This window comes from Ensifer sp. LC163 (assembly GCF_001695855.1).
Lineage (GTDB): Bacteria > Pseudomonadota > Alphaproteobacteria > Rhizobiales > Rhizobiaceae > Ensifer.
Window position 1 is genome coordinate 674,010 of record NZ_MBSS01000012.1, and the last position, 190,773, is coordinate 864,782.

Genomic DNA, 190,773 nt, shown 5'->3' on the forward strand with positions numbered 1-190,773 from the left:
CGAGGACGGGAACGGAGAGGCTCTGCCCGAGGGCCAGGATGGCGCGGACGATCGCCTTGGCCTGCGGGCTTGCCTCCACCTCCCACATGAAGCTCTTGTCGAGCTTGATCTTGTCGAACGGGAAGGACCGCAGCGTCTCGAGCGACGAATAGCCGGTGCCGAAGTCGTCGATCGCGATGGTGACCCCAAGCTCCTTGATCTGGCGAAGGGTCAGAAGCGCGCGCTCCTTGTCGTCGATGATCGTCGATTCGGTGATTTCGAGTTCCAGCCGCTTCGGGTCGAGCCCGGTTTCGGAAAGCACCTCCTCCACCAGGCTGACGATGTCGCCATTGGCAAGCTGCACCGGCGAAAGATTGACGGCGATCTTGTGGGTGCTTTGCCAACCCGCGGCCTCGCGGCAGGCCTCGCGCAGAACCCATTCGCCGATCGGCAGGATCGCGCCGCATTCCTCTGCAAGCGGAATGAACTCGTTCGGGGGCACCATGCCGCGTTCGGGATGGTGCCAGCGCAGAAGCACTTCATAACCGATGACGTCGCCGGTCATCACCGACTTCTGAACCTGATAATGCAGCGCCAGCTGTTTCTTCTCGATCGCATCCCACAGGTCGTTGGCAAGGCTACGCCTTTGGCGCGCCGCCTCATCCATCGAAACTTCGTAGAAGCAGACAGTCTGGTTCAGCGCAGCCTTGGCGCGGTACATCGCAAGGTCGGCATTGTTGATCAGCGTTTCCGCCGTCTCGGCGTCCTGCGGATAGATGGCGACACCCATGCTTCCGCCGGACTTCAACTCGAAGTCGCCGAACCGCATTTCCTCATGCAGGCTCTTCTCGATGCGGCGGAGGAAGTCGTTAAGTTCGGACAGCTCCTCGAAGCGCTTGACGGCTGCGAACTCATCGCCGCCGAAGCGTGCCACGAATTCGCCTTCCTGCAGCAGCGATTTCATCCGCTGGGCAATCGTCACCAGCACGAAATCGCCGGCGGCATGGCCGTGCAGATCGTTGACTTCCTTGAACTTGTTGAGGTCGAGACCGATCACGGCAACCTTGCGCGAGAACCAGGCGGCCGCATCGAGCTCTTCTTCCAGATAGCTGCTGAACTGCAGCCGGTTCGGCAGGCCCGTCAGGCTGTCGTGGCGCGCGAGGAACGAAATCTGCTCCTCGCTGTCCAGCCGTTCGGTAATGTCCTCGTAGGTGCTGACCCAGCCGCCATCGGCAAGGGTGCGATGCTTGGTCAGGATCGAGCGTCCGTTCGGCAGCTTTTCGACGATGTCGCCACCGCCTTTGCCGACCATGTCGACACGATGCTTCTGATAGAGCTCGTCCGACTTCGCCCGGGCGATTGCCGGGTCGGAATAGGTGCGGGCAAAAACTTCGTCGAGGATCTGGCGGAACGTCAGGCCCTTTCCAGCCAGCGTCTCGGAGAAGCCGAAGATCTCGCGGCAACGCCGGTTCGAAAGCAGCAGATGGTCGCCGCTGTCGAAGAGGCAAATGCCTTGCGACATGTTCTCGAGCGCAATGTCGAGATTCTTGCTCACTTCGGCGATGCGATCCGCATCGACCTTCTCCTTGGTGATATCCTTGGCGATCTTGATGAAGCCCGCATGCGTGCCATCCTCGTGCAGGAAGGGGTCGATCACGACATGCGCCCAGAAGCGCGTGCCATCCTTGCGATAGCGCCAGCCCTCAGACTCGAACTTGCCGTTAGCCCATGCTTCGTCGAGTGCCCGTTGCGGCACGCCCGCCCGCTGCTCTTCGGGCGAATAGAAGCAGGCAAAACTTTTGCCAATGATTTCGTCGGCTGTATAGCCCTTGTTGGCTTCGGCGCCGGCATTCCAGCTCGCGACGTGGCCTTTCACGTCGAGCATGTAGATAGCGTAGTCCTTGACGCTTCGCACGAAGCGGGCGAATTCGCGCTCGGAAGCGGCGGCCGAAAGCTCGGCATAGTGCGCAAAGCCCGCGGCAAGCAAAACCATGGTCAGCAGGAAGAAAGCGGTTCCGGCGATGACGAAGACCAGAAAATGCGGCTGTATCATGCCCTCGGGCGACGCCAACGACAAATCGGCCTCGATCGTCACGGCGCCCATCGCCGTGAAGTGCAAGGCGACGATGCCGAGCGTCATGAACAGCGTCGAAAGAATTTTCGCCTTCAGCGGCCGATCGATGTGGGTGATCGCCCGCAAGGCACCGATATCGAACAGGGAACCGGCGACGACGGAGACGGCGACAAGCGTCCAGTCCCAGCGGATGCTGCCTGGAACATCGAGCGCCGCCATGCCGAGGAAATGCATGCAGGCGACACCGGAGCCGAGAACGATGCCGCCAGCAATCCAGGCGACAGCGCCCTGCGCATAGGTGGCAATCAGCAGCGCCATCGTCGTCAGAACGACCGCGACGCCAAGCGACAGGGCCGTCAGATCGATCTGATAGCCGAGCACGACGCCTGGATCGTAGGCAAGCATGGCGATGAAGTGGGTGGCCCAGATGCCGAAGCCGCTGGCGATCCCGGCAGCCACTGCCCATATCGCCCTCGCCTTGCCCACGGAGGAGCGTCCTCGCTGAAGCAAGGTCACCGCGCCGTAGCTCGAAAGGAAGCAGATGAGGGCGGCGAGCACGACCAGCTTGGGATTATGCTCGACCACGAGGCATGTAAGAACCTTGAACATCGCCAAACGCCTAAATGAAACTTCTGGTCCGGAAAGGGATCTCCCACTTCCGGTTTATCGCTTCTGTTGGCATCGGGCGGTTTAAGGAATGATGAAAGTCAGCGCGCGACTGACGTTTCGAAACAGGACAGCGCTTTCGTCCTTAACGAAGGCTGAAATGCCACCGCCTTGTAGTTGAACATTTCAAACAGGCGCAATGACACCGTGACGGTCGCACCGCTAAGCCTAGGCCAGAAGCGCTTTCAGGTCCGATTGCGGATCGGCTATCACCGCCCTGTCCGGGTGGATGCCCGTCTCCAGAAGCTTCTTGCCGGTGACATAGGCCTTGGCGTCGTTGATCGCGTCGACGGCCAAGAGCTTTCCCTCCCGGAAGTACCAGACGGAAACGCTGCCCTCGCGCTGGCCGGGGCGAACGATGGTTTCGTCGTGACCGAGGCCAAAGCCGGCAATCTGCAGTTTCACGTCGTACTGGTCCGACCAGAACCACGGCTTGGGAGCATAGGGCTCGACCCCGCCGGCAATGACGGCCGCCACCGCCTCGGCCTGATCCACCGCATTCTGAACCGATTCAAGGCGGATGCGCATGTTGTCCCACGGCTGGACGGCGCAATCGCCCATCGCGAAAATTGCCGGATCGGCGGTGCGACCGTGGCTGTCGACAACGATGCCGCCGGCCGTTTCGAGGCCGGCGGCATGCGCCAGGTGATCGTTGGCCGTCACGCCGATGCCGACGATGACGAGGTCGACCGGAAGCACCGCCCCGTCGGACAGCTCGACACCGGTCACGCGATCGTTCTCGCCGACCAGCCGGTTGAGCCCTGTTCCCTCGCGGATATCGACACCGCGCGACTGGTGGATCTCGCGCACGATGCCCGACGTCGCGGCGGACGCTACGCGCTGCAGGATGCGGTCCGCCATCTCGATCACGGTGACCTCAAGCCCGAGCGTGCGCGCAACCGCCGCGGCCTCGAGGCCGATATAGCCGCCGCCGACGACAAGCGCCCGCTTGCCCGGCTTCATCTCTTCGGCCAGCAAGTCGGCATCCCTGAAATCGCGGACGGTGAAAACGCCGGCGAGGTCGCCGCCGACCGAGGCCGGCAAACGACGTGGGGCGGCGCCGGTTGCAAATGCCAGGGTCTCGTAGTCGAGCAAAGCGCCGTCGCTCAGCGTCACGCGCCTGGCAGCGCGGTCGAGCTCCGTCACCGTGGTCGAAAGCCGGATATCGACGTTGTGCTCGCCGTACCAGGCTTCCGGCCGATAGAGCAACCGATCGAGGCTCATCTCACGAAGCAGGTACTTCTTGGAAAGCGGCGGGCGCTGATAGGGCAGGCTTGCCTCGGACGCGACCATGGTGATCGGTCTTTCGTCCTTCAGCGCCCGCAGTTTGGCGACCAACGCAAAGGCGGCCTGACCGCCACCGATAACAACAAGCCTTCCGGACACGCTCTCACCCGTCGTTTATTCGTTTGTACAACAAGGCGTAGCCTTTCCACCCGAGCCACGTCAACTCGCACGAACGGCCACACCGCCGGCCGCTCAGACCCTGGCCGGGATTTCCATCCCTTTTTGAGCCGCCGGGCGCGCCAGCCCGCGGTCGACCCAAGCCATCACATTCGGGAAACTCCTGTAGTCGAGCACGTCGGCGCCGCCGTAGAATCTGCGTGCGCCTTCGACCCACGGATAGGTGGCGATATCGGCGATCGTATACTCGTCGCCCATCAGCCATTGCCGTCCCTGAAGCCGTCCTTCCAGCACTCCGAGCAGCCGCTTCGATTCATCGCGGTAACGCTCGACCGGATAGGAATTGTTGGCAACCTTGTCGGCAGCGAATTTGAAGAAGTGGCCGAATTGCCCGAGCATCGGTCCGACGCCCCCCATCTGAAACATCACCCAGCAGATCATCTCATAACGTCCGGCCGCGTCGGAAGGCAGAAGTCTTCCCGTTTTTTCCGCGAGATAGGTAAGGATGGCGCCAGACTCGAACAGTCCGATCGGCTTGCCGCCCGGACCGTTCGGATCGACGATCGCTGGAATGCGGCCATTGGGATTGAGCGAAAGGAACTCGGGCGATTTCTGCTCATTGCTGTCGAAGGCGACGCGATGCGCCTCATAGGGCAATCCCAGCTCTTCAAGCGCTATGGAGATCTTTACGCCGTTCGGCGTCGGCAGGGAATAGAGCTGGAGAATATCCGGGTTCTTCGCTGGCCAGCGCGTTGTAATCGGAAAGGCGGAAAGATCGGCCATGAAATTCTCCTCGAAGCGAATGGCGGGAACGGTGTCCACCGCCTGCGCGGCGTAGATAAGGTCATTCGCGGGCGTTTGTCAGCGGGTGAGGCAAAATTTACCGCGTTGCGGCAATCGCTGCGCCCGGGAGAGAACGATGCGCCGCGTTCGCCGGCGAGGATCGATGAGGAAGACATGACAGACAAGACCATCCGATGGCTCGCCCTTGTCGCACTGATGGCCCGCGCCCAGCCGCGGGCCACGATCGCGTGCTCGTGATGGACATCGATCGCGAGTGGTACGTGCCCTACTGGACCTCGACCGAAACGCTGTTCAAGGCCATGCGGCGCCCGGCGCCGAAGGACCAGGGCGTGCTCGCCGGCGAGACGGGCGGCCGGGTGCACGTCTCGAAAAACCAACGGTCAGAGCGCCCCGCGCACGGCCGAGATGATCCTGTCGACGACCGGATCGCCATCGTGCGCCGGCTTGCGCGCGCGCACCAGGCAGGCTTCCGACCGCAGGATGACGCCGTCGGCAAGGATCTTCAGGTGGTTGGCGTGCAGGGTCGAGCCGGTCGAGGTGATATCGACGATGATATCGGCGGAGCCGGAGGCCGGCGCGCCCTCGGTCGCCCCAAGGCTCTCGACGATACGGTAGAGCTGGATACCGTGACTGCCCGAGAAATGGTTCTGCGTCAGCCGCCAGTATTTCGTGGCGATCGCCAGCCGCCGGCCATGGCGGGCGCGGAAGTCGGCAGCAACGTCACCGAGGTCTGCCATGGTATCGACGTCGTACCAGATCTCCGGAACCGCGACGACGACATCGGCATGACCGAAGCCGAGGCGGGCGCAGAACTCGACGCGGGCATCGGCATTGGCAAGGCCCTCGCGCACGAGGTCCTCCCCCGTGACGCCGAAATCAATCGAGCCGTTGCCGAGTTCGCGCGAAATCTCCGAGGCCGACAGGAAGGCGATCTCGACATCGTCCCAGCCTTCGACCCGGCCGCGATAGGAGCGGTCATTGCCGACGGCAACGATCTTCATGCCGGCGCGCTCGAAGATCGCGGAGGCGTCGTCCTTCATCCGCCCCTTGGACGGCAGTGCGATGGTGATGGTCATGCGGCACCTCCGCTGGCGGCGATCGCCGCTTCGATCCGGTCGAGCCAGAGCGAGAAGCCGACGGCCGGAATATGTTCCCGCGCGCCAAGCAAGGTCAGGAGCCGATCGAAGCGTCCGCCACCGGCAAGCACGGCCGGTGTCCCCTCGACTTCGACTTCGAAAACGAGGCCGGTATAATAATCGAGCGGGCGGCCGAAGGCGGCGCGGTAGCGAATGACACCGACATCGGCGCCGATATCGGCAAGCGCTGCCACCCGCGCATCAAAGCGCGCCAGCGCTCCATCGAGCGTCAGGCCGGTCTTCTCGGCAAAGCGGAAGAGCGCTGCCGGCGCTTCGCCAAGCGGCATGTCGAGCGCCAGGAATTCACGCACGAGGTCCAGCGTTTCCGGATCGAGCCGGGTATTCGCCAGCTCCATCTTTTCCTTCAGGCGGCGGGCAATGTCCTGCGGGGAGCGGCTGGCATTGGTGGAATAGCCCGTCGCCTCCATGGTTTCGCCGATATGGGCGACAAGCCGCGCCTCGTCATCGAGCATGCCGCTGATCGCCAGCCGCTCGACCTCCGGGCCGAACACGCCGGCGGCCCTTGGATCGGCAAGCTCGGCAAGCAGCTTCTGCAGATGCTTCTGGTCGCCGAAGGCATGGATCAGCCGCTTCTGCCACCCGCCCGGCAGGCCGCAGGCACCGACAACCGCCTCGAAGACCGACTGGTCGCCGAGCGTTACCGCCAGGCGCCGGCCAGGCAGACGATTGGCAACCACGTGCATGGCATTGCCGACCGCACGCGCGTCGGAGGCGGCGATATCGGTATCACCGAGATCCTCGATGCCAGCCTGATAGAATTCGTTGCCGCCTTCGCGGCGCTGGCGGAACACCTCGCCGAGATAGGCATAACGCTTGGGCGTGCCGGTCGCGGTTTCGATGTGGCGCAGGCAGACGGGAATGGTGAACTCCGGCCGCAGGCAGAGGCTCTCGCCGGTCTCGCTCTCGGTCATGAAGATGCGGCGGCGAAGGTCTTCGCCGGCCATGGCGAGAAACGGCTCCGCCGGCTGGATCACCGGCGTATCGACCCTGAGCGTGCCGAGACTTTCGAACTCGGCAAGCAGATCTGCGGAGAAGGCGGGAAGGTTGATCAGAGGCATCGCCGTCAGCCAGCCCTCGCCCGGTCCTCGGCCTGTGCCGCGAGCATTTCACGCACCTTTTCGACAAGGTCGCTGACGGGCACGGAGACCTGCGCGACCCGCGCCTCGCGCCATGCGGCGTTGTCCTCGATTTCGCCCGACAGGCGCTTGCCCTCGATCAGGTCCTTGATCTGCACCAGACCGGCCGCGCGCTCGTCACCGCCCTGGATGATCGCCAGCGGCGCCCCGCGGCGGTCGGCATATTTCAGCTGGTCGCCGAAATTCTTCTTGTTGCCCTGGTACATCTCGGCGCGGATGCCGGCATGGCGAAGCTGCTGCACGAAGCGCTGGTAGTGGCCCATGCTGTCGATGTCGCGGTCCATGACGCAGACGACGACCGGCGCGACCACCTCTGACGAGCCGAGCTTGCCGAGGTTCTTGAGCGCGGTCATCAGGCGCGAGACACCAATCGAGAAACCGGTGGCCGGCACCGGCTGGCCCATGAAGCGCGAGACGAGACCATCGTAACGACCGCCGCCGCCGACCGAACCGAAGACGATTTTTTCGCCCTTTTCGTTGGTCACGGCAAACTGCAGCTCGGCCTCGAAAACCGGGCCGGTATAATATTCGAGACCGCGAACGACCGAGGGGTCGATCTTGATGCGGTCGGCCTCATAGCCGGCGCTCAGCACCAGGCTGCGGATGGTGTTGAGCTCGTCGACGCCCTCGCCGCCCTTGGCCGTGCCGGCAACGAGCGCTGCGAGTTCGGCAGCACTTTCGGCGTAGTCCTTTATGCCGACGAAGAACAGAACCTTGTCGATCTGCTCGGCGGCCAGACCGGCGCCCTTGGTGAAATCGCCGCTCTCGTCCTTGCGACCTTCGCCGAGCAGCAGGCGCACGCCTTCGGCGCCGAACTTGTCGAGCTTGTCGATGGCGCGCAGCACCGTCAGGCGCGCATTCGCCTTGTCGTCGCCGCCAAGCCCGATCGCCTCCATGACACCGTCGAGAACCTTGCGGTTGTTGACCCGGATCACGTAATCGCCGCGCTTGATGCCGAGCGCTTCCATGGTGTCGGCCATCATCATGCACATTTCGGCATCGGCCTGGACACCGGCAGCACCGACCGTATCGGCGTCGAACTGCATGAACTGGCGGAAGCGGCCCGGGCCCGGCTTTTCGTTGCGGAAGACGTAGCCGGCGCGATAGGTGCGGAAGGGAAGCTGGATCTCGTTGAAGTTTTCGGCCACGTGACGGGCGAGCGGCGCGGTCAGATCGTAGCGCAGCGACATCCACTGGTCGTCGTCATCCGTCAGCGAGAACACGCCCTCGTTCGGGCGATCGCTGTCGGGCAGGAACTTTCCGAGCGCATCGGTGTATTCGAACAGCGGCGTTTCGACCGGATCGAAACCATAACGCTCGTAGACTTCGCGGATCTTGACGATCATCTCGTCAGTTGCGCGAATATCGGCAGCCGTTCGATCGACAAAGCCGCGCGGCAGGCGCGCCTTGAGCTTCTGCGGTTTCTTTTGTTTCTCGGTCATGGGAAGCATTCCGGACTATCAGCAGGTTTGGAGCTTTCCCTATCGGATCAAGGCATGGGCGGCAAGGGTTTGCGCGGCGCAAAGCGCCTTCTTGCCGGCACCATTGGCTCTGGCAGCCTTTCTCCCCGAGAGCCGCGCGATCGCATGACCCGGCAGCGGCCGTCGTCCGCGGCTTGGGCAGACAACCCCGATTTAAGAAGCTCAGGCCACTTGAGGCATGGGTCGCGAGAGGCTCAGCCTCAACCCCTCGACCGCGCTCCGGCAATGGCAACCCTCGATATGATCGTTGACGAGGCCCATGGCCTGCATGAAGGCGTAGATCGTCGTCGGGCCGACGAAGGTCCAGCCGCGCTTCTTCAGGTCCTTGGAGATCCGCGTCGAGGTCGGCGTCGTCGGATTGGCGGCGATCACCTCGTAGCTGACCAATGCCGGCCGCTCGCCCGGGCCAGGTTCGTGCGACCAGAAATAGGCGGCAAGCGAACCGAACTCGGCCTGAAGCTCCTGGGCCCGCCTGGCGTTGTTGATGGTCGAGACGATCTTGCCGCGGTGACGCACAATGCCTGTATCGGCAAGGCAGCGTTCGATGTCGGCATCGCCGAACGTCGCGACCTTGTCGAAATCGAAGCCGGCGAAAGCGGCGCGAAAGGCCTCGCGCTTTCTCAAGATCGTCAGCCAGGAGAGGCCGGATTGAAACCCTTCCAGGCAGATCTTCTCGAAAAGGCGCCGGTCATCGGTGACCGGCCGTCCCCATTCCTCGTCGTGATAGCGCTTGTAGTCATCGAGATTGCTCTGCCAGGCGCAGCGCCCAAGGCCGTCATCACCGATCATTATGCCCTTGGTTGTCATCGTCCGCCCCGTTTCTTCCTGTTCTCAAGCATTTACCATTCACAAACCAGATTCCTAAAGCGACGGATAACCCTACCCAAAGCTTTATCGACGCTTCGGGCCTTTCACGGGCTGCCGTTTACCATTCCGTGGCGCCACGATGACACGATCGCGCCATTGCCAAGGCGCATGCCGTCCCTCCGAGCGTCCCGTTCTCCGGCTGGCCGCGCCCCTTTTTGATACGTTTCGGCGAAAGGTAGCGAGTCCGTCCGATGTTGAAAAAATCATTTCTTGTAGCCGCATCCATCCTCACCCTCGTCGCAGGCCAGGTGGAGGCCCAGGACCGGTATCAGAACCGACCGCCGGTGATCGTCAGCCCCGACCTGACCGCCCCATGGGTGATGCAGCTCGGCGGCCAGCCGCAGCAGGCGCGCCGGGTCATCTACCGTCAGCAGATTCCGACCACCACCCGAAAACAGTATTATCAGGGCCAGACCGTACGCCCACAGGCCAAGCGCCGTACTGGCGCGCCGCTGGTGCAACCGGTCAACGCCACGCGCGCCCAGCGCCCCATCAAGTCGAAGTTCGACCCGCAGTACCTGCCGCAGACCGTCGCCTACGACGGCAAGGAAAAGCCGGGCACTGTCGTCATCGATACCAACAACCGTTTCCTCTATCTCGTCACCGGTAACGGCCAGGCACGGCGTTACGGCGTCGGCGTCGGCAAACCGGGGTTCGAGTGGGCCGGCGCGCACAAGGTCACACGCAAGGCGGAGTGGCCGAGCTGGACACCGCCGAAGGAAATGATTTCGCGCGAAGCCGCCAAGGGGCACTACCTGCCGGCACGCATGGACGGCGGTCCTGAAAATCCGCTTGGCGCGCGCGCCATGTATCTCGGTTCGACGCTTTATCGCATACACGGCACCAATGCGCCCTGGACGATCGGCTACGCGGTCTCCTCAGGCTGCATCCGCATGCGCAACGAGGACGTCGTCGATCTCTACGAACGGGTGAATGTCGGCACCAAGGTTATCGTCATATAATTGGCGCATTGCATAGAATATTCCCCTCCGCCCATACGTCTTGCGGTTGCCTGCTCGTGATCTTCAGGCAACAGGCGGGTCTCAAGATACAAAATCCGTCATCACGTTCGATCGATCGGATGTATCCCGGACTTGAACTTCGGGCCGTTTTGCATAGCCTGCCTGCAACGAGGGCTGAGAGGGAATCGTATATGAAACGTCATGCCAGCAATTTGGTCGCGATCGCCATCGCGACCAGCACTATTCTTGCCGCCGCCAGTGCCCAGGCTTTCGCGCCCGCGCCGACATCCGGAACCACTGCCAAGAACAGCGATGTCGTCCTCGTCGCGGCACAGAAAAAGCCGCCGAAACAATTCTGGCGCACCAAGGTTCGCTTCAGCACCGACGAAGCCCCCGGCACGATCATTGTCGATACCAATAACAAGTTTCTCTATTACATCGACGGCCCGAACCGCGCGACCCGATACGGCATCGGCGTCGGCCGCGAAGGCTTCGGCTGGTCCGGCGTGGTGAAGGTGGGACGCAAGGCGGAATGGCCGACCTGGACGCCGCCAGCAGAAATGCGCGTGCGCGAAGCGGCCAAGGGCCGCATCCTGCCGGTCACGCAGGAAGGCGGCATCGACAACCCGCTCGGCGCGCGCGCCATGTATCTCTACAAGGGCGGCCGCGACACCATCTTCCGCATCCATGGCACCAACCAGCCGTGGACGATCGGCCAGAACATGTCATCCGGCTGCATCCGCATGATGAACGCCGATGTCGAGCATCTCTACGACCGGGCCGACGTCGGCACCAAGGTGATCGTCATCGGCCCCGGCAGCAAGACCGGCGACACCTACTTCAACGATCGCGGCGTCGATATCTTCCGCCAGATCTTCGGCGGCTGATACTCTCGCCAGAGATGAAAATGCCGGCGCCTTACTGCATAATTCCTTAAATCGGGATCGATTTAAGGGCAAAATTATGCAGCAACTCAAAGTGTTGCAGCGACCTTTGCGCGTCTAAACAGACGCGCGGCGCTGCAGCGCCGGCATTTTTCGTTTCACAATCCCGCCGGCTTCGCTCCGCCATAGGCCCAATCGAGCAGTTCGACGGTATGGACGATGGGGATCGCCGTGCCGGTGGCGATCTGGGTGATGCAACCGATATTGCCGGTGGCGATCACGTCGGGCTTCGTCGCCGCAAGGTTCTTGACCTTGCGGGCTTTGAGCTTTTGCGAGATCTCCGGCTGCAGGATGTTGTAGGTGCCGGCCGAACCGCAGCAGAGGTGGCCCTCGGCCGGTTCGCGCACGACGAAACCCGCCCGCTTCAACAATTGCTTCGGCGCCATGGTGATCTTCTGGCCATGCTGCATCGAACAGGCGGAATGATAGGTGACGGTGATGCCGCGCGGGTCCTGCACCGGAAGATCGAGCGAGGACAGATACTCGGTAATGTCCTTCGCCATGGCCGAGACCCGTGCTGCCTTTTCCGCATAGGCGGGGTCGAGGCGCAGCATGTGGCCATAGTCCTTGATCGTCGTACCGCAACCGGATGCGGTGATGATGATCGCATCGAGAGACCCCTCATCCGCCACGCTCAGCCAGGCATCGACATTGCGCCGGGCTGCCTCGAGCGCCTGCTCCTCCCGCCCCATGTGGTGTACGAGCGCGCCGCAGCAACCCTCCCCGGCTGAGACGACCACCTCTATGCCGAGACGGGTGAGAAGGCGGATCGTCGCCTCGTTGATCTCCGGCTTCAGCACTGGCTGCGCGCAGCCGTTCAAAAGCGCGACGCGGCCGATGCGCTTGCCGCTGGCGGCATGGGTGCCCGGCGTCGCGGTCGGTGACGGTTCCGGCACCGTCTTCGGCGCCAGATCGAGCATCACGCCGAAGGTCTTGAGGGCCGCCACCCGTTTCAGGATGTTGGCAAAGGGCCGCCCGAGAGCGGCCGCCTTCAAGGCAAGGCGAAACCGCGCGGGATAGGGCAAGACCTGCGCCAGCACCGCGCGGACCAGCCTGTCCTTCAACGGCCGTTTGTAGGTCTTCTCGATATGGACACGGGCATGATCGACCAGATGCATGTAATCGACGCCCGACGGGCACGTGGTCGTGCAGGCGAGACAGGAGAGACAGCGATCGATATGCGTTACCGTTTCCTTGTCGGCCGCCCGTCCATTCTCCAGCATGTCCTTGATGAGGTAGATGCGGCCACGCGGGCTGTCGAGCTCGTCGCCGAGCGTCACATAGGTGGGACAGGTCGCGGTGCAAAAACCGCAATGCACGCATTTGCGCAGGATGGCCTCGGATTCGGCCACATGCGGATCGGCAAGCTGCGCGGGCGTAAAATTGGTCTGCAAACGCTTACTCCAATATCGGGGCTCTGCCCCTGAAGCGCGCCGCGATCTCTAGGGACGGCCTGCGGCACTTCAAGTTCTTGTTTTCGCATGTCGTTATCGCAAACCCGCTGCGCAGTTTTGCGCGAGATGCTTCAGATCATCCAGCTTTCGGGGTTGCTGATCGGTTCCTCGCGCGCGGCGCGCTGCAGGCCGACGATACAGCGCACGACGATCCACACCGCGGTGGCGATAAACCCCAGGAACCCGATCAGCAGCACCATCAGCAGCGTCGAGATGACGCTGAACAACAGCGCGATCCAGAACGTGCGGATTGCCCAGGTATAATGCGTCTGGACCCACACCGCACCCTTGCCGCGGTTGAGATAGGCGAGCACCACCCCGATGATAGCCGTTATCCCCACGGCGAACGCCACGAGATAGAGCACATAGATGACCTGGACGTTGACCTTCCCAGGTTCCAGCCAGCGATCGATCTCCCTGGGAAGCGGAGCCTGCGGACCATTGTCACCCATCGATACCTCCCTCTCTCGTCATTTCCCCGTGTCTCAGGAAACGGCCTGCATCCGGCCGGGATTGAAGATCCGCTGCGGATCGAACTTTTCCCGGACGCGTTCGCTCAAGAGCGCCACGGGCGCGGGTTGCGGTTCAAACGATGGAATAGTCGCACGAAGGCCGTCGCTTGCGCGAACGAGCGTCGCATGGCCGCCGCCAAGCGCCTTGATATAGCGGCGCACCAGCGCCGCCTCGGGATCGGATTCCATGCGCAGCCACACGAGCCCGCCCTGCCAGTCGTAGAAGGCATCGACGCCCGTCTGCAGTCGCAAGGCGGCAACCAGCTGATGGCCGGCCGAGGGCGCGACCGAGACACGCCAGAGCGGCAGATCCGTGCCATCGGCATAGGGTCTCACATCGCGGATCTCCGACCAGAGTGTCGTCGTCTGCGCGGCATCGAGCCGCGATACCGCACCGAACCTGTCGAGCGCCGTCGACAGCTTTTCCGCACGGATCGAGACCGAGGCCAGCAGGCCTTCGAGCCGCAGCACCGTTGCCGCACCGTCCGGCAATCCACCGCCGACGAACCGGCCGCGCACGCTCTCGGCCAGATGGGCCGCGCCGGAAACCTCGACCGTTTGCGCCATGGCTTCCGCCATCACCGCCGCCGCTTCGGCATCGTCTAACCCGGATACCACAACCGTCTCGCTGGCTAGCGGCTTCGGCAGCACGCGGAATGTCACCTCGGTCAGAATTCCGAGCGTTCCGTGAGAGCCCGCCAGCAGTTTTACCAGATCGAGGCCGGTGACATTCTTCATCACTCGGCCGCCGGCCTTGATCGCGTCGCCCCTGCCATTGACGAAACGGACGCCGAGCAGGCTGTCGCGCGCGGCACCGGCGACGATGCGCCTGGGTCCCGAGACGTTCGCTGCGAAGACGCCGCCGATCGTCGGCTCTCCGGTCGTTGCAAAGATCGGGCGGTGGTCCATCGGCTCGAAGGAAAGCATCTGCCGGTTTTCGGCAAGTGCCGCCTCGACCTCGGCAAGCGGCGTGCCGGCGAGCGCGCTGACGGTCATTTCCGCCGGATTGTAGCTGACGATACCGGAGAGGCGACGGGTGGACAGCACCCGGTCGGCGCGCACGGGATTGCCGAGGCCGGATCGCGTGCCGCCGCCGATGACGGCAAGCGACGCCCTTTCGCTGGCCATCGCCCGGACAACGGTCGCGATCCCCTCTTCGCTCGCGGGCTCGAAATGCACGATCATGCGGCGGGGCGTCCTTCGAGCGGAAAGACCTTGGACGGATTCAGGATCCATTGCGGATCGAAGGCGGCGCGCGCCGCCATCTGCTGGTCCAGATCGGTCTGGGTGAACTGATGCAGCATGAGATCGCGCTTCTCGATACCGACGCCATGTTCGCCGGTCAGGCACCCGCCGGCATCGACGCAAAGCTTCAGGATGTCGTTACCGGCGCTTTCGGCACGCGCCGCATCCTCGGGATCGTTGATGTTGTAGAGGATCAGCGGATGCATATTGCCGTCACCGGCATGAAACACATTGGCGACGCGAAGGCCGTAGGCAGCGACGATCTCGCCGGTTCGGCGCAGAACATGGGAAAGTTGGCTGAGCGGCACGGTGCCGTCCATGCAGATATAGTCGGCGATGCGCCCGGTCGCGCCGAACGCCGATTTGCGCCCCTTCCAGATCAGCGCCGCCTCGAGCGCCGACTGGCTTTCCTTGATGGTGGTGACCCCATGGCGGCGGGCAACGTCGATAATGCTTGCCAGCATCGCGTCCATTTCGGCTTCCGAGCCTTCCACCTCGACGATCAGCAAGGCCTCCACATCCAAGGGATAGCCGGCATGGGCAAAGGCTTCGCAGATCTCGATTGCTGGCTTGTCCATGAATTCGATGGCGACCGGAATGATGCCCGAACCGATGACGTCGGCAACGCAGGCGCCAGCGGCCTCGGAGGAGGCAAAGCCGAACAGCACCGGGCGCGCGCCCTCGGGCTTGGCGATCAGCCGCACCGTCGCCTCGGTGACGATGCCGAGCTGTCCCTCGGAGCCGCAGACCAGACCGAGCAGGTCATAGCCGGCCGCATCCAGCGCCTTGCCGCCGAGATCGATGATCGTGCCGTCGAACAGCACCATCTTCACCCCCAGCAGATTGTTGGTGGTGACGCCGTATTTCAAGCAATGGGCGCCGCCGGAGTTCATGCCGATGTTGCCACCGATGGTGCAGGCCAGCTGCGAACTCGGGTCGGGGGCGTAGAAGAAGCCGTCGGCGGAGACGGCCTCGGAAATATTGAGATTGGTCACACCGGCCTGAACCGTCGCGGTGCGGTTGAAGAAATCGACATCGAGGATGCGCGACATCTTCGAAAGGCCGATCACCACAGCGTCTTCCTGCGGGATAGCGCCGCCGGAAAGAGAGGTGCCCGCGCCGCGCGGCACGACGGGAATGCCGTAGCGGCTGCAATATTTGAGCACTGCGGCGACCTGTTCGGTCGTCTCGGGCAGGGCGACGGCGAGCGGCATGCGGCGATAGGCGATGAAGGCATCGGTCTCGAACGGCTTCAATCCGCGCTCGTCGCTGATGAGACACTCGGCCGGCAACAGATCTGCCAGATCCGCGGCGATCTCGCGGCGGCAGGCCATGACGGCTGGCCTTGGTTGCAGAAAGCCGATCGTTTCCGCCATCAAATCCTCCGTCCACATGTCAATTGGTTCATTTTCTTTACCACTAGGATAGCCCCCTCGCAAATGCTATTGAGCTTTTCCATTTCGGAAACAATGGCAACGATTGATGACGAATTTAGGCGATCTTGAGATTTTTGCACGCGTCGTTTCCTCCGGCAGCATGTCGGCCGCCGGGCGGGCGCTCGGATTTTCGCCGGCGGTCATCTCCAAGCGCATCAAGCGGCTGGAGGATCGGCTCGGCACCCGCCTCTTGCAGCGCACCACCCGGCAGATCTCGCTGACCGAGGCGGGCCAGGGCTTTTACGACCGTGTCCTCGGCATTCTGACAGGCATCGAGGAGGCAGAGGCCTATGCTTCGGGACGGTCGTCGCAGGCGCAGGGCGTGCTTCGCATTTCGGCGCCGACCTCCTTTGGCCGCATGCACATCGCGCCGCATCTGACGGGCTTCATGAAGGACCACCTGGACCTCAAGCTGCACATCGTCCTGACCGACGACTTCACCGATATCGTCGCCGAGGGCTTCGACATGGCGGTGCGCATCGGCGAGCTGACCGATTCGAGCCTGGTTGCGCGCAAGCTCGCGCCGGTCCGCCGGCTGCTCTGCGCCTCGCCAGATTACGTTGCCCGCAACGGCGCCCCGAACGAGATCGGCGACCTCGCCAGGCATTTCTGCCTGCCCGCCCACAACAACGACAATTGGAAGCTCGAAGGCCCGGAGGGCTCGCTCGTCTGGCACCCCGAGGGACCGCTTGTGACCAACTCCTCGGAAATCGTGCGGGCGGCGGTGATCGCCGGCGCCGGCATCGCGCTCCGCTCCACCTGGGACATCGGCCCGGAACTGCGCAGCGGCCAGCTGGTGCAGGTGCTGCCGCAATGGGAAGGCTCGAAGAACCTGACGCTTTCGGCCGTCTATCCGAGCCGCCAGTTTCTGCCGGCCAAAGTGCGCCTGTTCATCGATTATCTCGCCGCCCTTTACGGGCCCGTCCCCTATTGGGAGCAATAGGGGCTATTTGTGCTCGCCGTCGCCGTGATGGTGGCGAATGCGGCGAACGATCAGCCAGACGCCGACGACCGCGAAAGGCACGGCAAGTCCGGTCAAAAGGCCGGGATCGATCGGCAGCTCGTGGCTGACCGCCTTGGCGAGATAGCCGAACAGGCCGACGACATAATAGGAGATCGCGGCGACCGATAGGCCCTCGACGGTCTGCTGCAGCCGCAGCTGCAACTTTGCGCGCCGATCCATCGAGTTCAAGAGCGCGCTGTTCTGTCGTTCCAGTTCGACATCGACCCAGCTGCGCAGGAGCGCGGTGGCGCGCGCCAGCTTGCGCGACAGGTTCGCCTGTCGTTCTTCCACCGATTGACAGGTGCGCATCGCCGGCGCCAGACGACGCTCGAGAAAGGTGCCGATCGTCTCATAGCCTGGGAGCGCCGTCTCGGCCAGGGTCCGGATGCGTTCCTGGACGATGCCGTAATAGGCGCGGCTGGCGCCGAAGCGATAGAGGCTGAGTGCCGCACCTGCCTCCAGATCGGCAGCAAGCCGGGTGATCTCCGCCAGCATGTCGTCCGCCTCTTCGCGCACGTTCTCCTTCATGCGCTGGGTGATCGCCGTCAACCCGTCTTCGGTGCGCCTGATCTCCGGCGACAGCGATTGTGCCAGCGGCAGGCCGATCATCGCCAGCGTACGATAGGTTTCGATATCGAGCAGACGCTGGATCAGGGCGCCGGTGCCGGCCTCGGTCATGCCGCGGTCGATCACCAGGATCTGCGTCAGGCCGTCGCCGTTCTGGCGAAAATCGGTGACGAGGATCGCCTGGCCGTTTTTCGTCTCGCTGTAACAGAGGCTGGTCGGATCGAAGGCCTTGATCGCTTCGCGGGTCTCCGGCGAATCGGCGCGGATCTCGAGGCGGATACCCGAGATGAGTGAACCGGGTGGCGAAAAGCCGTCGCCGAACGGGTGGATCGCAACTTCGCCGCCGAACTGCTCCGGCGCCGGCCCATCCCAGAAATAGGTGGAGAACTCGGTGTGCCGCTCCCAACGCAGCGTGCCCTGCCCCCAGGCCATGGCGTGGTGGTTGGCGTCGCGCCCGGGCGGGGCGATGCCGCGCGAACGGGACAATTCCGACAGCACCGCATGGTCGACGATCGAGCCGCCCTCGGTCATGAAGGCGAGCTGAAAGATCACGCGCGGCGTCGCCACCAGGGCATAAGGCCGCGAATGGACCTCCCCCAGTGCCTGCGCTCGCATCGGCGCGACCGGAAATGCAAAACTTCCCTTTGCCATGAAGCGCTTTGTCCCCCTCACGCGTTCATCATGACTTTCTTATCAACCGAACGAGCAAAAGCAAAAGGACGCATTGCCGCAGTTTGACTTTTGTCACGACGGCCGAAGTGGACAAGGAAATTGACCAGTTGGTCGCACATGCCTAGATTGCCCCGCATGGGAGACCCAAGCGTGACCGAAGACCAGATCGACCTCTATGCCCGCATCAGCCACAGCCGCACCGCGGACGAGGTGGTCCAGCAGATCGAGCTTCTCATCCTCGAAGGCATCCTGCGCGACGGCGACCGGCTGCCGGGCGAAAGGGAGCTGTCGAAGCGCTTCGACGTGTCGCGACCGATCCTGCGCGAAGCGTTGAAGGAGCTGGAGACGCGCGGTCTCGTCGAGAGCCGCCACGGCGGCGGCACCTTCGTTGCCGATGTCGTCGGAGAAGTCTTCTCCAAGCCGCTGATCGAGCTGATCGGCCGCCATCACAAGGCGACGCAGGATTATCTCGAATATCGCCGCGAACTCGAAGGGTTGACCGCGGAACTGGCTGCGACGCGCGCCACCGATTTCGACCGGGACATCCTCACGCGCATCATCGAGCGCATGCGAACCGCGCACAGTAGTGGCGATTTCAACGACGAGCTGACCTCCGACGTCGAATTGCACCAGGCGATCGGCGAAAGCGCCCACAATATCATCCTGATGCACACGTTGCGCGCCTGCTACCGGCTGCTGACGCAAGGGATCTTCTTTCACCGCAATTCGGTGTTCGATGCCCCGGGCGCACGCGACCGGCTGCTGGCGCAGCACGAAGCGATCTACGACGCGATCATGGCCGGCGACCCGAAAGCGGCCAAGGCGGCAGCCCAAAGCCATATCGATTTTGTCGCCGCCTCCACCCGCGAGGCGGAGCGCACCGGCGAATGGGCGCGCATCGCCCGGCTGCGGCTGCAGCAACGCGACCAGGCGGGCTGAAGCCGGGCCAACGCCCGATTGCCGCCTCACTGGCAATGCCGGCGCGAAGACACCATATTCTGTCGCATAGGGACCACAGTTTGCAGCGAAGCTGACCGCATATCCGGCAGCCGACGAGACGCGACATTTACACGCAACGCGACGCTGGCATACTGGCGGGAACGTCAAACGAATACTGATTCGCTAAGAGGAGAGCAAACGACCTTGAACTTCCTGAACCGGCTCGCATCCGATGTGCAGCTCATGCTGCGGCGACCGGCGCGCATGCAATATGCGGCGCTGTGTTTCCGGGTTCGCAAGAAGTCCAGGGCGCTTGAGATTCTCCTGATCACCAGCCGCGATACCGGCCGCTGGGTCATTCCCAAGGGATGGCCGATGCAGGGCAAACGCGCCCATGAGGTGGCCGAACGCGAAGCCTATGAAGAGGCGGGGGTCAAGGGCCGGGTGCAGAAGGCTCCCGCCGGGTTCTATCTCTACAAGAAACGCATGGATCACGGCCTGGAGATTTCAGTCAAGGTCCAGGTCCACGCCCTGGAGGTCGACGATCTCTGCAAGCACTTCCCGGAAGAAGGCACGCGCAAGCTCGAATGGGCTGGCTACCAGGAAGCGGCGAACCGCGTCGCCGAGCCGACACTGAAGGAGCTTATCCTCGCCTTCGGCAGCCGCATGTCGGCACCGCCTTCGCCAGTGCCCAAAACCGTGAACGGCTAGCCACCAGGGACGATATCTGCCGTTGTCGCTTGCACAGGTTTGCAGACATCATCAATTCCGCTTGAAAGCGTTTCGCGGTGGCAGTAGTGGCCATGGTGAAAAGGGAGATCGCCATTGGCAAAGCCGCGCATGCGCCTTGAAAAGCAGACGCTCGACAAGGACCTCGACAAGTTCAGCCTTGCCGAGGCGGCATCGCAACAGGTGATGCGTAGTCTGGCAGCGCCTGGCCTGGCCCTGCTCTTCCTGCTGCTCAGCATGGCATTTGCCGCAAGCTTCGTCACGAACTCTGCAGCGGCACCTATCATCATCGCCGCTGCCGCGATCGCCGGCTACATGGCGATGAACATCGGCGCCAACGACGTGACCAACAACGTCGGCGCGGCCGTCGGCGCCAAGGCGATGTCGATGGTGACGGCGCTGACGATCGCCGCCGTCTTCGAGATCGCCGGCGCGATGCTGGCCGGCCGTGAGGTGACACTGACCGTCGAGGCCGGCATCATCTATGGCGAGCATATTCTCGGCCCCGAGACGATCGTCTGGGTGATGATGGCGGCTCTCGCCTCATCGGCCGTCTGGATCAACATCGCCACCTATTCCGGCGCACCGGTTTCGACCACGCATTCGATCATCGGCGGCATCGTCGGCGCAGGCATCGCCGCGGCCGGCGTTTCCAGCGTGCAATGGTGGTCGCTTGCCGGCATCACCGCCAGTTGGTCTATTTCTCCGGTTCTCGGCGGTACGATCGCTGCCGCCTTCCTGGCGTTCCTCAAGGAATTCATCATCTACCGCGAGGACAAGATCGCATCGGCGAGACGCTGGATGCCGATCATCCTAGGCGTGACGGCGGGTAGCTTCACGGCCTATCTGGCCGTCATCGCGCTTGTCCAGGTTGCCGCGATCTCGCTGTCAACCGGGCTGGGCCTCGGTCTCGTTGCCGGAATTGCCACTTATTTTCTCACCAAGCCGTGGATCCAACGCCAGTCCATCGGGCTCGACAATCGCAACCAGTCGCTGCGCAAACTGTTTCGCGCACCGCTGATCCTTTCTGCCGCGCTGCTCTCCTTCGCCCACGGCGCCAACGACGTTTCCAACGCCATCGGCCCGCTCGCGGCGATCGTGTCCGCCCTCGACAGTGTCACCACCACAGAGACATCGCCGACGCCACTTTGGGAGCTTGCGATCGGCGCGCTCGGCATTTCGATCGGCCTGCTGCTCTATGGCCCACGGCTGATCCGCGTCGTCGGTCAGGAAATCACCCGCCTCAATCCGATGCGCGCCTTCTGCGTTGCGCTGGCAACCGCGGTAACCGTGTTGCTCGCCTCCGCCTTCGGTCTGCCGATCAGCTCGACCCACACCGCCGTCGGCGCCGTCTTCGGCGTCGGCTTCTTCCGTGAATGGTATACCCGCCACTCGAAACGGCGCCTGGAATATGTCCGTCGGAAGACCGGGCAGGCAGACTTCATGGAGTCGACGGAAACCAACTTTGCCGAAGTGCGCCGCCGGCGCTTGGTGCGCCGCTCGCATTTCCTGACGATCGTCGCCGCCTGGGTCATCACCGTTCCGGCTTCGGCTCTGCTTTCCGCCGTCGTCTATCTCGTTCTTTCCGCCATTTTCATGTGAAGGTATTCCCCATGCGCGCCAATTTTCGCATGCAGCGACTGTTCGTTGAGCATCCTCTTCTGGCCGGCTCCGCGCAGGAGGCGACCAAGGAGCAGTTCAACTATCTGATCAATGTGCTTCGCTACGAGGACGGCGGCTCCATCCTCGTCTTCAACGGTCGCGACGGCGAATGGCGCGCCGAGCTTTCACTTGCGAGCAAGAAGCGCCTGATCCTGACCGCGGTCGAACAGACCCGCCCGCAACCGGCTCCTTGCGATCTCGTCTACCTCTTTGCGCCGCTGAAAGTCGGCCGCCTCGACTATCTCGTGCAGAAGGCGGTCGAGATGGGTGCCGGCGTGCTGCAACCGGTGATGACACAGCACGTGCAGGGCAAGATCGGCAATCTCGATCGCGTGCGCGCCAATGTCGTCGAGGCCGCGGAACAGTGCGGCGTGCTCGGCATTCCCGGCGTCGCGGAGCCCCGCCGGCTTGAAGATCTGCTTCAAGACTGGCCCGTGGATCGTCGCATCATCTTCTGCGACGAAGGCAGCGACAGCCAGAACCCGCTGCCGATTCTGAAGGGCATTGGGGAAAAGAAGCTGGCTCTGCTGATCGGGCCTGAAGGCGGCTTTTCCGACAGCGAACGGGCCCTGCTGCGCAGCCTCGATTTCGTCACTGCCATTCCGCTTGGCCCCCGCATTCTCAGGGCCGATACCGCAGCGGTTGCCGCGATGGCCGTGATACAGGCAACGGTCGGTGATTGGCACTGACCGGTCGCTTGCGCGCAAGCACGGCGCATACTTTTTTTGAACAGATCTTGAAAGAAATTGACTTGCACCGCACCTGATTACGGTTCAAGCAGCCACCATCCACTTCCGCTGACCGGCGGGAACCGCTCAAGCAAAAGAAGACGCTCATGGCCCGAGATACCACCGACCAGACGCCGGTAACCTCTGTCGCTGACCTGACCGCTTATGTCGCGGCGGGCTCGAAACCGGAGGAGCGGTTCCGGATCGGAACGGAGCACGAAAAGTTTGCCTTCTTTAAGGCGGACAACAGCCCTGTCCCCTATTTCGGAGACGCCAGCATCCAGGCGCTGCTCAACGGCATGGCCGCAAAGAGCGGCTGGGAGCCGATCGTCGACGAGGGCAACATCATCGGTCTTGCCGAGCATTCCGGCAACGGAGCGATCTCGCTGGAGCCGGGCGGCCAGTTCGAGCTTTCCGGCGCGCCGCTCGAAAACCTGCATCAGACCTGCAAGGAATCGAACCAGCACCTCGCCGTTCTGCGGGAAGTGGCCGAGCCGCTCGGCATTCGCTTCCTCGGCATCGGCGGCAGCCCGAAATGGACGTTCGACGAAACGCCGCGCATGCCGAAATCGCGCTACGGCATCATGAGCCGCTACATGCCCAAGGTCGGCACCAAGGGCCTCGACATGATGTATCGCACCTGCACGATCCAGGTGAACCTCGATTTCTCCTCGGAAGTGGACATGCGCCGCAAGATGCAGGTGTCCTTAAAGCTCCAGCCGCTGGCGACCGCGCTGTTTGCAAGCTCGCCGTTTACCGACGGCAAGCCGAACGAACTCTTGTCCTGGCGCGGCGATATCTGGCGCGACACCGACAACCAGCGTTCCGGCCTGCTGCCCTCGGCTTTCAAGCCCGACTTCGGCTTCTCGGACTATGTCGAATGGGCGCTCGACGTGCCGATGTATTTCGTCGTTCGCGACGGCCACTACCACGACTGTACCCACGTAACCTTCCGCCAGTTCATGAACGGAGCGCTCAAGGGCGAGATCGCCGAATGGCAGCCGAACATGGGCGACTGGACTAATCACCTTTCGACGCTGTTCCCCGACGTGCGCCTCAAGCGCTTCCTGGAAATGCGCGGCGCCGATGGCGGGCCGTGGCGCCGGATCTGCGCGCTGCCTGCCTTTTGGGTCGGCCTGCTTTACGACAGCGAGGCGCTCGACGCTGCCGAAGCGCTTACCCGCGACTGGACGTTCGAGGAGGTCGGGACCTTACGTGATGCGGTGCCCGCCCAGGCGCTCAACGCAAAATTCCGCGCCGGCAGCCTTTACGACATCGCCCGCGAAGTCGTTTCGATCTCACGCGGCGGCCTGAAGCGACGCAACCGGCTGAACGGCGACGGCATCGACGAAAGCCAGTTCCTGGCGCCGCTCGACGAAGTGCTGGCCAAGAAGGCGACGCTCGCCGAGGATCTGCTGTCGCTCTACAACGGGCGCTGGAACGGTTCTGTCGATCCGGTCTTTGCAGAATACCAATACTGAGCCGGTAAGCCTTCGATTAAAAAGGCGGTTTCCAGCTCCAGATTTCCCGATATAGTGCAACGACATACGTTGCTTGCAGCGCCGCACGTCAGCCTGACGCGCAAACGGCGCTGCCGCGCTTTACACTTGCTGCATAATTTTCCCCTTAAATCGTTCCGATCTAAGGAATTAGGCAGTAGCCGAAGGGAACCGGGGATGGCACCGCTTTTTGACATGTTCATGCAGGCGCAGAACGGACAGGCCACCGAGTTGATGGCCAAACAATTCGGGCTTGCCCAGGAGCAGATGGCAAAGGCCACGGCAGCGCTGCTTCCGGCCTTCTCCGCCGCCTTCAAGCGCAACACGACAAACCCTTACGATTTCGGCGCGCTGCTGACGGCCATGTCCAGCGGCAACTACGCCAAATACTTCGAGGACGTGAGCCAGGCGTTCACGCCGCAAGGCATGGCCGACGGCAACGGTATCCTCGGCCAGCTCTTCGGCTCCAAGGAAATGTCGCGCGCTATCGCAGCCCAGGCAGCCCAGGTCACCGGCATCAGCCAGGAGATCTACAAGCAGTTGCTGCCGGCGATGGCCGATACGCTGATGGGTGGGCTGTTCAAGCAGGCGACGGGCCAGTTCGCGGGGCCGAACGGTGCCTTTGCCAACAATCCGATGGCGACGATGATGCAGCAGTGGATGGAGGCAACCGGCCTTGCCAAGAAGCCGGAGCCACAGGCCAATCCCTTCGACAATCCCTTTACGCAGGCGATGCAGAGCTTCTTCGGCGCCGGCAAGAAGGAAGAAAAGGCCAAGACGCCCGACTTCTTTGCCGACAACCCCTTCATGAAGGCGTTCCAGGACATGATGCAGACAGGCGCCGGCACCACGGCCAAACCGGCTGCAGACAACCCGGCCGTCGCCCAGTTCTCGCAATTGATGAACAGCATGTTCGACAGCGGGCTGGAGATGCAGAAGGAATATCAGAAGAACATCGAGGCGCTGTTCGACAGCTACAAGACCGGTACCGGCGACAAGACCTGAGCTGGTCCGCGGTCGCCCCTTCCCAAGCCGACACCTGCTGAAAAGAAAAAGGCCCGGTACATGTCTTGGTTCATGTACCGGGCCAAGCGGCAGGGTCTATTGGCTCTACCCTGCGGGGAACGTTTGGGCGCGCGATAGAGGCGGCAGCACCGAAACTTCGAAATTCGTAGCATGACCCGCGTTGGCGGCAGCTTGCGCGGATCATGCTCGACCGGCGCATCTCAAGCGGCGGGATGCGCCATGGGGAAATCAGTCGTGACGGATCCCCTTGTAGAAGAGGCTCGCACGGTTTCGCGACGCACGCGTCAGATAGCTGGCGGGATTGTCGAAGAAGGGCGAGGTGATTGCCTCGCGGACATCTTCGCGCCGTAGCCCCATATCGAGGAGATGCCGGTCGTCCAGCTCATTCAGACGCGCGATTTCGCGTCGGTTTCTAAACAGGCGCCATGCGGCCGTCATCACGCCGACAACGCCAGCGGCGCGGGAGGCATAGGCCTGCTTTCCTGCAACGAGGTCGAGATCGAGGACGTGGTCGGTCGTGCGCATGACGGTACTCCTTTTTTCAGGCACGAAGAGACCCATCCCCTGCGCGAGGTCATACGCAGGGGCGGGCCAGGGACGTTGGGATTCGCCGGCAACGCTGCCGGCCGGGGGTCAATGAAATTTGCCCCCGATAGATCGCAAATCCTTATTGATCAGTCCAACGAATGTTTTTAATGATATTCATCAAACAATCTTATGGATGTATCACGGCCATGTCCGCACCGCTTGATATCGATCAGCTGCAAACCTTTGTCGCGATCGCCGACACGGGCAGCTTCACCAAGGCCGCCGACCGGGTTTTCAAGACGCAGTCGGCCGTATCCATGCAGATGCGGCGCCTGGAAGAGCGTATCGGCAAGCCGTTGTTCATGAAGGATGGCCGCGGCAACCGCCTGACCGTCGAGGGCGACCGGCTGCTCAATTTTGCCCGCCGGATGATCCGTCTCAACAACGAGGCGATGGCCTCCTTCGACGACAATCGGCTGGAAGGCACGCTGCGCATCGGTACGCCCGACGACTACGCCGATCGCTACATGCCGGAAATCATCGTGCGGTTTGCGAAGACCCATCCGAACGTCGAACTCTACATCATCTGCGAACCTTCGGTGGATCTGGCGGAGAAGATGGCCAAGGGTGACCTCGACATCGCGCTCGTCACGCACAATCCGCGTGCCCGCGCCTCGGATGTGGTGCGCACCGAGCCGCTCTGTTGGGTAAGCTCGATCAACCATCCGCTGCCGGAAAACGCCCCGATCCCGCTTGCGGTCGGCCGACGCGATTGCCAGTGGCGGCAGGCGGCCTGTGCGGCGCTCGATGCCACCGGCAAGGAATACCAGATCCTGTTCACCAGCTGGTCCTCCACCGTGGTCGCCGCGGCCGTGCTTGCCGGCATGGCGGTTTCGGTCCTGCCGGAATCGGCACTGCGCCCAGGCATGAAGGTGCTGACACTGGCCGACGGCTTCCCCGCGCTTGCTCCCGTGCAGATCGGCATCATGAAGCGCCCGGGGCTGTCGCCGTCTTTGTCGAACGCGATTACCAACCACATCACGGCCTGTCTGGACAACATCACCCCGATCACCGTCAACGACGACATCGATGGCGATATCAAGGGCTTCCCGCGCTATCCGCGCCTGCGGCAAAGCCACATGCTTCCGGGCTGGTAAACACCGTCACATATACAACAAGGCCGCGCATCCAACCGGACGCGCGGCGAAGCAATCCGCGCCCGCATGACATGGAGGCGCTTGCCGGGGCGATCACCGGCTGCGCCCGGGCGATATGCGGGACCGCCGACGCCGCCTGATACGGCTCCGGTCAGGCGAGCTTGGCCTTCAGAAACTCCACGGTGCGGCTCCAGGCGAGGTCGGCTGCGGCCTTGTCGTAACGGGCGGCCGACGTATCGTTGTTGAAGGCGTGGTTGACGCCGTCATAAACATAGATCGTCGCGTCCTTGCCATTGTCCGTGAGCGCCTTGCGATAGGCTTCGATGCCCGCATTGATGCGTTCGTCGCGGCCGGCATAGTGCAGCAAGAGCGCCGCCTTGATCTTCGGCACGTCCTCGGCCTTGGCCTGCGCGCCATAATAGGCAACCCCCGCCTTGAGATCCGGTGAATTGACCGCAAGCCGGTTGACCAGCCCACCACCCCAGCAGAAGCCGATGGCGCCGACCTTGCCTGTCGACTGCGCATGCTGCTCGAGAAATGCGACGGTTGCCACAGCGTCCGCATTGGTTTCGCCGGCATCGAGCGCGCCGATCATCTCGCGCGCCTTGTCCTCGTCCGCAGGCGTGCCGCCCGATGGCGACAGGAAATCCGGTGCGAGCGCGATGAAACCCTCGAGTGCCATGCGACGTGCAACGTCGCGAATATGCGGATTGAGCCCGCGGTTCTCGTGGATGACGATGACGGCCGGCAGCTTTCCGGTCATCTCTGCCGGGCGGACCAGATAGCCCTTCATGTCACCATCGGCGCCGGGATAGGAGATGTCCTCGCCGACGATGCGATTGTCGGTGTCGGCGATCATTTCGGCCTTGGCGCTGCTGGCGGCAAGCAAGGGGGCAATGGTTGCGGCGGCGGCGGCCGAGCCGGCAAGGGTCGTCAGCGTTTCCATGAAACGGCGGCGATCGAGGCTCAAATGAGTGTACTCGTCGTAAGCGTCGATCATTGCCTGCGTGATGACAGGTTTGTTCACGGCGACCTCCTTCGGCTTCCTCTCTGCGGGCAGCAGACGGGCACCGCCCGCGACAGAATAGGTCAGCGGGCGGTGTCCGACATACAAACTTGCGTTACCGCGCGTGCGCGGCGAAGGGCACGCTTCGCGGCAGTCGATCAGCCGTTGAGATCAAGCACGATGCGACCATCGATCTTGCCCTCTTCCATGCGCTCAAAGATGGCGTTGATGTTCTCGATCTTGTCCCAGGTGAAGTGCGAGGCAACCTTGCCCTCGCCGGCAAACTCCAGCGACTCCTCGAGATCCTGCCGGGTCCCGACGATCGAGCCGCGGATGGTGATGCGCTTCAGGACCGTATCGAAGATCGGCACGCACATCTGTCCCGGCGGCAGGCCGACCAGCGCCATCGTTCCCTTGGAACGCAGCATGTTGAAGGCCTGTTCCATCGCCTTGGGTGCTACGGCCGTCACCAGAGCGCCATGCACACCGCCGGTCGCCTTCTGCACCTGCTCGACTGCATCCTTGTCGCGCGCATCGACGACGAGGTCGGCGCCAAGTTTTCTGGCCAGCGCCAGTTTGTCGGGGAAGATATCGACCGCGGCGACATGCATGCCCATGGCCTTGGCATACTGCACCGCCATATGGCCGAGACCACCGATACCGGAGATCAGCGCCCACTCGCCGGGGCGGACTTCCGTTTCCTTGAGACCCTTGTAGACCGTGACACCGGCGCAAAGGATGGGCGCTGCGGGGCCGAACTCAAGCTTATCCGGCAGGCGGCCGACGTAATCCGGATCGGCGAGGCCGTACTCTGCGAACGTGCCGTTGACGGAGTAGCCGGTGTTCTGCTGGCTGCCGCAGAGCGTTTCCCAACCGGTCCGGCACGGCGTGCAACCGCCGCAGGCCGTGTGCAGCCACGGCACGCCGACGCGGTCGCCCTCCTTCAGCCGTTTGACGCCGGAGCCGAGCTCGGCGACATAACCAACGCCCTCGTGGCCCGGGATGAACGGCGGGTTGGGCTTTACCGGCCAGTCGCCGTTCACCGCGTGCAGATCGGTGTGGCAGACGCCGGTGGCTTGAAACTTGATCAGCACCTGGCCGGGGCCGGGCTCCGGTATCGGCATTTCCTCGATCACGAGCGGCTTGCGAAATTCGCGCACCACGGCGGCTTTCATCGTTGCGGTCATATCGATCTCCGATGCTGTCTGTTCAACGTCGGCGCAAAGGCCTATCGCCGGGCGCAAGACGCCAGCGACAAGGCTACGCTAACAACAGCCAGACTATCCGCAAAGTAGTATCGGGCAATTGATACGCATCAAAGCGCGAAGTTCATCGTCGAAAGTGTCGCAGATTTGCGCCAGTCGTGTCGAGGCGACACGAGGCCTACAGCGACCTTTGAATTGCCGCATGTTTTGTCCTGTGATCGGCTGCGATTTAAGGAAACATGCAGTCGTCAGCTCATCGCCATCCAGACGGAGAGCCAGATCCACATCCCACCGAGCGTCGCCCCACCTACCATGAACAGCGGGCGGCGGTAGCGGATGCGGTTGCTGGTGACATGGACGAAGGCATGCAGGTAGCGGGAGGCGACGAACAGCCAGGCGAGCGCCAGCGAGACGATGTTATCCGCCTCGGTGATATAGAGAAGCACGCAGCAGACGTGGAAGAGCACCGGCAGTTCGAACTGGTTGGCGATGCTGTTGCGAACGACCAGGCTTTCGCCGGGTTCATCCCGGTTCTCGCGAAACTGCGAGGCCTGCACCTTGCCGACGCGCACCAGGCCGACGCGGCGGATCGAAAGCAGGACGTAGAGAGCAAAAACGAGCAGCACATGCGCCACCATCGGCCAGAAGATCTCGAAGCCCGTCATCGCTCTTACTCCACTCAACATCACATTGGAAAATCGGGGGCACCGGACGGCGCCCCCGACAAGAGACTTAGTGCGAGCCCGGATAGTTCGGGCTTTCGCGGGTGATGGTGACATCATGCGCATGGCTTTCGCGAAGGCCGGCGCCGGAGATGCGCACGAAGGTCGCGCGCTCCTGATAGTCCTTGATCGTCGCGCCGCCGACATAGCCCATCGACGCCTTGAGGCCGCCGGCGAGCTGATGCAGGACGCCGGAGACGGGACCCTTGTAAGGCACCTGGCCTTCGATACCTTCCGGAACGAGCTTCAGCGTGTCGCGGACTTCGGCCTGGAAGTAACGGTCGGCCGAGCCGCGCGCCATGGCGCCGACGGAACCCATGCCGCGATAGGCCTTGAACGAGCGGCCCTGGTAGAGGAACACTTCGCCCGGGCTTTCGTCGGTACCGGCAAGCAGCGAACCGACCATGACGGCGGAAGCGCCGGCGGCGATCGCCTTGGCAAGGTCGCCGGAGAACTTGATGCCGCCGTCGGCAATCACCGGGATGCCCGACGCCTGAGCAGCTTCGACAGCGGCCATGATCGCGGCCAGCTGCGGAACGCCGACGCCGGCGACGATGCGCGTCGTGCAGATCGAGCCTGGGCCGATGCCGACCTTGACCGCATCGGCGCCGGCGTCGATCAACGCCCTGGTGCCGTCGGCCGTGGCGACGTTGCCGGCCATGATGCGGACCGAGTTCGACAGTGTCTTGACGCGGGTGACCGCGTCCAGAACGCGCTGCGAATGGCCGTGCGCGGTATCGACGACGATGAGGTCGACGCCGGCGTCGATCAGCCGTTCGGCGCGCTCGAAGCCGTCATCGCCAACGGAGATCGCAGCAGCGGCGCGAAGCCGGCCCTGCGCATCCTTGGAAGCGTTGGGGTTGAGCTGCGACTTCTCGATGTCCTTGACGGTGATCAGGCCGACGCAACGGCCGTCGCCGTCGACGACCAACAGCTTTTCGATGCGGTGCATGTGCAGCAGGCGCTTGGCTTCCTGCTGGTCGACGCTTTCCTTGACCGTGATGAGGTTTTCACGCGTCATCAGCTCGTAGATCTTCTGGTTCGGATCCGAGGCGAAGCGCACGTCGCGGTTCGTCAGGATACCAACGAGACGGCCCTGCTTCTGGCCGCCACTGCCGCCGTTTTCGACAACCGGAATGCCCGAGATGCCGTGGATCTTCATGAGGCCGAGGGCGTCCGCCAGCGTGGCGTCGGGGCCGATGGTCACCGGGTTGACCACCATGCCGCTTTCGAACTTCTTGACCTGACGGACCTCTTCGGCCTGCTCGACCGGCGTCAGGTTGCGGTGGATGACGCCGATGCCGCCGGCCTGCGCCATGGCGATCGCCAGGCGTCCTTCGGTCACGGTATCCATGGCCGAGGAAAGGATCGGGAGGTTGAGGTCGATATCCTGCGCGATGCGGGTCGAGATGTTCGTCTGTCCCGGCATGACTTCGGAATGCCCGGGCTGGAGCAGAACGTCGTCGAAGGTCAGAGCCTCCAGACCGGTTGCCGTTTCGATGATACGCGCCATGGCCAATTCCCTTCAATAAACGAAAATCCCCGGGAAACGGGCTGCGATTTGCCCACCGGGTGACTTCAAAGCTTGTCTTGGAAGTTGGCGAGGGCTCGTAACACGGATATGTCAGGATGAAAATAGCAAAGCCCGGGAAATGTCCCGGGCCCGGCCAATTGTTGTTGCAGAGCAACATTTTCCCTGCCGCAAAGCTCAGATATCGAGCTGATAGCTTGCCGGAACGAAGCGATAGCCCTGGTCCTGTGCTTCAACGAAACCGACGGCCGGGAACGGCATGTGATAACCGATGAAAGGCAACCTTTCGCTCGCAATCATGTCGAAAACCTTGCGGCGCGACGCGGCGGCGGCAGCCTTGTCCATATCGAAACGAACCTCCCAGTCCGGCCGCTGCAGCGACAGGACATAGTGATTGGCAGTGTCGGCCGTCAGCATCATCGCCTTGCCGTCCGATTCGAGACGGAACACCATGTGGCCGGGGGAGTGGCCGAAGGCGGCCATTGCCGAAATCCCTGGTGCTACGTCGGCGCCGTCACCGATGAACGTGGCTTTCTCGGCAAGCGGCACCACCTTTTCCAGCACTCCCTTGTGGCCACCTTCCGCCGGCGTGCCGACCCGGGACGGATCCTTCCAGAAGGCATATTCGGTCTCGCCAATGACGTAGCGGGCATTGGCAAAGGCCGGCTTGCCGCCTTCCATCAGCCCGCCGATATGGTCACCGTGCATATGGGTCAGCACCACCACGGAGACGTCATCCGGGGCGTAGCCGGCGGCGCGAAGACCGTCGGCGAGACGGCCAGAACCCGCTCCGCGTCCGGCCTCGCCCAAGCCGGTGTCGAACAGGATCACCTCGGCGCCGGTATCGACAAGGACCGGCGAATAGTTGTTGACCAGCGCGTCCGTCGGAAGAAAATTCTGGACCAGCAGATCGGACACGGCCTGTTCCGACTGGTTCGTACCGTAGGTCTCGTGCGGCTTTGCCATGACGCGCGTGCCGTCGCTGATCACCACGACCTTGAACGCGCCGAGTTTGAGAGCCCGGATGGGCGGCTGTGCTGATTGCATGTCCTGACTGTCCGTCTTTTCCTGCGCTGCGGCAAACCCGGTCATGATTGAGGGCGCCGCCAATACACCAATTGTCCCCGCCGTCATCAAGGTGCGGCGCTTCATCGATATCTCGCTCGTCATCATTTTCTCCCGAAATCACTGCCTCTTGTTATCGCTGGGCCAGAACTAGCGTCTTGACAGCAATGGACAGGCGGGATCACAGGCTTTTGACCCACAATCGTCGGCTTGGTCCCGACAAAGCCATCGGAGGCGCTAGCTTGGAACCAGGCTGACGCCGACCGCGCCCAAGGCAAATTCGCATGAACCGTATCGTCCCGATGATCCTTGCCGTCGCGCTCTTCATGGAGCAGATGGATTCAACCGTCATTTCCACATCGCTGCCAGCCATCGCCCGCGACATCGGCGTCGGGCCGATCACGCTCAAGCTGGCGCTCACCTCCTACATGGTGGCGCTGGCGATCTTCATTCCCCTGAGCGGCTGGATGGCCGATCGTTTCGGCGCCAAGAAGATTTTCCGCGCGGCGATCCTCGTCTTCATCGCCGGCTCGATCCTCTGCGCCATCTCCAACAGCCTCGTCGCCTTCGTGCTGTCGCGGTTCCTGCAGGGCATGGGCGGCGCGATGATGACACCTGTCGCCCGCCTCGTGCTGGTGCGCAGCGCGCCGCGCAGCGAGCTCGTCTCAGCCATGGCGCTCCTAACGATCCCGGCACTGGTCGGGCCGCTCGCCGGGCCGCCGCTCGGCGGCTTCATCACCACCTATTTCTCCTGGCACTGGATCTTCCTGATCAACGTGCCCGTCGGCATCGCCGGCCATATCCTGTCCGGCATCTACCTGCCGGAAATGGAACGGCGCAATCCGCCACCGCTCGACATTCTCGGCTTCCTGCTCGGCGGCATTGCTGCATCCGGCGTCGTCTTCGGCCTGTCGGTCATCAGCCTGCCGGCGCTGCCGCCGATCGTCGGCATCGGTTCGGTCATAACGGGTTTGATCGCCGCCCTGCTCTATATCGTCCATGCACGGCGCCATCCCCACCCGGTGCTCGATCTCAAACTGTTTCAGGACAGCGCGTTTCGCGCCGCCTCGATCGGCGGCACGGTTTTCCGCATTTCGGTCGGTGCCGTGCCCTTCCTGATGCCGCTGATGCTGCAGGTCGGCTTCGGCCTCAACCCGTTTCAGTCCGGCATGATCACCTTCATCGGCGCGGTCGGCGCGATCACCACGAAGTTTTATGCGCGCCGCGTGCTCGCCTTTGCCGGCTTCCGCACGACACTGATCATCGCCGCCATCATTGCTGCGGTCACCACCTTCGCCAACGGCTTCTTCACGCCGGCAACGCCCTATCTCGTCATGATCACTGTTCTGCTGATCGCCGGTTTCGCCCGCTCGTTCTTCTTCACCAGCGTCAATGCACTGTCCTTCGCCGATATCGACGATGCCGATGCCAGCAAGGCGACGTCGATGAGCGCGGTTCTGCAGCAGATCAGCCTGGCGCTCGGCGTTGCCGTCGCCGGTGCGATCCTCGAAATCGAGACGTCGCTCAGCGGCGGACCGCTGCAGCTCGACAACTTCCACACCGCATTCATGATCATCGCGATCGCCAATCTGCTGGCGGCAATCCCGTTCCTGACGATGGCGAAGAATGCCGGCGCCTCGGTCTCCGGGCACAGGCTGCCCGTGCGCGAGATCGAAACGACGGCAGGAAAGTAATACCAACCTGTGCTGAGCGTGGGATCGTCTGCGGGCATCCGGCGAGGACTGTGACGCTGCCGGTAGCCGACAGACGGCCCACCTAAGAGGTCAGTATCAGCGCAGGTGGGTATAGGCGCTATTCCGGCCGCTCGCAGACCGCCGACAGCTTGTTGCCATCCCGGTCACGCACGAAGGCCGCGTAGAAATGTGCATGAAATGGACGTAGGCCCGGCGCGCCCTCGTCGGTGCCGCCATTGGCAAGCGCCGCCGTGTGGAAGGCATCGACCGCCGCGCGCGTCTCGGCTTCAAGCGCTATGGTCACACCATTGCCAAACGTTGCAGCCTTCTGGTTGAACGGCGTCACCACCCAGAACCGGCACCGCACGTCGCCATCGGCGCTGTAGCCGATTTCGGTATTGTCCTGCCGCTGACGGCGATATCCCAGAGTGGCCAGAACCGGGTCGTAGAATGCACCCGCGCCGTCGAGATCGTTGGTGCCGACCGTCACATAGAGCAGCATGGTTTAATCCGCCGCCTCGTCTTCTGCCGGTTCGTCCGTGTCGGCGACACGGCGTCCCTTGAAGCCTTTTGCGAGCAGGAACATTTCCACCGATTCGGCGCGCGAGGAGGCCGGCTTGATGTGAATGACCTGGCGGAAATTCTGCTTGAGCATGTTGAGCAGATCGCGCTCGGTGCCGCCCTGGAAGGTTTTTGCCAGGAAATGCCCACCCTCGGCGAGAACGTCGACGGCGAAATGCGCTGCAACTTCGCAAAGGTGCATGGTGCGGAAATGGTCCGTCTGGCGGTGGCCCGTCGTCGGCGCCGCCATGTCGGAGATGACCAGATCCGGCGTGCCGCCGATCGCCTCCATCAGCTTTTCGGGTGCCTGCGGATCGAGGAAATCCATCTGCAGAATGCGCACGCCGGGCAGCGGATCCATTTCCAGGAAGTCGATCGCCGCAACACGCGGATCGGTATCGGTCGAATTGGTCACCTTGGCGGCGATCTGCGACCAGCTGCCGGGGGCGGCACCCAGGTCGATGATGCGACGGGCGCCGTTGAGAATTTTGTGTTTCTCGTCGATCTCCAGCAGCTTGAAGGCGGCGCGCGCCCGATAACCCTCGAGCTGCGCTCGCTGGACATAGGGGTCGTTGATATGGCGCTCGATCCAGCGGCGGGAGGAAGCCTTGAGCTTGCCCTTCTTGACCTTCTGGCCGAGCTTTCGGCCGCTGCGGTTGCCGCCAACAGGAGGTTTCGTCATGCCTTGTTTCCTTCGTGGCTGCTACTGCAGCACATCCCTTCGGACGTACCAGAGCCATCGTACCTGCAGATGTTTATCGCACAATTGCCTAAATCGTCTTCCGATTGAAGGAATTATGTGGTCGGGCCGCCATTACAGCGCCGCGCGTCGAATAGGACGCGCGGCGCTGTAATGCGTTAAACTTGCTGCATAATTTTATCCCTAGATCGAATCCGATTTAAGGATTTATGCAGTGGAGCTGCGCTGATGCCGGCGCGGCCGTGAGCGCCGCCAAGCGCCGTCGTCCGCCATCATGTCGGTCAGCAGGCCTTCACGCAGCCCGCGATCGGCAACACGCATGCGCGTCGAGGGCCAGCGGCGGCGGATCGCTTCGAGGATCGCGCAGCCGGCAAGCACCAGATCGGCACGATCGGGGCCGATGCAGGGGTTTGCCGCCCGCGCATCAAAGTCCCACGAAAGAAGCCGCGCCTGCATGGCGGAAACCTCGTCATCGGAGAGCCAGAGCCCGTCGACGCGACGGCGGTCGTAGCGCGGCAGATCCAGGTGGACGCCGGCAAGCGTGGTCACCGTGCCAGAGGTGCCGATCAGGTGAAAGCCGCTGCCGGCAATGCCGGTTGCCAGCGCTTCGACGGGTGGGCTGTCGAAACGCGCCAGCATGCCCTCGACCTCCTGAACCATGGCCTCGAAGCTTGCCGGGGTGACATGCTGGCCGCCGTGGCGTTCGGAAAGGGTCACGACGCCGACCGGCAGCGAAGTCCAGTGGGTGATGTGGTTGGCGAGGCGGTTGGACCTGTTGTCGCCGATGCGGATGACGGCGATCTCCGAGGATCCCCCGCCGATATCGAACAGCACGACCGACCTCGTCTCGCGATCGACCAGCGACGAGCAGCCCGACACGGCCAGCCGCGCCTCGGTCTCGCGGTTGATGATCTCAAGCTCAAGCCCGGTTTCCTTGGCCACGCGCTCGAGGAAGCTCTCGCCGTTCTCCGCCGCACGGGCGGCTTCCGTGGCGATCAGCCGGCTGCGGCGAATCATACGCGCACCCAGCTTGGTGGCGCAGACCTTCAGCGCCTCGACGGCACGGTCCATCGCATCGTCGGACAAGCGGCCGCTGGCACCTAGCCCCTCGCCAAGCCTGACGATGCGCGAAAAGGCGTCTACCACCCGGAACTGGCCGGGGCGGGTCGGCTGCGCGATCAGGAGACGGCAATTGTTGGTGCCGAGATCCAGGGCCGCATAAAGCGGTGCCGGCGGCTCGCTGGCGGCAACGAAGGGCGCACGAGGCTGGTCAGCACGCGGGGCAGACGGCCCACCGGACTGAGGCGCTCCGGGCCGGAACGCGGTTGCGCCGTCGTTCGGGCGCGATTGGGTCTGCTGCCGCTCGCCCGAGGTGAGTGGCCGTCCCTGAATGCCACGGCGATGCCGCGCCTTCCTGTTGCGCTTGTGCCCCTTTCTGTCGCCCATTGCCGGGTCGACAAGCTGCACGTCGCGACCACCCGCGGATGCGGGTGCGGCCTGAGGCTGCTGTTTTGCGGATTTCGAACGACGACGCCGTTTGCGCTTGCGCGCCGGTTCCGCATCGTCTGGTCCTGCGGGACGCCCTGCCGTGCCGGCACCGCCGGGTTGGCTGGCAATTGCAGACGACAAAGCAGACGACTTGCGCCGTTTCCGCTTGCCCTTGCCGTTGCGCGGACCCATCTTGTGTCCATCACTACGGCCTGCTGCCGACGCCCCGGATTCGGACGGCTTTTCGCCGTGATCGGGGTCTTTCACTTGTCTCAACCATCGCGCCGCGCAAAGCCTTTCGGCCGCTCAAGGCGCTTTCTCGATTTTTCGTTGAGGCGACTGTACCAGCGCAGCCCCTATTCGCCAAACTTTTTTTGAGAACCGGATTGTGCACAGCAAAGTGGCAAGGCGACTTCCCCCTGCCCGGCGCCCGCAGACAGAACGGGTTTCGAGTTCCCCGGCCTGTTCACATCGCCGCCGAGAACACTACCGTCACCGCATGTGCGATTTTTTTTGCAAAAGGTATTTGCATCGGCCGTCGTTTTGTTTATAAGCCCGCCAACCAACCCGACGGGCTTCGCCCCGACGGCGGCTTTGGGGAATAGGTTAACGGTAGACCCACGGACTCTGACTCCGTTAGTCCTGGTTCGAATCCAGGTTCCCCAGCCAATTCTCGCTAAATCCCCTTAGTTCCTTGATTTTCCAGTCGTGCCGGATATCGTTTTGGCATCATTGGCGACCTGATGCCCAGAACTGTAGCCCACAGGTGATGCCCACGCCGATCGAGCGTGACGGACAAGCCTCGGGGGTAGACAGGGCACTGATCATGGCCGTCCGCCACGAAGTCGAGAATCTGATCCGGCGCGGAAACATCTTCTATTGGCGAGCGCGCATCCCGGCCGTCTTCGTCCATTGCCGCCCAGGCAGCCGCCTTTCACTCAGCCTTCATTGTTCCGATCATAGAAAGGCTCAGATCATCGGCCGGAAGCTGAATACCCGGCTGGCCGAACTGAAGATGAATTCGAAGGAAGTGATGACCACCAAACAGCAGCTCCAGGTCCTGTTCGAGCACGTGCGGGATAGTGAACTCGAGAGGCTCGACGACATCAGCACGATGGCCAAGCGCAATGGGCGCGGCGGCGACGTCGTTGAGATGGAGCTCGATCTTGAGGCTGGCTGGGCCTGTCAACTCCTGGCGAAGTTCGGGACCCGCTCGGAGCTCAGTCTGGAGGGTGGATGCGCTGGTCTCACCTACCTCTTGAAGAACGGCGTCCCTGCCTCGCATGTCGACGTGATCCGGGCAAACTATCTCGCCGAGCTCACGATTGCACGCAGCGTCGGCTTCGAGGATGGAATCAGACGGCTGATCTACCACTTCGAAATTGAAGACACGGCGCCCAATCGCGAGAGGGCGGTATCGAAAATGTTCGAGGGTCGCGCCGCGGCCCTTCTGAATATCGACGAACGCCACGACCTCGTCGACCGGAGCGAGAGCGAGTTTACGGGTCGGGGCAGGACAACCCCGCCCGTTGTCGACGTGAAGCCAACCGAAGTCGCGCCTTCTGCCCTTCCCTCATCGCTGCAGGCCGAAGAGAGCCGGCCGGCCATGGCGACGGCCGTCGCCCAGGGAGAAGCTGAGATCATCTCTCTGGACCTTTCGCCACGCGTGGCGCCGAGGGCCAAAACGGCAACGCCTGAAGCTCGAGGCGCCAATCAGAGAGTCGTTGCCGTCGCAGATTTCGAGCAAGCATGCGAGAAGCTCATCGCAAACATGGGCGATGAATGGGAGCCGGCAACGGCGCGAGACGCAATGGCGCTGGTGCGGATCTTCAAGTCGGTGCTCATGGAACACGGTGTGGAGCATTCCGGACAGATCGAGCAGTATCACATCGGCCTGCTGCGACAGCACTTCAACGACATTCCGACCGACTGGGGCAGAAGCAGCCGGATGAGAATCATGTCGGCGCCGGAACTTCGCGCGGAGGGTGACAAGCTGCGCAGGGCGGCGGAGGTTTCGGGAACCAAGCCGAAGGTTGGCCTGGCTGCCGGGACTATCCGCAAGCACTTCGGAAACCTGCAACATTTCCTGAAGCATCTGAAGGGCCACGGGTTCGAAATCGAGGATTGGACATTCGAAGGTCTGCGTCCGAGAAAGCCCAAAGCCGGCGAGGTCCGCCGCCAGCAATATAAGCCAACACCGGAGGATATCGCCCCGATTTTCTCAAGTCCCGTCTATGTAGGCTCGCACGGTCATCTGCGGGGGAAAAGACGCCAACCGGGCAAGCATGTCTTTCACGATTCGCTCTACTATCTGCCCATCCTGTTCACTTACCTTGGGGCCAGACGCCAAGAGTTTGCAGGGCTGACGGTCGACGACATTGCAAAGGACGCTGAAGGTCACGTTATCATCCTTCGCACGAACAGCATTCGACGGTTGAAGAACGTGCAGTCACAGCGACTGCTACCCATGCCCGAAGAAATGGTTCGGTTGGGCTTCATCGACTATTATCACGCGATCAAGAAGCTGGGATACGTGGCTCTTTTCCCGGATCTGTTCTCGGACAAGACAGACAACGATCCGGGAGATCGTTTCTACGACGCCTTCAAGCCGGTCATGCGCGGCGCGCTCGGTGAAAAAATGTGGGATCGAGCACTTCATGCGCTTCGGCATGGCATGGCGGACACGTTGAAGCAGGCCGGCGTTCCGACTGAAGTCATCGACGACATCTCGGGACGGCTGAGCGAAGGCAGCGAAACCAACACGCGATACACCAATCCGGCCGGTCTTCCCCTGATGCGGAGCGCCTTGCAGCACTACCCCATCATTACTTCGATCGTCGAACGGAAGCCGTTGCAACTCCTCCCATGGATCGAAAACAAGCAACCGCCGCCATGGGCACGTGAAGGCAAGAAGTGAGCAAGCCGGGGCGGAAATGATTTCCGCCCCGGCTTGCCGCAAAACTAGGCGGCTTCCCAAACCTGATTGAGAATGCGTGCGGCCAACGCCGCCTTGTCCTGTGGAAGGAAGCGGCCGTAGTGCTTGGCGACCATGTCCGCGGTATCCTGGATGGCGTAGCTCGCCTGTTCGTATGAGCCGGTCTGCTTCAGGATATGGGTCGCCAGAACATCCCGGACGTTATGCGGGCCATGGGGCAGCAGGCCTTTGATCGCTCCTCGCCCGGTGTATGGATTGTAGATTCCATAGCGTTGGATGGTGAGCCGCCATGCCTCATAGAAGCTCGTGACGTCGTATGCTGCATCGGTGCTTGTCGTCTTGACGGTCTTCACAAAGAATGTTCCAGGATCGGCAACTCCCTTGAGAAGAGTGGAGCGATGGCGATCGACGTAGTCATCGATGTAACGGTAGAGGTCGAGCAGGTCCGGCAGAAGCAGCCGAAACGGCTTGTCTCCGAAAAACGACGAGTGGGCATTTTTGAAAGCCACTGCTGGAATCAAAACCTCCCAGCCACCTTCACGATCACTCCAACGGAGCTCACCACGCTTGAGTTTTTCGAGCACGCGTTCCGGGCGCGGCATCTGTCCGCGTGGGCATAGCATCAATTGCCGAAGGTTTTTCTGGCGAAGTCCGAGATGCAGTCCCAGGCGGAGCATCAGGAATGAACGAACTGCTTCCGCGGCCGGACGCGGATAGCGTTCCTCATCAGGCATCAGCCTGATGATCTCCTCGGTGATCTTCCGATATTCGCCGACCGGACTGTCAGCTTCGAGCACCGGCATGATCGGCTCGAAGGGATCGCGATGGACACGGGCGATACGCTGGATCTCTTTGACCCGGTGGGCTGCGTGTTTGTGGAAATCCTCGCAGGCTCCGTGCCAGTCCTCACGAGCGTAGTCGATCTCGTTTTGTGAAACGAGACCGGGAATGGAATGAACGCGAGCGAGAAGTTCAGGATGCTGTCGAAGCCATCCGGTGCCTTCCTTCGTGATCGCTAAGGCGATCCGGAGCATGTCGACTTCCCAAGCCGTATAGAAGCCCCGCCGGCTTTCACGCCATTGGAGATACCAATCCCAGACGCCCGGGAAAATGAGCAATGCAAAGGTCAGATAACGAACAGGGACGCCGTATCCTCTGATCTCACCCGCCTTGGCCGCAGCAAGCGCCCCGAACATCAAGCCGAGGTGCTCGATTTTCTGGGAAGCCGTTTCCTCGCCCCAGACACCGTTGCGCTGAAAGCCGATCGATGTCAGTGCCGATGTTTTGAAGCGGACGAGGTCGGCCATTTCCATGGCAAGCGCTGGTGGCGCATCGATGACGCCGGACAGCAGATCGGGATCCTCGATCCAGGTTTCCTCGTAGTTCGCCGGTACAGTGATCTTTCCGTCGCGCGGCGCACGTCCGCCATATGATACGCCCGGGAAGCGGATGGCGTAGCGCTGCTTCGCTGCTGCTGCCTGGAATTTGCGGTAATCCGTGGAACCGCTGATGATGACGCGACGGACCCAATCCAGAATCTCCTCGCGCTTGGCGAACGGAAGCGAATTGAAGTCATCGGGTAGATGCCACGCGATCCTCCGTCGCTCCGCAGGCTCGATACCCGAGAGATTGAATCCGGACGCCGATCGCGACTGATGCGGGAGCTTTCCTTTGAAGTATCCCTCCGGAAGCCGATAGCGGCGCTCGATACGACCAAGCACATCGAAGCTGTCTGTGCTTCGCGGCACGCGCCGGCCTTCGATCCAACTCAACAGCGTATTCTTGTCCATGGGCTCGTCAGCCCGCACGACCGATCGATAGAGAACCCAGTAGGTCTCACCGTGGCGACGCATGTGGAGCTGGAGTGCTTCGGCGAAATCCGCGGGGTCATCCCACTCGCGAAACAGAGGTTCCGGAAACTCGACCTTCACGCCAGACTTATGCACCACGGGGGCAGCCTGGGAACGCGCAGTTTTCGGGGGCGCCGACTTGATTGTCGGTTTCGTTTTCTCGGTGCTGGCCTTTTTTGCTCTCGTTGCGCCTCCAGGCTTCCGGGAGCCCTCCTCCGCGTCTCCGGCTGTTTTCCCGTCGTCCCTGTTCCAACGAACGATGGCATCAAACCCGGGGTCGATCAAACGGTGATGCGATGCAAGCGATCGAGCATCGATCCCGGTCATGCGGGCAATGACATCCCATTCGGTGCGGCCTGCCGTTCGCGGTGGCGCACAACGTCTTTCGATGAGCCGCCGCATATAGGCTTTGAGGGCTTCGGCCTCTTCGCCGGAGAAGGCGGTCGAGAGACGCAGTTCGCAATAGGCGTCGATCTTACGTTGGAAGGCTTTGATTACAGTTAGCTTGGTCATTTCACTTCATCATGTTCGTTACTCGGACCCTCTATGCGAGGGGCCGGCCGAGCTAAGCGAAGCGGATTAACGAAGGATTGGAGCCGTCTGCTTCTCCAGAAATCCGATTCAGAATCAAACGGCGTTTTCGGGAGTAATGGGGGGAGAAGTCGTAAAGGAAGCAAACGCCGTTGGGCGTTGATCGGCCTCGTCGAGCAAGCAGATCCGGTAACAACAGACCAAATGGACACGGACGCGCTCAGACCTCCTGGTCGGGGCCGTCGGGATAGATCAGGTGAATTTTCCTGCGAAACGGCGAACCTCCCGTTCGGTACTTGTCGACCAGATCGTCGAACACTGCGTCGGATTCGCGCTCATCGAAACCCTGATCGGTCAGCATCGTGACGATCTTGTTCTGGAACTTCTCAAGCTCCATCTGCTGACCCTTGTCGATCGCCCGCCGGATCAGCCAGAACAGCGCCACTCGGGCCACGTCATCCCTATCAGGCCGCTTCGCCCTTCTGTTGGCGTCGCGAAGCGCCTTCTGTCGCTGCCTTGCTACCTTCCGGTTCATGCTGCTCCTCCAGATCCTCTGCCTCTTCAAATGGTCAGAGGACCGGCCCACCGGCGCAAGCCTTCTTCGGCAGAATCGGAATTTTCGACTTTTGAATCGGCGGCTCAGAACAATGAATCAAATGACCGCAATTTGTTTCGAGTTGCGGGCACGCTATCTCAACTCGAAACAACGTAATCGGCCGCAAACGGCGTTGATGAATCATCGTATTCGAGTTCCGAATCAAAAATCCGGAATTCGGAATCAAATGAGCGCAATTTGTTTCAGGTTGCCGGAGACTTGATGTGAGTTGACGCCAACGTGCCACAACCTCATTTCAAGTCACGCCACATCATCACGATGATGTCCGAGTATCCAGCCTTCCCATTTTCGAACGGCATCGACTGCCGGAATGCCTTCACCCCGCCGGCCGTCGACGACATCGAGCATGCCCAGCAGTCCAACTGCGGCATCGAAACGATCCTCGCCTGCCTTGTCCGAGCCGAAACCATTGTCGATGATCGGCTGAAGCAGCCCGGCACCGAGGTTCGGCCGCGCTTCAAGCCATGGCAATATATTCTGTCCCATCCGTATCCGGTCAGCCTGGCGACGCTTGCTCCAGCCACCTCTGGGCATACCGATCTGAGGATACACGTCGCCAGGATAGGTTTCGGCAACGATGACTGACTTGCTGCGGGCGAGATCAGCCAGGCTTCCATCGAACGGCCACAGTCCAATCTCGTCCAGTCTCGGCACGATGATTTCCCGCCATCCCGAGATCGCGCCTTTGCCAACCTGATTGCCGCCAAGCGTCCAGAACAACATGCAGGCGGCCTGCCGATCGGCGGTTGCCCGTTCGCAGACACGCAGGAGCGACGACGCGTCAGAAATCCCAAGGGCATCGAAGAGATGGGCACGCGCCGTACCACCAGGGCGGACGGGATAGAACGGGCGCTGCAGCGAGATATTGTCGCGGTGATCAGCGACATTATACCAATCCGACCAGACCCCGAAGCCGAATGATGTCAGTGCCTCCCGGAAAGATCCGAGGCCGGCTGCTCGCGCATAGACCTCGGGTAAACCGATCGGGAAGTCGAAGCCGATGAGAAGCGCGCCAGGATCGACGGCGCGATGCTGCAGCCGGTCGAACAAGCTCGAAGTGTCACCGACGAGCTCCGGAGGTTGAACATGCCATTGTCCGCCGCGTTTGATCGCCACTGCCATCCAGCGCTTTTTCTGCTCCATGCTCCAATCGCAATGGGCGACGACCGCGACACTCATCCTGCACTCCGGTTCTCCTCATCGCCCGCATGACTATCAGCTTTAAAGCGTCGGATCACCGTCCGTCAGGATTTGCAGCACTGCCGCTTCATCCATCGCCTGCGCATTGAACAGCGCCTTTGCCAGGGCATGGAAGGTCGGCCGTCGCCTTCTGAGGATTGCCGCCGCCCGGTCGAGTGCCGCTTCCAGCCTGCCATGAACGCGAGCCGCCAGCTCGGGTTCGCGACCGAACACTTCGTCCGGATCGCGATGCGGACGATAGAGCAGCGGATGCTCAGCCCCGAACCCAAGGGTACGTTCCATGTCGAAGGCCATCCGTGTGGCGCGCGCTAGGTCGCTGTCGTCGGCGCCCCCGGAGCCAGCCGATACGCGCTTGAGCATCAGTTGCTCGGCAGCCCGCCCGGCCATGAGCATGGTCAGCATGTTTTCATACCAATCCCGGGTGTCGGTTGCCCAGATATGGAACCCCACAAGATTGTAACCACCCTGCCCGGTATCGATATTGAGTCCTCGGACGGGACCGAGATCGAGGGCATGATGAACGACCGCATGCCCTGCTTCGTGGAACGCGAAGCGCCAGCGCAGATTATAGGGTACCGGCGGGCGATCGCCGCGGATGCCGTCTTCGATATCCTCATACTGGATCGCCCGCTTGCCGCGACGCGCCTTCAACCGCGCTTCCCGGACGATGCGTTCGATATCCGCGCCCGTCAGTCCCATCGCCCGCGTTGCCAGACGCCGCAGGATCGCGTCGACAGGATTGCTCTGCTGCGTGGCGGCCGGCGTTTCCGTCGTGTTGCTGTTCTGCGTCGCGGTCATCGGCCTGCTCCTTTCCGTTCACTCTCTGCTTCTTCCTTCAGATGATCGGCGACGATCTTCCTCAGCGAGAATCCGTCATCGACTTCCGACCGGGCATCTGGCACCGGTTCCCGGATCAGTGACGTCACATCGTCACCGAGATGATGGGCAAGAATTTCCGCGAGGGTGGGCACGTCGGGCTTGGGGATTTCGATATGCGTCTCCAGTCGCCCGGATCGTTTGATCGCCTCGTCGATATCGCCTAGGCGGTTGGTGGCGCCGACGATGATCAGCCCTTCGCTCTTCACGGCGCCGTCGAGCAGTTCCAGCGCCTTGTTGACGACAGCATTCCAATAGTCCGAGTACTCCCGCTCCGCCGGCTGCCGTTTGCCGATGCCGTCGATCTCGTCGATGAACAGGATAGACGGCGCCATGGCCCGCGCCTCGATGAAGGTCTTCGCCATCTTGTCGATCACGTCGTTCAGATGTCCGCCCTGCAGCCAGGTGGAAACGGACGTGACGACCAGCGGGATCTGCAAACTGTTGCACAGTGCCCGGGCAAAGGTCGTCTTGCCGGTTCCGGGCGGACCCGACAGCAGCAGCTTGGTGCTCATCTCCGACCAGGCAAGGACGCTCGCCCGGTAATCGTCGAGGTCCGCCTTCAGATCGAGCGCCCAGTCCTTCGCCCTGCCGTATCCGGATAGTGTTTCGACGGTCACCGGTGACCTGCTGCTGAGTTCGCCGGGTGTCGGCAGAGGTTCCGGCTGGATGACTTCTGCTCCGGACGGCTTGTCCTTCTTCCAGCGGCCGTTGCCTTCATTCTCGGACGTCTTCGGCTTCTCGTCCGATCCTGATGCCTTCTCCGTGGATGTGGTGGAAGGCTTCGATCCGGATCCGTTTGCTCCGGAGCCCGATGCCTTGTCGCCACCCCCGCCGCCCTCGCCATCGCCGTCCTCTCCCTCGAAGTCGCCGCGATTGCGTTCGACAAGCGTGGCAACGACAGTCAGCACGTCTCGAACATGCCGTCCCGGACGGAAGGCAAGAACGAGATCCTCGAGCGACAGCCAGCGCGCATCGGAATCCGACGGCAGGCCCAGCGTCTCGATTGCCGTGTCCGGATAAAGCGCCTCGACCAGATCAGCGACGAACCTCCGATCGAGCTTTCCCGTCTCCAGCGACAGGTCGGCGGAGATGCGCAGCAGGGAGGGAATGTCCGATCGCTTTTCCACAATGGCAAGGATCGGAAAGTCACGAGACAGCGCGCTGATCATCCGCCGGCGCAGGGCGTTGCCCGTGACACGATGCACGCCGGCGCCCGAGAACGTCATAACACGCTTGCGTGCCTCTCCTTCCACGACGTCGAAATGATCGTCGTTGAACATGAGGTCCGACTCGACGATCGCGAACGGGCCGCCGGGCACGAGTCGGGATTTTTCCAGGAGCCGCAGAACCTCCCGCTCGAAGCCTGCAAGTGGCGCATGGAGGGTGACGACCGGCGTCACACCGGTCAGCGCATAAACAATCTCCCGAAGGGATCGCCTTCCACTCTCGGCCGCGCGTGCCAGTGCCAGGGCGGACACAACATGACTGACCAGCGGCGCGGCGGCTGCCCGATCCACAAGGCCGACGGCGTAGGTACGCCGATCGACTCCGTTGCCCAGCACTGCGTCTTGCGCGATGGCGCCACCCCGCTTCCCGGCAAAGGCAGGCAGTGGCGAGGCCAGCGGCGCGTCGATGGTCTCCATCGTCACGGCACCGTCGCCGCCAATGCCGGTGCCTGGCTTGCCCGTCTCCTTCGGTGCGACAAGCCAGGCACCAAAATTCCGCCGGAACCAGGCACCGTCACGGATCGGATCGCCGCTCAGCCTTGAGGTGTCGAAGGCCGGTGTGTAGCGGCAGAGCAGATGGCCATCGATATCGACGATCCTGGCCTCAAGCAGACCGTTGCGCAGCGCGATCCGGCGCGCCTCGCGACGGGCAAGATGCTGGAGCCGGTGAACGAACAGTCGGGCGAGTTTATCCATCGATCCGACCTCCGGTGTCCGCGGCAATAATTGCCGTCCTGGCGTTCTGCACCGGATCGCGCGGCCGCATTCGGCCACGCCGCCGCCCGTCAATGGCACCGGGCCTCGGGATCATCGCCAACACACGCTCGCGCGGCGAACGACGCGGCGGATGCGCGTCAGCCGACGAACCAGTCGAGGCAAACAGACTCAGATGCTCGTTCCGGGACCGACCGAGATCCCGGTTGCGGTTCCTCAGCCAGTCGAGCAGCAGGCGACATGCGGCGTTGCCGCCGTCGGCACCTGTACGCAACCGAAGCATCAGAGACTCTGGCACAAGGCCATCCAGCAGAGGACCTTGCCGGACGAAGGCGAGCGCCAGACCGATCAGAACGGCGGGATCGTCAGCAGAACTCGGATTCTGATGGACTCCAGAGAATACGAGGCAAGGCATATTGGCCAGCCTACTTTGGACGCAGGGCGACGCGGTGATCTCGGTCGTGATCGCTTCGCAATGGAAGCCGGCCACAGACGGGCTGCGGGTATCGATGGACATGACTGTCTCCTCGCCAGAGCGCATCGCATCCGGCGTTCGTGGAATGGATAGGACTGGGGAAAGCCGGCCACGCACTCGGCGCGGCCGCGATCAGTGCCGTTAAGGCTCGTCAGTGCCGGCGCGCACGACGGGCGAAGCCAACCCGGATACGGACCGGTTCCGGCTCGTCGTCCTGATCCTCATCGAAGCAGCCGAGATCGTAGTGACCATCGACCTCGTCCTGCGCGACCATCGCCTGCTCTTCCTCGTAGCTGCGCGCCGGACCGTTCAAGGCGATCAGCGGCTTTCCGGTCCCGGTCGAGGGGCACATCGCATCCGACGCGACCACCGCCATGACACCAAGGGCCTTGCGGGCTTCCGCCTCAAGGAGCTGCTGCACGCGGCGGCCGAAGCGGAGGCGCAGTTCGGCCATGCAGGCCGCAACTCCATCGATCTCCAGCAGATCGTCGATCTCGGACAAAGCCCAAATGCCGGTGGCATGATCGCTCGGGCGGCTGGCGCCATCGACGATGGCAACCTCGACCGTGTCGACCATCAGGCGCTTATGATGCTTGTAGAGCCAGTCCGGCAGCACCATCGCCGACGCCATCATCTTCAGCTTCAACTCCTCGAGACGGCTGGTGTCGCCATAGGAGGCGAGCGAACGCTTGAGGTCGAGGATGTAGGCTGTATGTCGGGCGCGGTTCACAAGGATGAGGTCGGGCGTATAACTGCCCTTGGCCGGCGCCTCGCAGTCGAGCTTCACACCATCGAGGTTCGACCAGTCGTTACCGGACACGGCATCGAGCGCGGCCCTGACCAGCGGCAGCTTCAGCGACTGCGTCAAGACGGTGATATTGGGATTAGCCTTCGCCAGACGCTCGACCGCCTGCTCCAGCAGCTTGCCTTCGCGGAACGAGACGGCGCGAACGAGCGAGGCGATGTGAACGTAATGCCCGAGGATCTCGTCCTCGATCGGTTCACCGTCGGCGATGGCCGCGATGGCGCGATCGATCAGCAGATCGAGATCGGCCTCGACTTCGGCGAAGCGAACGATATACGGATGGCGGCGCAGCGCGGGCGGTTCGCCGATGCCGATCCGAGCGCCGGGGCCGAACGAACGCTGGGAGAACATGGATGCCGCTGCTGCGGTCGAACGGAGAACTTCCCCGGCGGGGACAGAGAGAGTATGCGTGGTCATAGCCCGATTCCTTTTACGCGAAGGCTGAGGGTCAGGCCCTTGTCGATGTTGGTAGCATCGGCTTGGGCCGTTTTGTGTCCGGTCTTCCGAACAGCCACAACCTGACAGGACCGGCGGCTGGGCTCAAGGACCCGGAACGGAAAAAAGGAACAAAGCCGGTACAAGGTTAACAGTGGGCTCACGAGCGTTAGGCCCGGCGAACGCGTCAGTCGATCGGCATTGCCCGTAAGCGCGTCGCCGCTCGCGATCGCTTGCAAAAAGAAAAGGGCCGACGTGCGGCCCCTTCGAGTTTGGAGGGAAGGCCGGGATTCCGGCCGCCCAGTCTTGGGCCAACGCATCAAACGGCGGCGTTCGGTGGCGTTGCGGATTTCGCAACGATGCCCAACTCGGACTTGATCCGGCCGACGATCTCCGCGCGCGTCGGGCGCTTTTCAGGCTTGGCAAGTGCTTCAGCGACGGAAGGGACGTCAACGTCCGATGTGCGCTTGGAATTGGGCGCCTCGATCGTGGCAGTGGCTCCAAAAGCCGCAGCGATAGACTCCATCCTTTTTTCCACCGAGGGGATGCCGGTGACTACCGAATCAGGGCTGCCGCTGACATCCGCAGAAATCGGTCCGTCCGCGCCAACCTCGGCGGCAACGTTCGCGCTCGGCGCCTCACTGGTTTCCACGCCTGGCCAGGCTGAGGCACTTGATTTAGAGGTGGCCCATTCCAGGATCGGCACGACTTCCGCTTCCAACCAGCTCCGAAGCTCGCCTTTGTCCGGCCATGTCGTTTCGCTGCCCATCTTATAGAGCAGCGCGCTGACCGCGGCCCAGCCAGTCTTGCCCGGGAGGGCGGCAGTCGAGATCACGTACACCGCAGTCGGAAAGGGCCCTACAAACTGCGCCAGGCTTTCCAGTTCCCTATGAGCAAGGCGTGCCGTCAGATGTGTCTTTTCAGCGAGGGTCTTCTTGACGATGTTCTTCTTCGGCAACGCCTCACTGACGTGCGTGCGGATCTCCTCCAGGTGTCCGACGAAGGATTTGATGCCATCCCGGACCTTGATCGCAATGATCGCTTTGAGCCCGTCAAGGCCGCCGACATCGTACGGATCGATCTGCGGCCGTGCCTCTGCCTCGTTTTTCGAGCCGGCCACAATCACCGCAACATCCTGCACCCTGAGCTTACCGTTCTGGGCGGCGAAGCCAATAGCCTGCTCGATCTGCTCGGGCTCCGCAGCACTCAGCTTTCCAAGAACCGTCGGGCCGACGGCCAGTTCCACCAGGATGTCCTTGTAGCGAGCCAGGTTGCGAAACACCGCGCGCTGGGTCCGGACGTGGCGCGCGGTATAGCCGCAGCGCTCGACCGCCCACTTTTCCAAGGTTCCTTCCGGGAGCAGCTCCGCTGCGTGTTCAAGGTGCTCGCCGAGCTTGAAGGCCTCTTCAGTGGAACGACGCGAAACGTTGATCAAGAACATGGCCGTCTCTTCGAGCTGGCTCTTGATGTCTTCTGTGACAGCGTTGACTTCGTAGAACGTGTGGGCGGCGGATGGGAAGGCGAGTGCGTTGGCAGTCTTGGTCATGGGTAACTCCATGTAAGAGGAATGATCGTAAAAGCATATCTGCTCTCACCCCTCCATTATCTCAGGTATCTACCTGTGGCGCCACCAATCTAAGGTTTTTGTAAATAAATGTAGCAAAGTAAAACATCGTAATAGTTACTTTTATTACTTAAAAATTGCCCGATTTCGATTCGAAAACAGGGAATCTTGCTTGTTGAAGGCCCAAGTAATGCGCACAATTAATACGTGCGTTCACGTCATGCATCGAGGCCGGAAGGGGTACTCGCTCGGGCTCTTTCACGTCAGCCTGCCACCTGGTAGCAAGTTCAACAGAGTCCTATTTTCCAGTCAGAGAGCACGTCCATCCGATGGCGAAGGCCATACTCACCACCAAGATCGACCCGACGTACGATGACCTACCGGAGCAGCGGTATCACTTCCCGCGCACTTATCTACGTCAGGTCGAAGCCGCTCACCGGGACTGGATCGTCTATTATGAGCCTAGGCGTCCGAGTGGCGATCTGATGAAATCCGGTGGCAAGCAGGCGTATTTCGCGACGGCGCGAATTGCCAACATCATCCCAGACCCATCGAAACCCGATCACTACTACGCGCTAATCGAGGAGTTTCTGCCATTCGATCATGCCGTCCCGTTCAAGGAGACGGACCACTACTACGAAAGCGGCTTGCGCAAGGAAGACGGCTCGACGAACAAAGGCGCGTTCGGCCGCGCTGTCCGAAACATTCCCGACGCCGAATATGACCTTATCCTCGGCGCCGGCTTCGCGCATGTCCTCGGGAAGCGTGACCGCGAACGGCCTGCGCCGGATCCAGCCGAGGAAGCGCGCATCGGATTTGGCGACAACCCGCAGATGCCCTACGAGGCCGACAACATCGATCGCCGCATCGTCACCCAGGTGCTTCAGCGTCCCTTCCGGGACCGCGCTTTCTCCGCAGCCATCAAGACGGCCTACCACGACACCTGCGCCGTCACCGGCCTCAAGCTCATCAACGGCGGCGGACGATCGGAAGTTCAGGCAGCGCACATTCGCCCCGTGGCGGACGGCGGCCCGGACAGCGTGCGAAATGGCATCGCACTCTCCGGCACAGCGCATTGGATGTTCGACCGTGGGCTGATCTCGGTTGATGATGACTACAGCTTGATGATCGCAGGTGGCGGCGTACCCGATACCATCACGCGGCTCATTAATCCGGAACGACGTTTGCTTGTGCCGACACGGGCTGACGAGCGGCCGCACTCGCAGTTCCTGCAATACCACCGGGAGCAAGTGTTCAAAGGGTGAAGGAGCGGAAATGATTTCCGCTATATGGGATCGATAACAAACTGCCAGCTCCGGAGCGACCAAGACACCGTACGTTCTCAGCCATTAAGTGCGTGAGCGCGATGATACGACGGTAGCAAAGCGTTACTTGAAGCCGCAGGCCTGACGAAAGCACGTTCGTGACACGTCATTGCCCGGCAATCAAACAGCAGTGTTTATATTAATCCTTGTAGGAAAATGCGGCACGATGCCATGCCAATTTTTCTCGATGTTTTACGCTCAACGGAAGCGGCCTCTGCCAACGTAACAATGCCCTTGCATCGGGGCCAAGCGAAGGAGAAAAGAGCGGCTTCCCTGCATCATCGAAACTCGCGAGACCACTATCGAATGCAGCATCCCAGAGAGCCGAGAGAAGTAGGCCGTTGTGAACGTCAAGCCGCTCGGCATCGCTGTCGCAATCCTTCCAAGGCTTGATGTGGGAGGCTCGGAGAAGCGCTTCGTCGGCAATACCCGTCAAAGGGCAACGCCCCTGCCAGTATGCCATCAGCCGCTCGCGAAAGATGTTTTGCCCGACCCGTTGAACCACAAGTCGCTCCGCTTCGGTCGTTTTCCGAAGACCCTTCGTCTGGTGAAGGAACTCCTGAAGCGGCGCATCCGGAAGGCTGACAGCGAGCTCGTAAACTCGCGGCATCGCTGCATAAAGCATAACCAAGTCGGCGAACCGAAAGCGCGCGAGGCCCGGTCCCCCACCATTCGGTTCCAGACCGATCTCGGCGATGACGCCGGGGTGATCAATCGCGAGGACCCAGCCGCCGGTATTTTCGCGTGCGAGCCAGAGCGAGCCCTGCGCGGTTGTCGAGGTGTAGTGCCGCCAGCCGTTGAGTTCTCCATGTGACCGCCGGAAACCGTTCTGAAATGCTACCTTGTCGCATTCCTGACGGGAAACAAAGGACTGCGGCGACTCGATCATCAGAAGTCCATCGCGAATAGCCGGGCTTCAGGAGGCGTGGATGAGAGTTGGAGCCGCAATGCTTGATGCTCAAGCGTGTGTTGCGAGGGCGCCGTTGTTGTCGTGACGATGTACTGGAATGGTGGCGGACTTCCCTCTTTCTCCAAACTGAGTGCGAAATCAAAAAGGTTGGCGTAGATGCCAGCGTCGAGGTCTGCTTCGCGTGGACTGTCGTGGATAAGAAGTGACGGCATGTCGGCCTTGCCATTCACAGAAAGGATCATGGCAGCGAGATCGAAGGCTACGATCTTGAACGACTCCACAGCCGCAGTTGAGAGTCCCGCGCCGCGTTCTAGTGAAATCTCCGGATGAAGACCGTTGCCATCGAGCTTCATTTTGCCAGAACAGCCCTTAGGCATCAGTGTAGCGACGAGTTGCCGAAAAAGTGTTGCTAGATCACCTATTGCTGCCGCTGCACGCTCGCGCTCCAACGCCGTCTTTTGCCGTGCCCCTTCTAGTCTTTTGTCGATGAGGGCTAGGCGTTGAGCTATCCCAACACGCTCCTTCAACTGAAGGTCAAACCAAGTTGCCTCTCTCACCAATTCGCTCGCTCGATTGACTGCCTTATTCGTGGCCGACATTTGATGTTCGAGCTGGGCAAATGAATTATCGATATGGGCGATCTCTCGGTCTAGTCGAGCAATCTCTTGGTCGAGTTCGTTGATTTCTCCCGGCAAAGCGCGCTGCTGGCGCTCCAGCTCAGTTACCTGTTGCTCGGTCCGCGCAATTCGCGACCGCACCTGGTCGAGGTCGCAACGCTCCAAAGAGATGCCACATCCGTTGGCCGTCACTTCATCTATGCTGACATGGCAAATTGCACAGCGGACAATGACGCCGGTTTCCAGCCTCGCTTGCTCGGTTCCCTGTTCAGCGCGGGCGGCAGCAATCTGACTAGGAAGGCTATGTAACAGGGCCTTTCTCTCAGCCCTCTCGTCACTGCTTTTGTTCCGTTCGGACTGTAGGATTTGGCGTTTCCCGCGCAGCCCATCGCTTGGTCTCTGACCCTTGGCATGCTCGGTACCTATGGCCTTCGCAAGCTCTTCATTCGCCTTGTCGATGAGCTCCTTGCGGACCATTTCCTCGGTCGGATCACGGCCCTTGGGGAAGGAAAGACTTTCGCAGAGCTCAGAAAACCGTTGGCTTTGAAACCAGTCGAGATGACCGAGCTTCTCACGCAGATTATCCCGCTCACGCGTGAGTACTCTGGCCTCGACAGTGGCTTGAATTTCGTCAACGGAGAGCGCTCCGATCGCAAGGCGTACCACCGTCAGCTTTGCTTCAAGAGACAGCTCCTGTGCAGGTGATCCCGAGCCGGATCGCTTGGAGCGCCAATCAAACACATCATCCAGCCGGCACTCTTGATCGCGGGTGAGCCATGCGAGCAGCACGTCCCAAACTTGTTCTGCCTTCAAGTTGTCGGGAACCTGATCTCGGTAACGGGCGCAAAACCGATCCGAAATCATCGGGGCGATGGTCGGAGGTACGGTGCCGACCAGAAGCTCGTCAAAAGTCTCCTCAATCCGCTCCGCGCGGGAGGCACGTGACGGCAGGTTCATGCCGATAGGACGGGTCACCACCCAGCATTCACCATCTATGATTATCTCCGCCCCGACAAAACCATTGGGCAACTTTTGCTGCATGAGCGGACGCTGCTCTTCATTGGAGAGGTGCCGCTCACCCAGGCAGTATCGGATCAGGCGGCAAAACGTCGTCTTCCCACTGCCGTGAGGTGTTGCGCCGGTCCCGTTCGTCGATAGATCTGGCGACCAGACAATATTGACGCCGCGCCGAAGCGGAATGTCGCGCAGCAAGGTTCCGGGATCCTGCCAGAGCGCTAGGCGTCGAACCCACAAGCGTGGTCCTTGCTGACCTTCCGGCAAGGTGAACTCAATTTCGGCCGGCTGAAACAGATCAGGCTGCAAGACGGCCCTCCCGGATGAATGGCAGGATGACGGCAGGAACCTGCGCTAACTCTTGATCGAGATTAATGCCTTCGAGCCGTGACCAGGCGAAAAGTGCGCGACCGATAGCGGGATCATTCGGATTCAGGGTTGAGCGGTCGAGCCTCTTGCCTGCGCCCCAGCGGGTGCCGTCGGTCGAAACATCCAGCACGGCTGATGAAACGAGGTCGCCGAATGCCGCGCCCCATGCAGCATTTGTTGGCGGAACGAGCTGGGTCACTCTAGTCGGGTGTGCCATGAGACGTTGCCACTCACGACCATCTGCTTCCGAAAGGAACCCATCAAGCAGCCCAGGCTGCAGACAGGCTAGAGCCGCTAGCCGTACGCGGCGAGCGTCAGAAGGCTCAGGCAGGATACCCACCAGGGCGCGAAGCTGGGCGCGCGCCCTGTCACGTTCATTGATACCCTGCGGCCAAGCCCAAACTGCATTCGAGAACTGTTTTAGCTGTGGAAGCTGAATCGGCTGCACAGCGGCAGATGTAGCATCGGCCATACCGAGAACGTCAAACGTCCCCTCATGCTCCATCCGGTCCCAAGCTTCGAGGACGAGGCGGCGGGTGCGGTATTCGCCGTGTTGGCGGATTTCCTTTTCCTTCAGAACGCGAAAAGTTTCCGAGGGGTAGTCGGGGCCCTTTACGTCGGCGGGATCCAGGATGTAGCGCAGTTCGTCGCGAGTCAGGCCGTAAGCGCGGGCGAAGAAGGCGTCGAGCTCGGCGCGGAGGAGCGCGCGGCGATCCTCGTTCCAAGCGAAGGGCGGACCGTCATAGCCCAGATCGCGGGCGAAGGGGGTGAGGCCGTGCGAGGTGTAGGTGAGTTCCAGCGCTCTAGGTGCAACAAACGCCAGACGATGCGCCGTGTAGAAGCTCGGTGGCAGAACTGGAAGTTGGAATAGGAACTGGAACGTAAGATTCGTGCCGCCCAATTTTTGTCTTGCAATAAAATCAAGAACTATAGCTGAGAGATTTGCTACGAAGCCAGCAACTAATTCGGGCTCTTGCTGTGGCAACATAAGTGGAAGCGAGTCCCCCGCTGCGCCGCGTGGTATTAAGCTTGAAATCAGTGTTCGCTCATCTGTGGCACGCGCAATCTTCCGCCAGCCGATTAACCAATTCTTCTCCCATCCCTTGTTGGCAAGCCTACGCACTACTTCGGCCTCTGGGACCCAATATCGGGGAAGGGGTTCGTAGGATGGAGTCGATTTCTGCTCTTTCGACAGGTCTACCGTACTGGCGCCGTCCAATTCGTACGTTGACCATCGATGGTCATACTGGTGGATCATCTTTGCTTCGTAAAGAGGAACGTAGACCGGGTATTTACTTGATTTAACAGTGGATGCGCCACTGTCGTCTCCAGTGATGCTAGAGAACGACAATGTGGATTCACCTTCATGCTTGTCCGCGATCCACTTCGCCATATCAAGCTCAAAGCCGTCGTCATTTAATTCTTTTGCTGTTCGGAACCACTCTGAATCTTCCGCCATGTGCCAAATTCGCGTATAGAATTTGGCATTCCAAGTGTTTCCATCTACGCCTTCACCTTCGTTTAGTAAAACAGGTGCTTGCTGGTATAGTTTTGCCGTAAGTTCAGCGTCCCTTTGCGACCGAAAAACCGGGGCATTTCGGGTGTTTGGATTAATGGTCTCAATCTGCCTCGTCGACAATGTAAAGCTGCGTTCAGAGTCATAGAGCCCTGCAGGAGACCGAAGAAAGAAGGCAAAACGTGCCTGTTTAACGTCACGGCCAAGTGTCAAAAGGCTGAATTTGAAGCTCCTGTGTACCGCTGGAAAGATTGGGACGGAGTTTTCAAAGTCAATAATATCGGAAAGACGTCGTTCAGCTACTATATTAGCGAAAAATGGAGCTGTAGTAACATCGGTAGCGATGCCAGTGGGAACGATCACTCCTGCACGGCCCTTGGGACCGGGAAGGTTTGCGAAGAGTTCTGCGAACAACTGATAAGTGTTTACATCCCCAGTACCGGTAAGTGCAAAGCGCCCACCTTCTTCGCCTGGCACCCGAACAAACTCGCTCGTCGCTTCGGCCTCGCGCTTCGCCGCCGCGAAGGCTTCGAATAGATTGCGATCCGCGCTGCCCGGCGCGGCCTTCTCTAGCGCCTTGATGAGCCGGTCGCGTGCAGCTTTGTTGGGGGCATTGGCGATCTCAGGCGAACGGGCACCAAAGAACTCCTGCTCTTGCAGCTTGATCCGCTCCCAAGGCGGGTTGCCCAGCACCACATCAAAACCACCCCGCTGCATCACATCGGGGAATTCCAGCGGCCAGTGGAAGGCATGGGCGGCGCGGGCCGCCTTCGGCGCATCGGTCATCGCCTGCCGCATCTTGCCCTGATTGAGGGTCATCCACAGTTCCTCGGTCGTCGGCACAGTGCGCGCCGAGGCGCCCGCCGGTGCGCCGCCGACCTTTGGCAGGAGGAAGGCCGAGACGTAGAGGTTCGCCGCCGCCTTGGCGCGGACAAAGGTCTGCTCTTTGCGCAGTTCCTTAAACCGTTCAGCCTTGGCACCGATCTGCTCCACGGTATCCTCGGGCAAATCGCGGAAGCCCGAGAAATCCAGCGCCAGCGGCTTCATCGCCGGCAGCGATGCCAGTCCCGTTCCGAAATCAAACCCACCCTGACCGGATGTCGCGGCGCGGTTGGCCTGCAGGTAGTAGCGCGCAGTATCTTTGTCGTCGCCAGTCAGCGGCTTGTACGCAGCGTCAGGGATGCCGTCCTGGAGCACCTTCAGGTCGAAGACGCCTAGCAAAGCGTCGCCACAGCGGATCTGCGCGTCGAAGAAGCCCAGCGGAAGGCCGGGGTCCACCGTTTCGATCCAGAGCGCGACCTTGGTCAGTTCCACCGCCATCGGGTTGCGATCGACCCCGTGGATGCAGCAGCGCGCCACATCACGCAGGGCATGGCGGAAATCGGCGAGCGAGGGCGTGCCCTCGGCCCGGATGCGGGCTAGCCGCGTAGCTATGCGGCGGGCGGCTGCCAGGAGGAAGTGGCCCGAGCCACAGGCGGGGTCGATGACCGAGAGCTTCATGAGCGCCTTGGCGGGATCCTCCGCCTCCGCCTCAGTCATGTCGAGAACCGGATCAAGCGCGGTATCGAGCAGCGCCTGAACGAGGCTGTCCGGCGTGTAGTATGAGCCGGTGGTTTTGCGTTGGTTGCCCTTCTGCTCGGCCGCCTCGGAGGCGAATACGAGCGTCTTGCCGTCATCGCCCAGTTGCGGCTGGAGCTCGAGGAGGGATTCGTAGACCGAGCCCAATTCCTCAGTCTCCATCGCGCGCCAGTTTACGGGGACCATACCATTTTTGTCCGCCAGCCAAGAGAGACGGTAGAGCGCCTCCATAAAGGCGCGGTTGCGCAGCCGAGCGGTTTCGAGATGAGGTAGCCGGTCTTCGGCAAACAGGCCGCCGAGAGCTGGAAGAGCGAGGGCCGGCTGGCCACTCGTCAGGGCGCGGAAGACGACCTTTACGCCCTCGTAGCGGTCATGGTGTTTGTCCCAGGTAGCAGCGCGATAGCATTGCTTGCGCAGCGACTGCAGCGAATAGCCATCGGCGTAAAGACTGCGGGCCTCGGGCTTTGCCTTGTCCGGGTGGAGCAGGTTGCGATCTTCGGCCACCATGAGGAAGATCAGGCGGTAGACGAGGCGCAGGAGTTCGTTGAACCATTCGGTGAGGTTCACTTCTCCGGAGTGCAGTTTGGCCGCAAGATCGGGATTGGCCTCGAGGAAGCCGGAGCCCAGAAGCTTCAGGGCGAGTTGGACTTGATCTGCCAAGCGATCACGCGCGGCCTCCCCTTCCTTCGAACCCGCGTCGCGCCAGCGTTCCAGAGCGCAATCCGTTGCGGGGGCGTCTGCCGCGCCAAAGCGTGAGCGGTGGATCAGAAGCCAAAGTGCGGCGAACGAAGCTATGTCTTCGTTCGTAAACATCTGGGCGAGATCTGCTTCGATGTAAGCCGGCCTTGTCAGCGAGGCATTGTCGCGCATCAGGCGCAACTGCGTGCCGTTGGTCACGATGCCCCAGAGGGCATCGTCCCTGTCGTTCAGATAATCCTGAAGGGCAAAGGCCGGCGAGCGAGACCGATCCGTCGAGAGCGTCGGGCTGCGGCGATCAAGTTGCTCATGAGGCGGGACAACCACGATGGGCACTCGGCCAGATGCCATCAGAGCGATAGGTGCCGGCACGGCAGTAAGGTCGGTGTAGTCAAAGGTCTCCTTGAAGAAACCGGAGATGAAGCGAACAGTCGCGGCTGGCGACGGATGCTCGATTTTGATGAAGGCGTCGAAATGCGATTGCCCGACACGAAAGGCCGTCGCGATTTCCTCGCGGATCTGGAGCCCCTTGCGAACCGAATAGTCCTCGGGAGACTGCTCCGGAGCCTGGCGCTGATCGATTTTGGCAATCATCGCCGGAGCGATCAAATTGCCTTCCAGGCTCAGCGATGGCCATGCCGACATATCGATGATGGTTTTGCGCGACATGATTACACCTCCCCCGGAACAAGCACGAAGAGGCCAATGACATCAGGGGAAATGATCGGCTCAACACTGACTCGAGACGCCGAACCAGCGGCGGCACGAAGACGCGCGTGATCTTCAACCAGCTCTGCGGCGCGCTTTCGCACAAATTCGGCAATTGGACCGGTCAACAGCTCTGGGAGGGCGGTGCGTGCCGCGTTGATCATGCGATCACGGGCTACAGGCGCGAGGTCGGCGGTCGCGGGTGAGGCAAGAAGCTCACGCGCCTTGCTGCCAGAAGCGATCACAGAGTAGCTATCGAATGCAACAAGCGCGGCCTCCTCCGCTAGCAGCAGGCGCTCGCGCCTTGCATGAACCGTGAGCTTGTAGCGAATGCGCAGGAGCGCGATGCGCGTCATCTGCGAGACGGCGGCACTTGGCCAAGCGCCGACACGACCGATGCCCAAGTCAGGAAGCGCTTCAATGTCAAGCGAGGCCTCCAGGAGACTCTCCGCCAGTGACGACGTCAGCGGGTGTGTTCTTGTCAGAAAGGAAGTCCCCGAAGGCGCCGGCTCCTGCGTTGCCAGTTTGAGAGATCCCTTGAGACCGTGCTGCTCCAGCTTCTCTTTGAGACTTGGTTGAAGAGCATGCACGTGTGCGAGATGCAGAGATTTTTTCTGTTCAAGCGGAACCCCGAACCGTGACATGGCCCGTTCAATGAATTCCAGCGTTTCCGCAGGTGATCCAAGCAGAGATTTCACCTTCTCCCATTCTGGGGCCACCTCATTCGGCTTCATCGCGTTCTGTGCAAATCGAGCACGCGACCGCTTTTCGTTGTCGCTGGCATCGCGCCAACGGGATTCCATCACCTGCATGCCATTACTTAGTTGCAGGTCGAGGGTTAGCTGCTGCTGGCTTCCACCGCCACGGCGAAGCATCATCGCAGCCATCAGTGCATCGGTAACCGGCCCACGCTCATCCGGAAGAGGAACGGTTACGCCAGTCGCCTCGCGGATTTCCGCGGCCTTGCGAAGAATTACTTCGAGCACGGCGCCATCGATCGCGCTATCAGGGGAGAACATCATGATGGAGCGCACAAGCTCGGCGGGTTGTCCGAAGCGATCCACTCGGCCTTCGCGCTGTTGATGGCGTGTAGGATTCCAGGACAAATCGTAGTGGATCACGCTGTCAAACAACTGTTGAAGGTTGATACCCTCCGAAAGGCAGTCTGTCGCGACGAGAATGCGCTGGTCATTGGCGTCACCATCTCCGGCCGCCATTTCGGCAACGCGATCGCGGCGTTCGTCCGGTGTCAGTTCCCCCGTGACCGCTTGCACGTTCAGTTTAGGGAATGCCTTTCGAAGCCCTTCCTTCACATGTTCCGCCGTCGCGAGGTAACGGCAAAACACGACAGGGTTCGCTCCTTCCTTGATCAAAGGTTTGAGGGCCTTGACAAGGGCGTTCAGCTTGGGGTCATCCGCTGACAGAAGCACGCTGGCCCTATCGAGCAGACCTTGGAGGGTGGGGTCGGTGGAGAACACCGTGTTCGGCTCAATATCGACGGCGTCTTCATCGTCCCCATCCTCGTCATAAATCTGCGGCTCCAGACGGTCGTCTTCGTTTGACGCTCTATTCCGCAACGCGCTCAGTGCCGCGGCGGGAGACGATCCGACACAACGCATGAGTGCCAGAGTCCCCCAGAAGGCAAGACGGCGATCCTTCTGCGCGTCGCCCGCGCGAGATACCACTGAGAAGCAATAATCGAGCACTTCTTCTTGGAACCCCCGATGTGCGTCGTTCATGCGATATGAGTATTCGGTGGTCTCGTGCTTGGGGAAGGACCGGTTTTCGTCCCATGCCCCCTCCACGAGGTCGACGCGCCGTCGCTGAACGAAATGTCTGGCAAGGCGCTCTCGGTATTTTGCGTCATCAAAGTTCACGGTACCGAACTCCCTGTCGATCAACGACAGGAGCCTCGCGAAAGCTTCTTCGTCCCCGGAATGCGGAGTTGCTGTCAGCAGGATCAGCCGGCGTTCAGGATCGCGTGAAAGCCCTTGCAGCAAGTCGAAGCGCTGCTGCCTCCCTTTATGCGTCCCAACGCAGGCATGGGCTTCGTCCACGATGACGAAGTCCGGGCACGCCCTAGCGAAACCATCGCGACGCTTTTCAGCTTTGATATAATCGAGACTGACAACCGTGAAAGGGTAAGCATCGAACAGGGTTTGCGCCAAAGGCAGATTTCGCTCCAGACGAGCGGCCGTCCCGGAGGTGACTGCAACGGCGTCGATCCCGAACCTATCCTTTAGTTCGACGAGCCATTGATCCACGAGATGAGGGGGGCAAAGCACCGAAAAAGCATCGACCTCACCACGGTCCATGAGTTCACGAAGGATTAGACCAGCTTCAATTGTTTTGCCGATGCCAACGTCGTCGGCGATCAGGAGGCGTGGCACCTGAAGGCGTAGGGCCATCAGAAGCGGGACAAGTTGGTATGTGCGCGGCTCGAATGCGAGCTGAGCTGCGGACCGAAACGGTCCCGCGCCTCGGCGGAGAGTCAGCCGCAGTGCATCCGCAAGGAGGGCCGCTTTCGACTGTACTGTTTTGCGAGCATCGTCAGGCAGGTCAAAGCGGGCGGCTTCAATAGGTGCAAGCTCGAGGTCCGGTGCAAGGACGACAATGTCGTTTTCATTGCCCGAGAGAGGACGCAGGGCGAGCAGGCCATCTCCGGGTGTCGGCAAGGTCACCCATTCGCGGCCGCGTGCTCTGACGAGATCCCCAGGTGTGAAATTCACAGTCATATCAACCTTCGAAATTCTTGATGAAACTATCCGGCAATCCTTCGGACGGCGCCGCGGGCAAGCCGAACACAACCCAGCCCTTCTTCATCGCATCCGCTTCGGCTTCGGCTGTCACTTTTTCGGTCGTCGCCGCAACCGCAAATGCACGCCACGCGAACTCAAAATCAATGCCGCCGAAACGCGCAGGCATCGTGTCGATTTGCGGAATACCAGCAGCTCCAAATGCCTCAAGCCAAGGTGAAACGACAGCGCCGGGTGCTAACGTTGCCGCAAGTGAAATCTTTCCTCGGCTGAGATTAATCAGAAACTGCGTCACTTCTGGGCTTGAGCGATTGATCAGCTCGTGGTCTGGCTGGTTGAAGTAGGAGAGAAGGCAGCGATAACAGCCACGCACGCAGCTCCCATCCTCTTTCTCTCTAAGCAAATCTGCATCCCCCGCTGCTATCGCCGCATCCACATTTTCGAAGTGCATTAAGTTCAGCGCGGTTTTGGCAACCTCATTAATTGCTTTTCCGTCGTCTATCAGGCGCGTGAGCACGCCGGCTCCGCCTTCCGTTGCCTCATAGGTGAGAATCGCTCTTCGGTTGTCTCTTGCGGGCAGCGGCTCACCCAGGATTTCGCCTTCCTCCAGTTGGAAGACCACTTCGATCCCGCGAAGCAATGCATGCTGGACCGTGGCGATCGTTTCCGGCTCATATTGTTCCGGCTTTTCAAAGCGAAACAGAAGCGCATTCTTTCTGTCGCGAACGATCGGCACAATGCGGACCGGCTTGATGACGTCGGGCGGGACATCCGTGTCGCTATCCTCGTCGTCGGACTTTGCCCAGTAGCCCGATCTAGGGTCGATGTGGAAGCCAAAGACGGTCTGCTCCTTGCGGCGTTTCAAACCCTTGTTCAGACGACTTATTTCGGCGCTATTGGCGTATTGAAGGGCTAGCAGCGAAGTCTCTTCGCAGACGAACTTGGCGTTGGTCACCTGGACCTGGCCGTCCTTTTTCGGCCACGAGAACACCGTTTGGATGTCAAAGCCCTGCCTGACTCGTTCCTCATCGTTTGCCGTGATGCGCTCAGTCGGTGCCGCTTCGACATTGTCGATGCGCAGCGTCTTCTTGATGGGAACTTCTCCTGCCATGTGATTGTTGCACCCATGGCAGCGCTCGACTTCACCTTCATGGGATGCGCCACAGTTGGAGCAAATGTAGATGTCCTTGGTCGCCAATTCCGAGCCGTCGACTTGGCGTACCTCCGGGGGTAGTTTGGCCTTCATGACGCGGTAGGCACGGCCTTCATGGTAAATCAGACTGCGCGGTCCGAATTCGGAAATTGCCAGGAAACGTGCTCTGGAGAGAAATGAGCCATTTTTCCCTTCTCCGGGAACAAATGCATACAGCGGCAGGCGCGGGAAGTTATAGCCGGGCAAGAAGCCTTCAGTTGCCAGATACCGATACGAATAGAAATCGGATCCATAGGACGCCTTGCCCTGTTCAAGGATTGCGATCTGATCCTGAGCTTGCATTTGCGCGGCCTTGATCTTGCGTCGGTCCGCTCCCGATAGGCCAGTAATCTCGGAGCGCTTATTCGCCTCAGCCAACTGCGTTCTGGCGGAACTGTACAGCTCACGCCAACGATCAAATGCCCGATCAAACTCTTTCGGCGCGTTCATAGCGGTGTGGAGAACGAATTCGTCCGGGTCTTCCATCCAGATCGGGGCCTTGCCACCATCAGAAGCCAAGATCTGTTTCAGGACACGTGCCATCGGACCGCGCGCCTGCGAGACAAGAGCCGGCTTGGAAATGACCGCCAGAACCTCCTCCTTCAGCGGGAATTTCTCGCCGTCAAGGTCAAGGATTTCAGGAATATCCGGGGAGAGCGCCAGTTTTGCTTCCGCCAGCCACACTGCATGAAGGTGCGACCGGACCAGCTCTTCATTCGTGATGTCAAGTGCAGGCGGCCGAACGACACCAGCGACCATATCGTTGCGCCGCTCGAAGAAATACTGGTCATGCGGTGATCCCGAAGCGCAGTATGTCACAACGACGGCGGCCTGCCCAGAACGACCGGCTCGACCAGCACGCTGCGCGTAATTCGCAGGCGTGGGCGGGACGTTTCGCAGATACACGGCGTTCAATGCGGAAATGTCGACGCCGAGTTCCATTGTCGGAGAGCAGAATAGCGCTGGTAGGAACCGATCGGTCTCGCCGGTTGCTCGAATTTCGGTGCGGTACTCTGATGTTGCAAGGTGTTCCACGTCGTCCTGTTCGAACCGGAACCGCCATTCACGCCATTCGCGCTGTTTCTGCGAAACTTGGGCCGTGTGTTCGCGACCCTCCAGACCCCAGTAGGAACTACTCCCATCGCTGAGGTCGTAAGCAATCGCGGTGTAAAGGTGATGGAAGTATCGGTTACCGCGTTGACTTTCATCAGAAAGCGCAGGCCCCGGGATGAGCCGGACCGCCGATGGCGATAGGCGCCAGCCTAGCACGTCACTGTCGAGTTCGACGGGCACAAGCAGCCCTTCATCGCTGAGAAAGGAAAGCATCCCCTCCATAAATTCGTAGTACTCATCCTTATTGAGTTTCGTGCCCAGGACGGACTTCCGATTCACTATCCTAGCGATTCTGGAATTGGGGCCGGCCCTAAGAAGCGTTTGTTCTTCACGCAACGTGACTACGTTCTTGCTTCCCGCACGCAGGACCAGCGAAGAACGTGCTCTTGGGTTCTCTTTTTGGTCGATTGCCCAAGGAGCTTGAAGAAGGTTCCGGGATTTCTGTGCCACGCCATCAAGGACAGCAAGGTCCAAGGCCTCTGTCTGCACAGCCAGGCCTTCGAGCATAGCGGACAAAATCGTCTTGAGTATTGCTTGCCGCTGATCGTTGCCAAGATCGCCCAGCGCAGGGTGGATGGTCATAACGCGCTCGCGATCTTGCGCGAGTTCCTCGAGGCCGAGGAAATTCACATCGATCAGGTTAAGGACAGACAGGCTGGGGTTGGTAAAGCGCCATCCGCGACGCAGGTCGGTCCAGACACGATGGGCGAGCACTTTGGCGAGCGAACGCTGTGCGTCTTCACGAATAATGGCGCCAGCATTCGCGTCCAGCAGCCAGTGCTGGCGTGCCTCCTTGTTGGCAGCGGTGAAACCAAGCGCTTTCACCACCTGGAGGCCAAACTCGTCTTCTGCAAGGCCTCCTGAGTCAGCAGACATCACCGCGCGAAGGATAGCACCGCGCAACAAGCTTACGAATAGGAAGTCGTTGAAATGGCCAGACTGCAATGCTGCGTCCTGACGATTGTCTGTGAAACCCAGCAGTTTGCGCTTCGTCTCGGGCACGCCGCTGCCCGGCTTGTTCATCCATTCCAAGGCACTGGCTACGAGCAGTGTTGTCGCAGAGCTCCGCCCTTCACCGGAGAGCCCGGCAAGCTTGCTGCGTTCACGCATCCCTTGTGTGGGTTCATCGTGACAACAGAGGCAGAACGCGAACTTCCCGGGGATGAACCAGAAGTCATTCCCGCCCGCTCCGTGACGGCCATCTGCACCTACCATGTAGGATACCGGCATACGCTTCTTGCGATAGCCTCTCAACCGTTCGATGCCATTCTTCTCTTCCCGCCAGCTCTCGGGGTAACCCTCAAGCTCGCCGGTGAACTGAAAGTCAATATCACCTGGGTCTACCGGGCAGAGATAGCCGGCAATCTCGTCTTCCTCACTATCGAGTGGTGTGTCGTCGATGCTTCGGGGCAAAAAACGCAAATCCCCTTCATCATCGACCTTCGTCACGACATGGTATTCTTGGCCACAGCTTCTGCAGAATCGTGTCGGATAGAGGCGGTTGCCTGGTGCCGCTGGATCCTCGAGCTGTCCATCGAGAAGGATTCGTCGTGGTCTGGCCGCGAGTGTCGTGAAGACCTCGCCTGCGCCGGAGATAAATCGATGGAGCTTAAAGGCGAGAAACGCGCTATCCTTTGTGCCGCCACGCTCATGCTCAGGCAGGCTCACCCGGGTCAGGAACCGCTCGAGATAGTCGCGGCAAGTTTCAGCATCGACCCCACCGGCCAGCGACAGCTTCGCAACGGCCTCTTCAAACGGGATCGGCTTTTTCCTACGAAGTTCAAGTCCGTCGTCCAATCCAAGTTCCAACTCCACCCAAACAGAGAGTGGATGGCGTTTCAAGGTCTCGTCATCGAGTGTCTCTGGGAGAGACTGCGTAAGCACCTTGCTCAAGGACCCAACGACGTGGTCCGTCGTCAACGAGTCATCTGTTGCTCGCTGTAAGGATTCGTCGATGACCGCGTCCGGGCCAATTTCCGAGCCGAATAGCCGTGACGCAACCTTTGCGACAGCAATAGCGCGGCTCTCGTCGGTACCCTCAGATGCCATCGTTGCCGAGGTTCCGATGCAGATCGGTTCTTTGTCAGGAGAGCACCTGTCACGCAAGCGCCGAACGAGGACGGCGACATCGGCCCCTTGGCGTCCGCGGTAGGTGTGCAATTCGTCAAGAATGATGAACTCGAGGCCGGAGGCATTGGCAATTACCTGCGAATCCAATTCGTCCTGCCGCGTCAGCAACAGTTCAGCCATCATATAGTTCGTCAGCAGAATGTCTGGCGGGTTGGCGGCAATGCGCTCACGTTCTTCACGGCTTTCCTGTCCGGTGTAGCGCTTTACCACCGGCTTGAGATCGTCGGGCAAACCAGAACCAGCGATGAACTTGTCGATTTCCTTCATCTGGCTGTTTGCCAAAGCGTTCATGGGATAAACGATGATCGCCGTTGTTCGCCGGGGTTTGCCCCCGCGACGAGCGCGGATAATGGCGTCGACAACCGGCACAAAGAAACACAAAGATTTTCCCGAACCAGTGCCAGTTGTGACGACATAGCTCTTGCCCTGCTTCGCCTTCGCAATTGCTTCGGCCTGGTGTCGATGGAAGCGAAGTGGTGTCTTTCCGAAACGGAAGACCTTTCCCGTGCCCTCATCAAGGTCGCCCGTGGCTACGAGTTCATCGGCCGTCGGTCCGGCCATGAAGCGCGGGTTAAGTGACAGGAGGGCGTCAGGCCAAAATCTTCCGGCGTCGTACTGGGCGTCGATCTCGGACTTCAGGTCGGGAGCCCGAATTGCGCTGAATGAACGCGAGAAATGCTCATATGCGCCAATCAATTGGTGATCAAATTCAAACGCTTTCATCGAGATGCCCAACTACCTGACCGACAAGAAGTATTTCACGATAAACAGCAGGTTGTGAAAACACAATCAGCGATCAGATCATCGTTGAGCCCCGGCAGCAGGCGGCCAGCGCAGCTTGCCGCGCCCAATGCGTCGCGCCTCGATCAGCTTGTCCTCGCCGGTCGACCGCCCTGAAAAAAGGCTCGGCTTGGGATCGGTGGCGAACTTCCGGAAGGGAGCGACGCGCCGGTAGTCTGGCGTCGCCAGCCAAGTGCGTCCGTCTCCTTCATCGGTAAGGATTCGATAGAGGCCGGCCGGCGGCGCTGTCTCGGTCTCGAGTAGCCGGACATAGCGCTCTACCGACCACCTCTGGATGCCGCCGCTGACCGAGCCCAAATCGAGAATAGATGAATTCGTCGGAGCAGACGGCTATCGATTATAGAAGCTGTCGTTGGGAGACCGCTCTGGAGCTCCTCCTTGAAGCCAACTCGTCTTTCTTTAGTCGCTCTGCGGAGGTTTTCTCGCTGTTATCGAGCCGAACCTGTCTTACCAAAGTAGCAATCGGTTCCCCAACCAGTACGAAATCGGGAATGTCGAGTGGAGGAAGCTCCATCAAACGATCCGGTTCGGCTCGGACAATCTCGCGAAGCTCCATCAATAACCGACCCAGTACGTTCCGGCCGGAAAAATGACTGCCATCAGCGACCTTCGCGCCCCAATAGTCATCTTTACTCGAACTCTCGACAATCGGCCGGTCTCCTGTGGCCAGCAAAAGCGCAGAAAATTTGCTCCAGTTATGCAGCAGCTTGGCGCGTAAACACCAGCGCATAATTTTAACGCGCACCTCATCCCAATCGGGTCGGGAGTCGTCGCGATATGGTTTGGAACGCATTTTCGCGGTCATCGGACTCGTCTCCTCGATAATCATCCGCTGTACGTGCGGCAGATGTGGGAAGCGGCACGCCTGATACAGGGCCTCGGACGTGCGAAGATGATATCGCAGAACTCTAATGGGATAGCCCGGCGCCATGTTCGAAAGGCCGCCGAAATCCTCCGACGTCTTGCGGAAGCTGACGACGTGATCGCGGGTATATTCTCGAAAATCGGCTTTGCTCATGGCTTCAGTTGGTCTTCCTCGGAAATAAAGGGTACCATGGATTGCCGGCCCACAACACCAGCGGCGCGTTGTTCGGACAGTTTCTGTATGTGACTATCATGGAGCCGAACCCCGTCGTTCCCATCATGCTGTTTCCCAGCGGCCGCATATAAGCATTCAGATAAGGGCATTGCGCCCGAACCTGAACACCCGAGACGAGAAACTGTTGCTCAAGAAGCGCACGCCCGTTTTCGGATGAGAATAGTTCCAACGCACCTAACTGCCCCGGGGTCCGAAATACCGGTGCGAGATTGAGGCCGGCGACATAGGCGGCTGTAGCGGGATCAGCCGGCACGGCCGTAGGACGCAAGACGTCGGAGTTCGCCATATAGGTCTTGCGATCTTCTAGCTCGAAAACACGCCACCAACTAACCTCGATCTCCTTTCCGGCTTCTTTCGCGGCTTCGGCTATGTCCTTGCCTGTGCGCCATTGGCCGAGGCGATGAAATGCAATTGTGATGATGGCAAGCTTGGCCTTGTTGGGCGCTGCTTCCTTGATCCAGCGCGTAACGTCATGCTTGATTCGACCGCCGGAAAACAGAACATCATCAATATAAACAAAGGTGTTAATCGGCGCTTGGCCACAATTGGCGAGGCTGATACCGCAAGCCTTCTGAAGAGCCGCATCGAAAACCGCGAGCATGTCGCGTTGGCTATTACCGGCGGTTTGGAGGTGTAGGACGCCCGCATTCTTCCAAAAAGCGGTCGGATCACCGCCAGTCAGCTTCTCATTCACCGTAATGGCGGCAAGAAACTGTTCCACGTTTTTCCGCGTGAAGTATGTCTTGCCGAACACGTGCCCAAGTTCCGCCAGTATCGGCTCCTGAATCTCAGGGGAAAACTGCCGAACCCATCGATCCACATGTTCGGCAGTTATAGGAGCGATTTCGCCTTGTCGGTAATCGGCAACATGCTCGACGAGCTTGTCAAGCAACTCTTTCCTGCTCGCCATTCATCTTCCCTTCCCGCGGACATGTATCTTGCTTTCGCCTTGGCGAATCACATCTTTACGACTGTCCATAGTCTGGCATCGCTTTTGCCGGACAACAACTTTTCCGGGTTTGTCGCGTTCTTGATCCTCGCCTTTTCGTCGAGAATGTCTGCTGCGACCTCTCAGCGATTCCCAGAAAGTCGTAAGCGACTTCCCTTTGGGGGACCTCCTCGATTGCACATTCTTTAGCCCAGCGGCGGAAATTATTGCCGCTCACCGAACAAGTTGACTAAGGCTCAGGGCAGAGCACAAAGGCGGCATCCGACGCCACTCCCTGACCATGCGATCTTCTTGTCGGCAACAGCTCATGGCAGCGTTCTGGATGAAGCTTTGTCTTTCCTCCCAACTCGCCCCAACTCCTCGTGAGGCGACACCGTTTGTCGCGCTCGCAAATTGGCACATTATGCAGGCCGCTGGGTCCTAACGTTTTGACTTTGTCGCCCCGACGCCAGCCATGCTGGTCGAAATCTTAGCCTTTCCTATGCAGGCGGGAAAACGTACACAGCTCAGGAAAGCACCATACCGTCCAGATCGTTCAATCAGCCATCCATCCTTGCATTCCGGACATGCCGAATAGCTGGTAGCGCAGGTACACCGAGCCTCGCCCGATCCGTCCAGGCGACGCGGAAGACCCGCACCACAGGACGGACAGGCAGGCAGCAGATTTCCACAGTGCTGGACATGTTCGCAACGATACCAGGTTCGCCCATCCTGGCCCTGTACATCCAGCAACCGTCCGCCGCATTCTCCACATTCGTACGCAGTCTGTTCGCTGCCAGCATCCGCAGCGATGCCGTACTTTGGGTCTTTCTTGAGTTCCGTAACAAATGATGATGGTCTCGAGTTCGAGGCCATGATCGTCAGCGTGCGACGAGCTCGTGTCATCGCGACGTACATGACCCGCCGCTCCTCTGCGTTTTCGAACAGTTCTTCGTCTGGCGACACCAAGGCTAGCAAGGGGTCGTCGACTATCTCAGACGGGAAGCCCATTCGACCGCTGTCCGCGTTCAGGACGATCACATGATCGGCCTCGAGGCCCTTGGACGCATGGATCGTCTTGAAGTTGATGCGCAGACGGGGGAACCGGCGCTGCAGGTCTCTCATGTCTGGCTCAAGAAAGCGATACCGTCCAAGCAATAGCACGCTTGCGGTGCTCGCGGGTTCAATCTTGGCGGATATCTCGGCAAGAGCTTCGCCTAGCTTATTCGCCCCCTCGTTCTTCGACGGCATCACGATCCTGATGGCCGGCTCGGTTGCTTTCCCTGCGGGAACGATCTGCTTGGGGATCTGGGCCGGATTTTTCAGCACAAACGCCCTCGCCGCATATGCGATCTGGTCGATCGATCGGAATGTGCGACCAAGATCGACTGTCCTGTAGAGTCCGGTCTTTCCGTTGAAGCTCCCACCAAATTCTTCGCCGAAGTGGCGCATCAGATGGATGTCCGATCCTGCAAATCGGAAGATCGATTGCCAGTCGTCGCCAACCGCAAAGACACGGACATCCGGGTGCTGAGCTTTCAACGCCTTCACCAGCCGGGCACGGCTCTGTGATATGTCCTGAAACTCGTCCACAAGGATGTGCCGGAACGGACTAACATATCGGCCGGTTTCAGCATACTGGGCGGCTCGCAGGATCATATCTTCGAAATCGATCCGACCGCCCAGTCGTTTCTGATATTCCTCGAAAACTGGCGCAAAGACGGCGAGGAACGCCTTGGCGCGATTGCCCAGCCTCAGTCGCTCGGACTTCTCGTCACAATCGGCTACGCTGTAGCCACCGCTTTTGAACTTGCGCAGGAACGTCCCTAGCAGTTGTGAGAAGGCGTCTACCTGATTCAGCTCAACCACGCGGTCAAAGATCGTGTCGGCAGGGCGAGGTTTGAGTGTCACATGCGGTGAGAGCTTTTCAGCTAGGGCGGTGAGCAGACGCCCCTCTTGCCGCTCGTAGCTATATGTCTCTATGAGCATTGTTTCATGAGCCGCGTGAACCTCGCGCTTCCATTCCATGCCCGCCAGATACTCGTCACGATTGACGAAGGGCGCTGTGATCAGCCGCTCGCTGCCATGGGCCGCTTTTTGCCGCCGCACACCGAAATGTTCGATATACACACCGCTTTCAGTCAGACGGAAGTCCGGGCAATAGTCCCGACGTCCAGTCTCCTGGATCTTGTGCTCGTAGTCCGGCTCATATTCATATTCGACACCGTTCTCGTAGAGCCAGTTGGCAATCTGCAGCTCTTCGTAGCTCTTGACCTTTTCACCCTGCAGGGTGCGGAGATCCTGCTTTTCCATATGGGTGTAGAAATCGTGCTTGGTTTTGAAGTCCCATTCGGTCTTCGGTTCGACCAGGAAGTGCGCGAGGCGAATGCATGCGCGCTAGGACCTCATCGCCTGGCACAACAGACTGCATTTATAACCTTGCTCCATGGGGTGTTCTTTCCGCCGTCACAGGGTCCGCTCCACACGTGGCGATTGAAGCCACACCGAAATCGCACTTAGCTCGGAAGCGGAAACTAGCTCCGCGTACCCTGCTGTTGACTGATGCCCAAAGCTAGGGCACAAAGGTGGCATCCACGATCGCTCGCGGCAGGAAAATATAAAGAAATCAAAGGCAATTTTGTTAAGCCTTTGAAATCATGTGAGAATCCAAGGTCCCCAGGCAGGCCGTTTTTCGGAGCTGTTTCCTCTTTCAGTGATCCTATTCCCCACCAGAAAACGTGGCGTCTTTTCAGCTACTTGGCGCGATTTCCCGTCAATTGGAATGTGACGCTTGACCTGCCACTGCGAATTTCCTCCAGATCTCAAAGAAGCTTAGAGCTCTCAAAATGACGGCTGGGGACCCTGTTCGAGTGCTTCAAATAGTCCGACGGCTTTGGGGCCGTTGAACGAACCCGCTGCGCGGGAGGGCGTCTGCGGTTGAAATAGAGGGCACAGGCTGGAGGTCGCGCCTGGGTTGAACGTCGTCCGGCAAGGGCGGAGCATGACGAGCTTCTTCAACAAGGAGCCTGACCATGCAGTACCCCCATCTCGACACGCCCGTCAGCCCGCTGCGCCAGCGGTTGATCGACGACATGAACATGCGACGTTTCTCACGCGAAACGCAGCGCAACTATCTCCGCGACATCGGTCGTCTGGCGACCTTCCTCGGGCGGTCACCAGACACGGCGACCGCCGACGACCTGCGTCGGTTCCAGATCGAGCAGCAGGAGGATGGCGTTCCCGTTCCGACGATGAACAGCATCGTGTCGGCGCTACGGTTCTTCTTCACCCAGACCCTCGACCGCCCGGACCTGGCGCGCAGGCTCGTCCGGCTGGCGCATCCGCGGAACCTGCCTGTGGTGCTGAGCCGCGATGAGGTTGCCCGGTTACTCAATGCCACCACCTGCCTCAAGCACCAGGCAGCATTGTCGGTCGCCTATGGCGCCGGCCTACGTGTCGCTGAGGTCTCTATGCTGAAGGTCGCCGACGTCGACAGCGAGCGGATGCTGCTGCGCGTCGAGCGTGGCAAAGGCGGGCGCTATCGCAATGCCATGCTTTCAGAAGACCTGCTCACCCTGCTGCGCCAGTGGTGGAAGGTGGGGCGGCAGCAGGGTGTTATGCATCGCGACGGCTGGTTATTCCCTGGCCAGCACGCAATGAAGCCGATCAGCACGCGGCAGCTCTATCGGATCGTCGTTGAGGCGGCCCAGGCCGCCGACATCGCCAAGCGGGTCGGGCCGCATACGCTGCGCCACAGCTTCGCCACCCACCTGCTGGAGGACGGCACGGACATTCGGATAATCCAGGTCCTGCTCGGGCATGCAAAACTCAACAACACCGCCCTCTACGCCAAGGTGGCGACCAGGACGGTCCGCACAGTTACGAGTCCGCTCGACAAGCTCGGCCTGTTCAAGCCGGAAGAGTCCTTTCCCGACGGTTGAACTTGCGTGCCTCGATCGAGGTCGCCGACATCTTCCGTGCTGCCGGGGCGGCGTACCGGCGCGCGCATGCAGGACATCTGAGCCTGCCGCAACTGAAGGTGATGTCGGCGGTCGAGAACTGCCGCACTGCTGCCCTCGGCGGTCACGTCGAGGCCTGCGAGGACTGCGGCCAGCGGCGGATCGCCTACAACTCCTGCCGCAATCGGCATTGCCCAAGGTGCCAGGGCGCAGCGGCACGGACATGGCTTGCCGAACGCGAGGCTGATCTGCTTCCAGTCGGCTACTTCCACGTCGTGTTCACGCTGCCGGCCGAGACCGCCGACATAGCGTTCCAGAACAAGGCGCTCGTCTATGACCTGCTGTTCAAGGCGGCGTCGGAGACGATGCTGACCATCGCGGCCGATCGCAAGCACCTCGGCGCGCGCATCGGCATCACCGCCGTGCTCCACACCTGGGGATCGGCGATGACGCACCATCCGCATGTGCACATGATCGTTCCGGGCGGCGGCATCACGCCAGACGGAAGCCGATGGATATCATCGCGCCCGGCCTTCCTGCTTCCGGTACGCGTACTCAGCAAACTGTTTCGACGACTATTCCTCATCCGGCTGGTCGCTCTGCACGACGCCGGGCGGCTCAGCTTTTTTGGCGCACTTGCTCATCTCGCCGAGCGGCAGGCATTCTTGCGGCATCTATCGCCGGTCCGAAAGAAACGCTGGGTGGTCTATGCGAAGGCGCCGTTCGCGGGTCCTGAGGCGGTTCTTGCCTATCTGTCGCGCTATACCCACCGGGTCGCAATCTCGAACCGCCGCCTGATCACCTTCGACGAAACTGGCGTCACCTTCCGCTATAAGGACTACCGCCGCGACGGCTGCGACCGGCAGCAGATCATGACGCTCGCGGTCGATGAGTTCATCCGCCGTTTCCTGCTCCATGTCTTGCCGCGTGGCTTCCATCGTATCCGGCACTACGGCCTGCTCGCCGGCTCAGCCCGCAAGACCAGCCTCGCGCTCGCGCGCGAACTCCTCCACGTCGCCGCACCGGTCGATGACGGCGTACCAGGCGAACAGGATGACTTCCGCCCGCCATGCCCCTGCTGCGGCGGACGAATGATCGTCATCGAGATGTTCGAACGCTGGAAGCAGCCGCGCGGACCGCCGGATGCGACGGCCACGAACCGGGAGACGGCTTCATGACCCGGCATGGCATGGTCAAGACCTCAGTCGCAGGCGTCACGCCTCCGGCAACCGACCTGCATGCGTCCGTGGCGATCATTGCCGCCGACAGGGTCGCGGCGAGCCTGGGCCAGGCCCGGAAAGCCGCGCGGGTGAGCAAAGAAGCGACCTGCCCGCCATCCATCATTCCACTCCCTGACTGCGATCCTGCTACCGCGCACATGAGCCGCAGATTGAAATCTCCATAGCCTTCGACTGGGGTCCGCGGGTTCCTTCCTCGGGGACTTTCGTACGCCTCGCGGCGCCCGAAACTCTTCACGCTTGCTGCCTGACGGCTCTTAGGAGGCGCAACTGCAAAAGCGGACGATCAAACCATCGACCTTCTCTGTGTATGCGAATGGTTTGGACTGGGCCACTTGCGGCTCGTCCGCTTCCAATCTGAAGTGGCCAAATGCGCGGATATTAGGTGAGGATCGAGCACGCCGGCGCAGATCGCAAGCGCAGTACCGAGTAAAAATGGGTGTGAGGCCGTTGCCGTATGAAGCTTCAGAGCGAACCGAGCCGCTATGACTTTGATTGAATATTGCTTTGCCCATAGTCACCAACTACGTTCGATCAACGCATGAAGAATGGCGGGCAAAACGGGGTTAAGGCGTGGCGGACAGGAGGGAAGATCCGGCGAGTTCGGCGTCGGCGATCGCGATTGCCAAGGCTTCTCGGCCGGTGAGAAAAGCAAGGGTCACATCTTCGCCGGATGTCGTGATTGACGAACCCGACTATGTGCCGCCCGATTATGGTGCCAGCCGGCGCACGCGCATTGGTTCGAGTGTCATCGAACAATTCGTGGCCGGCCACGATGCCGGCGACGTCCTACGCGAGCTCGTTCAAAACGAGTATGACGGCGGTGGTGACAAGCTCACGCTGACGTTCGGGAGCAAATCGGTGGAGGTGATCGGTTCGGGTCGCAATATCGAGCGCAGCGGCTGGGAGCGGCTCTCGGTGATCGTCGGGACCGGCAATGTCATGGGCACTCGCGGCGCAGAAGTCGTCGCGCCGAAGGAAAATGGAATAGGTTCAAAGAATTTCGGGCTGCGGTCGCTCTTCCGCTTCGGGGACGAAATCCACGTCCGATCTTCCGGGCAGGTAGCCCTCCTCGATCTTCAGACGCAGGAGACCGGTCGCGCCCCCGATCCACAATCTCGGGGCGTGAAGGGCGTCCGCCTGTTCGTGCCCTATCGGACGCGATCGACCGAAACCCTGGAGGCGTTCACTGTTGAGCGAGAGGCGCATGCGCTGGAGCTGATGGCGACGAGCATGCCCGATACACTGCTCAAGCTGGCGCATAGCGGGAAGAAGTCAGGCCTTCGCGAGGTCAACGTTCGTTCGATTCGAACCGGGCGCGTCCTGCGCTGGCGACAAGAGGCGTCACCAGATCGCTGCCGTACGTCCGGAGTATCGATGATCTCCCGGCGCGGCCGGATGAGTGATGGCGACGCACGCGTCATCTCTTTCCAGGAAGAGGAGTTCTCGCGAACCGTCGAATTGCCGGCGGAATATGCGGCTCGGCGGTTCCCATCGTACTACAGGGCCGCCGGCGGCAGGGTGAAGATCGCGGTCTCGGTGCCGATCGCGCGACGCAAGATCGATATCGGCCATAACGGCCACTTCTACTATCCATTGAAGGCTCCGGCCTCGCGAACCGGTTGCCCGGTGAGCGTGAGCGCTCCGTTCGACCTCAACCAAGATCGCAGCGGCCTCAACGATCTCCAGTGGAACGACTGGCTGATCGATCAGGCGGTCGAACTGGTGATGGAACTGCTCGTTTCCGACTGGTTCGTGCGATATGGCGCCGATGCCTTCACAATGCTTGCCGGTGCCCGTGCCGGCGCCGCCACGCCCGATCGATTCGCGACGACGTTGGCGGAACGGCTCAGAGAGGATGCGTGCTGGCCAACGCGCGCAAGGGGCGACAAGCGATTTGCCAAAGCGGGTGCGATCGTGCTGCCAAGCGACGACCTATATGCCGGCTTCCTCGGCGACGCGCGCTATCTCGATCCCGAGCTCAGCGCTGACGAGAATCTGTGCAAGCTTGCGGAAAAATGCGGGGCGAAGCCGTTTACCGTCGCATCCCTCGTTCGGCTGCGCTGCGCGGGTAAAAATGAGAAGAGCCTGAAAACCACGATCGAAGGGGCGGCGAACTATCATTTCACCAACTATGTCGATTCGACGCGCGAGCTGGACATGCAAAAGCGCCAAGCAACGGCGCTTTCGGCATTCCCGCGACGGCTCTCAAAGCAGATGCGGTTCGATCTCGGCAACACGGCCTCGACGCTCAGCGCAACAGGCGACCTGAGACCAGCCATTGAGCTGATGATCGTCGACCCGGACCTCTGGGCTGATTGCCCAGAACCCGAGGCGAACCGACTTCACCCCGACCTTGTGCCGTTCAAGGCGATTTCCGGGCACTGCCGCGTCTTCGACGAAGAGCAATGGTTGATCGACGCTTCCAAGCGCGCCGCGGACGCGGCGCCGGACGACCGGGAGCGCGAAACGCTCTACCGAAAGCTGCTCGCACGTGAGGCGCCGATCAGCCGAGCTGCCCTGTCAGCATTGCGCAGCAATCCCGTGGTGAAGAACCAGCGTGGCGACTGGGTCGCCCCGGTGGAGATGGTCAATCTCAAGAAGACGCTCGCCCGTTTCCTTGATCCCGCGATCGACGGACCGTCCAAGGAATTGCTTGCAGCACCAAACCTGATGGCGCGCCTGCGGATTCGTGAAAACCTGAGCGGTGCCGATCTCGTTCGCTTCGCCGGCCTCGTCGAGGATCGGCCGGAGACCGCCGAGCGCTTCGAGAAGCTGCTCGCAGAGAATCTCAAACTGCTGAGCACCGCGATCGTCGAAGAACTGCGCGAGATCGCCTGGCTTAGGACCAGGTCCGGACGACTCGCCGCACCCGAGACTCTCCACCTAGATACTGCGACCAACCGGCTCTGCATCGGTAACGATGACTTGATTGTCGCCGGCACGAATGAGCTTCTTCATCACAAGCTCAAGCTGAAGACCGCGCCGGACAGCGACACGCTGCTCGAGATCATCGAGGCGCATCGCGACCGGACCGAGCCGCTGCCGCGGCCCGACCTCGTTTATCCTGCCCTTGTCGCAGCGATCGGACGCGAACGACGCGCAAAGGCCGAGTTCGCGGACCAAAGCGTCTGCTGGGTACAGGACGACTATCACGCCCCGTCGGATATCTTGGTCGGCCCGCGGATCCCCGCGCTGTTGGCCGAAGCAATCCCGGTCTTTCGGCACTCCGATGATGTCGGACACGCCTATCAGGCCCTCGGCGCGCCGGCGTCGCCAACGGACGAGCATTGGACGCGCTTCTTTGAATTCGTCGATATCGAGTGGGACATCGAGGGACCGGTCGACCAGCGCCGACGTCGTGTACTGCTCGAAGCATATAATCTTCGGGGCCTACTGGGATTGCCGGCCGGCTTGGAGAATGTAAGCTGCTTGCTCGACGATCGTTCTCGCCTGTTCACGCTTGCCCAGCTCCGGGCGGGGCAGCTAGTCGAGCCCGACTTTGCAGCGCTCGAACAGGAATTGCGCGCGACCCATAGCAAGATCGGCATCATCGAGCGCTCAGAGCGATCGCGGGTTTTCTTTACCGCCCTCGGTATTCGACCGCTATCGGCCATCGCCGGAACCGGCAAGCCCGAGCTTGGGTCACCCGGACGACCGCATCTCTGGTATAAGCCAAAGCATAGCGAGCGCGTCCTCGCGATGTTGCATCGGCCGCTATTTGCTCGCGCGCTCTATGAGGTCGCATTCCGCAACCGCCACGGGCATGCGGGGTTCGTTCCGGCGAGCCGCAGCGAGATCGCCGGGCGCTTGGCGACGATCACCGAGATTGCGTTCTTTCAGTCGATGGGACGTCGCTACTCGGTCGGCGGCGCCAGCGTGCTGATACCGGCGCAAGTCGCCATCAGCGAGCAGCGTATCGAATTTGTGGCACCAAAAACCAAGGGTGGCTTCCAGCTATTGCTGGCCGAGGCGCTCGCGGAGATCGCCGGCGCAACCAGCGTGGGAACGATGCGCAGTCTTGCCAATGCCTTCCTTCCATTGGTCCTCGCAGGGACGCTCGAAGAGCTTACCGACTATCTCGATCGCATAGGGATCCCGCGCGGGCGGGAATGGCAACTCGAAGACGACAGTGATGGCGATTTCGAGGAGGAGGATGGTGACGACGACGCGGAGGAGATCGCGCTCCGCCAGGTTTTCGACAATCTCGACACCGATTGGGACAGGAGCGACTCCGAGCCGCCACCGGTCGAGCCCGCACCGCCTCCTCCCCCTAATCCCCTACCGCCACCTACGCCACCGCCTGCGTCGCCACCGTTCAAGCTTCCCGACATCGATGAAGTCGATCTGACGGTCGCGCCTGCAAAGGGAAGTCGGATCGAGCCGCAGCAATCGTCGGGCGGCGGCGGCAGCTCCGGCACGTGGCTGCCGCCGACGCTGGCGGAGGTCGAGCGCGCCGGGCTGCTCGGCAGGCGCGGCGAGGAACTGATCTATCGGATGGAGCTGAAGAAGGTCCGCGAGTTCGGCTACGACGAGCCGGAGCGCTACGTCATCTGGACCTCTTGCGACGAACCCGGTGCCGACCATGATATCCGTTCGATCGACGCGGAAGGGCGTCCGCGATGGCTCGAGGTCAAGGCCACCACTGGGACCGATGGCCGATTTGATTGGCCGCGCAAGGAATTCGAGAAGGCGTTCCGCGAGCGCGATCGTTACGAGCTGTGGCGGGTCTACCGCGTCGCCGATCAGGCGCCGATCGCGAAGTGCTTTCCTAATCCTGCCAAGATGCTCGGTACGCGACAAATACTGCTTGAGCTCGGTTTGCTGCGCGCCAAGATTGAGGATATCGGCTGAGCCAACGTTGTCCGGTCCGCGTCCCGCGTCTAAGAGGCGCAAAAACCGGTGCACTGGTGCGAGAATCCGCGACGCATGCTGAGGCACCTGCTGCTGCAGCGGCAACGGCGCGACCAAGCGGGCCAGCCTTCACAATTCGAAAAGGGCGATCTTGCCGGCCTGAAGGCATTGATTAACCGCGCACGCTACTTGGCGTTCCGCTATGAGGTGGTGATTGTGCAGTCGGGCATCGGGCATGCGAATCTCGTTCCGCAATTCCTAGACGTGCTGGGCGCCACCGAGCTACGGCTACTTTCAGGAAGTAGGCAATCGCGGTTGAGCGCCTGAAATAGCGGAGCAAGGCTGCCGAGCGCTTTATGGCCGCCCCAACGCAAACTTGAGGTCCGAAAGCGGAAATTATTGCCGCTCGCCCGCCCTGTTGACTGATGCCCAAAGCCAGGGCACAAAGGTGGCATCCACGGTCGCTCGCGGCGGGAAAATATAGAGAATTCAAAGACGATTTCGATAAGTCATTGAAATCATGTGATAATCTACGGTCTCCAGGCAAGCTATTTTTGGACATATTCGTCCGCCTAATATCCGGCATTCCCCGCCAGAAAAAGTGATGTCTTTGCAGCTACTTGGCGCAATTTCGAGTCAGAAACTATGTGACGTTCTCCAGATCCCGAGAATGTCCAGAGCTCTGTAAAAGACGGCTGGGGACCGTGTTCGGCTGCCTCAAAAAGGGCCGCGACTGCGTATTCCGATGATGCCGGACGGCTATTCCAATCTGAAGCCGGACAGGTATTCCGATCTCATGCCGGACACGCTTCCGATTTGAAGCCGGACAGTTGCTGTGCCCCTGGGTCGTGTGTTTTTTTGACCTGAACCCGTTCCGCGGTCAAGCCAGGGTTGTTTGGTCGGTGGTCACGGCTTTCTGTTTTCGCATGCTCTCGCCGCTGAGTTCGATGCGATAGGCATTGTGAACAAGGCGATCCAAGACGGCGTCGGCGATCGTTGGATTGCCGATCATGTCGTACCAGTGATCCACGGGCACCTGGCTGGTGACGATCGTCGATCGCCTCTCGTATCGGTCCTCGATGATTTCCAGGAGATCGCGACGCTGCTCGTCGTTGAGCTTCTCCGGGCCCCAGTCGTCGAGAATGAGCAGGTCGGTTCTAGCGAGCGCCTTGAGGACCTTGGGATATCGGCCGTCGCCGCGCGCCAGGGCAAGGGTGGCGAACAGCCTTGGAAGGCGGTGATAGGCGACGGAGAAATCCTCGCGGCATGCCTTGTGTCCGAGCGCGCAGGCAAGCCAGCTCTTTCCGACGCCGGCCGGGCCGATCAACAGCAGGCTGTGGCGCTGACTGATCCAGTCGCAACCGGCGAGCTTCATGAAGAGATTGCGATCCAGGCCGCGGGCGGCGCGGAAGTCAGCGTTCTCGATCTGGGCGTCATGGCGCAGCTTCGCGGCGCGGGCTCTCGCCTCGAAGCGCTTCTGCCGGCGCGTGGTCGTCTCGCGTTCGAGCAGCAGCGCAAGCCATTCGCCATGCTCGAGGCTTCTGGCTTCCGGTTGCGCCTCGAGTTCCTGATAGGCGCTGGCCATGCCGGTCAGGCCGAGTTCGCGCAGCATGTCGATGGTGGGATTGGTCAGCATCGTTCGTTGTCTCCTCAATGAAAGTAGCCGGGGCCACGCAGATTGGTGTGCTCCATGACGGCAGCAGGTTCGGTGGAATGCCTTGCGTCCTTGTGGGTGGCGATGAGCGAGGCAATGGTCTTGCAGGTCAGGCCGCCGATCTCGACGGCGCGCGCCGAAACGGCCTCGGCGCGGTCGCCGGTGATGTCGCGATAAAGGCGCAGGATGCCGAGGCATGTTCTGAAGCCTTGCTCGGGATGCGGCCGGCTGGCGAGGATGGCGGTGATCAACCCCTCGGTTTGCGGACCGATGGACGCGCCCCAGCGCCGGAAGCGCTCCGGCGTCCATTCGGCGTAGCGGCGGTGGGAACTGGGCATGTGCGCGGGGTCTGTTCCATAGCGCGGCCCACCATAGCGGCGCTGATGCACGGCGACGCGTTTGCCGCGATGGAAGATCTCGACCATCCGCACTGTCGCCCGGATATCGACCTGCTGGCGGATGAGGCCATGCGGGACGGAATAGAAGAAGCTCTGGAACTCGACATGATAGTCCGTCGATACCCGCGCAAAACGCCATTCGGCGAACTCGTAATCCTCGGCGGGCAGACTTGCGAGCGCGGCGCGTTCGACCGTCTCGAAGAGATGTCGGCGGCTGACGCCCAGCCGGCGCATGACATGATTGTTGATGCGCTCCAGCACGCCGGCGATCGCGGTATTGGCTTCTGTGAGCGAGAAGAAAGTCTGCTTGCGCAAGCGACCGAGAATGCAGCTCTGGGCGAAGCGCACGCCGTTCTCGACCTTGGCCTTGTCCTTCGGACGCCGTGGCCGCGCCGGCAGAACGCCGACACCGTAGTGGGACGCCATCATGCCGTAACTGCGGTTGATCTCGGGATCGTAGAAGCTGGCGCGGCTGACACCGGACTTCAGATTGTCGGGCACGATCAGGCGGGGCACGCCGCCGAAGAAGGCGAACATGCGCACGTGCGAGCCGATCCAGTCCGGCAAGGTCTGCGACCAGGTCACCTCGGCGAATGTGAAGCTCGACGCGCCGAGCACGCCGAGGAACAGCTCCGCCTCGCGAATCTCGCCGGTCTTGCGATCGACGATCGGCACCTTCTTGCCGGAATAGTCCACGAAGACCTTATCGCCGGCAGCATGCTCCTGGCGCATCGTCGGCGAAAGGCGCTGCTCGAAACCGCGGAATAGCTCGCAGAAACGGGAAGTATGTTCGGCATAACATATTTCCCGTTATGTTGCGGCCGGATTTATGTTGCGGCTGCGGGGGATGAGCCAAGGCTCTCGGTGATTTCCTTGGCCCAAGCGCCACATAAGAAGAACGACGATGGCAGTTGACTACAATGCTTTCAGGAATGCCATCAATGACGGCAGGGATCGTTGCCGTGGGGGCTCTCTCAAGCCGCTGATATCAACCTTGGCCAACGCCTTGGCCTTCATTTCCAGATCCACCTCGGCGTAGATGTGCGTGGTGTCCAACGACACATGGCCGAGCCAGGCGCGGATCGTGTTGATATCGACGCCGGCACGTAGGAGGTGGACGGCTGTCGTATGCCGAATCGTGTGGGGGCTGACGCGCTTCGTGGCCAAGGTCGGCACAGTTTTGCTCGCCATGGCGGCATATTGCGTCACGACGCGGTGTATTCCGAACCGTGTCAAAGGCTCCTTCATTCGCCCCAGAAAGACCGCATCGCTCTTATCCCGATCGGTCACGAGGCGAGCCAGCGATATCGCCGTCGCTGGCCACAATGGGCAGATCCGGATCTTGTTTCCCTTGCCATGAAGGCGCACTGACGGAGACGTGCCCAGCTGAAGACTGCCGATCGTTAATTTTGCTGCCTCATCCGCGCGCGCACCACTGTTGTATAGGAATAACAGCAGGGCATGGTCGCGCACCCCAAGGCTGGTGCGTTTGTCTGGTTGACCGAGAAGCGCATCCATCTCGGCCTTTTCGAGATAGCCGATCGAGGCTTTTGCCGTTTTCTTGAATGGTATTGCCCTTATCTCGGAACACCAGGCCAGGTGGACCGGCGAACGCATGCCGATGAAGCGTGCCAGTGAATGAATAGTCGCAAGTCGTTGATTACGGGTTGCTTCGCTGCATCGGCGATCACGTTCCAGATGGTCCAGGAATTTGCGGACGATTGCCGGCGTCAGCTCTTCCACTGTCATACGATCGATTGCGCAACCTCCCTGCCTGCTTGCAAACGGCAGCAGCAGTGTAAGCGTGTCGCGGTAGCTGGCTTGGGTGTTGCGGGAAAGATTGCGTTCAGCGACCAGGTGCTCCAACAGGAACCGACGGATCCACGGGCCAAGGAGGCTTCTATCCCTCATGATCGGCCCCCATCGCGTACTGTGCAAAGCGCTGGCTGGCTGCATCGAGGAGATCGGGCGTCATGTGCAAATAACGCTGCGTTGAACGTATATCGATATGGCCAAGGTACGTTGCGAGTTGCGGGAGCAACCGTTGTACGTCTTGACCGGAGCGATACCAGGCAATCACCCGGTGCACGGCGGCCGTGTGACGAATATCGTGCAGTCGTGGCAGCCGAAGCTCCCCGATAGGGCAACTGATTCCGGCAGCTCGACGGACATGCTGGAACCAGGAAATGACCCGCACGTAGTGCCACGGCCGGCCATCGCGCGTGGTGAACAACGGGGATTCTTCCCCGTGCGGCAAAGGGAGAAGGTGCCTGCGTTCGATATGCGCAGCCAGCTCGCAGTTGAGCTTTGGTCCGATCGGCACGAGACGCGTTTTGAAGAACTTCGTGTCGCGGACAGTGATGATCTGCTCGGTCAAATCCACATCTTGCAAGACCAAGCGAAGCGCCTCGCCGATGCGCATACCGCTACCGTAAAGCAGTAAGAGAAGGGTGCGGTACATTGCCGGCACCTGAGGGCTGTGCCCAACCTTCAGGATCGAGGTGGCGTCCAGCAGTCGGCGTAGCTCCTCCGTCGAATAAACATACGGTGTTTGTTGCGGCGGCAGCTTCGGCAAGTTTGTCGGTAGTGGTGAGAACGCCGCGTAGCCGCGACTGACGGCGAACCGATAAAAGCCGCTCAGGACCCTGTAGCGCAGCATCCAGGTGGCGCTGAGCGAGCCGCTGCCTTGGAGAAACGCGGCTACCGTCTCTGGGGTAATCTCGCTGATCTCGAGATTGCCCATCACGCGGCAGAACCTGCGCAGCAGCACCTCGGCGGACTCGAAACGCATGCCCAATGACCGCTGCTTGGTCAGATAAGCGTCGACGACATCGGTCAGCATCATTGCAGCGCTCCCAGGTCGAATGCACCAACCTCGCGAAGGGCTGCCAAGTTCACCTTGGCGTAGATACTGGTTGTCGCCGCACTGCGGTGCCCCAAGTGGTCCCCGATCTCCTTTATCGACAGACCTTCTGCAAGAAGCCGAGAGGCGCAGGCATGGCGCAGCGCGTGCCCCCCGCGATGGGCCGCTTCGATTCCAAGTGCGACAAATCTGCGGTTCGCGACATCATAGATGCTGCCCGCCTTCAACGGCCGACGGGGTGCTTGCATGCACAGGAAGACTTCTGGGCACGACGACGACGGCCGTACCGTGTCGATGTAGCGGGCGAGCGCCTCAGCAACAGACGAAACGAGCGGATAGATCTGCGGCTGGCGGCGCTTCAGACGGAAAAGCCTGAGCGTTCGACCGGACCAGTCGATCTGATCGAGGCGCAATGCCACTACTTCCCCGCTGCGCATTCCATAAACCGCAAGCAGCAGCAGGATTGCACGATCGCGGATGTCCCGCGGCTTGTCGGTCTCGGCATCGGCCAACATGCGCTGCACGTCTGACCAGTTCGGGGCGTACGGCAACGACTCCTGGCGGTAAAGCCGCGGACGACAGATCGATCCGGCCAGGCTGTCTGCGCACATTCCCCGCTTTCCGGCGTATCGCAAAAATACCCGCAGGGCGGAAGCGGTATTGGCGACCGACACGCGGGACCATCGTCCCGTTGCCTGGGTAACGAAATAAGCGTCTATGTCGCCGGCCTGAAGATTGCCAAGATGCCGATTTGTCTGATCACACCAGCGCAGGAACCTACCGATCACACGGGTCCATTGCTCGAGTGTCGATGGTGTGAATCCGCGCTCATCGCGCATCCACCTCACATACTCGTCGAGTTGGCTCTGATACTCAAACCCGGCACTCGGTTCACGCCACCAGCCGAGAAATCGAAGCCAAGGTCGTCCGATATCGACAACTCTTCGCGCCGCGGTGACAGCTCCTTGGGCTTGTTCCCTCTCAACGGCAATCCGTCGAAGTGCCTCGATGTCGATGCCCTCCGAAGAAGCATCCGGGCCGAGACGCGTGGCAATCCACAACAGCTCGTTGCGCTTTATCGTCAGCGAAGCAGGAGTCGCCCCGCATTCCGCACAGTGGCGAAGGTAGCGGTCCCGCTCTTCGGCAAACGGCGTGTCATCATGGTAGTGGCCGGCCGAATGGCCGGCATCAGTCGTCAGATCCATAGCAAACCTCCATTGGAAAAGGCTTGCTACCCAGCCACTGAATTATGTTGCGTCAAGAACCCAAAGACGGCCAAGCGCCCGAGCAACAGAGAGGCTTGCGCAACATAAATCCGGCCGCAACATAACGGCTATAGCCATAACCACCGGGATGGACGCTGCGATATTCCTCCCACAGGATCAGCAGCGTCACGCCGGGCTTCTTCAGCTCGATGGAAAGCTCCGCCCAGTTCGGCTCGTGACGTCGCCGCTGGCCCTGTTTGACGCCGGCGCGGATGAAAAGCCGATGCTCCAAAGCATCGTCTGTCAGTTCTCCTGGCAATGGCCAGCTCAATCCGGCGGCCTTAGCCCGATCCAGATTGTCTTGCACCGTACTTCGGGCGATCCCGAGCACCACCGCAATCTCGCGTACGCTTGTCCCGCCGGCAGAGAGCCGAAGCATCTGTCGTATGTGTCGCATGGTCAGCCTTCTCTTCGACGGCATGAAATTCCCCTCGTGGATACTGAGGAGATTCATGCCAAGGTTGCTGACCCAAAGGCATCGTCAGGACGGAAAAACCGTCCGGTAATTGATTGGAATGCTGTCCGGCTTCAGATCGGAACGCTGTCCGGATTTTGATCGGAATCCCGTCCGGTTAATTCCTGGAATCCGCACCGCGACCAACGACAGTGTTGGGGCCGGCAACAGGCTGACGGCTTCCAGTGTTACCGAGCGGGAAGCAGACGTTTAGTCTGTAACCGCAAAGGTCTCAAACGGGCTCAAACCTGATCTTTTGTTATTGTCCACGTGCATGTGCGATGACACCACATCGCACAATGTCAAAATACTGACGTTCGTGACGAGCAAACTATCAGCCGAACACAAGCTCCGGCACAACCACTTCCCAAACATCTCGGTGAAGGTGCACCCGGAACTCTTCCTGATTGTCGGTCTTGCGCCAGCGCACGATGGCGCCGACCTCGCCGCGGAGGAAGTTGAGTCCTTCGGGAGGTGACCAGCTTTTGGCCATGCGTCCGAGAGTTTGTCCCCGAGCATCCTGCATTATCCAAGTGAGGCCATCGCGCACGATCTGAAGTGGGTCTCCTGCCTTTGCCTCCGAGATTGCGACAAGCGAGGGATGACCCGGCCCGAGACGCCCGGCCCACGACAGGTCCACGGTCTTGAGGTTCGGCACTTGGTATAGCGCAGCCGGAAAATCGGCGGCATCAGAGATGGCTGGCGCGGCGCGACGCAGCACATACTCTTCGCCGTGCGGGACGAAAGGATGCTGTCCTTCGGCAATGATGGCAAGGCTACGTCGCGCTCTGGTCATGGCGACATAAAAGAGGCGGCGCGGCGCATCGGGATCCTCGCCCTTAGAGGGCCGGTCCCAACCGCCATTCAGGATGACGACATCGTCGAACTCCAAACCTTTCGATCGATGCGCCGTCAGCAGCAGCAGTGCGCGCTGATCGCTGCGCGCATCATGGGCCCACTCAGCGAACCACTCGACGAGGTCAGGCACGGGCATGGTTTTGTTCGCAAGCTCTTTCGCCAGCGCGGCGATGCCTTCGGCGATCAGGTCCGTCCAGCGGTTGGACGGTATCGCGTTCAGCATGCCCACCAGATCACGGACGCCCAACAAACGTGTAGTATCGCGGCGCAGGACGTCGATGAACTGCTGCATTTCGCGCAGACGCCAGATGCTGGGCAGGCTCTCATTTGCCATTTCCACCGGAATGCCCAGCGTTTCGGCATAAGCGCGCACCGGAGCCAACCGCCGCCAGTCACGAGCGATGACCGCCGCACGTGACCAACTCCACTCCGGATCAAGGCGCGATAGTCGGACGAGTTCATCAACTGCGGTCATCGCCTGCGCCACATCGCCGGATGGGCAATCCAGCACTTGCACCCGCCCACGGGCCACAGGATCGAGCGCCGGCATCTCTCCGACCGTGCTGCGTTTGCGATCGATGGCAATGTCGTGACCGGCTTTCATACGGGCCGCGGCTGGCGCAATGACTGCGTTGGCCGCCGCAATAATATGCCCAGTCGAGCGATAGTTCTCGATCAGGAACACCGGTCGTGCATTATAGTCGGCCTCGAACTGGCGGATGAAGCGGATGGACGCCCCAGCGAACGCGTAGATGTTCTGATCGTCGTCGCCCACCGCAAACAGGCTGAGCCGAAGCTCCTTATCGTCCAGTGAGCGGCCTGCAACGGCGGAGATCAATGCATATTCCTCAGGGCCAATGTCCTGATACTCGTCCACCAGAATCCAACGATAGCCCTGAATTAGCGTATCGCGTTGTGCCTCGGCCTCGGGTTTGCTGAGTCCTTCGCCGTTCAACTGGCGCACTGCTTCCAAGACGATCCCGTCGAAGTCGTGGGACGTCTCGTTCGAAGTTCCGGCAAAGCTCGCGCCCACCAATCGCATCGCGAGGGCGTGGCAAGTGGATATGGTCACCGCATTCGCGTCATCGCCGATCAGGTGCCGCAGCCGGATGCGTATCTCGGCGGCGGCATGGCGGTTGTAGGTCAGCACAAGGATGCCGCGCGGGTCCTCGCGGCGGACACGGATTAGGTAGGCGATGCGGTGCACCAGAACGCGCGTCTTGCCCGAACCCGGTCCTGCCAGGACCAGGACGCTTGTCTGCTCACGGTCGTCGGCGACGATCTCTTGCTGAACTGGATTCTTCAGCACCTCAACGATCGCTTTCCAGGAGCTGCCGGTGGTTTGACGCCGGATCTCACCGCCCTTGCCGGGCATCCAGCGACGCAGAAAGGCGTCGCGCTCCAGCACGAAGTAATCTTCGGACAGCCGCAGCGCCTGATCCATCGCAGAAAGACCCTTTTCGGCATAGGTCGCCATGACATGGGTCTGGATGGTCTGCTCGGCGTAGTGTTCCTCTAGGGGTGTAAAATCCTTCACGGTGAACTGGCCGCCCGAGGGGTTCAAATGGACCGTCATCGCCTGCCGGAAAATCGTCAGTCCTTTGCCCAGCGTTACCACCTCCTGCTCATGCAGCCACAGAAGTGCGCGCTCCATCAGTTTTGTCATGTCCTGAATGCCGCTGCCGCGCAGCAGCGCGTCTCCTGTCAGGGTGGTGAGCAGATCACCCATCGTGGTTTCGACCTGGATGTCCTTGCCGCGGCTGCCCTTTGGCAACCTGCCCAGAAAGTGCCCTAGCAACAGTTCGGCACCCTGCTGCCGCAGGCTTGCGGTCTGTTCCAACGCCTGCCAGGACCGTTGCAGCGTGACCATCAACGTGTTGCGCGAAGCCTTGCGCAGCCGCAGATTGCCCTTGCCACCATCCTGATTGCGCCCGTCGCGGCCCATGCTCCGCAGTAGCTTTTCCACGATGTCGGGTCGCACTGCGCTGTGCCCCTGATTGCGGAGTGCCTGACAGGTTTCGGCCAGATGCAGAGGAATGCCTTCGGCACCTTCGGCATCGGGGGCTGCTTCGCGCATCAGGGCGGTCATCCCCGTTTCAAGCCGCGCAGCCTGCGCCAGACGCTGCTGCGAATGACCCTCGACTGCAACATGGACAAAGATCGTGACCACGACGTCGTTGCGAGCGATTCCGAGCGCCTCGAGATCGGCCAGCGCCTTGTTCAGCATACCCCCTGTTAATCCGCTGATCCCGGCCAGCTCGTCGGTGGAAATGCCCTGATCGGGCAGCGCGTTCATCAAGTGGCGAGTGATATCCAGAAGCTGCTTGCGACGGGTGCCAGTGATCGCGGCTCTAGCCAGGATCGCCTCGACTTCTTCCAGGTTGCGGATCCTGAGGGATGAGGGGAAGACCTGAACCTTGTTCTCCTCGCGGCTCAGCAGCGTGGCCTCCTCCAGCCAGGACACCGCGGTCTTCACCCTGGTGTCGTCGGTGTTGATGTCGCGCTCGAATTCCTGATCGCGTTCAGCTCGCACGACTTCGCCCGAGGTAGCGACCACGGTGCCGGTCTTTTTCGTCCGCTCGTCCAGCCGCCGCAGGGCCTTCAGGATCGCGCCGATTTCGTGCCGGGCCAGACGCGACCGGGCCGAAAGCGAGAACTGGCGCTCGACGTCCTCTTCGGCGAAGAGCAGCACGCAATTGGCATGAGCGCGGTCGCGGCCCGCTCGCCCGGCTTCCTGCAGGTAGTTTTCCAGTGATCCGGGAATGTCGCCATGCACCACCAGTCGGATATCGGGCTTGTCGATCCCCATGCCAAAAGCGTTGGTCGCAGCAATAATCCGTAGTTCGCCGATGCGAAATCGTTCCTGAATGTCGCGCTTCTCCTCGGGCGTGAGTCCGGCGTGGAACCGTTCCGCCGAAAGACCCTGCTGCTTGAGGAACTCGGCGACGCGCAGCGTCTCGCTGCGCGTGGCGCAATAGACCACGGCACCCGAAGCGCCATCGCGTGGCAGCTTGGCCTCGATCACATCGAGGATGTCGGCCAGCTTGGTGCCGCGCTGCGTCGGCCGGACCTCGAAGCTGAGATTGGTGCGCACTGCACCACCGTCCAGCAGCAACAGTTCGCGTCCAAGGCGTGAGTGGAAATGCTCTCGGATGTCACGCACCACTTCGGGCTTGGCGGTGGCGGTTAGGCAGAGCACCTGGGCAGGCGCTTCATCGCCCGAGGTTTCCTTGATGAAGCGGCTGACGTAGCGGTAGTCAGGTCGGAAATCGTGGCCCCATTTCGACACACAATGCGCTTCGTCCAGCACCCACAGCCCGATCTCGCGCTGTGCCAGAACCGATCGGACGGAGTTGCTGCGCAATTGCTCGGGCGAGATCAGCAGCATTGCCGCCTCTCCCATGCGCACACGGTCCAGTGCATCCTGCCGCTCGGGCATCGAAAGCATTCCATTGACGGTCACGGCCGAGGAGATTCCTGCCCGCGCCATGCCCTGCACCTGATCGGCCATCAACGCGACCAGCGGCGAGATCACCACCGTCAGCGCTCCGGTCTTGTCGAACTTCGACAGGGCGGGGATCTGATAGCAGACCGATTTGCCGGTGCCGGTCGGCAGAATGCCGAGGACGCTCGACCCGCGCATGGTCTCATCGACGATCCGCTCCTGCAGGGGGCGGCCCATATCATCCACCGGCTGCGCGCGGAAGGCATCGAACCCGAACCAGCGCGACAGCGCGCGGACCGGGTCGTTCTTGTTGCTACACCAGGTGCAATCCGGGCTTTTGCAACTGGCGTCGCGTAGGTGCCGCACGATCAGTGCAGCCTCGCGGAACTGCGCCCGTACCCAGGGCGGCATGACGGAATCCCCGCCCGCGACCAGGATCCAGGACAAAGCATAGGCCATTGGCCAACCGAGCTGCGGGTTCGAAAGGCGGTTCAGCGTCTGCTCGAGCCGCCTCTCGCAGGCGCGCCCCGCCAGAAGTCGGGAAATCGCTTCTTTTGCCACAAGAGGATCGGGCGCAGGAGCTCCGCGAACCTCCCGAAACACCGCGTCGAACCCGCGTGGGTTCTCCATTCTTGTAGTAAGGAAATGAAAGGCTGCAACGGCATCGGGCTGGTCGGCGTTCTGCTGCGTAAAAGCTGTCAGTTGATTGCGCAGCACCTGAAACACCAGTCGCGCATCCAGTTCCGGATCGTTGACATGGCCCGCTTGCAGACGCCCGTCATGGTAGTGCTTGACCAGGTGGTGGTAGGGATTGCGCGGAAATGCGAGCGGATTGAGCCATAGAGTGTCTATTGGTGATCGAAGAGTATTCGCCAACCCAGGACGCACCGCGAACAAATGAGGCAAGTCATGCCGAAGTATGTTGTGGCCGAGTAGATGCGCGCCCCCGGTTGCTTCTGCTTCCAGGCGTTCTAGGGCTGCCACGAGATCGCGTTTTTTTGCCAGGATCGGGGGACGAGCATCATCGCGCACCGCCGCAAAAGCGAAGATGCTGGCGGTTGCAGGATCAACTTCCAGGTCTATCGAAACGCAACGCTGCAGGAAGTGTTGGAGAGGCTCAGCCATATGCAACAAGTTTTATTCACGTGATGAAACGATTAGCGATCATGGTCGTGCCTTTGGTGAAAGGTCAACGTTCAACTTGTACCACACAAGAACTTTGCCGGATGGCCACCTATCCAGCTCAGTTCTACGATGCGACCCTATACCATGGCGACTGTCGACTGCTCCTGATATGCCTCACAGAGGGCATGTGCTTCTGGGTTCTTCGCGCGGCGGCAACCAGTCGCAAAGCAACATCTGCCCCATGCAGCATCCCTGAGGCCCATGGCAATCAGTACTTCGATGCCAAGAGGTGACGCGAAGGGCTGCGGACTCTTAAGACTGGCTTGCAACCGGAGGGTTGAGTGGACATCCGCTTTTGGTCCGGCAAGCACCATGGCTCAAGGTCTGTGTTGAGGGCGCGAAGCTGCCCGACGCACTATGGCCGCCTGACCGCAAACTTGAGGTCCGCAAGCGGAAATTATTGCCGCTCGCTCGGTCCTGTTGACTGATGCCCAAAGCCAGGGCACAAGGGTGGCATCCACGGTCGCTCGCGGCGGGAAAACAGAGGGAATTTCAAGGCTTTTCCTCTAAGCCATTGAAATCATGTGAGAATCCAGGTTCCCCAGCCAAACTCTTTCACAAACAAATTCAGTTGCATGAACGTCTCGGCGAGAGTTGTTTTCGCATGCCCTGCGCCGCTGCCTTGAGGCGCTAACGCGTTCGACCGTCCTACCATGCGCAGCAAATTCAGTGCGCCTTTAGATTGCATTAACGATGTTTGCTTACCCTCTGGTAGGATTTCCAGCGGGGTGGGCAGATGTTTCGGACGAGCGGTTTTCTTGTTTTTCTTTTGTCGAGCGCTTCGCTTGCAGCGGCCGCCGATATGGACGGGCCATTGGTCGGGGCGGACGACTACTATGAGGCGCCGGTCGAACAATCATCGCTGGGCGTGACGGGATACATCGAAGGGGCCTACGGAAGCGTCATCGACTCTCCCGGTGATATCGATGCCGACGCATGGGCGCTGCGTGGCGCCGTCAATTTCGATGCAGGCGCCGGCTTCAATCTACAGGTGGATCTCGGCTACGCCCGCGCCTCGATCGTGGATGCGGACACGAATGCCTACAACGGCGCCCTGCACGGTTATTACCGGGACAAACTCTATGCGGCTGGTGTGTTCGTGCAGGCGTCACGCCTCGACGCAGGCTTCGACAGCCACATCAACGATTATATGGGCGGCATCGAGGGCGCCTATTTCCAGGACACGTGGACCCTCCACGGTGCCGCCGGCTACGGCCAGGCAAGGTGGGAAGGTCTCGACGCCGATCATTACATGGCGGCACTCGGCGCCCGCGTCTATGCGACCGACAATGTGCGCTTCGATCTCGACGGCGCGCTCGAACGCATCTCCGACAGCGGCATCGACTACGATGTCAGCAGCCTGAAGCTGACGGCCAACTATCGCCCGGAAGCCTTCCCGGTCACATTGTTCGGCGGCTACAAATACGCCGACGAGGAAGTTTCCGGCTTCGGCTCGTCGGTGTCGGGCGACAGCAGCACGATCTTCGGCGGCCTGCGGTTCTCCTATGGGTCGAACAGCATCAAGGAAGAGGAGCGCCTGGGACCGATCTGGTCAAACAACAGCCGATCGTTTTGACCGCGAGACGTATCGGCGCAAGGCGCCCGCGTCGCTGCCCATCGACAAATCGGATGCCGAACATCACGGCGATTTTCCGTGGGCACCGGCGGGTCATCTCCTGCGGGCCACGATATAGGGACGGTTGTCGTTACCCTTGGTTGCGTGGCTTTCAGCGGCGAGGATATCGAAGCCTGCGGCATGTATCAGCTGGCTTTGATCCGCTGCCCGAAAGATACCGGCGTAGGGTGCCTTCCCGAGCGCGCGCATCGCAGGCAACAGGGCAAGCCGGATGAGTGGATTCATATCTCCGACGCAGGGCGTCTTGGAAAAATCGCTCGACCAACCATGCAAGCATCAACGGTGGGTGAAGCGGACGTGTAGATTTGAATGAAACCGCCGACACCTTGTCAACGCCGCCTGCAACTGCCACGCTAGTCCTTGCGTGATTCACGGTTACCTATGGGAGGGCACATGGCTCATAAGTTCGAAATCTACAAAGACAAGGCCGGCGAATATCGGGTTCGCTTCAAGTACAACAGCGAAGTGATGTTTTCGACCGAAGGCTATTCAAGCAAGGCAAGCGCTCAGAACGCCATCGATTCGATCAAGAAGAACGGACCGAACGCGCCTGTTGAAGACAACAGCCAAGCTTAAGTACATTCACAGGAGCGGCCCGCTGATGCAGATCGGCGGGCCTCTTCGTTTAAATCGGGCAACTTGCCCAGCGCCCGATCTGGACGCTCATTTCAGGCTGGATGCGCCACCGCCACAGCGAGTTTAAAGCAGGCCACGCCTGGCGAGGTTGCGCATCAGCGCGGCCGTGCCGAACGTCCAGGGTGGGCAATCCGTCGACAGGCGCACAGTATTCGCCAGGCTGCCGAGTTCGGCATTCGAAATCGTCACCACGTCGCCGATCTTGTGCGTGAAGCCCTGCCCCTTTTCGTCGCGGTCTTCGACCGGGGCAAACAAGGTGCCCATGAACAGCATCAGCCCATCGGGATACTGATGGTGCGGCCCGATGGTCTGGGCGACGAGGTCGAGTGGGTCGCGACTGATCTCCGCCATGCTGCTCGTTCCCTTCAGGCGGTAGCCATCGGCGCCTTCGACCAGCAGCTCGAGTTCGGCCCTGCGCACATGGTCGATCGTGTAGGTCTCGTCGAACAGGCGGATGAAGGGACCGATCGCGCACGAGGCATTGTTGTCCTTTGCCTTGCCGAGAAGCAGAGCGGACCGGCCCTCGACGTCGCGCAGGTTGACATCGTTGCCGAGCGTCGCGCCCTTCACACTACCGTTCGAGGCGACGGCCAGCACGATTTCCGGCTCCGGATTGTTCCAGCACGAGATGGGGTGGAGGCCGACATCGGCGCCTGAGCCGACCGATGACAACACCTGCGCCTTGGTGAAAACCTCGGCATCCGGACCGATGCCGACCTCCAGATATTGCGACCAGACGCCCTCCTCGATCAGCGCGGCCTTGACGCGGGCAGCCTCCGGCGAACCGGCCTTCAGGTTTCGCAGGCTGTCGCCGATGACGGCGGTGACGCGCGCGCGTATGGCCTCGGCACGGGCGGCATCGCCGGCCGCCCTCTCTTCGATGACACGTTCGATCATCGAGCGCGCAAAGGTGACGCCGCAGGCCTTCACAGCCTGGAGGTCGCAAGGAGCAAGCAGGCGAAGATTCGACTTTTCGCCCTCCCCGGTCACCAAGTCCGCCACCGAGGCGAGCCGTTCGCCATCCAGCTGACGGATATGAGCGACGGGCTCGGGAAGCTCCGACAGGTCGCGCATGGTGGGCGCCAGTTTCGAGGTGATGTCGACAATCGCGCCATCCCTGACGGTCACGAGCGCCGGCCCATCGATATCGAAACGCCACACCCGCCCGACAAAGGTTCCGGTTCGGTATGCCTCGTGCGTCATGATCGCCTCCCAAAGAGACGACTTTCTTGCAGCGAAAACAGCGGGCTGTAAAGCGTTCGCGATCAGGCCGGTTGTACCCGGTGGAACATTGCAAGTTTTCGCGCGTTTCCTGTTGCAGAGCGCGTCCAGTCGGGCATGCCAGGTTCGCAGCGACCGTTTGCAACCGCACAACCCGGTCCTCTGCCTTTGCCGAGGCCGTTCCGGCCAGGCAGGACCCATAGGCCGAAGGACGCCCAGAAAGGATGTGAACGCGATGAACCAACATGAAGAGTTGAGGGAAAAGCCGCTCATCGACCCGGTAACAGGTCAGCCGACACCGATGCCGACAGACCCGACGCCGGTCCGCGCCAAACGCAGCAGCTGGCCGCTCATCATCATCCTGCTTGCCGGCCTCGTGCTCGCGTTGATCGCCTGGCTTCCAGCAGAACTGACGCGTGATACGACCGAGACAGCAACGCCACCGGCCACGACCGATCAGTCGACAACGGGCCAGACGGCGACACCGCCGGCAGCGGATACGACGACCACTCCGCCGGCCGATACGACCACCGCGCCGTCCGGCGGAACGATGACCGCCCCGGAAACGGCGCCACAGCAAGGCACAACACCGCCTGCAACGGATGGAACGACAACACAGCCGGCACCGGCCCAATAACGGTGCTGTCGCAACGCCTCGCCTTTGCCGGAAGAGAGCTCTTCCGGCAAAGCCTCACTTGCGCAGATCGCGACGAGATAACCGGCCTCGGGACAAATCAAGCGCGAGCGCGCGCCGAGCGCAAGTTGGACGATCTGGATGAATAAGGGCGACGCCCCTAAAGCGGCGTCGCCGCCAGGTTCGCGGTCAGATTTTCCTCGAGGAGGCGTCAACCATCGCGTCCCATCCGGCAGCGCAACAGTCGGCGATCGCCATCAGGGTCTGCCGAGCGGCCCCGTCGCGTGCATGGATCGACATTCCGTGCTGGATCGAGGTGACATAGGCGGCGATTTCGTCACAGGCCGTCCCCGCAGGAAGATCGCCTTCCGCCACGCCGCGCTCGAGCCGGTGCTGCAATGCCGCCTGCTTCTGCAGCCGTCGGGCTTTCAGATCGTCGCACACCGCCGCGTCGCCACCCTCCATCTGCGGGGCCGACAGGACCACCATGCAGCCGCGTGGCTCGGGCCATTGGGTAAAATTCTCAGCCGACCGTCTCAATAGGTCATGCACCGCCTCCTTTGCGGTCGGCGCGCTATCGAGAAATTCCCAGATGCCGGCGCCGTCGGTGCGGCCATAGAGATCGACGGCTTCAAGGAAAAGCTTCGCCTTGCTGCCGAAGGCGGCGTAGAGGCTCGGCGGATTGAGCCCCATCACCCGCGTCAGATCGGCAAGCGAGGTGTTGTCGAACCCCTTGTCCCAGAAGATTTCCATCGCGCTCTTCAGCGCTTCCTCGCGCGAAAAGTTGCGGGGCCGGCCGCGGCTGGACATCGCGTGAACTCCTTTTCTGTATCGATCAATACATAATTGACTTGACAGAACGAGACAAGTCGTTCGGTATATATGTATCGATCACTACAAATACGGAGAATAGGCGTGTCGAACTTGAAGAACAGGATAGCGTTGGTGACGGGCGGCGGACGTGGCATAGGTGCGGCGATCGCCAGGCGGCTGGCGAGCGAAGGCGCCATCGTCGTCATCACCTACGGGCAATCGCAGGCAAAGGCTGATGCCCTGGTTGCCGAGATCGAACAGTCGGGCGGCAAGGCGCTCGCCGTTCGCGCCGACAATCGGGATGCCAAGGCGGTTGAGGCTGCCGTCAAGACGGTCGTCGAGCGACACGGCCGCATCGACATTCTCGTCAACAATGCCGGTATTTATGAAGGAGCCGCCATTACGGACGTCACCGCGGACGATTTCGACCGCACCGTCGACGTCAATGTGAAGGCCGTGGTCCTGGCCACGAGCGCTGCGGCAAAACATATGCCGGAAGGCGGGCGCATCATTTCGATCGGCAGCAATCTGGCGCAGCGCGTTCCGTTTCCGGGCATCAGCCTTTATGCGCTCAGCAAGTCGGCGCTCGTCGGCTTCACCAAGGCGGTCGCGCGCGACCTGGGTCCGAAGGGCATCACGGTCAACATCGTCCATCCCGGCTCAACGAATACCGACATGAACCCGCAGGAGGGCGAGCATGCGGATCCGCAACGCGGCCTGATGGCAATCCCGCGGTTCAACGATGCCAGCGAGGTAGCCGGTCTGGTCGCCTGGCTTGCCGGGCCCGAAGCGCGGGGCGTGACCGGCTCCGAGTTCACCATCGACGGCGGCACGAACGCCTAGAGCTTTTCTAGGAAAAGTGCGAAGCGGTTTTCCGTCAAGAAATGCGTAGAAACAAAGAGAGATAGCGTTTCCGCAACTCCGTCTGAACCGGAAACACTGTAGCAACAAGACCCACGGCAAAGAGGCCGGAAGCGATGCTCCCGGCCTCTTTCGACGATCGGAAAACGATCAGGAGAAGAAACGTTCCGGGCGATAGGGGACGATGTCGATCACCGTCTTCTCGCCGGTCATCGCTTCGGCGAGCGCCCGGCCGGTGACCGGGCCGAGCGTCATGCCGTGATGGGCATGACCGAAGGCGAACCACAGGCCCTGGTGGCGCGGCGCCTTGCCAATAATCGGCATCATGTCGGGCGTGCACGGGCGAGCGCCCATCCACGGTTCTTCGTCGCGGCGTTCGGCCAGCGGGAAGAACTCGCGCGCCACGCGCTCGGCGCGGGTAAGCTGAACCGGCGTCTTCGGATCGTCGCGCCAGGCAAATTCCGCACCCGTCGTCAGGCGGATGCCGCGCAGCATCGGTGCCAGGAAATAACCCTTCTCGGCATCCAGCACCCAGTTGTTGAGTTGGGCGCCCTCCTGCGTGCCGTAGTGCATGTGATAGCCGCGCTTGACGGCAAGCGGGAAATGGTAGCCGAGCTTGCGCGTCACGGTATCGGCCCAGGGGCCGAGCGCGACGACGACTTCATGCGCCTCGAGCGGCCCTTCGGGGGTCGCCACCCGCCAGCCCGGGCCTTCGAGGATGTGTTCCACTGTCGCCGCGTCGCCGGAAACCAGCCGGCCACCGAGCGACTGGAAATAGCTGAGATAGGCCTTGTTGAGGCTGTGCGGATCGCGGATCGACCAGGGATCGCTCCAGCGCAGGCCGCCAACGAGATCGGCCCTGATCGAGGGCTCCATGGTCTTCAACTCGCTGGTCGAGAGCTTCTGGTGATTGACGCCGAAACCGGTCGACAGTTTCTCGGCATCCTTGTAGGCAGCGTCACGCTCCTTCTCGGTGCGGAAGACCTTCATCCAGCCATCCTTGCGGATCAGGTCGCCCGCGCCGGAGGCATTGATCAGATCCTCATGCTCGGCGATCGAATTTTCGATCAGCGGCGCATACATATGGGCGATGCGCTGGTGCTGGGTGAAACCCGAATGCCACCAGTAGCGCGCCAGGAACGGCACCAGCCCTGGCAGGGCGCGAATGTGATAGTGCGCGTCGATCGTATTGTTCAGCGCATAGCGGAACAGTGCTCCGAAATCATGGGGGAAGCCGTAGGGAAACACGCCCTCGCGCTGGATCAGGCCGGCATTGCCGTAGGATGTCTCTTCGCCTGCACCGCGACGATCGAGCAGCACCACCGACTTGCCGCGCCGCGCCAGATGGATGGCCGTCGATATGCCGACAATACCGGCGCCGAGAACCACTACGTCAGTCTTCATGTCCAGGTGCCCCGCTACTTGATCAAGACCACCACAGCGATGCACGCCGCTCGGCCCAAGCTACTTCTTCTTCAATCCATTCATGATCTGCTCGAGATAGCCGAGCGTACCAGCCAGGGCAAGGGATGCAACGGGAGCATCGCGACATGCAAAAGGGACGAAGTCTTTCAACATTCGTCCCTTGTTGATTTCCTAAAGCGGTCAACACCTGGATCAGGTTCTACGCATGAGTCCCGCCACCAGCGAGATCACCAGGAAGGCGAGGAAGAGGAAGAACAGGATCTGTGCAATACCGGCGGAAGCGCCGGCAATACCGCCAAAACCAAGTACACCGGCGATGATGGCCACTACGAGAAAAACGATAGCGTAGTAAAGCATAGGATATCTCCCTGTCTGCGTCGCTGGAGATGAAACGTCATGGCCACCTATTTTGTTCCAGCGCCAACGCAAGATTGGACGAAACCTTTGAATGCAATAGGGGAGGCTGGAAACTAACTATTAACCACGATAATCAAAACAGTCCCGGTTTGGCACAGCCGAGACGAAAATCGCCAGGAACCTTCGAGATAGTCCTACGTTGTTCCCTCAAGGAATGAAGCAGGTTCGACATGAAGATGCCAATGTCACATATCTGGAAGTCCGCGGCTGAAACGGCGCGGCGAAACGCCGAGTTGCCGGACAGCAATCTTCACATCGGTAGAACGATGCGCGATCTCTACGCTCACAACGCAGACAAACCGAGTCAGAACTTAAACAACCTTCTCGAAAAACTGAAAAAGGCCGAGCCCAAGCCGAAGAGATAGTCGCGCTGCACCGTTCTTCAGCCAAGACCTACTGCATAATTCCTTAAATCGGATCCGATTTAAGGATAAAATTATGCAGCAAGTTTAAAGTGTTACAGCGTCCTTTGCGCGTCATATTTGACGCGCGGCGCTGTAAAAAACCAAACGCCGCGGCGGTTGATATCCGCAGCGGCGTTTGCTTTTGGCTTTTCGAGCCGATCAGGCACGCTTCTCAGTGGCGGGAAGCCCACTCGTCGATCTGGCGCTCAGCCTCGTCGCGAGCGATGCCGTAACGGGCCTGGACGCGACCAGCCAACTCCTTGCGCCGACCGTCGATGATGTCGAGATCGTCATCCGTGAGCTTGCCCCATTCGGCCTGGGCCTTGCCCTTCAGCTCGGTCCACTTGCCCTGAATGATATCCCAGTTCATGCGTCGCTCCTTTCAGCACGGCAAAGAGAACAGGCATGACAAGTTCAGTTGCGGAATTTCGGCTTTTCGTCCGTGCGCGCGGCAATGGCGTAGGTGCCGTCGCCGGCAATCACCTTGACTTCAAGCTGGCGCGACGGCGTGATCCGCCACTCGATCGTCGCGTCCTCTACGAACAGGGCCGGATCGACTTCGGCACATTTGCCGTAGGCGCTCTTGAACGTCTTTCCGACCTCTTCGATCGACGGCGAAAGCAACTCATGACATTCCTCGACGGTCTCAAAGCCGACGACCGGTGTCGGAACCTCACGGCAGGCGGCATCGCCCTGCATGCAGCCGACGAGGACCATGATGGCAGCGATATGTTCCATCCGCATGCTCCTTTCATCAAGAACTTGAACAGCAAACGGTTATGGACGGCGTGGAGTTCCACCGAGGTCCATCAAATTTTTGTCGGAAGCGTCGCGGGCTCGCGCGGTGGGCCCGGATTTTTCCGGGGAAGCGGGTGGAGAGAACGCTGAAAACCCGGACGATCCCGCGGTGAGACCCGTGGCGGGTCGAGCGCCGTTGCGGCCGGAAAGCGGCAGGTCTCGGGAAGAATCCGCTCGATGGAACAAATTGCCGTGATCGTCGTTTCCACAGCAATAACAAGCGCCGCACCCGTGGCGATACCACAAGGGAGACATTGATGAGCGGCGCAGGTCCGCCCGTTGCGAGCAATCCAAAGGTGGCTAAGATAGGTCCGAGGCCCGGATCAGGGGCGGCGTCGATAACGGGTGTTCGCCTTTGCGAACGGCCTCATTGTCGTCATTCTGTTCGTCCTCAGTCCCTCGCAACCGGTCTCGGCCAAATGCATCCTTCAATGTTCAACGAAGCAAACCTCGGATAGGAACGCGTCATGAAGAAGATACTTATCGTAGCAAGTCTGATCCTCCCCCTGGCGGCCTGCACGCAAACGGAGAAGGGTGCGGCGATCGGCGCGACCGGCGGCGCGATCATCGGCGGTGCCGCAACGGGCAATGTCAGAGGTGCTGCAGTCGGTGCAGCTATCGGCGGTGTCGCCGGCGCGCTCATCGGCAATGCCAATGAACCGGGACGTTGCATCTATCGCGACCGCTACGGCCGCCGCTATGAGGCCGCCTGCTAAGGCGAAAGCTTCGAAAGATTTCGGGAAACGGGCTTCGGCCCGTTTCTCATGCCTTACGCTTACACCACGGAGCGAACTTTGTCGTCGGTGCGGCTCAGCGCCTCGGCATCATCAAGCTTCTGCAGAAGGTCAATGAAAAGGTCAGGCACCGGCTCCTGTTCGATCGCACGATAGAGCGCCTTCAGCTTCGAACCGATCAAGCCGTTCGGATCTGAACCTCTCGCAGCCCTTGCCGTTTCCTCTTCCCCTACGCCACGCTCGTCCACAGGATCTTTCATCCCCACAATCCCTAAGCCAGACGGCGCTCGAAACACCTCGAGTACGCGTCACTGTTGCCAGCTTCCCATAGGCCGAAAAACGTGTTCAAAACATTCACGTCTTTCGCAGGATGCGCACTGTCCTCAGAAAACAAGCGAATCACTTCAGACCCAAGGAAGTACTTGATGTCACTTTCGACCCGTATTGCACCACACCTTCCCTTTCTTCGCCGTTACTCCCGCGCCGTCACCGGTTCGCAGGCCGCTGGCGACGGTTATGTGGCTGCGGTTCTGGAAGCGTTGATCGACGACATCAATCTTTTCCCGGAGAGCTCCAACGACCGGATCGGCCTCTACAAGCTGTTCTGCTCGCTGTTCGAGAAAGTCTCCATCGACCGGACCGAGAACGCCTCACCCTTTGCCTGGGAACAGCAGGCCGCCGCCAATCTTTCGCTGATCGCGCCTGCGGCGCGGCAGGCGTTTCTGCTCGTGTCGGTCGAAGGATTCTCAATCGCCGATGCCGCCGAGATCATGGGGCAGAGCCAGGCGGCGTTTTCCAAGCTGCTGACCGTCGCTTCGGAAGACATTTCGCGTCAGGTGGCAACAGAAGTTCTGATCATCGAGGATGAACCGCTGATTGCGCTCGATATCGAGGACATGGTGACGAGCCTCGGCCATCGTGTGACCGGCATTGCCCGCACCCACAAGGAAGCGCTGGACCTCTACCGCAAGACGGCGCCGAAGATGGTTCTGGCCGACATCCAGCTCGCCGACGGCAGCTCCGGTATCGACGCGGTCAATGAGATCTTGAAGGATGCGGCGGTGCCGGTGATCTTCATCACCGCCTTCCCCGAGCGCCTGCTGACAGGCAAACGGCCGGAGCCGGCCTTCCTGGTGACCAAGCCTTTCAACCCGGATATGGTCAAGGCGCTGATCAGCCAGGCCTTGTTCTTCGATGAGCACGCTCGCTCGACGCGCGGATAACGCTGACGTTGCGCAGGTGTCAGGCCGGCAGCTGCCGTTCCGGCGGCTGTTCGCGCACCTCTTCGAAGATCGTCATGGCGACCAGCGACAACGGCAGTGCCAGCATGGCACCGACCGCGCCCCACATCCATGTCCAGAAGATGATCGCAACGAAGACGAGGAACGGGTTGACCTCGAGCCTGTTGCCCAGGATCGACGGGATCACCAGGTTTTCCATGACAAGGTGCACCACGAAGAAAGCCGCGGCCGGTGCAAGCGCCAGCAGGATAGGCTCGTGCGTCATCAGCCCGCCGACCAGCAGAGCCAGCGTCATCATGGTCACGCCGAGATAGGGGATGAAGCTGGAGACGAAGGCGAACAGACCCCAGAGCAACGGCATGGCCAAGCCACCGACCAGCGCGATGATCATGGTGACGACGCCGAGCGCCAGATAGATCAGACTGGCGATGGAAAAATATTGCGCCAGCGCGTTCTCGATCGCGTTCATGATCCGGATCGTGCTTAGACGCCGCTCTCGGCTGGTAAAGGCAAGGATGATGGTTCGGCGCAGGTGCAGGCGCCCAAGCAGGAAGAGCCCGAGTGCGGCAAGGAAAATCAACGTCTGTATCAAGGCTGGCGTCAGCCCGCCGGCGACAGCTCCGAGCACTGGGCCTGCATTCTTCATGACGGTGTCAGCGAGCGCGTCGCTTCCCGCCCCTCGTGCCAAGGCCAGCCGCAGCCATTCGAAGCGCTCGATGAACGGCAGCACACGCTCCACGACCCCTTCCGCCAATGCCGGTGCCTTTTGCGCCACGTCCGTCATTGGACCAAGCAGAGCGCTGACCACCGATGCGAGACCAAGGATGAAGAAGAGCGCCAGCAACAGCCCACCCATGATCGGTGGAAGGCCGAACTTTGCCAAGCTGTCGGCGGCACGGCCGAGCACGATGCCGACGACGACCGCCAGCGTGATCGGCATCAGGATGGTTTCCATCTGGTAAATTGCAGCTGAGCCAGCAATGACGAAGACGCCGATGACGCTCCAGGCCACCATCAGGTCGATGCCGTCTCGCTGCGGCTCCGCCGGCAGCGCCGCCTCTACCGATGCCTTCTCCTCCTCGGCAATGCGTTTCAGCTTATAGTAAGCAGCCGTGTGGCCGGATGTGTCCAATGCCGTCCCTCGCCTTCGTTTCGTAACGCGCAATCCTGTTGGGCGGACCGGATCGTTCAATGTCGTTCGGGCGGGAACACAAGCAGGGTGAGCGACAGAAGCCCGAGACCGAGGACGATGACCAGAAGTGTGTACGCGATATCGGTGGCGGTGTCCGGGACGAAGCCAAAACCGATCAGTAGACCGGCAAAAGCGAGCACGCCGATCCGCGGCAGCCAGTAGAGCATCGACTGCCCTCCCATGTTTTTGTGGAACCGGAGGTAAACGTGCAGGCTGGCGAATGGTTCCTGTGCCGCGGCGGAATGCGGTGCGGAGCCGGCAAAAGAAAACGCCGCCGTGCGCTGGGCACGGCGGCGGAAATGCAATGTCGCGTGAAGCCGTTCGGCTTCGCCAGGCCGCCTTAGGCAGCAGCTGCGACGACGATCACTTCGACGAGGTATTCCGGCGTTGCAAGCTTGGCTTCGCCGGTGGCGCGTGCCGGGGTATGGCCCTGCGGTGCCCAGGTATCCCAGACCGAGTTCATCTTCGGGAAATCGGCCATGTCGGCGAGCCAGATGGTGGCCGAGAGGATGCGGGTCTTGTCGGTGCCGGCGAGTGCCAGAAGACGGTCGACTTCGGCAAGCGCCTGCTTCGTCTGGGTCACGACATCGTCACCGGCATTGCCGACCTGGCCGGCGAGGTAGACGGTGTTGTTGTAAACCACGGCCTGGCTCATCCGGGGGCCGGTTTCGAAACGCTTGATTTCCATGATCGTGTTCCTGAAGTTGGGCCGAACGCGATTGGTCCGGCCGAAAAGCGGCTGCCCGCCGCCGGAAGGCGAGAAGTGAATGGCGGCGCGAAAGCTCTACACCATCGGCCTGGCAAGGCCAAGAAGCCGGGGAATTCTTTCCCCGGCCTCGCTCTTATATGACAACGCCGAGAAGGCTTAGGCGGCCTGCTTCTTGGCAAGCCTTGCCTTGATGCTGGCGACGTCGGCGCGCGGCGTCGCTGCAAACAGCGTCTTGGTGTAGCTGTGCTTGGGATCGGCAAAGACTTCGTCGCGGCTGCCGTATTCGACAGCCTCGCCGAAATACATCACCATCACGTCGTCGGCGATGTAACGCACCACCGAAAGATCGTGGCTGATGAAGACGTAGGTCAGCTGGAACTCGTCCTGCAGATCCGCAAGCAGGTTCAGCACCTGCGCCTGAACCGACAGGTCGAGCGCCGAGACCGGCTCGTCCAGCACCAGAAATTTCGGGTTGAGCATCAGCGCGCGCGCAATGGCGATACGCTGGCGCTGGCCGCCCGAGAACATGTGCGGGTAACGATTGTAGTGCCTCTCGTCGAGACCGACCTTCTTCAACATCGCCATCGCCCGTTCGCGACGTTCATCGGCGGGCGTCTTGGTATTGATGATCAGCGGCTCGGTGAGAATGTCGCCGATCTTCTGGCGCGGGTTGAGCGAGCCATAGGGGTTCTGGAAGACGATCTGCACCTTGCGGCGCATCTCCGGCGTCAGGTCGCCCTTGGTGATGTCGATCTTGTTGCCGTCGATCAACAATTCACCTGATGTCGCCGGATCGATCAGCGTCAGGATGCGGCCAAGCGTGGACTTGCCGCAGCCGCTTTCGCCGACGATCGCCAGCGTCTTGCCCTGCTCGACCGAGAAGCTCACGCCCTTAAGCGCATGCACGGTCTTGGCCTTTTTCATCAGGCCGCCGGGAATATGGTAGTCGCGCACCAGATTGCGCGCTTCGAGAACGACGGTCATCGGGCGGCTCCTTGAAGGCTCGGCTCATCCACGAACAGTTCAGAGATGGTCGGCAGCCGGTCACCGGTGGCATTGTCCGGCAAGGCTGCCAGGAGCGCGCGCGTGTAGTTGCTCTTCGGCGATTCGAACAGCGACAGCACGTCGGCCTCTTCCATCTTGCGACCCTTGTACTGCACGACGACGCGGTCGGCAGTCTCGGCAACCACGCCCATATTGTGCGTGATCATGATCAGGCCCATGCCATGCTCGGCCTGCAGCCGCATCAGGAGATCGAGGATCTGTTTCTGGATCGTGACGTCGAGCGCGGTGGTCGGCTCGTCGGCGATCAGGAGCTTCGGGTTGCAGGCGATGGCGATCGCGATCATCACGCGCTGGCATTGGCCGCCCGACATCTGGTGCGGGAAATGCCCCAGCCGTTCGGCCGGGTCGGGGATGCCGACCGCCTCGAACAGCTCAATGGCGCGCTTGCGCCGTGCCGCCTTGTCGAGACCGAGGTGAATGCGCAGCACTTCCTCGATCTGGAAACCGACCGTGAAGCACGGATTGAGGCTTGCAACCGGTTCCTGGAAGATCATCGAAACGTCCTTGCCGATGATCTTCTTGCGCTCCGCCGGCGACATGCCGAGCAGGTCGCGACCGTTGAACGCCAGCTTGTCGGCTGTGACCTTGGCCGTCCACGGCAGGAGGCCCATGGCCGCCAGCATCGACACGGACTTGCCCGAGCCGGACTCGCCGACGATCGCCAGCACTTCCTTTTCGTGGACCTTCATCGACACGCCGTCGACGGCGCGGAAGGGACCGGTGGCCGTCTGAAATTCGACGACCAGGTTTTCGATTTCGAGAAGCGCCATGTCAGGACCTCTTCAGCTTGGGATCGAGAGCATCGCGCAGGCCGTCACCCATCAGGTTGATCGCCAGCACCGTGACCAGGATTGCAACGCCCGGAAGCGTCACCACCCACCACTTGCTCTGGATGAACTCACGCGCCTCGGCGAGCATCGTGCCCCACTCCGGTGTCGGAGGCTGGGCGCCCATGCCGAGAAAGCCGAGGGCGGCGGCGTCGAGGATTGCGCTCGAGAACGACAGCGTCGCCTGGACGATCAGCGGTGCCATGCAGTTCGGCAGGATCGTCTTGAACATCAGGCGGCCGTGGCCGGCACCTGCGACCTTGGCGGCAACGACATAGTCGCGGCTCTTCTCGCTCATCACCGCAGCGCGCGTCAGGCGCACGAAGTGTGGCTGGAAGACCAGCGCGATGGCGATCATCGCGTTGGTCAGGCCCGGCCCGAGAACAGCGACCAGCACAAGGGCGAGCAGCAGCGACGGGAAGGCCAGGATGATGTCCATCACACGCATGATGACGGTATCGACCCAACCACGGAAATAGCCCGCGATCACGCCGATGAAGATACCACCGACCAGCGAGAGCGTGGTGACGATGACGCCGACGAACAGCGAGAACTGGGTGCCGTAAATCAGGCGCGAGAGCATGTCGCGGCCGACGGCGTCGGTACCGAGCAGGAACTCGGCACGGCCGCCTTCCTGCCAGACCGGCGGGATCAGCACCGCATCGCGATACTGGGCGGTCGGGTCATGCGGCGCGATGATCGGAGCGAAGATCGCCAAGAGGACGAGGAACAGGAAGAACACGAGGCCGATGACGGCGCCGCGGTTCTCGGAGAAATAGTACCAGAATTCGGCCAGTCGCGCCCGGCGGGACGGATCTGTCGAAACGGCGCTCGTTGCAGCAGCTTGAGACATATCGCCCTCCTTAGTGCCGGATACGGGGGTTGATGAGACCGTAGAGCAGGTCGACGGCAAGGTTCACCAGCATGATGATGCCGGCGATGACCAGCAGGCCACCCTGAATGACGGCGTAGTCGCGCCGGAAGACGGAATCGACCATCCACTTGCCGATGCCCGGCCAGGAGAAGATCGTCTCGGTCAGGATCGCGCCGGCGAGCATGACGCCCACCTGCAGGCCGATCGTGGTGATCACCGGGATCATCGCGTTTCGAAGCGCGTGGACGCCGACGACACGGAAGGTCGAGAGGCCCTTGGCGCGCGCCGTGCGCACATAGTCTTCCGAAAGCACTTCAAGCATCGCCGACCGGGTCTGGCGCGCAATCACGGCCAGCGGAATGGTGCCAAGCACGATCGTCGGCAGGATGAGATGGCTCACCGCAGACTTGAAGGCACCCGCCTGTCCCGACAGCAACGAATCGATCAGCATGAAGCCTGTGACCGGCGGGAAGAAGTACATCAGCGAGATGCGGCCCGAAACCGGCGTCCACTGCAGGATGCCCGAGACCAGCATGATCAAGAGCAGGCCCCACCAGAAGATCGGCATGGAGAAGCCGACGAGTGCGGTGCCCATGATCGTCTGGTCGACGAAGGAGCCGCGCTTGATCGCCGCGATCACGCCGGCGGGAATGCCGAGCACGATCGCGAAGATGATCGCACAGAGCGAGAGCTCCAGCGTCGCCGGGAACAGTTCGAAGAACTGGTCGATCACCGGCTTCTTCGTCACGATCGACATGCCGAAGTCGCCCTGAAGGACGCCCCAGAGATAATCGAAGTACTGGATCACGATCGGCCGGTCGAAACCGAGCGCGTGTGAAATTTCCGCATGCCGCTCCGGCGACATGACACGCTCGCCCGAAAGCAGGGCGACAGGGTCGCCCGGAAGCATGCGAATGAAGGAGAAGGCAATGATGGAGACCCCGATGAAAGTCGGGATCAGGACCGCCAAGCGCCCCAAGAGAAATCGAAACATGTTTTACCCCGCGCCACGTTGCCGCGCCGTTGTTTCCCGGCGCTGGCACCACTGCATGTTTCCTTAAACCCTTCGGATTTGAGGGCAAAAACATGCAGCAATTCAAAGTGCTACAGCGACCTTTGCGCGTCTGACAAGACGCGCGGCGCTGCAGTAGATGCAAAGAGGGGCGTTTGCCCGTGGCAAACGCCCCCTTTCGGATCAGTTCATTAGCTTACTCGACAATATCCACGCCGTCGAAGGCAAAATCGCCGAGCGGGCTCTGGACGAAGCCTTCGACATTCTTGCGCATCGGAACGACCGACAGCGAGTGGTCGAGCGTTGCCCAGGGCGCTTCGCGCTTGAAGACGACCTGCGCCTCTTCGTAGAGCTTGGTGCGCTCTGCCAAGTCGGACGTTTCCTTGGCCTTCTTGACCAGGGCGTCGAATTCCTGGTTGCACCACTGAGCGCGGTTGTTGCCGCCGACAGCGTTGCAGCCGAGAAGGGTGTCGAGGAAGTTGTCCGGATCGCCGTTGTCGCCGGTCCAGCCGAGGATGACGGCACCGTCACGGTCCTTTGCCTTCGACTTGTCGAGATATTCGGCCCATTCGTAGGACACGATCTCGACCTTGACGCCGATCTTGGCGAAGTCAGCCTGCATCAGTTCCGCGGCACGGCGGGCGTTGAGCATGTATGGGCGCGAAACCGGCATCGCCCAGAGCTTCATCGACAGATCCTTGACGCCTGCTTCTTCGAGCATCTTCTTGGCTGCGTCGAGGTCGTAGGTGTCGTCCTGGAGCGTGTCGTTGTACGACCACATCGTCGGCGGGATCGGGTTGGTTGCCGGCTGGGCAGCGCCCTGGAACACGGCGTCAACGATCGCCTGCTTGTTGATCGCCTTGTTCAGCGCCTTGCGGACTTCCGGCTTGTCGAACGGAGCCTGCGTCGTGTTGTAGGCGAGGTAAGCAACGTTCAGACCGGCCTGTTCCATGACCTTCAGGTTCGGATCGGCCTTCATGGCCTGCACGTCGGCCGAGTTCGGATACGGCATCAGGTGGCATTCGCCGGCCTGCAGCTTCTGGAAGCGAACCGAAGCGTCGGTGGTGATCGCGAAGACGAGGTCGTCGATCTTCTGCTTGCCACCCCAGTAGTCCGCGTTTGCCTTGTAGCGGATGACGGCATCCTGCTGGTAGGCGACGAACGCGAACGGACCGGTGCCGAGCGGCATCTGGTTCATCTGGTTCATCTTGCCTTCGGCCTGCAGCTTGTCGGCATACTCCTTCGACAGGATCGAAGCGAACGGCATGGCGATGTTGGCGAGGAACGGTGCTTCCTTGCGCGTCAGGGTGAACTTGACCGTCAGGTCATCGACCTTCTCGACCGACTTGATGACTTCCGGGAAGCCCATGCCGGCTGCGTATTCCCACGAAGCGCCGGTCACGTACTTGTTCCAGGGGTTGTCGGCCTTGAGCTGGCGCTCATACGAGAACACGACGTCGTCAGCGTTCAGCTCGCGAGTGGGAGTGAAGAACTCCGTCGTCTGGAACTTCACGCCCGCACGCAGCTTGAACGTGTATTCAAGACCGTCGTCGGAAATGGTCCAGCTCTCAGCGAGGCCCGGCTCGGTTTCGGTCGTGCCCTTCTTGAACTCGAGCAGGCGGTTGTAGACCGTGTGCGCCGCTGCGTCGAACGTCGTGCCGGCGGTGTAGAGGCCCGGGTCAAAACCCTCAGGCGAACCTTCCGAGCAATAAACGAACGTTTTCGACCAGGCGGAGCCGGCCATCAGCGTGGCAAGCGCCGTCGCTGCGAAGAGAGTAGTGAGCTTTTTCATGAGCTTTGCTTCCCAGATTTGTTCTTGTTCTCGTATTTTCCTGACGCGGAATGACGTTTGCCCCCGGTCAAGGCCGGATGGAACGACATTTGGCGTCGCATTGCAATAAGTCGCCAAACAAATTTGTCTATGCGAAAAATTCCTCCTACGGTGGAGCCGGAAATCTGTCCACTGTTTTAGAACGCCCTGACATTTCTAAGGGCTTTATCGGCCGTTGCCCGGCCGGCGCGCCGCACCGCATCCGGTTCATCGTAGACGGCTTGACTGATGTACGATGATAATCCGATGACAAAAGGCAGGAGCGTGCAACGGGCTGCCTGTAGCCGACCGCCATCCCTCATGCACCCGCCCTGCGTGTGTCGTTACGACCAGGCGATCGGCGATTCGATGAAATCGCGGGAAACGGTCAATCCCAAGATAGTTGGGTAGAAATCACCTGCTCGATTGTGCAATAGAACCTGCAGAAAATCTCGGGGGAGACAATCGACGTGCCAGAACGTCCTTGGGAGGGGGCGGTATCCGCCTCCAGGCGCTTTCAACATCGCGGCGTCGCGGCCGCGAGACGGCCGTGATGATGCCGATCCGCAATTTCGTCACCGGCTTCATGCGGTTGATTGAGCCGGGCTTGCGAGTAGACTGCCGCCTCGCGACAAAGGGATAGCGCACGCGTGGCACGTTTGCTGGAAAATCACAGGCGCTACGATCTCCGCGACGATCTGGAGAAAGCGCTCAACCGCGTCGACTTCTTTCGCATCTTTCACACGATGGCATTGCGGTTCGGCTTCAACCATTTCGGCATTCTGCAGCTCGGCAACGAGAACGATGCGTGCATGCTGTCTACCCGGCTCGTTCTGCACGATCTTCCGTCTGGCCTCGCGGAGGAGTACGACAAGCGTCACCGCTTCGGCGATTCGCTTTTCTACAAGACCCTGCACACGTCGATCATTTCCTCCGTCTGGAGGTCGGACGATCCCGGTTGCGCCAACGGCCAGAACCTGCTGGTCCAGCTCGGCTTCGAGCTGCTCTTGAGCGTGCCGGTGCACGCGGCGGCGACGGGCGCGCGCTACGCCGTCCTGTTTCTGGGCGACGGCAACGATATCGCCCGCTCCGAGCATTTCGAGCTGAGCTATGACGCCGTCTGCGCCTTCGACTATTTCTATCGCATCGCGCTTTCCAACAAGGCCGGCATGGGCCTGACGCCGCGCGAGACGGAGATCCTCAAGTGGATCTCCCATGGAAAGACGGCAAGCGAGATCGCGCTGATCGTATCGGTCTCCGAACACACCGTGAATTCGCATACGGCGACGATCCTGAAGAAGCTGGATGTCGTCAATCGGACTCAAATGGTGGCGAAGGCGATAAGGGAACAGATCATTCAGTGAAGCCGATCGACGGGGCGATTTGAACCTGGCGGCGCCGCAAGGCGCAACCGCCGACAACTGGCGCCGCAAGGCGCAACCGCCGACAACTGGCGCCGCAGAAACGATACAAACTCGCCTCCCCACCCGCTTGCCGATGACAGGCGGGCACAGCAGAATGGCTCCCGGTCACACAGGTACTTGGACGATCATGACACAAAAAGCCCATATCCTGCTCGTTGACGACGACCCTGCAGAGAACCTCATTCTGCGCGGGCTGATCAAGAAGGTCAGCAATATCGAGATCGAATTGCATTATTGTCAGACGATCGAAAGCGCGCTCGAATTCCTTCGTTCGGGCAAACCGGTCTCGATGGTGTTGATGGACAACCGCCTTCAGCCGCAGCGCGACTTCCGCGAAACGGTACCGGCACTCCGGCACCAGGGCTTCATCGGCCCGATCGGTGTGATCTCGGGGTCGCTCGCCGATCCCTATTTCCAGAACCTGGAAGAGTACGGCGCGGACTTCCGGATCGACAAGTCCGAGATCGATCCGACGGCAATAGAGTTCATACTGAGGGAATATCTGGCGCCGAACTGAAGGGACACCGGCCGCCGCTGTGGGCGGCGAAATCGTGAGCGGCTTAAGCAGCGCTCCGGCGCCGAGGGTCATGACTGACACACGGCGCCGCGAAATCCTGATCAGGCCGCGGTCGTCTGCGGGCGCTTGGTCTCTTCGAGGCCGAGCAGGAAGTTGATCTGGGGACGGGCCTTGACCAGATCGTCGATGGTGTAGCCCTGAAGCACTTCGAAGAAGGCATTCAAGGCCTTGCGCAGGGCGGCGTTGAGACCGCAGCTGTCAACCAGCGGGCAATCGATTTCACCAGCCTCAAAGCACTCGGCCATCGCGAAGCTGTCTTCCGTCACCTTGACGACGTCGAACAGGGTGATTGCCGAAGCGGGTTTCGGCAGGCGTACGCCGCCGTTTCGGCCGCGAACGGTTTCAACCAGGCCAGCACGGGTCAGCGGCTGGAGAATCTTGAACAGAAACAGCTCGGAGACGCCATAGGCCCTGGCGATTTCGGGAATGCGGCTGAGCTTCTCGCCGTTTGCAGCGCAGTACATCAACATGCGAACTGCGTAGTTCGTTTGTTTCGTCAGTCGCATCATTCGCTCCGGAATCGAGAGGTTTATCGAACCTTCATATAGGACGGATCGTAGTTTGGAACAATTCCAAATAACCAAAAAAGTCACATCTGCTTGATCGTTAACCGTTTCCCGATTGACTGTTGGGCGGCTGCAGATCAAAAAGATGAGCGATTTTGTTAACTTAGCTCAAACCAAAAAATGGAGGAAGCCATGTCCGTTTCAAGAGCTGCAATGGGCGTATTGTCTCTCACCGCCAGCCTGCTCGCGTCCACTGCGGCCTGGGCCGATGGCGAGGTCAACATCTATTCCTATCGTCAGCCCGACCTGATCAAGCCGCTGCTCGATGCCTTCACCAAGGAAACCGGCATCAAGACAAACGTGCTGTTCCTCGACAAGGGCCTCGTCGAGCGCATCCAGGCCGAAGGCGCCAACTCGCCGGCGGACGTGATCCTCACCGTCGACATCAGCCGCCTCACCGAAGCCAAGGACGCGGGCGTGACGCAGCCGGTCGCCAACGAGACGATCAACAAGGATATCCCGGCACACTTCCGCGACCCGGATGGCAACTGGTTCGGCCTGACGACCCGCGGTCGCGTCGTCTACGCCTCCAAGGACCGCGTCGCCGAAAACGACATCACCTATGAGGACCTCGCCGATCCGAAGTGGAAGGGCAAGATCTGCACCCGTGACGGCCAGCACTCCTACAATATCGGCCTGTTCGCCTCGATGATCGCCCATAACGGCGAAGCCGAGACCGAGAAGTGGCTGACCGGCCTGAAGAACAATCTGGCGAGGAAGCCAGACGGCGGTGATCGCGACCAAGCCAAGGCGATCCTCGCCGGCGAGTGCGACCTCGCACTTGGCAACACCTACTACGTCGGTCTGATGCTGACCAACGAGAAGGAGCCGGAGCAGAAGGAATGGGCAGCAGCCATCAAGGTGCTCTTCCCGAACGCCAAAGACCGCGGCACGCATGTGAACATTTCAGGCATGGCGCTCGCCAAGAACGCTCCGAACAAGGACAACGCGCTGAAGCTGATGGAATTCCTGTCGGAAGGCGAAGCGCAGAAGATCTACGCCGAACAGGTCTATGAATACCCGGTGCTGCCGGGTGCCGAGCCCTCCGACGTGGTCAAGTCCTTCGGCACGATCAAGCCCGACGAACTGCCGCTGGCCGACATTGCCGCCAACCGCAAGAAGGCATCCGAACTGGTCGACAAGGTCGGCTACAACGACGGTCCGCAGGACTGATCTCAACAGTCGCATGAACTGGAAACGGCGGGCCGAGTGCCCGCCGTTTTCGTTTTGATGATGCCGTCGTACCGTGTGTGGCGAAGCCGCTCGGCGGGCCCGGGCACTACTGACCTTGCGCCCTCAGTTCGCCGGCATAGTCGAGGATCGCCTTGCGTCGTTCCGGTGTTCCGGGATGGGTCGCAAGGATGCTGGTATCGGAACTGTCGCCAAGCTCTTTTTCAAGCAGATCGAAGAACCCGGCGATTGCCGTCGGATCACGCCTGGCTTTCAGCATCAGCTCCACCGAGTGCCGATCCGCCGCCGCTTCCGCCGCGCGGGAATAGGAGAGCGACAAGAGACCTGCGCCCTGAACCAGAATGTCCTCCGCACCGGATCCGATGTCGCCGCCAATCATCATGATCAGCCCCGCGACCCCGGCGGCGCGGTAGATCTGCCGCAGGCTATGTTCAAGCTCGACGTGGCCGATCTCGTGCGCCAGCACGCCGACGATCATTTCCGTGTCGTCGCCGGCAAGTTCGACCAGTTCGTCGGTAACGATCAGCGTGCCGTCGGGCAGCGCGAACGCATTCGGGCCAATGGTGCCGCCCTTGCGGAAGTTGAGGGTATAGCCGCCTTCGCCACGATCGGACAGACGCGCGATCGCATTGAACCCGTCGCGGATCTTCTGCTGGCGCTCGGCTGCCAGCGCGGACGTGTCGAGCAGCGTGCGGTCCATCGTCTCCAGGGTGCTCGCCGACATGATCTTGGGCACGATCGGCGGCGTCACCAGCACGGCGACTTCGACGAGCGCCGGCACGGCATAACGATAGATGGCCATGCCGCAGAGCACAGTCGCCAGGACAACCGCGATCAGGCGCGGATGGAAACGCTCCCATTCGTGGACGAGACTGGTTTTTCCCTTGCCTTTCAAGAAACGGTCGATGGCATCGTTGTCGGTGGTCTCGAACAGCGAACCGTCGGGAAATTCCGCGCGACGCGGAATGGCACCGACACGCGCTGAGAAATCGACGGCGGCAAACGCACCGGCTGCGAGTTCGCCGCCGGCCTCGTCGAGAGCCTTGAGCTCGCCGCCGTCTTCGATCAGCCGCGAGGGCACCGACCGGCTCGAACCGGCCGGATGCCACTCGCCAACAGCAATCTCGGTGCCGTTAGAAGCCAAAGTCGAACCCTTCAAAGTCCATGAACTCCGAACCGACGGCGGAACCTTCCTCTGCTATCCGGTCGAATATCTCGCCGACATTGCCTTCGAAGTGGACGCCCGTATGTTCATTGACGTAACGCGCCATGCGCACCGCTGCCCAGGGACGCATCAGACCGAGCGTGAAGATGGTGACGATCAGGTTGGTGATCGCGATCCAGGTGTAACGGCCCCGCGACAGGTCGCTCGTCAATTGATGCTTGCCGTCGAAGGTCGTTGCCGACCAGGCGACGTTGCGCACGCCGGCACGATAGAACAGCGCCGCGACCCCGAAGATCGAGAGGAATGCGATGTAGCCGATGACGGCCAACACAATCATCGAAAACTGCATTCCCGGCGTTGCCTCATAGGAACCGTCGAACAGCGACAGGATCACCGCCAGGTTGAGGAAGCCGATAAAGGCAATGATCAGCAGACCGGCGACGATGATGGCTGCCGACAGGAACCAGGACTTGTAGATCGCGCCGACGGAAGGATCCGTCGCGAAAGTCCGTTGCCCGTAACGCAGGTTGCTGCCGATATAGCGGTAGGACCAGCGGCTGGCGAGCGGCGTCAGGATGCCGAGCGTCAGGACCGAGATGACCGGACCCACGATGAAGGCGAGAAACGCACCGCCGACGCCGCCGACGAAATCGAACCGCACATTGCGATAACTGGTGACGCGGGCACTGAAGCGCAGGCCCCTGACGACCAGCCACGGTACGAAGGCCACCAGTAGCAGGGCAAGAATGATGCCGGCGATCGGCACGACGGTCAGCATGACGTTGTAGAAGATCAGGTAGGCGAACACGATCACCCGGCCGATCAGGATCTGCTTGCCCTTCGCATGATATTCGAAGGCACGCCCGAGAAGCACCGTATTGCCGTAGAAATAGCGGTTGCGGCGGACTTTTGCCCAGGCGGAATAGATGCCGAGCGTGATGATCGTCAGCAACACGTTGACGATCCAGATGCCAAAATACTCTTTTCCGCTACCGGTAAACGACAGGCGGTGGAAATTGTCCGGTACCCTCTGCGTCAACGCCCCTTGCATCGACGCCGTTTCGGCCACGACCATGATAAAACCTCTCTCAATGAAATCAGCTTGCGGCGGCCCGCTGACAGACAGGCGCCGCGTTGCGACAGGGTGACGTCATTTGTGAACCCAGCGAACTGTGGCTATCCCCCCGGATGAGCCTTCCATGCAAAAGAACGGTCGAAATGCCTGCAATATTCGACCGAGGCGCGAATCAACTTTCCGCCGCCTCGGGCATATCAAATTAGTTGCAGTGCAACACGACATGCAACACCCCCCGAAGGAGCTCCCGGGCATGCAACAAAAAAGGGCCTCCCGAAGGAGGCCCCGAGACGGGAGGATATCTTGTCCCGTTACTTCATCGTCGGGATGGAGAATTCGGCACCATCCTTGATGCCCGACGGCCAGCGCTCAGTGATCGTCTTGGTCTTGGTCCAGAACTTGATCGAATCCGTGCCGTGCTGGTTGAGGTCGCCGAAGGACGAGGACTTCCAGCCGCCGAAGGAGTGGTAGGCGAGCGGAACCGGGATCGGAACGTTGACGCCGACCATGCCGATGTTGATGCGCGAGGCGAAATCACGGGCAGCATCGCCGTCGCGGGTGTAGATCGCGACGCCATTGCCGTATTCGTGCTTCATCGGCAGGTCGAGGGCTTCCTCGTAGTTCTTGGCGCGAACGACCGAAAGAACCGGTCCGAAGATTTCGGTCTTGTAGATGTCCATGTCGGGGGTGACGTGGTCGAACAGGCAACCGCCGATGAAATGACCGTCCTCATAGCCCTGGAGCTTGAAGTCGCGGCCGTCGACGACGAGCTTCGCACCCTGCTCGACGCCGCTGTCGATCAGGCTCCGGATGCGCTGCTCGGCCTCCTTGGTGACGACAGGGCCCATGTCGGCCTTGTCGTCGGTATAGGGACCGATGCGCAGGCTTTCGACCATCGGCGTCAGCTTGGCGATCAGGCGGTTGGCGGTCTCTTCACCGACCGGAACAGCAACGGAAATCGCCATGCAGCGCTCGCCGGCCGAGCCGTAGCCGGCGCCCATCAGCGCGTTGGCGGCCTGATCCATATCGGCGTCCGGCATGATGATCATGTGGTTCTTGGCGCCGCCGAAGCACTGGGCGCGCTTGCCGTTCATGGCAGCCGTGCCATAGACGTAACGGGCGATCGGCGTCGAGCCGACGAAGGACACGGCCGAAATGTCCGGGTTGGTCAGGATCGCGTCGACCGCGCCCTTGTCACCGTTGACGACGTTGAGGATGCCGGCCGGCAGACCTGCCTCGATCATCAGTTCGGCAAGGCGGACCGGAACGGACGGGTCACGCTCGGACGGCTTCAGGATGAAGGCGTTGCCGCAGGCGATTGCCGGGGCGAACATCCACATCGGGATCATGGCGGGGAAGTTGAACGGCGTGATGCCGGCGCCGATGCCGACGGCCTGGCGGATCGAATACATGTCGATGCCGGGGCCGGCACCTTCGGTGAATTCGCTCTTCTGCAGGTGCGGAATGCCGGTGACGAATTCGCAGACTTCCAGGCCGCGGACGAGATCGCCCTTGGCGTCTTCAATCGTCTTGCCATGCTCGCGCGAGAGGATCTCGGCAAGTTCGTTCATGTGGGCGTTCAGGAGTTCAACGAACTTCATGAAAACGCGGGCGCGGCGCTGCGGGTTGGTGGCGGCCCACTTGGGCTGTGCGGCCTTGGCGCTGGCGACGGCGGCGGCGAGTTCCGCGTCGCTTGCCAGTGCCACGGTGCCCTGCACTTCGCCCGTTGCCGGGTTGAAGATGTTGCTTACGCGTCCGCTGGTGCCGGCGACGCGCTTGCCATCGATGAAATGACCGAGTTCGTACATGGATGCCTCCTCCTGATCTTGATTGTGGCGGCATGATCGCACTACGATTTGAACAAATCAATTTCCGATATTCAGCAACCGTTGTGCGCAAATTGAAGCCCATAGGGATAGGCAACATGAACTGGGACGATGTGAGAATGTTTCTGGCGGTCGCGCGCACCGGGCAGATCCTTGCCGCCTCCAAACGGCTTGGCCTCAACCATGCGACGCTTAGCCGGCGGGTCACAGCGCTGGAGGAAACGCTGAAGACGCGGCTGTTGGTGCGCCGGCCGAACGGCTGCGAACTGACGGCCGAAGGCGAGATCTTCCTGGCGGCGGCCGAGCGCATGGAAACGGAGATGCTGGCGGCGCAGTCACAGATCGGCCGCATCGACACGGCGATCGCCGGCACCGTGCGCATCGGCGCACCCGATGGATTTGGCGTCTCTTTCCTCGCACCGCGCCTCGGCCGGCTGACGGCGCGTTATCCGGAACTGAAGCTGCAGCTCGTGCCGGTTCCCCGCTCCTTCTCGCTGTCGCAGCGCGAAGCCGATATCGCCATCACCATCGAAAGGCCGGAACAGGGGCGCCTGGTCTCCTCCAAACTCACCGACTACACGCTTGGGCTCTACGCCTCATCGACCTATCTCGAACAGCACGGCACACCGCAAACGATCGACGACCTCAAGCACCATCGCCGCATCGGCTATGTCGAGGACCTGATCTTCACGCCGTCGCTGAATTTTTCCGCCGAGATCATGCGCAGCTGGGACGCCTCCTTCGAGATCTCGAGCGCCACCGGCCAGACGGAGGCCGTGCGCTCCAGCGCTGGAATCGGCATCCTGCACAACTACATCGCCCGGCACACGCCGGAACTCGAGCGCATTCTGCCGGAGACCACCATCCGGCGTGCCTATTGGACCACCTACCACGAAAGCGCGCGCGAACTGGTGCGCGTGCGGACCGTAGTGGCGTTTCTGCAGGAACTGGTGACGGCAGAACATCAGATGTTCGCCTGACCGCGCAACAGAGCCGGAGAGATCCGGGGCAATCGCGCGCCGGCGAATGTCTCTACCCACAGAATCCAACGCGGCGGTTTCGCCGAGCGCGTTTTTCGCTGTCAATGTGCGACTTGTAAAGCTGCCGACATCAATTCTTCGGAGTTCAGCGCTTGGCACATATTTCGGCCCTGGTCCTCAACTTCCGTGAAGCTCCAGCGCACCACACCTTCTCGATCGAGCAGGAACTGGCCGACGAGCTGCATATGGCCGGGTATCCTCACCTGCTGATCGGCTTCCGTGATTTCGTACCCATCCTGCTTGCTGAGAAGGTCGCCCGCGGTCGCCGGATCCATCGGTTCAGGCAATTCACCCGGCCGATCGACCCGCATCGTCATGATCACGTCCATTCCGACCTTGCGTGGCCAGTCGGTCTCATTCTCCGTGAACTCAAGGAGGGGTAAGCCGAAGGCGCGGTGTGAAGCTCGCTCCGGGTCCGATGCAGCAAGAAGACCGGGTATCGGATGATAGCGGAAATAGAGTCGCGCACGCTCGACCGGAGTGTTGACCACCGCTAGAGAATCGACGCCTTTTTCGCGCAGGGCCGCGTTGAACTGTGCCATCGCCGCGACATGGCGTCGGCAGAACGGACACAGCAGGCCTCGAAACAAACCGACCAACAACGGGCGACGGCCGCGAAAATCATCAAGTGCGATCTTCCCCTCGCGTGAGATCGCATCCAGCACAAAGTTCGGAGCCTGGTCGCCCGGTCGTAACGGATGGTCCAGATAATGCGCAGGCATGGTCAACCTCCTCGCCCGAAGGACCAGTGAAGAAGAGGCAGCACAACAAGTGTTTCGAGGTCGAGCCCCTACTGGGCGCAAACGCCCTGCTCCAGCGCAGAAAGTTCTCGACTTCCGCCATGTTGCCGAGGTCGAGATTAAGCGCCGCATGGCCTGATCTCTCGTCTTAGCGTACAGCCAGGATCGACCTGAGAATGGCCTCACATTGGCCCACGAGCAAGCAGTAAACAACGAATCGTCATCCGTGCCACGGGACGGCACGGCGGCGAGGTCGAATGGACCTCCTGACACACGCCTTCCCTGGTTAGATGGACACTCCGGCCTCGCGGAGTCCGTCCGCCAGTCGATCGAGTACATTGGGATCCCGGTAGGGCAAGGCCCGCCTGAGGTGATCGATGGAAAAGTTCGGGTTAACCTCGAATACCTCGTGCCAGTAGCGGCGCGCTTCCTCGTGGCGCCCGGTGCGACCATAGAGGCAGGCGAGATAAAAGCGCGTCATGTCCGATCGCGGCGCAAGCGCCAGGCGGCGCTTGAAGGCGATCTCGGCCTCGCCGAAACGGCCGAGGTTCAACAACGTCCGCCCCAGGAAATGCAGCGACAGGTCGAATTGCGGATCAAGCCGATGGGCCCGTGTGTAGAATGGCAGCGCGTCTTCGTACCGACCTTGGAAATCCCGTATCGTGCCAAGTGCGGTATGGCAGCTCGCGGAATTGGGATCGAGTTCGATCGCCCTTTGAGCGGCACGCTCCGCTTCGTCGAAGCACCGCATCCAGCAGAGCCCGAGCGAGAGAGCGTGATGGCCATGCGGCTCGTTATCGTCGATGTCGACGGCCCTTCGTGCCAGCTCCAAAGCGCGTTCAAGATCGTCGGCAGTCCCGCCGTTCCACCGATTGATGAAATCGGTCAAGACGATGATCGCGAGAGAAGCGTAGGCAGCCGCAAGCCCCGGATCGATGGCGATGGCACGCTCGAGCATGCTGCGCGCCTCGGCGGACGATACGGCGTTGAACCGCAGAATGGCCTGGCGGGAACGGACGAGCAGATCATAGGCTTCCGGATCGACCTTGCCGAGGCTCTCGCGTCGCTCTTCCTCGTCAGTTGTTAGCTTCACCTTGAGCGCGGTGACGATGGTGCGGGTCACTTCGTCCTGAACCGCGAAGATATCTTCAATTCCCCGATCGTAGCGCTCGGCCCATAGATGACCGCCGGTCGTGCCATCGATCATCTGGGCATTGATGCGGATTCGATCAGCTGCCCGGCGCACGCTGCCTTCCAGGACATAGCGGACGCCAAGTTCCCGGCTCACCTTGCGGATATCCGGCGCCTTGCCCTTGTAGGCGAAAGAGGAGTTGCGGGCGATCACGAACAGACCGGAAACCTTTGAGAGATCCGTGATGATGTCCTCGGTGATGCCGTCGGCGAAATAACCCTGCTCCGGGTCGCCGGACATGTTGTCAAACGGCAGAACGGCTATCGATGGCTTCTTTGGAAGCTGCGGCGGGGCTTCGGTGGTAATCTTGACGGGATCGTTCGTGCGGTCGTCCGGCGACCACGTCCAGATGTGCACCGGGCGTTCGATGTTCTTGACCTCGTGATGACCGCTGTCGACGAAGTCGAGGTCGATGCGACCATGCACATATTCATGAACGCCACCCGAAATGGCCACGCTGCCAGGCCTGGCAAGCGCCTCGATACGGGCCGCCACATTGACCCCATCGCCGTAGAGATCGCTGTCAGCGACCATGATGTCGCCCAAGTTGACGCCGACGCGAAGCACGATCGCCAGGTCTGGCGGCACGTCCTTGTTGGCGGCTGCCATGGCCCGCTGAAGTGCTGCGGCGCATTCGACGGCGTTGACGGCGCTGGAGAACTCGACGAGCACGCCGTCGCCGGTCCTCTTGAAGACACGGCCCTGATGTGTAGCGACGAGCGGCTCCAACACCTCTTTCCATCGCGCCATGAGCTGCGTGTAGGTGCTTTTCTCGTCACGCTCCATGAGCCGGCTGTAGCCGACTACGTCAGCCGCCAAAATGGCGGCAAGCCGCCGTGTGATGGGTTCGTTGGCCATGGACAATGGCGCCTTCCTGGGGCGCCTTCCTAGCGCCCATTGGCGAAATTTTACTGGCGTCTTGCTCCCATGTCCATTCGGCTTGAAGCTGGTTGGCCGATATCCAACATCGTTGCAGGGCGCGCCAACCTCCACTTGTGTGGCGCGCTGATGCGGTTCCAAAGAATGTCGGCTTCAGGGTGCGATCCGGCCCTCAGGAACGACCGGTTCGGGTCGATGGCGGAGATGGACACAGCGACGTTTGGAACTCCGCTCCTGCCTCAAAGCGGATTTTAGCGTTGGCACGACCAACCCGCACCGCCGATTGTGGTGCATTTGTCGTGCAAATATCCGGAGAACGTCGATAGAGACGGAAGCGGGTGCGCGAACAGCGTTTAATATCAGACAGATATAAAGAGAATGGTACGGTTGGGGGGTCTCGAACCTCCGACCTCAGGTGCCACAAACCTGCGCTCTAACCAACTGAGCTACAACCGCACATACAAGCGACATCAGTCGCTTGGCGGCTCACATACGGAGACTTCCGTCGCTTTGCAAGCCTAAATTTGAGATTATCCTGCAAAAAGACCGGATGGCAAGCCACCCGGTCCCATTCAAGTCCAGCGCGGCCAGGGGCCGGCGCGGATCAGACCTTCTTGAAGGAAGACATCGCCTTTTCAGCGGCTTCCTTGCCGGGCTTTGCGACATTCTCGGCAACCTTCTTGGTTGCTTCCTGCATCGACTTGGTCTGTTCGACGGCAAGCTCAGCCTGCTTGCGGAAGAACGAGGTCTGCAGTTCGACGAATTCGGACAGCGACTTCACGCCGAGCAGCGCTTCCATGTGCGAAAGCGAGTTTTCGGCATTGGTGCGCAGGGCGTCGATGGCCTTGAGGCCGAGCTCAACGCTACCGGTCTGGGCGCTTTCAAGCGTCGCTTCGACGGTCTTGCTGGCTTCCTCGGCAGCGGTCTTCATCTTGGAATAGGCGTCCTTCGACTGGGCGGCGCCCTTTTCCGCGAAGTCGCGGAAGCTGTCGGCAACCTTTGCCGGATCGAAAGAGGAGAAGGAAAATGCGTCGTCGGTCTTCTTGGTAGCCATGAAAGCGCTCCTTGGTGTCAGGGCCCTCTTTTGAGGCGCCGTTGATTGATGCACGCTATATAATCGATCCGCTTGTGCATTGCAATAAAATTGTGCAGTGCACAAAACTACCTGCGTTAACCCTTCGCACTGAAAGGGGTGAGCGAGGGCCGCCGATTGCTGGACCCTCAGCCTCTCGGCGGGTATTAATAGAGTGTTAACGTACCAGCGATCCGTCAATAGGCCCGTCCATGCCCGCAAGACAGTACCCCTTCATCGACATTGCCGTGCATGAGCGGGTGCGCGAACATTTTGCGCGCGGTGATGCGGCGATCCTGTTTTCGAGGGATCTCAGCCGCGTTCTCTGGGCCAACGATCAGGGTGCCGCGTTCTTCGGCGTCGGTTCCATCTACGACTTCATCGACACAGGCCCCAATCCGAACGACTTGTCGGCGCGCCAGTTGAAGGCGGCTGCGACGCAGCTCGTTTCGGTCGGCGACCGTCGTCAGCTTTTGATGCGCATTGCCTCAGGCTTTCGAAGCGTGCCGCTGAACACGGCGGTGGAACTGATCCGTGTTCGGCCAGACGAACTCGGCGTCCTCTTCACCGCGCCCCATTCCGGAAAACCGCTTTCGACGGAAGATCGGGCTGCGCGCATGATCGCCGGGCTCGACGGCCCGGACACGCACATGGCCGTGCTCGACGCCGACGGCGCGATCGTCGCACAGTCACCGGGTTTTGCCAATCTCGGCATGTCCGACGAGACGCGGCGCCAGCTCGTCTTGGCCGTTGCCCGCGACCACGACTGGCTGATCAAGCGGCCGGTCGCCACGGCAAAGGGACACCTGCCCGCCGCCATCGGCAAGATTGCCGACGCACCGGCGCTTCATCTTCTTTTTGCGGTGGAAACCATCCTTGGAAACCTCGACCCGGATGAAGCACCGGCCGAGCCTTTGCAGCCGGCGGCACCGGTTCAGGATATCACCGAAACCGATGTTGCTACCGAGGTCGGGCCGGCTGCCGTCGAACCGGACGCCGCCATGGCTGCCGACGCCATGGAAACAGTCTACGAGCAATCGGTTCCCGGTGACCTGGGATCAACGGATGGGCAGATCGTCACCGAAGACGAAATCGAGCAGCCGCTTGCAGAGGCGGACGATATCGTCTCATCGACCGAGATCGAGGAAGCTTCGCGCGACCTCACCATCGACGCCGATGTCGAGACGCCGTTGGAAATGACGACGGCCGAAACAGCGGATGAGGCCCCAGGGCAGACAGACGCCACCGACGGCGACGCGGAGCAATTGCCGACCGCCGAGCCAGCCCCCGTCGCCGACCTGGTGCCGGCGGAAACGTCCGAGCACGGCGACGCGGCCACTGACGCTCAATCCGACTTCGCCTTTGCCACCGGCGGGCGGGCGGTGCGGTTCGTCTGGAAGATCGACGCGGAAGGCCAGTTCAGCGAAATCTCGGAGGAATTTGCCTCGGCCGTCGGGCCGAAGGCCGCCGACGTGATCGGCGTCAGCTTCGCCTCCCTCGCCGCGCGCTACGGCCTCGACCCCGACAACAAGATCAACGCGCTCTTGCACCGCCGCGACACCTGGTCCGGCAAGACGATCTTCTGGCCGGTGGAAGGCACGAGCCTCAAGGTCCCGGTCGACCTTGCCGCCTTGCCTACCTACTCGCGCTCGCGGGAATTCGATGGCTTCCGCGGTTTCGGCATCGTGCGCGTTGCGGACGCCGTCGAAGACGAAAACGCCAGCGGCCTTTCACTCGATCGTGACGGGGGTGCGATAGAGGATGTGGTCGTCCCGGCTTCGGCTGACGACCTGCCAGCGGCTAACGAGATCCGCGCCGACGGCGAGCGTGAGACCGAGGAGCCCTTGCTTTTTTCTGACGAGCCGCAGTCGACCGAGGCAGTAACGGCCGACCAGCCTGCGGTGCCGGCCGATCCATTCCTCGGCGAACGCCCGGCGCTTCGCATCGTCGAGACGCCTGGACGGCGGGCTTCCGACAAGATCATCCAACTCGAGCAACACCGCCCGGCCGGCTCGAGCGCGCTCACCCGCGGCGAACAGGCGGCGTTTCGCGAAATCGCGCGACAGCTCGGCGAGAATTTTGTGGCGCGCGCAGACGCGCAAGCTCCCCAATCTGACGAGGCTTCCAACGACGCCATCCAAGGCGAAACGGAACAGCAGGTATCCGAACCCGTCGACGAAGCAGCTCCTGAGGCCGCGCCAATCGCGACCAACGAGCCCGAGCTTGTGACGCCAGAGGCTTCGATCGAGGTGGCCGCAGCCGAACCTCGGTCCGACGACCTGGCCGAGGCGGGCATGGATCCGGCTGCGATCGCGACCGTTGGCTTCAGCGGTGAGATCCTTGATAGCCTGCCTGTCGGCCTGCTCGTGCATCTCGGCGACGACTTGCTGCACGCCAATCCGGAATTCCTGCGACTGACGGGCTACGACACTCTCGATGATTTCAAGCAGGAAGGCGGCATTGACGCGCTCTTTGCCAATGACGAAGAGATCGGCGACACTGAGCCCGACGGCACGATGACGCTGATCCGCAAGACCGGTCAGCTCGTTGCGGTGACGGCGCACCTGCATTCGATCCGCTGGGACGGCAAGAGCGCGCTGATGCTGGCGCTGGCATCGACCGAAGTCTCGCAACCCCATGACAGCGAAGCCGGCCAGGCTGAAGTTAGCCAGACGCCCGTCGCCGATGAACAGGTCGGCAAGCTCAAGACCGAAATCGACGAGTTGCGCTCGATCCTCGAAACGGCGACCGACGGTGTCGTCATTCTCGGACATGACGGCGATATCCGCTCGATCAACCGCTCGGCGAGCGCCCTCTTCAACTACGATGAGAGCGAAATCCGCGGCAAACCGTTTGCGGCGCTCTTTGCCCATGAGAGCCAGAAGGCCGTCATCGACTACCTGCAGGGCCTGTCCGGCCACGGTGTTGCCAGCGTGCTCAACGACGGCCGCGAGGTAATCGGCCGCGAGGCGGCAGGCGGTTTCCTGCCGCTGTTCATGACCATCGGCCGCCTTTCCGCCTCCAACGGCTATTGCGCCGTCATCCGCGACATCACCCAGTGGAAGCGGACCGAGGAAGAGTTGCGCAGCGCCAAGCGCGCGGCGGAGACGGCAAACGCCCACAAGACCGAGTTCCTGGCGCGCGTCAGCCACGAGATCCGCACGCCTCTCAATGCGATCATCGGCTTTTCCGACATGATGGCGAGCGAGCATTTCGGCCCTGTCGGCCATCCGCGCTATATCGAATATGCCGGCGACATCGGCCGCTCCGGCCGCCATGTGCTCGACATCGTCAACGACCTGCTCGATATCTCGAAGATCGAGGCGGGCGAGATGGATCTCGACTTCGGCTCCGTCGAAATCAACGACGCGGTTTCCGAAGCGGTGTCGCTGGTGCAGCCGCAGGCAAACAGCCAGCGCGTCATCATCCGCACGTCGTTTTCGGCAGCGGTGCCGAGCGTGGTTGCCGACAGCCGCTCGATCAAGCAGATCGCGCTCAATATCCTGGCAAATGCCATCCGCTTCACACCATCCGGCGGCCAGATCGTGGTGTCGACCTCCTATGAGGCGAACGGCAGCGTGATCCTGCGCATCCGTGATACCGGCGTGGGCATGACGCGCGGAGAACTGGACCAGGCGATGAAGCCCTTCCGGCAGGTGACCACCGGAGGCCGCAAGCGTGGCGACGGTACCGGGCTCGGTCTTCCGCTGACCAAGGCCATGGCCGAGGCCAACCGCGCCCAGTTTGCCATCACCTCCGCACCGAACGAGGGCACGCTGGTGGAAATCTCCTTCCCGTCACAACGCGTCTTGGCGAACTGACGACAGATGCTGTAAGGAAATGTTGACTTGAGGAAGCCAGTTTGTTGGCATCCTCACAGCTTTCCTTGCCGTTTCGCTCCGGATTCGATCGATTGCAGTCCACGTCACAAAGTCTCAAGCGGCGCCGCAACGGCGCGAGAACCGGTCTTTCCCATCCGTTGCTCGCCTTGTGGGCCGGAGGCGCTTCGTTGATCGTGCTGATGCCGATCCTCGCCATCACATGGCTTGCGATTTCGGGGGGTGGCTCAGACTGGCCGCATCTCATGCAAAACGTCATCCCGCGCGCCACGATCCGCACGTTGCTGCTGATCGGGTTGACCGGTGCGGTCACCGCCGTCGTCGGCATCCTGACGGCATGGCTGGTGGCGAGCTGTGAGTTTCCGCTGCGCCGACTGCTGTCTGCGGCCTTGGTGCTGCCGCTTGCCATTCCCGCTTACCTCGCGGCCTATGCGTTCGGCGAACTGTTCACCTTCACCGGGCCGCTGCAGGGGCTGATCCGCGCCATCTTCGGTTTCAAGACCAGCCGCGACTACTGGTTCCCCGACATCCGCTCGCTCGGCGGCGCGGTCCTGGTGCTGAGTTCCGTGCTCTATCCCTATATCTATCTCGCCTGCCGCTCGATGTTCCTGATGCAGGGGCGCGCAGCGGCCGACGTTGCCCGCACGCTCGGCGCCGGGCCACTCAAGGTGTTCTTCCGCATCCAGATCCCGATGGCACGACCGGCGATCATGATCGGCCTGACGCTGGTGGCGATGGAGACGCTGAACGACATCGGCGCAGTCGAATTCCTCGGCGTGCAAACGCTGACCTTCTCGATCTTCGACACCTGGCTCAACCGCGGCAGCCTTGCCGGCGCCGCGCAGATCGCCTGCATCATGCTCGTCTTCGTCATCGGATTGATGATGATCGAGCGCGCGGCGCGGCGCAGGCAGCGCTTCTCCAGCCAGAAGACGACATCGGCAGTGCACGATGCCACCAGGCTGTCGCTCTCCGGTTGGAAGAAGTGGGCCGCGACGATCGCCTGCCTGCTTCCGGTTCTCTCCGGCTTTGCTGTGCCGTTCCTGATCCTCGGCAATTACGCGCTGAAGCGGCTCGATCAATTCATCGAGCCACGGCTGCTGAACGCACTCTTCCATAGCATCCTGGTTTCCGGTGCCACGGCGCTGGTTACGGTGCTGCTCGGCTTCGTGCTTGCCTATGCCGCCCGCACCGGACGTTCGCGCTTTACCGACACGGCCGGCCGCCTCGCCTCTTTCGGCTACGGCGTGCCCGGCACGGTTCTGGCGATCGGCGTGCTCTTCCCGCTGGCCGCGCTCGACAATATGGTCGACGCCGGCTTTCGCAGCATCCTCGGCATATCCACGGGTCTCCTGATGACGGGAACGGGCTTTGCCATCATCTATGCCTGCACCGTGCGCTTCCTCACCATGGCCGAAGGCACGCTGGAGGCCGGCTTCCAGAAACTGTCGCCGCACCTCGACATGGCCGCACGCGCGCTCGGCCGCACCGGCGGGCAGACGCTGCGCACCGTGCTTCTGCCGATGATGCGCCCAGCCGTCTTGACCGCAGCACTTCTCGTCTTCATCGAGACCATGAAGGAACTGTCGGCGACGATCATGCTGCGCCCGTTCAACTTCAACACCCTGGCAACGCTCGTCTATGAGGACGCATCGCGTGCCAAGGTCGAGGATGCATCGGTGGCCGCGATGATCATCGTCGTTGCCGGCATGATCCCCGTGATCCTGGTTTCGAGATCGATGGAACGCCGCCCCTAGAGCATGTCGCGCAAAAGTGCGCAGCGGTTTTCCGAAAGTAAATGCTTAAAAAATATAGGATAGCGCGTCTCCGCAACGGCGCCCGAAACGCTTTAACGCTGCCACCCTCAAGGCAAAAAAAGAGGTGGCTGGGAGGCCACCTCGATAATTGAATGCTAAACCAACAAATGCTCGAGAAGTAATGACATCATGTCTGCGGCGGCATCGCTGCCAGGCGCCGACCACTCATCGGCCGGCCTCAAGTTGGCATGACCATGCGCCCGCAATCGTAAACAAGACCTTACCAGCCGATCCGACAATTTTAGGGATTTATCAGCAAGTCTGAAGCCTTGGTTAATTCCAAAAGCGCGAACAAGTTAACGCCCCTCAATTTTTGAGGGCATCGAGCCCGGCAAAAAGATCGAGCGCTTCCGGGTTGGCGAGGGCCTCCTTGTTCTTGACCGGGCGTCCATGCACGACGTCGCGCACCGCCAGTTCGACGATCTTGCCGGATTTCGTGCGCGGAATATCCGCGACCGCGATGATCTTCGCCGGCACGTGGCGCGGCGATGCGCCGGTGCGGATGCGGTTCCTGATCGCCTTCTCCAACGGCTCATCGAGCGAGACGCCGGATGCCATGCGCACGAACAGCACGACGCGCACGTCGTCCTCCCAATCCTGTCCGATGCAGAGTGCTTCGGCGACCTCTTCCATCTGTTCGACCTGGTTATAGATCTCTGCCGTGCCGATGCGCACGCCGCCTGGATTGAGCGTCGCATCCGAGCGGCCATGGATGACGATGCCGCCATGCGACGTCCATTCGGCGAAATCGCCGTGGCACCAGACATTGTCGAAACGTTCGAAATAGGCGGCGCGGTATTTGACGCCTTCGGGATCGTTCCAGAACATCACCGGCATCGACGGGAACGCCTTGGTGCAGACCAGTTCGCCCTTTTCGCCGCGCACGGAGCGGCCCTCGTCGTCCCAGACGTCGATCGCCAGTCCGAGGCCCGGGCCCTGGATCTCGCCGCGCCAGACCGGCTTCAGCGGATTGCCGAGCACGAAGCACGAGACGATGTCGGTGCCGCCGGAAATCGAGGCAAGCTGGACGTCCGACTTGATGCCCTCATAGACGAAGGAGAAGCCTTCGGGCGATAGCGGCGAGCCGGTCGAGGTCAGCAGGCGCAGGCTTGAAAGGTCGTGGGTCTTTGCCGGCTCAAAACCGCCCTTGCGGACCGCGTCGATGTATTTTGCCGATGTGCCGAAGACGGCAAAGGTTTCTTCCGCCGCATAATCGAAGAGGACGTTGCCGTCCGGATAGAACGGCGAGCCATCAAACAGGCAAAGCGTCGCGCCGACGGCCAGACCGGAAGCGAGCCAGTTCCACATCATCCAGCCGCAGGTGGTGAAATAGAAGAGCTTCTCGCCGTCGCCCAGCCCGCAGTGGAAGCGATGCTCCTTCAAGTGCTGCAGCAGCGTGCCGCCGGCCGAATGAACGATGCACTTCGGAACACCCGTGGTGCCCGAGGAGAACAGCACATAGAGCGGATGGCTGAACGGCAAGCGCTCGAAGGTGAGCGCCTTGGCTGCAAACGGAGCGGTGAAATCGTCGAGCGTCACGCCTTCGGCGATCGATGCCGCCAGCACCCTCGCTTCGCCCGCATAGGGAACGATGAGCGTCGGCACGCCCAGAACTGCCGAGACCGCCCGAACCTTGGCGTCGACGTCCTGGCGTTTGCCGTTGTACCAATAGCCATCGCAGGCGACGAACAGTTTCGGGGCGATCTGACCGAAGCGGTCAAGAACGCCCTGCTCGCCGAAATCGGGAGAACAGGACGACCAGATCGCACCGATCGAGGCCGTGGCCAGCATGAGCGCGATCGTTTCGGGCATGTTGGGCATCATGGCGGCGACACGGTCGCCCTTGCCGATGCCGCGCGCCTTCAGCGCCTGCTGCAGCCGCGAGACCAGTGCGCGCAGATCGTCCCAGGAAAGCCGGTAGCTGACCTTGTCCTCGCCGCGGAAAACGAGCGCATCGTCGCTGCCGGCCCGCCGCAGCAGGTTCTCGGCAAAATTCAGCGCCGCCTCGGGGAAGAACCGGGCGTCGAGCATGCGATCGCCATTGACCAGAGCCGTCGCGCCGCGATCGCCGATGACTTCGCAATGCTCCCAGACCGCCGTCCAGAAATCGCCGCGCTCAGCAACGGACCACGCGTGAAACGCGTCGTAATCGGCAAAGTTCGTGCTGAAGCGTTCGCCGCACCAGGCGATGAACTGCGCCATCGGGCTGTGCTCGCGGATCTCTGGACCGGGAACCCACAAAGGTTGCTCAGACTGCATGCTTTCCTCCACTCCTACTCCACGCTCTCTATACCATGCTGCAACGCAAAATAAACAGCAGGAGTACCTGCTCCGGCGTCGCATTGGCGACATTTCCGTGTCGACCGCATTTGATTTATGCGGGCCGAAAGCCTATCCAAGCTGCGTGATCCCAAGCGATGGGCAAACCGGCGGAAATGACAAGAAAAATCCTGCATATGATGGGTGATTCACGCCCGTGGTCGCGGCTTCGCCGTCGCCATTTCCTCTGGCCGGCGGCGATCGGCATCGTCCTGGCCGTCGGATACAACGCGGCCCTGCCGCTCGTCATCTCGACGACGGACGTGCGGCCGACGATGGAGCGCATGCTCGACGCCTGGTCGGGCGGAAAAAGCAGGATAACCGGCGAGCCGGACATCCGCTTCTGGCCGAACCCGACGCTGACATTGTACGGAGCCACGATCGAGACGACCGATGGCAATCCCCGCACCCTCGCTCGGATCGGCAGCATCACCGCGGCCTTCAGCCTGCTTTCCGCGCTTCGCGGCGAGCCGGCGCTGGAAGACATCCGCCTGATCGAGCCGGTGGTGACGCTGGAGCGCGGCATCGACGGCACGCTGAATTGGGAGCGACCGCGCTGGCTTGCACCGCGCGAGCCCACCGCCGACAGCGACGACACGCCCTTCGGCGACATCACCATCGAGAATGGCCGTCTGCAGGTCTTCGACCGGGCGACCAACTATGCGCGTGAATTTCCCGGCATATCCGGCACCGTGAAGTGGCCCTCCTTCGCCGGACGGCTGAATGCGCAACTGTCGACCATGATCGGCGGGCAGGCCGTGACCTGGTCGCTTGCCTGCGACGAACCGCTGACGCTTTTGGCCGGCCGCAACACGACGCTGAAGACGTCGCTGACTTCCGCCCCCCTCAATTTCTCCTTCGAAGGCGTCGGCAATCTGTCGATGAAACCCTTCGCCTCCGGCCGTCTTCAGGTTTCCACCGCATCATTGCCGGCGCTTGCCGCCTGGTTCGAGGGCAAGGCGCACGAAGGGCTGCCCGAGAGCAGCTTCAATCTCAATGCCAATGTCACGACCGGGGACGCGACGCTGAAGCTGGACGACCTGCGCCTGGCGCTCGGCGGCGCGAACGCAACCGGTGTGCTTGACGTTGCCGTTCCTGCCGACGACACGCCACGCGTGGAGGGCACGCTCGCCTTCGACCGGATCGATCTCAACGGGCTGCAACCGCTCTTCGCGCAGCTCCCTGTCGATCCCGAAGAACTTGCCAGGCACATGACGGACGCTTTCGCCCGCACATGGCGCGTCGACGTGCGCCTTTCGACGCAGGAAGCGGCGATCGGCCCGCTGCGGCTAACCGACGTGGCGGCCGGCGTCATGATCGATCACGGGCGTGCGTCGCTCGATATCGGCGACAGCACCTATGCCAACGGCAGGCTCAGCGGCCGCCTCGTACTGTCGGAAGCCGGCTTGACGCGCGGCGGCAAGCTGGAGCTGGTTCTGAAGGACGCGGATCTTGCGGCGGCCGTCGCTGACTTCGGCTTCACCGGCCCGGTGCCGACGGGACGCGGCAACGTCAATCTCGATCTCGCGATCGACCATCCGTTCTGGACGCCGCAGGCAACCGATGCATCCGGACGCCTGACATTGTCGCTTGCCAACGGAAAACTATCCGAATTCGACGCCAACGCCTTCTCCGACCTGGTCCGCAAGGGTGAGTTCTTCTCGTTGTCGCAGGCCGGCAGCGGCACCTTCGATTTCCAGCGGGCCGACATCGAGGCGCGCTTCAGCGACGGATCGGCCCGGTTGAACCGCGCAACTTTTACCGGGCCTACGGGAAGCCTGTCGATCAACGGCGTCGTCCCCTATCGCAGCGGCAGCCTGGCCCTCGCCGGGACCTTTACCGACGCGAGCAATGCAGCGCAGCGATTGCGGTTCTTCGTCGGCGGCTCCTGGCCGAATGCGGTGATCTCGCCGCTTTCCGTTCTCGGCGAGCCCAACTAAAACGGCCGGCGCTTGCACGCCGGCCGTCCTCTTCAAAAACCGACCTGAGCGCTACTGCGCAAAAGCGGCGCGCTCGTCCTTCTCGCGTTGTGCTTCACGCTGCTTGGTGACGATCGAGGCGACGACGACGCCGATCGCGACAATACCGATGAGGATCGTGCAGATCGCGTTGATTTCAGGCGTCACCCCCAGGCGAACCTGGCTGTAGATCTTCATCGGCAGCGTGGTGGCACCGGGCCCCGTGGTGAAGCTCGAGATCACGAGATCGTCGAGCGACAGCGTGAAGGCCAGTACCCAACCGGAAAAGACGGCCGGCGCGATCACCGGCAGGGTGATCGCAAAGAAGGTCCTGACCGGGGTCGCACCTAGATCCAGCGCTGCCTCCTCGATCGACTGGTCGAAGCTTAGGAGCCGTGACTGCACGACGACGGCAACGAAGCACATGGTGAAGGTGATGTGCGCAAGGGTGATCGTCCAGAAACCGCGATCGAGCCCGATGGCGACGAACAGCAGCAGCAGCGACAGGCCGGTGATCACCTCGGGCATGACGAGCGGCGCATAGACCATGCCGGAAAACAGCATGCGGCCGCGAAAGCGCGTGTAGCGCACCAGCGCCAAAGCCGCGAGCGTTCCGAGCACCGTCGCGCAGGTGGCCGAGAGCAGCGCGACGCGGATGGTGACCCAGGCCGCGTCAAGAAGCGCCTGATTGTGCCAGAGTTGCGCGTACCACTTGGTCGAAAACCCGGCCCAGACGGTGACGAGTTTCGATTCGTTGAACGAGAAGATCACCAGCAGCACGATCGGCAGGTAGAGGAAGCCGAAGCCGAGCACGATGGAGGCGATGTTGAAGCGTGACCAACTGCCCATGACCTACCTCCCCTCGCCGTCGGCTTTGGCCTGCGCGTTCTGGAAGAACACGATCGGTATCACCAGAATCAAGAGCAGGATCGTTGCCACCGCCGAGGAAACCGGCCAATCGCGGTTGGCGTTGAACTCGTTCCAGAGCGTCTTGCCGATCATCAGCGTTTCCGATCCGCCGAGCAGATCCGGGATGACGAACTCGCCGACCGCCGGAATGAAGACAAGCAGGCAGCCGGCAACGACGCCGGCCAGCGACAGCGGGAAGGTGACGCGCCAGAAGGCCGAGAAAGGCGTGCAGCCGAGATCCAGCGCCGCCTCCGTCAGGGTGTGATCCATCTTCTCGAGCGACGAGTAGATCGGCAACACCATGAAGGGCAGATAGGAATAGACGATGCCGATATAGATCGCCCAATTGGTGTTGAGGATGATCAGCGGCTGGTCGATGACGTTGATGCTCATCAGGAACTGATTGAGCAGCCCCTCCGGCTTCAGGATAGCGATCCACGCGTAGACGCGGATCAGGAAGCTGGTCCAGAACGGCAGGATCACCAGCATCAGAAGCGTCGGGCGGATCGATTTCGGCGCCTTCGCCATGCCGTAGGCGATGGGGTAGGCGATCATCAGCGTCAGGATCGTCGAAATGCCGGCAATGATGACGCTCGACACATAGGCGTTGAAATAGAGAACGTCCTCGGTCAGCCAGACATAGTTGTCGAGCGAGAACTCCCGCGCCTTCTCCATGATGCCGGAAAGGCCGCCGAAGAGATCGAAGACCGGCCTATAGGGCGGCATCGCCACCGCAGTCTGCGACAACGAAATGCGAAAGACGATGAAGAAGGGAATGAGAAAGAAGAACAGCAGCCAGGCATAGGGGATGATGATGACCAGGCGGCTGAAGAGGGCTGATGCAACTCTCTCCATGGCCTCAATCCTTCAAGACGACGCCGGCGTCTTCGCCGAACGAGATCCAGACCTGTTGGTCGTAACCGAAGGGGTCTTCGACAGCGCGCACTGCGTTGAGCGAGGACGCCTTGACCACCCTTCCATCTTTCAGCCTGACGTGAAAGACGGTCATGTCGCCGAGATAGCCGACGTCCCAGATCTCACCCTCGACGGCATTGACAGGCGCATGCGCCGGCGGCTGCCGGCTGACACGGATCTTTTCCGGGCGAATGGCGACCGCAGCCTTGGCCCCGATGGCCAGCTTCTCCGGCGATGCCATGCGGACGGGAAAGCCGTTGCCGGTTTCAATGCTGAGATAGCCGCTTTCGGCGGCAGCGACGGTTCCGTCGAAGATATTCACGTCACCGATGAAGTCGGCGACGAAACGCGAGTTCGGCGCCTCGTAGATTTCGGCCGGTGTTGCCACCTGCGCGACCTTGCCGTGGCTCATGACCGCAATGCGATCGGCCATCGTCATTGCCTCCTCCTGGTCGTGCGTGACCACGACGAAGGTCAGGCCGAGCTCCTGCTGCAGGTCCATCAGCTCGAACTGGGTTTCCTCGCGCAGTTTCTTGTCGAGCGCCCCGAGCGGCTCGTCGAGCAGCAACACCTTCGGCCGCTTGGCGAGCGAGCGCGCCAGCGCGACGCGCTGACGCTGGCCACCGGAAAGCTGGTGCGGCTTGCGCTTGGCAAACTTTTCGAGCTTCACCAGCTTGAGCATCTGGCCGACACGCTCGGCGATGTCGGCCTTCGGCATGCCGTCCTGCTTCAAGCCGAAGGCGATATTGGTCTCCACGGTCATATGCGGAAACAGCGCATAGGACTGGAACATCATGTTGACGGGCCGCCGGTAGGGCGGAATACCGGCAAGGCTCTGGCCGTCGAGGATGATTTCGCCCGAGGTCGGCTGCTCGAAACCGGCCAGCATGCGCAGGAGCGTCGACTTTCCGCAGCCCGAGGCCCCCAGGAGCGCAAAGAATTCGCGCGTATAGATGTTGAGCGAAAGGTCATCGACGGCGGTGAAATCGCCGAACTTCTTGGTGACGTTCTTGACGGAAATGAATGGCTTGGACGCAGGATCCGCCCAGGGGGCGAAAGAGCGCCTGATACTGCCGAGTGACTTCATCATCTATCCCCGAATGATACAGCCGATGGGCACTCTCGTTTTCTGCGGTGCCCCCTTTAAGAAAATTGCCCGGATTTTGAGGTCCGGGCAATTCGTTTCGGTCTTACTGGCCGGTGACGACCTTTGTCCAGAGCCGGGTCAGCACCCTCTGCTCCTTCGCCTCGAACGGCGTGACAGTGAACAGTTTCTGCATCACATCATCAGTGGGATAGATGGCGGTGTCTTCGAGAACCGCCTTGTCGAGGAACTGCTGCGAGGCCTTGTTGCCGTTGGCGTAGAAGACATAATTCGACGCCTTGGCGACGACCTCCGGCTTCATCAAATAGTTGAGGAACTCATGCGCTTCAGCGACATGCGAAGCGTCTGCCGGAATGGAGAGCATGTCGAACCACATCTGCGCGCCCTGCGAGGGGATCGCATAATCGACCGTCACGCCGGCCTTGGCTTCGGCCGCACGGTCGCGGGCCTGAAAGACGTCGCCGGAAAAGCCGACTGCGAGGCAGATGTCACCGTTGGCAAGCGCGTTGATATATTCCGACGAATGAAACTTGCGGATATTGGGACGAACGCTGGCAAGCAGTTCAGCCGCCTTTTCGAGGTCCGCCGCTTCGTGGCTATCCGGATTGAGACCGAGATAAGCGAGCGCCGACGGCATCACATCCGTCGGGGAATCGAGAACATGGATGCCGCAATCCTTGAACTTGGCGGCCAGTTCCGGCTTGAAGATGACATCCCAGTTGGGCTTCTCGTCGGTGCCGAGAATTTCCTTCATCTTGTCGACGTTGTAGCCGATGCCGGTGGTGCCCCACATATAGTCGACGGCGTATTCGTTGCCCGGATCGTACTTGGCCGTACGCTCCATGATCACGTCCCACATGTTGGCAAGGTTCGGAAGCTTGGACTTGTCGAGCTTCTGGAACACGCCCGCCGCGATCTGGCGCTGCAGGAAGGTCGCCGTCGGGACGACGACGTCATAGCCCGAGCCGCCTGCGAGCAATTTGGTTTCAAGGATCTCGTTGGAATCGAAGACGTCGTAGACGACCTTGATGCCGGTTTCCTTGGTAAAGTCTTCCAGAATGCTGCTGTCGATGTAATCCGACCAGTTATAGACGTTGACCACCCGCTCCTGCGCCGAAGCGAGCATGGTCGAGCCGGCCAGCATGATCGTCGTCATGGTTGTAACGATGAATTTGGACATACAGTTCCCTCGTTATTATCGGTCCGGACAAGGCCGCCCCGTGACACGGATCCAGGCCCATTCTGGATCGCTCCGGAGGCGAGGTTAGGCATGTTTCTCGACAACCTCAAGCGCTTTCGTGCCGGAAGGAAGCGGACATGTTTGCCGCCCTTGTTTTTGCAAGCCAAGGAAAATCGGGCACTTATGACGAAGGAAGCGCGACCTGCGCCGATCGGCGGAGCCAGGGCTGATATTGACGATGGCAACAACCAACTCGCGCACGCCCCGTTTGCGATTGATTAACCATAACGGGCATGCGATTTTTCCTCAAGTTGTGCATCAGGGTCTGGGCAGCGTCATGAGTGAACGGAACCGCAGGATCGATCCGAAGGAACTGAAGCGGCTTTCGATACTCGAGCCACAGAAATCGCTCGGCGCAATAGCCGTCGACTGGGCGACCATCGCCGCCGCCATCGTCGTTAGCGAGTATACCGGCAATGTTGTCATCTACCTGCTGGCCGTGATCCTGATTGCCGGACGCATGCATGCCTTCGGTTGCCTCGTTCACGAGGCGGCACACTACCGCATCATCAAGAACCGCAAGCTCAGCGACTGGATGAGCGATCTGTTGCTTGCCTGGCCGATGCTGGCGACCGTCGACGGCTATCGGCAGAACCACCTGGCACACCATCAACATGCCAACACGGACGACGACCCGGACTGGACGGCCAAGCTCGGCATGACACAGTTCACCTTTCCTCAAAAGGTGGCGCGCGGCGTGATGCAGCTGCTCGGCTATCTCATCGCCGTCAACTCCATCCGCGACATGGTGCACATGGCCAAGCGCATGTCGAAGAACGACCGGTCGACGCGAAGCTACAAGATGCTGCGCCTCGGCTTCTATGTCGCTGCGGCCGCCATCATCAGCCTGCTCGGCATCTGGCGCGAATTCGCGCTCTACTGGCTGGTGCCGTTCTTCACCTTCTTCTGCCTCTTCCTTTATGTGCGCAGCGTGGCCGAGCATTTTGGCAGCATGGACTATAGCGACGAGCTGACCAGTTCACGCACGGTCTATCCGCATACCTGGGAAAAGCTGTTCTTTGCTCCGCACAACATCAACTACCATCTCGAACACCATCTTTATCCCGGCGTGCCGTTCTACAATCTGCCGGAACTGCACGCGATCCTGATGCGCGACGAGGCCTATGCGGACAAGGCGCACATCACCCGCGGCTATACGACCGGGCTGCCGGCGGAATGCTTCTCCGCCAACGCGCCGCTGCTGCCGAGCGAGCATCCGATCAGCTACTGAAAATCAAAAACGCTGAGGCCCGTCGCCATCTCGTCGAGCCCAAGCGGGCGTGTGACGGGTGGCTCGGCGCGCGCAAGGCAGCCCTGCCGCTCGCAGAGACGGCAGGCCGCCCCGATGGCGATCGCGGGTGAACGCACCGCGCCATAGACCACCTCGTCGGCAAAGGAAGCCTCGCAACCGATCAGCAAGGCGGTGCGGCGAACCCGCTCTTCAAAGCCCGCCTGCGGACCATCGAGCGTGCGCGACACGGTGAGGAACGCCAACCCTTCAGTCGTCTCCACACGATCCACCAGGATCTGCCCCGGCACGGAGAAAGCGGCATGGATATTGAGCTTCGGACAGCCGCCGCCGAACCTGGCCTGTGGGAAGCCCGATGCGCCGGAACGACGGAGCCGGTGCCCGGCATTGTCGATCTCCATCAGGAAAAACGGAACGCCGGCCGCGCCGGGCCGCTGCAGCATGGTCAGTCGGTTGGCGACCTGCTCGAACGACACCTGGAAGCGCGCCCGCAGGATGTCGATATCGTATTTCGCCCGCTGGGCAGCAGCATGGAACGCCCCATAGGGCATCATCAGCGCGTGGGCGGCATAGCGGGCGAGTTCGAAGCGGCCGATGCGGCGCGCTTCGGCAGTCGAGAAGCGCAGCGGCTCAAGCTCCTGGACGATCGCCTCGTGACAGGCGATCGAGGCTGCCTCCATGGCAATCTCGCGCAGCTGGTCATAGGGCGACAGGCGCTCGGAGATAAACAGCCGCATGGAATGGCGATCGAACCGGCGGCGCAGATTGGGCATCGCGTGCACCGGCAGATTGCGCACGACCAGGCCGTGCTCCTTCTTCAGCCAGACCTTCAGCGCACTGATCAGATCGTCGCCGGGCGCAAGGGCGTCATAAAAGGCCTCTGCGGCCTCCTCGATCCGGACAAAATGATTGGGCCGCGCCTCCAGCGTCTCGCGCACCTCGTCCATCGGCAGACGCGTTCCCGACAACGCCTCCATATGACCCTGTCCGGCCAGGAGATCGGCGAGGTCCTTCAGCCGCGCCGCCTGCTCGCGATAGGCACGGTAAAGCTTGACAACACCGCCGGCGGCGTTCGGTGCCGCTTCGGCAACTTCGATCAACTCCTGATCCCCCGGCAACTCCGCCGCCAGCAGCGGATCGGCGAAGACTTCGCGCAATTGTGCCAGCCCACCGCCCGTCTCGCCCTGCAGCTCCTCCAGATCGACCTTGTAGACCGATGCGAGCTTCAGGAGCAGCTGGACAGTCAATGGCCGTTGATTGCGCTCGATCAGGTTGAGGTAGGACGGCGAGATGCCAAGCGCATCCGCCATGGCCGTCTGCGTCAGCGAGAGCCCGTTGCGGATCCGCCGCACACGCGGGCCGGCAAAGATCTTGTTCTCAGCCATTTGTCACTACCTTTACAAGTCTCGCGCCGATTGCGCATTTACATATTTTACAAATTTACTGCGCGCGCCTGTCAAAGGCAAGACAAGATAACCCTTTTGAAAGGCGCGTAGCTTCAATTCTTGTGGCTCTGTTGCGCAGCGCAATGTAAAAACTGTCACATCAACTCAAGACGAAGAAAGCCATACGACAAAAAGTCGAATGGCGGATGAGTTCCAGCAGGAGGAAGTAATGACTGATTTTTACAAGCTCGTTCCAAGTGCCCAACAAGGCCGCTTTGATGGCATCGAACGCCCCTACACCACAGAGACCGTGAAGCGGCTGCGTGGCTCGGTCGAGATCCGTTACTCGCTGGCCGAAATGGGCGCCAACCGCTTGTGGAAGCTCATTCACGAAGAGGACTTCGTCAACGCGCTCGGCGCGCTCTCGGGCAACCAGGCCATGCAGATGGTTCGCGCCGGCCTGAAGGCGATCTATCTCTCCGGCTGGCAGGTCGCCGCCGACGCCAACACCGCGTCCGCGATGTATCCCGACCAGTCGCTCTATCCGGCGAACGCCGCGCCGGAACTGGCAAAGCGCATCAATCGCACGCTGCAGCGCGCCGACCAGATCGAGACCTCGGAAGGCAAAGGGCTTTCGGTCGACACCTGGTTCGCACCGATCGTTGCCGACGCCGAAGCCGGTTTCGGCGGCCCGCTCAACGCCTTCGAGATCATGAAGGCCTTCATCGAGGCCGGTGCGGCAGGCGTCCATTATGAGGACCAGCTCGCGTCCGAAAAGAAGTGCGGCCATCTCGGCGGCAAGGTTCTGATCCCGACGGCAGCGCATATCCGCAATCTCAACGCGGCGCGGCTTGCGGCCGACGTCATGGGCACGCCGACACTCGTTATCGCCCGCACCGATGCGGAGGCCGCCAAGCTGTTGACCTCCGATATCGACGAGCGCGATCGTCCCTTCGTCGATTACGACGCCGGACGCACGGTCGAAGGTTTCTACCAGGTGAAGAACGGCATCGAGCCGTGCATCGCACGCGCCATTGCCTATGCACCACATTGCGATCTCATCTGGTGCGAAACCTCCAAGCCGGACCTGGAGCAGGCCCGCAAGTTCGCTGAAGGTGTGCACAAGGCGTATCCGGGCAAGCTGCTCGCCTACAACTGCTCGCCGTCGTTCAACTGGAAAAAGAACCTCGACGACGCGACGATCGCCAAGTTTCAGCGGGAACTCGGTGCGATGGGCTACAAGTTCCAGTTCATCACGCTTGCCGGTTTCCACCAGCTGAACTTCGGCATGTTCGAACTCGCCCGTGGCTACAAGGCCCGGCAGATGGCGGCCTATTCGGAGCTGCAGGAGGCGGAGTTCGCCGCCGAGGTCAACGGCTACACCGCAACCAAGCACCAGCGCGAAGTCGGCACCGGCTATTTCGATGCGGTATCGCTGGCCATCACCGGCGGCCAGTCATCGACGACCGCCATGAAGGAATCGACCGAGCACGACCAGTTCCGCCCGGCCGCAGAATGAAGGATCGGGGAGCGTGGCAATCCCTGCCCGCCACGCTCCCCGGGCAACCGACCAGAAACCTTTGAGCTCAAGGAGAACTCCAATGACAGTTCAGACACGCGTCAAGGAACGGGCCGAGGAACAGTCTTCGGCCATGACCCCGGACCAGCAGGCTGCCATCCGCATGGTCGCAAACGACCTGCACCGCCTCAACCAGGCCGTCATGAAAGCGGTCGATGCCGGCGTATCGGTCGAGCTCGTACGCTCGGCCCGCCACCACGGCGGCGAAGGCAACTGGGGCGACCTGTTGATCCCCGTCATCGTGACCCAGGGCAGATCATGACCATCCTTGCGATAACGGTTGCGATGGCGCTGCTTTCATCCAGCCTGCTTCGCCCAGGGGCAGTGGTCAGAGCCAGATACGCAATCTTTAGTTGTCGCCATCAAAGCCGCGAGGGAGAGCCGCGGTGAGTAAGTCCAGCATGGCCGGCCATAGTGCCGGCCATGCTGCGTTGGCTGGGGAGGATCGTATACAAACGACCGCCGTCATCCTGCTATTTCAAGTTGATTGAATCAGCGGCAGCCGGTTATATTAGCCAAATCTATCTCAGGTAGAGGCACGCATGTATCGATCGACGAAAGCTGCCGATACGGCCGAACTGACAGAGCTGATCTACGGCGCCGCCTTCGGCGACTGCGGCTGGCAGGACTTTTTGGATCGGCTGACGACGACGATGCCCAACGGGCGCTCCGCCCTTCACTACCACGATCTCTCCTCCCCCACGACCTACGTGCCCTATGTGTCCGGCTTCGCTGCCGAAGACATCGATCAGTTCAACAATCACTTCGCGGCCATCAATCCCTGGATACCGAAGTCGGTGCTCGTGCCGGTGGGGCACGGCCTTGCCGGCGAGCACATCGTTGCGCGCAAGGATCTGGTCAAGTCGGAATTCTACAACGACTGGCTGAAGCGCCGGACCGGGTGCGAGACCACCGTCGGCGTGACCATCGTGCGCAGTGCGACGCGAACCTTGCTCGTATCCACCTGCACCTCGTCGACGGACGAGGAACTCAATCAGCATGCCGCCGATCAATATACCCAACTGGCGCCCCATCTCAGGCGCGCCTTCGATTTTCTACGCCGGCGCGACCTGACGACGGTCGAACAACACGAAGGCCCGACCTTGCTCGACACGATCGGCGTCGGCCTCGTCTATGTCGGCGACAATCTTCGCATCCGCTCCATGAACGAATGCGCGCAGCGGATGACGGCGAATGGCTCGCCATTCCGCATTAGCGTCAACGGGCGCTTGTTCATGGATGAACCGGGGACGAATGCGACGCTGCAGCTTCTGGCCTTGCCGCCTGGCAGCCCGACGCAACCTCAAGTCCGTATTGTAAGGACCGCCGAGGACAGCGCCTTTCGCATTACGCTCGTCAGACGAAGCTCCAGCATCTTCACGGAACTCCTCGATGGACCAACGGTGGCCGTGCTGATCGAGCCCGCCACGTCTGTGGTGGGCGAACAGCATCTAAACCATCTGAAGGAGAGTTACGGCCTGACCCCGGCAGAAATCCGTATCGCTTCCGGCATTGCTGCGGGCCTGACGCTGAAGGAGATGTCCAGCGCCAACGGCGTGAGCTACGAGACGATCCGCACGCAGCTCAAGAGCATTTATAGCAAAACCCGGGTCAATTCGCAGGCTGGCCTCGTCAAGCTGCTGCTGCGCTGAACCTTGCGGCACCGGGCGTCCAACTTGGAGGCACAGGATCGCTGCAGCAGGTTGATGTGTGCATTTCGGTCGCGGACCGGCTACGCACTTTTGCGGGGATTGCCTTAGCCCCGCCGAGGCCGCTTGCCGGCAAAGATATCCGCGTGGCTGCGCAGCAGCTTCGTCATGCGGTCGACCACCGAGCGGATCTCCCTTCGGTGCCTGTCCTCATTGTTCATCACGATCCATTGTCGGTGCCTGAGCGCCGGGAGCTCGTCACCCGCTCGTTCCAGCATCGGATCGAGGTCGCCGACGAAACACGGGAGCACCGCGCAACCGGCACCGGCCCGGGCGAGATCCAAGAGCGAGCGCGGCCGCGTGACCGTGGCGACGATCCGCCCCTCTACCTGCTCATGCGGCCAACGCAGATAGGCCGAGATCGCCTCTTCCTCGCCGACCGCCACCCACCGCCCGTTGGCGGCCGGTGGTGCGTTTTTCTGGCGATAGGCGGCATAGGCGACGTCGCCGACCGGACTGGCTGCCAGATAGCTTTCCTCGGGCTCGAAGGCGCGGATGCCGATATCCGTCTCGCGATAGGCGAGGCTGGCGCGCGTCTCGCCGATGGTGATCGCCAGGCTGAAGCCGTCCCTTTCGGTGCAAAGTGCGGGAAAGTTCTCCGCGAGCAGCCAGGCGATCCAGGTTCCGACGGTGATGCGGACGGTCGCGCCCTCGCCCTCGCGCCGCCAGCTCTCGACCCGGCGCGCTGCCGCTTCCATCTCCTGAAGCTGCTCGAAAAGAAGCTCGCCGTCGCCGGTAAGCTGGTAGCCGGTTTGGCTGCGCAGGAACAGCACGCGTCCGGTTCGCTCCTCGAGCTCGAGCATCCGTCGTCCGACGGTGGCCGGACTTGAGCCCAGTGCCTGTGCGGCGCCGGTCAGGCCGCCCGTGCGCGCCACGCTCATGAAGCAACGGTAGATATCCCAATCCATGTCTTTCATCGATGAAAAACATAGGCCGATATCTTGTGTATGTAAAACAGCTTTTGCTGCATAGAAGAGGAGATGCCACCGAATGAGGAGCATCACCATGGACATGATGGCAATGGCCTATATGGCCGATATGGCAATGAAGAGCCGCCGCTGGGACGAACACTTCGACCCCAAGCCGCCGGGACTTTTGCGGCGGACGTTTCGCCGCTGCATTGCAGCACTTGCGGCACGCAGAAAGCTGAAAACCGTCGAGCAGCCCGCACAAACAAGATGCGCCGCGCAACCGGTCGATCGCGCGGCGCTGTGCTACAGCGCCGCGCGTCAAATATGACGCGCTAAGGACGCTGTAACACCCTAAACTTGCTGCATAATTTTCTCCTTAAATCGATTCCGATTTAAGGAATTATGCAGTACAGGGACGAAACCGTCGTGGTGCTGGCCAATCAGGCCGCGCGGTAAGCGTGGATATCGGACGCTTCCGGTTCCAGCCGGAACTGCTCGACCAGCATCATCAGCGTATCGGCCTGGTTGGACAGCGCCAGGCTCGTGGCCGTTGCCTCTTCAACCATCGAGGCGTTCTGCTGGGTCATCTGATCCATCTGGTTGACCGATCCGTTGACTTCGTTGAGCGCCACCGCCTGGTCGCGGCTGGCCGTCGCGATCATTTCGACATGCTGGCTGACGGTGACGATCTGGGCGCTGATCGAGGCGAGCACCGCGCCGGTCTCCTTGACCAGGTGCGAACCGGAATTGACCTCGTCGGTCGACTTGTTGATGAGGCCCTTGATCTCACGGGCGGCCTCGGCCGAGCGCTGCGCCAGTTCGCGCACTTCCTGTGCCACCACCGCGAAGCCCTTGCCGGCTTCGCCGGCACGCGCTGCTTCGATGCCGGCGTTGAGTGCCAGCAGGTTGGTCTGGAAGGCGATGTCGTCGATCACTTCGATGATCTGCTCGATCTGGCGTGATGCCTCTTCGATGCGGCCCATGGCGGCGATCGCGTTGGTGACGACCGTTGCCGAGCTGTCGGCGCTCTTCTTGGTTTGCGTCACGGCGACATTGGCCTCGTTCGCACGCTCCGCCGAAGAACGGACGGTCACGGTGATCTGGTCGACCGCCGCAGCCGTCTCCTCGAGCGAGGCTGCCTGGGCTTCCGTGCGCTTCGATAGTGAATCCGCCGCATGGTGCATGTCCGAACCACTCTGCTGGATCGCCTGCGCATTGGCGCGGATCTGCGCCAACGTGTCCTGCAGGCGGATCAGCGAGCCGTTGAAGTCCATGCGCAGCTGTTCGAGGCGGCCATGGAACGGAATGTCGATCTGGCGCGACAGGTCGCCCTGTGCCAAGCGGCCGAGGCCGGCGGCAAGTTCGCTGACCGCAAGGTCGATCTGACGATCGAGCTCCTGTTTTTCCGCATCGTTGCGGGTCCGTTCGAGCTCGGCGCGGGCACGCTGTTCTTCGCTTTCGGTCTCGATGCGCACCTTGGAGAGGGCGTTTTCCTTGAAGACGCCAAGGGCGCGAGCCATGTCGCCGATCTCGTCCTGACGGGCGTCGCCGTCGATGGAGGTATCGAGGCGGCCGTCTGCCAGGCGACGCATGGCGGCGGTGATCTGGCCGATCGGCTTCTTCAGCGTCAGCGTGAGCGCGATGCCGGCAAGCAAGGCGATGACGACGCCTGCAACGGTCGCGGCCACGGAGATCTGGTTTGCTTCCTGGCGCTCGGTGCCGGCGGCAACCTTCTGCTGCTCGGCAAAACCGGTCAGATCGCTCCAGATCTGGTTGATCGACTGGCCGGCGGCATCGAAATCGGCGGTCCGTTTCACGGTGATTTCGACCAGCGACGCCGCATCCTTCTTCATCACGGTGATGATCGGCATCAGCGTGTCGGCGATCGCATCGAAGGATGCGCCTTCGCTTGCAACACCGCGCAGCGTTGCCATGTTCTGCTGAACCGCGAGGAACTTATCGAGCAGCTTCTGGCGATTGCCTTCCGTGGTCGCTCCCATGAAAGTCGCGGCGGAGATCTGGATATCGGTGATCGAGGTTGAAAGCCGGCGCGTCGCCGTCAGAACGGATTCGGTGCTGACGATAAGCTGATCGAGCTCGGCGAAGATCCGCGTGGCATCTCGCATCTTGCCGACCGAGGCCGCTTCCAGACGGAAACTTGCGGTGCGGAAACGGTCGACATGTTTCGAGATGCCGGCAAGCGTCTCAGGACCGGCAGGCGCCTTCAAAAGCGCGCCGACCTCGCTCGATGCGGAGGTGATGGTCTCGGTCAGCGACTTCTCGTCCTTCGGCAGCAGACGGAAGATGTCACGCTCGGTGCGGCCGATCATCGGGAACCGTTCCTTGACGGCCTTGAGCTTCTCGTCGATCGTCGTCGCCTTGCTGACCTCCGTGCCGAACTCGTTGAAGAAGCGGCTGGCGCGCATCAGCTTTTCGGCTTCGCGCAGCATGGTCTTGGCGGCGTTCTCGTTCTTGCGCACGGCATATTGCAGCCGGTTCGACTCGTCATTGATCTTGGCGCGCTCCACCAGCAGCGCATCGAGGTTCGCCGTCATCGTGGCGCGCATTTCCTGCTCGCCGACATGCAGCTGCCAGAGCCCGTCGATGCGGGCTTCGATGTCGTTGGTTGCGGCGATCGCAGCCGTCAGCTCGCCCTGGCCGCTCTGGCCGGCCACCTGCGCAGCGGTCTCTGCCAGGATCTCCTTCTGTGCGGAAATCTTGCCCTGCAAGGCGTCGCGGGTTTCCTCAGTGGTCGAGTGCAGGAAGTTGTTCATCCCCGCATAGACGTCCTTGAAGCCGCTCAGCGTCTGCAGGACGCTGTTTGAAATCTCCATCCGGCCCTGCAGCAGGCCGGACGCGTAAAGGCCGGTAATGCCGACGGCACAGATGCTGACGACGAAGGGCAGAATGAAAAACAGCACCTTCGTCTGGATCTTGAAGCGGGCAAGAATTCTGTCAATGAACATGGAAAACACCTTGGCTCGCAGCTCGCATTCGCCTCCCCCGGCGGCTCGAAGCATGTTTCACCTTCCGCGCAACGGCAGAAAGGACGAAACGATCGAGAGCCACCCGATGCGCAAACAGGCTGATGTTTTTCGGAAAATCATGCGGCGCAACACCGCCAGTCCGTCAGCAATCATTGCGGGACCGCGCCACCTCCCCGGTAGCGAAGTCCTGACGGAACTCACTTCGTCGCAATATTCATTTTGAACGATTAAAAATTGTATAAGCGCCGAGCACTCGCCGACGTATTTCCGAAGGCGCTCGCGCGCTAACGACGGGATCGAGGTCCGGCCGAAAGCGGCCGGCGGGCAGCATCAGAGCCAGTAGGCCGGAAGCGTTGCGAGGGCAGCAACGGCAAAGAATGCGATCAGAGCAATGCGGGTCAACGCCATTCTCTGGGCGCGGCTCTCGTCGGTGCGAGCGATCGCGATGGCGCGGGGACGACGGCGTGGCTGGTTCATGGCATCCTGTCCTTCTCACTGACCGGCAACGATCGGCCCGGATGAACCGGCTTGCCAGTCGAGTTCATATTGCAGCCATGCCGTGGCAGAGAAAAGCCCTAAAAATGGAAACAGTGTTATTTCCGTTTGCGGAACAGTTCTTATCTCGCCAACCGCCGGCTGTGCCGACATCAGATGAGGTTCGGACATATCCGTTAACAATGGCTGAAGCCAAGCGCCACAAAACCGGGATCAGACGTCCTGGCCGGCCGCAAAGCCCGATGCCCAGGCCCATTGGAAATTGTAGCCGCCGAGCCAGCCGGTCACATCGACGCATTCGCCGACGAAATAGAGGCCGGGAACAGTCTTCGCCTGCATCGTCTTTGAATCGAGGCCGTTGGTGTCGACGCCGCCGAGCGTCACCTCGGCGGTGCGGTAGCCTTCGGAACCGGCCGGCTTGATCGTCCAGGCCTGGATCGAGGTCGACAGCGCATCGATGGCCTTGTCCGAGAGGTCGGCGAGTTGCCTGCCCGTGAGCTTGGCGCCGTCGGCAAAGAACTGCGCCAGCCGGCGCGGCAGAATATCGCCGAGCGCCGTCTGCACGGCCTGCTTGCCGTTGGTGCGGCGCAAGCCCTTGAGGATCGAGGAGATGTCGATATCGGGCATCAGCCTCAAGACGATATCCTGCCCCTCGCGCCAATAGGACGAGATCTGCAGGATCGCCGGGCCGCTTAAGCCCCGATGGGTGATCAGCACCGCCTCGCGGAACGCCGTCTTGCCGGAACGCGCCTCGGCGTCGGCGGCGACGCCGGCCAATTCGCCGATCGTCTCAAGCTGCGCCGGATCGAGCGTCAGAGGCACAAGGCCCGGACGGGCTTCGACAAGCGCCAATCCGAACTGCTCTGCGATCCTATAGGCAAGCCCTGTCGCGCCCATTTTCGGAATGGACTTGCCGCCGCTGGCAACAACCAGCGACTGAGCATCGACCGGTCCGTCGTCGGTCATCACCCGGAAGCCGGCGCCATGACGCTCGACACTCTCGACCGTCGTCTCCAGCCGAAGCTCTGCACCGACCTCGCGCATCTCGGACAGCAACATCCGGATGATGTCCTTGGCCGAATGATCGCAGAACAATTGCCCGAGCGTCTTTTCGTGCCAGGCGATGCCGTGTTTTTCGACCAATGCCAGGAAATCGCGCGCGCCGTAGCGCGCCAGCGCCGATTTGCAGAAATGCGGGTTGGCCGAGATAAAGTTCTTCGGCCCCGCGTGAATGTTGGTGAAGTTGCAGCGGCCGCCACCGGAGATGCGGATCTTTTCGCCCGGCGCCCTGGCATGGTCGATGACGAGCACCCGTCGGCCGCGCTTGCCGGCTTCGATGGCGCACATCATGCCGGCGGCACCGGCGCCAATGATCACCACATCCTTCTTCTCAGCCACGAAACACCTTTGAGTTCTTTGCGCATTCCATTCCGGTCACGGAGGCGAAAGTCAATCGTCACGCTCTAGCCAATTGCCAATCTGCGGTTATGATGCGCAATCCGAAGCCAAAACCGGTGATTTATGCCCTCCAAGAGAAGTGCTGCCCAACAAACAACGAAAATCAGCAAAACCTCGAAAATACCCGCTGCCCTGCATTCCCTCCGAGGCGTCAAGACCTGGAAGGAAGCAACGGACTGGCTGAAGATCCGCGGTATCGAAGACGTCGAGTGCATCACCCCCGACCTTGCCGGCGTTCCGCGCGGCAAGATGATGCCGACCTCCAAATTCACCTCCAACACCTCGTTGGCGCTGCCTTCGGCGATCTACCGTCACACGATCTCCGGCGAATATCCCGATGAAACCGGGCAGTTCCGCTACGATTCGCGCGACAGCGACATCAAGCTCGTTCCCGACCTTTCGACGCTTTCGGTCGTCCCCTGGGAGAGCGATCCGACGGCGCAGGTGATCTGCGACATCGTCGGTTCGCAGGGCGAGCAGATCAGCTACACGCCGCGCAACGTCTTGAAGCGCGTGGTCGATCTCTATCGTCAGAAGGGTTGGAAGCCGGTCGTCGCACCTGAGATCGAATTCTACCTCGTCGCCACGAACGACGACCCCGACTATCCGCTGCATCCGCCGAAGGGCCGCTCCGGCCGCTCGATCCTCGGCGGCCAGGGCTATTCGATCGCCGGCATCAACGAGTTCGACGAACTGATCGACGACATCTACCATTTCTCGGAAAAGCAGGGTCTCGAGATCGACACGCTGATCCACGAGGAAGGACCGGCACAGCTCGAAATCAACCTGCGCCATGGCGATCCGATCGAGCTTGCCGACCAGGTCTTCCTGTTCAAGCGCACCATCCGCGAGGCGGCGCTGAAGCACGGCATCTACGCAACCTTCATGGCCAAGCCGATGCAGGGGCAGCCGGGTTCGGCCATGCACATCCACCAGTCGGTGGTCGAGATCAACACCGGCCGCAATCTGTTCTCCAATCCGGACGGCTCTCCCTCCAAGGAGTTCTTCAACTTCATCGGCGGCATGCAGCATTATGTGCCGCGCACGCTGGTGATGATGGCACCTTACGTAAACTCCTACCGCCGGTTGACGCCGGACATGTCTGCGCCGGTGAATACGGCCTGGGGCTACGACAACCGCACGACCGCCTTCCGCATCCCGGTTTCCGAGCCCGTCGCTCGCCGGATCGAGAACCGGCTGCCGAGTTCGGACGCCAACCCCTATCTGGCGCTCGCCGCCTCGCTTGCCTGCGGCTATCTCGGCATCATCGAAGGCCGCGATCCGACGGCACCGACGGAAGATACGGCCAACGAAGGCGAAATCGATCTGCCGCGCGGGCTGCTCGAGGCGGTCGCGCTGCTGGAATCCGCCCCGTCGCTCGCCGAAGTGCTGAGCCCCGAATTCATCGCCATCTATGCCGGGGTGAAGCGCGGCGAGTTCGAAACCTTCATGCAGGTCATCAGTCCCTGGGAACGCGAGTTCCTGCTGCTGAACGTCTGACCTGAAAGGCCGTCCAATGCCCTGGCAAAGCCCGATCTCGCCCGGTTTCTCCTGGTATGAGGCAACCGTTCCGGATCGACCCGAATACCCGCAAATGCCGGGATCGAGGAAGGCGGATGTCGCCATCATCGGCGGCGGCTATACCGGACTTCAGGCAGCCTACAATCTTGCCGGCCAGGGCGTCGATGTCACCCTCATCGACGCCTGCCGCTTCGGCGATGGCGCGTCCGGGCGCAACGGCGGCCAATTCGGCACCGGCCAGCGCGCCTGGGCCGACGAAACCGAGGAAACGCTTGGCCACGAGCGCGCGCAGCTGCTCTTCAACATGGCCGAAAATGCCAAGAGGCACGTGCTCGACTTTGCTGGCGAACACGGCATAGACATCGAGTTCATGCCGGGCCAGCTCTCGGTCGGCCACAAGAAAGGCCTGGAGAAAGACTATCGCGACCACGTCGAAGCGATGGCGACCCGCTTCGGCTATCCGCATCTCTCGTTCATGGAGCGGGAGGAGACGGCAAGTCGCGTCGGATCGTCCCGCTACCACTTCGGCATCCGCGACACCGGCACCGGTCATATCCATCCGATGAAACTGCTGGTCGGGCTGACGAAGCAAGCCGCACGCGCTGGCGCCAATCTGTTCGAGCAGACGAAGGCGCAGAAGATCGAGCGCAAGGGAACGGCTGTTGTCATCACCACCGATCGCGGCACGATCACCGCCGACCGGGTGCTTGTCGCCTGCAATGCCTATGTCGGCAATCTCGAGCCGGTGAGCGCCAGCCATGTCATGCCCATCCGCTCCTTCATCGGTGCGACCGAGGTTCTCTCCGCCTACCCCAATGTGCTGCCCGGCGGCGAATCGGTCGACGATTCGCGCTTTGTCGTGCGCTATTTTCGCAAATCGCGGGATGGACGGCTGCTGTTTGGCGGACGCGAAGCCTACACCGCCGACAATCCGCGCGACATTTCCACCCATATCCGCCGGCAGATCAGCGAGATCTACCCGGAGCTCGGCAACGTCGCGATCACCCATGCCTGGGGCGGCTCCGTCGGCATCACCATGCCGCGCACGCCCTTCTGTCGCGAGGTCATGCCGGGCGTCACTTCGATCGGCGGCTATTCCGGCCACGGCGTCATGCTTTCCAACTATTGCGGCAAGCTTTACGCCGACCTGGCGCTTGGCAAACCGACCGAACTCGACCTGTTGAAAGCCTTGAAAATACCGGCTTTTCCAGGCGGAACACGCTTCCGCTCGGCGCTTCTGTTCCTGGCGCTCAGCTGGTACGCTTTGCGCGACAGGCTCTAGGAAGTGCTTTGAGGGGCATTTTATTGCATTGCACCCTAGCGCCTTTAAATCGATTAGATTATATGTGTCCCTGACCTGAACAAGATCGAGATTATCCCATGAGCAGCCAGATCATTCCCGTCGAACCGTTTGACTATGTCGTGTTCGGGGGCACCGGCGATCTCGCGGAGCGCAAGCTGCTGCCAGCGCTCTATCACCGCCAGATGGAAGGCCAGATTTCCGAGCCGACCCGGATCATCGGCGCCTCGCGCGCCGCGTTGACGCATGAAGAGTATCGCAAGTTCGCCGCCGATGCGCTGAAGGAACACCTGAAGCCGGCCGAATACAACGAAGAGGAAGTCGCGAAGTTCACGGCGCGCCTCTTCTACGTCTCCGTCGACGCCAAGTCCGACCAGGGCTGGGATGCGCTGAAGAAGATCCTCGAGGAGGGCAAGGACCGCATCCGCGCCTTCTATCTCGCCGTCGGGCCGGCGATCTTCGGCGATATTTCCGAGAAGATCCGCGACCACAAGCTGATCACCAAGACCACCCGCATCGTCGTCGAAAAACCGATCGGACGCGACCTGGCCTCGGCGACCGAGCTCAACGACACGATCGGCAAGGTCTTCCGCGAAGAGCAGATCTTCCGCATCGACCACTATCTCGGCAAGGAGACGGTGCAGAACCTGATGGCGCTGCGCTTCGCGAATGCGCTCTATGAGCCGCTTTGGAACTCCGCGCATATCGACCACGTGCAGATCACCGTTTCGGAAGCCGTCGGCCTCGAGAACCGCGCCGGCTACTACGACAAGGCCGGTGCGTTGCGCGACATGGTGCAGAATCACATCCTGCAGCTCGTCTGCTTCGTCGCGATGGAAGCGCCGACCTCGATGGACGCGGAAGCCGTGCGCGACGAAAAGCTCAAGGTGCTGCGCGCGCTGAAGCCGGTCAACGCATCCAATGTCGAGCAGGTGACGGTGCGCGGCCAGTACCGTGCAGGCGCCTCTGCCGGCGGCCCGGTCAAGGGTTACCTGGAAGAACTCGAAGGCGGCGTTTCGAACACCGAGACCTTCGTCGCGATCAAGGCGGAGGTCAGCAACTGGCGCTGGGCCGGCGTGCCGTTCTACATCCGCACGGGCAAGCGGCTTGCCGGGCGCATGTCAGAAATCGTCATTACCTTCAAGCAGATCCCGCACTCGATCTTCGACAACAGTGCCGGTCGCATTTCGGCCAACCAGCTCGTCATCCGCCTGCAGCCGAACGAAGGCGTCAAGCAGTCGCTGATGATCAAGGACCCCGGCCCGGGCGGCATGCGCCTTCGCAATGTTTCGCTGGACATGAGCTTCGCCGAGGCCTTCGACGTGCGCAATGCCGATGCCTATGAGCGCCTGCTCTTCGACGTCGTGCGCAACAACCAGACGCTGTTCGTGCGCCGCGACGAGGTCGAGGCCGCGTGGAAGTGGATCGATCCGATCCTGAAAGCCTGGGAAGAGACCGGGCAGCAGGTTCAGGGCTACACCGCCGGCACCTGGGGCCCGAGCCAATCGATCGCGCTCATCGAGCGTGACGGCCGCACCTGGCACGACGCGATATAGGCAAGGCAATGAGCACGACGCTTCACACATTCGACAATGGCTCCGCCCTGGCCGAGGGTCTGGCCGACGCAGTCAGCGCAGCACTTGCTGCCGGCATTGCCACCCGCGGTGCGGCGAGCATCGCCGTTTCCGGCGGCTCCACGCCCAAGGCATTCTTCCAGGCGCTCGCCAAGAAGGATATCGCCTGGGACAAGGTCACGGTCACGCTGGTGGACGAACGTTTCGTCCCGCCGGAAAGCGATCGCTCCAACCACGCCCTGGTCGCGGCCAACCTGCTGCGAGGCCCTGCAGCGAAAGCGCATTTCCTTCCGCTTTACCACGCCGCCGCTTCGGCAGAAGATGCAGCTTTGCTGGCGAGCAAGGAGACGGCACGGATCGGTGCGCCCTTCGACGTCGTCGTACTCGGCATGGGAACGGATGGCCATACCGCATCGTTCTTCCCGGGCGGCACACAGCTTTCAAGAGCGATCGACGCGACGACGCCGCGCGGCGTGATCACCATGGAAGCGGAAGGCGCCGGCGAACCGCGGCTGACCTTCACCTTCTCCAGCCTCCACGATGCCAGGCTGCTGGTCCTGCACATCGAAGGCGACGGCAAGAAGGTGGTGCTTGCCAAGGCGGAAGGCCCCGGCGACGAGGCCGAGATGCCGATCCGCACCATGCTGCGCCGGGCAGCCTCGCCGCTGCAGATATACTGGGCGCCATAACGGCCGGATAGCCGGCCGGTTCAGAACACTTTCAGCCGGTGGCGCCCCACCGGAATGCGAAAGTGTTGAAAGAGCTCATACCGGGGCGTGGCCTGCACGTTCTCCCAGGCACGTTACGCTCCGGACCGATGACTGGATGAAGATGAGGAGTCCCAAGACTCCGGAACAGGATTTGCCATGTCCGCCGATTCCCGCATTGCCGCAATCACCGCCCGCATCGTCGAGCGCTCGAAACCGCACCGAGAGCGTTATCTCGATCGGGTGCGCCGTGCCGCGTCCAGCGGACCGCATCGCAGCGTCCTTGGCTGCGGCAATCTCGCTCACGGCTTTGCCGTCTGTTCCCCCGCCGAGAAGGTGGCGCTCGCCGGTGATCGCGTCCCCAACCTCGGCATCATCACCTCCTATAACGACATGCTTTCAGCGCACCAGCCGTTCGAGACCTATCCGGCGCTGATCCGCGAAACGGCGCACGAGGCAGGCGGCGTCGCCCAGGTTGCCGGCGGCGTGCCGGCCATGTGCGACGGCGTCACTCAGGGTCAGCCGGGAATGGAACTGTCGCTGTTTTCGCGCGATCTGATCGCCATGGCCGCCGGCGTCGGCCTATCGCACAACATGTTCGATTCGACCGTCTATCTCGGCGTCTGCGACAAGATCGTGCCGGGCCTTGTCATCGCCGCGCTGACCTTCGGCCACCTACCTGCAGTCTTCGTGCCGGCAGGACCGATGACGACGGGCCTGCCGAACGACGAGAAGGCGCGCGTGCGCCAACTCTTCGCGGAAGGCAAGGTCGGTCGCGACGAGCTGCTCGCTGCCGAATCCAAGTCCTACCACGGCCCCGGCACCTGCACCTTCTATGGCACGGCCAACTCCAACCAGATGCTGATGGAGATCATGGGCTTCCACCTGCCCGGTGCCTCCTTCATCAATCCGGGCACGCCGCTGCGCGACGCGCTGACGAAAGAGGCGACGAAGCGGGCGCTGGCGATTACCGCCATGGGCAACGAGTTCACGCCGGCCGGCGAAATGATCGATGAGCGCTCGATCGTCAACGGCGTCGTCGGACTGCATGCCACGGGCGGCTCCACCAATCACACCATGCATCTGGTCGCCATGGCCCGCGCCGCTGGCATCCTGCTGACGTGGCAGGACATTTCCGAGCTGTCGGATATCGTGCCGCTGCTGGCCCGCGTCTATCCGAACGGCCTTGCCGACGTGAACCACTTCCATGCCGCCGGCGGCATGGGCTTCCTGATCAGCCAGTTGCTTCGGGGCGGCCTGCTGCACGACGATGTGCGCACCGTCGTCGGCCAGGGTCTCGACGCCTACAAGATCGACGTTCGGCTCGGCGCCGATGGCGGCGTCGAACGCGTGCCGACGCCGGCCGAAAGCGCCGATCCGAAGGTGCTTGCGACGTTAGACCACCCGTTCCAGCACTCGGGCGGCCTCAAGATGCTGACTGGCAATCTCGGCAAGGCGGTCATCAAGATCTCCGCCGTCAAGCCGGACCGCCACGTCATCGAAGCACCGGCGAAGATCTTCCATGACCAGGCCGAGCTGAATGCCGCCTTCAAGGCCGGCAAGCTCGAAGGAGACTTCGTCGCCGTCGTGCGCTTCCAGGGCCCGAAGGCGAACGGCATGCCGGAACTGCACAAGCTGACGACCGTGCTCGGCATCCTGCAGGACCGCGGCCAGCGCGTGGCAATCCTCACCGACGGCCGCATGTCCGGCGCCTCGGGCAAGGTTCCAGCCGCCATTCACGTGACGCCCGAGGCCAAGGACGGCGGGCCGATCGCACGCATCCAGGAAGGCGACATCGTGCGCATCGACGCCGTCACCGGCACGATCGAAGTGCTGGTCGAGGACATCGCGCTGAAGACGCGCATTCCCGCCCATACCGATCTCTCGGACAACGAGTTCGGGATGGGGCGCGAGCTGTTCGCGCCGTTCCGCGCGATTGCCGGCTCGGCCGACCATGGTGCAAGTGTGCTGTTCAACTGAACGAAGCCTCGGCGCCACCGCCGGGGTCCTGCCCTCCATCGCGGGCGATCTCTGCCGGCCACTCGCGCCGGCAGCGGGCACACCTTCCGAAGAAGAGGCACATTCCAAGTCAAGCCTTGCGTGGCAACAGCCGATTTGGTGCAACGATGCATCGCCCGCCAGCCATTTCGGCCGAGTGGGCAGGCTTGCAAATGCCTTTCCCGTTCAGCGATAGATGTCGAGCGTGCGGTTCCGGTGGTTCGGATGCGTGCTGTAGACGAAGATGCGATTGAGATCGCGGTCGGTCAGAAGCCGCAGGAAGCGTGCTTCGATGAAGTTGTCGGCGTGCACGCGCTTGAGCAGGCAGCCGACCATCTGGATCCGGGCGCTTGGAATGTCGAGGTAGAAATTCTGCGGCAGCTGGTACTTGGTCAGGATACCGATGACCGCGCCGCTTTTCGACAGCTTGATGATCTCGCAGCGACGGGAACTCAGCTGCGTCACGCCTTTTTCCGTGTATTCGATGCGCGCCTCGTTCCTCGTGTCCTCCATCGGGAACGTGGTTTCGCGATCGTACATGAAAGATTCTTCCTTGTTCAGGAAGTGTTGCTGCATCACCGGTGCCGCGGTCGTCATTCAACAGGCCTCTTAATATCCCCTACCCGTCAGGCTAGAGGAAGAAATTTAACAGAGGGTAGATTGAGGGCCTTGGCATGGAAAAACCCGCCCGAAAATCGGGCGGGTTCATAGGGAGGGCAAACGATGGTTGTCTTCGTCAGGCGCGATAGCTCTTGCCGTCGGCGTCGAACAGATGCAGCTTGGTCTTGTCGGCGGTAAAGCGGACTTTCTCGCCGCGATGAACAGGCAGAATGCCCGGGATCTTGGCGATGATCGGCTCGTTCTCGACCAGTCCTTCGATATAGAGCAGCGTCACTTCACCAAGCGCCTCGACAATCGAGACCGTGCCTTCGAAGAGGAAGTCCTCGCCCGTGGCCGTCTGAAGATCTTCGGGACGCACGCCGAAGCTCGCCGTCTTGCCGTTCTCAGACGCGTTCGTGGCGATATCGAGCGTCACCGACTTGCCGCCGGCCAGCTTCACCGTCGTCTGCGGCCCGGTGGCGGTGATCGTCGCGGGAATGACATTCATCGCCGGCGAGCCGATGAAGCGGGCGACGAACAGGTTCGCCGGGCGCTCGTAAAGCTCGAGCGGCGGGCCGACCTGCTCGATATGGCCGGCCGACAGCACGACGATACGATCGGCAAGCGTCATCGCCTCGACCTGGTCGTGGGTGACATAGATCATCGTGGTGTCGGCCATCTGCTCGTTGAGCTTGGCGATTTCGATGCGGGTGGCGACGCGCAGCGCCGCGTCGAGGTTCGACAGCGGCTCGTCGAACAGGAAGACCTTGGGATCTCGGCAGATCGCCCGGCCGATCGCCACGCGCTGGCGTTGACCGCCCGAAAGCGCCTTCGGCAGACGATCGAGGTATTTGGTAAGCTGCAGGATATCGGCTGCCGCGCGCACGCGCCGGTCGATCTCCTCCTTCGTCTCCTTGGCAATCCGCATGCCGAAGGCCATGTTGTCGTAGACGGTCATATGCGGATAGAGCGCATAGGACTGGAACACCATGGCAATGCCGCGCTTGGAAGGCGGCACATCATTGACGCGCTCGCCGTCGATGAACATGTCGCCGCCGGTGATCTCCTCCAGCCCCGCGATCATGCGCAGCAATGTCGACTTGCCGCAGCCGGACGGACCGACAAACACGACGAACTCGCCTTGCTTGATGTCGAGATTGATGCCGTGAATGACATCGACCGCACCATAGGACTTGCGGATATCTTTAAGCAGCAGACCTGTCATCGCATCCTCCCCTTCGTCTCTTTTTACCTGTCACTCTTCTTCGCTCGCGCCATAGCACGTCTCAGACCAGGCGCGCGAAAAATGCGCTCCAGGCCGGAAGATTGACCTTGTTGTCCTTGATCTCGGCGGCAAAGCCGTGACCCTCGAGCGCTTCTACCGGCTCCTTAGGCAGGTCGGCAACCGCAGCCACACCGCTCATGTTGAAGGCGCAGAAAAGCTTTTCGTTGCCGTGGCTGCGCACGAAGGCCAGAACCGGAGCATCGGTGCTGCGGAACTCGATCTCGCCCTTGGCAAAGGCCGGGTGCGCCCTGCGGAACTGCAGGAAGCGGCGATAGTGCTCCATAACGGAGGCCTCATCGCCCTTCTGGGCGGAGACGGCCCGTTTCAGGTGCTCGGCCGGTACCGGCAGCCACGGCTTGGCATCGCCGAAGCCGCCATTGACCGCAGCGCTGTCCCAGACCATCGGCGTACGGCAGCCGTCGCGCCCCTTGAAGTCCGGCCAGAACTGAATGCCATAGGGATCCTTCAGATCCTCGTAGGCAAGCTCGGCTTCGGTGAGTGCCAGTTCCTCGCCCTGATAGATGCAGACTGAGCCGCGCAGCGACATCAAAAGGCTCGCGAGCAGCTTGGCATGCGCGTCGTGATCGGCAACGCCATCGCCCCAGCGACTGACATGGCGCACGACGTCGTGGTTGGAAAACGCCCAGCAGGCCCAGCCTTCAGGCGCGGCCTTCTGGAAATTATGCAGCACCTCGGCGACACCAGCCGGCGTCAGAGCGTCGGGCGCCAGGAACTCAAAGGCGTAGCACATGTGCATCTTGTCGCCGCCGGAAGTGTACTCGCCGGCGATCTCGAGACCACGCTGGCTGTCGCCGACTTCGCCGACCGCCGCGATTGCCGGAAACTCGTCCATGACGGCACGGAACCGCTTCAGGAACGCCAGGTTTTCCGGCTGGTTCTTGTCGTAGAGATGTTCCTGATAGTTGTACGGATTGACCGCCGGCGCAGTCTGGGCGTTGCGGCGCTCCGGCGCCAGCGCCGGATTGTCGCGCAGTTGCTTGTCGTGAAAATAGAAATTGATGGTGTCGAGGCGGAAGCCATCGACGCCGCGCTCCAGCCAGAAACGTTCGACGCCCAAAAGCGCCTCCTGCACTTCACGATTGTGCAGGTTGAGGTCCGGCTGCGAGGTCAGGAAGTTGTGCAGGTAATATTGCAGGCGCGTCGGATCCCAGGCCCAGGCCGAGCCGCCGAAGATCGACAGCCAGTTGTTCGGCGGCGTTCCGTCCGGCTTGGAGTCCGCCCAGACATACCAATCCGCCTTGGCGTTCGTCCGGCTGGCGCGGCTTTCGACGAACCAGGGATGCTGGTCCGAAGTGTGCGACAGGACGAGGTCGATCATCACCCGGATTCCGAGCCGATGCGCCTCGGCGATCAGCGCATCGAAATCGGCGAGACTGCCGAAGATCCCGTCGACGTCGGTATAGTTCGAAACGTCGTAGCCGAAATCCTTCATCGGCGAGGTGAAGAAGGGCGAGATCCAGATCGCATCGGCGCCGAGCGAGGCGACATGCGACAGGCGGGCGGTGATGCCCTTCAGATCGCCGATGCCGTCACCGTTGGAGTCCTGGTAGGAGCGCGGATAGATCTGATAGATCACCGCGCCGCGCCACCAGTCCTTGTCAACCTGCAGGATGGATTCGCTCATTTCAGTCATGCTCATTCCGTTCAGAAGTCCGTGTGAGGTCAACCGCCCTTGACCGATCCCGCCAGCAGGCCGCGCACGAGATAGCGCTGCAGGCTGAAGAACACGATCAGGGGGACGACGATGGTGATGAAGGCGGAGGCGGTCAGGATTTCCCAGTTGCCGCCGCGTGAACCCAAGAGATTGACCAGTCGCCCGGTCAGGACGAGCTCATCCTGGCCAGCGCCGAGGAAGACGATGGCGACCAGCAGGTCGTTCCAGGTCCACAGGAACTGGAAGATCGCAAAGGACGCCAGTGCCGGGAACGACAGCGGCAGGATGATCTTGACGAAGATGTCGAAGTCGCTGGCGCCGTCGACGCGCGCGGATTCCATGATCTCGCGCGGCAGGCCGGCCATGTAGTTGCGCAGGAGATAGATCGCCAGCGGCAGACCGAAACCGGTATGGGCGAGCCAGATGCCGACATAGGTCTTGGCCGGCACGCCGAAGAAGGCGCCGACGCCGTTATAGAGCTTCAAAAGCGGGATCAACGACATCTGCAGCGGTACGACGAGCAGGCCGACAACGACTGCGATCAGGATCGCGCGCCCCGGAAACGGCATCCAGGCGAGCGCATAGGCAGCGAAGGCCGCAATCAGGATCGGGATGACCGTCGACGGGATGGCGACCGTCAGCGAGTTGATGAAGGAGGCGCCGATGCCTTCGGCGCTCAGAACCTCGACGTAGTTGTCGAAGGTGAAGCGCGGCGGAACGGCAGCGGTGAAGAAGATGCGCTGGCCGCGCGCGCCTTCCATCTTCGTGTCCGAGACGATCTCGAAGCTGCCATCGGCCTGTACGGTCAGTTTCTCGCCGTCGTTGAGTTCAGCGGTTTCGCCGGCCTTGAACGCCGTCGGCTCGCGGCTCGAAAAGCCGAAGGCGGAAACCTCGCCGGCGGCGGTGCCTTCGAGCACGTCGCCGGAGATCACGAACTTGCCGTCCCGTTCGACCTGGGTATCGGCCCCAGGTGCGCGGGCGACAATATTCTGGGTCGAGGTCGACAGTGCCGTCCACCAGCCGGAGACCGCGAGCTGATCCTTGTCGCGCAACGACGAGATCAGCAGGCCCGCGGTCGGCAAGGTCCAGAGAGCGACCAGGAGAAGAACCGACAGATGTACGGCCCAGGTGAGAGGGGAGCGCGTCGCCGGGTTCATCTCAGTGCCCCTTCATTTCTTTGGCCGCATTGCGGATGTTCCAGACCATGATCGGGATGACGAGGACCATGATGACGACGGCGATCGCCGCGCCGCGACCGAAGTCGCCGCCACCACGGAACATCCAGTCGAACATCAGGTTGGCGAGCACCTGGCTCTGCCACTGGCCATTGGTCATCGCCAGAACGATATCGAACACCTTGAGGACCAGGATGGTGATCGTCGTCCAGACGACGGCGATCGTGCCCCATATCTGCGGCACCATGATCTTGAAGAAGATCTGCCAGCCATTGGCGCCATCGATCACGGCAGCCTCGACCGTCTCCTCCGGAATGCCGCGGAGCGCGGCCGACAGGATGACCATGGCAAAGCCGGTCTGGATCCAGACCAGAATGGCCATCAGGAAGAAGTTGTTCCAGAAGGGCAGCGTGATCCAGGCCTGCGGGTCGCCGCCGAAGGCGACGACGATCGCGTTCAGGAGGCCGATCTGCTCGGTGCCCTCGGCGCGATAATCGTAGATGAATTTCCAGATGACGGCAGCGCCGACGAAGGAGATCGCCATCGGCATGAAGATCAGCGTCTTGGCGATGTTGCCCCACCAGATACGATCGGTCAAAGCGGCGATGACCAGCCCGAAGAAGGTCGCGAGTGCCGGCACCACCAGCAGCCAGAGGAAGTTGTTGAAGATCGACTGGCGAAACTCGCCGTCGTTCAGCATCCAGACGTAGTTGCTGGCGCCGACGAAGCTTTGTCCGGCGCGGTCATGCAGGCTGAACCAGACCGACATGGCCACGGGGTAAATGAGGTAGATCGTCAACGCAAACAGCGCCGGGGCGAGAAACAACCATGGCCGGATGGCATTGGTGATGCGCAGGTTGCGCGACGCTTCGACACCGGATCGCCCCTTCGACGGGAAGATCAGATCGAGAATGAAGCTGGTTCCCCAGAAGTAGGCGGCGCAGCCGAGAACCCCGGCCAGCATCGTTCCTACCGCAAAGACGAGCTGTTGCATGACATGTCCCTCCCCTGAAATGCACTTTGCGTGCAGGGCATGGCGATTGTCGCCGTTCTCGTTGAGGCCTCGCAGCGCCGAGCGTTCAGCGGACCCATAGGACAGGACGGGCGACGCAATCGCCGCCCGTCGTCCATCGTTCTTTACTTGATTGCGTCCCAGGCCTTCTGAACGCTGTCGGCGACGTCGGAGGCGGACTTGCCACCGACGAAATCGACCATGCCGGTCCAGAAGGCGCCCGCGCCGATCTTGCCGGGCATCAGGTCGGAGCCATCGAAACGGAAGGTCGTCGCATTGAGCAGGATCTCGCCCTGCTTCTTCAGCGGCGGATTGCCATAGGCATCGACATTCACGCTCTTGTAAGGCGTCAGGAAGCTCGTCTGCGCCATCCAGACTTCATGTGCGATCGGCGTCTTCAGGAACTCGATGAAGGCGCGCGCCGCGGGCGTATCCTTGGTGATCATCGCCAGCGTGCCGGCGCCGAGAACAGGATTGCCGAGATCCTTCTTGCTCTCGTAAGGCGGCATGTAGAAGAAGTCGGCATCCTCGCCGATCACGGTGCCTTCCGGGAAGAAGGACGGAATGAACGAAGCCTGGTGATGCAGGTAGCACTTCGGCGGCGATGCGAAGAGGCCCTTCGGGCTGTCGCGGAAGTCGGAAGACGCAACCGCTGCCGCGCCGCCATCGACGAACTTGTCGTTCTTGGCAAACCAGCCGAACTCGTCGATCGCACCGACGACCGCCGGATCGCTGAACGGGATCTCGTTCTTCACCCACTTGTCGTAGACATCGGCCGACTGCGTGCGCAGCATCATGTCTTCCACCCAGTCGGTGGCCGGCCAGCCGGTCGCGCCACCCGAGCCGAGACCGATGCACCAAGGCTTCTGACCATCGGCGGCGATCTTCTCGGTGAGCGCCTTCAGCTCTTCCATGGTCTTCGGCACTTCGTAGCCCGCGTCTTCGAAGTTTTCCGGCGAATACCAGACCAGCGATTTTACGTCGATCTTGTAGGGGAATGCGTAAAGGGCGGCGTTGCCGTCCTTGCCCTTGTAGGTCGAAAGATCGACCCACGACTGGCCAGCCGCATAATTGTCGAGCAGCCACTTCTGGCTTTCGTCACCGAGCGGCGTCAGATAGCCCTTGGACGCCAGATCGCCGATCAGACCCGGCTGCGGCAGAATGGAAATATCGGACGGGCTGCCGGCCTGGGTGTCGATGACGATCTGCTGCTCGTAGTTTTCAGAGGACGAATATTTGATCTCGACCCCGGTCGCCTCGACGAAATAGGCATAGACGCTCTTGAAGAGCGCCTCGTCCTCGCCGCGCCAGGGGCCGAAGATCGTCAGCGTCTGACCCTTGAGGTCGTGCCCCTTCTTGAATTCCTCGAAGCTCGCCCAGTTGAATTTGGAATCTTCGCCAGGCTTGAACTTCAGATCCGCAGCGCCGGCAGCGCCCGCAAACAGCGCCAGCGCAGCCACGCTCAACAGAAATGATCTCTTCACGTTGTTCTCCTCCCAAGATGAACCCGGATCCCGCCGGGCAGATCATCAACGCGCAAAATTCAAAGCGCTTTGAGTTTGCTAACAAACCATTGCGACACTCCACGAGTCAAGAGCTTTCGATTCATCGGCCTCGATGCGACAGCATTTTGCTCTGCGGCAACTTTTTGCAGCGCAAAGCCGGCTATTTCCGCTTTGTATGATGAAAAACGAGTGCTACAGAAATCCAAGGCGCTGGATGAAACCACAAAAATCAAACGGATATCCAAAGCGCTTTGGGAGGAAAGTTGACCATGGCGGTCAATCTCAAGCAGCTCGCGGAACTGCTCGGCCTGTCGCAGACGACAGTCAGCCGGGCGTTGAACGGCTATCCGGAAGTCAATGCGGAAACCCGCCAACGGGTGCTGCAGGCCGTGCGTGAGACGGGCTATCGGCCGAACCGGGCAGCCCAACGGCTCGCCACCGGCAAGGCCTACTCGATCGGTATGGTGATGCCGATTGCGGCCGGCATCGATTCCGATGTGCATTTCGGTGAATTCCTGGCGGGCCTTGGCGAGGAAGCCGTCAAGCATGATTTCCATTTCGTGCTCAATCCGAGTGCGCCGGAGGACGAAGAGGCGACCTTCCAGCGCCTGGCCGCCAGCGGCAATGTCGATGCGCTGTTCCTTGCCTATATGCGCGCCAACGATCCGCGCATCGCGATGCTGAAATCGCTCTCCATCCCCTTTGTCGTGCACGGACGCTCGATCGGCGAGACGCGGGACTATCCATTCCTCGACATCGACAACACCGGCGCCTTCTACGATGCGACACGGCTGCTGATCCAGCTCGGCCATCAGCGGATCGCGCTCATTAACGGACCGGACTACCTGACCTTTTCCATCCGCCGGATGAAAGGCATGGCCCGGGCGCTGGTGGAGCACGGCCTCAACCTCGACGAGGCGCTCGTCCATCACTCGCTGATGACCGACGAGCACGGCTATCGCAGCATGCAACGCTTCCTGCAGCATCCCGACGCACCGACCGCCGTTCTGTGTTCGAGCACGGTGCTGGCGCTCGGCGCCGTCAGGGCCATCAACCAGGCGGGACTGGCAATCGGTCGCGACATCTCGCTGATTGCGCATGACGATGTGTTGCCGATGCTGAAACCCGAAAATTTCAGCGTGCCGCTGACGACGACACGGTCGTCACTGAGGGCTGCCGGCGGGCGCATCGCAACCCGGCTGATCGCCGGCATCCTGAAGAGCGGCGATTATCCCGACCAGGAACTCTGGCGCGCCGAATTGATCGTTCGCGCCTCAACCGGTCCGGCTCCGCAGAAATGAAAACGCGCCTCACCGCATAATTCCTCAAATCGGAATTGATTTGAGGAATTATGCCGTAGATTTAAAGCCTTACAGCGTCCTTAGCGCGTCATGTTTTGCGCGACCCTTTGCCGATCAGAAGCGCGGCGGCTTGCGGCCAGCCTTGCGATAGGCTGCAATCACGGTGTTTGCCATCAGCATGGCGATGGTCATCGGGCCGACGCCACCCGGCACCGGGGTGATAACGCCCGCAACCTTTTCCACTTCGCCAAAGGCGACGTCGCCGACGAGCTTGAATTTACCTTCGCCCTTTTCCGGCGCCGGGACGCGGTTGATGCCGACATCGATAACGGTCGCGCCGGGCTTGACCCAATCCGCCTTGACCATCTCCGCACGACCGACGGCCGCCACCAGAATATCGGCATTGCGGCAGACAGCCGGCAGATCCCTGGTGCGCGAATGCGCCGTCGTCACCGTCGCGTTGGCGGCAACAAGCAAAGTCGCCATCGGCTTGCCGAAAAGGTTCGAGCGGCCGATCACCACCGCATTTAGGCCCGAAAGATCCTCGCCATGGGTCTGACGCACGAACACCATCGCACCGGCGGGCGTGCAGGAGACCAGACCGCCGTCGAGATCGCCGGTCGCCAGCTTTCCCGCATTGACGACATGCAGGCCGTCCACGTCCTTTTCCGGCAGGATCGACTGGATGATCGGCTCGGAGTTCAGATGCTTCGGCAGCGGGAGCTGCACAAGAATGCCGTGAATGGCTGGATCGGCGTTGAGGGCCGCAACCAGTGCCGCGAGATCTTCCTGGGTCGTTTCCTCAGGCAGGGTGTGCTGGATCGACTGGAAGCCGCATTCCTTGGCCATCTTGCTCTTCGAGGAGACATAGGCATGGCTTGCCGGATCGTTGCCAACGATCACCACCGCCAGACCCGGGCGAACGCCTGCATCCGCTTCGAGCGTTTGCGTCGCGGATTTCACGGCCTCAATGACCGAAGCGGCGACCTGCTTGCCATCAATCACAGTCGTCACGGCATTCCTCCTGGCTTCCTGTTCGCGGCACACTCTAATTCGCCTCGGGAAAGGCGATTGCCTCAAAGCGCCCTATGCTGTCCCAAACGCATAAATGCAAGGGGTCGGCATGGCCAGACGCACGTTTGCTGTGCGGGCCGCGACATTTCCTCTCATCGCTGAAAGGCTGCCTCGATCGCTCCCGCAAATCCTGAGGCTCAGCGACGCGCGACTTTCTGCCGGGAGTAGCTCTCGACCCGAGACCGGAGCGCGCGAAGATCGTCCTGCACCCTGGCGATGCCGAGATCTTCCTCCGGTTCAATGCTCCGGGACGAAAGTCTTGCGGGAGGAGCCTGCTTCGCCAGCTCGCGCGAGGCGAGATAGGCGGCTGCCAGCGACTGCGCATGATGGGCGGCCGGGGAGAATGGTGGCGGCAGGTCTGCTTCGCGCACCTTCTGTTCCTGCTCACTGCGCGTGCCGGGCATCGGATCAGGATCGGTGCCTGGCTCCGGTGGATCCGGGTCGACAGTTTCGGGCGGCACGCCCCTCGGGCTGACAAACAGCCCATTCAGACTGCGGTAGATCCCGAGCAGGATGCCGAGACCGAAACCGGCAAGGAAGCCCGCCAGTGTCGCGCCAATGACGATGATCTTGCGCGACGGCCCCTTGGGCTGCAGCGCAGGCTCTGCCCGCGAAACGACACGGATGTTCTTCGCCGTCAGCTTTTCTTCCTCGCGCGTTTCGCTGGCGCGCTTGAGGAAGGATTCGTAGATTTCACGGGTCGCGGCGGCGTTTCTCTCCAGCTCGCGCAGTTCGACCATCTCACCGGACGAATTGATCTGGCGTGCCTTCTGCGCCGCGAACTGCCGCACCAGATCCTGCTCCGCACTCTCGGCCCGGTCGAGTTCGGTCTGCGCGGTGGCCGCGATGCGCCGCAATTCGTTGGCGATCTCGGCGCGAGAGGATTCGAGCGATTGTACGGCGGCGATGCGCTGCGGGTGACGGGGACCAAGGCTTGCATCGAGGGAGCTCAGTTGCGCCCTGGTCGCGGCATGCTGCTTACGCAACTCGGCGAGCGCCATCGAGCCGACTTCCTCGGGAAAGGCGCCGGTCAGCACGTCATCGAGCCGGACCTTGCCGGAGACGTCGGCCTTCGCCTTTGCTTCGGCAATACGGTTGCGCGCCGCAGCTACCTGGTCGCTGAGGCTGAGCAGTTGTTTGTCGGCGATAAGCTCACCGCCGGCGCCGACGATATCGTTGCGCGCCTTGTATTCTTCGATGGCCTTTTCCGCAGTATCAAGTTCGGCCTTCAGCTCTGCAATGCGCTGATCGAGCGCCGCCGTGGTCTTCTGGAAAAAGCCGGACTGTGCCGCGGTCTCCTCGCCCAGAAAGGTTTCGACCAAGCTGTTTACGATCAGCGCGGATCTCTCCGGGTTCCTGCTTTGCGCTTCGACGATGACGATGAATGTCTTGGGGTCGCGCCAGACGCGAATGGCGTCGCTCAGTTTCTGCAGGGTGCGGGGCGAAAGTTCGCCTGCCGCCGCACCGGTTCCAGAGAATTCGGCATCGCTCTGCAGATCGAGATCGCGCGCGACCTTCTCCATCACGGTGCGGGAGCGCAGAACCTCAAGCTGACTGTCGACAAGCGCAAGAATGCCTTCGGTCGCAAGCGACTGCTTGGAGAGATCGGAATCCGTCAGCCGCACCTCGCGCGGGTCGATATAGAGCCTGCTCTCCGAGAGGTAGATGCTGGGTGTCGACAGGGCAATCGCAACGCCGGCGGCAGCGCCGAGTATCGTCGTCACGGCAATGACGAAGCGAACCTGCCAGACGGAGCGAAGCACGGCCTTGATGTCGACGAGTGGCCTATCACCTGGCGGCAGCGCGTCGCCACGCGAACTATAGGACGCGTCATCTGCGTCCCGGTCAGCCAGCCACCGCGCAATCTTGCCGTCTGCGCCGCCGAGGCCGCGCTTCGACTGCGGCATGGCAGCCGCACCGCTCAATGCCGATGGTGTCTTGGGTTGGGGTGTCGGACGAGCTGCATGCCGCGGCGCGGCATGACCCCCTTGCGCAGCTGTTTGATCGGCCTCGACAAAGCGGTCGAGCAACGACGAGCGGGAGGATCCGCGGCCTTTGGCATCAGGCTTTTGCGCGCGCGCCGAAACCCGCGGGCCCCCTGCTGCGATATCGAGCAACGATGCACGCGGAACCGGGCGTTTTTCGTCGTCGACGTTGAACATGACTTATCCCGCGGCTGCCGAGATGGCGAATTCCGAATAGTGAATTCAACCTAAGGAAACAGGGAAAACAAATGGTTAATTTTGAAGAAAGAACCAGCCGCAGAAACGGCGATCTCACGCCTTATTAAGCTTTCCCGCCTATGACGAGAGTGACTACTGGAAGTTCGATCGTGCTCGACCGCATCAAAGCGCTTTATCTTCGCCACAGGGCGCTTGTTCACGCCTATCTCTCGATGACGGGAGGCTCGGCGGGGCGGCTCGTGTTGTCGCTTGCCTATTTTATCGCTGTCGCCAACACGCTCTCCATCTCCGATTTCGGTCTCTTTGCCACGGCGTCGGCCGCCGGCATCATGATCTCGCGGGCACTCGCCTTCGGCTTCATGTCGCCGCTCTATCGTGTCGCGACGGTCAAGCCGCTACTCGTCGGCACCTACAGTGCCGGGTTTCTCGTCGGAGCGTTGCTTTCCCTGCCGTTGATCGCGCTGATCTGCGCCGGCACCTTCCTCGCGCTCTTTTCACGCGACATGTCGGCCGGCACCTTCGCAGCCTTCATGGCCGCTGAAATCATCTGCTGGCGCGGGCTCGAAACGGCGGTCATCGTTCTCAACGGCCTCGGACGCTTCGGCCGCGGCGCTCTGCTCGTCGTCGTCGCCACGGCGATCCGCACGGCAGCGGCGCTGCTGTTTGCGGCTCTACAGGTCAAGACGCTTGGCGCCTGGTCGCAATTCTATCTCGCCGCCAACGCCATCAGTCTCATCGTCGCACTCGTGATGTTTTACCCAAGGGTGCGTCTTCGCTGGCAGCCACGGCTCTATTTTCGCCGCTGGGCCGATTCGGTCTCGGTCGCCGGCGCCGAAATCCTCTTCTACATCCAATCGGAGTTCGACAAGATCGCGGTGCTGGCGATCGGCGGGCCCGCCGTTTCCGGCATTTACGCGATCCTGATGCGGCTTGCCGACCTGACCGCCCTGCCAGTGCGCTCGTTCAACACGCTGCTCGTCCAGCGGATCATGCGCACCCCCGATGCGATCGCTCGCTGGCCCGTTCGCCTGTCGATCGAATTTGCCGTGGCCGCGGCCTCGTTTGTCGCCATCGCGGCAATGGCCACCTATCTCTTCGTTTTCCCGAACGGCCTTGGCCGCAATGTCTCGGCCGCCGCGCCGATCGTCGCGATGATCCTGCTGGTGCCATCGTTCCGCAACCTGATCGAGTATCATTCGGAACTGCTCTACGCGACCGGACGCACGGTCCGCCGCATGGCCAACCTGCTGGTCGCCGGCGTGGTGAAAGTGGGGTTGCTTGCGCTGCTGCTGACGACGACCACGGATGTCGCAGAATGGGCGCCATTGCTCAACCTGATCTTCCTGGTTTTGTACGTGCTATCCTTCGGCCTGACCTATACGGCGCTCAGCAAGCCGGCCAGCCGGGTCATCTGACCTTCAGGCCGCGCGTTCGACGACCGCCTTGCGGATATCGTCCAGATCGTGGCCGACGAACGACTGCACGCCGATGCCGATCTGGTGCGGCGCCATATCCCTAAGGAAGTCCCGGAGGCCGGCAATGCCCTGCCGATAGCTGTCGTCGAACCAGAGCACGTGGCAGAGTGCATCGGGTGACGGCTTGTGCCCCTGCCCGCCCAGCACCTCATCGACGAAGCGGCCATAGATCGTGCATTCGGAGAAGGCGCGGGTCCTGGTGATTGCACGCACCCAGTTGCGGCCGTGCAGCGCTTCGACATGGTCGACAAGCTTGCGGCATGTGTCACTGCGCCAGGCGATCAAGGTATTGATGTAGTCGTTGGCGGGCAGCGTGCAGGGGTCGATGCCGAGAAGCCGATCGGAATGCGCAAGCCATGCGAGATGGTTGGAGCGCATATTTGCGTCAATCGCCGCATCCTTGCGGTAAAGCGTCAGCCGGTCGCCCTGCCAAAGCGTGGCGGGGTCGAAATCGCGAAGAAACACCACATCGGAATCGACCGCGAACATAGCTGCCTCATCGATGTGGCGGGCAAGCGCCAGACGCCGAAGCTGCTGAACGTGCCAGCCGCGAAGCGGCAGGCCAAAGGGGCTGAGCCAGATCTTGCGACGCCCACCCGAGAGCGGGTCGGCGACAGGGCGCAGCCACCAGGGCAAAAGATCGCGCTCGCTGATGACCTGCCGCCGCGCGCCTTCGAGCTGCCGGAACAGCGCTACATCGAAATCTGCGACGAGCAGGTAGTGCACCCAATCGCCCTGCAAGCGGCGGTCCATGCTTTCGCACATCAGCCGACAGCGCTCGAAATCATTGGCGTAGGACGCCGTGACAATTGCGGTTCGCAAGGAAGTCCCGGTCAGCATTTTCGCGCTCCGAGGCTTGCACTACCGACGCTTTTTCGAGCGCGGCCCGTCAGCTTGTGGAGAAAGACATGCAGCAGGAACAAGGGGTTGCCGAGGACATAGCGGCGCCACATGCGTTTCGGCTCCATTGCCAGCCGGTAGAACCATTCGAGCCTCAGTCTGCGCAGAAGCTTCGGCGCACGCGGGAATTCCTGCGCGACGAAATCGAACAGCGCGCCGACGGTAATCACCAGCCGAGCGTCCTGCGGGCCGACATAGGCATCGACCCATTTCTCCTGCATCGGGCTGCCCATTGCCACAAGAAGAATATCAGCCTTCTGAGCCCGCACGTCGGCCAGAACCTCGCGCGACCGGCGGCGATCGAAGAAACCGTCCGAAACGGGCAGGAACTCATGCCAAGGCGCATGCTTACGAAAATTCTCGGCCGCGCGCGCCAACACGTCCGGCCGCGCGCCGATCATCGCGACCCGCATCGGCGGCTCGATGTAGGTCAGCAGGGCCGGAACGAAATCGGTGCCGTTCAGATTGGCGGGAAACATGCATCCATGGAACAGATAGGAGGCAATATCGACGCCGTGACCATCGGGAAATACGATCTGCCTGCGCAGCACCTCCCGGTATTCGGCGTCCTTCATCATCAGGTTGGCGTTGTTCGCATTGAGGAAAGCAAGCCTGACCTGGCCACTCCCGCGAGAAACGGCTTCGCTGGCAAAAGCAAAGGCATTCGCCCAGCCGAGATCGACGACCGGCATGCCCAAGATCAGGCGCTGCGATACGGCGCTGCTCGAAGCGGCGGCAGATGCAGATCTGGTCACGACCGTCCTCCGCCATGGATCTTCAATCGTGGTTGCACCTGCAACCGCTCCTCAGTGCTTGCACCATTTGCGGCAAGCCTGGGCAGCACATCGTGCATGACCTGCATCATCCTGGCCTTCTGAGCCTGGTGGAACACCGCTCCGTCCAGGCGCTGTGAAAGGCCGGCACGCGCGCGACCAACTTTTTCAACCAGCAGGCGGGCAAACTCCCGGGAATCATCGGTTGGTGCACAATTTTCCGGGATCGTTTCGATGCCTCGCAACGAAGCGTGCGCGGCAACCGACGGCATGCCGAGCTCGAATGTCTCGATGCTTTTCAGCTGCACGCCTGTGCCGCCGCGGCTGACGAGCGGTACGACGGCGCTGGCTGTAACGAACGCGCGGGCGTCCGGGACGCGACCGACGAACCGAATCCCGGGATGCGAAACCACGGGCGTTCCATCCAATTGTCCGGCGATCGCGATCGACATATCCTTGGGAAGATGGGGCACGACCTGATCCAGGAACCAGTCCAGCCCGAGCCGGTTCGGCCGCCAGCTCCAGGTGCCGATCAGGCCGAGGTCGTGCTGACGCTCCGTTTGCGGGAGAACCGGCGCGTCCCAACCGGTGACCAGCGGCAGAACGAATGCACGATCGGAAACGGAACGTCCGAAACCGAGCCGATCCGCCTCGGCGAAGGTCCACAGCGCGACGGCGTTTTGCGCCAGTTGCTGCTCGTAGCGCTCGAGATACGATGCCTCGCGCCGAAACAGGAACCGTTCGATCGCGCCCTTGGCGCGCTCGGCATTCTCCAGAGCCGAATCGGCTTCGACGTTGTGGGCGACGTAGATCGAGGGATAGGGACGGAAGATCTGCGCGAAGGCCGCGGGCAGCTGCACGGAGTTGAGCACGACGCCGTCGAAAGGTGCGAGACCGTCGAGGATCGACTGGACCCGACCTGCCGACACACCAAGCATCTTGGCTGACGACACCGACGTGCGATTGAGAAACGCCGCCGCGAGCCAGTTCAGCTTTTGCAGGCGACCGACTTTGGCATTGGTGACTTCAAGCTCGCCAAGCAGGTGCATCTCGCAGCCGGGTGCAGGCCTGTGTCGGGGCTGCAGAAAGCCGACGACACTGACCCGATGGCCAAGCGCGAGCAGACCGTCAAGCACTGCACGATTGGCGATATCGAAGCCGGAGGCGGGATTGTCTACGGGTACGAGCGAGGAGACCAGGACCAGATGCATATTGCCACACGTCACGGATGGAGCATTGCCCTCTTCTTTAGCAGCATGGGGTGAAGGACCACTTAAAGCACTCTTTCAAAAGTCACTTTCACGGTTCAGTATCTGTTTAGGAAGATTTGCTTTAGTGCTTGCCAGCAATCCGCTTGCACAGGTCTCACGATGACGTCTACCGGCCAGGATATTTCCGTCTATTTCCGGACCGAGTTGGAAGACGCCGGTGACATAGAACTCGTCGTGGTGCTGCCGACCTTTCGGCGGCCGGAACATGTCATCAAGACGCTGAAAACCATTGTCTCCCAACGGCCTGACGTTGCCTTTGCCACCATCGTCGTCGAGAACGACGATGAGGGCCTGGCAGGTGCGGCAGCCGCTAAGGACTTCTTTCTCGGACACCCGTCCGACTCCCTCGTCATCATCGCCCACCGGCGCGGAAACTGCTACGCCTACAATGCCGGCTGGGCGACTGCGCTTGAAAACTATCCCAACCTGCATGCCATTGCCATCATTGACGACGACGAGATCGCCGCGCCCGAATGGCTCGATTGCCTCATTGCGACACAGGAAGCAACCGAGGCAGCCATGGTTGGTGGCCCGCAGTTGCCGGTTTTCGAGGATATGACCGGGCAGAAGTGGAAGCGGCACCCGGTGTTTACGCCTCACTATGAGACGACCGGGCCGGTACCGATCCTCTATTCCTCGGGCAACGTGCTGGTGACGCGCCGCGTTCTCGACGCCATGCCGCGGCCGTTTCTGGACCCGGCCTTCAACTTCATCGGCGGCGGTGACGCCGACTTCTACAGCCGATGCAAGGAGAAGGGATTCTCGTTCGCCTGGGCCAAGGAGGCGTGGGTAGCAGAAACTGTGCCGGCGCGGCGCACGAGTGCATCATGGATTCGCGCGCGAAGCCTTAGAAATGGAGCGATTTCGACGATGCTCGAACACCGTCGGGATCCAAGCGCCGCTGGGCGGTTGAGAACCTTCTGCAAGTCGCTTGCGTTGCTTGGCACCGCCATCCCGCGCGGTGTCAAACTATGGAGAAGGACCGGTCTTGCCGCCGCGGGGCTCTACCATTTCTATGTGGCAGTGGGCCGGCTGATGGCGGAGTTCGGCTTGGTCAACGAGCAATATCGCAACCCGGAAAAGAACTGAGACTACAGCGCCGCGCGTCAAATATGACGCGCTACTGCATGTTTCGTTAAATCGGTTCCGATTTAACGAAACATGCAGTAGCGATCGGCGATCAGTGGGCGCTGTTCGCGTTGACGCCGCCTTCCGGCAGCTTGTCGTTGGCAACGTTGCCGTTCTTGTCGACGATGGCGACCGGCTTCTGCCGCGGCACGTTCTGGCTATTGGCCACGCGCTTGACGTCGTCCTTGGTGAGATATTCGAGCTGTTCGACGAGGACTTCCGTGATCACTTCGCCGCCGAGCTTCTTGTTGAGCCCGTCCTTGACCGTGGACTTGAAGGTCGAAAGGTCGAACGTGCCGGTGTCGCTGACATTGATGAACCGCGAACCGACCAGTATGTCGTAAAGCTCGTCGGTGACCATCTGGCGAAGCGGCGCCCGCAGATTGTTGATGCCTTCCTTCGTTGCGGAGAAGGAAAGCTTGGTCAGGAAATAGCCTTGCACGGCCCCGTCCTTGATGACGGGGACCGTGATCATTTCTCCCGGAACATATTGCTCCGATGCACGCCGCACTGCTTCCGCATCCGAGACGACGGGCGCCGAGGCGCTCTGCATGGAATAATAGACGGATCCGAGCGTGACAGCGCAGACCCAAACCCCGGTGAGAACGAGCTTAAGCATCAGAAATCGCTATAGCGGAACTGCGCTTCGGAATAGATGCCGTCGGCATCGGCGTCCTGAGCTGCGGCCTTCAGCAGATCGACGACGGATCGCACGGCGTCGAGATGGGCTTCGACCTTCTGCGAATTGATCTCGAGCTTGTCGCGCAGGTGACGGGTCTGCGACGCGAAGGCCGGCGAAAACTCGCCCGGCAGCGTATCGCGGTGCAGCATCGTCAGTTCGTAGAGGCAACGGCTCTTGTGCGCGTTCGACGTCTTGATATCGAATTCCGGATCGACACCAATGCGGCTGTTCTCATTGTCGATGATCATTTCCAGCCGGCCGAGCACGTTCTGGATCCGGACGTCGTTGGATGCCACAGCTTCCATAAATGAACTCCCAATTAAGCTTGTTTGTTTTTATCGTCTTCAGTCGTATAGCCGGTGAGCGTTTTGCGCTCGTATTCCTGCACGAGGCTTGCGGCCAGGTTTCGGCTGTTGCCATCGAGCGAGGCATTGACGCGCTCGCGCGCATCGCCCGCGGCCAGCTGGTCGGCGATGCCGATGCCGCCGCTCTTGGAAATGACATCGCCGATCTGCTCGGCCATCATGCTTTTCCAGATGTCGCCGGATGTACCCTTGCCGAAAACGTTCTCGCTGTCGTTCGGAAGCATGGATTTCACGAAATTCTGCAAGATCATCGCTTCGAACTTGCGGTAGGTCTCGGGGACCTTCTTCTGTTCGACCCGGTTGTTGATGTCGCCGAGGCCACTCGATCCCTCCGAAGAGTTGAGAACGTTGACGGCGGCTGCGAAACCGTTGCCGTTTTCCGCCAGGCTCGTCGCCTGGAAGGCGGCGCGATTGGCCTTCAGCCGGGCCTGGGCTTCCTGCACCTCGGCCGGATCGGCCGCGCGAACGACGTCCATCACCAGATCGCTGGGCGGAGAGATAGCCATGACAAATCCTCTCGACAACGGCACTGCCGCGACCCCGACCGGGGCCGGTGCAAGCGCGCGTTCAACATCTCGACCGAACGTCCCACCGCAAGGGCGAGCGTTCCGGATGTCGCACTATCGCCCCTCAACCTTACCGGAAGCTGGCGCTTGCCCGGCAACATGTTGATCGATCAGGTCATAGATGGAATTGTCGGCCTCTTCCCGGTCTTCCGATTGCCGGGCGTCCTTCATGTTTTCCTCGAGCCGGTCGGCTTTGGCCCGCTCCTTCAGCATGCGCGCTTCGTGCGTCTGCTGGATGCCGAACAGCATCTGGTCCTTCTGCACAAGGCGCCCGACCTGCGAGGAATAGTGGCCGGAAAACATGCGATGCATCGGATGCGCCGAGCCCATGGCGTCGACGACCACGTCGATCGTCTCGGCCAGGATGTCGCGCTGTCGCACCATCTCGACGAAGTCGGCCTCCGCCATCTGCTCGAGATGACGCTGAACGGCGACCAGGCGCTTGAGTTTCTGCGACCGCGTCTTCACTTGGCTATCCCCCCTGCATGACCGGCGCAAAGCCGTCGCCGAACAGGCGCAACATCGCGGCGATACCGAGATAGAGCAGGAACATGCCGCCCATGATCAGATAGGGCTGCGAGATGAAGTAGATCGGGATCTGCGGCGCCAGCTTGTTGACCATGCCGATCGCGACGTTGAACAAGAGCCCGTAGATCAGGAAGGGGCTGGCGAGCCTCAGCATGATCATGAAGGTCTGCTCGAGCGAATCCGTCAGGGTGATGAGCACGCCCTGCGGGTCGAAGACGCTGCCGACCGGCATGACCCGATAGGACTGGGCAATCGCCTCGAACATCACGTGATGGAAGTCGAGCATGAACAGGATCATCAGCCCGGCAAAACTGATCATGCTGGTGAGCTGGTTTTCCGCCGTGTCTTCGATCACGTCCGACGACGGCGGCGGGCTGAAGCCCATCAGCATCGTTATCGTCGTGCCGGCGAATTGAAGGCCGAGCACGTAGTAGCGCGCAACCAGGCCGATGACCGCACCGACGGCGGTTTCGGCAGCGATCAGGTAGATATAGGTGTGCCCCTTGCCGGTCACCTGCGGATAGATATCGGTCCACATGACGGGCAGGATGGCCATGGAGATGGCGACCGCGATAAACAGCCGGATCTGCATGGGAATGCGCGCGGTCGAGAACCCCGGCATGATCATGATGCACGCCCCGATCCGGCAGAATGCCGCAAACAGCGCGAGCACCGTGCCCTCGGGGTCGGTTATCATGAAATCGAGCCGATGATCTTGATCTCAAGTCCCTTGGCAAGCTCGACATGCGAGAGCACGGGCAAAGTGGCAAAAAGACGCTCGATGATCATGCGGACATAAGAACGGGATTCGGGCGAACTTACCAGTACGAAGGGCATGCCGCGATCGAGATGTTCACGGATAACTTTCGTCGCCTGCTCGCTGAACTCTTCGAGATGCCGCGGGTCGATGTCGAACTCGACGACTTCCCCCTTCGCATCACGCTTCAGCGCCTGGTGGAACACCATGTCCCATTTGTTGCCGAGGCGCAGGACGCGCAGGATGCCGTTGTCGGCAAGGTCGCCGCACAGCTGCTGCGACATGCGCACGCGCACGTGCTCGACGATCTGTTCGGTCTTGCGGACATGCGGCGCGAGTTCGGCCACCGCTTCGAGGATCAGGTGCAGGTTGCGGATCGATACCCGCTCCGCCAGCAGCAGCTTCAAGACCGCCTGCAACCCGGAATAGGACATGTGCGAGGTGCAGATTTCGTCGGCGAGCTTGCGGTATTCCGGATCCAGCCGATCGATCAGCACCTTCACGTCCTTGTAGGAGAGAAGGTGCGGCAGGTTGTTGCGGATGACTTCCGAAAGATGCGTCAGCACGACCGAGACGTTGTCGATCGGATGGAAGCCTTCGCGCTTCAGGTCTTCGGTGAATGTCTCGAGGATCGACACAGCCGGCATGCCGAAGGCGGGTTCGCGGATCTCGTCTCCCGGCACGCTCGGACGCCGTCCGCCGCCGGTGACCACCAGAACTTCGCCGACACGCACGGTATTGGACGCAATCGTCGTGCCGTGGATGCGCACGTGATACGCCTTGTCCGGGATGCTGATGTCGTCGGAAACCTTGATTTCCGGAATGACGAGGCCGTATTGGCCGGCGAACTTGCGGCGCATCTTGCCGACGCGGAACGCCAGTTCCTGGTGGGCACCGAGCAGGCGGGTCGACACCTGCTTGCCGAGCAGCAATTCGATCTCGGCCGTCTTCAGCACCGACTTGACCGAGTCCGCCTCGCCGTCCTTGGTCTGTTGGGCCGTGGCGGCCTCCTGCATCCGGCGCGCCGCATTCTCCGCCTCGATCTGCCGCGGCACGAGCCAGCTCAGGAATGCCATGCCGCCGCCAAGAACAGCAAAAGGCAGGAACGGCAGGCCCGGAACCAGCGCAAGCAGGATGATCAGTCCGGAGGCGACCATCAGCGCGCGGGGATAGCCGCCGAGCTGCCCGACAACGGCCTGGTCGGTCGAGCCGGCGGTTCCGCCACGCGACACGAGCAGGCCGGCGGCAAGCGAAACGATGAGCGCCGGAATCTGCGAAACGAGACCGTCACCGACGGAAAGCTTGACGAAGACGTCGGCGGCTTCGCCGATCGGCATGTCATGGCGCAGATAGCCGATGATGATGCCGCCGAAGATGTTGATGGCGGTAATGATCAGACCCGCGATCGCATCGCCGCGCACGAACTTCGAGGCGCCGTCCATTGCGCCGAAGAACGAGCTTTCCTGCTCCAGCTCGCGACGGCGATGCTGCGCCTCCTTCTCGTCGATCAGGCCGGCCGAAAGGTCGGCGTCGATCGCCATCTGCTTGCCGGGAATGGCATCGAGGGTGAAACGGGCTCCGACTTCGGCGATACGCGTCGCACCTTTTGTGATGACGATGAAGTTCACCGTGATCAGAATCAGGAAGACGATCAGACCGATGACGAAATCGCCGGACATGACGAGGCTGGCGAAGCCGGAGATGACGCCGCCGGCCGCTCCGTGGCCTTCATGACCGTGGGAGAGGATGACGCGCGTCGTTGCGATGTTCAACGCCAAGCGAACCATGGTCGAAATCAAAAGGATCGTCGGAAAGGACGAGAATTCGAGCGGCCGCTGGATCCATAGCGCCACCATCAGGATCAGAACCGAGAAGGCGATCGAGAAAGCCAGCCCCATATCGATCAGGAACGGCGGGATCGGCAGGAAGAGAATTGCCAGGATCATGACGATCCCGAGAGCAAAGCCGATGTCCCGGCCCCTTGGTGCTACTTTCGGGATGATCAACGCTGCTTGCTGTGCCATGTCTCTTCCGTCTCTTCATGAGAGGTCGGGCAGCATTCTCACGCGCTGCCCCAATCTAGGACTGGAGATAGAGGCTCAAGCTTGCGCGAAGGTGGTAGCGCTACAGCGCCGCGCGTCAAATGTGACGCGCAGAGGACGCTGTAACGCTTTAAGCTTGCGCATAATTTCATCCTTAAATCGGACCCGATTTAAGGAATTATGCAGTAAGGTGCGCTCAGAAACCGGACTGAATTCGGGAGAAGACGATGTCGGTGAAGATCGAGATCTGCGCGCCGATGAAGGGCGCTGAAACGGCGACCGTGATCATCACGGCCAGGATCTTGGGAACGAAGGTCAGCGTCATTTCCTGAACCTGCGTCAGCGCCTGAATGAAGGCGATGACGACGCCGACGACCATCGCGGCAAGAACGGCGGGCCCCGAGGCCACGATCACGGTCCAGATCGCAGCCTGCACGATATCGAGGGCATCCGCCTCATTCATTAGAGTATCACTTTACCTTGACGCCTGGGCCGATAACGAGCTCCTTGCCGCTATCGAGCACTGCAATGATTCCGTCAGAGTATAGTTTGACTTCCTTGACGACGCCAGTGACCGTACCGTCCGCATTGGTGACAGTTTTGCCGATCACCGCATCCGCCTCGCTGAGCGAGGTGCGTTGCAGCAGGCTCTCGAGATTCTTGTTGGTCTTGATCGTCTGTTCGACCTGCGAGAAGGTCGCGAGCTGCGCGATCTGCTGAGTGGCGTCCATCGGCTGCGTCGGATCCTGATTCTTCATCTGGGCGACGAGCAGCTTGAGGAAGCTCTCATAGTTCAGCGACGCCTTGCTGGCGTCGTTGCCGGAGTCAGCACCCGAGACGATCGGGGTGTAGTCGTTGTTGCTGACGCCACTTACCGCCATGGTGCGATCTCCTTGCGAATCTGCTCGACCGTCGCCGGCGTGATTTCCTGCGTGTTGAGGATGCGGTCTTCGATCGCGTAGAGCCCGCGGATCGCCTTCAGCGCCTCGAAGGCGCGGCCGTTGGTGACCAGGCCGTCGACCCGCTTCAGCTCAGCCAGGATCTCTTCGTTCTTGAAGCAGTTGAGCAGCATGACGACCGACTTGCGGAACATGGCGGTCGACTGCTCGGCGCCTTCCGGGTTGATCAGGATCATCTGGGCGATGAAGTAGAGCTGCTTCAGCGGCGTCGTTGCATCTTCCGGCTGAAGCACGTGGTTTTCCAGAAGGAAGGTCACGTCATTCAGGAATTCGACGGCGACCTTGCGGTCAACGCGAAGCACCGCGCCGTTTACAAAAATTCTTTCGCCCGACTTCAGCGAGATACGCAGTGTGCTCTTCATTTCAGTCCATCCCTGATGATGGTGGTAATGTCAATTATGCCCTGGAAGTTGGAGGATTCGCGTTTGCGGATCTTTTCCGTCTCGTTGAGTATCCAGATGGCGATCGAAATCAGATTGGCGCGCAGCTCTTCATTGAGCTGGTTTTCCGGAGCGCGAAGATCCTCGATGAAGCGGATCCAGACGCGCCGGGTAAAATAGATCGCCTCTATGGCTTCTCGCGAATACCCGTTCTGCTGCCTTGCGGCTTCGAGGAGCGCAATCGAGCGATCGAGTACCTGCCGCTCTCGATTCTTGGAGTCGGCAACGCCATCCTCCATGATCTCGGCATAGGAAAATTGGTACATTCAGACATCCTTCATGTTTGTCCGGTCGCCTCTTCTCAGAGGTAGTTGAGCAAGCTCATCTGCTGCAGTCTCGACGTCAGCGCGTAGGATGTATCGAGCTGGGTCTTCAACATGTTCACGCGCGTCGCCGTTTCTTCCGGATCGATGCCATTGATGTCCGTGATATGGGTCTTGACGAGCTTCTCCTGCGCCTCCAGCGAAGTCGTCGCCTTCTTGACGCGCGACTCGGAGATACCGAGCGAGCTGCGTTCGCCGTTCAGTCCGGAAATAGCCTGCTCCATGTAGCCGAAGGCGGCGTTGTTGAGCGTGCTGCGAACCTGCGAATTGACGTTCTTGTCCATCAGCTCCGTGGAAATAACGCTCGCCAGCGCGAACATCCGGAAGCTCTTGGTGTTGGCGTTGGTCGAGCTTTCGATGACCTCGCTGGCGCTGATGCGGCTTGTCATGTTCTGGTTCGACGCATCAGACCAGTTGGCATCCCAATCCGTGCCCATGAACATCGGTTCGAGCTTGGTCGTGATGAAGTCCTGCATTTGCGTCGGCGTAAACTGGCTCATGTCGGTGAGGCTGTTTGCCGACATGTAGCTGCTGAGCGCCGCATCGAATGCGACCTTGGCCGCTGACGGGGGCACGGAGTTGTAATCGGCCAGCGGCTTGACGTCGGTGTTGATACCCGAGAACAGGAACTCGCCGTTGAAGGAGGTGTTGGCCGCTGACGTGAAGATCTGCAGCGCACCGTTCACTTCGGACTTCAGGATCTTCATCGCGTCGACACTGTCGTTGCCCTTGTAGGTGACAAGCGTATCGCGCACCTTTTCGGCGGCCTTCTGCATCGTCTCAAGCGCGCCCTGGGAGGCGGAAAGCCTCTGCGTCACCACGGCGTTGGTGCCCTTCAGGGCGCCCATTCTGTCCAGCTCGCGCTGCAGGTTGAGCGATCGCGACGTCGACGCGCCAAGCGTCAGGCCGATGTCGTAGTGAATGCCGCTCGTGCTCTCCTGGGTACGGCGCAGCAACTCGGCTTGAGTCTGCTGAATCGTCAGGCGCATGGCGGTCTGAATCGCCAGGTTTGAAACGAAGGATGTCTTCATGATTACCTCACAGCTTCCATAAGGGCCGCCATCATGGCGTCCACGGTGCTGACCAGCTTGGCCGATGCTTTGTAGGATTGTTCGAGATCGAGCAGCAGCGACAGTTCTTCGTCGATGCTGACGCCGGTCTGCTTGCTCAGAGCTTCGGCGGTGCGCGACAGCAGCGCCGACTTGCTGTCGTCGGCCGTCGATGCCGTCTTGCGGAACTGCTCCAGCCAACCGACCGAACTGGTGGCGAAATTCAGAATGCTGCTGTTGCTGTCGAGGCCGGACGATGGGTCGAACGCCATGTTCTCACCCATCTTGTTGATGAAGCCGTCCAGCAGGTCGGTATAACCCGCATTGCCGGTGGGGTTGTTCGACGTGCCGTCGAAGCCACCGTCGCGCAGCATCAGCGGGTTTGCCTTGGCAGCCGCGTTGACCGTGATCTTCGATGCCATGCCGGGCACGATGCCGACGGCCGGAATACCGGGACTTCCCCAGGTAAACAGACCCGGCTGGCCGCCTTCCTGGAACAACGTCACCAGGCCTCGAGCGATCTCGTCGAGTTGCGACTGGAACTTCGGTCCGACATCGTCGCGCAATTGCACGAGTGCTGCAAGCTTGCCCTTGGCCGTCGTGTCGGCGCCGGTGCCCGCGGCGATCGGCACGCCGTCGACGTAGATCTTGTTGCCGACGGTCGAAGCGTCATAAACGTTTTGCGGGGCAAAGGTCACCGAGCGCGGGATGGTCTCGAACAGAACGGTACCATCCGTGGTGAAGATCACGGTGTCGTTGTTGCCGCGCGTGGTCGTCGAAATGCCGACGATCTCGGAGACCTGCTTCAGGATCTTGTCGCGCTGATCAAGCGCGTCGTTCGGGTCGGTACCCTGGGCCGTTGCCGCCTTGACGGCGTTGTTGGCCTTTTCGAACTCCGCCAGCAAGCCATTCAGCTTGTCGACTTCCAGCGTGATTTCCTTATCGGCATTCTCGCGCATGTCCTGGACGGACTTGGAGGCCTTGTTCAGCGAATCCGCCAGATCCCCGGCGTCGGAAACCGCCGTGGCGGCGATCGTCTTGTTGCCGGGGGTCGCGGCGAAGGTCTGGAGGCTGTTGCGGAAATCGGCGAGCAGCTTGGAAGGCGCCGTCTCGTAGCTGTTGCCACCGAGCGCCGACTTCATCAATTCCAGCCCTTCTCGCAACCTTGCCTGGCCGGAGGCCTCGCCCATGCCGGCGATGCTCTGTCTGAGCAGCGCCTCGTTCTGGGCGCGGTAGATGGATACGACCTGCGCTCCGTTCGCCGTGCTCCCAAGCAGAGCAAGCCGACGCGAGTAGTCCGCGTTGCCCGCGTTCGCGATGTTCTTCGACACGGTTGCGGTTTGCTGCGCCGTGTTGCTGAAGGCCTGTTGTGCGATGGATATTGCGGAGGACAGCGACATGACGCGGACCGTATCTCTTTCAATTACCGTTTCAGGTTGACCAGAACTTCAAGCAGATCCGATGCGGTCTGGAACACCTTGGAATTTGCCGTGTAGTTACGCTGCGCCTCGATCATCGATGTCAGCTCGTTGGCGATATCGACGTTGGAGTTTTCGAGCGCCTTGGACTGGATGTTGCCGAAGGCGCCGGAGCCGGCAAAACCGGTGACGATGACACCGGAATCGGTGCCCTGCGAATATACGTTGCCCGACTGCGGCAGGAGCTTGTCCGGGCTTTGCACGGTGGCGAGCGCAATGCGGAACTTCGGAATGAGGTTGCCGTCGCCGTACTTGACGTAGACGATGCCTTCCTTGTCGATCTCGAAACCGGACATCTTGCTCGGTTTGCTGCCGTCGATGCCACCGCCGCTGCTGGTGAAGTCGCCGCCAAGCTGCGTCGTCTTTGTCGTGTCGATCGTCAGGGCGCCCAGGTTGGCGCCCGTGCCAGGAAGACCGGTCATGGCGGTCGTCGTCAGCGTCGCGGGGACGGCGCCGATGCGCTTGCCAGCCGCGTCGAAAGTCATGGTCTGCGAACCGATATTGGTGCCCGACGCGCGATCGACGACGTTGAGGCTCCAGGCGTTCGGACCTGTTTTCTGGTAGGTGAAATCAAGAATTCGGGTATTGCCTTGACTGTCGTAAACGACCATCGAGGTCTTCGATTGATCGCCGACTGCCGCGCCCGACGGAAGGTTCGCATCCATCGCGCCCTTGGTGGAGCCAGCGGCGACCAGGCCTTCGTCCTTGAGCTTGACTTCGGTCAGGCCGTCAAAGCCGTTGACGACGACGGTCGGGTCGGCGCCGGCCTTGTATTCGTAGCCCATCAGCTTGAAGCCGGCGGTGTTGACGAGGTTGCCGTCCTTGTCGGGAACGAAGGAGCCGGCACGCGTCAGGAAATTCTCACCGCCATTGCCCTGCACGATGAAGAAGCCGCCGCCGTTGATCGCAAGGTCGCTCGCCGACGTGGTGTAGCTCGTGCCGCCCTGCTGCGAGATGCTGTAGCGCACCTGAGTCTCGACGCCGCCGGAATTGTAATTGCCGCCGCCCGAAGGCAGGATCATCGATGAGAATTCTGTCGAGGCCCGCTTGTAGCCGGTCGTGTTCGAATTCGCGATGTTTTCAGCCACAGTGCCGAGACGGTTCGACTGAGCGTTCATCCCGGAGACGCCCGTTCTCATGCTGCCATAGAGACTCATATCGGATCCTCATTTCCACGTTGCAGCGACACTAGGAAGCGGGCCTTGCGTGAACCTGTCTTAGGTGCCACCTTCGCCCGCCCGAACGCGCCTTAGTTCCAGTCGATGCAGTAGCCAAGGAAACGCTTGGAATCGATCGGGTCGAAGCCGAGCTTCTTGCGCAGTTTCTTGCGCAGCTTGCTGATGTGGCTTTCGACGACGTTCTCCTCGACGTCTTCATCGAAGATGCCGTAAATCGCGTTGAAAATCTGAGACTTGGACACCCGGCGCCCGCGGTTGGCGACCAGGTATTCGAGAATGCGGCGCTCGCGGCGCGGCAATGCGAACACGTCGCCGTTGATCTCGGGATCACGGCCATCCGCAAAGACGCGGATCGGACCGATGTCGGTGTAGTTGTTGATGGCCTTCAGACGGCGGCGGATCGCCGCCACCCGGGCCAGGATCTCGCGGGGGTGGACCGGCTTGCGAACGACGTCGTCGACGCCGCAGTCAAACAAGGCCAGCGTGTTTTCGAGAGAGGGCGTATCGCTGACGGCGATGACGGGCGCCATCGACCGATCGCGGATCGCGCGCGGCAAGGCAAAGGTGCTGTCGCCCTGGCCGATCAGAAACGCTTCGACCGCGTCGATATCCGAGTCTGCCGCCGCATTCACCCACTCGCCGAACTCCTTGGGATCGAAGCCCGTCGAGGGAATTCCTTCACGCCCGAAAAGCGACGTATAGCCGTCCTTTACGAGTTCTCTATCGTCAACCACTACGATCATTCGTCCGCCTCCGAATCAGTATGGCACCGCACTGATCGAGAGGTACGAATCGAGGGATTCATGAACAACTAGAGGAAGTTAATGGGTGGAATTAATAATTGATTAACCATGTCGCACCGATTTGATCTACATCTAGTGGCTAGACGTTAACGGTCATACTAAAATAATGTGGAAAAGTTAACGGTTTGCAACAAAACCACTTGCCGTCACATTCTCCACGCATTGTCGCCACAATGCGGAATGACCTGCGATTAAGCAATCAATGGTTGTTTATTGACAGAACTGCGTGGCGCTGGGCGTCCACTTGCCGTAGCCGGTCGCGACCAGATTCGCGATCACCCGACAGACATATTTCTTCTGCGCCGGGTCGTTGTTCGGGCCGGCGTGATACCGCGCGACGGCCATCGTCCAGCTCTCGTGCTTTGCGCGAAGGTTGGACAGGAAGCGCGCGGCATATTCGACATTCTTGCGTGGGTCAAGCATCTCGGTCGGCGATGCGAACTGATCGCCATGGAAGTAGTAATTGATCTGCATGCAGCCGAGATCGATGAGCTTGGCACCCTGCGCCTGGGCGTTGGCAAATCGAACGAGAACGTCCTGCGTGCTGGTGCCGAAATACGCCTTGCCCTCGATATTCATCGCGTAGGGCTGCAGCGATCCCTTGCGACCGGTTTCCGTCAGTCCGACGGAATAGAGGATCCCGGCGGGGATGCCGTATTTCGACGCTGCCGAGATGATTTCACGCTCGCAGATGCCAGAGCCAGCGTTGGCGAATGCGCTACATGTAGACGTGACCAGTGCGAGAACGCTCAGTGCCGGCAACCGCATCATCCGTACCGCCATTGCCAACCCGCCTCTCCGCCACTGAACCTTGGCTGTCGCCATCCTGCCGCTGCCGCCCCTGCCCGCCATCATCCTCGGCGCGTTCGCGGCCCTGCTGGCCCGCCTGGGCCTGCTGTTGCTGCTGGGAACTGCCACCGGTTGAGGTATCGCTGCCCGAATTGAACACGACGTTGATCTGATCGACCGCGAAGCCTTGGGCTCGCAACGCCTTGACCATTTCGCTCTGGTCGTCGCGCAGCTGGCGGAAAGCTTCGCCGTTTTCCACCTTCAGTTCGACCTGCAGCTCGTCGTCTTTCAACCGCAACGTTGCGGTGACGAGACCGAGCTCGATCGGATGCATCTGGATCTTGAGCGTGTTCAAGGTCTTGCCGGCCTGCGCCCAGGCGCCCGGCTGGCCGAGAGCGGCGCTCGGCTGCAGCGATTGGGTAAAACCGGCGTCGCCAGCGATCGCATTGGTGACATTGGTGGAATTGGTGTTCATCGAAATGCCGAGATAACGGCGAGCTTCGAGCACGGTGACGTTTTCGGCCTTGGCCGACGACCGAGCCGCGTCGACAGTCGCGCGTTCGCCATCCTTCGATATGCTCATCGAGATCGCCTGGCCCTTGCCGTCGGCGCGGGCAAAGCGGAACAGCCGGTCGGTTCCCTGCTCGCCATCAGTACCCCCAGCGTCTGCACCATGGGCCTCGATCATCTCGCCATGCGCGATGCCCTTCGCTCCGCGTTCACCGAGTGCATGAACGCCAGCCGAGCCACCTTGGGCGTCCGCACGCGTCGACGGCATCGCGTTGCCGCCGAGCAACGTCAGCAGATCGTCCACGCTGGCGCTTGGCGAGGTTTTCGCACCAGAACCTGCGGCCACATCGGTTGGCTCGCCGTTGCCTTCAACGCCCTGCGCGCCGCTCGCCTGCGTCTTGTTCAACCCGCGCGACAAAGCCGCCATGCGCGCGGCCAGGTCGGCCGTTTCACCCGCGGCGTCCGATGCACCCGCATGTTCTCGCGCCTGTGCCGCCTTGGCGGAAGCAAGACGCTTGGCGTCCCTTTCACGCTCGGCGAGCGAGAACCGTTCCTTCTGAGCATTGTGATTTTCGAGCGATGGATCTTCGAGATCTCCAGGCGCGCGATTGTGCGCCGGCTTGGTGATCGAAACCTTGGCTTCTCCGCCTTTGATGCTGCCGTTGCCGATCAAGCCCGCCGCTCCCGAATTCTCGCCGTCGGCCGCATTGCCGTTACCCTCGCTCGAACCTTGTGCACCCTGGCCGTTCGCCTTCTGGCGCCCAGCGGTTGCAACGGCATCCTCGAAGGCGCCAGGGGCCTGCTCCTTGCCGCCCGCGCGTGCGCCCGCCTTGCCCGTCTGGGACTGAGGCGGTGCACGCAGGCTTTCGTCGAGAGCTCTCATTTGCCTTCTCCCCTTAGCAGCGCATCGATCTCCTCGACCTTGGACCGGCCCTTTGCGACGAAACCGTCATGGGATGGGTCGGAGGTGGCGGCAGTCTCGGCGCCGGCTTGCGTCGTCTCCCCAGCCCTCGGGGTGCCGGCCTGCGCCGCCGGTTCACCGAACGGGCTCATGCCGCTTCCCGTTTCCGCGCCTTCGACTTCACCGTCGGGCGTGGCTGGTCTGACCGGTCTAGCGGAGAACGCTTGCGTGAGGCTTTCATCGTCCGGTGGTCTGACAACGGCATCTGCAACCGCCTTGGCCGCGTCACGCAGGGCGCGATCGCGCGGAGAAAGTTCTGCGTCCGGGATCGCCACGATGCTTTGGGTCGCGGCGAAGACGTCAGACGATGGTACCGACGCCAGCCCGGCGTAGAAATTGGCGAGCACGCGCGGCTCGGAGGCGCCATCGGCTGCGAGTTGCTCTGCCCGCTCCGAGGCAAGCTTTGCCAGGGTTTGCTTGCCGCTGATGGCCGCACGCCGCGCGACGCGCAGATAGACCTCCCGCTGACGCGGAGCATCCATGAAGGTCAGGATTTCGGAAATCCGCTCGTGCGCCGCCTCGTCGAAATGCCCCACGGCCAGCTCGACGAAGACATCGGCGAATTGGCTCGCATAGGGCGAGGTCAGGTAGCGGCGGGCGTAATTCAGCGCGTAGCGAAAACCCTTGTCAGGCAGGTTCGCCTGCACCGCGAGGAAGACCGAACGACGCAGCGCTGCCTCTTCGATGATCGTTCCCGGTGCGGTCAACCGCGCCCAGTCGTAGAACTTCATGGCCCCGACCGGGTCCTGCTGCGATGTGGCATTGCCGAGGATCAGGAACAGGTAGGGACCGACACGGGAGTTCCGGTACTCGGGCGCGGCTTTCGACAGGCTCTCGACGATCAGGCCACCCTTGCCGCCGAGATACTGCCTCATCGCATCGGTGACGCGCGAATCGAAATTGCCGGCGACATCATGATCGGCGAGATAGTTGAGCGTCTCCGGGTTGCCCCCGCTCATGGCGTAGACAAGCGCCGCATCGACGTTGCGCGGGTCGCTGAACACGGACGCATCCGCAGCCCTCAGCCGCTTGTCGATCGCGCCGAGCATGAAGCGCTGCATCTCGATGGCCGAATGATCGCCGAGCACCACCGAGTCCTGCACATATTGCAGCGACCGGATCATCTTGAATGGTGCAAGCTCCTCGAGGTCGTTGGCCTGAGCCATTCCCGCCGAAAGCGGAATGGCGAGCACCGACATCATCAAGGTGGATCGCAAGCGTCGCAGCATCGGTTCTAGCCCTTTGCCGACTGCAGCAGGATTTCGATGCGGCGGTTGCCGGGCGCATAGGGATCGCCAGGGATCTGCAGCCGTCGGTCGGCAAAGCCGCTGATCTGGCTGACGCGATCTTCCTTCAGACCACCGCGAACGAGCATGTAATAGGCGCTCTGGGCGCGCGCAGCCGACAGACGCCAGTTGTCATAGGTGCCGTCCTTGAACGGACGACCATCGGTGTGGCCACGGATGGCGACGGCGCCCTGGCGCTGGGACAGCAGCCGGCCGATCTTCTCCATGGCCCTGACCAGTTCCTTCTGCGGCACGGCCGAGCCGACGGCAAACATCTGGGAATCGGTCTGCTCGCTGATCGTCACCAACAGACCGCCTTCAGCCGGCGTCACGGCGAGGCCCTCGGCCAGTTTCCCGGCGTCGCCGCCGAGTTCCTTCTTGATCTCGGCCTTCAACTCCTCGGCCTGGGCCGAGGCATCCTGCTTCGAAAGCTCGGTCTTTTCAGCATCGGTCTTGCCGGCATCAGCAGGCTTCGCAGCCTCTTCGGCCTTTTGTTCTTCGGCAGCCTTCTGCAGTGGCGCCGCACCGCTTTCCATTGCAGCCTTCGAGGCCAAGGCGACGTCCTTCTCGGTCGTGTTGCCGGCATCCTTGACTTCGACCTGCTTGGTCCAGAAATCCGGGTCGAACGGATCGCGATAGGCCTCGCCGCCTTCCGCGCCGGTCGACGGACCGGATTGCGCCGCGCCGCCGTCACCCTTGGCGCTGATGTTCGCCTGCTGACCGACCTCCTGCGCGATCTCGGAAAGCACCGAGTAAGGATTCTCGAAGAAATCGGCGTCGGAGTATTTCGTTTCCTCGCCCGAGGTCGCCGTCAGCTGATCGCCTGTTTTGGCCGAGCCGCCCGACTTTTCCTGCTCGCCGTCGACTTTCGATCGCTGCTGCGTTTCCTCGCCCTGCGCATCCTTGGCAGGATCCTTCAGGCCACGCTCGGCGGGCTTCTGGTCGGTCAACTGCACCGGGTTGAAATAGGAGGCGATCGCAGCTTTGGTTTCTTCGTTGGCGGCATTGATCAGCCACATGACGAGAAAAAAGGCCATCATCGCCGTCATGAAGTCGGCATAGGCGATCTTCCACCCGCCGCCGTGATGACCATCATGACCGCCACTAACTCGTTTGACGATGATGATTTCGTTCTTGCCGTTATGGTGGCTTTCGTCGCTCATGCGAGAACCTTCCGGACAGTGTCGGCCCAAGCCGCCATTCTTGTGACGAGGATCGTCTCGTCCATTTCGATGGCGAGGTCGATGTCGTTGGTTTCAACGTGGCGGAACACCGGCATGTCTTCGCCGAGGCTGCTCTTCAAGGCTTCGAACAGAGGAAGCGGACCCTTGATGGTGATCGCGCACCCTTCCCCGGCGATAATCCCCTGCCGGATCATCTGCGCCATATCGGCAACGGCGCGCTGCAGCAGCGCCTCCTCCATGACAGGTGCAAGCACGCGCGCGGTCTGGTCGCCCAGAGACACGGCCAGCTGATCCGTCATTTCCTGAAAGCGTCCGGCCATGCGGCTGGCGGCCTCATCCTCGAAGCGCCTGGTCAGGGCATCGATTTCGGCCGCATGGGCCGCCTGGAGGTCGGCGATCTGATTGCCGTGCTCGAAGGCAAGCTCGGCCGTGGCTTCGGCGCGCCCCTGCTCGAAAGCCTCGCGCCGCTCGGCCTCGACATCGACCGGCGGCGCAACCGACCGCGGAGTGAGCCGGTCGCCATCGGAGTAGTCGACATCCAGGTCGGGGAAATACTTCGGCGGCATCATCGACAGTTCGACTTTCGGCGCGCTGAAATCCTTGAGATAGCGGGACAGCATCGCGCTCATGACTGGAACCTCGATGCGCGCAGGACGATAGAAGGCGATCCCCGTCTGCCTGACAGGCGCCGCCTTACGGCGCAGAATTCCCATGATCCTGACACTGCTGAAATGTCTCCCTCGGGTCCGGTCGCCGATAGCGGCGAACCCAGCATTCTTGGACTTACAACGGCCGCGCACGGGAATTTTCATTCCGGCGGCAGACCGATGCAGGCGGCGGCGCAAATCTCATATTGGCCGGCAGTCATACGGACAGGACTGCGAGGGAAGGCTATTCGGTCAAACTTGTGCGAAAATGAATGTGTTGGACCGCGCCAGGGCAATTAGCGCGGTCCAACCGTTTCCACCGGGTGCCGTGACCGACGACGTGGCAGAACTCAAATCGGCACGGATCCACCTTCTTGGCGGATGCGGCCGGGTGGTCCCAAACCGGCGACACCAATGCGCCGCCGGCTGGAAAACCTTACTGCTGGAAGAGGCGCAGGATGTTCTCGGAGTTGGTATTGGCGATCGACAGCGCCTGAATGCCGAGTTGCTGCTGCGTCTGCAGCGCCTTCAACCGCGTCGATTCCTCATTCATGTCGGCATCGACCAGGCGACCAACGCCCTTGTCGATCGTATCCATCAGGTTGGCGACGAAGCTTCCCTGCATGTCGATGCGCTTGGTAATCGCGCCAAGCGTCGAGCCGGCGTCTGTCAACTGCCCGAGGATCTTGTCGACGACGCGGATCATCGCGTCCATATCAGCCGGCGCGGTCGTCGCAGTCAGCTTGATTTCGGTGCCGGTCGGCGGCGCTGCCGGCGGAGCGGCGATCAGGTAGTACGGATCGGCGGTGCCGGTCGGCGTCTGCAGCAGCGCGTCGGCATCATAGCCCCTGGTCAGCAGGCCGCGCGCCGAGCTGCCCGTGTCGATCAGCATCGATTGCGCCGTGTCGAAGTCGAGCGTCGTGATCGAAACGTTGCCGTTGCCATCGCGGTTGAAGGAGGCAACGACCGACTTTGTGCCGACGGCAGCAGTATTGGTATTGTAGAGCCAGTTCTCGCTCGAGAACGACGCCGATTGCGCAGCGGACATGAGCTGGTTCTTCAGCTCGGTGATTTCCTTGTTGATCTTGAGCTTATCGACACCGGGCTCGCGCGCGGCGACGAGCTTGGTCTTGATTTCGGTGACGACATCGATGGATGCCTTCATCGCCGCATAGGCGGTATCGACCTTCGCTGCACCGAGGCCGAGCGCGTCCTGAACGGTGGAAAGCGCGGCGTTGTCCGAGCGCATGGTGGTCGCGATCGACCAGTAGGCGGCGTTGTCGGCTGCGGTCTGAACGCGGTAGCCGGACGAGATCCGGTCCTGCACTTCGGCCATGTTGGTGTTGATCGAGCGCAACGTCTGGAGTGCGGCCATGGCGGCCGTGTTGGTCATGATGCTGGTCATTGGTCACTTGCCCCGAAAGATTTCTGAGAACATTCCGGAGTGAATGACCGGCAGCGACGGGACCAGCGTCATGCGAACCGCCCCTGTTTTGCCCTGGGGGCGACCCTTCGCTCTTAACGAAGGTGTAACGATTGTTTGGTTAACAAACAGTTAACGCCATTCATAAGTCGGTAACAAAGATAAACAGAAATAAGGGAATATGAAGCAGGCGTTAATCGCGAAAGGCGGCACTTGGCAAACAAAAAACCGCGCCGTCCTGTTCGGGCGACGCGGTTTTCTGGATATGACAAGCTGACAGGCGAACATGCGCCCGTCATGCTCCATGCGCCGATTAACGGAACAGCGACAGGATGTTCTGCGAGTTGGTGTTGGCGATCGTCAGCGCCTGGATACCGAGCTGCTGCTGCGTCTGCAGAGCCTTCAGACGGGTCGACTCTTCGTTCATGTCGGCATCAACCAGCTTGCCGACACCCGATTCGATCGAGTCCATCAGGTTGTCGACGAAGTCCTTCTGGAGGTCGACGCGCTTGTTGACGGCACCGAGGTCCGCAGCGGAGTCGGTCATGCTCTTCAGGACGGTGTCGACACCGCTGAGGTAGTTGGCCAGTGTCGTTGCCGTTACCCCAGTGCTGATGTCGAGGGTCAGAACGCTGACGCCGGTGATGGCCGTGCCAG

At 61.3% G+C, this 190,773-nt stretch carries 151 protein-coding genes, 2 tRNA genes and 2 pseudogenes (1 of these 155 cut by a window edge); 45 read left to right on the top strand and 110 right to left on the bottom strand.

What is annotated here, in order from left to right; genetic code table 11:
• The 7 genes from BC360_RS13155 to BC360_RS13185 form a co-directional block, all read right to left on the bottom strand.
• Positions 1–2,662 carry the 5' portion of an EAL domain-containing protein gene (locus BC360_RS13155; protein WP_065795601.1) on the bottom strand. Its footprint begins 137 nt before the window's first position, so only the first 2,662 of its 2,799 coding nucleotides appear in the window; the start codon lies at positions 2,660–2,662; the stop codon falls past the left edge of the window.
• A gap of 225 nt (positions 2,663–2,887) precedes the next feature.
• Entirely contained in the window at positions 2,888–4,105 is a 1,218-nt protein-coding gene (locus BC360_RS13160; protein ID WP_065795456.1) for an NAD(P)/FAD-dependent oxidoreductase, read from the bottom strand.
• Between the two features lie 93 nt (positions 4,106–4,198).
• Positions 4,199–4,906: a glutathione binding-like protein gene (locus tag BC360_RS13165; RefSeq protein ID WP_065795457.1), complete on the bottom strand. Its 708-nt coding sequence runs from the start codon at positions 4,904–4,906 to the stop codon at positions 4,199–4,201.
• A gap of 401 nt (positions 4,907–5,307) precedes the next feature.
• A complete protein-coding gene (gene hisG / locus BC360_RS13170) occupies positions 5,308–6,003 on the bottom strand; it encodes an ATP phosphoribosyltransferase (protein ID WP_065795458.1) in 696 nt (231 codons plus the stop codon).
• Positions 6,000–7,142: an ATP phosphoribosyltransferase regulatory subunit gene (locus tag BC360_RS13175; RefSeq protein WP_065795459.1), complete on the bottom strand. Its 1,143-nt coding sequence runs from the start codon at positions 7,140–7,142 to the stop codon at positions 6,000–6,002. The genes hisG and BC360_RS13175 overlap by 4 nt, the downstream gene beginning before the upstream one ends.
• A 5-nt stretch (positions 7,143–7,147) precedes the next feature.
• Entirely contained in the window at positions 7,148–8,662 is a 1,515-nt protein-coding gene (hisS, locus tag BC360_RS13180; RefSeq protein WP_065795602.1) for a histidine--tRNA ligase, read from the bottom strand.
• Between the two features lie 201 nt (positions 8,663–8,863).
• Positions 8,864–9,508: a DNA-3-methyladenine glycosylase I gene (locus BC360_RS13185; protein ID WP_065795460.1), complete on the bottom strand. Its 645-nt coding sequence runs from the start codon at positions 9,506–9,508 to the stop codon at positions 8,864–8,866.
• A 251-nt stretch (positions 9,509–9,759) separates the two neighbouring features.
• Between BC360_RS13185 and BC360_RS13190 the strand changes: the two genes are divergently transcribed.
• Both BC360_RS13190 and BC360_RS13195 read left to right on the top strand, forming a co-directional pair.
• On the top strand, positions 9,760–10,530 hold the full coding sequence (locus tag BC360_RS13190) for a L,D-transpeptidase (RefSeq protein ID WP_065782851.1): 771 nt from the start codon (positions 9,760–9,762) through the stop codon (positions 10,528–10,530).
• A 191-nt stretch (positions 10,531–10,721) separates the two neighbouring features.
• Positions 10,722–11,417 (top strand): L,D-transpeptidase, encoded by a 696-nt coding sequence (locus tag BC360_RS13195; RefSeq protein ID WP_065782853.1) that lies wholly within the window; start codon positions 10,722–10,724, stop codon positions 11,415–11,417.
• Between the two features lie 155 nt (positions 11,418–11,572).
• Here BC360_RS13195 and glcF read toward each other — a convergent pair whose 3' ends face one another.
• The 4 genes from glcF to BC360_RS13215 form a co-directional block, all read right to left on the bottom strand.
• Positions 11,573–12,868 carry a glycolate oxidase subunit GlcF gene (gene glcF / locus BC360_RS13200; protein WP_065795461.1) on the bottom strand — a complete coding sequence of 432 codons (1,296 nt, stop codon included), beginning with the start codon at positions 12,866–12,868 and terminating at the stop codon, positions 11,573–11,575.
• 131 nt (positions 12,869–12,999) lie between these two features.
• Complete coding sequence (locus tag BC360_RS13205) at positions 13,000–13,380, bottom strand: DUF4870 family protein (protein ID WP_065782857.1); 381 nt, start codon at positions 13,378–13,380, stop codon at positions 13,000–13,002.
• Positions 13,381–13,413: 33 nt separating this feature from the next.
• Positions 13,414–14,625: a glycolate oxidase subunit GlcE gene (gene glcE, locus BC360_RS13210; RefSeq protein ID WP_065795462.1), complete on the bottom strand. Its 1,212-nt coding sequence runs from the start codon at positions 14,623–14,625 to the stop codon at positions 13,414–13,416.
• Positions 14,622–16,061: an FAD-linked oxidase C-terminal domain-containing protein gene (locus tag BC360_RS13215; protein WP_065795463.1), complete on the bottom strand. Its 1,440-nt coding sequence runs from the start codon at positions 16,059–16,061 to the stop codon at positions 14,622–14,624. Before BC360_RS13215 ends, glcE begins: the two co-directional genes overlap by 4 nt.
• 106 nt (positions 16,062–16,167) lie before the next feature.
• Between BC360_RS13215 and BC360_RS13220 the strand changes: the two genes are divergently transcribed.
• Positions 16,168–17,064, top strand: a complete 897-nt coding sequence (locus BC360_RS13220) for a LysR family transcriptional regulator (RefSeq protein WP_065795464.1) — start codon at positions 16,168–16,170, stop codon at positions 17,062–17,064.
• A 3-nt stretch (positions 17,065–17,067) separates the two neighbouring features.
• Here BC360_RS13220 and BC360_RS13225 read toward each other — a convergent pair whose 3' ends face one another.
• Positions 17,068–18,342 (bottom strand): DUF3422 family protein, encoded by a 1,275-nt coding sequence (locus tag BC360_RS13225; RefSeq protein WP_065782866.1) that lies wholly within the window; start codon positions 18,340–18,342, stop codon positions 17,068–17,070.
• A 171-nt stretch (positions 18,343–18,513) separates the two neighbouring features.
• On the opposite strand from BC360_RS13225, the gene BC360_RS13230 reads away from it, so the two are divergent.
• The 6 genes from BC360_RS13230 (at position 18,514) to BC360_RS13255 (ending at position 24,925) form a co-directional block, all read left to right on the top strand.
• Entirely contained in the window at positions 18,514–19,302 is a 789-nt protein-coding gene (locus tag BC360_RS13230; RefSeq protein ID WP_244512720.1) for a FadR/GntR family transcriptional regulator, read from the top strand.
• Positions 19,303–19,506: 204 nt separating this feature from the next.
• Positions 19,507–20,013, top strand: a complete 507-nt coding sequence (locus BC360_RS13235) for an NUDIX hydrolase (RefSeq protein ID WP_065782870.1) — start codon at positions 19,507–19,509, stop codon at positions 20,011–20,013.
• 114 nt (positions 20,014–20,127) lie between these two features.
• A complete protein-coding gene (locus BC360_RS13240; protein WP_065795466.1) occupies positions 20,128–21,633 on the top strand; it encodes an inorganic phosphate transporter in 1,506 nt (501 codons plus the stop codon).
• A gap of 11 nt (positions 21,634–21,644) precedes the next feature.
• Positions 21,645–22,382, top strand: coding sequence for a 16S rRNA (uracil(1498)-N(3))-methyltransferase (locus BC360_RS13245; RefSeq protein ID WP_065795467.1), 738 nt, complete (start codon positions 21,645–21,647; stop codon positions 22,380–22,382).
• Between the two features lie 146 nt (positions 22,383–22,528).
• Entirely contained in the window at positions 22,529–23,902 is a 1,374-nt protein-coding gene (locus tag BC360_RS13250) for a glutamate--cysteine ligase (protein ID WP_065795468.1), read from the top strand.
• Positions 23,903–24,097: 195 nt separating this feature from the next.
• Complete coding sequence (locus tag BC360_RS13255) at positions 24,098–24,925, top strand: DUF937 domain-containing protein (RefSeq protein WP_065795469.1); 828 nt, start codon at positions 24,098–24,100, stop codon at positions 24,923–24,925.
• A gap of 249 nt (positions 24,926–25,174) precedes the next feature.
• Here the strand turns inward: BC360_RS13255 and BC360_RS13260 are convergent, their stop codons facing one another.
• Positions 25,175–25,471, bottom strand: a complete 297-nt coding sequence (locus BC360_RS13260) for a DUF1127 domain-containing protein (protein ID WP_065782880.1) — start codon at positions 25,469–25,471, stop codon at positions 25,175–25,177.
• Between the two features lie 209 nt (positions 25,472–25,680).
• Between BC360_RS13260 and BC360_RS13265 the strand changes: the two genes are divergently transcribed.
• Positions 25,681–26,631, top strand: a complete 951-nt coding sequence (locus BC360_RS13265; protein WP_025426032.1) for a LysR substrate-binding domain-containing protein — start codon at positions 25,681–25,683, stop codon at positions 26,629–26,631.
• A gap of 151 nt (positions 26,632–26,782) precedes the next feature.
• Here BC360_RS13265 and BC360_RS13270 read toward each other — a convergent pair whose 3' ends face one another.
• From BC360_RS13270 to BC360_RS13290, 5 genes are all read right to left on the bottom strand, one after another.
• A complete protein-coding gene (locus BC360_RS13270) occupies positions 26,783–27,658 on the bottom strand; it encodes a dienelactone hydrolase family protein (RefSeq protein WP_065795603.1) in 876 nt (291 codons plus the stop codon).
• A gap of 137 nt (positions 27,659–27,795) precedes the next feature.
• Positions 27,796–28,824 (bottom strand): alcohol dehydrogenase AdhP, encoded by a 1,029-nt coding sequence (gene adhP / locus BC360_RS13275; RefSeq protein ID WP_065795470.1) that lies wholly within the window; start codon positions 28,822–28,824, stop codon positions 27,796–27,798.
• A gap of 266 nt (positions 28,825–29,090) precedes the next feature.
• Positions 29,091–29,507, bottom strand: a complete 417-nt coding sequence (locus tag BC360_RS13280; protein WP_065795471.1) for an MAPEG family protein — start codon at positions 29,505–29,507, stop codon at positions 29,091–29,093.
• A gap of 67 nt (positions 29,508–29,574) precedes the next feature.
• Complete coding sequence (gene guaB / locus BC360_RS13285) at positions 29,575–31,077, bottom strand: IMP dehydrogenase (protein WP_065795472.1); 1,503 nt, start codon at positions 31,075–31,077, stop codon at positions 29,575–29,577.
• A 195-nt stretch (positions 31,078–31,272) separates the two neighbouring features.
• Positions 31,273–32,265, bottom strand: coding sequence for an MBL fold metallo-hydrolase (locus BC360_RS13290; protein WP_065795473.1), 993 nt, complete (start codon positions 32,263–32,265; stop codon positions 31,273–31,275).
• A gap of 179 nt (positions 32,266–32,444) precedes the next feature.
• On the opposite strand from BC360_RS13290, the gene BC360_RS13295 reads away from it, so the two are divergent.
• A complete protein-coding gene (locus BC360_RS13295; RefSeq protein WP_065782889.1) occupies positions 32,445–33,854 on the top strand; it encodes a DHA2 family efflux MFS transporter permease subunit in 1,410 nt (469 codons plus the stop codon).
• A gap of 118 nt (positions 33,855–33,972) precedes the next feature.
• Here the strand turns inward: BC360_RS13295 and BC360_RS13300 are convergent, their stop codons facing one another.
• The 3 genes from BC360_RS13300 to BC360_RS13310 form a co-directional block, all read right to left on the bottom strand.
• Positions 33,973–34,356, bottom strand: a complete 384-nt coding sequence (locus tag BC360_RS13300; RefSeq protein ID WP_065795474.1) for a VOC family protein — start codon at positions 34,354–34,356, stop codon at positions 33,973–33,975.
• A 3-nt stretch (positions 34,357–34,359) separates the two neighbouring features.
• Positions 34,360–35,097, bottom strand: a complete 738-nt coding sequence (locus BC360_RS13305; protein ID WP_065795475.1) for an RlmE family RNA methyltransferase — start codon at positions 35,095–35,097, stop codon at positions 34,360–34,362.
• 225 nt (positions 35,098–35,322) lie between these two features.
• Positions 35,323–36,870: a Ppx/GppA phosphatase family protein gene (locus BC360_RS13310; RefSeq protein ID WP_065795476.1), complete on the bottom strand. Its 1,548-nt coding sequence runs from the start codon at positions 36,868–36,870 to the stop codon at positions 35,323–35,325.
• Positions 36,871–37,198: 328 nt separating this feature from the next.
• Here BC360_RS13310 and BC360_RS13315 point away from each other — a divergent pair.
• Together BC360_RS13315 and BC360_RS13320 are read left to right on the top strand one after the other, a co-directional pair.
• Positions 37,199–37,272: transfer RNA gene (locus tag BC360_RS13315), tRNA-Gln, on the top strand.
• 364 nt (positions 37,273–37,636) lie between these two features.
• Positions 37,637–39,520, top strand: a complete 1,884-nt coding sequence (locus BC360_RS13320) for an integrase (protein ID WP_244512721.1) — start codon at positions 37,637–37,639, stop codon at positions 39,518–39,520.
• Positions 39,521–39,564: 44 nt separating this feature from the next.
• Here the strand turns inward: BC360_RS13320 and BC360_RS13325 are convergent, their stop codons facing one another.
• The 8 genes from BC360_RS13325 to BC360_RS13360 form a co-directional block, all read right to left on the bottom strand.
• Complete coding sequence (locus tag BC360_RS13325; RefSeq protein WP_065795478.1) at positions 39,565–41,901, bottom strand: hypothetical protein; 2,337 nt, start codon at positions 41,899–41,901, stop codon at positions 39,565–39,567.
• A gap of 238 nt (positions 41,902–42,139) precedes the next feature.
• The gene (locus BC360_RS13330; RefSeq protein ID WP_065795479.1) at positions 42,140–42,454 is read right to left on the bottom strand and encodes a hypothetical protein; all 315 of its coding nucleotides are present in this window, start codon (positions 42,452–42,454) and stop codon (positions 42,140–42,142) included.
• A 321-nt stretch (positions 42,455–42,775) separates the two neighbouring features.
• Complete coding sequence (locus BC360_RS13335; protein ID WP_065795480.1) at positions 42,776–43,714, bottom strand: DUF429 domain-containing protein; 939 nt, start codon at positions 43,712–43,714, stop codon at positions 42,776–42,778.
• A 42-nt stretch (positions 43,715–43,756) separates the two neighbouring features.
• Positions 43,757–44,533: an ATP-dependent Zn protease gene (locus BC360_RS13340; RefSeq protein WP_065795481.1), complete on the bottom strand. Its 777-nt coding sequence runs from the start codon at positions 44,531–44,533 to the stop codon at positions 43,757–43,759.
• A complete protein-coding gene (locus BC360_RS13345; protein WP_065795482.1) occupies positions 44,530–46,536 on the bottom strand; it encodes an ATP-binding protein in 2,007 nt (668 codons plus the stop codon). Before BC360_RS13345 ends, BC360_RS13340 begins: the two co-directional genes overlap by 4 nt.
• Positions 46,529–47,071 (bottom strand): hypothetical protein, encoded by a 543-nt coding sequence (locus BC360_RS13350; protein ID WP_065795483.1) that lies wholly within the window; start codon positions 47,069–47,071, stop codon positions 46,529–46,531. The genes BC360_RS13345 and BC360_RS13350 overlap by 8 nt, the downstream gene beginning before the upstream one ends.
• Positions 47,072–47,180: 109 nt before the next feature.
• A complete protein-coding gene (locus tag BC360_RS13355; protein WP_065795484.1) occupies positions 47,181–48,251 on the bottom strand; it encodes a hypothetical protein in 1,071 nt (356 codons plus the stop codon).
• 337 nt (positions 48,252–48,588) lie between these two features.
• Entirely contained in the window at positions 48,589–49,815 is a 1,227-nt protein-coding gene (locus tag BC360_RS13360; protein WP_065795485.1) for a hypothetical protein, read from the bottom strand.
• Between the two features lie 347 nt (positions 49,816–50,162).
• On the opposite strand from BC360_RS13360, the gene BC360_RS13365 reads away from it, so the two are divergent.
• On the top strand, positions 50,163–51,098 hold the full coding sequence (locus BC360_RS13365) for an HNH endonuclease (protein ID WP_065795486.1): 936 nt from the start codon (positions 50,163–50,165) through the stop codon (positions 51,096–51,098).
• 199 nt (positions 51,099–51,297) lie between these two features.
• On the opposite strand, the gene BC360_RS13370 is transcribed toward BC360_RS13365, so the two are convergent.
• The 8 genes from BC360_RS13370 to BC360_RS13410 all read right to left on the bottom strand — a co-directional run bounded on the left by BC360_RS13370 (position 51,298) and on the right by BC360_RS13410 (position 70,898).
• Positions 51,298–52,047 (bottom strand): HNH endonuclease, encoded by a 750-nt coding sequence (locus tag BC360_RS13370; RefSeq protein ID WP_065795487.1) that lies wholly within the window; start codon positions 52,045–52,047, stop codon positions 51,298–51,300.
• A complete protein-coding gene (locus BC360_RS13375) occupies positions 52,047–54,008 on the bottom strand; it encodes a chromosome segregation protein SMC (protein ID WP_065795488.1) in 1,962 nt (653 codons plus the stop codon). Before BC360_RS13375 ends, BC360_RS13370 begins: the two co-directional genes overlap by 1 nt.
• On the bottom strand, positions 53,998–58,527 hold the full coding sequence (locus BC360_RS13380) for an Eco57I restriction-modification methylase domain-containing protein (protein WP_065795489.1): 4,530 nt from the start codon (positions 58,525–58,527) through the stop codon (positions 53,998–54,000). Before BC360_RS13380 ends, BC360_RS13375 begins: the two co-directional genes overlap by 11 nt.
• A gap of 2 nt (positions 58,528–58,529) precedes the next feature.
• The gene (locus BC360_RS13385) at positions 58,530–61,301 is read right to left on the bottom strand and encodes a DEAD/DEAH box helicase (protein WP_065795490.1); all 2,772 of its coding nucleotides are present in this window, start codon (positions 61,299–61,301) and stop codon (positions 58,530–58,532) included.
• 1 nt (position 61,302) lies between these two features.
• The gene (locus BC360_RS13390; RefSeq protein WP_065795491.1) at positions 61,303–66,480 is read right to left on the bottom strand and encodes a DEAD/DEAH box helicase; all 5,178 of its coding nucleotides are present in this window, start codon (positions 66,478–66,480) and stop codon (positions 61,303–61,305) included.
• Positions 66,481–66,895: 415 nt separating this feature from the next.
• On the bottom strand, positions 66,896–67,576 hold the full coding sequence (locus BC360_RS13400; protein WP_065795493.1) for an NADAR family protein: 681 nt from the start codon (positions 67,574–67,576) through the stop codon (positions 66,896–66,898).
• Between the two features lie 4 nt (positions 67,577–67,580).
• Positions 67,581–68,567, bottom strand: coding sequence for a hypothetical protein (locus tag BC360_RS13405; RefSeq protein WP_065795494.1), 987 nt, complete (start codon positions 68,565–68,567; stop codon positions 67,581–67,583).
• Between the two features lie 459 nt (positions 68,568–69,026).
• Positions 69,027–70,898, bottom strand: a complete 1,872-nt coding sequence (locus tag BC360_RS13410; RefSeq protein ID WP_083222536.1) for a UvrD-helicase domain-containing protein — start codon at positions 70,896–70,898, stop codon at positions 69,027–69,029.
• 719 nt (positions 70,899–71,617) lie between these two features.
• Between BC360_RS13410 and BC360_RS13415 the strand changes: the two genes are divergently transcribed.
• The 4 genes from BC360_RS13415 (at position 71,618) to BC360_RS13435 (ending at position 78,963) form a co-directional block, all read left to right on the top strand.
• Positions 71,618–72,526, top strand: coding sequence for a tyrosine-type recombinase/integrase (locus BC360_RS13415; RefSeq protein ID WP_065795495.1), 909 nt, complete (start codon positions 71,618–71,620; stop codon positions 72,524–72,526).
• A gap of 2 nt (positions 72,527–72,528) precedes the next feature.
• Positions 72,529–73,722, top strand: coding sequence for an IS91 family transposase (locus BC360_RS13420; RefSeq protein ID WP_065795496.1), 1,194 nt, complete (start codon positions 72,529–72,531; stop codon positions 73,720–73,722).
• Positions 73,723–74,460: 738 nt separating this feature from the next.
• Positions 74,461–78,636, top strand: a complete 4,176-nt coding sequence (locus tag BC360_RS13430; RefSeq protein WP_065795498.1) for a DUF3883 domain-containing protein — start codon at positions 74,461–74,463, stop codon at positions 78,634–78,636.
• A 75-nt stretch (positions 78,637–78,711) separates the two neighbouring features.
• On the top strand, positions 78,712–78,963 hold the full coding sequence (locus BC360_RS13435; protein ID WP_065795499.1) for a hypothetical protein: 252 nt from the start codon (positions 78,712–78,714) through the stop codon (positions 78,961–78,963).
• 553 nt (positions 78,964–79,516) lie between these two features.
• On the opposite strand, the gene istB is transcribed toward BC360_RS13435, so the two are convergent.
• The 7 genes from istB to BC360_RS13470 all read right to left on the bottom strand — a co-directional run bounded on the left by istB (position 79,517) and on the right by BC360_RS13470 (position 90,698).
• Positions 79,517–80,272 carry an IS21-like element helper ATPase IstB gene (gene istB, locus BC360_RS13440; RefSeq protein ID WP_065795500.1) on the bottom strand — a complete coding sequence of 252 codons (756 nt, stop codon included), beginning with the start codon at positions 80,270–80,272 and terminating at the stop codon, positions 79,517–79,519.
• 14 nt (positions 80,273–80,286) lie between these two features.
• Positions 80,287–81,492: an IS21 family transposase gene (gene istA, locus BC360_RS13445; protein ID WP_244512729.1), complete on the bottom strand. Its 1,206-nt coding sequence runs from the start codon at positions 81,490–81,492 to the stop codon at positions 80,287–80,289.
• Positions 81,493–81,603: 111 nt separating this feature from the next.
• A complete protein-coding gene (locus tag BC360_RS13450) occupies positions 81,604–82,599 on the bottom strand; it encodes a tyrosine-type recombinase/integrase (protein WP_065795501.1) in 996 nt (331 codons plus the stop codon).
• Complete coding sequence (locus BC360_RS13455) at positions 82,589–83,533, bottom strand: tyrosine-type recombinase/integrase (RefSeq protein WP_065795502.1); 945 nt, start codon at positions 83,531–83,533, stop codon at positions 82,589–82,591. The genes BC360_RS13450 and BC360_RS13455 overlap by 11 nt, the downstream gene beginning before the upstream one ends.
• Positions 83,530–84,756, bottom strand: a complete 1,227-nt coding sequence (locus BC360_RS13460) for a tyrosine-type recombinase/integrase (protein WP_065795503.1) — start codon at positions 84,754–84,756, stop codon at positions 83,530–83,532. Before BC360_RS13460 ends, BC360_RS13455 begins: the two co-directional genes overlap by 4 nt.
• A 52-nt stretch (positions 84,757–84,808) precedes the next feature.
• Positions 84,809–85,237, bottom strand: a complete 429-nt coding sequence (locus BC360_RS13465) for a helix-turn-helix domain-containing protein (protein WP_208858177.1) — start codon at positions 85,235–85,237, stop codon at positions 84,809–84,811.
• Positions 85,238–85,604: 367 nt separating this feature from the next.
• Positions 85,605–90,698: a RecQ family ATP-dependent DNA helicase gene (locus BC360_RS13470; RefSeq protein ID WP_065795505.1), complete on the bottom strand. Its 5,094-nt coding sequence runs from the start codon at positions 90,696–90,698 to the stop codon at positions 85,605–85,607.
• A 796-nt stretch (positions 90,699–91,494) separates the two neighbouring features.
• On the opposite strand from BC360_RS13470, the gene BC360_RS13475 reads away from it, so the two are divergent.
• Complete coding sequence (locus tag BC360_RS13475; protein ID WP_065795506.1) at positions 91,495–92,334, top strand: hypothetical protein; 840 nt, start codon at positions 91,495–91,497, stop codon at positions 92,332–92,334.
• Positions 92,335–92,427: 93 nt separating this feature from the next.
• Here the strand turns inward: BC360_RS13475 and BC360_RS13480 are convergent.
• A pseudogene (locus tag BC360_RS13480) lies at positions 92,428–92,643 on the bottom strand (SAM-dependent methyltransferase); the annotation flags it as partial.
• A gap of 144 nt (positions 92,644–92,787) precedes the next feature.
• On the opposite strand from BC360_RS13480, the gene BC360_RS13485 reads away from it, so the two are divergent.
• Positions 92,788–92,970, top strand: a complete 183-nt coding sequence (locus tag BC360_RS13485; RefSeq protein WP_025426020.1) for a YegP family protein — start codon at positions 92,788–92,790, stop codon at positions 92,968–92,970.
• A 123-nt stretch (positions 92,971–93,093) separates the two neighbouring features.
• Here the strand turns inward: BC360_RS13485 and BC360_RS13490 are convergent, their stop codons facing one another.
• Positions 93,094–94,233 (bottom strand): fumarylacetoacetate hydrolase family protein, encoded by a 1,140-nt coding sequence (locus BC360_RS13490; RefSeq protein WP_139110012.1) that lies wholly within the window; start codon positions 94,231–94,233, stop codon positions 93,094–93,096.
• A 253-nt stretch (positions 94,234–94,486) separates the two neighbouring features.
• On the opposite strand from BC360_RS13490, the gene BC360_RS13495 reads away from it, so the two are divergent.
• The gene (locus BC360_RS13495) at positions 94,487–94,888 is read left to right on the top strand and encodes a hypothetical protein (protein ID WP_139110013.1); all 402 of its coding nucleotides are present in this window, start codon (positions 94,487–94,489) and stop codon (positions 94,886–94,888) included.
• A 186-nt stretch (positions 94,889–95,074) separates the two neighbouring features.
• On the opposite strand, the gene BC360_RS13500 is transcribed toward BC360_RS13495, so the two are convergent.
• Complete coding sequence (locus tag BC360_RS13500; protein WP_065795509.1) at positions 95,075–95,695, bottom strand: TetR/AcrR family transcriptional regulator; 621 nt, start codon at positions 95,693–95,695, stop codon at positions 95,075–95,077.
• Positions 95,696–95,794: 99 nt separating this feature from the next.
• Here BC360_RS13500 and BC360_RS13505 point away from each other — a divergent pair, with 99 nt between their 5' ends.
• A complete protein-coding gene (locus BC360_RS13505) occupies positions 95,795–96,541 on the top strand; it encodes an SDR family oxidoreductase (RefSeq protein WP_167590837.1) in 747 nt (248 codons plus the stop codon).
• A 168-nt stretch (positions 96,542–96,709) separates the two neighbouring features.
• Here BC360_RS13505 and BC360_RS13510 read toward each other — a convergent pair whose 3' ends face one another.
• The 4 genes from BC360_RS13510 to BC360_RS13530 form a co-directional block, all read right to left on the bottom strand.
• Positions 96,710–97,963: an NAD(P)/FAD-dependent oxidoreductase gene (locus BC360_RS13510; protein WP_065782910.1), complete on the bottom strand. Its 1,254-nt coding sequence runs from the start codon at positions 97,961–97,963 to the stop codon at positions 96,710–96,712.
• 213 nt (positions 97,964–98,176) lie between these two features.
• A complete protein-coding gene (locus tag BC360_RS13515) occupies positions 98,177–98,341 on the bottom strand; it encodes a DUF1328 domain-containing protein (protein WP_065782912.1) in 165 nt (54 codons plus the stop codon).
• 636 nt (positions 98,342–98,977) lie between these two features.
• On the bottom strand, positions 98,978–99,175 hold the full coding sequence (locus BC360_RS13525) for a CsbD family protein (RefSeq protein WP_065795512.1): 198 nt from the start codon (positions 99,173–99,175) through the stop codon (positions 98,978–98,980).
• 44 nt (positions 99,176–99,219) lie between these two features.
• Positions 99,220–99,543: a hypothetical protein gene (locus BC360_RS13530; protein ID WP_065782915.1), complete on the bottom strand. Its 324-nt coding sequence runs from the start codon at positions 99,541–99,543 to the stop codon at positions 99,220–99,222.
• A gap of 527 nt (positions 99,544–100,070) precedes the next feature.
• Between BC360_RS13530 and BC360_RS13535 the strand changes: the two genes are divergently transcribed.
• Positions 100,071–100,319: a glycine zipper domain-containing protein gene (locus BC360_RS13535; RefSeq protein WP_065775524.1), complete on the top strand. Its 249-nt coding sequence runs from the start codon at positions 100,071–100,073 to the stop codon at positions 100,317–100,319.
• A 59-nt stretch (positions 100,320–100,378) separates the two neighbouring features.
• Here the strand turns inward: BC360_RS13535 and BC360_RS13540 are convergent, their stop codons facing one another.
• Positions 100,379–100,597: a NepR family anti-sigma factor gene (locus BC360_RS13540; RefSeq protein ID WP_065795513.1), complete on the bottom strand. Its 219-nt coding sequence runs from the start codon at positions 100,595–100,597 to the stop codon at positions 100,379–100,381.
• Positions 100,598–100,762: 165 nt separating this feature from the next.
• Here BC360_RS13540 and BC360_RS13545 point away from each other — a divergent pair, with 165 nt between their 5' ends.
• The gene (locus BC360_RS13545) at positions 100,763–101,560 is read left to right on the top strand and encodes a response regulator (RefSeq protein WP_065782919.1); all 798 of its coding nucleotides are present in this window, start codon (positions 100,763–100,765) and stop codon (positions 101,558–101,560) included.
• A 19-nt stretch (positions 101,561–101,579) separates the two neighbouring features.
• Here BC360_RS13545 and BC360_RS13550 read toward each other — a convergent pair whose 3' ends face one another.
• The 8 genes from BC360_RS13550 to BC360_RS13585 all read right to left on the bottom strand — a co-directional run bounded on the left by BC360_RS13550 (position 101,580) and on the right by BC360_RS13585 (position 109,049).
• Positions 101,580–102,710, bottom strand: coding sequence for an AI-2E family transporter (locus BC360_RS13550; protein WP_065795514.1), 1,131 nt, complete (start codon positions 102,708–102,710; stop codon positions 101,580–101,582).
• Between the two features lie 56 nt (positions 102,711–102,766).
• Positions 102,767–102,937: a hypothetical protein gene (locus tag BC360_RS32375; RefSeq protein ID WP_167590829.1), complete on the bottom strand. Its 171-nt coding sequence runs from the start codon at positions 102,935–102,937 to the stop codon at positions 102,767–102,769.
• A gap of 173 nt (positions 102,938–103,110) precedes the next feature.
• Positions 103,111–103,458 carry a RidA family protein gene (locus BC360_RS13560; protein WP_065795516.1) on the bottom strand — a complete coding sequence of 116 codons (348 nt, stop codon included), beginning with the start codon at positions 103,456–103,458 and terminating at the stop codon, positions 103,111–103,113.
• Positions 103,459–103,635: 177 nt separating this feature from the next.
• Positions 103,636–104,463, bottom strand: coding sequence for an ABC transporter ATP-binding protein (locus BC360_RS13565; protein WP_065795517.1), 828 nt, complete (start codon positions 104,461–104,463; stop codon positions 103,636–103,638).
• On the bottom strand, positions 104,460–105,314 hold the full coding sequence (locus BC360_RS13570; RefSeq protein ID WP_083222537.1) for an ABC transporter ATP-binding protein: 855 nt from the start codon (positions 105,312–105,314) through the stop codon (positions 104,460–104,462). Before BC360_RS13570 ends, BC360_RS13565 begins: the two co-directional genes overlap by 4 nt.
• A gap of 1 nt (position 105,315) precedes the next feature.
• The gene (locus tag BC360_RS13575; RefSeq protein WP_065782927.1) at positions 105,316–106,224 is read right to left on the bottom strand and encodes an ABC transporter permease subunit; all 909 of its coding nucleotides are present in this window, start codon (positions 106,222–106,224) and stop codon (positions 105,316–105,318) included.
• Between the two features lie 10 nt (positions 106,225–106,234).
• On the bottom strand, positions 106,235–107,239 hold the full coding sequence (locus tag BC360_RS13580; RefSeq protein ID WP_065782928.1) for an ABC transporter permease subunit: 1,005 nt from the start codon (positions 107,237–107,239) through the stop codon (positions 106,235–106,237).
• A gap of 214 nt (positions 107,240–107,453) precedes the next feature.
• On the bottom strand, positions 107,454–109,049 hold the full coding sequence (locus BC360_RS13585; RefSeq protein ID WP_065782930.1) for an ABC transporter substrate-binding protein: 1,596 nt from the start codon (positions 109,047–109,049) through the stop codon (positions 107,454–107,456).
• 668 nt (positions 109,050–109,717) lie between these two features.
• Between BC360_RS13585 and BC360_RS13590 the strand changes: the two genes are divergently transcribed.
• Both BC360_RS13590 and BC360_RS13595 read left to right on the top strand, forming a co-directional pair.
• Positions 109,718–110,431, top strand: coding sequence for a helix-turn-helix transcriptional regulator (locus BC360_RS13590; RefSeq protein WP_139110014.1), 714 nt, complete (start codon positions 109,718–109,720; stop codon positions 110,429–110,431).
• Between the two features lie 187 nt (positions 110,432–110,618).
• A complete protein-coding gene (locus BC360_RS13595; RefSeq protein WP_065795518.1) occupies positions 110,619–111,008 on the top strand; it encodes a response regulator in 390 nt (129 codons plus the stop codon).
• 101 nt (positions 111,009–111,109) lie between these two features.
• On the opposite strand, the gene rirA is transcribed toward BC360_RS13595, so the two are convergent.
• Positions 111,110–111,574 carry an iron-responsive transcriptional regulator RirA gene (gene rirA, locus BC360_RS13600; protein ID WP_065783046.1) on the bottom strand — a complete coding sequence of 155 codons (465 nt, stop codon included), beginning with the start codon at positions 111,572–111,574 and terminating at the stop codon, positions 111,110–111,112.
• 213 nt (positions 111,575–111,787) lie between these two features.
• Here rirA and BC360_RS13605 point away from each other — a divergent pair, with 213 nt between their 5' ends.
• Positions 111,788–112,807 carry a Fe(3+) ABC transporter substrate-binding protein gene (locus BC360_RS13605; protein ID WP_413813743.1) on the top strand — a complete coding sequence of 340 codons (1,020 nt, stop codon included), beginning with the start codon at positions 111,788–111,790 and terminating at the stop codon, positions 112,805–112,807.
• Positions 112,808–112,913: 106 nt separating this feature from the next.
• Here BC360_RS13605 and BC360_RS13610 read toward each other — a convergent pair whose 3' ends face one another.
• From BC360_RS13610 to BC360_RS13620, 3 genes are all read right to left on the bottom strand, one after another.
• On the bottom strand, positions 112,914–113,969 hold the full coding sequence (locus tag BC360_RS13610; protein WP_065795519.1) for a M48 family metallopeptidase: 1,056 nt from the start codon (positions 113,967–113,969) through the stop codon (positions 112,914–112,916).
• Entirely contained in the window at positions 113,959–115,065 is a 1,107-nt protein-coding gene (locus BC360_RS13615; protein WP_083222539.1) for a YjgN family protein, read from the bottom strand. The genes BC360_RS13610 and BC360_RS13615 overlap by 11 nt, the downstream gene beginning before the upstream one ends.
• 311 nt (positions 115,066–115,376) lie before the next feature.
• A complete protein-coding gene (locus tag BC360_RS13620) occupies positions 115,377–116,873 on the bottom strand; it encodes a CoA-acylating methylmalonate-semialdehyde dehydrogenase (protein WP_065782941.1) in 1,497 nt (498 codons plus the stop codon).
• A gap of 116 nt (positions 116,874–116,989) precedes the next feature.
• Here BC360_RS13620 and BC360_RS13625 point away from each other — a divergent pair, with 116 nt between their 5' ends.
• Positions 116,990–117,871, top strand: a complete 882-nt coding sequence (locus tag BC360_RS13625; RefSeq protein ID WP_065782943.1) for a LysR family transcriptional regulator — start codon at positions 116,990–116,992, stop codon at positions 117,869–117,871.
• A 101-nt stretch (positions 117,872–117,972) separates the two neighbouring features.
• Here the strand turns inward: BC360_RS13625 and BC360_RS13630 are convergent, their stop codons facing one another.
• The 4 genes from BC360_RS13630 to BC360_RS13645 form a co-directional block, all read right to left on the bottom strand.
• Complete coding sequence (locus BC360_RS13630) at positions 117,973–118,653, bottom strand: peroxiredoxin-like family protein (RefSeq protein ID WP_065795520.1); 681 nt, start codon at positions 118,651–118,653, stop codon at positions 117,973–117,975.
• A gap of 304 nt (positions 118,654–118,957) precedes the next feature.
• On the bottom strand, positions 118,958–120,721 hold the full coding sequence (locus BC360_RS13635) for an adenylate/guanylate cyclase domain-containing protein (RefSeq protein ID WP_065795521.1): 1,764 nt from the start codon (positions 120,719–120,721) through the stop codon (positions 118,958–118,960).
• Between the two features lie 400 nt (positions 120,722–121,121).
• Positions 121,122–121,198: transfer RNA gene (locus BC360_RS13640), tRNA-His, on the bottom strand.
• Positions 121,199–121,346: 148 nt separating this feature from the next.
• Positions 121,347–121,796 carry a phasin gene (locus BC360_RS13645; protein ID WP_065782950.1) on the bottom strand — a complete coding sequence of 150 codons (450 nt, stop codon included), beginning with the start codon at positions 121,794–121,796 and terminating at the stop codon, positions 121,347–121,349.
• Between the two features lie 230 nt (positions 121,797–122,026).
• Here BC360_RS13645 and BC360_RS13650 point away from each other — a divergent pair, with 230 nt between their 5' ends.
• Positions 122,027–125,635, top strand: coding sequence for an ATP-binding protein (locus tag BC360_RS13650; RefSeq protein ID WP_065795522.1), 3,609 nt, complete (start codon positions 122,027–122,029; stop codon positions 125,633–125,635).
• A gap of 92 nt (positions 125,636–125,727) precedes the next feature.
• Positions 125,728–127,410 (top strand): ABC transporter permease, encoded by a 1,683-nt coding sequence (locus BC360_RS13655; protein ID WP_065783048.1) that lies wholly within the window; start codon positions 125,728–125,730, stop codon positions 127,408–127,410.
• 366 nt (positions 127,411–127,776) lie between these two features.
• Here the strand turns inward: BC360_RS13655 and BC360_RS13660 are convergent, their stop codons facing one another.
• The gene (locus tag BC360_RS13660; RefSeq protein WP_065795523.1) at positions 127,777–129,729 is read right to left on the bottom strand and encodes an acetoacetate--CoA ligase; all 1,953 of its coding nucleotides are present in this window, start codon (positions 129,727–129,729) and stop codon (positions 127,777–127,779) included.
• A 176-nt stretch (positions 129,730–129,905) separates the two neighbouring features.
• Here BC360_RS13660 and BC360_RS13665 point away from each other — a divergent pair, with 176 nt between their 5' ends.
• Entirely contained in the window at positions 129,906–131,729 is a 1,824-nt protein-coding gene (locus tag BC360_RS13665; RefSeq protein ID WP_065795606.1) for an AsmA-like C-terminal region-containing protein, read from the top strand.
• A gap of 51 nt (positions 131,730–131,780) precedes the next feature.
• Here the strand turns inward: BC360_RS13665 and BC360_RS13670 are convergent, their stop codons facing one another.
• The 4 genes and pseudogenes from BC360_RS13670 to BC360_RS13685 all read right to left on the bottom strand — a co-directional run.
• Positions 131,781–132,596, bottom strand: a complete 816-nt coding sequence (locus tag BC360_RS13670; RefSeq protein WP_065782959.1) for an ABC transporter permease — start codon at positions 132,594–132,596, stop codon at positions 131,781–131,783.
• A gap of 3 nt (positions 132,597–132,599) precedes the next feature.
• Positions 132,600–133,511 (bottom strand): ABC transporter permease subunit, encoded by a 912-nt coding sequence (locus BC360_RS13675; RefSeq protein ID WP_065795524.1) that lies wholly within the window; start codon positions 133,509–133,511, stop codon positions 132,600–132,602.
• Between the two features lie 4 nt (positions 133,512–133,515).
• Positions 133,516–134,658: an ABC transporter ATP-binding protein gene (locus BC360_RS13680; RefSeq protein ID WP_065782963.1), complete on the bottom strand. Its 1,143-nt coding sequence runs from the start codon at positions 134,656–134,658 to the stop codon at positions 133,516–133,518.
• A gap of 103 nt (positions 134,659–134,761) precedes the next feature.
• Positions 134,762–135,790: pseudogene (locus tag BC360_RS13685) on the bottom strand (polyamine ABC transporter substrate-binding protein); the annotation flags it as partial.
• 156 nt (positions 135,791–135,946) lie between these two features.
• Between BC360_RS13685 and BC360_RS31540 the strand changes: the two are divergent.
• Both BC360_RS31540 and BC360_RS13695 read left to right on the top strand, forming a co-directional pair.
• Positions 135,947–136,138, top strand: coding sequence for a hypothetical protein (locus BC360_RS31540; protein WP_065782967.1), 192 nt, complete (start codon positions 135,947–135,949; stop codon positions 136,136–136,138).
• Between the two features lie 55 nt (positions 136,139–136,193).
• The gene (locus tag BC360_RS13695; protein ID WP_065782969.1) at positions 136,194–137,147 is read left to right on the top strand and encodes a fatty acid desaturase family protein; all 954 of its coding nucleotides are present in this window, start codon (positions 136,194–136,196) and stop codon (positions 137,145–137,147) included.
• On the opposite strand, the gene BC360_RS13700 is transcribed toward BC360_RS13695, so the two are convergent.
• A complete protein-coding gene (locus tag BC360_RS13700; protein WP_065795525.1) occupies positions 137,141–138,550 on the bottom strand; it encodes a helix-turn-helix domain-containing protein in 1,410 nt (469 codons plus the stop codon). The genes BC360_RS13695 and BC360_RS13700 overlap by 7 nt on opposite strands.
• Positions 138,551–138,779: 229 nt before the next feature.
• Between BC360_RS13700 and aceA the strand changes: the two genes are divergently transcribed.
• The 3 genes from aceA to BC360_RS13715 all read left to right on the top strand — a co-directional run bounded on the left by aceA (position 138,780) and on the right by BC360_RS13715 (position 141,781).
• Positions 138,780–140,069: an isocitrate lyase gene (gene aceA / locus BC360_RS13705; RefSeq protein ID WP_065782973.1), complete on the top strand. Its 1,290-nt coding sequence runs from the start codon at positions 138,780–138,782 to the stop codon at positions 140,067–140,069.
• Positions 140,070–140,151: 82 nt separating this feature from the next.
• Positions 140,152–140,391: a hypothetical protein gene (locus BC360_RS13710; protein ID WP_053250421.1), complete on the top strand. Its 240-nt coding sequence runs from the start codon at positions 140,152–140,154 to the stop codon at positions 140,389–140,391.
• A gap of 280 nt (positions 140,392–140,671) precedes the next feature.
• Positions 140,672–141,781 carry a helix-turn-helix transcriptional regulator gene (locus tag BC360_RS13715; RefSeq protein WP_065795526.1) on the top strand — a complete coding sequence of 370 codons (1,110 nt, stop codon included), beginning with the start codon at positions 140,672–140,674 and terminating at the stop codon, positions 141,779–141,781.
• 104 nt (positions 141,782–141,885) lie between these two features.
• On the opposite strand, the gene BC360_RS13720 is transcribed toward BC360_RS13715, so the two are convergent.
• A complete protein-coding gene (locus BC360_RS13720; RefSeq protein ID WP_065783050.1) occupies positions 141,886–142,755 on the bottom strand; it encodes a LysR family transcriptional regulator in 870 nt (289 codons plus the stop codon).
• A gap of 88 nt (positions 142,756–142,843) precedes the next feature.
• Here BC360_RS13720 and BC360_RS13725 point away from each other — a divergent pair, with 88 nt between their 5' ends.
• Complete coding sequence (locus BC360_RS13725) at positions 142,844–143,077, top strand: hypothetical protein (RefSeq protein ID WP_065782977.1); 234 nt, start codon at positions 142,844–142,846, stop codon at positions 143,075–143,077.
• A gap of 112 nt (positions 143,078–143,189) precedes the next feature.
• Here BC360_RS13725 and BC360_RS13730 read toward each other — a convergent pair whose 3' ends face one another.
• The 3 genes from BC360_RS13730 to BC360_RS13740 all read right to left on the bottom strand — a co-directional run bounded on the left by BC360_RS13730 (position 143,190) and on the right by BC360_RS13740 (position 147,629).
• Positions 143,190–145,715, bottom strand: coding sequence for a methyl-accepting chemotaxis protein (locus tag BC360_RS13730; protein WP_065795607.1), 2,526 nt, complete (start codon positions 145,713–145,715; stop codon positions 143,190–143,192).
• A 351-nt stretch (positions 145,716–146,066) separates the two neighbouring features.
• Positions 146,067–146,213: a hypothetical protein gene (locus BC360_RS32380; RefSeq protein WP_167590831.1), complete on the bottom strand. Its 147-nt coding sequence runs from the start codon at positions 146,211–146,213 to the stop codon at positions 146,067–146,069.
• A 231-nt stretch (positions 146,214–146,444) separates the two neighbouring features.
• Entirely contained in the window at positions 146,445–147,629 is a 1,185-nt protein-coding gene (locus tag BC360_RS13740) for an NAD(P)/FAD-dependent oxidoreductase (RefSeq protein WP_065795528.1), read from the bottom strand.
• A 123-nt stretch (positions 147,630–147,752) separates the two neighbouring features.
• Between BC360_RS13740 and BC360_RS13745 the strand changes: the two genes are divergently transcribed.
• The 5 genes from BC360_RS13745 (at position 147,753) to edd (ending at position 154,771) form a co-directional block, all read left to right on the top strand.
• Positions 147,753–149,189 (top strand): glutamine synthetase family protein, encoded by a 1,437-nt coding sequence (locus BC360_RS13745; protein WP_065795529.1) that lies wholly within the window; start codon positions 147,753–147,755, stop codon positions 149,187–149,189.
• A 16-nt stretch (positions 149,190–149,205) separates the two neighbouring features.
• On the top strand, positions 149,206–150,492 hold the full coding sequence (locus BC360_RS13750) for an NAD(P)/FAD-dependent oxidoreductase (RefSeq protein WP_065795530.1): 1,287 nt from the start codon (positions 149,206–149,208) through the stop codon (positions 150,490–150,492).
• A gap of 98 nt (positions 150,493–150,590) precedes the next feature.
• A complete protein-coding gene (gene zwf / locus BC360_RS13755; protein ID WP_065782985.1) occupies positions 150,591–152,066 on the top strand; it encodes a glucose-6-phosphate dehydrogenase in 1,476 nt (491 codons plus the stop codon).
• 8 nt (positions 152,067–152,074) lie between these two features.
• Positions 152,075–152,773 (top strand): 6-phosphogluconolactonase, encoded by a 699-nt coding sequence (gene pgl, locus BC360_RS13760; RefSeq protein WP_065795531.1) that lies wholly within the window; start codon positions 152,075–152,077, stop codon positions 152,771–152,773.
• A 177-nt stretch (positions 152,774–152,950) separates the two neighbouring features.
• On the top strand, positions 152,951–154,771 hold the full coding sequence (gene edd, locus BC360_RS13765; protein ID WP_065782991.1) for a phosphogluconate dehydratase: 1,821 nt from the start codon (positions 152,951–152,953) through the stop codon (positions 154,769–154,771).
• A gap of 204 nt (positions 154,772–154,975) precedes the next feature.
• Here the strand turns inward: edd and BC360_RS13770 are convergent, their stop codons facing one another.
• The 6 genes from BC360_RS13770 to BC360_RS13795 form a co-directional block, all read right to left on the bottom strand.
• The gene (locus tag BC360_RS13770) at positions 154,976–155,386 is read right to left on the bottom strand and encodes a hypothetical protein (protein ID WP_065782993.1); all 411 of its coding nucleotides are present in this window, start codon (positions 155,384–155,386) and stop codon (positions 154,976–154,978) included.
• Between the two features lie 139 nt (positions 155,387–155,525).
• The gene (locus BC360_RS13775) at positions 155,526–156,614 is read right to left on the bottom strand and encodes an ABC transporter ATP-binding protein (RefSeq protein ID WP_065782995.1); all 1,089 of its coding nucleotides are present in this window, start codon (positions 156,612–156,614) and stop codon (positions 155,526–155,528) included.
• A 61-nt stretch (positions 156,615–156,675) separates the two neighbouring features.
• A complete protein-coding gene (locus tag BC360_RS13780) occupies positions 156,676–158,328 on the bottom strand; it encodes an alpha-glucosidase family protein (RefSeq protein ID WP_065795608.1) in 1,653 nt (550 codons plus the stop codon).
• 29 nt (positions 158,329–158,357) lie between these two features.
• A complete protein-coding gene (locus BC360_RS13785; protein WP_065782997.1) occupies positions 158,358–159,506 on the bottom strand; it encodes a carbohydrate ABC transporter permease in 1,149 nt (382 codons plus the stop codon).
• Position 159,507: 1 nt separating this feature from the next.
• Positions 159,508–160,518, bottom strand: coding sequence for a carbohydrate ABC transporter permease (locus tag BC360_RS13790; protein WP_065782999.1), 1,011 nt, complete (start codon positions 160,516–160,518; stop codon positions 159,508–159,510).
• Between the two features lie 143 nt (positions 160,519–160,661).
• Entirely contained in the window at positions 160,662–162,020 is a 1,359-nt protein-coding gene (locus tag BC360_RS13795; protein WP_065795532.1) for an ABC transporter substrate-binding protein, read from the bottom strand.
• 290 nt (positions 162,021–162,310) lie between these two features.
• Here BC360_RS13795 and BC360_RS13800 point away from each other — a divergent pair, with 290 nt between their 5' ends.
• Positions 162,311–163,342, top strand: a complete 1,032-nt coding sequence (locus tag BC360_RS13800) for a substrate-binding domain-containing protein (RefSeq protein ID WP_065795533.1) — start codon at positions 162,311–162,313, stop codon at positions 163,340–163,342.
• 114 nt (positions 163,343–163,456) lie between these two features.
• Here the strand turns inward: BC360_RS13800 and folD are convergent, their stop codons facing one another.
• Entirely contained in the window at positions 163,457–164,356 is a 900-nt protein-coding gene (folD, locus tag BC360_RS13805) for a bifunctional methylenetetrahydrofolate dehydrogenase/methenyltetrahydrofolate cyclohydrolase FolD (protein ID WP_065795534.1), read from the bottom strand.
• A 197-nt stretch (positions 164,357–164,553) separates the two neighbouring features.
• Positions 164,554–166,578: a GumC family protein gene (locus tag BC360_RS13810; RefSeq protein ID WP_065795535.1), complete on the bottom strand. Its 2,025-nt coding sequence runs from the start codon at positions 166,576–166,578 to the stop codon at positions 164,554–164,556.
• Positions 166,579–166,748: 170 nt separating this feature from the next.
• Between BC360_RS13810 and BC360_RS13815 the strand changes: the two genes are divergently transcribed.
• Positions 166,749–168,014, top strand: a complete 1,266-nt coding sequence (locus BC360_RS13815; protein ID WP_083222541.1) for a lipopolysaccharide biosynthesis protein — start codon at positions 166,749–166,751, stop codon at positions 168,012–168,014.
• A 3-nt stretch (positions 168,015–168,017) separates the two neighbouring features.
• Here BC360_RS13815 and BC360_RS13820 read toward each other — a convergent pair whose 3' ends face one another.
• Genes BC360_RS13820 through BC360_RS13830 form a run of 3 tightly spaced genes read right to left on the bottom strand, consistent with a single transcriptional unit; the run spans position 168,018 to position 170,958 of the window.
• Positions 168,018–168,914 (bottom strand): DUF6492 family protein, encoded by an 897-nt coding sequence (locus BC360_RS13820; RefSeq protein ID WP_065795536.1) that lies wholly within the window; start codon positions 168,912–168,914, stop codon positions 168,018–168,020.
• Entirely contained in the window at positions 168,908–169,729 is an 822-nt protein-coding gene (locus BC360_RS13825; RefSeq protein ID WP_244512722.1) for a WecB/TagA/CpsF family glycosyltransferase, read from the bottom strand. The genes BC360_RS13820 and BC360_RS13825 overlap by 7 nt, the downstream gene beginning before the upstream one ends.
• Positions 169,726–170,958, bottom strand: coding sequence for a glycosyltransferase (locus BC360_RS13830; RefSeq protein WP_065795537.1), 1,233 nt, complete (start codon positions 170,956–170,958; stop codon positions 169,726–169,728). Before BC360_RS13830 ends, BC360_RS13825 begins: the two co-directional genes overlap by 4 nt.
• A gap of 159 nt (positions 170,959–171,117) precedes the next feature.
• Between BC360_RS13830 and BC360_RS13835 the strand changes: the two genes are divergently transcribed.
• Complete coding sequence (locus tag BC360_RS13835) at positions 171,118–172,107, top strand: glycosyltransferase family 2 protein (RefSeq protein ID WP_065783008.1); 990 nt, start codon at positions 171,118–171,120, stop codon at positions 172,105–172,107.
• 91 nt (positions 172,108–172,198) lie between these two features.
• Here the strand turns inward: BC360_RS13835 and BC360_RS13840 are convergent, their stop codons facing one another.
• From BC360_RS13840 to BC360_RS13940, 21 genes are all read right to left on the bottom strand, one after another.
• Positions 172,199–172,765: a hypothetical protein gene (locus BC360_RS13840; protein WP_065783009.1), complete on the bottom strand. Its 567-nt coding sequence runs from the start codon at positions 172,763–172,765 to the stop codon at positions 172,199–172,201.
• Complete coding sequence (locus tag BC360_RS13845; RefSeq protein ID WP_065795538.1) at positions 172,765–173,133, bottom strand: hypothetical protein; 369 nt, start codon at positions 173,131–173,133, stop codon at positions 172,765–172,767. Before BC360_RS13845 ends, BC360_RS13840 begins: the two co-directional genes overlap by 1 nt.
• Before the next feature lie 14 nt (positions 173,134–173,147).
• Positions 173,148–173,699, bottom strand: coding sequence for a rod-binding protein (locus tag BC360_RS13850; RefSeq protein WP_025425949.1), 552 nt, complete (start codon positions 173,697–173,699; stop codon positions 173,148–173,150).
• A 114-nt stretch (positions 173,700–173,813) separates the two neighbouring features.
• Positions 173,814–174,227 carry a hypothetical protein gene (locus BC360_RS13855; protein ID WP_065783011.1) on the bottom strand — a complete coding sequence of 138 codons (414 nt, stop codon included), beginning with the start codon at positions 174,225–174,227 and terminating at the stop codon, positions 173,814–173,816.
• 4 nt (positions 174,228–174,231) lie between these two features.
• Positions 174,232–174,984, bottom strand: coding sequence for a flagellar biosynthetic protein FliR (gene fliR, locus BC360_RS13860; RefSeq protein ID WP_025425947.1), 753 nt, complete (start codon positions 174,982–174,984; stop codon positions 174,232–174,234).
• Positions 174,981–177,068, bottom strand: a complete 2,088-nt coding sequence (gene flhA / locus BC360_RS13865) for a flagellar biosynthesis protein FlhA (protein WP_065783013.1) — start codon at positions 177,066–177,068, stop codon at positions 174,981–174,983. The genes fliR and flhA overlap by 4 nt, the downstream gene beginning before the upstream one ends.
• Before the next feature lie 214 nt (positions 177,069–177,282).
• A complete protein-coding gene (gene fliQ / locus BC360_RS13870) occupies positions 177,283–177,549 on the bottom strand; it encodes a flagellar biosynthesis protein FliQ (protein WP_065783014.1) in 267 nt (88 codons plus the stop codon).
• Positions 177,550–177,556: 7 nt separating this feature from the next.
• A complete protein-coding gene (gene flgD / locus BC360_RS13875) occupies positions 177,557–177,967 on the bottom strand; it encodes a flagellar hook assembly protein FlgD (protein WP_065783015.1) in 411 nt (136 codons plus the stop codon).
• On the bottom strand, positions 177,958–178,407 hold the full coding sequence (gene flbT / locus BC360_RS13880; protein ID WP_025425943.1) for a flagellar biosynthesis repressor FlbT: 450 nt from the start codon (positions 178,405–178,407) through the stop codon (positions 177,958–177,960). Before flbT ends, flgD begins: the two co-directional genes overlap by 10 nt.
• Positions 178,404–178,751, bottom strand: coding sequence for a flagellar biosynthesis regulator FlaF (flaF, locus tag BC360_RS13885; RefSeq protein ID WP_025425942.1), 348 nt, complete (start codon positions 178,749–178,751; stop codon positions 178,404–178,406). The genes flbT and flaF overlap by 4 nt, the downstream gene beginning before the upstream one ends.
• A 35-nt stretch (positions 178,752–178,786) precedes the next feature.
• Positions 178,787–179,839 (bottom strand): flagellar hook-associated family protein, encoded by a 1,053-nt coding sequence (locus BC360_RS13890; RefSeq protein WP_065795539.1) that lies wholly within the window; start codon positions 179,837–179,839, stop codon positions 178,787–178,789.
• Positions 179,840–179,841: 2 nt separating this feature from the next.
• The gene (flgK, locus tag BC360_RS13895) at positions 179,842–181,257 is read right to left on the bottom strand and encodes a flagellar hook-associated protein FlgK (RefSeq protein WP_065795540.1); all 1,416 of its coding nucleotides are present in this window, start codon (positions 181,255–181,257) and stop codon (positions 179,842–179,844) included.
• Between the two features lie 23 nt (positions 181,258–181,280).
• Positions 181,281–182,492 carry a flagellar hook protein FlgE gene (locus BC360_RS13900; RefSeq protein WP_065783018.1) on the bottom strand — a complete coding sequence of 404 codons (1,212 nt, stop codon included), beginning with the start codon at positions 182,490–182,492 and terminating at the stop codon, positions 181,281–181,283.
• Between the two features lie 92 nt (positions 182,493–182,584).
• A complete protein-coding gene (gene rem / locus BC360_RS13905; protein WP_065783019.1) occupies positions 182,585–183,256 on the bottom strand; it encodes a transcriptional activator Rem in 672 nt (223 codons plus the stop codon).
• A 270-nt stretch (positions 183,257–183,526) separates the two neighbouring features.
• Positions 183,527–184,084, bottom strand: a complete 558-nt coding sequence (locus BC360_RS13910) for a transglycosylase SLT domain-containing protein (RefSeq protein WP_065783020.1) — start codon at positions 184,082–184,084, stop codon at positions 183,527–183,529.
• A complete protein-coding gene (locus tag BC360_RS13915) occupies positions 184,035–185,498 on the bottom strand; it encodes a flagellar hook-length control protein FliK (RefSeq protein WP_065795541.1) in 1,464 nt (487 codons plus the stop codon). Before BC360_RS13915 ends, BC360_RS13910 begins: the two co-directional genes overlap by 50 nt.
• Entirely contained in the window at positions 185,495–186,805 is a 1,311-nt protein-coding gene (motC, locus tag BC360_RS13920; protein WP_065795542.1) for a chemotaxis protein MotC, read from the bottom strand. Before motC ends, BC360_RS13915 begins: the two co-directional genes overlap by 4 nt.
• Positions 186,806–186,810: 5 nt before the next feature.
• Complete coding sequence (locus tag BC360_RS13925; protein WP_065795543.1) at positions 186,811–188,025, bottom strand: MotB family protein; 1,215 nt, start codon at positions 188,023–188,025, stop codon at positions 186,811–186,813.
• Positions 188,022–188,675 carry a hypothetical protein gene (locus tag BC360_RS13930; protein WP_065783054.1) on the bottom strand — a complete coding sequence of 218 codons (654 nt, stop codon included), beginning with the start codon at positions 188,673–188,675 and terminating at the stop codon, positions 188,022–188,024. The genes BC360_RS13925 and BC360_RS13930 overlap by 4 nt, the downstream gene beginning before the upstream one ends.
• A gap of 454 nt (positions 188,676–189,129) precedes the next feature.
• On the bottom strand, positions 189,130–190,098 hold the full coding sequence (locus tag BC360_RS13935; RefSeq protein WP_065795544.1) for a flagellin: 969 nt from the start codon (positions 190,096–190,098) through the stop codon (positions 189,130–189,132).
• A 331-nt stretch (positions 190,099–190,429) separates the two neighbouring features.
• The coding region (locus BC360_RS13940; protein WP_274533919.1) for a flagellin at positions 190,430–190,773 on the bottom strand (344 nt) is incomplete at its 5' end.

Bases quoted from the DNA above. Each gene is read 5' to 3' on its own strand.
- zwf (WP_065782985.1), top strand. From the start codon at position 150,591: ATGAGCAGCCAGATCATTCCCGTCGAACCGTTTGACTATGTCGTGTTC.
- rem (WP_065783019.1), bottom strand. From the start codon at position 183,256: ATGATCGTAGTGGTTGACGATAGAGAACTCGTAAAGGACGGCTATACG.
- BC360_RS13845 (WP_065795538.1), bottom strand. From the start codon at position 173,133: ATGGAAGCTGTGGCATCCAACGACGTCCGGATCCAGAACGTGCTCGGC.
- BC360_RS13515 (WP_065782912.1), bottom strand. From the start codon at position 98,341: ATGCTTTACTACGCTATCGTTTTTCTCGTAGTGGCCATCATCGCCGGT.
- BC360_RS13725 (WP_065782977.1), top strand. From the start codon at position 142,844: ATGGACATGATGGCAATGGCCTATATGGCCGATATGGCAATGAAGAGC.
- fliQ (WP_065783014.1), bottom strand. From the start codon at position 177,549: ATGAATGAGGCGGATGCCCTCGATATCGTGCAGGCTGCGATCTGGACC.
- BC360_RS13225 (WP_065782866.1), bottom strand. From the start codon at position 18,342: ATGGCAAAGGGAAGTTTTGCATTTCCGGTCGCGCCGATGCGAGCGCAG.
- BC360_RS13935 (WP_065795544.1), bottom strand. From the start codon at position 190,098: ATGACCAGCATCATGACCAACACGGCCGCCATGGCCGCACTCCAGACG.
- BC360_RS13745 (WP_065795529.1), top strand. From the start codon at position 147,753: ATGCCCTCCAAGAGAAGTGCTGCCCAACAAACAACGAAAATCAGCAAA.
- BC360_RS13255 (WP_065795469.1), top strand. From the start codon at position 24,098: ATGGCACCGCTTTTTGACATGTTCATGCAGGCGCAGAACGGACAGGCC.
- BC360_RS13775 (WP_065782995.1), bottom strand. From the start codon at position 156,614: ATGACAGGTCTGCTGCTTAAAGATATCCGCAAGTCCTATGGTGCGGTC.
- BC360_RS13565 (WP_065795517.1), bottom strand. From the start codon at position 104,463: ATGACCGTCGTTCTCGAAGCGCGCAATCTGGTGCGCGACTACCATATT.
- BC360_RS13355 (WP_065795484.1), bottom strand. From the start codon at position 48,251: ATGACCACGCATACTCTCTCTGTCCCCGCCGGGGAAGTTCTCCGTTCG.
- BC360_RS13930 (WP_065783054.1), bottom strand. From the start codon at position 188,675: ATGAGCGCGATGCTGTCCCGCTATCTCAAGGATTTCAGCGCGCCGAAA.
- BC360_RS13320 (WP_244512721.1), top strand. From the start codon at position 37,637: ATGACCACCAAACAGCAGCTCCAGGTCCTGTTCGAGCACGTGCGGGAT.
- BC360_RS13435 (WP_065795499.1), top strand. From the start codon at position 78,712: ATGCTGAGGCACCTGCTGCTGCAGCGGCAACGGCGCGACCAAGCGGGC.
- BC360_RS13540 (WP_065795513.1), bottom strand. From the start codon at position 100,597: ATGAAAGATCCTGTGGACGAGCGTGGCGTAGGGGAAGAGGAAACGGCA.
- BC360_RS13650 (WP_065795522.1), top strand. From the start codon at position 122,027: ATGCCCGCAAGACAGTACCCCTTCATCGACATTGCCGTGCATGAGCGG.
- BC360_RS13350 (WP_065795483.1), bottom strand. From the start codon at position 47,071: ATGTCCATCGATACCCGCAGCCCGTCTGTGGCCGGCTTCCATTGCGAA.
- BC360_RS13625 (WP_065782943.1), top strand. From the start codon at position 116,990: ATGAACTGGGACGATGTGAGAATGTTTCTGGCGGTCGCGCGCACCGGG.
- BC360_RS13370 (WP_065795487.1), bottom strand. From the start codon at position 52,047: ATGATCGAGTCGCCGCAGTCCTTTGTTTCCCGTCAGGAATGCGACAAG.
- BC360_RS13525 (WP_065795512.1), bottom strand. From the start codon at position 99,175: ATGAACTGGGATATCATTCAGGGCAAGTGGACCGAGCTGAAGGGCAAG.
- BC360_RS13390 (WP_065795491.1), bottom strand. From the start codon at position 66,480: ATGAAAGCGTTTGAATTTGATCACCAATTGATTGGCGCATATGAGCAT.
- flaF (WP_025425942.1), bottom strand. From the start codon at position 178,751: ATGTACCAATTTTCCTATGCCGAGATCATGGAGGATGGCGTTGCCGAC.
- BC360_RS13535 (WP_065775524.1), top strand. From the start codon at position 100,071: ATGAAGAAGATACTTATCGTAGCAAGTCTGATCCTCCCCCTGGCGGCC.
- guaB (WP_065795472.1), bottom strand. From the start codon at position 31,077: ATGGCGCGTATCATCGAAACGGCAACCGGTCTGGAGGCTCTGACCTTC.
- BC360_RS13595 (WP_065795518.1), top strand. From the start codon at position 110,619: ATGACACAAAAAGCCCATATCCTGCTCGTTGACGACGACCCTGCAGAG.
- BC360_RS13645 (WP_065782950.1), bottom strand. From the start codon at position 121,796: ATGGCTACCAAGAAGACCGACGACGCATTTTCCTTCTCCTCTTTCGAT.
- BC360_RS13530 (WP_065782915.1), bottom strand. From the start codon at position 99,543: ATGGAACATATCGCTGCCATCATGGTCCTCGTCGGCTGCATGCAGGGC.
- BC360_RS13850 (WP_025425949.1), bottom strand. From the start codon at position 173,699: ATGGCTATCTCTCCGCCCAGCGATCTGGTGATGGACGTCGTTCGCGCG.
- BC360_RS13325 (WP_065795478.1), bottom strand. From the start codon at position 41,901: ATGACCAAGCTAACTGTAATCAAAGCCTTCCAACGTAAGATCGACGCC.
- BC360_RS13450 (WP_065795501.1), bottom strand. From the start codon at position 82,599: ATGAGGGATAGAAGCCTCCTTGGCCCGTGGATCCGTCGGTTCCTGTTG.
- BC360_RS13335 (WP_065795480.1), bottom strand. From the start codon at position 43,714: ATGAGTGTCGCGGTCGTCGCCCATTGCGATTGGAGCATGGAGCAGAAA.
- BC360_RS13915 (WP_065795541.1), bottom strand. From the start codon at position 185,498: ATGAGAGCTCTCGACGAAAGCCTGCGTGCACCGCCTCAGTCCCAGACG.
- BC360_RS13475 (WP_065795506.1), top strand. From the start codon at position 91,495: ATGTTTCGGACGAGCGGTTTTCTTGTTTTTCTTTTGTCGAGCGCTTCG.
- BC360_RS13495 (WP_139110013.1), top strand. From the start codon at position 94,487: ATGAACCAACATGAAGAGTTGAGGGAAAAGCCGCTCATCGACCCGGTA.
- BC360_RS13330 (WP_065795479.1), bottom strand. From the start codon at position 42,454: ATGAACCGGAAGGTAGCAAGGCAGCGACAGAAGGCGCTTCGCGACGCC.
- BC360_RS13580 (WP_065782928.1), bottom strand. From the start codon at position 107,239: ATGTTTCGATTTCTCTTGGGGCGCTTGGCGGTCCTGATCCCGACTTTC.
- BC360_RS13615 (WP_083222539.1), bottom strand. From the start codon at position 115,065: ATGGTCGTGGCCGAAACGGCGTCGATGCAAGGGGCGTTGACGCAGAGG.
- motC (WP_065795542.1), bottom strand. From the start codon at position 186,805: ATGCTGCGACGCTTGCGATCCACCTTGATGATGTCGGTGCTCGCCATT.
- BC360_RS13620 (WP_065782941.1), bottom strand. From the start codon at position 116,873: ATGTACGAACTCGGTCATTTCATCGATGGCAAGCGCGTCGCCGGCACC.
- BC360_RS32380 (WP_167590831.1), bottom strand. From the start codon at position 146,213: ATGAACCAGCCACGCCGTCGTCCCCGCGCCATCGCGATCGCTCGCACC.
- BC360_RS31540 (WP_065782967.1), top strand. From the start codon at position 135,947: ATGTTTCTCGACAACCTCAAGCGCTTTCGTGCCGGAAGGAAGCGGACA.
- BC360_RS13785 (WP_065782997.1), bottom strand. From the start codon at position 159,506: ATGAACCCGGCGACGCGCTCCCCTCTCACCTGGGCCGTACATCTGTCG.
- BC360_RS13890 (WP_065795539.1), bottom strand. From the start codon at position 179,839: ATGAAGACATCCTTCGTTTCAAACCTGGCGATTCAGACCGCCATGCGC.
- BC360_RS13250 (WP_065795468.1), top strand. From the start codon at position 22,529: ATGGCCCGAGATACCACCGACCAGACGCCGGTAACCTCTGTCGCTGAC.
- flhA (WP_065783013.1), bottom strand. From the start codon at position 177,068: ATGGCACAGCAAGCAGCGTTGATCATCCCGAAAGTAGCACCAAGGGGC.
- BC360_RS13545 (WP_065782919.1), top strand. From the start codon at position 100,763: ATGTCACTTTCGACCCGTATTGCACCACACCTTCCCTTTCTTCGCCGT.
- BC360_RS13300 (WP_065795474.1), bottom strand. From the start codon at position 34,356: ATGCTGCTCTATGTGACGGTCGGCACCAACGATCTCGACGGCGCGGGT.
- BC360_RS13280 (WP_065795471.1), bottom strand. From the start codon at position 29,507: ATGACGGGCTTCGAGATCTTCTGGCCGATGGTGGCGCATGTGCTGCTC.
- BC360_RS13510 (WP_065782910.1), bottom strand. From the start codon at position 97,963: ATGAAGACTGACGTAGTGGTTCTCGGCGCCGGTATTGTCGGCATATCG.
- istB (WP_065795500.1), bottom strand. From the start codon at position 80,272: ATGCTGACCAATCCCACCATCGACATGCTGCGCGAACTCGGCCTGACC.
- BC360_RS13720 (WP_065783050.1), bottom strand. From the start codon at position 142,755: ATGAAAGACATGGATTGGGATATCTACCGTTGCTTCATGAGCGTGGCG.
- BC360_RS13295 (WP_065782889.1), top strand. From the start codon at position 32,445: ATGAACCGTATCGTCCCGATGATCCTTGCCGTCGCGCTCTTCATGGAG.
- BC360_RS13260 (WP_065782880.1), bottom strand. From the start codon at position 25,471: ATGCGCACGACCGACCACGTCCTCGATCTCGACCTCGTTGCAGGAAAG.
- BC360_RS13715 (WP_065795526.1), top strand. From the start codon at position 140,672: ATGTATCGATCGACGAAAGCTGCCGATACGGCCGAACTGACAGAGCTG.
- BC360_RS13810 (WP_065795535.1), bottom strand. From the start codon at position 166,578: ATGTTCAACGTCGACGACGAAAAACGCCCGGTTCCGCGTGCATCGTTG.
- BC360_RS13700 (WP_065795525.1), bottom strand. From the start codon at position 138,550: ATGGCTGAGAACAAGATCTTTGCCGGCCCGCGTGTGCGGCGGATCCGC.
- BC360_RS13570 (WP_083222537.1), bottom strand. From the start codon at position 105,314: ATGGCGCTTCTCGAAATCGAAAACCTGGTCGTCGAATTTCAGACGGCC.
- BC360_RS13205 (WP_065782857.1), bottom strand. From the start codon at position 13,380: ATGGGTGACAATGGTCCGCAGGCTCCGCTTCCCAGGGAGATCGATCGC.
- pgl (WP_065795531.1), top strand. From the start codon at position 152,075: ATGAGCACGACGCTTCACACATTCGACAATGGCTCCGCCCTGGCCGAG.
- BC360_RS13560 (WP_065795516.1), bottom strand. From the start codon at position 103,458: ATGGAAATCAAGCGTTTCGAAACCGGCCCCCGGATGAGCCAGGCCGTG.
- BC360_RS13790 (WP_065782999.1), bottom strand. From the start codon at position 160,518: ATGCAACAGCTCGTCTTTGCGGTAGGAACGATGCTGGCCGGGGTTCTC.
- BC360_RS13185 (WP_065795460.1), bottom strand. From the start codon at position 9,508: ATGACAACCAAGGGCATAATGATCGGTGATGACGGCCTTGGGCGCTGC.
- hisS (WP_065795602.1), bottom strand. From the start codon at position 8,662: ATGACCGAGAAACAAAAGAAACCGCAGAAGCTCAAGGCGCGCCTGCCG.
- BC360_RS13490 (WP_139110012.1), bottom strand. From the start codon at position 94,233: ATGACGCACGAGGCATACCGAACCGGAACCTTTGTCGGGCGGGTGTGG.
- BC360_RS13630 (WP_065795520.1), bottom strand. From the start codon at position 118,653: ATGCCTGCGCATTATCTGGACCATCCGTTACGACCGGGCGACCAGGCT.
- BC360_RS13575 (WP_065782927.1), bottom strand. From the start codon at position 106,224: ATGTCTCAAGCTGCTGCAACGAGCGCCGTTTCGACAGATCCGTCCCGC.
- BC360_RS13695 (WP_065782969.1), top strand. From the start codon at position 136,194: ATGAGTGAACGGAACCGCAGGATCGATCCGAAGGAACTGAAGCGGCTT.
- BC360_RS13910 (WP_065783020.1), bottom strand. From the start codon at position 184,084: ATGCGGTTGCCGGCACTGAGCGTTCTCGCACTGGTCACGTCTACATGT.
- BC360_RS13345 (WP_065795482.1), bottom strand. From the start codon at position 46,536: ATGGATAAACTCGCCCGACTGTTCGTTCACCGGCTCCAGCATCTTGCC.
- flgK (WP_065795540.1), bottom strand. From the start codon at position 181,257: ATGTCGCTGTCCTCCGCAATATCCATCGCACAACAGGCCTTCAGCAAC.
- BC360_RS13215 (WP_065795463.1), bottom strand. From the start codon at position 16,061: ATGGCGGAAACGATCGGCTTTCTGCAACCAAGGCCAGCCGTCATGGCC.
- BC360_RS13635 (WP_065795521.1), bottom strand. From the start codon at position 120,721: ATGGCCAACGAACCCATCACACGGCGGCTTGCCGCCATTTTGGCGGCT.
- BC360_RS13400 (WP_065795493.1), bottom strand. From the start codon at position 67,576: ATGAGCAAAGCCGATTTTCGAGAATATACCCGCGATCACGTCGTCAGC.
- rirA (WP_065783046.1), bottom strand. From the start codon at position 111,574: ATGCGACTGACGAAACAAACGAACTACGCAGTTCGCATGTTGATGTAC.
- BC360_RS13455 (WP_065795502.1), bottom strand. From the start codon at position 83,533: ATGATGCTGACCGATGTCGTCGACGCTTATCTGACCAAGCAGCGGTCA.
- BC360_RS13165 (WP_065795457.1), bottom strand. From the start codon at position 4,906: ATGGCCGATCTTTCCGCCTTTCCGATTACAACGCGCTGGCCAGCGAAG.
- hisG (WP_065795458.1), bottom strand. From the start codon at position 6,003: ATGACCATCACCATCGCACTGCCGTCCAAGGGGCGGATGAAGGACGAC.
- BC360_RS13770 (WP_065782993.1), bottom strand. From the start codon at position 155,386: ATGACGACCGCGGCACCGGTGATGCAGCAACACTTCCTGAACAAGGAA.
- BC360_RS13900 (WP_065783018.1), bottom strand. From the start codon at position 182,492: ATGAGTCTCTATGGCAGCATGAGAACGGGCGTCTCCGGGATGAACGCT.
- BC360_RS13840 (WP_065783009.1), bottom strand. From the start codon at position 172,765: ATGCTTAAGCTCGTTCTCACCGGGGTTTGGGTCTGCGCTGTCACGCTC.
- BC360_RS32375 (WP_167590829.1), bottom strand. From the start codon at position 102,937: ATGCTCTACTGGCTGCCGCGGATCGGCGTGCTCGCTTTTGCCGGTCTA.
- BC360_RS13190 (WP_065782851.1), top strand. From the start codon at position 9,760: ATGTTGAAAAAATCATTTCTTGTAGCCGCATCCATCCTCACCCTCGTC.
- BC360_RS13265 (WP_025426032.1), top strand. From the start codon at position 25,681: ATGTCCGCACCGCTTGATATCGATCAGCTGCAAACCTTTGTCGCGATC.
- BC360_RS13245 (WP_065795467.1), top strand. From the start codon at position 21,645: ATGCGCGCCAATTTTCGCATGCAGCGACTGTTCGTTGAGCATCCTCTT.
- BC360_RS13585 (WP_065782930.1), bottom strand. From the start codon at position 109,049: ATGAAAAAGCTCACTACTCTCTTCGCAGCGACGGCGCTTGCCACGCTG.
- BC360_RS13195 (WP_065782853.1), top strand. From the start codon at position 10,722: ATGAAACGTCATGCCAGCAATTTGGTCGCGATCGCCATCGCGACCAGC.
- glcE (WP_065795462.1), bottom strand. From the start codon at position 14,625: ATGATCGTGCATTTCGAGCCCGCGAGCGAAGAGGGGATCGCGACCGTT.
- BC360_RS13460 (WP_065795503.1), bottom strand. From the start codon at position 84,756: ATGGATCTGACGACTGATGCCGGCCATTCGGCCGGCCACTACCATGAT.
- BC360_RS13675 (WP_065795524.1), bottom strand. From the start codon at position 133,511: ATGGAGAGAGTTGCATCAGCCCTCTTCAGCCGCCTGGTCATCATCATC.
- BC360_RS13670 (WP_065782959.1), bottom strand. From the start codon at position 132,596: ATGGGCAGTTGGTCACGCTTCAACATCGCCTCCATCGTGCTCGGCTTC.
- BC360_RS13405 (WP_065795494.1), bottom strand. From the start codon at position 68,567: ATGGCGAGCAGGAAAGAGTTGCTTGACAAGCTCGTCGAGCATGTTGCC.
- BC360_RS13220 (WP_065795464.1), top strand. From the start codon at position 16,168: ATGACGAATTTAGGCGATCTTGAGATTTTTGCACGCGTCGTTTCCTCC.
- BC360_RS13925 (WP_065795543.1), bottom strand. From the start codon at position 188,025: ATGAGCGACGAAAGCCACCATAACGGCAAGAACGAAATCATCATCGTC.
- BC360_RS13750 (WP_065795530.1), top strand. From the start codon at position 149,206: ATGCCCTGGCAAAGCCCGATCTCGCCCGGTTTCTCCTGGTATGAGGCA.
- BC360_RS13340 (WP_065795481.1), bottom strand. From the start codon at position 44,533: ATGACCGCGACGCAGAACAGCAACACGACGGAAACGCCGGCCGCCACG.
- adhP (WP_065795470.1), bottom strand. From the start codon at position 28,824: ATGACCGCAACGATGAAAGCCGCCGTGGTGCGCGAATTTCGCAAGCCG.
- BC360_RS13175 (WP_065795459.1), bottom strand. From the start codon at position 7,142: ATGCCTCTGATCAACCTTCCCGCCTTCTCCGCAGATCTGCTTGCCGAG.
- BC360_RS13290 (WP_065795473.1), bottom strand. From the start codon at position 32,265: ATGACGAGCGAGATATCGATGAAGCGCCGCACCTTGATGACGGCGGGG.
- BC360_RS13470 (WP_065795505.1), bottom strand. From the start codon at position 90,698: ATGGCTGAGCCTCTCCAACACTTCCTGCAGCGTTGCGTTTCGATAGAC.
- BC360_RS13605 (WP_413813743.1), top strand. From the start codon at position 111,788: ATGGGCGTATTGTCTCTCACCGCCAGCCTGCTCGCGTCCACTGCGGCC.
- BC360_RS13800 (WP_065795533.1), top strand. From the start codon at position 162,311: ATGGCGGTCAATCTCAAGCAGCTCGCGGAACTGCTCGGCCTGTCGCAG.
- BC360_RS13415 (WP_065795495.1), top strand. From the start codon at position 71,618: ATGCAGTACCCCCATCTCGACACGCCCGTCAGCCCGCTGCGCCAGCGG.
- BC360_RS13385 (WP_065795490.1), bottom strand. From the start codon at position 61,301: ATGACTGTGAATTTCACACCTGGGGATCTCGTCAGAGCACGCGGCCGC.
- BC360_RS13680 (WP_065782963.1), bottom strand. From the start codon at position 134,658: ATGAAGTCACTCGGCAGTATCAGGCGCTCTTTCGCCCCCTGGGCGGAT.
- flbT (WP_025425943.1), bottom strand. From the start codon at position 178,407: ATGAAGAGCACACTGCGTATCTCGCTGAAGTCGGGCGAAAGAATTTTT.
- BC360_RS13410 (WP_083222536.1), bottom strand. From the start codon at position 70,898: ATGGAAAAGCAGGATCTCCGCACCCTGCAGGGTGAAAAGGTCAAGAGC.
- BC360_RS13365 (WP_065795486.1), top strand. From the start codon at position 50,163: ATGGCGAAGGCCATACTCACCACCAAGATCGACCCGACGTACGATGAC.
- aceA (WP_065782973.1), top strand. From the start codon at position 138,780: ATGACTGATTTTTACAAGCTCGTTCCAAGTGCCCAACAAGGCCGCTTT.
- BC360_RS13730 (WP_065795607.1), bottom strand. From the start codon at position 145,715: ATGTTCATTGACAGAATTCTTGCCCGCTTCAAGATCCAGACGAAGGTG.
- BC360_RS13830 (WP_065795537.1), bottom strand. From the start codon at position 170,958: ATGCATCTGGTCCTGGTCTCCTCGCTCGTACCCGTAGACAATCCCGCC.
- BC360_RS13500 (WP_065795509.1), bottom strand. From the start codon at position 95,695: ATGTCCAGCCGCGGCCGGCCCCGCAACTTTTCGCGCGAGGAAGCGCTG.
- BC360_RS13710 (WP_053250421.1), top strand. From the start codon at position 140,152: ATGACAGTTCAGACACGCGTCAAGGAACGGGCCGAGGAACAGTCTTCG.
- BC360_RS13820 (WP_065795536.1), bottom strand. From the start codon at position 168,914: ATGCTGACCGGGACTTCCTTGCGAACCGCAATTGTCACGGCGTCCTAC.
- fliR (WP_025425947.1), bottom strand. From the start codon at position 174,984: ATGATAACCGACCCCGAGGGCACGGTGCTCGCGCTGTTTGCGGCATTC.
- BC360_RS13485 (WP_025426020.1), top strand. From the start codon at position 92,788: ATGGCTCATAAGTTCGAAATCTACAAAGACAAGGCCGGCGAATATCGG.
- BC360_RS13665 (WP_065795606.1), top strand. From the start codon at position 129,906: ATGACAAGAAAAATCCTGCATATGATGGGTGATTCACGCCCGTGGTCG.
- BC360_RS13465 (WP_208858177.1), bottom strand. From the start codon at position 85,237: ATGCCGTCGAAGAGAAGGCTGACCATGCGACACATACGACAGATGCTT.
- BC360_RS13835 (WP_065783008.1), top strand. From the start codon at position 171,118: ATGACGTCTACCGGCCAGGATATTTCCGTCTATTTCCGGACCGAGTTG.
- BC360_RS13780 (WP_065795608.1), bottom strand. From the start codon at position 158,328: ATGACTGAAATGAGCGAATCCATCCTGCAGGTTGACAAGGACTGGTGG.
- flgD (WP_065783015.1), bottom strand. From the start codon at position 177,967: ATGGCGGTAAGTGGCGTCAGCAACAACGACTACACCCCGATCGTCTCG.
- BC360_RS13305 (WP_065795475.1), bottom strand. From the start codon at position 35,097: ATGACGAAACCTCCTGTTGGCGGCAACCGCAGCGGCCGAAAGCTCGGC.
- BC360_RS13660 (WP_065795523.1), bottom strand. From the start codon at position 129,729: ATGCAGTCTGAGCAACCTTTGTGGGTTCCCGGTCCAGAGATCCGCGAG.
- edd (WP_065782991.1), top strand. From the start codon at position 152,951: ATGTCCGCCGATTCCCGCATTGCCGCAATCACCGCCCGCATCGTCGAG.
- BC360_RS13380 (WP_065795489.1), bottom strand. From the start codon at position 58,527: ATGTCGCGCAAAACCATCATCGATATGTCGGCATGGCCATCGCTGAGC.
- BC360_RS13360 (WP_065795485.1), bottom strand. From the start codon at position 49,815: ATGACCAAGACTGCCAACGCACTCGCCTTCCCATCCGCCGCCCACACG.